Below are 184,950 nucleotides of genomic sequence, written 5' to 3' on the forward strand. Positions count from 1 at the left end.
GTCGACGCAATTCAAGCTCGACGACGTGTTGATCGTCGTGTGCGGAGTGCAGCATATCAATAAAGTTCGCGAACTGATGGAGGGCGGCGTTTCCGGGACCTTCCGCGAAAGTTGAGGGGCGGCGGGCTGATTCGTTTTTTTCAGAGAGTGACGTGCTTCTTCGAAAATCCTTTGAGCTCCGTGAAGGTTCCGTTTTCGAGGGGACGGAGTTGTTTCCCGTCATCATCGGGACTCCGGATAATCTGGAACTCATGAAAAGGAGGACATCATGAAAAAGACAACGAGATCGCTGCTGCTCTTGGCAATGCTCCTGCCGTGTGTGTCGGCGGGGTGCGGCGCCGCCGGCGGCACTGCGGCGGGAAAAGAGAAAACCGCTCTCACGTTTGCCGACGTGGGCTGGGACTCCATCAAGCTGAACAACGCGCTGGCCGGCTTTGTGGCGGAAAAAGTTTTTGGATACACATGGCAGGAAACGCCCGGCTCCACGCCGATTTCGCATGAGGCGCTGTTGAAGGGAGAAATCGACATTCACATGGAGGAATGGACCGCTAATATCCCATCTTACGCTCCGGACCTGAAGGCCGGCCGTTTCACCGAACTTGGCGTGAACTTCGACGATAACCGGCAGGGGTTCTACATTCCGAAATATCTGGCCGACCGCTGTCCCGAACTGAAGAGCGTAAAAGATCTGGCCCGCTATGCCGAACTGTTCCCCGACCCTGAGGACGCCTCGAGGGGCATCATTTACGGCGGCATCGTCGGCTGGGAGATCACGGAGATCATGAACCGCAAAATCGCCGCCTACGGGCTGGATAAGAGTTACAACTATTTCGCCAGCGGCAGCGACGCGGTGCTCAGCGCGGCCATGACCTCCGCGTGGGACCGGCAGGCGCCGATCGTGGCCTATTACTGGGAGCCCACGTGGCTGCTGGGAAAATACGATTTCGTTCTTCTCGAAGACGATCCGTACGACGCCGAACGCTTTCACGACGGCTACGGCGCCTGTCCTTCGGTGACGGTGACGGTCGCCGTCAGCAACGGATTTGCCGCGTCGAATCCGAAGTTCTGCGCGTTTCTGGCCCGCTTCGGAATGTCTTCCGCGATCATCAGCGAGGCGCTGGCCTATATGAACGGGACCGGCGCCGATTATAAGGAAGCCGCCAGGTGGCTGCTGGCGGAATCGCATCCCGAGCTGCTCGACGAATGGCTTTCCCCCGCGCAGGCGGCAAAGGCGCGGGCCGCGCTGTGACAGCGGCGGAACAGTTTTTCGTGTTTTGTGGCAAAGAGACAGACTGATGGATTGGCTGTTTCAATTCCCGGAGTTCTTCAGACTGAACACGACGGCCGTCGACCGGGCGGTGCGCTCGTTCGCCGTGGAGGCCGAAGGCTTTCTCAACGCGGTGAAAGGCGGCCTCAGCAGCCTGGTGAACGCCGTCCTGCTGTTTTTGAGATTCATCCCGTGGCCGCTTTTCCTGCTGCTGGTCGCGCTCCTGGGCTGGCGCGCCCGCCGGAGCCTCCGCAGCGGCGTTCTGTACGCCGCGCTGATCGCCGCCATCGGCTTCGTCGGACTGTGGCGGATGATGCTGGTGACGTTGTCCGTTGTGCTGGCCAGCGTAATGATCGCGCTTATCATCGGCATTCCGATCGGGATCCTGATCTCCGGTTCCGATCGGGCGAATAAAATGCTCCGCCCCGTTTTGGACGCCATGCAGACGATGCCGGTATTCGTCTATCTGATCCCCGCGCTGCTGCTGTTCGGCACGGGCAACGCCTCGGGCGTGATCGCCACGGTCATTTACGCCGTCGTTCCGGTCATCCGCCTCACCAGCCTGGGGATCCGCCAGGTGGACAAAGAGGTGGTGGAAGCCGCCAGGGCTTTCGGCTCCACACGGTGGCAGACGCTGTTCAAGGTACAGATCCCGCAGGCCAAAGCGACCATCATGGCGGGCGTCAACCAGACGCTGATGATGGCCATGTCGATGGTGGTCACGACTTCGATGATCGGCGTGCGGGGGCTTGGCATGGAGGTCTTGAACGCCGTCAACCGGATCGAGATCGGGCGCGGGCTCGTCGCCGGAAGCTGCGTGGTCGTCCTGGCGGTTGTGCTCGATCGGGTGACGCAGGGGATCAGCCCCGGAAAAGGCGCGAACAGACCCAATGGAGACGGAGGACAGGCTCATGACAGTCCTTCGAAATGACGTGATCCTGAGCATGGAGCATGTGACCAAGCTCTATGGTCCGAACGGCGCGGAAGCGTCTCGCATGATGTCGGCAGGAGCCGACAAGGAGGCCGTTTACAGGGAAACGGGCTGCGCTGTCGCTTTGTGGGATGTCAGCATGGAAGTCCCCGCGGGAAGCATTTTCGTGATCATCGGCCTTTCCGGCTCCGGAAAGTCGACGGCGGTGCGCTGTTTCAACGGATTGACGACGCCGACGAGCGGGAAAGTCCTCTTCGAGGGGCGCGATATTCAGTCGATGAGCCGCAGAGAACTGCTGGACCTGCGCCGCGACAAAATTGCGATGGTCTTTCAATCGTTCGGCTTGATGAGCCATAGAGACGTTTTGGGAAACGTCGCCTACGGGCTGGAGGTGAAAGGCGTCCGCCGCGAAGAGCGCGAACGGCGCGCGCGGGAGATCGTTTCCATGGTGGGACTCGACGGCTGGGAACGTCGGTCGTGCGGACAGCTCTCCGGCGGGATGCGCCAACGAGTCGGCATCGCCCGGGCCCTGGCCAGCGATCCGGAAGTGCTGCTGATGGACGAACCGTTTTCCGCGCTGGATCCTTTGGTGCGCCGGGACATGCAGTTCGAACTGCTGCAGATCCAGAGAAAGCTGAAAAAGACGATCGTCTTCATCACGCACGATATCGACGAAGCCTTCAAAATGGGCGACGTCGTCTGCATCATGAAGGATGGAAAAGTGGTCCAGACTGGCACGCCGGAGCACCTGAGCACGCGCCCTGCCGACGATTACGTGCGGAATTTCGTCAACGGCGCGGACAAGACGAAGGTGGTGACGGTGCGCAACGTCATGATCACGCCGTCCAGCATCGTCCGCTTGGACAACAGCGTGGATTACGCCATTCATGAAATGCGGATGAACGGTTTGTCTTCCGTTTTCGTGATCGACCATGATTTGCGTCTGTCAGGGATCCTTTCGATCAGGGAGGCGATCGAGGCGCGCCGGCAGGGACAGCCGATCGCTCAGGCGCTCTGCCGGGACGTGCAGGCCGTAACGCCCGATACGCTGATCGCGGACGCCATCTCCCTCGCGGCGGAGGCGCCGTTTCCCATCGCCGTCGTCGACGAGGAAGGGGTTTTGCTCGGCATCGTCACCAAGGCCAGCATCCTTTCCTCTCTGATGTGAGCCGCTTTCCGGCGAAAAGCCGGAGGCGCGGGCTGCGGACGTCGCGCTGCGGTCTTTCGGTATTCGCGAGTTCGTTGAACGAGAAAAGGCTGCTTCTCTCCATGCTTTTGCGCGGAGAGAAGCAGCCTTTCTTGTTCGAAGCGGCGTTGGCAGAGGCCGCGGGAGTGCGGCGGTCAATCGAGCGGCGCCAGGTCGGGGAGCTGCCGGCTGGGATTGTCGTCCAGCGTGTAAACGGAGAAGGAGATCGCTTTCTGCCGCCCCAGCGAGTCGGTCACGGAAAGGCGGTGACGCCCCGGCGTCATCGGCCACAGGCAGGGGCGGTCCGCCGTGCCGCGGCCGGCATATTTGCCGTCGACGAACCAGAAGAACTCGCCGGTGCCTTCGGCGCGGAAGACCAGTTTGGCGTCCTCCTCGTGCATCAGATAGGCTGCGTCGGCCAGCGGCGAAGCGATGGTCAGCTCGGTGCGCTTTTCGCGCGAGCTTTCCATGTAGACGGACAGTTCCTGCGGCCAGACGACCACCACTTTGCCTTTTTCCAGCCGGTGCATGGGGCAGACGCCGGACGGCGAAACGCCGGGAATGAAATATTCCTTGACGGTCCGAGGGCAGAGCTCCGTGGGCGGCAGTCCGGACAGGGCGCAGACGTTGCGGGACGACACGCCGGCCGGCGGCGCGCCGAAACCTCCCGGCGGCAGGGCGCGGAGCGCTTTCAATACGGCGGGCGCGGCCGCGCCGAGGCCGACGAGTTCGGGATGCGGTTCGCCGCGCGGATCGCCCAGCCACACGACCAGCGACCAGCGGTCGTTCCAGCCGGCCGTCCAGGCGTCGCGCAGACCGTAGGAGGTGCCGGTCTTGAAGGCGATCTGCCCGCGCGACGGATCGACGGATCGCAGCAGCGTCGGCATCCGTGCCGGATCGGCGAGGATGTTGGTGGTGATCCAGGCGCTTTCGGCGGAATAGACATCGCGTTCCGAAAGAGGCTCGCTTTCGATGAAGCGGCTCTCGATCAGCCGCCCACGGCGCGCCAGCGCGGTAACGGCGCGGGCGAGCTGGAGCGGCGACACTTCGCAGCCGCCCAGCACGAGCGAGTCGCCGTAATGTGCGGCGCTCTGCGTCAGCGCCGCGAAGCCGAGATTCCGCAGTTTCTGCAGCAGGCGTTCGCCGCCTTCCGCGCGCAGGACGCGCACGGCGGGGACGTTGAGCGAATCGACCAGCGCGTTGGCGGCGCTGACGGGGCCGCGATAGATGCGGTCGAAGTTGCGCGGCGCTCGTCCCGAAAGCGTCAGCGGCGTGTCGGCCATCAGCGAGGCGGGCGTAAGCGCGCCGTCCTCGAAGGCCATGGCGTAAGCGAACGGTTTCAGCGCCGAGCCGGGGGAGCGCAGAGACGAGGCGCAGTCCACCCAGCCGGCGGGAGCGCCTTTCATGCCCCAGCGGGCGTTGGGCACGTAGGCGCGTACGGCGCCGGTGTTGTTTTCGATCAGCACTCCGGCCGCCGTGACGGCGTCGTCCTGCGAGGCCAGCGCGTCGAGCAGCGCGGCGCGGAGGACTTTCTGCGCGTTGCGGTCGAGCGTGGACGTAATGTCATTCTCTTCTGTCAGGCTGATGACTTTCTGGCAGAAGACCCACTCGTCGGCCGGCAGCGGCGAAATTTTTTCCGGCAGAGGTTCGGCCATGGCGGAGCGCGCCTGCCAGTCGGTGATCTTGCCGCGTTCGCGCAGCAGCGAAATGGCCCAGTTGCGACGCTGCCGCGCCGCTTTGGGGTGCAGGTCGGGACGGTAAGCGGTCGGCCCCTTGACCATCACGGCCAGCAGCGCCGCCTGTGCGATGGTCAGATCGCGGGCCGAGCGCCGGAACCAGGCCAGCGAGGCCGCTTCGACGCCGCGCAGGTTGCTGCCGAGAGGGATCATGTTCAGGTAGGTTTGCAGGATTTCTTCTTTCGATATGACTTTTTCCAGCTGAGCCGCCTGGGCGAACTCGCGCAGCTTGTTTTTCAGATTGCGTTCGGCCGGCCAGCAGAGGCGGATCACCTGGCTGGTGATTGTCGAGGCGCCGGAGCGCACCTTCCCGGCCAGCAGATTGTCTTTGGCGGCGCGCAAAACGCCCAGCCAGTCCACGCCGCCGTGCGACCAGAAACGCCGGTCCTCCACTTCGACGACGACGAGCGGCATCCAGCGCCCCATCTCAGAAAGAAGGACGGGGAGACAAAACTCCCCGTCCTCCGACATGGTCACGCTGAGCATCGTCCCTTTGCAGTCGCGCACGACCGTGGAACGGGGCCAGGACGAAAGGCGCGCCTCGATCGGCTCGAGCCGGCCGAGCCGGTTCCAATAACGCCAACCGGCTGCGGCGGCCGCGAGCGACGCGCAGAGGAACAATCCTCCCATCCAAAGCGTGAGCTTATGAAATTTCATCTGAATGAACGGTTACTGAATGGTCACCGTGTCGGCCTTGCCGAGGTAACCGATGCCCTTGTTGCCCAGCGCCTCGACGGAAATGGGCGGTACGGAGAACGTGCCGCGGTAGACGGCGCGGAGCGGCAGTTTCCATTCGAAGCTCTTGCCCTGCCCGTCGATGTGGAGCAGCAAACGGTCGAAGCGCAGGTCGGAACGGACGGAGTAGCCTTCGCCGGAAGCCATTTCGCCGGCGCCGACCGTTTCGAAGCCGGCGGGAAGCAGAGCGCTCAGCCGCAGCGCTGCGGGGCGCGACGTGGCGGTGACCTTGATCTTCATGTTCACTTCCTGGCCGAAAGCGATCGAGGACAGATTGAGAACTTTGTCCGTCTTGGCGTCGACGAAGCTGCGCTCCACGCGCAGGCCGCGGCTGTAGCTGCGCGGCTCCTTGTCGGGCACGCCGCTGGCGGTCCAGGAGTACCAGATCGAACCGGCGCCGCTGGCTTCGAGCTTCATGGTCCCGCCCTTGCCGCCGCGCCAGATCGCGGGTTTGCCGTCGAAGACCGCCGCTTCGTTGCCGTCGGAGTCGAACAACTTGGCCGTGACGGGGCCGGGGACGACATGGGTGGAGAACACGCCGAGCGCCATGATCATGCCGCCGGCGTCGCGGGCGTTGCGGCGTCCGCCGCCCTTGGCCAGTTCCGCGGCGATGCGGGCCGCGAGATCGCGGCTGGGCGCTCCGCCGGGTTCGATGGCGTCGAGCGCCAGCATCCTGAATCCGGCTTCGGGCAGCGACAGCTTGGCGTCAGCTGAGGAGGATTCCGAACCGGCCAGCGCCTGGGCTTTTTCTTGATCGCCGGCAAGGGCGTAGCTGGCGGCCAGCAGCGCGCGGCCGGAGCCGTCCAGATCGCCGATGCGCTCTTCGAGCCAGTTCATCCAGCCCAGCGGCGCTTCGCCGCCCAGCGCCAGCACGTAGGCGCCATAGGCGCGGGCGTTCATGGCTTCGCGCACGTTCTTTTCCGGCAGCGGCTCGGCCATGTAACGGCGCAGCCACTGAGTTCCGGCGTTCAGACCCGAGGGGTCGATGACGCCGGCGGCTTTGACGGTCGTCAGCAGGTGCAGGGCGGCCACCGAGCCCCATTCGTCGGTGCCGTCGCCGCGCCAGGCGCTCCACGAGCCGTCGTAGAGCTGATAGCTCGCCAGACCGGCGAGGACGGTGTTCATGGCGATGCGGTTTTCGATTGGGTTGACCAGATCCTGATCTTCGTCGCTGAGCAGGCTGGGCATGTTCAGCGTGATCCAGCCGCGCGAGACGAGACGATCAAGGCCGAACCCCCACGTATCGACCGTCTCGAGCAGCGAGACCGCGTCGACCACGGGCGCGCCGGAAACGGTCAGCGTCAGGTTGCCCGTACCGGGGTACCAGTCGTCGGGCAGGACGATGTCGGTCGTTCCTTCGCCGGCGCTGCCGCCGCCGACCACGGAAGTCAACGGCCAGCCGGGACGGATGGCAAGGCCGGTTTCGGACTCATAGTCGCGGCCGTCCAGAGAGACGGAAGCCTTCAAAGCGCCATGTTCGCTGCCGCTGCGGGCCGTCAGCGTGGGGATCAGCGGCGTCAGTTCGAGACGTTTGTTGGCCGTCAGCGCGATCGTATCCTTCCACTCGCTTTGACCGCCGAAGTTCAGGTCGAGCCCTTCTGCGGGAGTCACGACGGCAGAGGCGCTGCCGCCCTGCTCGGCGGTGACGTTAAGCGCCGCCTGGAGCTGGTCGCCGGGCGCGGCGAAGCGGGGCAGCGTCAGGTCGATGACCACGGGACGGGCGATCTTCGACTCGGTCTCGGCGCGTCCCAGAGCCACGCCGTCGACAGCGATCGCTTCGACGCGAAGCGCGCCGGCAAACTCGGGCACTTGCGTGGTGATCTCCGCCGCGCCGTCCTTCAGCTCGACGGCGGGCAGCCAGATCGACAGGGGTTTGTAATCGGAAGCGCGGACCGGCGACATCATGTCGGCGTTGGCCATCAGCTTGGCGCGGTACATCTCGGCGTCGTCGCCGCCGGCGGGATGGAGCAGCGTCGTGCCGCGGGCCTCGATGGGCAGCAGCGAGTCGTAAATGTCGCACATCTTGCCGTCCATACCGCGGCGGCGCGTGAAGTATTCCCACGGATCGGCGTTGTCGCTGCCGCTCAAAAGCAGGATGCCGCGATCGACGAGAGCGACGGCCACGGTGCCTTTGGCGGGCTGTCCCTTGGCGTCGGCGACGCGGATCTTGGCGCTGAACACACCGGGCTCCGCCTTGTCGGGCGCCTCGACGGAGACATTCAGGCGGCGGTCGCTGAGGTCGAGCTTCAGCGGCAGAGCGCCCAGCGCGCGATACGGCGGCTTGGTATCCGCCCCTTCGGGACGGACGACCTGGATCGTGAGCCAGCCGTTGGGAAGCAGCTCTTCGGTGACGGGAACGTCAACGGTCGTTTCCTTGTCGGCCATGTCGAAAGACTTGACCGTCACAGGACGGTCGCTGCCGAGGGCGAGGATGGCGCGTCCCGCGAAGGGGGACTTGACGGTGATCCGCGCCGTGGCGCCGGGCAGATAGCTTTCTTTGTCGGACTTCAGCTCGACGCGGTCGGGCATGACGGCCCCCATGGAGGCGGAACCGGTCCAGTTTTCCCATACCCAGAGGCGCAGCGAAGCGCGCCCGTCTTTGTGGGTGAAGGTCAGGCGGTATTCGCCTTCGTCCTTGGGCGTAAAAACGTATTTGCCCTTGCCGTTCAGCGTGACCTTGTCCATGACGGGCTCGGAGAACTCTTCCTGCCAAGTCATGCGGCTGCCGCTGTCGTCGCTGACCATCACGTAGCGGCTGGTGACTTTGCTGATTTCGACGACCACTTCGCCGAGGTTCGCGGGCTTGTCGTCGGGATCGACGGCGACGAGGCCGATCTCGGCGGACGTGTTGGGACGGATTTCCGCCTTGGGGGCCATCACGCCGATCAGCGCCTTGGTGGGATAGATCGGCACCGAAACCGTGCTGCCGGTCCAGCGGCCGCTGGCTTCCATGACGTTGAGACGCAGATGGGCGCGGACGATCGAAGGGGCGTTCAGATCCTCCTCGGGCGTCCAGACGGCTCGGGCGGCGCCGTTTTCGTCAAGTGTGCCGCTGTCGATCTGGCCGGAAGAGCGCCCGGCGTCCTTGCCCATTTCGGAGCCGAAGACATAGCCGGGATTCGCCTTGGAAACGTAGGCTTCGGGAACGGTGGTGTAGTCGAGTTCCCAGTTCAGGCCGGCGCCGCTGCCGCCGAAGAGGTAGCGGGCGCTGAGCTCGAGCGTGGCTTCTTTCCCGGGATAGAGCGCCTTGGGAGCCTGGAGCTTTGTTTCGATCTGAGGCGGACGGAACTCCTCGATCTGCACGGCGCGCTCGGCGACGACGGTCTGCGTGCCGGGGACGGTCAGCCGCAGCGAATAGGAGCCGCTGTCGACCGTCGCGGGAATCGGTACGGAGATGACGCCCGTGCCGCTGGCGTCGAGCTTCATAACGCCGGAAGCCAGGTCGATGCCGCGGGCGGTCAGCGCCCAGTTCAGCGGGAATTCGCCGGGCAGTTCGAGCACGGTGCTGCGCACGATCGCCTCGGCCTCGAGCGTTTCGCCCGGCTGCCAGAGGGCGCGCGGCAGGATCCACATGCCGTCGTAAGCGTCGTTCCACGGAGCGCCGGAGATGTCGACATCGCGGCCGGAAAGCTGGTTGACGCCGAGCTTGACGAAGGAGAGACGTCCTTCTTTTTCGACGGTGACCAGCGACGGATGAAGATCGTCCTGCCAGCCCTCGGCGACGGCGAAGGATGCCAGGCCGTCGGCGTCGGTTTTGCCGTTCAGAAGCAGCTGGTTTTTGGCGGAGTAGACCTTGACTTCCGCGTCGGCCAGCGGCTTGCTGTCCGAAATTGAATTGGCCCAGACCTGCAGGCCGCGCTTGTACATGCGCGCCGATAGCGCCGTGTCGGTGACGCTGAGGAGCATTCTGGCGCTGTCCCACGTGGAGGGATCGCCGTTTTTGGCCTCGATCAGGTAGACGCCTTCGCCTTCGCAGCCGAGGCTGGCCAGGTCGAGAGCGCGGCGCGCGGTCTCGTTGACCATGCCGCCGACGGCGTATTTCTTGGAACCGAGGGGCTTGGCCCAGTTGGTAAAGCTGCCCTCGTCGTCAAGATCGAGCGCGGCGATCGGCACGTTGTTGTTGTAGAGCCGCCACGCCGAAACTTCGAGCGTTCCGATGTTGGCGCTCTCCACGGCGACGCGCGGCGCTTCCGCGGGAGTGAGGAACATGCCGGCGGCGGGGAAGCGTACGAACGAGGGCATATCGGGGAAGATGAACGCCTTGACGAAATCCTCTTTCATCGGCTCGGCATCCTGACCGGTCAATCCTTTGCGGATCGTCACCGAAACGCGGCTGCGGGGGGCGAAGTCGCCCTCGATGTTGAAGCCGTCGTAAGCGCCGCTCAGCGTGAAGGGAACGGCGGGAGAGAGCTCGATGAATCCTTTGGCCTTGGTCAGGTCGACGCTGTTGTTCAGGCCGACGTGGATGCGTCCGCGGCCGGATTCGTTCATGAAGGCGTTGGAATCGGTCACCAGCGTTTCGGTGGACACGTTCAGCGTCGCTTCGAGCCCGCCTGCCTGCGGCAGGTCGCCCTTGTCGGGCAGCAGGCCGCCCTCGACGAGGACTTTGACGCTCTTGCCGTAGACGGAGCTGGTGCGCACGATGATCTCTTTGGCCGGCGTTGCGCCCTGAATGTTGTAGCTCACGGAGTTGCCGGCAGCGTTGAAAATTTTCAGGAAACCGCGCAGGCGCACGGGCGAGACTTCGGCGTTGAAGTCGAGGCGCAGCGTCAACTCGCGGTCGGGCGACGTGCCGATGATGGTCACGCGGTCGAAACTGAGCGCCGGGCGATGGAACGTGAAGCTCTGACGTCCCGCGACCAGCGTACCGCCGGCGGTACGGAGCCCGCCGGGGCCGAAGTCGGCGTCATAGCGCGTGGCCGGCTGCAGATTGGCGGACGGCGTGAAGACCAGCTGATTCGTCTTCACCCACTTGGCCGTGCCGGGCAGAGCCGGACGGAACTTGAGCGGCACCGCGCCGCCCGTGAGAGGCTTGTTCAGCTGGTTGCTTTTCACCACGTCGCCGCTGAAGACGACGGTGAACTGGGGGCGGTTGGCCGTCACTTCGCCCTCGGGGGAGAAGCTTTTGACGGTCACATCGTTGGCCGCCCAGGCCGCGCCGGCGAGAAGCAGGCCGCACAGCAGGGCGCCGAAAAATTTGCGCATGGAAAGACCTCCTTGCGAGAAAGATTTTATGATGCGGAGAACGAGCTTACGGAAGCTGCGTTAACACCAGAAACGTTCCCCGTGGAACATCTTCGGCCGGCGCGCGAATTCCGCCGGCAGAGCGGCGGTTGACCGCGCCGGAGCGCGGAAAGACGACCGCACGGCCGGCGGCGTGGCCGGCGCCGATCTTTTGTTGATGAAGTACCAGGCGCTGCCGATAAGCGCTGCCGTCAGGAGCACGGCGATGGCGACGCGGAGCGCCGAGATCGGCGACTTGCCGCCGACCCGTCCGGTCTGTCCGTTGACCATGAAGTTGTAGACCTTGCCGTTGTAGCGGAACGACGACAGCCACACCGGCAGCAGCAGATACTTGAACTTGAGGTCGTCGTAACTGGTCTGTACGTTGACGTTGGCGACCGTGTCGGCGCGGCATTCGTAGCGGATCTTCTGCTCGACTTGGCGTTCGAGATGGTCGTGGATCTCCTCGCGGCCCTGTTCCCAGCCGTCGTTGAGGCCGACGGAGTAGCGTTCGGCGGCGTAGCCGGCCAGGTATCGGGGGTTATAAGCGACGTTGGCCTCAGTGTCGAAGGGCAGAATCTCGTTCAGGATCGAGGCGTCGTGGCGCGCCGTGGCGAGCACGGGATGGTCGTTGACGAATTCGCTGTAATCGCCGGAAGTGTAGTACCAGTCGGTGACCGTGCGGGTTTTGCCGTCCGCTTCCCTGACCGTGCGGTAGATGCCGTAGCGCCCATCGTACTCGGACTCGGTCTGCGTGTCGAAGGTCCAGTAAGGCAGATAGACGCCGTGGAAGGCTTCGGGACGCGCCTTCTGCTTGGCCAGCGACGGGCAGAACAGTTTGCCGGCGATCCAGCGCTTGAAGTTCGTGCCGGCGGTCTTCTTGTCGATCTTGAACGGGCAGACGCCGCCGGGGGCCATCGTGTCGTCGTCCTGCACCTCCATGACCTGGTTGGAACCGCAGTAAGGGCATTCGTTGGCGACTTCGAGCGCGTCGTAGATCGTTTCCGCACCGCAGGACTCGCAGAGGACCCGTTTTTTGGCGGCTCCCCAGTCGTGACTGGCGCGGTCTTCGGCGTCTTCAAAGTCGATCTCGCGGGCGGCCTCGCCGGCCGCGATCTCTTCGGCGTATTCGCAGTAGGGGCATTTCATGCCGCCCGTGGCGGGATCGAACTCCATGACGCCGCCGCACTGCGGGCATTTCTTGTCGGTCTCGTCCTTGGTTCGGACCCGTACAGGTTCCTGCTCATCCTGAAAGGCCGGTTTTTCTTCCATGAAATTTTCTCCTTTCGAGCGCGATGCGGAAACGCTGCGGAAAATCCTTTATTTGGCGACGTTGTCGTTTTCGTCGAAGGGATCGCCGCACTCTGGGCAGAACTTGGGCGGATGATGGGGATCCTTGGGCTCCCAGCCGCACTTGTCGCACTTGTAGAGCGGTTCGCCGGCGGGCTTTCTGGCGCCGCATTCGGGGCAGAACTTGCCCTTGTTGACGTGGCCGCAGGTCGGGCAGGTCCAGCCTTCGGCCGGAGCCGGCGCGGGCTGAGGGGCGCCGCACTCCGAGCAGAACTTGCCGCGATTGCCGTCGTGTCCGCACGTGCCGCACTTCCAGCCGGCGGGAACGGCAGCCGGCGCCGGCTTCGCGGCCTGCGGGGCGGGGGCTGCGCTCTGCTGCTGCGCGCCCATGGCGAACAGATTGGCCGCGTTCATGCCGCCGGCCTGAGAGGCCATGTTCATGCCCGCGAAGGCGAACATCGGCCCCGTCGCCGTGTTGGAGGCGGCGGCGCGCATGGCGTCGGCCTGCGCCTGGCCGAGATGGGCGGCCATCATGTTGGGATTGCGGAGCACGGCGCTGCGCTGCATCTCCTTGATCATCTTCTCGTCCTCTTCGGACGCCTTGACGGAATTCACGCCGAAAGCCACGATCTCGATGCCGCGCAGGGCCCCCCACTGTTCGGAGAGAATGTCGTTCAGCGCCTTGGCCATCTCCATGGTGTGAGCGGGCAGGGAGCTGTAACGGATGCCCTGTTCGGAAAGACGGGCGAAGGCGGGCTGCAGCGCCGTCAGCAGCTCGGTCTTGAGCTGGCTGTCGATCTGGTCGCGCGTGTAGACTTCGTTCACGTTGCCGCAGACGTTGGTGTAAAACAGCATCGGGTTGGTGATGCGGTAGGAATATTCGCCGTTGCAGCGGATGGCGATGTCGATATCGAGGCCGATGTTGCTGTCGACGACACGGAACGGGACGGGGTTGGCCGTGCCGTAGCGATTGCCCATGATCTCCTTGGTGTTGAAGTAGTAGACGCGCTGCTCTTTGGGGGCTTCGCCGCCGAAGGAAATGCGCTTGCCGATGGTCTTGAAGCTTTCCTTAAGGCCGTGCCCGAGCCCGCCGTAGAAGATGCTCGGCTCGCTGGAGGTGTCGTAGACGAACTCGCCCGGTTCGGCGCAGAGCTCGACGACTTTGCCCTGGTCGACGACGATCATGCACTGGCCGTCGGCCACGGAGATGATCGAACCGTTGCTGATGATGTTGTCGCCGCCCTTGTTGTTGCCGCGCTTGCCCTTGCGTTTGTAGCCGCGTTCGACGAGCACGTCGCGGTCCATGGCGTCGCAGTAGAAGTATTCGCGCCACTGGTCGGAAAGCACGTCTCCCATGGCGCCGCCGATCGCTTTGAAAAGTCCCATTTTCAGCACCCCTCTCAGATTTCTTTCTCAAGTTTTCCCGAGAAATTATTCTTTATTAACATCATCGTAAGATTAACATAAAAAGCCGTTTCATGCACGGGGTTTTTGTCGGTTTTCGAGGCTTTCCCGTTTTTGAAAAATGAAAAACGCGCGCGGAAAAAAGACAGCCTGATCGACGTTCTTGCCGCTATCATAAGCGCGCCGCCGCGAGAAGACATCACCCGAAGGGGTGAAAGTCGCACCGCGGACGAACGCAGCGGCGCGGAAAGATTTTTTTCGTCCCGCGCGGAACGAAAAAAAACGCCCCGCGAAACCCAAACGTTTCGCGGGGCGGAAAGAACATCCCTCACTCGAGCGCGAACGGCAGTTTTTTGTAGATCACGACGACGCCGCCGGAGAAGCCGCGCGTCAGCTTCCCGTTTTCGAACTTGATCTCCGCTTTGCCGAGCAGGTTTTTGAGGTCGAACGCGTAAACGCCGCCCTCGTTCCGCCACATGCCGCAGTCGCGGTTGTCCGCGGAGACCGTGCCGTCGGAACGGATCCAGATGGGGCGCGCGTTGGCGCGGTAGTTGTCGCTGGTGATGCCTTTCGGCATTTCTTCGCCGTTTTTCGTCACGCTTGCGGGCTCCCAGCGGCCGACGAGCGGTTCGCTCTCGGCCGCCGCCGCTTCGGCCGCCAGCAGCTCGCTCATGAAGACGGACTTGAAGCGGCGCTCTTCGCCCTGGCGCGCGTAGATCACGCGCGCGCCGTCGGCAACGAGGTTTTCGATGTGCGCGCCGCGCAGGACGAACTGATAGTTTTCGAACGTCATGACGAAGCTGTTGTTTTCGAGCTTCCAGGAGCCGAACTTTTTGCCGTCGAACAGCGTGCCGTCGGCGCGCACGGAAAGCGGCGTCAGCGGCGCGCGGGCCAGCCGGGCGGCGCGTTCCAACTCGTCGCCCATGGCGTCTTTACCGCCGGCGATCAGTTCCACCGGCGTCCATTCGCCGACGGCGGCGGCCAGCAGCTCGGGATCGCTGGGGAACTCGTTGGGCAGTTTGCGGAAGACGAAATGATAGCCGTCGGCGTCGCGAAAGTTGACGAGGCCGTTGTTCTCGACCCAGAGGCGGCCGCTCATGTCGCCGAGGGTGTAACCGCCTTTGCCGTCGGGTTTCCACGTCTCGTCGCGCGGCTCGAAGCGGTAGGTGCCGTCGGTGCTGAAGGTGACGGTGCGCAGGCGGCCGGCGGCGGCTTCTTCCATTTCGGCTCCGGTCAGCGTGCGGCCGTTCACGCGCAGCTCGGCGGGGACCCACGTGCCGGCCAGTCTGCCGACGGCGATCAGGCGCGTCACCGCGGCGGCGGCGTCTTTCTGCTCCTGCGCCTGGCGGCGGATAGCGGCGAAGCGCGCGTGGTAACGTTTGGCGGGGCCGTCGGCAAAGGCAATGCTTTGCAGGATGGCCATGGTCTCCACGTCGGGGAGGATGCCCTTGCGCAGCAGTTCGCCGATCTGTTCGGGCTTCAGCGCCGTCTGCGCGTCGGGGCCGAGCAGCGGGCGCTCCAGGATGGAGATGTTCATGGCGTCGCGGAACTCGTTGTGGGCCGGTTCTTCCTTGCGGGGCCAGTCGGCCCACAGGATCATGTCGTACTGCGTGCCGGGGACACGCTTGTCCTGATATTTCGACGGCGTCACGTAGAACGTGAAGGGAATGTCGTCGATCAGCGCGGACTGCAGCGGCGCGCCCGCTTTTTCCGCGGCGGCGGCGATCTTCTGCTGAAACTCTTCGGGCGAGTGGGAGTAGAGGATCTCCTGCGAGAAGCGCAGCGTCTTGGTGGTGATCTTGCCGGTCGGGGCCTTGAAGTCGAGCCAGCGGTCGGTGTCGAACGTGCCTTTCTTCCAGCCATGCGGCAGCAGGAGCGTGGCGATCTTGCCCCGATATTCGCCGCCCGACTGGATCACTTCGGCCACGGTGACGGCGCCGGCGGCCATGGCCGAAATTGCGGCGAGAAACAGCGCCAGAACGAGGGCGCGCGAGATTTTCATTTTTTGTGCCTCCCCTTTAATATTTCATCGTGTGCCAGCCCGGCGAGCCGCCGTAGGCGACATCGAGATGCGCGACGGAGTCGTTCCAGACGCGGCGCAGCTCGGCCAGGCTTTTGCGCAGGCGGCGCATGTAGGCGGGACCGCCGCCGCTGGAAATGGAATCGCCGGTGTTGAAGGCGGTGGCGGCAACGTTCTTCCAGGTGCGCAGGCTGCCGCCGATGGTGTCGCCGTTGTTCAGGTATTCGATGGTCGTCAGCGCCGTGTCGAGCAAACTGAAGGAATTGAGCAGGATCTTTTCGTCGGCGTCGACGAGGCGCTGGATATTGTCGTAGCCGGGCAGTTTCAGCACGGCTTCTTTCGCCTGGTTGAACGCGTTGTGGGTTATCCTCCATTCCTTCATGAGCGCTTCGAACATGCTTTTCTGCTCGTTCAGTTTCGAGTCGCTGCAGGCGACGATCTGCGAGTCGAGGACGCGCATCTCGTTCTCGAAGTAGGGTTTGGCGCGCAGCTCTTTCTGCACGTATTCGTTCAGGCCGGCGTAGACGACGACGTCGGCGAAACCGACGTTCCAGGGATAGGGGCCGCTCGCTTTCACGCCCTTCAGATCGACGTTGTTCTTCAGCTTTTGGGCGGCGTCGGCGAACTTGCGGTAGGCGGCGTCGTAGCCGTTCATGTGCTCTTTGTAGGCCGGCCCCATCTCTTCGAACCATTGGAAGGAGTCGTTCAGTTTCTTGGCGCGGATGACGGCCGAATTGGCGAGGAGGATGACGATCATGTCGCGGAACGTGGTCCGGCGGAGGAAGGTGTCGTTGTAGCGCTGAAAAGCTTCGGCGATCTCCCGGCAGCGCTGGATCTCCGCCGGCGTGCCGGTGAAATTCAACGAGGGCGAGAACATCGACGGAGAATACATGTAGCTCACGTACTGTCTTAGATTGGCGACGCGGTCGGGATCATGGAAAACTTTGCCGGCGGCGAGAGGGGAGCGGATATTGAGTTCCTGCACGATGTAGCCTTTGCAGAACGCGAGGTCGTATACGGCCGGTTTTTCTTCGGGCGTTCCCGCCGCCGGTTCCTGCGCGGCAGCGGGCAGCGCGGCGCTCAGGCAGAAGATCAGGACGGCGGTCAGACTTTTTCTTTTTACGGGAGGAAACATTTTTCTTCAGCTCCTCTCGGAGGTTAAAAGCGCGGCTGGTAATCGTAGACGTACCAGCGCCCGCCGCCTTCGCGGCGCAGGCGGTGCGGATGCGGCGAACCGACGACTTTGCCGTTTGCGTCCCAGGCGCGGGTCTCGACGACGGCTTCTTCGATCTTCGTGCCGCCGACTTTGTTCAGGGTTTCTTTCTGAGCGGCGTCGAGGAAGAAGTTCTCCAGGTCGTTTTTGTCGTCGAAGCCTTTCAGCACGCTGATCTTCGCCTGGCCGAAGGTGACGTGCACGTACTCGCCGTGGAAGCGCCCCTGATGCAGGTCCCAGTGGTAGGAAAGCAGTTCCTTGCCGGTGTCTTCCTTGTAGGTGTCAGGGTAGATGCACTCGCGGTACAGGTCGTAGTTCTTTTCCTTGATGGCGGCAACGTAGATCTCCATCAGCCGTTCGGGCGAGACGTCCGCTGGAACGGACGTGACGCTGTACCAGCTTTTTTTCCTCTCCGCGACGATGTCTTCGCCGGCGAACGCGCCGCCTGCCTCGCCGTCCGGCGTATGATAGGCCATGACGTGGCCGGGGACGTACAGCGCCACGGGCGTGACCACCCAGCCGTACTGGAAGCCGCCGACTTTTTTCTCGCCGGCTTCGGGGATCTCGGCGGTGATGTCGGTGATTTTGCCGAGCACGGTCCAGCTCTTCACCTCTTCGAGTTCGGTGTCCACCTGGCGGCGGAAGCGCTTGGCGGCCTCGTAAGGGCCAAGCCAGGCGCGGCTGCCGATGTCGACGAAGTAATAGCCGGCGGACGGCTTGCCGGCGAAAACGTACTCGCCGGTCGCGCCGTAGAACTGATGCTGAGGGTACTGGACGTCGTCGAGAAGGACGTATTTGCCTTCCAGGTCGCTGACGGCGGTCTGTTTGGCGTCGGGCGCGGGGAAGGGCGTGTCGATCAGCGTGTCCCGATGCTCGGCGAGTTTCTCGTCCCACGCTTTTTTGCCCAGCGCGGCGATCTCGCGGCGCAGTTTTTCTTCCGTCTGCAGGTAGGCTGTCATCTCCGGCGTGATTTGGATGTAGTCCCCCTTGCTTTTCATCAGCGCGCTTTTGACGCGCTGGAACAGCTCTTCGACCTGGGGATCGTCGGGGTACTGGAGCTTGAGCGCCTGCACGCGGCTGAGCGCGTCCTGCTTGCCGCGCCAGACCATCTTTTCGCCGCCGCGCTGGCGTTCCACCTCTTTCTCGAACTCGCGCACGTAGTATTCGGCGTGTCCGATCAGATGCTCCTTGCTGACCGCCCCCGCGGGCGCGGCGTTCAGCGCTCCGGCGCAGACGGCCGCGGCGGTGAAGAGCAGCAGCGATTTCCTTTTCACGTTCATTCGCTGTGAGACCTCCTCGTGATGAATTGGATGGGCGTCAAAATTTATAGCCTTAACAAATTTTAGTGAGAAATATGTTATCATGAACGAGTTAAAAAATCACGGTGCATAAATATTTGAACTCTGATAGAATAATGCGTATGGAAGAAATTTGCTTTCTTCATCCGCGATGTGTTCCGAAGACGAGGAGCGCGCGACGCGGCGAAAAAACTCGAACGCCGGGCGGAGGCGAAGGATATGGTTCGAATCATGATCGTCGAGGATCAGACGATGGTGCGCGACGCGCTGAAAAACAGTCTGGACGGCGTCGGGGATTTCCGCGTCATCGCCGCCATCGCCGACGCGGCGCTGGCGGAACTGTACTGCGAGAGGACGTCTCCCGATCTTGTGCTGATGGACGTGTGCACCGAGAACGATTCCAGCGGTCTGGACGCGGCGGCGGCGATCAAGAAGCGTTTCCCGCGGGTGCGCGTAGTGATGATGACGGGGCTACCGGAGGTGACGTTCGTCGAACGGGCTCGCGAGGCGGGAGCCGACAGCTTCGTTTACAAGGATCTGGGCGTGGACGGCCTGGCCAGAGTGATCCGCGACACCTGCGCGGGCAAAAGCGTGTATCCGGGACGGCGCGAGGAAGCGCTCAACTTCGGCGAGCTGACGCGGCGCGAGCGCGAGGTGCTGGTGCTGATCTGCGACGGGCTGTCGCGGCGGGAGATCGCCGAGCGGCTGAACATCACGATCAACTCGGTGAAGACGCATTTCTCGAACATCCTTTCGAAAACGGGCTACGAGAGCGTCGCCAAGCTGGCGATCTTCGCCGTTTCCAACGGCTTCATCAACACGAAAATATGAAACGGGAGCTTCGAGCGAATCGGAGATCCCGTTTTTTTACGCTTCGTTCTCTTCCGGCGGCAGCTTCACGGTCACGGTGAAGCGCGGGGAAGTCGCGATCTCCAGCGTGCCGCCCGCTTCGGCGGCGAGGCGGCGCATGCCGGCGAGCCCCTGGTTTTCCCGCAACGGAGCGGCGGCGTCGTAGGCCGTTCCGTCGTTGACGACGCGCATGACCAGCCCCCGCGCGTTCCGTTCGAGGCGCGCGGCGACGCGCGCGGCCCCCGCGTGCTTGACGGCGTTGGTCGACGCTTCGCGCAGGATCTTGATCAGCGCCGCAGCCTGCCGTTCGTCGCGGGGAAGCCGGCCTTCCACGGTCAGCTCGACGCCGACGAAGCCGAACGACCGCTGCAGGTCGGCCAGCAGCCGCGCGGCGGGCGCCGTGACGTCGGCGCGCAGGTCGTCGATCAGGCCGGATATGAGCGGCAGAAAACGTCCGAGATCGCGGAGATTCTCGCCGCCGCGCTGCAGGTACTGCTGCATCAGATAGATGCGGTGTCCCGCCATGTCGTGGATGCGGCCCTGCAGGCGCGCCAGCTCCTGCTCCCTCTTGACGGCGGCGAGCGCCGCTCCGGCTTCGCGCAGCGCTTCGGCGCGCGCGGCCAGTTCTTCGTGAAGCTTTTGCAGCTCGCGCGTGAGCCGGTCGGTCTCGGTCACGCAGGCGGCGAAAATCGCGCTGAACGCGCGCCCTTTCACGTCGAGCAGGCGGCGCGAAAATTCCCACGACTGGCCGCCGGCGCGGAACAGCAGTGCGTCCGCGAGCGCGATCCGCTCGACGCCCTCGCGAAGAGCGCCGCCGTTCAGCGCCTGCCAGAACGCCTCGCCGTCGCGCAGCGGCCGGGCCGTGAGCGTTTCGGCCAGAAGCAGCATCTGCCGATTGGCGAGCACGGGGCGTCCGGCGGGATCGCTGAACAAAATCCCGTCCGGCAGCCGGTCGAGGGCTTCCTTGATCGACGCGCGCGTGACGGAACGGCGGCGTTCGCGCCGCTCGCGCGCGTCGCGCCATGCGGCTCGCAGCGCGAAGAACAGCAGCCCGAGGACGAACAGCGGCGCGAAAAAGCGCGCGCGGTCGAAGCAGGGCAGCGAAGCCGCCGCGAAAAACGCTCCGGACAGATCGGCCGGCCGCCGCGAAACGGCGCCGAGGAAGATGAGCGGGACTGCGGCCAGCCACCGCCACGGCGCCAGCGGAGCGACGGCCTCCGTCCCCGCGTAGCCGCGGCAGTGGACGGTCAGCAGCAGCGCGAACGCGCCCAGCAGATAGAAACCGATAAAGAACTCTGCGAAGCGGGCGGCGCGCAGGCCGGGACGTTCGCGCTGCAAGCCCAGCTCCAGCGACAGAAAAACTTCGAACAGCAGCGCCAGAGCGGCCAGCCCCATCAGGGCGATGCGGAAAAAAGCGCCGGACGCCAGCAGTTCGCTCATGGGCGCGCCTCCTTCCCGGGAGGAGCCAGCGGCAGGCGGCAGGTTGCGTACAGGCTCTCCTCGTCGCGTTCGAGACGGTACGTGCCGCCCAGGCGGCGCAGCGTGTCCCGCAGCGGCGGCGGCAAAAGCGCCGCTTCGTCGGGCGGCTGTGAGCTTTCGATCACGAGGCGCAGTTCCAGCTCGCCGCCGGCGCGCCGCAGGCGCATCAGCAGCGACGCGGGTGCGGCCGTCAGGCAGCTTTCCAGCGCCTCTTCGAACAGATCGTAGACGAGCATTCCCGTCCGCGCCGGCACGCTGCCGCTTTCGGCGCAGAACGGGGCGCATTCCACGCCGGTCTGGGCGGCGCAGCGGGCCGATTCCATGGCGGCCTGCATGATCTCGGCCAGCGGCAGCCGGTTCGACTGTTTGCTTTTCAGGAACAGATGGCTCTTGCGCTTCACGGCGCAGATCAGCACGCCCAGACGGGCGAGAGCGCGGCGGACCGTTTCGCGCTCGGCTTCGGCGGGGCGCTCGGGAACGGCCGCGAGAAGCCGGCGTGCCGCTTCGATCTTGTCCTGCATGCGGCGTTCGACTTCGGCGCAGAGGCGGTTCTGCCAGCGCAGTTCCAGCAGGCGGCCGCGGATGCGGTTGCGCTGCGCCAGCAGGCGGTTGCCGCGCTCGCGCTCGCGCGTCAGTTCGCGCAGCTCATCCTGCAGCGCCAGCAGCGCGCTTACGTCCTCCTCCCACAGCACCGAGCCGCCGCGCAGCGGCCACGAGCGGCGCTGCGTCCCCGGCGGCGCGTCCGCGCCCGGACGGGGCGGAGCGAGGCGGGTTCGGTAGACGGTCGTTCCCCGTTCGTCCTCAATCCACATCCGCGCCGGGGCGAGCGCGAACAGTTCCTCGTAGCGGCTGTTGCAGGGAAGCACGCCGCTGCGCAGACAGCTTTCCCAGAAGATAAAGACCGCGACGGCCGCGGCGAAAATAAAGCCGCCGCCCGGCAGCCACGCCGGCCGTTTGACGAAATACAGCCAGACGTAGAGCGCGAAAGCGACGAGGATCGCGATCGGCGCGGCGGCGCGGCGGGCGCGGGCCGGCGAGGCGGCGTTTTTGATCAATCCGGCGGCGAAGCACAGCGTCGAGAGCGCGATCCAGCCGACGAGGATTTTTTTCGCCCCCGCGGCCAGCGGCAGGACCGCCGCCAGCCACAGCGCCAGCGAAACCGTCAGGTGGAGCGTCAGCGCCCGGTCCAGCGGCGGCGCGTCGAGCGGCTGCGAGGAAACGCGCAGGATCATCAGATCGAGCCACGGCAGCAGCGCGAAGATCAGCCAACTGACAACGTCCATGCCGCGCAGCGCCGCCGTCTGCATGAGGCGGTATGCCTGCCACCGGTCGCGGGCCATGGGCAGATTGAACGCCGCCAAAAACTGCGTCGCCCGCAGCGCGATCCAGAAAAACAGCAGCAGCGCCGTTCCCTGCATGCCGCGGCGCAGCGCCGGATGAACGACGCGGCGCTGCAGCGACCAGCTCCATCCGCACAGGACCGCGAGAAAAAGCAGATGCCCCAGCCCCTGCCCGACGCCGCCTTCCAGTGCCGTCATGGTCGTCTCACCTCCGTGCGGCGAAATTTCTTTTTCTGGAGCTTATCCTATCACGGCGCGGCGGAAAAGCATCACCCGAAGAGGTGATTTCGGCATCGGGCTGAAGCTCCCTTAAATCAATACATCGGCTTATCATAAACGATAAAATGCTTTACGTGGAACATTCGCGGTCTCGACCTTGCGGTTTCTTCCCCGTACGGCGCTCAATGCGCAAAGGCGAACGACCGATCGACAGCTGCCCGATACCGATTTTCGACGAAAAAAGGTTGAGCCCGAAGAGGCGGTATTTTCCTATTTGTAGTCTTTGAATTATCGAAACTGCGTCAATTCGTGCGCGGATAACTCGAGTCCCATTCGTGATCGTTCCTGATCTGCGAGTCGGTAAGCATGAAGTAGTCGCGGATGATTTCCTCCGGCGAGTCGGGCAGCGGGTCGTCGAATGTCACGTCAATGTGACGCCAGCGTCCGCCGAGGCGGACCATGTTCCATGCGTGCGGTTCGGCAGGCTTGCCGCCCTTTCCGTGCACAAGAATGCATTCTACGCCTGACAGCCGGCACATCAGCTGAAAAGCGGAGGCGTAGCTTTCACAGATACCTTCTTTGTCGACCAGAACGGAATGGGCTTCGCGGTCGGGCGTTTGATGATAATCGTCGAGGTTTGCGCCTTTAGTGCGGTAGCGTGGACGATCGCTGTAGCGTGCCGAGGCGACGAGAAAATCATGAAAGCCTTTGATCAGCGTAAGCCGGTCACGGTCGCCGCCGGAGCTTGCGAGCGTATCGATCAGAGCCCAGGCGGCCATGACGGTTTCCCGGTCGCGCTCGCTCAGCTCGGACCACACCTCCGGATTTTGCGCGCCGCGCCAGCAACGATACCAGTCATAATAGACAAGCCGCAGGTGGAGCTTTTCGTCATCGTAATCAAAATGATAACTTTTGATGATCCAGTCGAACATGAGCTCTCCGAGATATTTCTCGATGGCGCTTTCGTGAAGATTGGCGCTGATGGGAATGGTGATTTCCCTCTCCAGCATGCGAACGTGCGGTTCCAGCGCGGTTTTCAGCTGAACGTAGTTGCCTGGGGGCGCGTTTTTGACGCGACGATCCTGTTTTTGTGACAGGTCTTCGGTGGTGGGGGTGAGGGGATTATCGAGCAACTGGGTCAGCCAGGAAATATGGGGCGCTGGCGGCGTTTCCCGATTGGTCGTTTTCGTTGTCCCTCGGGCGCGGAACCATGAAGGCAGCAGCAGGCTTTCCGTGTCGTGCCGCGGTTGGGCCGATGTGTACCAGTCCGGCAGCCCACCGCTCAGTTTGGCGCGTTTTTCGGGCGGCGGCGCAGGGATGACAAGTTTTTTGTCCTGCTGCCAGATATTGCCGATGGATCTCGCAAATTCGGCAATGTCAAGTTCCGGCGGCTTGGCACGCTGTTTGGCAAACCATGGGGGCAGCACTGCCTTGAGGGGCAGCGCCGCCGTTTCTTCGCCAAAATAGTCGCGCATCAGGGAAGCCGTGTGCTCCTCTAGAAACCAGCGCGGCGCGATGGCGATGGTTTCAAGGTCACTATGCTTCTGGACGAACCACGCCGGCAGTACGGGCCTGATTTCCAGCGCCGGCGAAGAAGTGACCAGACTGAAAAAAAGAGTCGAAAGGCAGAGAGATTTTTTCATGGCGTTCGCCTATCGTCTCAGCGTCAGCGTGTACTCTTCGCCATCGCCGACATCGAGCGGGCGGAAGACGACGACGCGTCGGTTGTTGCCCGGGCAGGCCTGGTCTTCGCTGTAGGCGAAGCCCTCGGCGCGGACGAAGCGCACCTGGGCGCCTGCCATATCGTCTCCGTCCCAGGTGTGCTTCATGCCGACTTCTTCGGCATAATAGAAAATCACGTCGATGCTGCTTTTCAGGTTGTAAACGGCGCTTTTGTCCGGTTCGATGGCTGCCCAGCCCATGGTTTTCCAGCGGGCGCTCGGATCGTCGTACCATGAGATGGCGACAAAAATCGGGGCCGGATTTTTATTGACGACGATAAACTTTTCCAGCGCCGCAGCCTGCCGCGGCAGGACGAGCGGGCAGAGAAGCGTCAGGGCGAGGAAAAAACGAAGATTTTTTTTCATGGCGCGGATCCCGCACGGCTATTTCATCTGAATCGAATCAAAAACCGCCGCCGCGGAATCGCTCTGTTCCCCCCAGATAGTGATCACGGCGCACTCTCCTTCTTCACCGGAGCCGTAAATCTGGACGTACAGCGGAGTGCCGTCGACTTCGGCGGCGTAGTCGTAACTTTCGTCGCCAAGCTCTTCAAAATCCTCGCCTTCCATTTCCTTACAGGCGGCTTCGGCTATTTCCCTGACGCTGTGCCCTTCGGTCGGGGCTTTCGCGACGGTGACGATCGTATCGCGCTTGGGCGAGGCGAGAATGACCGCAGGGGCCTGCTTTTTCATGGTCCAGCCCGAAGGGATGTCGGCGACGAAAAAGCCTCCGTCAACTTCCTTGGCGTAGACGGCCGGAGCTAGAAGCGTAAAAAAAAGAATGACGATGAATAATTTTTTCATAAAAAGAGCCTCCTTAAAGAAGTATATGCAGCGATGGCGGAAAAAGGTTTTTCCCAAATGAAAACCGTGAATATCTTAGCACCTTTGCGCGCGGTCGCCAAAAATCGCTCATTTAAAAAGGGCCTCCCCGCCGGGAGGTCCTGACTGTTTCTCTATTTGAACGCAATGGAATTGAACACGTCGGTGGCTGTGTCGCTCCCGTGATCGCCGATGATGGTGATGCAGCCGTACACGCCGCCGCCGAGGTCGAAAACTTGGGCGTACAGGGGCTGCCCGTTGGCCGCGCCGGTGTATTCCCAGGCTTCGCCCTCGCCCTCCATCCTGACGAGGTCCTGAGAGCCGTGCGCTTCAGCCATGCGGGATGCGGCGTCATGCAAGGGCGTGCCCGCCGCGGGCATTTTCGTCACCGTGAAGACGATCGCTTTGTCGGGAGACGCAAGCGCGGCGGAGTTTTCGCCGTCCGCCTGGAGCGTCCAGCCTGCGGACGGCGTCTCGACGGTGAAAAATCCGGCGTCGACTGCGGCGGCGGACGCCATCGCGGCCATCGCCAGCGTCGCCGCGAGCGCGAGAATTTTTTTCATGGAAGGTCCCTCCTCAAAAGGTCACGACACTCCGGCCGCGCGGCCGGAGTTTTCGGATTCCCGATCTACGGCTGTAATCATATCACGCCGGCGCGCTTCGCGAAAAGACGCAGGAGGCGAAAAAATCACCTTTTCAGGTGAGGCCGAGCGCCGTTTTTCTGGTAAGATAAGGGGACGGAAAACAATCTTTTCGTCAGCGTCCGGCCGTCGGAAAACGCCGGGCGCAATCGGGAAAGGCGTGAGATCGATGAAGGCAAGGAAACTGATCGTGGGAGCGCTTGCGGCGCTGGTATCCGTTTCGCCGGCTTTCGCCGCGCCGGCGAAAACGCGGGAACTCTACGCGGCGGATCCCGGCGAAGGCAGGGTGTACAGGCTGGAACCGGGGCGGAAGACCGAACTCGGCTTCGAACTTCACGAGGTCAAATCGGGCGGCGAAACGCGGTATTACTGGGCGGCGCTCGATCCGAACGCGACGGACGAGGCGCTTCCCGAGTCCGGCGTGGCGTTTTTTGCGCCGGACGGGCGCCAGAGCGCGCTGCTTCCTCTGCAGGGCGGGTTCGACGGCGCCTGCGTGGCCGCTTCGCCCGACGCGGCCAGATTCGTGCTTTCGGTGCCCGACGGCGAGGCCGGGCGCGTCAACCGCGTCTACGATTTTGCGCAGATGAAGCCGCTGACCTCGGTGCGCGGTTCCATCGTCGACTGGGGCGGCCCCGTCTGGGTGGACGAACGCCGCTTCGTTTACACGTCGTTTGACGACGCGAAGATGAAAAAGCCCGGCCTTGAAGGCGCGGAAGCCGGTTATCTCTCCGTGCTCCTTTTCGACGCGGACAGCGGGGAGACGCAGGCGCTCAAAGCGGCTACGCCGACGGACGAGTACGCGATGATGGGTTATTGCGACGGCTTCGTCACCATGGCGCATTATTACGTGGACGACGCGTCGCAGTGGGCGGCCGGCGGCCCCGAGGAGAACGAGGCGCTGCGCTCGGAGCGCACCTATTGCTGGCTGCCGGGCTGGAAGCCGGGCGAGTGGTGGCGGACACCGAAAAACGTTTTCAGCGTCGACGTGAAAAACGGCCGCGTGTTTGCCGGCGAGGGGCGCGAGCGCAGGGAATACGCCGTCGAGCTTCGCCAGGGACAGTTCCAGGACGCTTTCTCGCCGTTCGACGACGAAGCGGTGAGGGTGGACTATTACTGGTTCGTGGCCGGCGGCGAAGGGGATCCGGCCGGCGAGATCCCCGTGCTCTACGTCTTCACGCTCTCGCAGGACAGCGCCGAGGCCGACGATCCGGCGCTGACGGCGGCTTTTTTCGTGGGCGAGCCGGAGAGGATCCGCGATGTCGGCATTTCGCCCAAGGGCGAGCGCCTGATCGTGGCCGTCGGCGAAGAAGGGTCGCAGGTCCACGACCTCGAACTGTACCGGCTGAGCTATTACGAGCACGAGGCGTTTTGCCACCTGGCGACGCTGCGCCCGGCCTACGGGGCGTTTTACTGGTTCGATCCCTGGCGCGTGGTCTATTCGGCGCTGAACCTCGAGGCCGACCTGCAGAGCGGGCGCGAGCCGGGCTACGCGCTGGACGTGCGCGTGTACGACAGCGCCGTGGGCGAGGATTATCGGATCACGGAGAGTTCGACGCTCGACAGCTATCGGGCCGTGGGGCTGAGCGAAGACGGGGACATCGAGATGGAACAGATCTCCGTTCCCGATCTGGCGGACTGGAAAGACCCGGGCAGGGAACGGCGCACGCGTCTGAAGGGGCGGATGCCCGCCGCCGGCTAATGCTAATTCTTGATAGAAAGTATCAGCATAGTTTTCTTTTCGTGGAAGCTGCGGGGGAGTTCAGTCGCTCAGAACTCTCTCGATCGCTGCGCGGTCTGCCCAGCTCGCTTTGTGAATCCCCCCGCAGCCCCCTTGCGTTCGGCCTTTTAATTAAAAAATAGTATAAGACGTGTCGGACGATAAAATTTCCGCCGCGCTTCGAGGCTGCTGGAAGCGCGGCGGAATTTTTTTACGCGGGGACGGACTTATTCGTAGCGCGGCGGCGCGTGACGCTTGGCGTCGGCGTCGCGCTCTTCCAGGCCGTGGATCTCCTTGCCCAGCGAGACGCTGAGCACGACGCGGATGATGACGATGGCGGCGAGGACGCTGACCGTCTGCAGATCGGGGTTGCAGATCGTCAGGATGATGTCGGCGGCGACGAGGAACTGCAGCCCGAGCAGCATGATCTCGCCGAAGGTGCGGCGCAGGCGCAGCCAGCCGCCGCGCATGTCGACGTCGACGCGGTAGTTTTCCAGCGCCAGCGCCACGATGCGGTACAGGGCCAGCAGCACGCCCCAGGCGATGATGAAGATGCTGATGAATTCGATCACGGTCGCGACCCAGCGGGCAATTTCCACGATGCTCACGGTGTTTCCTCCTTAATGAATGGATAACGAATGGCGAACCGAAAACAGTAAAACTATATTTAACAATGCGTTGGTATAATAACCGATTTGAGCGCTGTTGAAAAGAAGCAATTTCCCGTCCGGAAAAATCTGAAGTCTGGGCGGCGGCGCTCCTTTCATCTATAATGCGCAGGAGAAACGGCGCCTTTTTAGCGAAAAAAACGGAGCGGAGGAAAAACGATGATCAAGATGATCGCGACCGATCTCGACGGCACGCTGCTGGCCCCCGGCGGCCTGTCCATGCCGGAGCGCAACCGCTTGGCGCTGGAAAAAGCGGCGTCGCTGGGCGTGCGCGTGGTGATCTGCACGGGACGGCTGTTCGCCGGCGGGCGCAGGTACGCTTTGACGGCGCCGGGCGACCAGCCGGTGATCTGCGTCAACGGCGCGGTCGTGCGCATGAGCCGGTCGGAGACGTACCTGCGCCGCGTCGGTCTCGAACCGGAACTGGCGCGCGAGGCGCTGGATCGTTTTCGCGCGGCGGGGGCGAAGCCGTGGTTTTACGTCGGCGACGTCTGCTTCGCCGAAGAAAGCTCCGACGCGCTCGACGCCCTGAAACGGCGCACGGGTGCGCGGGTGGAGCTCGTCCCCGACCTGGCGGCGAAATGCGGCGAACGGCCGGAAAAACTTCTCGCGCTCCTGACGCCGCAGCAGGTCGAGGCGCTGGACGGCGATCTGACGGCACGCTTCGGTCCCCGACTCTACGTGACGCGCTCCAGCGAACGCCAGATCGAAGCGCTGGCGCCGCAGGCGAACAAGGGACTGGCGCTGGCGATGGTGGCGCGCCGTTTCGGCGTCGCCCGCGAGGAGATCGCCGCGTTCGGCGACAGCTACAACGACCTCGAGCTGTTCCGGGCCGCGGGCATCCGCGTGGCGATGGAAAGCGGCGCAAGAGCGCTGAAAGAACAGGCCGATATTATCGCCCCGCCGAACGGCGAGGGCGGCGTCGGGCAGATCATCGAGCGCCTGCTGGCGCAGCGGCGGTGAGGCGGAGACAGGAAGGCGGAAACAGGAAAAGAGGCGCGTAAACAAAAAAAGCTCGAAGCGGTCCTGCCGCTTCGAGCTTTTTTTGTTTAGGGCGCGGCGTCAGCGGGCCAGCTTTTCGCGGAGCAGGCGCAGCAGACGCTTTTTGTCTTGGGGGCTCATGCGCTCGTTGAAGCGGAGCAGGCGGCGCAGGCCGTTGCCGTTGATCGTGGCGCGCGGGTCGGCGCCGGCGTTCAGCAGGGCTTCCGCCGCCAGCGGGCTGGGATTGTAGCGCACGGCGCAGATCAGCGGCGTGCGCCCTTCGCCGTCCCTGGCTTCGAGCGCTTCGCCTTTTTCGAGCAGATAGGCGATGATCTCCGGCGCGGCGGCGTTGGGATTGGCGGCGGCGAGCATCAGCGGCGTGATGCGGGCCGGGTCGCGCTTCAGCGCGGTATTCAGCTTTTTGAGACGGCGGCGTTTGGCGGACGCGGACAGCGCCGCCGAAGCGCGGATCCGAGCGGCGCGCAGCGCCGGGCGCGAAAGCAGGCGCGTGCTCCGCGACACGGAGGCCAGCGCCGGAGCTTCTATGAAGTGCGATCTCTGCCCTCCAGACGGCTGCGGCGAACGGCCGGACGCCTTGCTGACGAGAGCGGGGGAAGCGGCGCGTCGCGTCGGTTGGGAGGCGGAAAGCGGCGCGCGTTCGCCGCGGACGCTCACGAGCCGGGCGCATTCTTTCACCGCCCGGCAGACGGGCAGGACCGTAAGGAGCGCCGTCTGCCGGGCGACGCTGCGGGGCGTCAGTTCCCGGTCGAGAAAGCGGACCATCGCCGCGGAATGGCCGCTGCGCACGGCCACCAGCGCGGCGGTGCGGCCGGAACGGTCGGCCGCTTCCGGATCGGCGCCGGCGTCCAGGAGTTTTTTTGCGATCGCCACGGCCGCGGGCGCTTCGTTGGCGGCGGCGAGCATCAGCGCGGTCAGGCCGTCGCGATTGCGGGCGTTGACGTCGGCTCCCGCGGACACCAGCGCGTCGATGACGTCGGTCCTCGTGCTGAAGCGGGCGGCCATCATCAGCGGCGTCCAGCCGGCGTCGTTCGCCTGGTCCACATCCGCGCGGTTGCCGAGCAGGAACGTGACGATGCCGGGCGCGCCGTCCGTGGCGTTGCGGGCGGCGAAATGGATCGGGCAGTCTCCGCCGCGGCGCGGCTGCACGGCGTCGGCGTCGGCGGCGTAAAGCGCTTCGACGACGGCGGGATCGCTTGCGTACTGACAGGCGATCATCATCGCCGTCGTGCCGTCTTCGCTTTCGGCCGACGCCAGCGCATGGTATTGCGTGAGCAGCCTGGCGACGAACGCGGCGGGTCTGTCGGAGCGCAGCGCGAGCATCAGCGGCGTCCAGCGCTCTTTGCTGCGGACGTTGACGTCGGCCCCGGCGGCCAGGAGCGCTTCGGCGGCGGCCGTGTCCCCGCCGGCGCAGAGCGCGAACATCAACGGCGTCCAGCCCTCCGTATCGGCGATATTGACGTCGGCGCCGCCGGCACGGAGGCGGGCGATCTGTTCGGCATCGCCGCTTTGCGCCGCCAGCATGAGCGGAGGAAGCCCTTTGCCGTGCCCGGGGCGTCCCTCAAGCCGCCTCAGCGGCTCTTCTCCGACGCCGCCGACGGACGACGACTCTGCGGCGTCCAGCGCATCCGTCGTCGGCGCGGCAGCCTCGGCGGCGCCGCAGGCCGCCAGCCAGATCACGATCAGCAGTTTTTTCAGATTCATGGCAGAACCTCCGGTGAAATTCTTTGTTGGGGAAAAAGAGCGAATTTTCGCAGTTCATCATATCACAACCGAAGCGCGAATGAGAGCGGCAATCTTTTGTTTCGCCGCGGGGTAGTGTAGAATCAATGAAACGATTCGAACTTGCGAAGGGAGGACTGAGCCGATGGATATGATGCAGGGGCGTCCGTTCAAGGGCAGAACGCTGGAGCGGATCGAAAAATTTCTGAGGTCGCTGGGGCTGGACTACGACGACGGCGTGGAGATGACGGCCTGCGCCTGCGACGAGGACGGCGAGGTGGTCGCCACGGCGTCGCGTCAGGGCGCGGTGATCAAGTGCGTCGGCGTCAGCGCGGCGTGTCAGGGCGAGGGGCTGGCGGCGTCGGTCGTGAGCGAGGTCGTGACCGACGCGATCCAGGCCGGGCTGACCCATCTGTTCGTGTTCACGAAGCCGTCGAACCGACAGATCTTCGACGATCTGGGGTTTTTCCCGATGGCGGAGACCGCCGACGTGCTGCTGATGGAAAACCGCCGCGACGGCGTGAAGCGCTTCGTCGCTTCGCTGGAACGCCCCGTCCGGGACGGCGTGATCGGCGCCGTGGTGGCGAACTGCAATCCGTTCACGAAAGGGCATCGCTGCCTGATGGAGACGGCGGCGTCGCAGTGTGATTTTCTGCACGTCTTCGTGCTTTCGGCGGAAAAGAGCCTTTTCCCCGCGGCGCTGCGGCTGGAGATGGTGCGCCGCGGCACTGCGCACCTGAGAAACGTCACCGTGCATCCGACCGGCGATTATCTGATCTCGGCGGCGACGTTCCCCGATTATTTTCTCAAGGACAAGGCGCGCGTCGGCGACGTCAAGTGCGAACTCGACCTGACCATCTTCGCGCGCTGTTTCGCCGAACCGATGAACATCACGCGGCGCTTTGTCGGCACCGAGCCGCTCAGTCCCGTGACGGAACGTTACAACGAAGCCATGAAGGCGTTTCTGCCGCCGCTGGGCGTCGAAGTGACGGAGATCCCCCGCTGCGAGGCCGGCGGCGTTCCGATCAGCGCCACGCGCGCGCGTGCGCTGCTGGAACGCGGCGGCCTTGACGAGCCGGAGCTGGCGGAACTGCTGCCGGAAACGACGCTGGCGCTGCTGCGGGAGTACCGCAAATAACGGAAACGGCCGCATGGACGGCGAACGAAAGGAGAAGCGCCATGCCCTTTGAACTGTACGCTTACCGGCGCATCGGCGATCTGGAACGGCTGCTGCGCGCCCTGCCGCCGGCGCGGGGCCGCACGTTCCTCGTGGCCGGCTCGGGCGACCGCGAACTGCTGGCCGAAACACTGTCGGGAGCGGAGACGTCGCCGGAGTATCGGATCCGCCGCTGGGACGAGATCTACCGTTTCTTTGCGGAAGAACTGAGCGTCGAAAAGCCGCGCGTGCAGATCGACCCGCCCGACCACTGGCTGCTGCTCTGGAACATCGTCAGGCGTTACCGCGAATCCGGAGGCGTCCTGCCGGCGGGCGCGCAGCGCCGCGGCTTTCTGACGCTGCTGGGCTCGCAGATCCGCGAGCTGATCAGCGAAGAGGTGCCGCCGGAAAGCCTCGCCGCCGTCTGCGAAGAAGGCGACCAGCTCGGCCGGGCCTTCGTCGGCCTGTACCGCGCGTATCTCGGAGCGCTTGACCGCCAGGGGCTTTCCGACAGCGCCGGCGTCACCACGGAAACGCGCAAACTCCTCGACCTGCCCGGCGCGGCGGACGTGTGCCGTTCTCTCGATCTCGTGCTCGTCGGATTTTCCAGCCTGACCCATTCGCAGCTGGCGCTCGTGCGCGCCCTCGTCGGGCACGGCGCGGCCGTGCGCCTGTGCGCGCCCGTCGCCGATCTGCCCGGGGCTTACGGCGCGGCGCAGCAGTTCGGCGTCGACGGCGAAACGCTGTCGGAACGTCGGCCGCTGCGCGCGGTGAAGATCCAGGGCGGCGATCCGCGCCAGGAGCTGGAAACGGCGGCGCGCTCGCTGGCGCTCTGGGAGCGGGGCGAAGGGTCGCTGGCGGATCTGGGGCCGTGGCCGGGGCTGGAAGCCGTGGCCTTTTCGGTGCCGCGCGCCCGCCTCGCCGAAGCGCGTGAGGTCTTTGCACGCTACGGCCTGCCTGTTTTCTGGGATTTCCGCCGCGCGATCAGCGAGACGCCGCTCTGGCAGCTCTCGTCGGCTTGTCTCGAAGCGGCCGAGAGCGGCTGGCAGACGGAGCCGACGCTGCGGCTGCTGTCGCTGCCGTGGCTGTGCGGAGCCGAGCTCGACATAGAGCGGTTGAGAGCGTTCCATCCCCGCGGCGCCAAAGGCTGGGAAAAAGCGCTCGACGGCGCCGGCGCTTCGGCCCGCGCCGCGTTCGTCGACTGCCGCCGTTACGCCGCGAAAGTGCGGCGCGGCGGGACGGTGCTGGAACTGCTGACGGCGCTGCGCGCATTTGCCTCGGGGCGGGCGCTGGCCGTGGCGCGGCTGACGGTCGATGCGCCGGAGCTGGACGGCCGCATCGCCCTGTTCTCGGAAGCGCTGCGCGAGCTGGACCGCAAAATCCTTTTCATCAAAGAAGTCGTGCGCGACCTCGGCGAGTTCGGGGCGCAGAAACTTTCCGGCGCCGACGCGCGCGCCTACCTGTCGGCGTGGGCCGACGGCACGACCGTGTCGCCGGGGCAGCGCGAGGCCGGCTGCCTGACGGTCTTCGCCGGCGCGCCGTCGCCGCTGTTCCACGTGCCGTACTGGTTCATGATCGGCACGGAAGCGTCGCAGTGGCCGGGCGGCCTTCGTGAGTCGCCGCTGCTCGACGAGGCGCGCAAGGAGCGCCTCCACGGCTTGAGTTCTTTGGGGCTGGACCGCAGCCATCTGCCCCTGCTGTCGGAGCAGTGGCGGCAGCGCGAGTTCCTTTTCCGCCGTTTGATCGCCTGCGGCGACCTCTGTACGTTCCTCTGCCGCAGCGCCACTGACGCGCAGGAACGGCCGCAGGAAGAATCGGCGTTGATCGCCGCCGCCGCAGCCGACCGTTGGATCGCGGTCGATGGTTCGGTCGCGCGCGGTCTTGACGGGATCCTCGTCGCGCCGCAGGAAGCGGCGCTGACGCCCGTCGAAGCGCGGCGGCCGGATTTCCGCGTCGAGAACGCGCTGCCGGCCAGCCGCGTGCCGCCGGGGCGGCTCGAAGCCGCGGCCGCCGAAGTGCGCCTGAGTTCCGTGGACGACTTCGCCGAGTGCCCGTATCTTTTCGCGCTGCGTGCCGTCCTCGGTTACGAGGAGCCGCCGCGCGAGGGCGAGTACGACCCGCTCCGCGGCGGCACGGCCATGCACGCCCTCTGGGAGCGCGTCTGGCGCGAGTACGCCGCGTCGGGCTGCCGCGGCTCGGTCGAAGAGAGGACGCGCCGCCTGTTCGACGAAGTCGTCGGCGAAAACTATCCGGCGCTGCTGCAATCTCCGTCGTTGAGCCGTGCGCTGCTGGAGGTGCGCGGCTCAGCGGTACGCTGCGCGGCGAAACAGGACGAGTGGGAAACGGCGCTGCGCCCGTTGCGCGAAGAGATCCTCTGCGAGTTCGACCTGCCGCCGCTGCGGCGCGGCGCGGTCACGTTCAGCGGCCGCTGCGACCGCCTCGACCGCCTCAAAGACGGCCGTTTCCTGCTCTGGGACTACAAAGCGGGAAAAGCCTCCGCTTACGGCAAGGCGTTCCAGCTGGGCTGCTACGCGCTGGCCCTCGAAGGCGGCGGCCTGGGCGGAGGCGGATGCGCCGGCTGGGGCTACGTCGGCCAGAAAGACGCCGCCGTTTCCGGCTGTTGGGACGACGACGTCGCCTCGCTGCTGAACAAACGGAGCGGATCGAAAACGCTGCGCGAGCGGAAAGACGGGGCCGGCCAGCTGCTGTCGGATATCGCCCTGGCCATGGACGCCGGGCAGTTCCCGCCGCGCTACGAGAGCAAACGCTGCCGCGCCTGCGCCTTCGCGGCGATCTGCCGCCGCGGCGAGATGAGCGGCGAACTCGAAGAATCGGAAGAGGAGGGCGCCGATGACGAATAAAGAACGCGGACTGCCACCTCTGCCGGAAGAAGACCTGGCGCTGCTGAAAAATTACGTCGCCTCGCAGGGCCTGCCCGAGCAGGTCGAGGCGATCACGTCCGACGCGCCGCTGACGGTGGTCGGCGCCGGGGCCGGCACGGGCAAGACCTGGACGCTGGCCTGGCGCTTCGTCTGGACCGTGCTGACGCGCGAAGACGTGCGCCATACGCTGACGCTGACGTTTACCGAAAAGGCGGCGTCGGAGATGCGCCGCCGCATCGCCGCGCTGCTGTCGGACCTCGAACCGGCGCTCGCCCCGTCAACCGAGCTTTCGCGCCGCCGCGCCGCGGCGCTGGCCTCGCTCGATCAGGCCTATATCTCCACGATCCACGGCTTCGGCGCGCGCGTCATCGGCGAAGCCGGGTTGCCGCTGCCCGTCGAGCCGTCGCTGCGCCTCGTCGGTGATCCCGAAGCCAACGAGTTCTGGCGCGAACTGACCGGCGCGCTGGACCGGCTCGACGCCGAATGGTTCTGCTGGGGCATGGACCGCGGGTACGGGGCCGCCGCGCGCGGGCTGCTGAACGACCCCGGAGCCGCCGACGTGGTGAACTGCTGGCGCCCCGAGGGCGTCGCCGATTTCGCCCGCAGTTTCGAGAGCATGATGTCCGACTTCGGCGAGACGGCCGAAAGTATCCTCGCCAAACTGGATTCTCCCGACGAGCGGGCGCTGGAACTGCTGCGGCAAAATCTCGGCGCCGAGTTCGCGCGGCTGGCCGACTGCTGGACCGAAGGCTTCGACGTCGATCCCGCCCGGTGCGGCGGCACGGGCGATTTCGTCGCGCGCTTTGCCGCCTTCCGCAACCGCTGGAACGCGCGCGGCTTCGTGGACGAAGCCGACTGCCGCGAGTTCGTCTTCGACGCCGCCGACACCGTCAAAAACGCGCGCGGCAAGCTGGCCGACGCGCTGGCGGAAGCGATGGGCGTGAAGCTGGCCGACTGGCGCAGGGACGCCGAAGCGCTGCGGGTCTTCGAGCGCCTGCTCGCCGACGGGTGGAGCGCGGACGAGCTGAAACTGCGCGCGCTGCTGATCCGTTTCGGCTGGCTGTGCTGGCGCAAGTGGCAGGCGTACAAGGCCTCGCGCGGCGGCGTCACTTTTTCCGACCTGATCGCTTTGGCCGGGCAGGCGCTGGAGCGCGACGAATCTTACGCCGCGCGTTTTTCCGAAGTGCTTGTGGACGAGTTCCAGGACACCAACGACCAGCAGGACGCCCTGCTGCGCGCCGTTCGGCGCGCGGGGGGCGCGCGGCTGTTCGCAGTCGGCGACCTGAAACAGTCCATTTATCGCTTCCGCCACGCCGAGCCGGCCATCTTCGAGCGCTACATCAGCGCAGCGAAGAACGGCGGCGGCCGCTACGTGAGCCTGTCGGTGTCGTTTCGCAGCGGCGAGAAAGTTCTGGACGCTGTCAACGGCCGCTTCGAAAAAATCTGGAAAGACCGCCTCGGCGCGGAGCTGAACCAGCCTTACGAGGCGCTTCGCTCGCCGCGCGGTCTGGCGCGAGCCGCCGCGTGGATCGGCGAGCGTCAACGCACGGAACTGCCCGTCTGCGAACGGCTGCTGGAAGAATTCCAACGCGACGAAGAAGGAGAGACGCTCGAAAGCGCGGCCGCCGTGCGCGACCGTCTGGCGCTGCGTCTGGCGCTGCGGCTCTGCGAGCTGCGCGGGGGGGAGGCGAAAGTCTGGGACCGCGACCGCCTGCGCCCCGTTCGCTGGGGCGATATGGCCGTGCTGACGCCGACTCGCAGTTCCTACGAGAACCTGCAGAGGGCCTTCTCGCTCTGCGGCGTTCCCGCCGCCTTTACCGGGGGGCGCAGCTTCTACGCGCGGCCGGAGATCCGCGATGCCTGCGCGCTCTGCGCGTTTCTCGCCGATCCTCGCGACCGCACGGCGCTGGCGGGATTCCTGTGTTCGCCTTTTTCCGGCCTGCCGCTTGCGGAAGCTCAGGCGCTGCTGCCGCTCCTCGGCCGCGGCGAGCCGCTGGAAACTTTGGCGGAACATTGGCCCGCCCCGGCGGCAAAATTGGCGGCTCTGGCCCGGCAGGCCATGCTCGAAGGCCCGTCGGCGGCTCTGGCTTCGCTGCTGGCCCGCGGCGACTGCCTGAAAAACGTTCATCCGAAAAGGCGCGCTTCAGCTCTGGCCAATCTGCGCCGCGCCGTGACTCTGCTGGAAGAGTACGAAGCGGGCGTTGCCCCGTCGCCGGCGGGCGTCGCCGCCTATCTTCGCAGCGCTCTGCGCCGCGGCGCGGCCGATCCCGAAGCCGGCGCCGAAGCCGGCGGCGACACGGTCAACGTGATGACGATCCACGCTTCCAAGGGGCTGGAGTTCCCGCTCGTGGCCGTTTTCGGTCTGGAACACGGCGGGCGCGCCGGCGCGCGGGAAAAGGGCGTCGTCCCTTCGCGCCATCTGCTGGCGGCCGCGCCGCGTTTCCCCGATGGCTGGCCCGAGGGCGACTGCCTGCTCGGCAAGGTCCACGCCCGTCTCGACGAGCGCGCCGAGTACGAGGAACGGCAGCGCCTTTATTACGTGGCGCTGACCCGCGCGCGCGACGGCCTGATCCTGTGCGGCCTTATGCCCGGCAGGGAAAAAAGCGCGGAAAAAGACCGTTCGCTGCTGTCGATCGAGCGCGTCGGCGGCGAGCTCGTCCCCGCGTCCGGCGAAGTTTCCCCCCGCGAGGCCGAAGCGTGGCTGCGCCGCAACACGGCTGCCGCGCATGAAAAGGCGGCCCTCGGCGTCGACGTGCCGCTGACCGCCTTCCGTCCGCGCGCGCTGCGCCGCGTCAGCGCCACCTCGCACGCGCTCTGGAGCCTGTGCCCGGCGGCGTGGCGCCTGTCCTTCCGTCAGAACCTCGACCTGAGCTGGAACGCCGGCGAAGGCGAATCGCTTCGCGAAGCCTCCGGCGGCGCCGAACTGGGCGACGTCGCGCACTGGATCCTTTCCAAATGGGACTTCAGCGACGACGATTACCGACGCATCCTCGGACTCCGCGACGGCCATCTGCGCCCCGAATTCCGCCGCGTCTGGCGCGATCCGGCCTCGCGCCGCGACCTGGAAAACTTTTTGCACAACTTCCACAGCCCCGGCGGCGAAAAGCTGCTGGCGCGGCTGCGCCGGGCACTGGCGGAAGGAACGCTGGCGCGCGAATATCCGTTCAAGGTCCGTCTCGGTTCCGTCGATCTGATCGGCGCCGTCGACGCCTTCTGGATCGAAAACGACGCCGCCGGCCGTCCGGCGCGGCTGTGCGTGCGCGACTACAAGACCGCGCGCCTGCCCAGGGATCCGCTGCGCCGCCGCTGGATGGACGACTTTTACGCGCGGCAGCTGCAGTTTTACGCGCTGGCCCTGCGCCGCCAGCGTCCTGAGTTCGCGCCGCTGGCGCTCGACCTGGCGCTGTGGAACCTGCGCGGCGGCGCGGAGCAGAAGCTCGAAGCGCTGGACGCGGGGGCCGAAAAAACGCTGGAAGCCGCGCTCCTGGCGCAGGCGTCGCAGGCGGCCTCCGGCCCGTGGCCGCCCGACCGCTCGCGCTGCGCCGGCTGCGCTTACGCGCGCGCCTGCGTGTTCCGCGGGCATGGAGATCCTTTGGAAACGTGAAATGAACGGTCATAATTTTATTCACTGACTGTCTGTTTTTGGACAGAAATGTTCCACGTGGAACATTTCGAAATGAAAACGCGAGGGCGAACGGCCGGATTTTATCCAGCCGTTCGCCCTCGCGTTTTTGCCGCGGTGCGGCGACCCGTTTTCGTCGGCGAAAGAAAGATTATCCGCGCGCGGGCAGCACTTCGATCCAGTATTGGTCGGGATCCTGGATGAAGTAAATGCCCATGGCATGGTTCTCGTAGCAGATGCAGCCCATTTCTTCGTGGAGCCGGTGCGCCGCTTCGAAATCGTCGACGCGCAGCGCCAGATGGAACTCCTGCTCGCCGAGGTCGTACGGCTCGGCACGGTCGTGCAGCCAGGTCAGCTCGAGCTGAAAATCGGTGACGCCGTCGTCCAGATAGACGATCGTGAAACCGTTTCCCTCGATGCGGCGCGCTTCTTTCAGCCCCAGCGCCTTTTCGTAAAAATCCATGCTCCGTTTCAGGTCGAGGACGTTGAAGTTCGTGTGGACAAAATGGAATTTCATCGGGGAACCTCCTTGGGATCGTTTGGGCTTTTTCATTCTATCACGGCTTTCGCGAAAAAAATGGACGTAACGTCAGCCGAAAAAGAGTCTTGATTTTTTTGTTTGTGCAATCGGTTGCATAAAATCGTTTCGAGGAGTATAATCCGTGTCGGTAAAAACGCGCCGCAGAATTTGGATGGAAGGAACGCAGTGCCGGAAGGAGGAGTTTTATGTCCTGGAACCGCAAGAACCTGCTCGACCTGAACGACTGGGTGCCGCAGGATTTCGAGGATTTCGTGAAGCGCGCGCTGGCGCTGAAACCGCGCCTCGTGAGCGCGCCGAAGCGGCCGCTCGATTCGCTGAGAGGCTTTACCGTGGCGAATCTTTTCTTCGAAAATTCCACGCGCACCCGCAACTCATTCGACGTCGCCGAACGTATGACCGGCGCTGAGGTCATCGACTGGAGCGCTTCCGGATCGAGCATGTCCAAGGGCGAGAGCCTGCGCGACACGGTCTGGACGCTGTGCGAGATGGGCGTCAACGCGCTGGTGGTACGCCATTCCGCGACGGGGATGCCCCATTACATCCAGAAGCTGGTGCCGCACGTCCCGGTGTTCAACGCCGGCGACGGCGCGCGCAGCCACCCGACGCAGGGCCTGCTGGACGTCACGGCGGCCGTGGAGCGTCTTGGCAGCCTGAAGGACAAAACGCTGGCGATCATCGGCGACGTGCGTTATAGCCGCGTAGCGCGCAGCGACGTCAAGGCTTTTCGCGGCATGGGGGCGCGCGTGATCCTCAGCGGCCCGCGCACGCTGATGCCGACGCGTCCCGATGCGCTGGGCGCGGAGTACGAGCCCGATCCGCGCGCCGCGGCCGCGCAGGCGGACATCCTCGGCCTGCTGCGCGTGCAGCTGGAGCGTCAGGAAGCGGGACTGTTCCCTTCGGTGAAAGAATATCACGCGCTGTACGGAGCCACGGAAGAACTGCTGTCCTGCGCCCGTCCCGGCGCGGTGGTGATGCATCCGGCGCCGATCAACCGCGGCGTCGAAGTCGCTTCGTCGGTGGCCGACGGCCCGTCGAGTCTGATCCGCGAGCAGGTGCTCTGCGGCGTGCTGGTGCGCATGGCTCTGCTCGACATCTGCCTGGGAGGTGGCGCGCGATGAGTTTTCAAGAAGCAGTGGACCCGCGGACGCTGGAACTTTCCGAAAAAGTTATGGAAGCGTGGCGCATTCCCGCCGCGATCGACCTGTTCTGCCGCGCCGGCGCCAAAAGCGGCGCGGCGCTGGCCGCGGAAGCCCGCCGCGGCGGCTGGGGGCTGACGGCTCTGACGGCCGAAGCCGGAAGCGACGGCCCGCGCGCGCTGAAGGCCGCCCGCCTGCTGGCGGCGGAAGACGGCGCGGGACTGTGGCCGCTGCCCGCGGCGCTGCGCGCCGACGGCACGATGGCCGAGATCGGTCTGATGGCGCGGGACGGCGAAAAATTGTTCTGCGTGCCCGAAGGCTTCGAAGACTGGCGGCGGCTCCGCGCGCTGTTCTGCTACGCTTCCGGGCTGGGCTGCCGCCTCGCCGTGAGGCCGTGCCTGAGCGAACTGTGCGCTTCGGGCCAGATCAACGACGGCGACGCGGCCGACCGGCTGGGCATGAAAGGCGTCCCCGCCGTGGCCGAGGCGGCCGCCGTGGCGGTGGTCCTGACGCTGGCGGGCGAATGGGGCGTGCCCTTGCACGTGCGTGGCGTCAGCTGCTGCGCTTCGCTGGAAGCGATCCGCGCGGCGCGGAACGGAGGGCAGGACGTGACCTGCGACGTGCCCTTCATGAACCTGATCCATACCGAAGACGAGTACGACGCGGCATCCCTCGACGGCGCGCTCAAAGTCTGGCCCGTGCTGCGCGGCGCCGACGACCGCGCCGCCCTGTGGCGGGGGCTCGACGAAGGCCTGGTCACGGCGGTCGTGAGCAATCACTGCGCGCGCAGCGCCGATCGGCTGAGCCTGCCCTTCGAAGAGATCCCCTTCGGCGGCGAAAAGCTCGGCGGAGTTCTGCCGGAACTGCTGGACGGCTGGGAAGCGCAGGGACGTCCCTGCGGCGTCGAGGCGCTGCTGGCGGCCCTCGGCGAGGGGCCGGCGAAAGTCCTCGGGCGCTGCGCCGCCGGGCGCACGCTGCTGGTTCGCGCCGCATCGGGCTGGCGGGCGTTTTACGAAGACGAATGACCGTGGACGAAAAACGGCGCCGCGCGGCGGCGCGGACGGAGAAAAGAGGAAGAGGCCTGTGAGAGAAAAAGCCTATCTGGTGCTGCAAAACGGGCGCGTTTTTGCCGGAGAACGCTTCGGCGCTGCCGGCGACGTGACGGCGGAGATCGTTTTCGCCACGGGCATGACCGGCTATCTGGAAACGCTCACCGACCCCAGCTATCACGGGGAGATCGTCGTACAAACTTTTCCGCTGATCGGTAACTACGGCGTCATCCGTGAGGATTTCGAAAGCCCGCGCCCGCGGCTGAGCGCGTATGTCGTGCGCGAACTGTGCGACGCTCCTTCGAACTTCCGCAGCGGCGGCACGCTCGACGATTATCTGCGGGAAAGCGGCGTAGCCGGACTTGCCGGCGTGGATACGCGCACGCTGACGCGGGTTATCCGCGAACACGGCGCGATGAACGCCGCCGTCTGCTCACGTCTGCCCGAGGACCTGCCGGCTTTCGCGGCGGACTTGGCGAAACGGCGGCTGTCGGGCGACGTCTATGCGGTGACCTGCGGCAAGCCCTTTATCCTCAACCCCGACGGCACGCGCCACATCGTGCTCTGGGACTTCGGCTGCAAAGGCGGCATTGCCCGCGCGCTGACGGAGCGCGGCTGCCGCGTCACCGTGGTGCCGGCGGACACGGCGGCGATGAAGATCCTTGCCCTGCATCCCGACGGCGTGCTGCTGTCCAACGGTCCCGGCGATCCCGCTTCCTACCGCGGCATCATCGAGAACGTCAACGCCGTGGCCGAGACGGGGCTGCCCATGTTCGGCATCTGCCTTGGTCATCAGCTTCTGGCTCTGGCCCGCGGGGCACGCACGGCGAAGCTGAAGTACGGTCACCGCGGCGAAAATCAGCCCGTGCGCGAAACGGCGACGGGGCGCCTGCTGATCACCAGTCAGAACCACGGTTACGCGGTGGAGAGCGACAGCGTTCCGGCGGGGAACCGTCTGAGCTACGTCAATGTGAACGACGGCACCTGCGAGGGCATCGACTACGGCGGCGTCAACGCCTTTTCCGTGCAGTTCCATCCCGAAGCCTGCGCCGGTCCGCAGGACACGGCGTTCCTGTTTGACCGTTTTTTGAAGAATTGCGAGGAGGCCGTCCGCCATGCCGCTCGATAAAAAACTGAAACGGGTGATGATCATCGGTTCCGGCCCGATCGTGATCGGCCAGGCCGCCGAATTCGACTATGCCGGCACCCAAGCCTGCCGAGCCCTGCGCGCGCTCGGCATCGAAGTGATCCTGGTCAACTCCAATCCCGCCACGATCATGACCGACAGCGACATCGCCGACAAAGTCTACATCGAACCGCTGACGGTAGAGATCCTGAAGCGTCTGATCGAGAAGGAACGCCCCGACGGCCTGCTTTCCACCATCGGCGGCCAGAACGGGCTGACGCTGTCCATGCAGCTGGCCCGGGACGGCTGGCTTGAGTCGAGGGGCGTCAGACTGCTGGGCGCATCGCTGGACACGATCGAACGCGCCGAGGACCGCCAGCTTTTCAAGGACATGCTGGAGAAAATCGGCGAGCCCGTCATCCCCTCGGCGATTGCGACCCGCGTGGACGAAGCCATGAACTTCGGCGCCAAAATCGGTTATCCCGTCATCATCCGTCCCTCCTTCACGCTGGGCGGCACCGGCGGAGGCATCGCCCACAGCGCCGCGGAGATGGAGCAGCTCGCACGCCGCGGCCTGGAAGTCTCGCCCGTTGGACAGATCCTCGTGGAGCGCAGCGTCGCCGGTTGGAAAGAGATCGAGTTCGAGATGATGCGCGACGGCGACGATAACTGTATCGCCGTCTGCTCCATGGAGAACCTCGATCCCGTAGGCGTGCATACCGGCGATTCCATCGTCGTGGCGCCGGCGCTGACGCTGGCCGATAAGGAGTACCAGCTGCTGCGCAGCGCGGCGCTTCGCATCGTGCGCGAGCTCGAAGTGCAGGGCGGATGCAACGTGCAGTTCGCGCTCAATCCCGACAGCTTTGAATATGCCGTGATCGAAGTCAACCCGCGCGTGTCGCGCTCTTCGGCGCTGGCCTCCAAGGCGACCGGTTACCCGATCGCCAAGGTTTCGGCGCAGATCGCCATGGGCCTGCGCCTTGACGAGATTTCCAACGCCGTCACCGGCAAGACGTCGGCTTTCTTCGAGCCGGCGCTGGACTATGTGGTAGTGAAGATGCCGCGCTGGCCCTTCGACAAGTTCAGCAGCGCCGCGCGCACGCTGGGACCGCAGATGAAAGCCACCGGCGAGGTGATGGCGATTGCGCCGACCTTTGAGGAGGCGCTGCTCAAATCGCTGCGCGGTGCCGAGATCGGCATGGATTCGCCGCGTCTCGCTGCCTTGAAGGAGCTCGGCGACGATCAGATCGAGGCCTGCCTGCGGGAACCTACCGACCAGCGGCTGTCCGTCGTATACGAGGCGTTGGGCCGCGGCGTTTCGGTCGATCATGTCCACGACGTGACGAAGATCGACCGTTGGTTCCTGTGGAAACTGAAAAAAATCCTTGCCGTCGAGAGCGCTTTGCGGAAGTGCGGCGGCGCGTTGCCCGCCGAACTGTACGCCCGTGCCAAGGCGACAGGCTTCCTTGACCGCACGATTGAGAAGCTTTCAGGCGCGAAAGTGGAAAAACATCGGGCGCCGGTCTACCGCATGGTCGATACCTGCGCCGCCGAATTTGCTGCCGAAACGCCTTACTTCTACGCCGCCGCCCCGGTTTCGGGCAGCGAAGACGAAGCGGCCGGATTCATCGCCCATCATGACGGCCTCGCCGCCTCCAAAGGGACTATCGTCGTCCTCGGCAGCGGGCCGATCCGCATCGGCCAGGGCATCGAGTTCGACTACGCCGCCGTGCACTGCGTGTGGGCGCTGAAGCGCCTGGGATACACGGTCGTGATGATCAACAACAATCCCGAGACGGTCAGCACCGATTTCGACACGGCCGACCGTCTTTACTTCGAACCGCTCACGCCGGAGGACGTGATGGACGTCATCCGGTTGGAACGGCCTCTCGGCGTGGTCGTGGCCTTTGGCGGGCAGACCGCCATCAAGCTGACGAAATGCCTCAGCGAAAACGGTATCGCAATCCTCGGCACCAGCTCCGACGCCATCGACGCCGCCGAGGATCGCGAGCGCTTCGACACGATTCTGAACCGCTGCGGCATCGCCCGCCCCAGGGGACATGGCGTGGAAACGCTGGCGCAGGCGCTTGCCGCCGCCCGCGACGTCGGCTACCCCGTGCTCGTGCGCCCGTCCTACGTGCTGGGCGGCCAGAACATGATCATCGCTTACGACGACGAGAGCGTCAGCAATTACATGCGGCGCCTTCTCGCCATCGGGACCGACGGCCCCGTGCTGATCGACAAATATCTCGAAGGCACCGAGGTGGAAGTCGACGCCGTTTGCGACGGAACCGACGTGCTGATTCCCGGCATCATGGAACACATCGAGCGCGCCGGAGTTCATTCCGGCGACAGCATCGCCGCCTATCCGGCCTGGAACCTTTCCGGTCCCGTCACCGAGAAACTGGTGGAAAGCACGGCCCGCATCGCCCTCGAGTTGGGCGTGAAGGGACTGGTCAACATACAGTACGTGATCTACAACAACCAGGTCTACGTGATCGAGAGCAACCCCCGCGCCAGCCGTACGATTCCTTATATTAGCAAAGTCACCGGGCTGCCGCTGGTGGATATCGCCACGCAGGTCATGCTCGCCACGCTGACGCCCGACGCGCCGAAGCTGCGCGATCTGCCCTGCGGCACGGGCCTGTATCGTCCCAGCCCTTACTGCGCCGTCAAAGTGCCCGTGTTCTCCTTCGAAAAGCTGAGCGGCGCCGACGTGCAGCTGGGGCCGGAGATGAAGTCCACCGGCGAAGTGCTCGGCGTGGGCAAAAATCTCGAGGAGGCCCTGTACAAAGGACTGATCGCGGCCGGTTACGCCGTGCGCCATCACGAACCGGGCGGCGTGCTGATCAGCGTGCAGGACCGCGACAAGCCCGAGATCGTGGAGCTGGCCCGCCGCCTCGCTTCGCTGGGGTGCCGCCTTTACACCACCGGCGGCACCGCCGAATACCTGAGAAGCCGCGGCATTCGCAGCGCCTCGGTGGGCAAGATCAGTCAAGGCAATCGCGATATTCCTTATCTGCTCGATCAGGGACGGGTGCAGTACGTGCTCTCGACCAGCTCGCCCGACAGCAGCGAGCGCGCCGACGCTCAGGTGCTGCGCAGCAAGGCGATTGAGCGCCGCGCCGCCTGCATGACCAGCCTCGACACGGCCCGCGCTCTCGTAGACTGCATGGTCAGCGGTTATGACGAGGACAACGTGGAGCTCGTCGACATGGCCCATTTGCCGGAACGCAAGCGTCCTGTCCATTTTGTCAAGATGCGTTGCGGCGGCAACGAATACATTTATGTCGATGCGATCCGCCAGAGCATCGCCGAGCCGGCCAGCCTCAGCGTGGCCCTGTGCGGGCGGCGGCGCAGCGTCGGCGGCGATGGTCTCGTGATCGTCGCCCCGGCTCGGGGAAAAGCGGACGCGCGCATGATCCTTTACGATGCCGACGGCACGCGCGCCCGCATCGGCGGCAACGCGCTGCGCGGCGTGGGCAAATATCTTTACGAGAAACTGGACGTGAAGAAAAAAGATCTGTCGATTGAAACCGACGACGGCGTCAAGGCGCTTCGCCTTTACGACCGCGACGGCGAGATCTACAGCGTCGAGGCGCTGATCGGCCGACCCGATTTTGACCCCGCGCGCGTGCCCGTTATGCTCAACGCCGATGGCCGCCCCGTGGTGAGCCAGTACTATTCCTGCGGCGGGTTCGACGATCAGATTACCTGCCTGTCGCTGGGCGACCCGCAGTGCGTGATCCTGACCGACGACTGCGACGGCGCGGAACTGAGCGTGGAGGGCCCGTTGATGGAGCGCGCGGGGATATTTCCGGAAGGGACCAACGTCAGCTGCGTCAGCGTTGCCGACCGCCACACGCTGCGGGTGCGCACATGGGAGCGCCGCATCGGCGAAACCGCGGGCTGCGGCACCTCGGCCTGCGCCGCGGCGGTCGTCGCGGCCAGACTGGGGCTGGTAGACGAAGGCGAGATCTCCGTGAGAACGGCGGGGGGGCTGCTGGTCGTCCGTCTCGCGCCCGAAGGGGTATTCCTGATCGGCGGCGTGGACTGCGGCTTTGAGGGAGTCATCAAGATATAGGCCGCGCATACAACATAGGGGTTTCGGCGTCAAGCCGAAACCCCTATGTTGTATGCGCGGTGAAATTTAACCGATGAAGTGCGTCCAGACGTGTTCCTCGTAGGTCGGCGCGGGAATGCCGGCTTTCTGTCCGGCCTCGATGGAACGGAGCATCCAGGCCATGTTGACCCCCAGCGTGCGCATGGTCTGAAGTCCTTCGGCATCCTGGCGCACGTCGTCGGGCGTGAAGCCGTGCACTTGGTTCCAGTACTGCGAGCCGACAACGAACATGTTGCTGATCAAAAAGTACTGATTGAGCCGTTCGAACGAAGCCGTGGATCCGCCACGCCGGCAGGACACCACGGCCGCCCCCAGCTTGCCGGCCATGCGGTCGCCGCCGGCATAGAAAAGACGGTCGAGAAACGAACATATGCGTCCCGTCGCCCCGGAATAGTAGACCGGCGAACCGGCCACGATGGCGCCGTAATCGTCGAGCTGGTCCAGCACTTCGTTGACTTGATCGACGAAAACGCAGCGTCCTGTCGCTTCGCAGCGGCCGCAGGAGGTGCAGTCCTGCATGGGTTTTGTACCCAGCCAGAGCAGGTTGCTGGCAACTCCCGCGCCGCTCAACGCCTTTTGCAGTTCGGCCAGAGCGGTGAAAGTGCAGCCTTCCCGATGCGGGCTGCCGTTGATCAAAAGCGCTTTTTTCATATGAAATCCCCCCAGGAAATAAATTCTCTGCGGAAATTGTACCACGCTCCGCGCCGTTTTCCCGCGACTGCCAGGCGGAAGGAGAAAATAAGCAAAATTGTGTGCTGGATATTTTACGAAAATTAGATATAATGTAAGAGAACATCACTGTGAAGGAGGCCCGTTCATGGCCAGAAAAGGAGTAATTCTCGCGGCTGGACTCGGCACCAGACTTCATCCCATGACTTTAGCCGTGAATAAACAGCTTATCCCCGTTTATGACAAACCGATGATCTATTACGCGATCTGGGTTCTGATCAAGGCGGGGGTGCGCGACATCATGCTTGTCACGTCCGCAGTGGACAAGAGCAGTTTCGAGCGTCTGCTCGGCGACGGTTCCCGTTTCGGCATTCGGATGCATTACACGATTCAACACGAGCCCAAGGGTCTGGTCGACGCGTTTGTCCAGACGGAAGATTTCATCGCCGGCGATCCCTGCGTGCTGATCCTCGGCGACAACATCTTCTACGGTTCCGGGTTCCCCGCCATGCTCAGCAAGGCGTCCGCGCAGACGAAGGGCGCCACCGTTTTCGGTGCCATCGTGCCCGATCCGGAACGTTTCGGCGTCGCTTCTTTCAGCGAAGAGGGCAAGGTCCTGACGCTCGAGGAAAAGCCCGCGCATCCCCAATCGAACTGCGCCGTCGTCGGCCTGTACTTCTTCGACGGGAAGGTCATGCAGTACGCCCGCGAGCTGCGCCGGCAGATCCCCGCCGATCGGGAAGTGTCGATCACCGACGTGAATCGCGTTTACATGGAGCGGGGGCAGCTCGATCTGCAGGTGTTTCCGCAGGGATTCGCGTGGCTCGACTCCGGCACGTATGACAGTCTGCTGGAGGCGTCCAATTACGTGGCGCGCGTCGAGCGCGAGCAGGATCACATGATCTGCTGTCCAGAGGAGGCGGCTTACAGCGCCGGATTTCTCGCCCTCGAAAAATTACGCGAATACGGCGAGGCGGACAAGAACAACAATTACGGCCGCTATTTGACGAAGCTTTACCATCAGTTCAAGAAATAATTTCCACCGGCGCATAGACGAAGGCGGGGAGAAATGTTCCACGTGGAACATTTCTCCCCGCCTTCGTCTATGCGCCGCAGCGGTTGGACGCGGAAATCCCGCGGGTCAGTCGGTCATCAGGCGCAGGACGAGCCTGGCCGTGTCTTCGAGATTTTTGACGGTGATCGTTTCGTTGACGGTGTGCACGTCTGTCATGCCGGTGCCGAGCACGACGGGCGTGATTCCGGAAAGCGCCATCACGTTGGCGTCGCTGCCGCCGCCTCCGTCGACGCGGCGGACCGGGCAGCCGATCGCCTCGCAGGCCGCGCGCAGGCGCTTCATCAGCGGATGATCGTCGGGGCAGGCGAAGCTGACGTAGGTCGTCTTCAGCTCGCAGTCGAGCGTGGCGCCCAGCTCGTCGCAGGCTTTCCGCAGGCAGTCGCGCATGTGCGCGGCCTGGGCGTTGAGCTTGTCGAGGTTGCGGCTGCGGACTTCGGCGATAATTTCGGCTCTGGCGGGAACGATGTTGGTCGCGCCTTCGGATTTGAACGTGCCGATGTTGCAGGTCGTCTCCTCGTCGACGCGCAGCAGGTTCATGGCCGCGACGCCGCGGGCGGCCGCTTGGATGGCGCTGATGCCTTTTTCCGGCGCCAGGCCGGCGTGAGCGCTGCGCCCCGTGACGACGGCGTGCAGCTTGATCTGTCCCGGCGCGTTGGGGACGATCGTGCCGACGTCGCCGGCGCCGTCGAGAACGACGGCTTCCTTGCCTTTGACCCGGCTGAAATCGAAGTGCTTGGCGCCCAGCAGCCCTTGTTCTTCGCCGATGGTGACGACGATCTCGAAGTCGTGGCAGGGGAGTTCTTTTTCGCGGACGACGGTCAGGGCCTCGACGATGCCGGCGATGCCCGACTTGTCGTCGGCGGCGAGGATCGTGTCGCCGCCGCTGGAAATGACGCCGTCTTCGACGACGGGCGCGACGCCTTTTCCGGGTCTGACGGTGTCCATGTGGCACGAGTAGATCAGCGGCTCGCCAGGGAGCGTGCCCTTGTAAAAGGCGTAAATGTTGTTGCCGGAGGAACCTATTTTGGCGCCGGCGCCGTCGACGCGGACCTCGCAGCCGAGCGCCGCAAGGTCTTTGACGAGGCGTTCCTGCATGGGGCCTTCGCCGAAGCTCTCGCTGTCGATCCGCGCGTAGGCGCAGAAGTTCTTTACCAGTCGTTCGCTGTTGATCATGATTTTCTCTCCTTTTTCCATTCTGTAAGCGCAAGCGCCCGAATGATTTCGTCCCGGGCGGAGCGGTCCAGGGCGGGCAGCTCCGGCTGGGAATGATACCATTTTTTCAGATCCTCGCAGGCGATGGCGCTGGCGCCGCCCTCGAGGCTGAGGCGGGGGGAGTCGAAGGGATCGGCGAAGACGGCCAGAGGACGGATCTCCGCGTCGAACCTCTTTTCCGCCAGGCGGGCGTTCAGCGCCGCGGCGGCCGCGCCCGCTTGCGCGAGCGGATTGGGGATGGTGCGTCTTTCGTTGTTGTCCTCGACGCGCCACTGCGGACTTTCGACGCTGCCGAAAACACGGATCCCCCAGCCGATACAGCGCAGCGCGAAAATCCCGCGCCGCGAAACCAGCAGGGCGTCGGCCGTTCCCGGCGGCACGACGGGCGGAGCCGCGCCGCAAACGATCCCTTCGTTTTTGCAGAGCCGCCGCAGTTTCCGGACGACGCGCTCCGTCGCGGCGTCGTCGTTGCGGCGTTTGCCGATGCGTCTCGCCAGGATGGCGAAAACGAGAACGCCGGCCGCCATGAAGAAGAAAAACCGCGCATAATCCGAAACGGAATGGAGTTTCCAGAGATTCAGATTCATGCCGAAAAATTTGAACTCCACGAGGCGTCTCTCTCCTGTTCGTTAGGATTTTGGAAACGTCTTATTCTAACATAGGTCGTGTGATAAAGTATGCAAAAATGTTATTGTAGTTTTGTATCCTCGTATGATATAATTTCCGAAAGTGAGCCCAGGATCGGGTTTACCGGCGCAGGACGCTCGAGAGAGGGCTGCGCGGCGTTATCCCAAATCACTTTATCTTTTTGAGGGGGTCAAAGAAACATGACTGACACTGCAGTAGCGAAGAAATCATGGGTAGACCGCTTTTTGGACGGCATCGAGCGCGTGTGCAACAAACTGCCGCCGCCCGCCATCCTGTTCTGCTGGCTCTTCCTGATCGTCGCCGTGATCGGTGCCATTTTCACCGTGACGGATTTCTCGATGATCAATCCGGCTATTTCCGATCCCGCCAAGGCGGTCGTGAAATCCCAGAACCTGTTCTCCGCCACTGGACTTCAGTGGCTCCTCGACAACATGATCAAGAACTTCACCGGTTTCGCGCCGCTGGGGCTCGTCATCACGATGACGCTCGCCATCGGCATGTGCGAAGAATCCGGGCTGCTTCTGGCCATGCTCAGCAAGTGCATGAGAAACGTTCCTCCCGCGCTGGTGCCCTTCGTGATCGCGTTCCTCGGCACCGTCGGCAACATCGCTTCCGACACCGCCATGGTCGTGATCCCGCCGATGGCCGCCATCGTCTACATGGGCGTGGGCAAGCATCCCGTCGTCGGCATGATCAACGGCTACGCCGGCGCTCAGGCCGGTTTCACCGCCAATCTGATGATCGCCGGCACCGACTCTCTGCTTCAGGGGCTGACCAACCAAGCCATCAAGGGCTTCATCCCCGACAGCACGTTCACGGTCGACGTGACCTGCAACTGGTTCTTCATGATCGCCTCCACGTTTCTGTGCACCCTCGTGATCGGCGGTGTCTGCACCTGGCTCGTCGAGCCCCGTTTCGGCAAGTACGAGGGCGGCGCCGGTGACGCCACGATCGAAGAGCTCAACGACCATCAGAAAAAGGGTCTTCGTCGCGCCGGTTGGGTAGCGCTGGTTTATATAGCTCTGCTGGTCATCGGCTTCTTCTTCGGCCCGCTGGCCAAAATCATGCCTGACGGCAGCCGCGCCTTTGTCGGTTCGCCTATGCTCAAGGGGCTGATCCCGCTTCTGTTCTTCTTCTTCGCTCTGCCGGGCATCGTTTACGGTTATTCCGCCGGCACGATCAAGAACAGCGGCGACCTCAACAAAGGCATGGTCAAGCAGGCCGCGGCCATGGGCGGCTACGTGGTGTTCTGCTTCTTCGCCGGGCAGTTCAACATGCTGTTCAACTGGACCAAGCTGGGCACCATGCTCGCCATCGGCGGCGCCGATTTCCTCAAGGGCATTGGCTTCACGGGCACGTCCATGTGCGTCGCCTTCATTTTGCTGGCGATGTTCGTGAACCTTTTCGTCTCCTCCGGCTCGGCCAAGTGGGCCATCTTCGCCCCGATCTTCGTGCCCATGTTCATGCTGCTCGGCTATCACCCCGGCTTTACCCAGCTGCTGTACCGGCTCGGCGACTCTCCCACCAACTGCTTCACGCCCATGAGTCCCTATATCTGGATGGTCCTGAGCGTCGCGCAGGCCAAATACATGAAGGACATCAAGATCGGCACGCTCGTGGCCAATCTCGTGCCGATTGCGTTCTTCATGCAGATCGCCTGGATCATTTTCTTCATCGTCTGGGATTATTTCGGGCTGCCGATCGGACCTGGCGTCTACGCCACGCTGCCCGCCGGCGTTCTGCCGCCGATGTAGAGATCCCCGTCATCTCATCAGCGACAATTCATGATTCCGGCTTGGAAACGTGGCGCTGCCTCTTGCGACGGCGCCACGTTTTTGCGCCCCCTCGCGAACTTGCGACGCCACGAGGCGAATCTTCGAAGGCGCTTCGAGTCACTGCATTGTCAATGAAGTCTCTTTAATTGAAAATGCGCATTATTCAGGTTTTATCATTTTAGTTATTGCGTTTCTTCAGGAGGGTATGATATTATACATACTAAGTAAATGAGGAACTCGGAACAAAAGCATGTCCTGCGGTGAAAATTCTGCGCCGACATGAGGTGTCGCGCGGTTTTTACGCGGATGCGGAACGTTGGCGGATTGAGAGTTATTGTTCTTTTGGGGTGAACTAAAATCTCCAAAAAGTGCCAAAGTATGATAAAATGATTTTCATGCGGACAGGCGCTTCCGGCTGGCCGCCGGCGGACTTCTTACGAAAAGTTTGGGAGACGGACATGAAAACAGGCAAGAATGCCCGCGTCATGCTTCTATCGCAGAAGCTCATGCTGGGCAGCGTTATTCTTGTGTTTCTGACAATCGGTTTTACGATCGTGATGGTCCTGCGCCTCAATCTGAAGCTTCAAAGCCACCGGATCGAGACGACGCTGCACGACCTGGGCGAAATGGTTGCCGCCAATCCGCTGGTCATTCAGGCTTTCAAGGAAGATCAGAGCAGCGAGGAATTGATCCTTTATCTGGACAATCTCATCAGGGGGCTGCGCGACGTCGACGTGATCACGCTGGCGGACATGCGTTTGCGGCGCCTGTACCACGTGAACCGTTCCCGGATCGGCGAGAATTTCGTCGGCGGCGACGAGGAACGGGTGCTGAGGGGAGAACGCTACTTTTCCCGAGCCGTCGGTTCGCTGGGCGACCAAAAACGCTATTTCGTGCCGGTTCTCGACGCGGAGACGCGGAAAGAGCTCGGCTTCATCGTGGTCGCTTCGCTGATGACCAACATCGCCTCGCAGCGCTGGGAAATCTACGAAGCGCATTTCAGCACGTTCCTGTTGATCCTGGCGATCGGCCTGCCGGCGGCGTGGCTGACGGCGCGAGGCATCAAAAAATCGCTGCTGGGGTACGAACCGGAGCAGCTGTCGAAGTTTTTCCTCGAGCGCGACGAAGTTCTGAATTCGCTGGAGGAGGGGATCGTGGCCGTCGATGCGGCCGGCTATATTACGCTGGTCAACAAGGCGGCGGGGACGATGCTTCATATTGTCCCGGAAGATCTGCGCGTCCGGCTCCTTGACGACATTTACCCGCAGATCCGCATCGGCGAAACGTTGGCGTCGGGAGAGCCGCTGTATAACAACGGCATTATCCTGGGCGACGTCAATATTCTCTGTAACCGCATCCCCATCAGGGAGAACGGAACGCTTCTCGGGGCGGTTGCCATTCTGCGCAACCGTACCGAACTGACTCGTATGGCGGAAGAGCTGACCGGCGTCAACCACATGATCGATGCGTTGCGCAGCAACAGCCACGAGTTCATGAACAAGATGCAGGTGATCCTCGGTCTGTTGCGTATCGGCGAGCCGGAGGAAGCCGAGCGCTACATTACCGGGATCGCCCGGGAACAGTCGGATGTCATCGCGGCGGTCCTGCAGAAGATTCGCAACAAAAATTTGGGAGCCCTGCTCCTTGGCAAAATGTCTCACTGCCGGGAGCTGGATATAGAGTTCAATCTGGTCGGTTCCAGCTCAGTTCCGGCAGTCAGCCAGTTTCTGTCCGGCGACGCTTTTGTAACGCTGGTCGGCAACCTTGTCGAGAACGCCATCGAAGCGGTCAACTCTAAGGCCAAGGGCGAAGGCGACCGTGAGGTGTCTCTGTTAATTCACGAAGATGAGCGAAGCCTGATGGTTACGGTTGACGATACGGGCGAGGGCATGACACCGGAAGAGATTGAGCACGTAAGGCAAGGCGGTTATAGTTCCAAGGGCCGGCATCGCGGCACGGGAATGAGGCTGATTCGTTCCGTGCTTGAGTCGAACGGCGGAGAAATGCAGATAGATTCAGAGAAAGGTGCAGGCACATCCATCACGGTGTGTTTCACCAGGGAGGGAAAACTGTGATTAAGACGATTATTGTTGAAGACGACCCGATGGTTGCGCAGATCAACCGGCGCTATCTTGACACGGCCAACGACATCCAGGTGGCCGCGGTTTTTGATAACGGCAAGGATGCTCTGGCGTATATCGAAGACGAAGAACCCGATTTGATCATCCTCGACGTATACATGCCGGTGATGAACGGCTTGGAACTTCTTCGCGAAATCCGCAAGGCCGATATCCAGTCCGACGTGATCATGGTCACGGCGGCCAACGACGTGAAGAACGTCGAGGAAGCCCTGCGCCTCGGCATTGTGGATTATCTGGTCAAACCCTTCGAGTATGAGCGCTTTATGGAGGCTATCGAAAAGTACCGCAAAAAGGCGCACGTGCTGAAAGACGCTTCGACGCTGAATCAGGACGCCATCGACGCGCTCGTCAGCGTAGGTGCGCCTCAGCCGCAAGCCCCTGCGCGCGATCTGAAGAAAGGCCTTCAGCAGCGCACGCTGGACATGATCCGCTCGCATCTCGACAAGATGAAAGGCGAGACCTGCACCTGCGACACGCTGGCCGGCGTGGTCGGCTTGTCCAAAGTGACGGTGCGCCGCTATCTGAACTACCTTGCCGAGATCGGTGAGATCGACAGCTCCGTCGACTATGAGACCGGCGGGCGTCCCTGCATCAAATACTTTATCCGCCCCGACAGCGTCGAGAAGAAGGATGAGGCGGCGGAAGAAAACGGTTCGGACGGAGAAGAGAAGAAATAGCGTTTTCGATTTTTCCTCCTGCGTGATGGAACCTTCTGCGGTTTTTGCCATGCAAGACCGCAGAAGGGGATTTGGTGTGGACTCAAAAAAAGAAGCGACTGGCTGACTCCGGGGGAACGTTTGTTGAATGAGCCCCGCGAGAGTCTCTGTTGTGCTGGAAAAAAAACGGCATCTGGAGACGGCTGGAAAGAGGCCGCCATCTTGTATTCGTCGTCGCCGGCCGGCGTACGAACGGATGAGAATGGCCATGTACATGGGCCCCGGCAGCGCAAACATGCGCTGCCGGGGCCCATGTGCATGGTGCGTGCGAAATTGCCGCGCTGGACAGCCGAAACTCCCGCAGCAGTTTGGCAACGATACAGGGATGAGGACGGTACCGTCTGCCGAGGGAAATTGGCAGGCAGTGGAGACGGCTACAGCTCCGTCTCGCGGTGGGAGGCGTCGAGAAAATCGATCTTCACGTCGCGGCAGCCGAAGATGCGAGCGCAACAATCGGCCAGTTCGCGTCGGGCGGCGAGGATCGCCTCTTTGTTTGCGGAGGCAAAGCCGTCGATGGGGAAGAAGATGTCCTTGGACTGCGGACCGATCTTGCCCAGTTCGCTTTGCCGCCAGATCCAGCGGCGCGTGCGGATTTTCCGGCCGACCGCGTAGACAGGTTCGCCGGCGGGGACCGACTCTGCCTCGGCTTCGCCGAAGGGGATGAAGCTGTCGCCCTCGCGCGTGAAGCGCACTTCGATGTCATCGTCCATCTGACCGACGTCGTGGGCTCCCATGGGCAGCGCGTGTTTGAGCGAGAGCGCGTTGCCGAGATCGACGATGGGATTGATGCGCGGCAGTCCTTTGCCCTTGCCGACGCGGGTGAACATGGCTTCGATGGAACTCATGAATTTATTGGGATTGAGCTCCAGCGTCTGAAAGGCCCGCCGATAAGGCAGAATGGCCGGTTCATCCTTGATTTTTCGTCCTTCATAGCGAGCCGCGGCAACGGCGACAGCTTCCTCGAGCATCGCGTCGATCTGCGGGTAAACCGCCGCATTGTCGATATTTCTGGCGACCACGACACCAAAGCAGACGTCGGGAAGTTTCTCGAAAAATTGAGAGGCAACGATGAATTTCATGTGAACATTCCTCCTCAGTGTTGCTTTTCAGCCGATTATACGGACTTTGCCGAAAGAACTCAAGTTTCTGCCTTGTGAGGTGCGTTGCGGAAACGTCTTCTGCGCTTGAATTTGTTTTCCCCGTTCATCAAAAGATGAGCGGCGGACTCGGCTTGAGAGAGATGGAATGTGGAAATCTTCAGATGTCGGACCGTTGTTTTCTTAAAGTTTTTCTGCTAAACTGAAAAACATAAAAACAGTATGATCATAAGATTGGAAACATGCGGACGTTCCAGCAGGGCAGTGCTCCGAAAATATTGAGAATAAAAGGAGGCGGAAGAAATGAAGTTTTATGGCAAATGTGCAGCCGCAGCCGTGGCGACGTTGATTTTCAGCGCGGCGGCATGGGCCTTTCCCAACGAGCCGTCAGGGTTCAACGGCATTGCTTGGGGGGCGCGTTGGGAAGGCATGAGCAGTCAGTTCCGCGAGGCGCCCCAAGCGCCTTCGGGCGGGAAGTATTATTACGAGAAGATTTTCGGCGGCAGCGAGTGGCTGGGCTATCCACTGAATACGCTTTATTACGCTTTCCGCGACGACGGCTGCTTTTGGGAGGTGGAGGGGCAGGTCGACGACCGCAGTTCTTCCTATGCGGATGTTCTTTACTACGCCGTTCGCCGTTACGGACACCCTCAGTACGGGACGACGAACAACGGGTATCAGAAAGCGAGCTGGTATGGGCGCGATGTCAATATCGTGCTGGCAAAGACCTATCGCGGGTGGCGCGTTACGATCGCTTGGCGCGGTCCCCGCGTCGCGCCGCTGTCTCCGCCGCCGCATCATAACCGGCGTCCCGAATACAGTCCGCCACCGCCGCCTGGGGCGCGCCCCGGATACGGTCCGCCGCCTCCACCGCCGCCTCCACCGCTGCGGCGCCCTGGACACCGACCTCCTCCCCCTGGGCCGCGCCCTGAACACCGGGCGCCTCCGCCGCCGTATCACATCTGAGCCGCTGTCAGCTCGGAGAACTTTGCCGCCGTTGCTTCGCTTCGGCGGTATTGTTATTTTGAGGGACGACTGCGCATAAAACGCCTTTGTGCGTTGAAGGCATCGGGAACGCCGCGATGATATGATGAGACGAATCTTGAACTTTATCGCCGATGAAGGTATGTCTTATAAGTCCGGAGGACCTATTATCGGCGTCATCCGCGGCGTGCCGATCCCCGCGCGAGCGAGGCGCGAGGATTCGGTGTCCGCCTGGCGGGCTCGGGCGGGAGCAGCGGGGAATACAGGGGAGGAAAACGATGGAGATAAAACGCGGGCGGCTTTTCGCGCTTTCGCGGCGCTGCGCGCCCGACGGCGGCGAACTTTTCGACGAACTGGCAGCGGGGCGGGGCTGTCGCATCGAGCGCATCGTTTCCGCCGGGCAGACCACGCCCGAAGGGCAATGGTACGATCAGGACGGCGACGAATGGGTGGCGTTGCTGCAGGGAGAGGCGCGCCTGCTCTGGGCCGACGGCGGCGAAAGCGCGCTCTCGTTCGGCGACTGGCTGCTGATCCCCGCCCATGTTCGCCACCGCGTCGTGTACGCCAGCGCCGAACCGCCCTGCGTGTGGATTGCGGTCCATTTTCAGCGCTGAAAATCTTCTTGGGATACATGTTCCACATGCGAATAGTCAACCCAAGCGCAACGAGTCAGAGCAGAAGACTTCGTAAGGAGATTTCCAGTGAAGACATTTACGGGGTCGAGAGTTTAAGCGTTTGACATACATTTTGATAACGTCATCAGGTATATCCGTAACGTCCTTCTCCTTGGGGAAATATTCCCGTAACAATCCGTTGGTGTTTTCGTTCGTACCCCGCTGCCATGGCTGGTGCGGTTTCGGATAATAGAGTTTCGTTCCCCCCAAACCGGCGTTGATCTGTTCGAAATTGCAGAACTCGCAGCCGCGATCCGGAGTGATGCTCTCATGGGGCAGATCTTTCAGCATATCGATGATGGTTCCGGCGACGCAGTCGGCCGTCTTGGCTGCCGCCTTGCGGCACAGGAGCATGCGGCTCTTGCGGTCGACCAGAGTGACACGACAGGCTTTCCCTATTGTGCCGCAGACGGTATCGGCTTCCCAGTCGCCCAACCGCCGTCTTTCATTGGCGATTTTAGGCCGTTGTGCGAGCTTGAACATGAACGGATGCCAGCCGCGGTGATCCCCGGCCGTTTTCCGGCGCCGCCTTTTGCCGCGCCGGCGCAGTCTCTTGACGGAGCTGGCGACGCTCTTGAGATACGTACAGACAAAAGCGCCGCTGCAGATGCCGCGGTAGATCGTCGCATAGCTGATGGAGATCGGGCTTTTCTCTTCTTTCAAGCGGGCGGCGATCTGCTCGTCGTCGAGCTTTCGCCGGGGATGGCAGACCTTTCTGCGGGAACGATATGTTCCCTGTGCCACAAACGAAGAGCAACATCCGGAAAAAGAGTTCCGTTTGAGCTCTCTGGAGAGATCGTCGACTTATGACGTCCAAGGCAGCGTGCGGTCTCGGAGATTCCTTTGCCGTTATTGTGAAGCGACATGAGCTTTTCGCGCTCGAATGGTGTAAGATGCGCATAGGGTCTCATAGTTCTCCTCGTAATATGGTTGTTGGCGTAAACATCATTTTGCTGGAGTCTATGAGACTTTGCTCGTTGCTCTCGATTGGTGCACTTAGATTGTAGATCTAAGGGTGAAACATTTTTCATGAAAAGATCTCTGGAAGATTCTCCGAACGCCCTGTCGGAGTTTTTCTCGCTCGTTTCGCCTGGCGCGGATTTTGTGAAAAGAACCTCTTTTCAGATCCGCGATCTGCGGTATAATATTTGCTTTATAGAAGCAGTGCTTTCTCATGCGGCGCTTGCGAAAGCCGCGTCGTTAAAATTTTTCGATGCGCAGGAGGTACGGATCGATGTCTGAATCTATCAAGGGGCCGCGCGGAGTCCGCGACATTCTTCCCGACGAGTCTTGGAAATGGGCCTACGTGCTCGGCCGCGCCGCGGAAACGGCGGGCAGATTCAATTACAGCGAGGTTCGGCTTCCGATCTTTGAGCATACCGAGCTTTTCAGCCGCGGCGTCGGCGACACGACCGACATCGTGGAGAAGGAAATGTACACCTTTACCGATAAGGGCGACCGCAGCATCACGCTGCGTCCGGAGATGACGGCCGGCATGATGCGCAGCTACGTGGAGCACTCGCTCGGCGTGCCCGGCGGCAACCCCGCCAAGCTGTGGGGAGCGGGGCCTATGTTCCGTTACGAGCGCCCTCAGAAGGGGCGTTACCGCCAGTTCTGGCAGCTCGACTACGAGGAGATCGGCTCCGAGAGCCCGCTCGTCGACGCGGAGGTGATCATGACTGCCATCGAGCTGTTCCGCACGCTGGGGATGCGGAACCTCGAGGTGGTGATCAATTCCGTGGGCTGTCCCAAGTGCCGCCCCGTCTACCGCGAAAAACTGATCGGCTATCTGCAGGGACGCTGCGACGAACTCTGCGACACCTGCAAAAGCCGTCTGCAGCGCAACCCGCTGCGCGTGCTCGACTGCAAGGAAGACCGCGAGATCGTCGCCGGCGCGCCTGACATTTTCGACAGTCTCTGCGACGAATGCGCCGAACACTTCAATACCGTCACCGCGGCGCTGACTCGGCTGGGCGTCAAATACACGCTCGACAAAACGCTGGTGCGCGGCCTCGATTACTACACCAAGACCGCTTTCGAGGTCAAATCCGGCGACCTCGGCGCGCAGAGCGCCGTGTGCGGCGGCGGCCGTTACGACAACCTGGCGGAGGCGATCGGCGGGCCGCACGTGCCGGGCGTGGGCTTCGCGGCCGGACTCGACCGCGTCATCCTCGTCATGGGCGAGCAGGGCTGCTCGTTCGGCGCACAGCCGGCGCTCGACGCCTACGTGGTCTGCCCCGACGATTCGGCGCGGCTGAACGCCGTGGAGCTGCTTTACGCGCTGCGCCGCGCCGGGCTGAAGGCCGACATGGACTACGCCGGCCGCGGCATGAAGGGGCAAATGAAAACGGCGGTCGCCAGCGGCGCCAAGGCGGCCTGCATTCTCGGCGGCGACGAAATTGCGCGAGGCGTGGTGGCGGTGCGCGACTTGAGCGCGGCGGCGCAGGAAGAAGTGCCTCTCGCCGACGTGCCCGTCCGCGTGGCGTCTCTGGCCGGCAAACGTTGAAAAGAGCGAAGCGCCGTTTCAGCGCGGCGCTTCGTTGAATTTTTTTGAACAGACAAGGGAGTTTGAAGAATAATGCGCAAAGGAATTTTTGATTCAAGCTGGAAGCGAACCGTCAAATGCGGGCTGGTCGGTGAAGAATTGGTCGGCAAAGAGATCGTGCTCAACGGTTGGGTCCGCAATCGCCGCGACCATGGCGGCGTGATTTTCATCGAGCTGTGGGACAAGTCGGGCGGCGTACAGGTAGTCTTTACGCCGGAGGTGGACGCGAAGATGCACGCCGACGCCGGCGATCTGCGCAGCGAATATGTGATCGCCGTGAAGGGAAAAGTACGCGTGCGCCCCGACGGCATGATCAATCCCCACATGAGGACCGGGCGCTGGGAGATGGTGGCAGGCGACTTTCTGCTGCTGTCGGCCGCCGCGCCGATCCCTTTCGAGATCGGCGACGAGACGGAAAACGTGGACGAAAACCTCCGCCTCACCTACCGTTATCTCGACCTGCGCCGCGAGCGCATGCAGAACAACCTGCGCACGCGCCACGAGGTGGCCCAGTACACGCGCGCCTACCTGAACGGCCGCGACTTCACCGAGGTGGAAACGCCGATCCTGATGAAGTCCACGCCCGAAGGTGCGCGCGACTACCTCGTGCCCAGCCGCGTCGCGCCCGGCTCGTTTTACGCGCTGCCGCAGTCGCCGCAGCTGTTCAAGCAGATTTTGATGATCTCCGGCATGGACCGCTACTATCAGATCGCCAAATGTTTCCGCGACGAGGATCTGCGCGCCGACCGCCAGCCTGAGTTCACTCAGGTCGATCTGGAGATGAGTTTCGTCACCGAAGAAGACGTGTACGAACTGCTTGAGGGCTACGTCGTCGGCCTCTGGAAAAAGATCCTCGGCGTCGAGATCACGGCGCCTTTCCGTCGCCTCAGCTATCAGGAGGCAATGCGCCGCTTCGGCAGCGACAAGCCCGACCTGCGCATTCCCTTCGAGATCCGGGACGTCGCTGCGGCGTTCGAGGGGAGCAGTTTCGCGCCGTTTCAGAGCCTGCTTGCCGGCGGCGGCGTGATTCGCACGATTGCCGTCCCCGGCGGCGCTGCGTGGTCGCGCAAACAGTGCGAGGACGTGGCCGCCGCGGGGAAGAAGCTGGGCGCGCCCGACGTGGCGTTCTTCCAGATCAAGGAAGGGGTTCTCAAGGGGCCGCTGGCCAAATACCTCGACGACGAACACAAGGCGCAGTTTCTCGAGCTGGCGCGGGCGCAGGACGGCGACGCCGTTTTCCTGATCGCCAACGTCGATGCCATGTTGGTCGCCACGGTATTGGGGCAGCTGCGTCTCGACGTTGCCAAGACGCACGGCCTGGTGCGCGAGGGCTGGGAGTTCCTCTGGGTCACCAACTTCCCGCTGCTGGAGTGGAGCCCCGACGAGAACCGCTGGGTGGCCACGCATCATCCGTTCACTCAGCCCAATCCCGAAGATCTGCCGTATCTCGAAAGCGACCCTGCGCGCTGCGGCTCGCGCACCTACGACCTCGTGCTCAACGGCACCGAGGTGGGCGGCGGCTCGATCCGCATCCACGACGAGGAAGTGCAGGAAAAGGTCTTCAAGTGTTTGGCCTTCACGCCCGAGGAGGCGCGAAGCCGTTTCGGCTTCTTCCTCGACGCGCTCAAGTACGGCACGCCGCCGCACGGCGGTCTGGCCATCGGCTTCGACCGTCTCTGCATGCTGCTGTGCGGTTGCAAGGGCATCCGCGAGGTGATGGCCTTCCCCAAGACGGCCAAGGCTCAGGACCTGATGGCCGGCGCGCCTTCGCCGGTCGAATCGCTCCAGCTCGACGAGCTGGGCATCTCCGTGCGCGCTTTTGCCGCCGCAGCGAAAAAGTAATTTTCGCGAACATCGTGAAACGCCGCGTCCCCCGGGAAAAGGACGTGGCGTTTTTTTGTGCGTTGGCGCGCGGTGTGTTAGAATCGTCTCATTGCGAAGCGTCGGCGGATCCGGCGCATAAAGATCGTCGAAAGGAGGTGAATGGATGAACGAAAAAAACATGCCCAAGGAGTTTTGGCAGCGCGCCGACAGCCTGCAGAAGCGCACCGGCTATCAGTTCAGCGACCCCAAACTGCTGCGCCTGGCCTTCACGCAGCGGTCCGGCGCCGGCGGGCCGAATCCGAGCATGAACAACGAACGCCTCGAGTTCCTCGGCGACGCCGCCTTGGGGCTGTTGGTCGGAGAGGCCCTCTACCAGGAATATCCCGAGGCCGACGAAGGTTTTATGACCGTCGAGCGCTCCAAGCTGGTGTGCGGCCGCAATCTCAGCGCCTGGGGCTACGAAGCCGGCTTCGACCGGATGCTGCGCGTGTGCGAGGGCGTGGAAGTTTCCGATGCCATGGTGGAAGACTCGGTCGAGGCCGTGGCCGGAGCCTTTTTTCTCGACGGCGGATTGGACGCCGTGCGGGCGCTGCTGCAGAGCTTTTCCGACTACCCTGACCAAGGCGCAGGCTTCGATTCGCGGCGGCACCTCGAGCGCGACTGCTCGTACGAGAAACTCGGCGCGCCGCGCTACGACACGATGTGCCGCCGCGCCAACGGCAAAATCATCTTCGAGAGCACCGTCTCCCTCGACAAAGAGCCCTCGGGCACGGGCCTCGGCGCCGACCGCACCGAGGCGGAACGCAACGCCGCGCGCGACGCCATGTGCCGCCTCGGCCGCGCGTCCGCCGAGGAACAGAAAAAACGCGCCCTCGTGCTACGCGCCCGTTACCGCCGCATCCTGGCCCGTCACGGGCAGTCATCTCACAGCCGCGGTGCGCCCAGCATGAGCGAGGCCGAAAACGCCGCCGCGGAAAAGCCCGTTCTCGTCCGCGACGGCGTGGAATACCGCATCGTCGCCAAAGAAGGCCCCGAACACAAGCCGGTGTTCACCGCCGCGGCGTTCCGAAACGGGGCCCGCCTTGCCGAAGCCGGCGGCCCGTCGAAGAAGGACGCGCTGAAAGCCCTGGTCCGCGAGGTGGGCAAAGCCGCCGCCCGGCAGACAAAGCGCGGAGCCGACGCTTTCAGGGATCTGGAGCTTGCCGGCCTGAAAAACAGCCCCGAGCTGAAGGGCCGCCTGCAAACCTGCTGCGAGCGCCTCGGCATCGGCCAGCCCCATTATGTCGACCTGCCCTCGCCGGGCGGCAAAAGCCCGCTGTTCTTCGTGGAACTGCAGCTGAGCGGCGAACCGATCGTCAGCGGCAGCGGCCAGAGCAAGCGCGCCGCCGGACAGGCCGCCGCCTGGAAAATGCTTCAGCTGCTGGCCGCCGACGCGCTTGGAGAAACTGCGCGTCTTGGCGCCGACCTGCCTCAACTGCATGTTCGTCTGGAAAGCGCGTTTCGCGCCGTCTGCGAGCGCGTCGGCGAGAAAAAACTGCGCGTCGAGGTCGCGTCCGTTGCCGGGCAGGAAGAGATGTGCCGCGCCCGCGTCTTTTTCGGCGACCGCTTCTGCACCGAAGTGCCCGGCCTCGGCGAAAATCAGGCCCGCCTGCTGGCCCTGTTCAGGGCCGTCACGCAGACCCGGCACTGGAAGGACGTGCTGAACGAGCTGAAAGTGGACACGCCCGCCGGCATGTCGCCGCAGAACGTCCGTCCCGATCTGCTGCTGGAAGAGCGTTTGAAAAACTCGCGCCGCGGCCCCGCCGAGATCCTGTCGCTGCGCGCCGGCGGCAGCGAAGACCTGCGCCTGTACCGCACCGGCCTGTTCGTCAAGGGCGATCTGGCCGCCTGCATGACCGCCCCCGGCAAGAAAATCGCCGAACAGGCGCTGACGCTGCTGCTGCTCGACCGCGCCGCGCGTGGAAGCGCGCTCGTGCCGCCGCTCAAAAAAGAAGCCCCCGCCGCCCAAACGGCGCCGAGCGCCCCGCACGAGCGCCGCAAGCCGCGCCGCCGCGCACCGGTCGCTTCCCTGCCTTTGCCCGAAGCGCCCCAGCCGAAAGTCACGCTCAAACAGCGTCTCGGCAGCTGGCTGCGCCGCATGGGCGAACTGTACACGCAGTCGTGACCGACGCCGCTCAAGGCGTTCGTGGCGGCCCCGAGGCAGTCTCTGTCCAAAGAAAGGCCGGGCCGCGATGAAGTGAAATTTCATCGCGGCCCGGCCTTTCTTTGGTTTCTCGATATGCGGCGAAGCGGCTCAGCCGCGGCAGAACGTGACGACGCCCGCGGCGAGGAGCAGCGCGGCGATGACCGCGCCGGTCGCGAGCCCCATGGCGCCGGATTCTTCGCTGTCCTTCAACACTTCCTCGCGGCTGAGGATGCCTTCCAGAACGCACGGCGCCTGATCGGGCGCGGGATGGAGCACACCGTCCTTCTGGATGGCCTTCACCGTGACCTGGCGGCCGCCGAGGTTGGAGATGCGGTAGGAGAAGCGCAGCGCGCCGCGCACGTTGCCTTTGGAGCGCGACAGGTAGCGCTCGTTGCCGAGGAGCTTGCTGTACATTTCCAGTCCGGCACGCGCGAGTTCTTCGCCGTCGAATTCCTGGCAGAACGCCGGCGTCGGCAGCGTCTCGAGCAGTTCCGGCGCCAGGACGAAGGTGCCGAGCCTGGCTTCGCCGACGAGCTTGCGGCTGCCCAGCGCTCCGGAATAGACTTTTCTCCATTCGTATTTAGGCTTCCCGGCTGTGCCGGCGTTTTCGTAACGTTCGGTCAGGCGTTCGGCTTTAGGCGAAGGAAGCGTGACGTTCAACTCTCCGTCCACCGCCGGCGCGGTCATCTCCAGCGTGCCGCTGCACACGACCAGGCGGCCTTCGTTTTCCAGCAGGACGGCCGGCTCGCTGAGGAACGCGGCGGCGGCCAGCTGCTCCTGCGCTTTCGGCATGTCGGTATGCATTTTCCAGACGAGCGCGCCCGTTCCGATTCCCAGCAGGACCAAAACAGTACCAATGATTTTCTTCATGAAGTTTCCTCCTTCGTCGAGTTCGCGATGGGGCCGGCGTTTTGAAAACCTGATTGCATTGTAGCAGAAACGGATCGGCCAGTCATCGCCCAAAGGGGGGAAGCGGCGCCGGCGGCGGGCGGGCCGGCCCGGTTTTCGCGCGGCGCTGCGAAGGCGCTGCCGTTTTTATGGTATTATGAACGAAGATCGGCTATAATTTTCGAACGATCGTGTGATCGCGGGCTGAGTGTTTCGGTCCGAACAGAGGAGGAATTTTATTATGCACGTGTTCGCTTTTTTGCTGGCGGCCGCCGGAGTGGCGCTGTCCCTGTGTTACAGCGGCTGTCTCGCCATGATCGTGGAAAACGGTTTTGAGCTGGGCTGGCTGAAGGATTTCGGCTCGCTCGATCCCAAGTCGATGTGCGTCGTCGCTTCCTCCGCTCTGGCGGTGCTGGGGGCGCTGCTGGTCCTGTTCAGGAAAAAGTTTGCGGCGCTGCTGCTGTTCGCGGCGGCGGGGATCTGTCTGTACTGCGAGTTCAGCCTGAAGATCGTCTATCCCTACGTTCGCGCTTCGGCTATGCTGTTCGCCGCGGCCGCACTGATGGGCATGAAGGTCCGCGGCGCGGAGGACGAATACGGGGACGAGGAATATGTCGGCAAGGAGCCCGAAATGGCCGATCCCGCTCCGGCGACGGCGCTTGACCGCGAAGTGAAAGAGGAACTCGCCGCGGCGGAGGAAGGAATGCCGGCCTCGAAGGCAGGCTGTTCGCGCCTCTGGGGGTTCCTGCTGGCGCTGGCGGCGGCGGGCTATACGCTCTGGCAGAGCGGCATGTGGCCGGTCGTGCAGGCGCACTTCGTCGATCTTGAATGGTATAGGAGTCTTCCTTCGCTCGACGCCAGATCGTTAAGCGCGCTTGCCGCGGCGGCTTTGGCCTTGTTGGGCGGCCTGCTGGCGCTGACGAAGCGCGCCGGCGGCACGCTGTTTTTGACCGTTGCGGCCGTGGTCTGCACGGTGGCCCAGCTTCACTGGGACGTCTGGTTCCCCGCGTCGTGGGGCGCTTTTATCCTCTGCCTTGTCGCCGGCGCGGTTTCCTGGCCCGGTGCGGCGGTGGACGCGGCCCGAGCGGGACGCCGCTACACGTCGGCTTATGTTTTCGCCTTTATCTTCGCGCTGGCGGCCGTGGCGATTTCGCTTTATCAGAGCGGCGCGTGCCGCGTTCTTGGAGAGAAGTTCGGCGGCGAATTCTGCCTGGCCGCGCTGGGCGATCTGGACGCGAAGACGCTGTGCGCCGCGGTGACGGCGGCGCTTGGGCTTGGGGGCGGTCTGCTGGCGCTCTGCGGCCTGCGCTTTTCCGCCTGGCTGTTGCTGGCGGCGATGTTCGTCTCGCTGGGCGGCGAACTGATCTGGCCCGAGTATTACGCGTTCTCGTGGATCGCGCTGCTGCTGTACGCGCTTTCCGCGCTGCTGAGCAGCGCGTTGGTGAGGGCCGACGAGGAAACGCCCGTGAAGAAGCTGCCGCTTTCCGTCGCCGTGATCGCCATGATGGCGGCGGCCGGAGCTGGAGGCGCAGCCGTGTGGTATTACGACAAGGGCGTGATGGCGGAGAAGTTCCGCGACGCCCGCGCGAACGATCCCGCCTATCAGCAGATCGCCGAAGAAATGAAAGCGAAGGATGCGAGGATCGCCGAAACGGACGGCAAAGTGCGGGAGCAAATGGGGCTCGTGGCGGAGCGCGAGCAGAAGATCGGCGAGCTGACGGCGGTCAGTGCCGCCAAGGACGAAGAGATCAAGAACCTGACCGCCCGGAGCGCCGAGCGCGACGAACAGATCGCGGCGCTGAACGCCCGGCTCGAGCAGGCCAAGACGGATCTGGGAGCGGCGCAAGCCGAGTTGAACCGGAAGTTCATTTATCTGCGCGGCAGCAACAACGTGCGCGATGTGCCGAACGCCGACAAGGGATCCAAAGTCATCGGCCGCCTCACCAACGAAACGGCCGAAGTCGTCGGCTCGCAGGGCGGCTGGTATCAGGTGAAAGGCTCCTTCGGCGCCGGCTGGGTCTTCGGCAAAAACGCTGTGATGCTGGAGCTGGACAGATAAAACTTCAAAGCGAAGAACGACAGCGAATAAGCCGCCTCGATCGATTTTGAGGCGGCTTCTTTCTTGGCGGGCGGCCGGAGGGCGCTTTCCCATCGGCGGGCGTCGGTGCTACAATATGAAGCGGCAAACGGAAACAGAGTGAAGGCGGTTGATGGAAGTGAAGAAACTGATAACGGCGATCTGGCTGATCTGGTTTTGCGTCCCAGCGTGGGCGCGCCCGGAGGAGATCTTCCGGCTCGAAATCCCCGCGGAAGCGGGCGGCATGGCGCGCGCCGTCCGTCCCGACGGTCAGGTGAAGGTGCTGGGCAAAGTGCTGCGCGTCCCCACGGCGACGCGCTATCCCGGCTACACGGCCAGCGCCTGGGCCGAACCCGGCACGGTCGCGGCCACGGCGGTGAACGCGATCCACGTGACGGTTTCCGTGGAGGACGAGAAAGGGCGCATCGTCAGCCTTGTGCCGGCGGAGACGATCGCGCCCGCGGCGGGCACGGCGGCGGCGTTTGTGATTGACTGTCCGGCCGGCACGGGGCTGTTCGGCGGCTGGGCGCCGGTTGTGGGCGACAGGGCGCGCGTCCGCCGCGCCGACGGCACGCTGCGCGAGCTGACGGCGGCCCAGCTGCCCGAACCCGGGGAGACGCTAGTGGTGTCGGTGACGGAAGATCCCGACGGGCCCTACATGATCGACTTCGAAAACCGCGTCGGCGGCGAGGTACGGGCGTACTGGCGCGGCGGCAGCAAGGCAATCGCCACGGTGGAGCGTCCTTTCCGCGGCGTGGGGCGTTTCAGCGGCAGCAAGTTCCAGCGCCGCAGCGCCCTGCGCGCCAACCACTGCGGCGTGATCTGCGTGAGCACGAGCGACGTCGGCGACATCGGCGGCTTCCAGATCATTCCCTGGGAGCATTCGTTCTCGCCGGAGATGAAATCGGCGTGGGAAAAGACGCAGTGGATGATTGTCCGTTCGATCGACGGCGAAAAGATGACGGCGCGCGCGCCGCTTTTCAAGGGCGTTTTCACGCCGGGAGCGCAGGCGCTGGAGAAACTGTGGGACTTCTGGTCCACCTACGGCCGCCGCTCGCTGGTGATGTGCCGCGTCGACGGCGGCGAATGGCGGCGTTTCGACGCCACCGCCGGCAAAGACGACCACGCCTTCGACCATATCACGCATCTGCGCGTTTACGCGCCCTTCACCAGGGAACCGGGCAAGAAAACGCGCCTGGGCGACTTCCGCTGAACGCTTCGGAAAAAACGCAAAACAAAAAGGAGTTCACGAAAAACTTTCGGTGAACTCCTTTTTTAATCGGGCAGGAAATTTTTGAGCCGCGCCGCAAGCCTGCGCCACAGCGGCGCACAGAGGCACGCAAGGCGGCGGCGTTCGTGGAACAGCCCCCAGCCGGCCAGCAGAGCCGAAACGGCGAACAGCGGGTGCCCCGCGCAGAACTGCAGCAGCCCCGCGGCCGGATCGACGTAAACGAAGCGGAAGAACCTCTCGCCCGTCAGGCGCGCCACCAGCGGCGCGAGGAACAGTCGCATCACGGCGTAATAGCAGCACAGCGACAGCGGCGCCAGCACGGCGATCAGGCGGATGAAGCGGCGGTTCTCGTCCAGCGCTTGCTGCGAGATGGCCCGCGCGTAACATTCCGTGCCGCTACCCATGAAGCGGTACGCCCAGCGCTGCCACCTCCCGAGCCCCTGAACGCTCCGGTCGATCCGGGCGCAGGCTTCCCGATAGACGCGCGCGAAGATCTGCACCTCGATGAAGCGCACCACGTTGAAACCGAATTCGGCGTAGATCTCTTTGACCTTTTTGAGCGGGAAATCCCAGCGGGTGAAATAGTAATAAAGATTCTGCATGGCGATGCCGAGCGAGAGGGCGCGCACCACGAAGCCCAGCGAAGCGACGCTGATCACGTGCAGGCGCGCCAGCGCGTAGCCCGTCAGGAAGACGACGAGCGTCGTGAAGGACTTGAAGAGGCTGACGATCACCAGTTCGAGAAAGCGCCGCCGCACCTGCTCGGCCACGCGCTGCTCCCGCGCCTTCCGCATCACCGCGTCGTCGATGTAATCGGGGATCGCGCGCGTGAGACGGTCGAACCAGCCGTCGTAGCGGCGGACGGGCAGCGGCGCGGCAGGCGCAGCGGGAAAATATTTTTCCACCAGAAAAACGCTGAGCCGGTGCGACAGACGCTGCCGCAGCAGAATAAAGCCCAGCGCGCTCAAAAGCAGCGAATGGGCGACGACGAAAGAGAGCAGGGAGGAGAGAAAATTCAGCACAGCGCACCTCGGAAGACAAAAAGTCGGCTTGCCGCCGCGGCGGTTTGTTTCATTTTACACTGAGCTTTCGAAAATTGCGATTTTTTTCGGGAAACGGAGGATCCCGGCGCAGGCGTTTCGCGTACAAAAAAGAGCGCCCGCGAACCTGTTCGCGGACGCTCTTTTTGTATGAAGCGGAAACGCTCCGCGCGGGACATGCGACGGCGGCCGTCAATGATAACGAATCGAGCTGAGGATGCGTTCCGTTTCGGGCGTGTCGCCGTCCTTGACGATCTGCGTGACGAACCACGCGCCGTTTTCGATCGCGAAACGGAAGCGGCTTTTCGTCTCGGTTTGACTATGCGCGTCTTTGCCCGCGACGGTAAACGAACAGGAACCGTCGGCCGCGACGGTGACGCCGCTGGTTTGAGCGCCGCTTTCGCGAAGCTGCTCGGCAAGGTATCCGGCGACCGTCCGCGGGTCGAGATCGGCCTTTTCCTGAGGGCTGGCCGCTGCCTGAACCGTCAGCGTGATCACGGTTTTTTTGTTGGCGGCGGTCAGCGTTACGCTGTCGTCGGCGCGGACTTCGGCGTTCCACGTCTCGGGAAAGGCGACAGTCAGCGCTTTGGTGCGGATCTCCGTGGCGGAGACCGAACGAGCGCACAGCATGACGATAAACAGCGCTATCAGTTTTTTCATGAAAAACCCTCCCGGGCACATCAATTTTGTCTTCGCGCCTGCGGTACGCCGCGCGATCATTCCTCGTCGAGCACCTTGACGTAATAGCCGTCCTTGCGCCGGTAGGCGCCGTGGATCTCGGTGTCGAAGCCGGGGAACAGTTCGCCCGTCTCGCAGAGCATGTTCAGGTAATCCAGCACGGCGGCGCTCTTCTCGGTGACTTTCTCGCCGGGCATCACCAGCGGCACGCCGGGCGGGTAGGGCAGGATCATATCGGCGCTGACCTGGCCGAGCAGCTCCGCCAGCGGCACTTCGTGCGTTTCGCCGCGCAGGTTCTTCTGAAAGGCCTGGTAAGGCGTGTACTCCATCTCCGGCAGATCGTCGTAGGCGTGGTACATCAGCTTGGGCAGGTCGCGTTTGCGCATCACTCGGTGCAGGCCGCGCGTGAGCTGCTGCAGCGACATGTTCATGTAAAACACGGGATCGAGCTTGAACAGGTCGGGCATGGCCTCGCGGATGGGAACGTCGTTGTCGTAGTCGCGCTTGAAATCCTGAAGCGCGCGCAGCAGCGCCTTGGTGCGCGTCTCGTCGACGCCGAGCGCGAACAGGAAGAGCATGTGGTACGGCCCCGTCTTCTCGGTGACGACGCCGTGATTGTTGAGGTAGCGCGACACCACGGCGGCGGGGATGCCCTCTTCCATGAGCTGTCCCGTGGGATCCATGCCGGGCGTGAGCACGGAGACGCGGATCGGGTCGAGGTAGTTGAAGTCCTCGTCGGCGCCGAGGAAACCGTGCCAACGTTCCCCGCGCGAGATCGGCCAGCATTTGGTCTCGGAAATGTCGTCGGGCTGCCAGCATTTGAAGAACCACGAGCCGCTCTCGTCGTGCAGGCGTGCCAGCTCGCGGCGGAAAGTCATGGCGCGGTCGATGGAGTTCTGCAGCAGGCGGCGTCCCTGGTTGCCCGTCATCATCGCCGCGCCCGTCTCGGCGCTGGCGACGATGGGGTAGTTGGCCGACGTGGTGGTATGCATCATGTAGACCTCGTCGAGCACGGATTCGTCGTACTCGCCCTTGACGTGGACGTAGCTTGCCTGAGCGAAGGAGGCCAGCATCTTGTGCGCCGACTGCGTCTCGAAGATCGTTTTGCCTGCCGTGGATTCGCCGCACATGCCGAACTTGTTCTCGTAGATGAGATTGAACGGCGCGTAGGGCGACCAGGCGCTGTCGAAGTGGATCTTCTTCACCGGCAGGTTGGCCTTGATCCAGCTGCAGTCGTAGAGCAGCCCGTCGTAGGTGCTGTCGCTGATGACCGCGTAGGTGGGCCAGGTAGCGTCGTCGCGCTGGGAAAGTTTGTAATGGATCGCCTCGGAGGTGAACTCGTCGGCGGGAATGCCGCCGATCATGCCGTAGGCGTTGCGCGTCGGCAGCAGGTAGATGGGGACCACGTCGCACATCATCAGCAGGTGGGTCATCGACTTGTGACAGTTGCGGTCGATCAGCACCGTGTCGCCCTGAGACACGCAGTACATGCCGACGATCTTGTTGGCCGTGGACGTTCCGTTGGTGACGATATAGCTGCGGTCGGCATTGAAGGCCCGGGCGATCAGCTCTTCGGCGTCTTTGTGCACGCCGGTGTGCTCCAGCAGCGAACCCATGTCCGGCACCGACACCGACGTGTCGGCGCGGAAGATGTTGGCGCCGTAGAATTTGTAGTAAGCCCAGCCCATGGCATGATGACGGAACGCCGAGCCGAGCAGGTGGCCCGTGGTGCAGAAGGTGTTCTTCTTCGCGTCGGCGAACTTGAACAGCGCGCGCGTGAACGGCGGCAGCAACAGCTCGAAATAGCGACGCACGGCGCGGTCGATTTTCGCCGCGGCGCGTTCGGCGTTGCGGCAGGGCAGCGGCACGAAGGCCAGCGTCAGCTTGTCCTTGTCCGGCGGCTGAAGTTCTTCGGCAGCGGCCGGGCTGGTCAGGGCGAAAAAGGGCAGGCGCTCGTTCAGTTCCTCCATTGAGGCATACAGTTCGCCGCCCATCGTGTCCCAGTCGATGATCGCGCCGGCGGCTTCGGGGCGCTGTTCCAGCATGTCGACAAGACTTCCGTGCAGTTCCGGGCGCTGCAGGCGGTAGCCTTTGTTTTCCAGTTCTTCGAAAAGCTCGACGGCTTCGCGGCTGTCGAAAATCGAATCCGAAGCGCGGTCGAGCAGCAAGAGGACGTTCATCTCGCCCCACCTTTCTGGGAATATCGTCGATCGTTACGTGGTACTTTATAAGCGCTTTTGCCTCAAAGCGCAAGGGCGGAAATGGAAAAAATCCGGAGGCGGCGAAATTTCATGCGCCACGAAGAATCGCCCCTCTTCCGTTTTCTCTGGGAAAAGGGGCGAAAATTCAGCAATAGGTTTATTTGTTTCATCTCTCCAACGGCGGACGAAAAAAAGCGATTGCCCCAAATTGTTGCAACGCTTCCGCCGCGGAATCGGCGGCTTAGAGCCGCACCCCGTTCAAGAACCGTTCTTCGAACGCCAGCAGCACGGCTTTCATCCTTTCGTCCATGGCCGCCAGCGCCGCCGCGCGCATTGCCTCCGGCACGCCGGAGCGGACCTGCGCCAAGGAACCGGCCATGTCAGCCTGCGTGTCGGTGTCGCCGTTCAGCATCAGCGCTTTGACGATGGCGTCCTCGTAGGACGAGCTTTCGAGAAAGCAGCGCACGGCCTGGGGCACGCTGCCCTGGCAGGTGGCGCTGAACGCATAGCCCTGCGCCATGATCTGCGCCAGCGGCGTGCTCAGGTCGCAGCCGAACGTCGTTTCGAGATAATTTTTCAGCTCGTCGCCCGACGCCCCCCGACGCAGCATGAAAACGGCGGCGGCGATGATCTGCGCGCCCTTGACGCCTTCGGGATGCCCGTGCGTGTAGAGAGCGCTGGCGCACGCCAGTTCAAGGGCCTCGTCGAGCGTGCGCGCCGCCCAGCCGACGGGGGCGACGCGCATGGCCGAGCCGTTGCCGAAGCTGTTGTTTTCGACCAGCTCGCCGTTTTGCAGCCAGAGCCGGAAGCCGCGTCCGTAGCCGCGTCCCGGATAAGCGCGGCCCCATTCCATGTAGCCGCGGGCGAAGCTTTCCGCGCTGCGGTCGCCGCCGAGCAGCGTTTCCGCCGTGGCGAACGTGAGGATCGAGTCGTCGGTGAAGCGGCAGCCGTCGTTGAGCAGCGGCCGCGAACCGTCGTAGCGGGAGCGGCGGCTTTCGTACTGAGCGCCGCAGAAATCGCCGAGAATCGCGCCGAGCATTTTTCATTCCTCCTGCCTTGAGAGTGAAACTTCTGCGTCCTCCGCTGTGTTATGATTATTGTACCGCAGGAACGCCGTTTCGCGAAAGGCGGCGGTTCATGAGGAGGCTGAGCGATGAGAATTCTTCACACGTCGGACTGGCATCTTGGACGCAAGCTCTGCGGGCAGGAGCGGGCCGGCGAATTCCGTCAGTTTCTCGACTGGTTGACGGATACGCTGATTGACGAACGTGTCGACGCGCTCGTGGTGGCGGGGGACGTTTTCGATTCCTCCACGCCGCCCTTGTGGGCGCAGAGTCTTTATTACCGTTTTCTCACCGGATTGTCGCGCACGCCCTGCCGCAGTGCGGTAATCGTGGCCGGCAATCACGACTCGGCGGCGCTGCTCGACTCGCCCCGGGAACTGCTGGGGCGTCTGGGCGTCCACGTCGTGGGCGCGCCGGCGGAGCCCGGCGCAGAGATTTTCGAGCTGCCGGACGCGCAGGGAAAGGCGGGCGCGCTGTGCTGCGCCGTGCCGTTTCTGCGCTCGCGCGACCTCTGCGGCGCCATGTCGGGCGAAGACGCCGACGCGCTCGCGCGCGCCGAACTGGACGGCTTCGCGAAACATTACGCCGATGTGTGCGCGCTGGCCGAAACGCGACGCGCGGGGCGCGACATCCCCATCGTCGCCCTCGGCCATTGCTTTGCCGCCGGCGGAACCGTGCGCGGCGATGACGGCGTGCGCGACCTCGCGGTCGGTTCGCTGGGCGCGGTGCCGCTGTCGGCCTTTCCCGAGAACGTCGATTATCTGGCGCTCGGGCACCTGCACGCGCCGCAGACCTGCGGCGGGCGTGAGAGCCGCCGTTATTGCGGCGCGCCGCTGTGCATGGGCTTCGGCGAGGCGGGGCAGAAAAAGCAAGTCTGCGTCGTCGATTTCGACGGACGCGCCGCTTCGGTTCGCGCGCTCGGCGTGCCCGCATGGCAGGAGATTTGCCGCCTGAAAGGGTCTTTCGACGAGATCGCCGCCGCTTTGAGCGAACTCGAACGGTCCGGCCGCTCCGTCTGGGTCGAGGCGGACTGCGACGACGAGGGCGCGCAGGGATTGAACGACCGCATCCGCGAGCTGAGCGGCGGCGCGGTGAAGATCCTGCGCGTCAAAGTGGCGGGCGCGGGGCTGGCGGACGCTTTTTCCGGCGCGGGCGATCTGAACGAAGACTGGTCGCCGCGTGAAGTTTTCAGGTTGTACCTGAGCGAGCACCAAATCGAGGGCGAAGAGGCGGAGTCCTTGACGGGCGCGTACCTCGAGGCCCTCGAAGCCGTGCGGACGGAGGCGGCGCGATGAGATTGTGCCGCCTTCACTTCAAGAACCTCAACTCCCTCGCCGGGGAGTGGAACGTCGATTTCGAATCGCCCGAGTTCCGCGGCGGCCTGTTCGCCATCACCGGCCCCACCGGCGCGGGCAAGAGCACGCTGCTCGACGCCGTGTGCCTGGCGCTTTACGGCCGCACGCCGCGCCTGGAGCGCGTCAACACCTCCGGCAACGAGATCATGACCCGCGGCGAGCGCGAGTGCTTCGCCGAAGCGGTCTTCGAGATCGGCGGCGAGCGCTACAGCGCCTTCTGGTCGCAGAAAAAATCCGCGCGCAAGGGCGCGGCCCGGGAGTGGCAGGCGCCGAAGTGCCGCTTCTCGCGGCTTGGGCACGGCGAGGAGGTGCTGGCCGACAGCGTCAGCTCTATGGCCAAAAAGGTGGAAGAAATCTGCCACCTCGATTTCGAGCGCTTCACGCGCACCGTCATGCTGCCGCAGGGCGGCTTCGCGGCCTTTCTGCAGGCCGACGGCGCCGACCGCGCCAAACTGCTCGAAGAGCTGACGGGCGCGGAAATCTACCGGCAGATCTCGCGCGAAGTCTACGATCGGACCAAGCGCGAGAGATTCGAGCTGGAACAGATCCGTTCCTCGCAGGCCGAACACGCGCCGCTGTCAGACGAAGCCCGCGCCGCGGCGCAGCGGCGCGCCGCCGTCAGCGAGACGCGCGAGAAGGAACTGCGCGTGCGGGAAAAGGAACTCCGGCAGGCGCTGGACTGCTCCGCCCGCCGCGATAGCCTGGCCGCGCGCCGGGCGGAGCACGAGCGGGCGCGCAGCGAATTGGACGAAGAACGGGCGGCGTTTGCGCCGCAGGCCGAAAAACTGGCGCGGGCCGAACGGGCGGCGCAGGGCGGCGACCTTTACGCCGCTTTGACGCGCAGCCGTTCGCGCCGCGGCGCCGCGGAAGCGGAGCTGGAACGCCTTGAAGCCGAAGCGTCGGCCGGCGCGCAGCGGCGCGAAGCGGAGGAGCGGCAGCGCGCCGCCGCCGCGGAGGAACTGGCGCTCTTGAAGAAAGAACACGGTGAGCAGGCCGAACTTTTGGCCAAAGTCCACGACCTCGACCGCGAGATCGAAAGCCACGCGCTGCGCTGCCACGAGCAGGAGGCCCGCATTGCCGAGCTGGAAAACTCGTTCGCCGCCGGCGACGCGCAGGACATCGCCGTGCTGGCCGAGCTGAACCAGCTCAAGTTCGAAGCCGAAGCGATGGGCAGAAGTCTCGACGGCGCGCGCGAGGAAAAAGAGCAGGCCATGGCGGCCATGTACCGCGCCGACCTCAGCATGCTCAGCGCCCGGCTCGAAGAGGGCACGCCCTGTCCGCTCTGCGGCGCGCTCCACCATCCCGCGCCCTATCAGCGCAGCGCGCTCCAGGAAGAGGAGCTGAAGCTTCATCAGAACGCCGAAAAAGCGGCGCGGAAAACGGCCGATCTGGAACGCAAACTCGCCTCCATGCAGGAAAAGGTCTCCGCCCTGCAGATGGAGCACAAGCGCCTTTCCACTCTGGGGCAGACGGCGCAGCGTTCGCTTCAGGACGCGCGCGAAACGCTGGCCCGCGAACAGGAAAATCTGGAATCGCGCCAGCGGGTGCGGCGCGAGCTGTTCGGCGAACGCCGTCCCGAAACGGAAGCCGCAAAGCTGAAAGAAGCTCTCGCCGCCGCCGAGAACGCCTTGACCGAGGCGGAAGCGCGCCGCCATCAAAGCGCCCTCGCCGCCGCCCGCGCCGAGACCGAACTGGCCGGCGTGCGCCAGGATCTGGCGGAGCTGAGCGACGAGATCGCCGCTCAGCAGGCGCAGTTCGATGAGCGCCTCAAGCGCCTTGGCTTCGCGGAAGAGTCCGCATGGCGGACGGCCGCGCTTTCCGAAGAGGAGATCGCCGGGCTGCGCGCGCGCAGTGAGGAACTGCAGCGGCGCGAAGATTCGCTGCGCTCGCAGGCGCTGCTGCTCAGCGAGGAAGAGCGCGCTCTCGGCGACGTGCCCGAACGCGCCGCCGCCGACCTCAAAGCCGCGCTCGAAGCGTGCGGGAGCGAACTGACCGAGCTGCTCAAGAACCGCGGCGCCGACGAACAGACACTGCGCCACGACGACGAGTGCCGCCGCCGGCTGGCCGAGCTGCGGCAGGCTGAAGCCCGCCAGCGTAAAATCTACGACCTCTGGACGCGCCTCAACGACCGGATCGGCTCCGCCTCCGGCGACCAGTTCAGCCGCTACGTGCAGGGCCTCACCTTCCGCCGCCTCGTGCGCGCCGCCAACGCGCAGCTGGCGCAGCTTTCCGATCGCTACCGCCTCAAAGCGGCAGCCGACGACGCCCTGCGCCTCGACGTCGTCGACCTCTGGCAGGGCGGCGAAGCGCGCACCTCGCGCAACCTCTCCGGCGGCGAAAGCTTCATCGTCAGCCTGGCCCTGGCCCTGGCCCTGTCGCACGGCATGAAAGAAGTGAAAGTGGACTCGCTGTTCCTCGACGAAGGCTTCGGCACGCTCGACGAGGAAACGCTCGAAACCGTGCTCGACTGCCTGAACCGCCTGCGCGAGAGCGGCAAGCTCGTCGGCGTCATCTCCCACGTGAAGACGCTGCGCGAACGCATCGACGCGCGTCTCACGCTCACGCCCGGTCCCGGCGGCCACAGCGCGCTGAGCGGCCCCGGCTGTTCGAGGCTGGGCTGACTCTTGACCGGCGGCGGCTAAAAGCGTATGATTCTTTTTGCGCCACCACAATCGAACTTCAGGGCAGGGTGAAAGTCCCTACCGGCGGTAAAGCCCGCGAGCCGCAAGGCATGATTCGGTGAGATTCCGAAGCCGACAGTACAGTCTGGATGAAAGAAGCGAGTTCCGCCGTCAATCCCGGAATCCCGGCTCTGAAATGCCACGTGCGTTTCAGAGCCTTTTTTGTCGCCAAACGACAGCCCTGAAATTTTCAGAGGGAGGATTCTGCCATGATCCAGTACGATACCGTTGAAGAAGCCGCCGCCGAGCTGCGCGCCGGCAAAATCGTCCTCGTCGCGGATGACGAGAACCGCGAGAACGAAGGCGACATGATCTGCGCCGCCCAGTTCGCCAGCACCGAAAACGTCAACTTCATGGCCCGCTTCGCGCGCGGCCTGATCTGCATGCCCATGAGCGCGGAATGCGCCAGGCGGCTCGACCTGCCGCAGATGGTCGAGAGCAACACCGACAACCACTGCACGGCCTTTACCGTCTCCATCGACCATATTTCCACCGCCACCGGCATCTCCGCCGTCGAACGCGGCGTCACCGCCCGCGCCTGCGTGGCCGACGACGCCAAGCCGGAAGATTTTCGCCGCCCCGGCCACATGTTCCCGCTGCTGGCCCGGCCGAACGGCGTGCTCGAGCGCAACGGTCACACCGAAGCCACGGTGGACCTGCTGCGCCTCGCCGGGCTGAAAGAGTGCGGCCTCTGCTGCGAAGTGATGCGCGACGACGGCGGGATGATGCGCGCTCCCGAGCTGGCGGAAAAAGCGAAAGAGTGGGGCCTGAAATTCATCACCATCCGCGCCATCCAGGAATACCGCAAGCGTCACGAAGTGTTCGTCGAGCGTGTGGCGACGACGAAGATGCCCACCAAGTACGGATTCTTCACGGCCTACGGCTATCGCAACCGCCTCAACGGCGAGCATCACGTCGCGCTCGTCATGGGCGACGTGGGCGACGGGCGCGACGTGCTCTGCCGCGTTCACTCCGAATGCCTGACCGGCGACACGTTCGGCTCGCTGCGCTGCGACTGCGGCCAGCAGTTCGCCGCCGCCATGACGCAGATCGCCGCCGAAGGACGCGGCGTCATGCTCTATTTGCGCCAGGAAGGACGCGGCATCGGCCTGCTCAACAAGCTGCGCGCTTACGCGCTGCAGGACCGCGGCCTGGACACCGTCGAAGCGAACCTGGCTCTCGGCTTCGAAGAAGACCAGCGCGAATATTACATCGGCGCGCAGATCCTGCGCGACCTCGGCGTGCGCACGCTGCGCCTGCTGACGAACAATCCGAAAAAAATCGAAGGACTGTCGGATTTCGGCCTGGAGATCGCCGCGCGCGTCCCCATCCAGATGCCCGCCACCGCCAACGACCTGTTCTACCTTCAGACAAAAGAGCACAAGATGGGGCATCTCGTCAACTATTAGTCCGCCGTCTCTGCGCGGAAAAACGGCGAATGGCCGCAAGCCGCGCGGAATGCCGCGGACGCACAACGAAAAATGCGTGACGATCAGCCTAATCGTCACGCATTTTTCGTTGTGCGCCTTCGGGGAGCGCTTCAGCGCTCCCCGTTGTTTTGTTCCGGTTTCTCGCAGCTGATGTAAATGACTTTCATCGGCAGTTCCGCTTTCGTCCCCGCGGCGGGGTTGATCTCGTGACGCCAGACTTGGCGCGAATCGTTGTCGTCGCGGCGCATGACGCCGAGCGGCAGGTCGCCCTGTGCGCGGACGGCCGCGAAGACTTCGCCGATGGTCTTGCCCTGCCATTGGGGATCGAGATCCATCGCGTTCAGGCTGGAACGGTTGTCGGAATGGCTGAAGAGGTCGTTGGCGAAATTCGAGATTCCCCGCTGCGAGGCGCAGAGCGCGATGTAATTGGCGATCAGGCGGTTGCAGTAGACCACGTTGTCCACGTTGGCGTTCTGGGCGTGGCGTTCGTTTTCGGGATTGATGATTTCCAGCACGGAGTAGATCTCCGGATGCAGCGACTCGACTGCCAGCGCCGCGAGGATCGAGCGGGCGTCGACGGTGTCGGCCGGCAGAGAGCCGGCGTTCTCGGCGAGGATGACGGCGGACGTGGCGGTTTCGACGCCGGCTCTCTTCAGCGTTTCGTCGTCGGAGATGTCGCCTTCGACGACCGTCGCGGCGCTGTTTTTCAACTCTTCGGGACGCCTGCGGGCGACAACGACGACGGGATGCCCCGAGGCTTCGAGTTCTCTGAGCACCTTGAGCGCGTGGGAATTCCAGCCGCAGATGAGAGTGTGTCCTTGAGGGATGTTGACGAAGATTTCGGTCATGGTCGAGCGCCTCCCTTTACTTCCCGCTGTTTTTCGAGATGAACACGACGCGCATGGGGAGCCTGACGAGCCTGGATGCCGGCGGATTGATCTCGTGGCGCCAGCGTTCTGTCCCCGAAGAGGTGTTGGGCGTCATGATGCCCAGCGGCAGTTCGCCGTCGGCCTGCATGGCCGCGAACAGCTCGCCGGCGGTTTTGTTCTCCCACTGCGGTTCGATGTCGGCGGCGCGAAGGGCCGAGCCGCGGTCGGAATAAGTGAGGATGTCGCCGATGAACGAGCTGATGCCCTGCTGCGAAGCGCAGGCGGCGACGATGTCGGCCAGCGTGCTTTCGCAGTAGACGATGTCGTCCACGTGGGCGCGGCGGGCGTGGCGTTCGTTGGCGGAATCGAGCAGCTCGACGACCGTGTAGATCTCGGGGCGCAGCGACTCGACTGCGAGGGCAGCGAGCACGGTATGCGCGTCAATGTCGTCGTTCGTCATTCCGGGCTGCGGCTCGGCGAAGACGATCGCCGACTCGGCCTTTTCGATGCCGGCCTGGATCAGACGCACGTCGTTGGTCGGTTCGCCGGCGACGAAAAACACGTCGTAATGCGACAGTTCCGCCGGTTTGGCGCGAGTCAGCACGGCGACCTGCTGACCCGAGGCGAGAAGTTCCTTCAGCACCAGCTCGGCGCGGCCGTTCCAGCCGCAGAAGATCGTGTGCCTCTCGTATCTGCACGCGTTCAGTCCGAGCATGTTCTTGAGATTGTACTTCATCACGCGCGTGAGCACTTCCGACAGCACGACGCCGAGCACGGAAATGCCGACGATGGAGAGCACGAAGACGATCACGCGCCCGACCATCGTGTGAGGGTTGTTGGCGAACTCGCCCTGACCGATCAGCGTGAACAGGATCGTCCACAGGGCTTCGAAGATGCTGCCCTCGCCGCCGCGTTCCAGCTTCCAGTACAGATAGGCCGAACCGGAGACCAGCGCCAGGGATCCGAGCAGGATCCAGAAAAAATATTTGTGCAGCTTGCCGGCCATGTTGGCGCCGTGCTTCAGCCCTTTGACTTTCTTGGAATAATTCGAAGCCACAATGCCACCTCCGCAGGGATATGCAATTTAGCGTTCCCCATCGGAATGCGCTCGGGGAATAAAAATAAGTATAACAAAGAAACGGGAAAATGCTTGCGAATTTTTCTGCCAGCGCGGAAAAGCGCTTCCGCGGCGATGCCGCGGCATAAGAAAACAGGCCCCGGCAGCGGGGCCTGTGAGCGGCGGTTCTCAGTTGTGTTCTTCGTCGTCTTTCTGACGAAACATGTCGGGAGCGATGGTTTCTTCGGCGGCATAGTCGTTGATGTCGTCCGCCGGAGAGACGGGCTGCCGAGGCTGCGGGGGAACGGCGGGAGTGTGCGGCGCGGGCGGATTCCCGGACGTTTCCTCTTCGGGAGCGCGCAGGGCGTCGAAGCGGCTTTTTGCCTTCGCGGCCAAATCCTTGGCGCCGAGCGTTATTGTGTCCTTCCAGCCGCGGAGTTTCTCGCCCAGCGGCGCGCTCTCGCCGGGCTGCTTTCCCTCGCCGGCGCAGACTGGCTTTTCCGTTTTGGCGCGGGCGTGCCGTGCCACGCCTTTGGCTGAGACGCTGTCGGCGAACTGGCGGAACGCGGCGGCGTTTCCTTCGTCGCGGCCGGTGCGTTCGGCGTGGTCGCGGCGCAGCGCGCTCTTGGCGTCCGCGGCGATTTTTCTGGTCTTTTCGGAGAGCTCGCTGCGTATGCTTTTCAGACGGCTGCCCGCTTTTTCGGAGAGAGCTTTCAGTTTCTCTCCGGCGCCGAGCGTTCCTGCGGCTTCGCGGACGGCGCGGCGCTCTTCGCGTTTGGCGTCGGCCTTTTCCTTGAGGGCACTCAGGCGATCGCCGGCATTCCGGGCGGCTTTCTTCAATCCCGTTGCGGCGCCCGAGGCGGCTTTGCCGAGGCGCTCGCCGGCGCTTTTGCCTTTCCGCGAAAGTCCCTGCATGGCGCTGGACGCGCTTTGCCCGAGTTTATCTTTCGCGTTCTCGAAGGCTTCCGAGTCTTTGAGGTCTTTCAGCTTTCCTGCGGCGCCGCGTCCGGCCGAGACGAGCCCCTTGCCGGCCGCCCGGGCGGCTTTGACGGCGGCGCCGAGGGAGGTGCTGGCGGCGACGCCGACGGCCTCGAAAAGCCTGCCGGTTTTTGGAAATTTGTTTTCGACGCTGCGGCGAAGGGCACGGACCCCTTCGGCAACGCCGCGGAACGCCGTGCCGAACCCTTCGGCGGCCGCTCCGGCGGCGATGCGTCCCATCTCGCGGTTTTTCTCGCTGGCAAGACGCAGCGCGCCGCTCTTCAGGATTTCTTTCGTTTTGCTCGCCGCCGCGGGAATCTTATGCGGAGCGCCGCCTTGTTCATCGCGGCCCATTTTTTCGCACGACGCCTCTTCCTCTTCGAATTCGACGACGATCTTCCCTTTTCCGCCGGCTTGGGGGCGGGCGCTGCGCTCGGCTGCGTCGGGCAAGGCGCTTTTGATCAGGTGCCCGATCGTGGCGAACGTCTGGGCGGCCGAACGTTTGCCCAGCTGATCGACGGGAACGGGCTGCCCCTCGGCGACGGGGGCGTTCTTGTGGAACTTCTCGGCGACGTGGTGAAGGCCCTTTTTGATGGCGTTCATTTCCTCGTCGAAATCGTTGGGCGCGAGTTTTTTCAGCCCATGGGGCTGCGGTTTCTCTTTTTTGAGATCCTCACGATCGGCTGACATCTGCATGTACCTCCTGCTTTTTCGCTGGAAAACGGCCGGCGCGAGCCGGACTGTCTGTCTTCATGCGGTGATTTTGTCGCTGTATGCGCAACTGTCTCAACAATATATTTAAACTTGAAAACGGAGAAAAATCAACTGGCAAAGCTCATGAAATCATATTTTTTTGCAGGATCTTTATGGTAAGATGACTTTATCTTTCGGTCAGAACGGGGTGTTTTTCATGAAAAAAGCTCTTCTGCGGTGCAAAACCTGCGGCGCCGAGTACGGCGCGGATCGGGCACCGTTCCGCTGCGCCTGCGGCGAACCGCTCGATCTGGCGTGGAACGGTTTCGGTATCGAAGCAAACGAAAGATGCCAGTCGCGCCGCTACGCGGCGTTCTATCCGTTTGCGGCGGGCGAGTGGCGCTCGCTGGGCGAGGGGGGCACGCCGCTCGTAAAGCTCGAGACGCTGGCCAAAGAACTTGGCCTGGCCGAGGTGGCGGTCAAAAACGAGAGCGCCAACCCCACCTGGTCGTTCAAGGACCGCGGCACGGCGTCCTGTATCGCCCACGCGCGGGCGCTCGGCTACACGAAAGTCGGCACGGTCTCTTCGGGCAACATGGCGGCCTCGGTGGCGGCGTACGCCGCGGCGGCGGACATGGAAGCTTTCGTCCTCGTCAAGGGCAACGTTGCCGACGAGAAGCTGGCGCCGATCGCCATTTACGGGCCGCATTTGCTGCGCGTCGCCGGGCCGTACTACGAACTTTACGGCGAAAGCCTGCGGCTTGGCGCCGAGCGCGGCATCTACTTCATGAACTCCGACGTGCCGTTCCGCGTCGCCGGCTCGCGCACGATCGCCTACGAGATCGCCGAAGAGCGCGGCTTCCGCGTGCCCGACTGGGTGATCGTGCCGACGAGCGCAGGAGGCAACCTGCGCGGCATCGTTAACGGCTTCGAGGATCTGCGGCGGGCGGGGCTGACCGAAAAACTGCCGCGGTTCATCTGCGCGCAGGCGGCCAACATTTCGCCCATCGCCGCGGCCTTCGCCGCCGGCGCGGCGCGGATCAGACGATTCCCCGACAACGAGACGATCGCCCACGCCATCGACAACCCGTTTCCGCCCAGCGGCAACCGCGTGCTGGCCGAGCTGCGCCGTCTCGGCGGCGCAGTTCTGACGGCCAGCGAAGGTGAAATCGTCCGCGCCCAGGCCGATTTGGCCCGTTGCGGCCTGTTTGGCCAGCCGGCGTCCTGTGTGCCGCTGGCGGTTCTGCGCCGGGCGCGCGCGGACGGCATCGTGGCGGAGGGCGAGAGCGCCGCGCTGGTGATGACGGGCAGCGGGCTGAAGTATACGGCGGCTTTTGCGGCGCACCGCCTCGAGTGGCGCGACTGCGATCTTGCCTCTTTGCCGGCGTATCTGAAATAATCCGCCCGAAGCGGGACTTGCTTCGGAAAGGTGCTTTTGATTTTTGCGGACAGGCCGAGTTTTGTCTCCCGACGCGCCAGGGAGTATAATATCCTAATCCGTTCGAAAAGGATATTTCAAAAAAGCGAGGACTTTTGTCATGGAACAGTCGAAGAATCCCTGCCGCCTGATTCTCCTCAGCACGCTGCTCTGGGGGCTTTTCGCGCACGGCATGATGCTGCTCAACAAATTTTCGTTCCACGACGACGCCAAGCTGGGCTTCGGCCTCGGCGCCACGGTGACGTCGGGACGGTGGATGCTCGAAGTGCTGAAGCGCGTCACCGAGTTCGTTTTCGGCGGCAGCCTCTACAGCCTGCCGCTTTTCAACGGCCTGCTGACGCTGATTCTGGTCGGGCTGGCGGCCTGCATGACGGCGAAGATCTTTCGGCTGCGGCGCGTTTACAGCTGCGTGCTGCTGGCGGGCGTGATGGTGGCCTTTCCGGTCGTGACGGCGATGATGGGGTACATGTACACGGTGCCCTATTACATGATCGGTCTCGACCTGGCCGTGGCCGGAGCCTGGCTGATCTGCGACGGCGACAGGCGGCACTGGTACCGGCTGCCGGCGGGCTGCGTGCTGGCGGCCTGCGCGGTGGGCGTGTATCAGTCCTGCATCCCCATCGTGCTCAGCGTGATGCTGCTGCACATGATGATGAGCCTGCATTACGACGCTTCGGCGAGGCGCTTCGATTTCTTTTACAGGGGACTTTCCCTGGCGCTGGCCTGCGCGCTGTTCATGACGCTGTACCTGGCGGCGAACTGGTTGAGCTTGAAGGCCGCGGGCGCGCAGCTTTCCGATTACGAGAGCATCAACACGTTCGGCTTCGGCGGCTGGAGCGAGTATCTCGACCGCGCGGCGCGGGCCTACCGCGAGTTCTTTCTGCCGCCGCCGATGAAGATGCGCGACATGTATCCCACGGCGTCGCTGCGCTGGCTCTATCAGGTCGTACTGTGGTTCGGCGTTCTGCTCGGGCTGGATCGTGCCGCTCAGCTGTTCCGGCGCAGGCCGCGCCGCGGCCTTGAGTTCCTGCTGACGCTGGCGCTGCTGCCGCTGGCGGTCAACTTCATCCACGTTATGGTGGACGTGAAGATGATCCACTCGCTCATGGTCTACTCCAAAGTTTTTGTCTTCGTGGGCTTCATCTGCCTGCTCGAGAACGCCGCGCTGGACCGCCTCCATTACCCGCGCTGGATCTACCGCGGCGGCATGCTGCTGATGTTCTGCGTGACGGTGCTGTACTGCCACTTCTCCAACATCTGTTATTTCAAGGCCAACTTTCTGCAGAACCAGGCGATCAGCTACTTCACGCGGCTGGCGGCGCGCATCGAAAGCGTGCCCGGCTATTCGCCGTACCTGCCCGTGGCTTTTCTGAACGAAGACGCCAAACAGGATTTCAACGCGCCCGTGATCCCGGAATTCGAACGCATCCGCCTGATCCCCTACCTGTTCAACGAGAAGTCGCCGCTGATCAACAACTACGCGTGGAAGAACTTCATGCGCATGTGGTGCGATTATTCGCCGATCGTCATCGAGAGCGTGGAATCCTTCGAAAAACTGCCCGAGGTAATGTCCATGCCGCGCTATCCTCTCGAAGGCTCGATCAGGATCGTGAACGAGGCGGTCGTGGTCAAATTTTAACGACGGCGGCACGGTGCGAAAGGAGTGATAGGCATGACCGAGGAGAGACGGGGAAAACGGCCGCTGTTTTCCGTGGCGGTGCCGTTTTACAACGAGCAGGAGAACCTGCGGGCGTTGTACGAGCGCCTCTGTCGCGTCGTCGGCGGCGTGGAAAACTGCGACTTCGAGCTGCTTTTTGTGGACGACGGCAGCACCGACGCCTCGCTTGAAATCGTGCGCGCCCTGGCGGCGCAGGACGCCCGCGTGCGCTATCTGAGCTTTTCGCGCAATTTCGGCAAGGAGATCGCGCTGTCGGCCGCCATCGACCACGCGCGCGGCGACGGCGCCATCTTCATGGACGCCGACCTGCAGCATCCGCCGGAGCTGATCCCGAAGCTGATCGAAGGCTGGTTCGAGGGCTACGACGACGTCTACGCGCAGCGGCGCACGCGTGGCGGCGAGTCGGCCTTCAAAAAACTGACGGCCAAGCTGTACTACCATGTGCTGGCACGCTCGACGCGCATCCCCATCCAGATGGACGCCGGCGATTTCCGCCTGCTCAGCGCCCGGGCGCTGGCGGTGCTGCGGCGCATGCCCGAGCACCAGCGCAATATGAAGAGCCTGTACAGCTGGATCGGCTTCAGAAAAAAAGCCGTGCCCGTCGATCAGGAACCGCGCCTGCACGGCGCAAGCAAGTTCGGTTTCTTTCGCCTGCTCAACCTGGCGCTGGACGGCATCACCTCGTTCACGACGGCGCCGCTGCGCCTGGCCACGATTCTCGGCGCGCTCAGCGCCGCCGTGGCGCTGCTTTCGTTCTGCTGGTTCCTGATCCGCACGGCGGTGTGGGGCAATCCCGTGCCCGGCTACCCCTCGCTGTTCTGCGGCATTCTCTTCTTCGGCGGCGTGCAGTTGCTGGGACTGGGCGTCATCGGCGAGTATCTCGGCCGCGTCTTCATGGAGACCAAGGGCCGCCCGCTCTATGTCATCGCCGAAAGCAACGTGACTGACGAGACGCCGGACGAAACGCTTCCGGAACGCAAGGAGGCGCGGCATGATTGAGACGGAACGGGAACGGTTCCGGGAAGTCGCCGGCTACCTCTTCTTCGGCGTGCTGACGACGATAGTCAACTACGTCGGCTATTACGCGCTGACGCGCGGGCTGGATATGGGCGTGACGGCGGCGACGGCCTGGGCCTGGGCGCTGGCGGTGCTGTTTGCGTTCGTGACCAACAAGCTCTGGGTCTTTCGCAGCCGCACGCGCGGCCTGGCGGCGCTGGGGCGCGAGCTGTCGGCCTTCGTGGCGGCGCGCCTCTTTTCCGGCCTGCTCGACGTGGCCATGATGTGGCTGTTCGCCGAGCAGCTGGGCTGGCCGGACATGTGGGTGAAAATCGGCGACAACGTGTTCGTCACGGCGCTCAACTACGTTTTCAGCAAGCGCTGGATTTTCCGCGAGCGGCCGTGACGAGAGGCTTAATACAAAGTCCGCCGCGAAGGCGCTGAGACGTGAAGAAAAACGAAAAATGGAACGACGTAAAGCGATCCCCGGCGGCCAAACGGCGGCCGGGGATCGCTTTTGCAGGGAGCGGCGGCCGATAAAAATCGGTGATTTCGTTACAGACACGGCGATTTTTAAGAGTATAATAGGGAACACGAAACCGAATTCCGCAGAGGAGGAAGCTGCCGTGGACGAAATCAAAAATCCCAGAAAACCGCTGATTTATTATTACGCGATCGCCATGCTCGTGCTGATGCTCTTCAACCTGCTGGCCAAGCCGTGGTTGATGCGCGCGCAGATCGACGAGGTGGACTATGGCACGTTCATCAGGATGACCGAAGAGAAAAAGATCGGCAAGGTCAACATCGAGGAGAATCAGATCCTCTTCACCGACGCCGAGGGCAAAAAGGTGTACCGCACCGGGCCGATGGACGACCCGGGGCGCACGGAGCGCCTCTACCAGTCGGGCGCCAAGTTTTCCAGCGAGATCGTCGAGCAGGCGTCGCCGATCGTCAGCATGCTGCTGTCGTGGGTGGTGCCGCTGCTGCTCTTCTGGGGGCTGGGCCAGTACATGCAGAAAAAGCTCATGAACCGCATGGGCGGCGATTCGATGATGTTCGGCATGGGCAAGAGCAAGGCCCGCGTTTACGTCAAATCCACCGAGGGCATCAAGTTCTCAGACGTGGCCGGCGAGGACGAGGCCAAGGAGAACCTGGCGGAGATCGTCGAGTACCTGCACAATCCCGGCCGCTACCGCGACATCGGCGCGAAGATGCCCAAGGGCATCCTGCTCGTCGGCCCGCCCGGCACCGGCAAGACCATGCTGGCCAAGGCCGTGGCCGGCGAGTCGAACGTGCCGTTTTTTTCCATGTCCGGTTCCGAGTTCGTAGAGATGTTCGTGGGCATGGGCGCGTCGAAAGTGCGCGACCTGTTCAAGCAGGCCAAGGAAAAAGCGCCCTGCATCGTCTTCATCGACGAGATCGACGCCATCGGCACCAAGCGCAGCGGCAACGTGATGGGCAACGACGAGCGCGAGCAGACGCTCAACCAGCTGCTCACGGAAATGGACGGCTTCGAGGACAACACGGGCGTGATCATCCTCGCCGCCACAAACCGTCCCGAGTCGCTCGACCCGGCCCTGACGCGCCCCGGCCGCTTCGACCGGCGCGTGCCCGTGGAGCTGCCCGACCTGAAAGGCCGTGAGGACATCCTCAAGGTGCACGCCAAGAAGATCAAGCTCGAGCCCAACGTCGATTTCAACAAAGTGGCGCGCATGGCCTCCGGCGCTTCCGGCGCCGAGCTGGCCAACATCGTCAACGAGGCGGCGCTGCGCGCCGTGCGCGACGGCCGCGGGGAGGCCACGCAGGCGGACCTCGAAGAGAGCATCGAAGTGGTCGTCGCCGGTTATCAGAAGAAGAACGCCATCCTCACCGACAAGGAAAAAATGATCGTCGCCTACCACGAGATCGGCCACGCCTTGGTCGCCGCCATGCAGAGCCATTCCGCGCCGGTGCAGAAGATCACGATCATCCCGCGCACGTCGGGCGCCCTCGGCTACACCATGCAGGTGGAAGAGGGCAACCATTACCTGATGAGCAAGGAAGAGCTGGAAAACAAGATCGCTACGCTCACCGGCGGCCGCGCCGCCGAGGAAGTCGTCTTCGGCTCCGTGACCACGGGCGCGTCCAACGACATCGAGCAGGCCACCAGGCTGGCCCGCGCCATGATCACGCGCTACGGCATGAGCGACGATTTCGGCATGGTGGCGCTGGAAACGGTGACCAACCAGTATCTGGGCGGCGACGCCTCGCTGGCCTGCGCGCCGGAGACGCAGTCGCTGATCGACAAGAAGGTCGTGGCGCTCGTCAAAGAGCAGCACGAAAAGGCCCGCAAAATCCTCGCCGACAGCCGCCGCACGCTCGACGAGCTGGCCAAGGTCCTTTACGAACGCGAGACCATCACCGGCGAAGAGTTCATGGAGATCCTTCACGCTGCGCCCGCGCAGTCCTAACTGAAGAAAACGTGCGCGAAAAAATTCCCGGAAGGCTGTGCGCCTTTCGGGAATTTTTTTGCGCGCACCGTGCGGCGCGTTTCGTCCGGAAAAATCGCCGAATTTTTTTTGAATCAATCGTGACTTTGACTTTCAATGACCTGTTTTAAGGCTATCAAAAGAAGCTGTATCAATCGATCTGATTAATTTGAAATGAATTAGCACTCAATACTTGACAGTGCTAACAAGAGTGCTATAATACACTCAGAACGAGGGAGGAGCGATGAAGCGAAAGACCTCCGCTCCGGACGTTCCCGCATCGTTAATATAGAAGGCGGACCCCGCACGGGGCCGCCCGATCTCAAGGAGGAAATAAAAATGATGGTACCGAGCATTTGGAACGACAATCTGTTTGACGAACTGGACAATGTGTTCAACGATCACTTCTTCCGCAGGAGTCCGCTGTACGGGCGCCGGGAACAGAACATGATGAAGACCGACGTGCGCGAGACGGAAAACAGCTACGAAGTGGATGTCGATCTGCCCGGCTTCAAGAAGGAAAACGTCAACGTCCAGCTGCAGAACGGCTATCTGACGATCAGCGCCGCCAAACAGCACTCCAAGGAGGAGAAGGACGCCAAAGGCGCTTTTATCCGCCAGGAGCGTTACGAGGGGAGCTGCTCGCGCAGCTTCTACGTGGGCGAGAACATCAAAAAGGAAGACATCAGCGCCAAGCTGGAAGACGGCATCCTGCGCCTGACCTTCCCGAAGAAGACGGAAAAGGAACTCGAACAGAGCAAGCTGATCGAAATCGAATAGCTGCTTGCGCACGCAGGCCGCCGGGAGTGAATCCCGGCGGCCTGCTGTATTTTTTGGAAGAAGCTTTTGAAGCGGCATTTTCGGTGAATGTCGTGCGGGCGATTGTCCATGAATGCCATGCAACCGGTTTCACATTTTCTGTGCTATAATTCCGGCAGGATCAAAATTCACCCGGAGGTGTTGTGTGATGGCTCGGAAAGAACTGGTTTATGGAGTGGACGACGTACCGTCTCTGCCGATTTTGCTGCTGGCGGGCGCGCAGCACGTGCTCACGCTGTTCGGCGCGACGACGCTGGTGCCGCTGATCTTCGGCCCGGCGATGGGGATGACGCCGGCGCAGATCGGATTTTTCATTTCCTGCGTGTATTTCGCCATGGGGGTGTGCACGCTGATTCAGACCAGCCCGTTCGGTTCCGGGCTGCCGATCGTGCAGGGCTCGAGTTTCAGCTTCATCCCGCCGATCATGACGATCGTCGGCGTCTATTCGGCGCAGGGCACGAACGTGATTCTGCAGTACATCGGCGGGGCGCTGATCTCCGGGGGCGTGTGTCTGGTGCTGCTGGGACAGTTCGGGCTGATCGGCAGGATCCGCCGCTTCGTCGGCCCGATCACGGTGGGCACGACGATCATGGCGATCGGCTTCTCGCTGGCGGGCACGGCGATCAGCGGCAATGCCGCCGGGTACTGGCCGGCTTCGCTGACGGTGGTGGTGCTGATTTTCCTGTTCGGTCTGGGCGTGAAGGGGCGTTACGTCAACATCTTCTCGGTCCTTCTGAGCGTGGTCATCGTCTGGGGAGCGTGCTTCGCGCTGAGCCGCGCCGGCGTGTTCCAGCCGGGGCATCCCGTTTATATCGGTCTTGACAACGTGAACTCGGCCAAGTGGTTCCAGTTCACCGGCTTCATGCCCTGGGGCATGCCGAAGTTCAGCACGGTGGCGTTCGGCGCGATCCTGGCGGGGTTCTTCTCGGTCATTCTCGAAAGCATCGGCGACTACTTCAACGTCTGCAACGCGGCCGGGCTGCCCGATCCGACGGAGCAGCAGATCAGCCGGGGCATCCGCGCCGAGGGGCTGGGCTGCATCTTCGGCGGCCTGACGGGCGCGGTGGCCTGCACGAGCTATACCGAGAACATCGGCCTGATCGGCCTGACGGGCGTGGCTTCGCGCTGGGTGGTGCGCGTCGGCGCGATCCTGCTGATCGGCATGAGCATGATCGGCAAGTTCGGCGCGCTGGTAGCCACGCTGCCCGCGCCGATCATCGGCGGCTGCTACATCGCCCTGTTCGGCACCATCGGCGCGCTCGGCATCCAGGCGCTGACCCGCGCCGACATGCAGAAGCAGCGTAACGTGATGATCGTCGGCTTCTCTTTCCTGATGGCGCTGGGGCTGCCGGGCTGGGTGGAGGCGCAGAAGGATCTGTTCTTCGGCTGGGGCATTCCCGGACAGATCCTCTGGGCGATCGGCAAGACGTCGATGGCGGTGGCGGGCGTTTCGGCCTGCCTGCTGGACAATCTGATCCCCGGCACGCGCGAGGAGCGCGGCTTCAGGGACTGAGCCTGATTTTCAATGAGAACGCGCCGTTGAAAATGCCGCGCTCCTCGCGCGGTTTCATGCAGTTTTCGACGCGCTTTCGGCGCTCCGAAAAGGGCGAAGAATTTTTTGCCCTTTTTAACGAAAAGAGTACGAATTTTATAAAATGCGGAACGGGAAAAACTTTGCCGTTTTCCCCGCCCCGCATTTTTCGTGCTCGTCGTCCAAAGAAAACGGGAGGAAGAACGTCGCGGTCTGCAGCGTCTTTCCTCCCGTTTTCTCACCTTGCCAGCAATCGCGCCGACGAGGCGTATTCGCGCGCGAACGCGGCGAAATCCATATCGAGCCCGCGGATCTTGCGCAGGATGCGCGCGAAGAGCTGGACGCAATAGCGGCAGTCGGCCAACGCGCGGTGGTGCCCGCCGGCGTCGAAGTCGAAGAAGCGGCTCAGGCTTTCCAGGCTGTAGCTGTTCAGCCCGGGAAAGGCCTGCCGGCTCAGCCTGAGCGTGTCGAAGACGGCGGGGCTGTCCCATTGGAGGCGCTGACGCCGCACGACGGGGTTGAGAAAGCTCATGTCGAACGGCGCGTTGTGCAGCACCAGCGGCGACGGCCCCACGAAGTTTACGAGCGCGGCGACGGCGTCGGCGGCGCGGGGCTGGCCGCGGACCATGGCGTCGTCGATGCCGTGGATGGCGGAGACGTCGCGCGGGATGGGACGCCCGGGATCGACCAGCATTTGGAAAGGCCGCTGCGAACCGTCGGGGAAGATTTTCAGCGCGGCGATCTCGACGATGCCGCAAAAGGCGGGACTCAATCCGGTGGTTTCGATGTCGAGGGCGGTGAAGCCCGTTTCGGCGATGGAGAGAGGCATGACGCGCCTCCTTTCTGTTCGTTGCCTGGGCGGCCCGAGGAGAGCCGTCCGGCGTGAAAAAGTCTAGTGCAAAAGCGCGCGCTCTGTCAAGAGCCCGCGACAGAGTTCGAAAAAGCGAAGGTCCGGGGAATGGATTTTCCATCCGGAACCTTCGCTTTTTTGAAAATCTATGCCGCCGGCTTTCAGGGACGTTCCGGCGACGGCTTGCGCCGCGCGGCGGCGCTTTGTTTGAGCGCCGGCGTCAGGGCGGCGGTGGGGCAGGCGCGAATGCAGCGGCCGCAACGGATGCATTCGTCCCCGTTGGTGCCCTGCGGCAGTTTCAGCGTCATTGGGCAGGACACGGCGCAGCGCCCGCAGGCGACGCATTTCTGCTCGTCGAAGCCGTAGCGGAGCAGGGCAATGCGGTTGAAGAAACCATAAAAGGCGCCCAGGGGGCACAGATACTTGCAGAAAGGGCGGAACGACTTCACCGACAGGACGATCAGCGCGATCAGCAGCGCGCTTTTCCACGTGAACAGCCATCCGGCCGCGCCGCGCAGATTTTCGTTCAGGCTCAGCAGCGTCCAGCCGCCCATCAGCGTACCCGAAGGACAGATGTACTTGCAGAACCACGGATAGCTGACGCCGATCAGATCGTCGCGCACGAACAGCGGCAGGATGACGACGAACAGCGCCAGCACGGCGTATTTCAGCCGCCGCAGGGCGCGGTCGCCGGGCAGGTTCAGACGCTTGCGCCCGAGCGGGATCTTGTAAAGCAGGTCCTGAACCAGCCCGAACGGGCAGAGCCAGCCGCACACGAAGCGCCCCAGCAGCGCCCCGAACGCGAACAGAAAGCCCACGACGTACAGCGGCAGCCGCGGTTCGAATCCTGTCAGCATGGCCTGGAAGGAGCCGACCGGGCAGGCTCCCAGCGCGCCGGGACAGGAATAGCAGTTCAGCCCCGGGACGCAGACATTTTTCAACGGCCCCGCGTAGATCTTCCCTTTCAGGAAACCGGCCAGGTAGCCGTTGGTGAGGGCCGTCCACAGCAGCTGGACGGTCTGGCGCAGCCGGCCGCGCTCTTTTCGCGTCTTAGCCAATGCCCACGCACTCCAGACAGATCTTGACGGCCTTCTGGAACACGGCGAAGTTCTCGCCGCGCCACAGCCCCGCGGCGATCAGGGCGGCGCCGGCGAGCAGGCACGTCCAGCCTGCGCCGTATCTTTTCATTATTTGGCCTTCGCCAGCATTTCGCGGATGATCTCCCGCCACTGCTCGGCGCTCCGTGCGCCCGTCACCTCGCCGACGATCTCGCCGCGCCCGTTCACGAAGAAGGTCTGTGGAATGGCGCTGAAGTCGCCGAGATACTGCGCCAGACCGTCGTCGAGCAGCAGGTGAAGGTAGTCGGCTCCGGTGCGCTTGATCAGCGTCTGCGCCTTTTTGGTCTGCGCGTCGCTCTTGTTGCCGGTCATATCGAACCAGTCGTAGAGCAGGCCGACGATCTGCACGCCTTGGGGCGCCATTTCCTTCGCCAGCCGGCCGAGGTCGGGCATCTCCTGCAGACAGGGCGGGCAGAACGTGCCCCAGACGTTGAACATCGTCAGCGGCGCCTGACGGAAGATCGCCTCGTCGTGCGCCGCGCCTTCCAGATCCGCGGCTTTGAACGCGCCGATCTTTTTCGCCGCGGAAGCGGACGAAGCCATCATCGCCAGAACCGTTACGACAAGCAAAAACTTTTTCATCATTTCGTTTCAACCCTTTCCTTCGTAGAGCGCGCCCGGCATTCCGCCAGCAACGCTTCCTGTTCCATGTCGGCGCGGATGCCGAACCGCGTCAGCGCGAAATCGTAGCGCGTCGGGTCGCGCGGCGACAGGCGCGCAAAAGCCTGCGTGACTTCCTGCGCCGTTTTCAGGTCGGCCGCCCTGCGCCGCGTGAAGCGCAGCGACCGACACACCGCGTACATGTGCGTGTCAAGCGGCACGGTCAGCTCGGCGGGATCGAGCCCGTCCCAGCCGCCGGGATCCACTTCGTCGCGTCGGACGAGCCAGCGCAGCATCAGAAAATGCCGCTTGCAGGCGCTGCCGCGCTGCGGACGGCACAGCAGGCTGCTGGGGCGGCCGTTTTCCAGTGCGGCGATGAGGAAATCGAGCGCGCCCGTGAGCGAGCCGCATTCCCGCCGGGCCGAGATAAGGCAGCCGCCGAGGCTCCCCCAGCGGGAAACGACGCGCCTGGCGCCGTCCAGCAGCGCCGCAACGTCGGCTCCGTCGGTGAAGCGGTGCCGGAACGACGCGAACGTCTCGCGCCACCGCGTTTCGCCGCCTTGTTCCACGGCCGCTCGCGGCGACGGGGCGAGCGCGCCGAGCACGGTTTCGACGCTTTTGAGGATCGTCGCCACGCGCCCGTAGGCCAGCGACGAGGCGACGAGCGCCGCGATCTCGCGGTCTTCGGGCGCTTCGTAGCGGTAGAGGAACTGCAGCGGGTCGGGCGAGACGAGTTCGCGCCGGTTGCAGCGTTCGTACAGTTCCTCAAGGTACAGCGCCAGTCTCTTGTGCCGCGGCGTCATGACGTCATCTCCTCACGATTCCCGAGTCATTATATCATAATTCCGTCGGCCGAAAAAAAACGCGCGTCCTCGCGCTGCCGTTTCGAGTATAAGGGAGCCGCGGTTTTCGTTCCGTGACAAAGTTACAGAAGAAAAAACGTCAGTTGAACAGATAGCGGCCGCACGTGAGGCAGTGTTTCTTGCGGTCGCCGAAGGCGCAGTTCTGGCACAGTACGGCGGGGGTACCGCGGCCGAACGTGTAGGCGCCGCATTTGACGCAGTATTTCCAGCGCTCGCCGAAGCCGCAGTTCTCGCACAGCCGCGCCGGGATGCCCTTGTCGAACGTGTAGGCCCCGCACTTGATGCAGTACTTGCGCCGGTCGCCGAAAGCGCAGTTGGAGCAGAGCTGGGCGATGGAGCTGCGGGCCTGGGCGGCGGACGCCGCGAGCGCGAGCAGAAGGAGACACGTCACGATCTTTTTGCGCATGGTCCGATCCTTCCTTTCCCTTACAGTCCAAGGACGCCGCCGACTTCGGCGCGGCGGGCGTCGAGCTTGGCGCCCGCGCTCGTCTCGTCCGTGTCTTTGATGGAATAGTAGATTTTGATCTTCGGCTCGGTGCCGGAAGGGCGCACGGCGAACCACGAACCGTCGGCGCAGAGGAACTTCATCACGTTTTCGCGCGGCAGGCCGTCCAGCCCCTGCGCGTAGTCAAGCGTCTGCGAAACCCCCTCGAAGCGCGCGCCGCCGCGCAGGCGTGCCATCATCGCGGCGATGCGTTCGGCGCCGTCTTTGCCCTTGAGCGTGTGCGAGTCTTGGGCGTCGAGGTAATAGCCGAAGCGCGCGTAGAGACCGTTCAGCTCGTCGATCAGCGTGCGCCCTTTGCTCTTGGCCGCGGCCGCCATCTCGCAGATCAGCATGGCCGCGACGACGGCGTCCTTGTCCTGCGCATGCGTGCCGGCCAGATAACCGTAGCTTTCCTCGTAGCCGAACAGGAACTCGCGCTCGCCGCTGCGCGCGAACTCGGTGATCTTCTCGCCGATGTACTTGAAGCCCGTCAGCGTGCGCAGCACGGTCACGCCGCGGCTCTGCGCCACGCGGGCTCCCAGCTCGCCGGTGACGATCGTGGTGATCATCGTCGATTTGGGCGTGAGGGCACGGTGCGAGAGGACGAAGTCGGTCAGCAGCGCGCCGATCTGGTTGCCCGAAAGCAGCCGGAATTCGTCGCCCGCGGCGACGGCGCAGCCGATGCGGTCGCAGTCCGGATCGGTGCCGATGACGACGTCGGCGCTGATGCGGCGGGCCAGCTCGATGCCGAGCGAAAGCGTGCTGCGCTCCTCAGGATTGGGCGTCGTGACGGTGGGAAAATCGCCGTCGGGCAGCTCCTGTTCGGCGACGACGTGCACGTCGTCGAAGCCGCAGCGCTTCAGGACGGCGCGTACCGGCAGGTTGCCCGAGCCATGCAGCGGCGTGTAGACCACTTTCAGCGCGCCTGCGTTGCGCTGCGGCACCGACTGGCACTGGACGGCGTCGAGAAAGGCCTCGACGGTCTCCTGACCGATCCAGGCGATCGGTTTCTCGTCGCCGGAAGAGATCTGCGACAGGTCGGCGGCCTCCACGTATTCCGTCAGTTTTGCGGCGGGCGCGGGACAGAGCTGGCAGCCGTGCTCGTCGTAAACTTTGTAGCCGTTGTATTCCTTCGGATTGTGGCTGGCGGTGATGACCACGCCGGCCGCGGCCTTGTGGTGCTTGACGGCGAACGACAGCGCGGGCACCGGTTCGAGCTGCCGGAAAATCTTCGCCGGCACGCCGCAGGCGGAAAGCACGCGCGCCGTTTCCAGCGCGAATTCGGGCGAGCTGTTGCGCGAATCGTAGGCGATCACGACGCCGCGCTGCCAGTCCGCGATTTCCGCCTTGAGATAGCGCGCCAGCCCCAGCGTGGCCTTGCCGACGGTGTAGCGGTTGAGGCGGTTCGTGCCAGCGCCCATGAGGCCGCGCATGCCGGCGGTGCCGAATTCGAGGTCGCGGTAGAAGCGGTCTTCGATCTCCTTCTCGTCGCTCAGCGCCGCCAGTTCGCGCCGCGACGCCTCGTCGAGCCATGAAGCGCCAAGCCATTGTTCGTACCGTTCGCGATAAGTCATGGTCAGTCCTCCGTCGGTTTAAGATTTTGCAACGGCGGCATATGGTTCACATGGAACATGTGCCTTCGCCGCGCCCAAAAGAGATTCATGTTTTCCACTTGATTTTAATTGAACGGCGTCGGCCCTGCAAGATGAGGAAAACCGCAAATTTGAAACGGCGCGATACAAAACAGCCCGCGCGAATAAATTCGAGCGGGCTGGAAATTTACGCTGATTCAACGGCACACGTCCAGAGCCAGTCCGGCCAGCGCGGCGACGCCGTAGATAAAGGCGCTTTCGTCGACTTTGAAACAGGACGAATGGAGCGGCGCGTTGTCCTTGTCCTTGAAGCCGACGCCGAGGCGAAACATGACGCCGGGAACTCGTTCGGTGAAGAAGGCGAAATCCTCGCCGCCCATGGAGCAGTTCTCGAAGGCGACGATGCGGTCTTTGCCGACGACGCGTTCTGCCACGGAGACGAGCCGGTCGAACATGCCGTCGTCGTTGACCAGCACCGGCGTGCCTTCGCGGATCTCCACCCCGGCGCAGGCGCGCAGCGCTTCGGCCGTCAATCTGGCGACGCGCGGGATGGCTTCGAACAGGTGCTCCCGCACCCGAGAGCGGACCGTGCGGATCGTTCCCGTCATCTTCACGTCGGGGGCGATGATGTTGCTCCTGACGCCGCCGTGGATCGTGCCGATTGTGACCACCGCCGAGTCCTGCGGCGCCACCTCGCGGCTGACCAGCTGCTGCAGGGCCGTGATCACCTGGGCGCCGACGGCGATTGGGTCGATGCACAGTTCCGGATAGGCGCCGTGTCCCTGCCGGCCGATGACTTCCAGCGAGAAACTGTCGGACGAGGCGTTGAACGCGCCGCGGCGCACGCCCAGCGTTCCGGCGGGAATGCCTGGAAAAACGTGCAGCGCCGCTATGCAGGCGGGCGGATCCTTCTCGTCCAGCTCCCCTGCGGCGATCATTTCCCTGGCGCCCCGGCCGGTTTCTTCAGCGGGCTGGAAGAAAAATTTCACCGTGCCGTGGATCTGCCTGCGCACGCCGCACAGCGCCTTGGCCGCGCCCAGCAGCACCGCCGTGTGAACGTCGTGGCCGCAGGCGTGCATCACGTTTTCGCTTTGCGATTTGAACTCCACGTCGGCCAGCTCCGGCACGGGCAAAGCGTCCATGTCGGCGCGCAGGGCGAAGACCGGACCGGACTGAACGCCCCTGACCAGCGCCACGACCCCCGTTTTGCCGACGCGGCGCACCTCGTCAGCGCCCATTTCGCGCAGCGTCCTTTGTACGAACGCCGACGTTTCCACCTCCTGACCGCTCAGCTCCGGATGGGCGTGAAGATGATGACGCCACGCCGTCACGTCGCCGACGACCGACGAAGCCAGTTTTAAAAGCTCCATTGTCTATGCCTCCCTGTCGTGCAGCATGCCATGGAAAAGCGGAAAAACATCTTTGCCGGGACGTTTTTCCGCTTTCATTCGATCGTGTTTTACCAGCCGAAGATCTGCATCAGTGTGACCGTAATGCTGCCCATGAGGAGCTGGACAAGCAGCATGGGCAGGAACCAGCGCACGTACTTGCCGTAGGCGATCCCCGCCAGGCCGAGGACGCCCATGAGCACGCCCGAAGTGGGGATGAAACAGTTCGTGAAACCGTCGCCGAACTGGAACGCCTGTACGGCCACCTGGCGGCTGATGTTGCTCAGATCGGCCACGGGCACCATGATCGGCATGACGGTGACCGCCTGGCCGGAGCCGGAGGGAATGAAGAAGTTGATGATCACGTTGGCCAGGAACATCAGGTTGGCTCCCACGACGGCGCTGACTTTGCCGATGGGCATGGACAGGTGGTAGACGATGGTGTGGATAATCTTGCCGTCCGTCATCACCACGGAAATGGCGCGGGCGAAAACGATCACGAAGGCCGCGTACGTCAGACCGGACATGCCCTTGGTAAAGGCTTTGAACGTCTGGTTCAGCCCCAGCCCGCCGACGAAGCCGGAAGTCAGCCCCATGATCAGGAAAACGGTGGAGTAATGGGAGATGCCCCACTTCCAGTTCAGCGAGCCGTAGATGATGAAGCCGAAACTGAGCACCACGATCAGCGCGCAGACCGACTGCTGCCAGGTCATCTTCGCGTTCGCCGCGAGAGCGCCGACGTCTTCCGCTTCCGCCGGCGCGTTCGGATCGTAGACAAGGCTCTTCGTGGGATCTTTTTTGATGCGCCTGATGTAGATCAGCACAAAGGCGATCGTCAGCGCGATGTTGAGGATGTGCAGCACCACGCGGATGTTGAACCCCGAGGTGATGGGCAGGCCGGCGATCTCGTTGGCGATGCCGACGGTGAACATGTTGGCCCAGCCCACGTTGAACCCGGCGTAGGAGCCCAGGTACATCATGGCGAAGCCGACCACGGCGTCGTAGCCGAGGCTTTTGGCCAGCAGCACGCCGACGGGGATCAGGGCGATGACGGGATTGGCGAAAACCCCCACGGCGCCGCCGATCGACATGACGATCATGATGACGATCACGGCCCAGATCTCCTTGCCCTTCAGCATGCCGACGATGCGTCCCATGCCGGCGCGGATCGTGCCGGTCTGTTCGATCACTTCGACGGCGCCGCCGATGAAGAATACCATCGACATCATCACGGCCGACTGGATCATGCCCTTGGTGACGGCGTTGAAAATATCCCACGGCCCTTGGGGATTGCTCGCCACCTGATGATAGGAATTGGCGATGACGCGCTTGGTCTGCGGATCGACGTCGTACACGCCGGCGGGGATGATCCACGTCAGCGCCGCCATCACGGCCGTGAGGATAAACATCAGCGCGAACGTGTGAGGAAGCTTGAGCGCTTTGTTCTGGACTGCCATTGTGATCCCTCCTGAAAATGATATAAGTCCAAAGGGTTATTTCGGTAAATTACCATAACCGCCTGAGTTGGGCAAGTGCAAGAAGAATAAATAAGTTTAATTTTCTGAAAAAAACGGAGGGGACGGCCTTCCGCTGATGCCATCGTCGGGAACGCGCCATTTTCGATGTGCGCTCGGAAAGAAACAGTCTGAGAGAAAACGCGGATCGCTGGCATCGGCCCGGTCGGCCTGATGGCCGTGGCCGGCACCAAGATGCGCGGCGCTTCGCGGATCATCGCCGTCGGCACACGCCCCGTCTGCGTCGAAGCCGCCAAAAAATACGGAGCCACCGATTTCATCAGCTACAAGAAAGGCCCGATCAAGGAGCAGGTCTTGGAACTGACCGGCGGCAAGGGCGTCGACCGCGTCGTCATCGCCGGCGGCAGCGTGGCATCCTTCGAGCCGGCCGTCAAATCCCTCAAGCCCGGCGGCAAGATCGGCAACGTCAACTACTTGGGCAGCGGCACCTACATCAACATTCCCCGCGCCGAGTGGGGCGTGGGCATGGGGCACAAGCAGATCAACGGCGGGCTGACGCCCGGCGGCCGTCTGCGCATGGAAAAGCTTGCCCGCCTCATCACCTCCGGCAAGCTGGACGTCGCGCCGCTGTCGACTCACGTCTTCGAGGGCTGGGAACATCTGCCCGAAGCGCTGCAGCTCATGAAGGACAAGCCCGCGGAGCTGATCAAGCCGGTCGTCAAGATCTCCGATTGACGGAACATCGCAAAAAAACAGGCCTGAGCGCGGAATCCAGGCCTGTTTTTTTGTCGTGCCGAGGTGAAACATGAAAATATTGGTCATCTCCGGCTTTCTGGGAGCCGGAAAGACAACGTTCATTAAGGAACTGATCCGGCGCACGGGCAAGAACGTCGTCGTCATGGAGAACGAATACGGCGAGGTGAACCTGGACAGCCAGGAGATCTCGCAGACGTCCGACGTCAACATCCTCGAATTTGCCGAAGGCTGCATCTGCTGTTCCATGAAGGACAGCTTCGCCTCGTCGCTGCTGACGATCTCGTCCTCGCTGGATCCCGAGTACCTTGTCGTCGAGCCGACGGGGATCGGCAAGCTGAGCAGCATCCTGGCGACGGCCCAAAAATATGAGTACGAGCGGATCAGCCTGCTCCGCCCGGTGACGATCGTGACGCCGCAGAGCTTTTACCGGTATCGGCGCGAGCATCCCGACATTTATCTCGACCAGATCGAAAATTCTTGGCGGATCGTCTTTTCCAAAGGCGAGAACGAATCGGCCGACGTTCTCGAAAAGATCGCCGCCGAGATCCGCAGGCTCAATCCGCGGGCCGAGATCGTCTGCCGCCACTACACTCAGCAGGATGACGCATGGTGGAACGGGCTGCTGGAGGAAGAGTACGCCGCGGAATGTTCCACGCGGAACACGCCCGCCGAAAGCGCCGGCCGCGCCTCGAAAATCCACGAGTGCACGTTCGCCAAAGCACGCCTGCGCAATCCGGCGGAACTGATCGTCCTTTTGGAAGACGTGATCCGCGGCGGACTGGGCGACATCAGCCGGGCCAAAGGCGTCCTGCAGTGCGGCGGCGAATGGCTGCGTTTCGACGCCGCCGATTCGCGCTACTGCGTGACCGGCGCCGAAGGCTACGCGCAGGAAACGCAGTGCGTCTTCATCGGCCGCACCGTCAAAAGACGGACCCTTTTCGACCGACTGAACGCCGAACCCCACGACACGGTGAAAGTGTGACAAGAGGCAAACAAGGATTGCCACCAAGACACGAAGCAGATCGAAGAGCCGCTTCGCGGCAAAAACATGAGGACGGATACTGAGATAAAGATCAGTCATCCGTCCTCATGTTTTCATATTGCAGCGATGTTCTTTCTTTGTGTCTTGGCGGTGGATTTTGTTTTCAAGACGGCTCATTTAGCGGTGGTACGTTTAAAATTCTTCGTCATCCTCACGCCGCGAGGTGCAGCCGGCGGCGCAGTGGGCGCAGCCGCCGTTGCAGGCGGGCGTCAGGATCGCCGTCAGGGCGACGGGAAGCACCATGTTGGCGACGCCGCAGAGGTCGACGATCACTTCGTCGTTGATGAAGCTCTCCGCAAGCGGCGCCCAGACGGTCAGTTCCCCCTGGGTCAGGCGCGCGTAATTCCCGCGTGTTTCCGCACCCGGCGCGCCGAAACGGCAGACGGCCGCCGGCATGGGGCCGCTGCGCGTGTTGAGCTGAGTTACGGCGATCGTGAATTCCCTGCCCATGGCGAACATGCGCTCCATGGCGCGGTCGGTGACGGTCAGTTTCAGTTCGGACATGTTTTCCTCCCAAAAAGTCAGGGCCGCACGCCGGCGTCGATGAAGCCGAGTTTTTCCATGACGCGGCGCAGGTCGTCGGGAGCCGGGGCGCGGAACGTTCTGCCTTCGAGATGCGACAGGAACGCGGGCAGGCCGCTGAGCGTCAGGCTGCGGGCGTGCAGCATGGGCCGCTTGACGCCGAGCGATTTCAGCTGCCCTTTGGAGCCGAAGTCGCCGTACTTGACGTCGCCGAGCAGCGGGTGCCCGACGTGGTTCATGTGCACGCGGATCTGGTGCGTGCGCCCCGTGAGCAAATGCACCTCGGCCAGACTGAAGGCGCCGCTGCTCGTCAGGCGTTTGTATTCGGTGACGGCGCGCTCGCCTTTGGGATCGACGCGCACCAGCTTTTTGTCGGCGTCCTTGAGCAGCGGCACGTCGATGCGGCCGCGCTCGGGCAGTTCGCCGATGACGATGGCCCAGTAGCGCTTGTCGGCGCGGCGGGCTTTGAAGCACTCCGTCAGCGCGCGCGTAGTCGGCCCGTCCATGGCCAGCGCCATGACGCCGCTGGTGTTGCGGTCGAGGCGGTGTACCAGCTGCGGCGGGAATTCGGGATCGACGGCGTGGCCCAGCGCGCGCGTGACGACGCTGTCTTCGCCTTTCACGTCGGGCTGGCTCAGCAGCCCTGCGGGCTTGTTCACGACCATCACGAAGCGGTCGCTGTAAACGACGTCGAGCGGCAGTTTGCGCAGCGCGCCGCCTGGCGTTTCGGCGCGGCCGACGGCGCCCGGTTCTTCCCACGGCACCCAGACGTGCTGTCCCTCGAGGATGCGGTCGTTCGGCTCGCAGCGTTTGCCGTCGAGGCGCACGGCTCCCTTGCGGAAGTATTTCATCATCGCGCCCAGCGGCACGCCCGGCCACATGCAGCGCAGCACGGCGTCGAGGCGGCGGCCTTCGTCGTGGCGGCTGATTCGGAATTGATAGCTCATGGCTAGCGGGGCTGCTCGGGGCGCCATTTCCACAGGCGCCGCTGCGTGGAGAAATCGAAATCGGAAATGGCGCGGGGCGCTTCCATGCCGCCGTCGAGCTGTTCGACGGCGCCGTGCCAGCTGTTGAGGCAAAAGTCCAGATTGTCCGCTGCCGCCACGATCATGGCTTCGGGCGTGGCGGGCAGCACCGGCGAGCCGAACTCCTTCTGTCCGTGGTGGCTGAGGATGATGTGCGCCAGCAGCGTGCGCGTCAGCGGCGTGAGCTTGAACTCGTCCGCCAGCCTGACGAAGCGCGCGTAGCCGGTGGCGATGTGGTCGAGCACCGTGCCTTCCAGCGTCGACTCGGGGCCGGGATCGAGCGCGTAGGCGTCGAGCTTGCCGAGGTCGTGCAGCAGCGCTCCGGCGACAACGATGTCGAGGTCGGGCTCGTACGCGGTGCCCTGATAGCTTCGGGCGATGGCCTGCGCGGAACGCGCCACGCCGAGCGTGTGTTCGAGCAGGCCGTGCAGGTAGGCGTGATGATGCGCCACGGCGGCGGGGAAGGTTCTGAAGGCCTGCCACGTCGCGCTGTCGGGCTGAAAGACGAAGCGCAGAAACTCTCCCGCCTCGCCGCCGCAGCCGTTGACGAGCTGCCAGAACTCGGCCTCCAGCCGGTCGACGGGCACCCCGGAAGCGCGGATGAAAGCGGCCGGACGGTATTCCTCGCGCTCCTGATCGACGAGCCAGACTTGGTTGAACTGGTACTGCGGCTTGCCTTTGAACTCGGTGATCGAACCGATCAGCCCCACCGTTTCGCCCTTGAGATTCTGCACCAGCGGCGAGGACGAGGGCTCGGAAATTTCCTTTTTGACGCCGTCCTTGAGGTCGAACCACTGGGCGTTGCCCCAGATCTTGGCGTCGAGGGCGCCCGACTTGTCCATCACGGACATGATCCAGTAGGGCTTGTCGTTTTTGTCGCGTTTTTCCTTGAGCTCCGTGACCAGGCCGACGGACTGGAATTTGGAATCGACGGGAAGCGCGCGCACTTCCGCGAGCGTTTTGTTTGACATGAAAAAACTCCTTTGCGTGATGAAAGTGGCTCAGCTGAAAAAGATCCTGCCGCAGACAACTTATAATATCACCGCCAAAAGTCAAGAGGCAAGGCGCTAAAAGATCGGGAACTTTCTTTGCCGATTCTGCTGAAAAAAACGAATTGTGTTAAACTTTCACTGTGTCACGGAGGTGGTGGCTTTGCTGAAAATCATCAGTGGAAACGAATCGGACCGAGGGCTCATGCACGCGCGGGTGTCTCCGGCCGATATGGCCCGATATGCGCTGACTGACGGCGGTTTCGTGGAGCTCGAAGGCGAACGTCGCTCGGCGTTCCGCGTGGTCTACGACGCTTCCGTCGCCGAAGGCTGCGTGGGGCTCGACCCCGTCGGCATGGAGAATCTCGGCCGCGGCGAAGGGGGCGAGGTGCGCCTTTATCGCTGCGAACTGGGCTATGCCGAGCGCGTCGTGCTGATCCCCATGGCGGCCGTCGCCGCCGACGAACTGGACCGAGGCTATCTCCGCGCGCGACTGCGCGACTTGCCGGCGAGCGTCGGCGACGAGGTGCGGATCCTGTCGCCGTACGGAAACGAACTGCGCCTGCGCGTGGCCGAGACGATGCCCGGCGGCGCCGTGATGGTGACCGCCTCCACCGACGTCATTCTCGAGCGGGCCCAGATCGGTGCCCTGAAACCGAAAAAGATCACCTATGCCGACATCGGCGGGCTGGACGCGCAGCTGCGCCGTATCCGCGAGATGATCGAACTGCCGCTGAAGTTCCCGGAAGCCTTTGTGCGCCTCGGCGTGGAGCCGCCGAAGGGCGTGCTCCTCTACGGCCCGCCCGGCACCGGCAAGACGGTGATTGCCCGTGCCGTGGCCAACGAAAGCGACGCCTGGTTCACGAGCATCTCCGGCCCGGAGATCATCGGCAAATATTACGGCGAGAGCGAGGAGCGCCTGCGCGCCGTTTTCGAAGAAGCTCAGCAGAACGCGCCGGCCATCATCTTCATTGACGAGGTGGACGCCATCGCCCCCAAACGGGAGGAGATGGGCGGCGAGAAACAGGTGGAGCGGCGCGTCGTGGCCCAGCTGCTGACGCTGATGGACGGGCTTTCGTCGCGCGGCCAGGTCGTGGTCATCGCCGCCACGAACATCCCCAACACGCTTGACCCGGCGCTGCGCCGTCCCGGGCGTTTCGACCGCGAGATTGCCGTGCCTATCCCCGACCGCAACGGCCGCTTGGAGATCCTGAAGATCCACACGCGCGGCATGCCTCTGGCGGAAAACGTGGATCTGGAACGTCTGGCCGACATCACGCACGGTTTCGTCGGCGCCGATCTGCAGGCCCTCGCCAAGGAATCGGCCATGATGGCGCTGCGCCGCCTGCTGCCGTCGCTCGACGACGCGGCGAAACTGAAGGACGAAAACTTTCTCTCCATGGAGATCACCATGGGCGACTTTCTCACGGCACTGCGCGAGATCGAGGCGTCGGCCATCCGCGAAGTTTTTGTGGAAATCCCGAACACGACCTGGGACGACGTGGGCGGTCTGAAAGACGCGAAGGAAAAGCTCGTCGAGGCCGTGCAGTGGCCGCTCAAACGGGGCGAGATGTTCCGCCGCTGGGGCGTGACGCCGCCGCGGGGCATCATGATCCACGGCCCCTCCGGCACGGGCAAGACGCTGCTGGTCAAGGCTCTGGCTCACGAGAGCGGCGTGAACTTCATCACCGTCAAGGGCCCGTCGCTGATGTCGCGCTACGTGGGCGAAAGCGAGCGGGCCCTGCGCGACGTGTTTCGCACGGCCCGGCAGGCGGCGCCGTCGATCCTCTATTTCGACGAGATCGACTCGTTGACGCCGCGCCGCGGCAACGACGGCAGCTCGCAGGCGCAGACGGCCGACCGCGTCATCAGCCAATTCCTGGCCGAGATGAGCGGCATCGAGGACATGGGAGGCGTGGTGGTGGTCGCGACGACGAACCGTATCGACCGCATCGATCCGGCCCTGTTCAGCGCCGGCCGTTTCGAACTGGCGCTGGAACTGCCCATGCCCGACGAAGCGGCGCGCGAGGAGATCCTGCGCATCCATCTGCGCAAGATCCCCCTTGCGGGGCTGTCGTTCCATGACCTGGCAGTGCGGACTGAAGGCATGAACGGCGCCGAGATCGCGGCGCTGTGTCACGCTGCCTCCATGGAAGCGCTGCGCGAACAGATCCGCAGCGGAACTGACGCTTCGCCCTGCCTGGAACGGCGTCATTTCGAGGCGGCTTTTCGGGCGGAAAAGCTGCGCCGTCAGGCGCTGGAGCGGGAAAGCGGCGATAAAGCGAATGTTTTGTGAGCTTTCGGCCGCGCCGGCGCTGACGATCCCGCTTTTTCGCTGAAAGGGCGGCGAAGCGCCGCTGAGTTTCAAGAAAATCGAAAGGGTCTGTTTGCGAAAACAGGCCCTTTTTTCAAAGACGATGCGAGTCGCATCGGATCTCCCACGAGGTGATTGAAATGAAAAAAGTTGCGGCGCTGACGGCGCTGCTTCTGTGCTGCGCCTGGCCGTCGTCGGGCGTGCCGGCTTTCGATCCGGAAAAGGTGACCGGGCCGCGAATCGAAAGGCTGTGCTTGGTCATCGTCGCCAACGCCGATGCGCAGGTGCTGGCGGCGGAGAACGGCGAGCTCGACATCCTCGGCGACATTGCCCGCCCCGCGGACATCGATCGCCTGAGCGCCGATCCAGATCTGGAAATGTCGCTGGCGCGCGGTTTTCATGCGTTCTTTTTGCTCATGAACAACACCCGCGCTCCCTGGAACGATCGGATCGTCCGCCAGGCGGCGGCTCAGTCCATCGACCGCAACAGCATGGTGCGCAGCATTTATTCCGGCTACTGCGAGCCCATCAACAGCTGGCTGCCGCCCGTTTCGCCCTGGGCGAGCCCGGACGGCACGCGCAATATCTTCGACCGCGCCGCCGCCCGCGAGAAACTGCTTTCCCGCGGCTACCGCTTCAACTTTGCGGGAAAACTGACGGCTCCCGACGGCCGGCCGCTGCCTAAGATCACGCTGCTGGCGCCGCTGGCCCGCGTGACGCCGACCACGGCGGAAATGGCGGAGCGCCTCGCCGACTCGCTGAACGCCGCCGGCTTCGACGTGGAAGTGGAGCCGCTGGACTTTTCCGCCATGATCGCGCGCCTGGATCGCAAGGACTATTCGCTGGCGGTGCTGGCCTGGTCCATGGGGCGCAATCCCGACTCGCTTTACAGCTTTTACCACAGCTCCATGGACGTTGCCGGCGGCTACAACATGACCGGCACTCGCGACGCGGCGCTCGACGCGGCGCTGACGAAACTGCGCTTCGCGCCCGACAAGGCGTCGGCGGAACGGGCGTCGGCGGAAGCGCAGCGCCTGCTCGGCGAACTGGTGCCGTCGGTGCCCGTTTACAGCCGCTTCTCCGTGGCGGCGGTCTCGAAAAAATGGCGAAACGTGCTGTCGACGGACAGGATCACCGCCGACAACATGTGGACGCTGGTGATGGCCGAGCCGCGCGACGGGACGGCGCGCACCATGACCATGGCGCTGGCCGAGGAACCGCGCAGCCTGAATCCATTTACCGCCAGCAGCGCTTATTCGTGGCAGGTGCTTGGCATGATCTACGAGGGGCTGATCGCGTCCAATCCTTTCACGCTCGAGGACATGCCCGGTCTGGCGGAAGAGTGGCGCGTCGAGACGGAGGGCGAAGGCGCCGCCGCCCATACCGTGCTGCGCTTCAGGCTGAAGGAGAATCTGCGCTGGAATGACGGCACGCCGCTGACGGCCGGCGACTTGAAGGCGACGATCGATTTCATCCATAAAAACGAAATTCCCCGCTTCTTCGACGCCGTCAAGGATGTGGCGGAAACGGAAGCGTTGAACGCCCGCGAGCTGACGGTAACCATGAAAGGCGTGAGCTACTGGTATCTCGACAACGTCGCCGGGCTGCCCTGGATGCCGGCGCGGATCGTGGAAAACGTCAAGGACTGGCAGAACTGGGATCCCCTCGACCGCGAAGAAAAATTCGGCCCGCGCGGCCTCGTCGGCGCTGGCCCCTTCATGCTCGAGGAATACCATCCCGGCGAGTACGTGATGATGAAGCGCAATCCCTGTTATCTGCGCCTGCCGAAGGAGACGGAAAGGAGATGAGAAAAAACTGGCTGTTGCGCCGCGTGCTGGCCTCGCTGGCCGTGCTGGCGGCGGTGCTGGTACTGAACTTCGTCCTTTTTCGCGTGATGCCCGGCGACGCCGTGAGCGCCATCATCGATCCGAACTTTTCGCCGCAGGCCAAGGAACGCCTGCGCGAACTCTACGGGTTGGAGCGGCCGTTGCTGGAACAGTTCTTTATGTATCTGAAGCAGACGCTGACGTTCCGTTTCGGTCTGTCGTTTCTGAGCCGAAAGCCCGTCTGGGACGAACTGCTTTCGCGTTTGCCCGGCACGCTGATCTTGATGTCGCTGGCCATGTTCTGCTCGGCGGCGCTGGGCGTTTGGCTCGGCGTGAAGGCGGCGGTGAAGCGCGGCTCATGGCTGGAACGAACGGTCTTGCGCGTCGGCGCGGTGATGTCGTCGTTTCCGGGCTTTTTTGTGCAGCTGGTGCTGCTCATGCTGCTGGCGCACGACTTTCCGATCTTTCCGCTGCGCGGCAGCCTGTCGGTCCCCGCTCCGTCGGGCGGCTGGGCGCTGTTGGCCGACCGCGCCTGGCATCTGGCGCTGCCGGTGCTGTCGCTGACGTTGATGGGCTTCGGCGGCTGGGCGCTGTACGTGCGCAATCTGATGGTTCGAGCGCTCGGCGAGGATTACGTGCTGATGGCTCGCGCCCGCGGCCTGACGAAACGCCGCGTGATTTACGGACATGCCTTCCGCACGATTCTGCCGCCGCTCGTGACGATCCTGCTGATGTCGGTGCCGGGACTCGTTTCCGGCGCGGTGATCACGGAGACGGTCTTCTCGCTGCGCGGCGTGGGATCGTTTTTGCTCGAGGCGCTTTCGGGCCATGATTATCCGGCGGCGGGCGCTTCCTTTTATTTGCTGGCGCTGATCACGGTCGTCTGCAACCTGCTGGCCGACGTTGTCTATGGACTGGTCGACCCGCGCGTGCGCCTCGAGGGGGTGAACCGATGAGCGGCTTTTTCAGGCGCGCTTCCCTTTGGTTCCTTGTCTTCATCGCCGCGGCGGGAATCGTCGGTCCGCGGCTGCTGGACAGCCCCGCCGACGTCGTGGGGGCGCCGTTTGCCCGGCCGGTCTGGTGGCGCGGGGATCTTTCGACGTCGAAAACGGCGGAGTTCTCGGTTGCCGGCGGACGCACGGCGCTGGTAAGCGACGGCTTTGCGAAAGACGACGGCCTGCGGGCCGGCGCGTCGGGCCTGGCCTTCGACTGGAAAACGCAGTCGGCGGCGGTTTTCGCGCTGGAAGGCGAGATCACGGCGAATCCCGCTCGGACGGTGACCGTGACGTGGCGCACCCCGGAAAAGGATTTTGAGTTGGTGCGCCGTGACGGACAGGAAAAGTATTGGCTCAATCTGGACGCGCGGGATATGATCTTCAAGCAGCGCCTTGGCTTGCCGTTGATCGGGCGCGGCACGGAGCGGCTTTTCCCGCAGCGGGGACGTTGCGAATTGGCGGTCGGCGGCGCGGAGAGCTTTCGCCTCAAACTGATCCTGTTCGGCCGGAAACAGGGATTGCTGGGCACCGACCAACGCGGGCGCGACGTTTTTGCTCTGCTGCTGAACGGCATCGGCACGTCGCTGACCGTCGGCGTCAGCGCGACGCTGGCGGCGACGCTGCTGGGCCTCGGTTTCGGGCTGACGGCCGGTTACGTGGGCGGCTGGGTCGACGCTCTGATCATGCGTGCCGTGGACATCCTGCTGGCGATCCCCACGCTGCCGATTTTGATGACGCTGGCGGGCCTGTGGGGCAAAGGATTATGGCAGCTTGTGCTGATCCTGTCGATTTTCTCGTGGATGGGAACGGCCCGTTCGGTGCGCGCGCTGACGCTGACCGTCCGCGAAAGCCCGTGGGTGGAGGGATTGAAGGCGCTCGGCGCGAAAAAAAGCTATATCCTCCGGCGGCATCTGGTTCCCGAGACGGCGCCGATCGTGCTGGCCAACCTGGCTCTGGGGGTGCCGGGCGCAATCCTGGCGGAAGCGGGGCTGGCCTTTTTGGGATTGTCGGACCCGCGCCTGGTGTCGTGGGGGCGAATGCTGCACGAAGCGCACTCTTTCGGCGCCTTTGCCGAAGGCGCGTGGTGGCTGATCGTGCCGCCCGGCCTCGGTATCGTGTCGCTGTGTCTGATCTTCGTGGACATGGGGCGTTTCCTTGAAGAGCGCATCGATCCGCGGCTGGGAGGGGAAGATCATGCTCAACGTTGAAGGGCTCCGCGTTCGTTACGCCGGTCAGTTGCATGAGGCGGTTTCAGGGGTGTCGTTCGACGTGCCGCGGGGAGCTTTCGTCGGCCTTGTCGGAGAGTCGGGCAGCGGCAAGACCAGCATCGTCATGGCGGCGCTGGGGCTTCTGCCTGCGGGCAGCGCCGCGACCGGCGCCATCGACTTCGAAGGGCAAAACCTTCTGACGCTCGACGAAGAATCGCTGCGGCGCCTGCGCTGGAAAAAAATCGCGCTGGTGCCGCAGGGCGCGCAGAATTCCTTTACGCCCGTCAAAACGGTCGGAGCTCACATCGAGGAAGTCCTGCGCGTTCATCTGCGCCTGCGCGGCGAAGCGGCCAAGGCTCGCGCCGCGGCGCTGCTGACGGAAGCCGAACTGGACGCCGCCGTCGCCCGTCGTTATCCTCACGAGCTGTCCGGCGGTCAGAAACAGCGCGCCGCCATCGCCCTGGCGCTGGCCTGCGAACCGTCGCTGCTGCTGGCCGACGAGCCGACCACGGCGCTTGACGTGGTCACCCAGGCCGGCATTCTCGGATTGCTGCGCCGGCTGCGGCGGGAAAAGCGGCTGACCGTGCTTCTTGTGACCCACGATCTGCCCATGGCCGCGTCCGTCTGTTCGCAGCTTTTCGTGATGAAAGACGGCCGGCTGGTCGAGCGCGGCGCGCCGCAGGATCTGTTGACGGCGCCCCGTCATCCCTACACGCTCCGGCTCGTGCGCGCGATACTTTGAGGCGAGGGGGAGATGGCTGTGGAAGCGACGGTTCGGGTGCAAAATCTTTTCGTGAGTTTTCGTTCCAGGAGCGGCGGCGAGCATCGGGCGGTCGCGGGACTTTCCTTTGCCGTGGAAAAAGGCGGGACGCTGGCCGTCGTCGGCGAATCGGGCAGCGGCAAAACCACGCTGCTGCGCGCGCTGATCGGCCTCGTGCCGCCGGAGGCGGGGTCGGTGGCGCTTTTCGGGCACAATCTGCAGGAGCTCGCCGCGGCGGATCTTTCGAAAATACGCCAGCGCTGCGGTTACGTGCCGCAGGATCCGTACGGGGCGCTGCCGCCGTCGCTGACCGCGCTGGGCGCTGTGATGGAACCGGCGGTCATCGCCCGGCGCGGCCGTACGAAAGAAGACGTTCGTGCCAGAGCCAAAGCGCTTCTGGCCGAGCTGGGGCTGACGGGCGAGCGCGTCCTCGATTCCCGTGCCGTCGGGCTTTCGGGCGGCCAGCGCCAGCGCGTCGAACTGGCTCGGGCGCTGATACTCGAGCCGGAATTGCTGCTCTGCGACGAACCGACCTCCATGCAGGACGTGTCGATGCGCGGCGATATCATCGCGGTCCTGCGCCGACACGTGGCGCGCGGCATGAGCCTGATTTTCGTCACTCACGACCTGAAACTGGCGGCCCGCGCCGCCGAGCGCATCCTCGTCATGCAGCGCGGACGCCTTTGCGAGGAGGGGGCTGCCGCCGAAGTGCTGTCCCATCCTCAGGCTTCCTACACAAAGGATCTGATCGCGGCGATCCCCGTGCTGCCGGCGAAACCGCTTCCCGAGGCGCGGCTGAAGGGAAAGCGTCTCTATCGGGATGGCGGAAATGATGTTATCTTGACATAGGTTTGTTACGTTTTTATAATGGATTTACGGTTTCACCCGAATGGGTGATGCTTTTTTCCACGCGGCGAGTATGCTGATATCGGTTTCAAAAACGTGTGCGGACATCCGGCGGGGCCGGATAAAGAAAGACGTTTTTCGCCGCCGCGCGGCGGAAGCGCGTTTGTGAAAGGAGCATGGCGATGAAGAACATTTCTGCGCGAAAAGTTATGAGTGTTGTGACGGCGGCGGGATTGGCCGCCTGTGTGTGCGGCGCGGCCCGGGCCGAAGTCAAAAAGATCGAGGCGACCTATTTCACGCTGGATTACGAGACGGACGCGGGCTGGACCTTCGACGAGAAAAAAGACCTCAAGGACAGCCAGAAGGCTTCGACGCTGCGGATCCGCATCCTCAGCGCGGCCGATCCCAAGAGGAGCGACGCGCTGGTGGACATCAAGGCGAATATCGAAAATCAGTCGAACTTCCGCCGTTATCTCGAACAACTTGGCTTCGACCCGTACGAATACGCGGAAAAGCGTTCCTACACGCTCGTCCCGGTGGGCGGCGTGGACTGCCTCGTCAAAGAAGATTCGTCCAAGATCGACTATCTCGCCCGCGTCGAGGGCGCCGGCGAGACCATCCAGATTTCGGCCGATTCCAAGGAAAAGCTGGAAGACGTCAAAACGCTGCTGAAGGGACTTCAGTTCAAAGTCGCCGACGCCGGCAAAAAGGACGGCCCCTGGTACTGGAACGGCACGCCCTACGCCAGCGCCGAGCACTCCGCGGAAGTCGGCCCCGTGACGCTGAACAGCAAACACGTCCCCATCGACCCCATCATCGTCCAGTCCGTGATCGGCGGCAACCGCATCTGGTCCGACGGTGCCAGGGCGTATATCCTCAGCAACGCCTGCAAGCTCGCCGAGTATAACCTCGACGGCGGCAAACTGGTCAAGAAGGCCGACATCGAGCTTGACGCCCAATCCAACTACCAAACCATGACCGTCACCGACGACGGCGCGGTCTGGCTGGGCGGAGTCGGCTCCGGCTCCTGCCGCATCAAGGACGGCGCCGTCGAGAAAATCAAAGGCCCGCGCGAACTGGTCATGCACCCCTCGGGGACCTGGGGACTCGAGCGCTACGGCCGCAAGGGCGCGGACATGAAGAAGTACGAGATCGCCGCGGACGGTACCGTCGCGACCGTCGACTTCCCTCTGGCCGAGGTCGACTATATGGTCAACGCCTATCTGCGCATCGACGCCAACCACATCTATGTCAGCGGCCGCGAAGCCGGCTCCAAGGAGACGGTGCTTTTCGTCTACGACCACGGCGGCAAGCTGGAAAAGATCCTCAAGGAGCCGGCCAAAAACTCCATGGGCGGCGTCTACTTCGCGGGCGAAACCGCCAACGGCTTCGTCGCCCTGCCGCTGCAGAGCGTCGTCATTCTGTGGGACAAGGAAGGCAATCCGATCGGCCGTCTTAACGACGTCAAAAAACTCTACGACAGCCCCACCACCGGCGTGGCCGGCAACGAGGACGGCATCCTGCTGCCCGGCGGCGGCCTGCTGACGCTGACCCGCCGCGAGCGCGCCGACAAGTCCACCTACGAACTCGTCGTGTTCCGCGTCGACGGATTCTAGAGCGCGTTTATCGTTGAAGAAACGGCCTCCGGCTCCTTTTCGGGAGCGCCGGCAGGCCGTTTTTCGAAAAAAGGAGGGAAAATTATGGCCCTGTTCAGCAAGGAACCCTGCGCGTTCTGCGGCAAAGAAGTCGGCATGATGAGCCGCAGCAAGATGAGCAGCAAGGATTACGTCTGCGACGACTGCCGCAAGAAAGGCAACCCCTTCGCGCGCGTCGACCATCTGACCAAGGATCAGGTCGCCGAGATGTTCGCGCGCGCGGAGCGCGACGAGAAGCTTCTCGACGGCGTGGAACTGAGCGACGAATATCTGGACGCCGGCATGGGGAAAGTCATCCATTTCCGCAGCCAGAAGGACGGCGGCGACATCTTCACGGTTTCCACGCCGGAAACGCAGCGCTACGAGCATCGTCCCGTGTTCTACTTCAGCAGCATCCGCAAGTGGAACCCCGGCGAAGCCTTCGTCGAGCGCAGCGTCGGCGCCGCGCCGCGCGAAGCTGTGCGCGACTACAGCGTTCTGATCACGCTCAAGGAGAAACTGTCCGCCGACAAGAAAAACGACGGCTGGGAGCTCCGCATCCCTTACTTCGACGCCGCCGTTCCCGAGATTCTCATCAAAATTCCCAAAGAAGCCGAGGCCGACAAAGTGCAGCGGTTTTACAGGAACATCTGCGGCATGTGCGAATACCGCGTGTCGCGCGGTATCCGCGCCGCCCGCGACAAAGAGGAACTGCAGGTGAAAAACGCCTGCAAGACCGCCAACGAAGCGCTGAAAGCGGCGCTCAAGGGCGGCGACGTCAAGGAAGTTCTCGCCGAAGGCCTTCAGAAGTCGATCGACATCGACCAGGGCAAGATCAAGAAAAAGGGCTTCTTCGCCAGGCTCTTTGGCCGGTGAGAGCTCGATCGCCGAAATGAGCCCCACCCCGCGGGACGCAAAGGCGCAGGGAAACTTCGAAACGGAATATACAAAAAAAGAGACGCCTCGATCGATTTCGAGGCGTCCTCTTTATTATTGATGAAAGTGGGCGAACCTGTTCGCGGGAAGAGACATTTTCATACCTTTTCCCAAGGGGACGCCGCATGGTCTCCAATCTCCGTGGGAGCTCCGCCGCGCGGCAGCGGGGGCAGCCGCCGAACCTTTGAAAAAAGCCCCGTGCAATGATAAAATCACACCAGTTCCCAGTCGGAAATACCAAATTCTCTCCGGCCTTGCCGCGGAAGGCCGTACGGCTGATAATGCGAGGCGGCGGTTGGGGAGGACCTTGACAGGACGACCGTCCCGGCTTGTCAGAACAGGCCGGGACGTTTGATATGCGAGAAGACTGAAAAAATGAAAAGTGGGGAACGCAAGTGGAACAGGTAAAACGATTTTTGCGCCGCAAGGATATCGATATTTCGGTCAGGCGATATTGCATCGACGCGCTGGGCGCGATGGCGCAGGGACTGTTTTGTTCGCTGCTGATCGGCACCATCGTTAACACGCTGGGCATCCAGTTTCGGATTTCATGCCTGACGGAGCCCATCATCGCCATCAGAGGAACGGTCTATACCGTGGGGGGGCTTGCTTCGATCATGAGCGGTCCGGCTATGGCCACGGCCATCGGCTATGCCCTGCATTGCCCGCCGCTCGTACTTTTTTCGCTCGTTTCGGTCGGCTTTTCCGCCAACGCGCTTGGCGGCGCCGGCGGGCCGCTGGCCGTCCTGTTTGTGGCGATCGTCGCGGCCGAGCTTGGAAAAGCTGTTTCCAGGGAAACCAAAGTTGACATTCTGGTCACGCCTCTCGTGACGATCGGAGCCGGCGCCGCTTTGTCCGCGTGGTGGGCTCCGGCGCTGGGCGAAGCCGCGATGAAAATCGGCAATGTCGTCATGGTCGCGACGACGCTTCAGCCGTTTTGGATGGGAATTGTCGTTTCCGTCGTCGTCGGCCTGGCGCTGACGCTGCCGATCTCATCGGCGGCGATCTGTGCGGCGTTGGGGCTGACGGGGCTTGCCGGCGGCGCGGCTGTCGCCGGCTGCTGCGCGCAGATGGTGGGCTTCGCCGTCATGTCCTTTCCGGAAAACCGATGGAGCGGCCTGATCTCTCAGGGGCTTGGCACTTCAATGCTGCAAATGGGCAACATCGTGAAAAATCCCCGCATATGGATTGCGCCTGTGCTGACCTCGGCGATCACCGGGCCGCTGGCGACGTGTCTTTTCCAGCTGGAAATGAACGGCGCGCCGGTATCCTCCGGCATGGGTACCTGCGGACTGGTCGGGCCGATTGGCGTTTATTCAGGCTGGGTCAAAGAGATTTCCGGCGGTGCGCGCGTTTCGATCACGGCGGCAGACTGGATCGGGCTTCTGCTGATCGCGTTCGTCCTGCCTGCGGTCATCTGTCCGCTCCTGAATCTGGTTCTGCGGAGGATCGGCTGGGTGAAGCCGGGCGATCTGAAGCTGAACTGATCAAAGAACGTCGCGGCGGTTCCTGGTGCCGGCAGTGCCTGGTTTTTTATGAGGGCAGTTGATGAGGGCAGCCGGAAACGCCGACCCCTTGAAACAGACGCAGGCGGCGCTCCTCCTTGGAGGAACGCCGCCTGTTATTTCATGACGCGGCGAACAGCTGCGGCACGCGGCGGTAGATTTCTTCGAGCGGGCGGCGCGACGGCATCCCGCGCAAAAAGCGGAAGGAATGGTCGCTGCCGTCGATCTCGTAATATTTTTTGTCCGCCACGGCCAGTGCGTCGAAGATCCGGCGGCAGGAATCGCTCGGGAACGTGGCGTCCTCGCCGCCGCGGAAAACGCGCGCCCAGCGGACGTTCACGTTCCGCGCAGCCTGCAGGAGGCGGTCGTTTCGTTCGAGGCTGCTCAGGATCGGCAGCTTGAAAATTTCTTTGTTCTCGGGAAAGACCGCGTCGCCGCTGCCGCAGAGGATCAGCCCTTCGATGTTGGGGGCGATTTCGCCCGTCATGGTGCCGCCGGCGATGAGCAGCGCGCTCAAGCCTCCCAGCGAAAAGCCCCAGAGCGTCAAGGGCAGGCCGGGATACAAGGCGCGCGTGGCTTCGTAGGCGTTGTAGAAATCTTCGAGCTCTTCGGCGTAAGTTTTGCCGTCGAACGCGTCGTAGATCCAGCGCAGCGGAACGTTGGCGTAGTCGTGGCGGTTGCGCACTTTGCGGCTGCTTTCGGCGAGGACGGGCACGATGCGGTTTTCCGCCAAAGCGGCGCCGATGCGGGCGTATTTATTTCCCGGCTCCGAACTGGCGTTGCTGTGGACGCCGTGGAAGAGCAGCACGACTTTGCGCGGGCGGTCGATGACGCCCGTGGTCAGAATTACCGTCCTGTCGCCGAAGGTGCCGTCGATGTAATTCTTTCTCCAGCGCATGACATCGCCTCCTTGGACAGGATCAATAAAGAACGAAGACAAAAAGGCCGCTCAGCTGTTGTGTTCCTCCTGCTGCGGTTCGGGAAGGGACAGCCACGTTCCCCAGTCGAAACGGACAATGCCGCTGATCAGATAAATGGAGATCAGGATCAGCAGGCCGCGCTGACGCGCAACGATGAGCACGATCGCCGCGAAGGCCGCCAGGCCGTAAAGCTTGGTCTTGTTCATGAAGCCTTTTTTGATGGCCTTGAGATTTCCGTACGGCACCGACGAGATCATCAGGAAGCCGTCGACGGCGGCGAGAATGCCCATCATCCAGGCGGGAACTTTGCCGATCAGCCCGGCCAGCACGATGGAAACGAGGAACAGGCCGCCGGCGGGGATGGGCAGGCCCTGAAAAGGGCCGGGCCGGTGCACGACGTTGAAGCGGGCCAGCCGCAGGGCGCCGCACAGCGCGAAGAACGCCGCGATCAGCGCGCCAATCACGCCGGGCAGGGCTTGCAGGGAGGTGGAGTAGACGAGGAGAGCCGGCGCAACGCCGAACGAGACCACGTCGCCGAGGCTGTCGAACTCAACGCCGAAGTCGCTGCTGACGCCCATGGCGCGGGCGACTTTGCCGTCCATGAAGTCGAAGAACACAGCGCAGGGAATCAGCCACGCCGCGGGCAGATAATGGCCGCGGACGGTGAGGATCAGCGACAGCATGCCGCAGAGCAGGTTGCCGCTGGTGATCATGTTGGGGATATTGTTGCGGATGGGGATTCCTCTGAACCTCTTACGATAATGCAGACGCAGTTTGATCTTTTTCATTGTTGGCCTCCTTTTGAGGATTGGCGCAAAGGTTACCGCTCTCTGACGGCGACGACCGTCTGCCCGGCCGTGACTTTCTGGCCGACTTTCGCCGTGCATTTCAGCGAAAGGGGAAGATAAACGTCGACTTTGCTGCCGAACTTGATCATGCCGAAGCGCTGCGCCCGTTCGAGCCGGTCGCCTTTTTTCAGGCGGCAGACGATGCGGCGCGCGACCAGTCCGGCGATCTGGGTCAGCAGCACGGGGCCGTCTTCGGACGAGTACCCCACGTACATGCGTTCGTTCTCCAGCGACGCCTTGTCGGCGTTGGCGAACCATTTTTTGCCCGGGACGTATTCAAGGTATTCGATCGTTCCGGCCGAGGGCATGCGGTTCACGTGCACGCTGAAAACGTTCATAAAGATGCCGATCTTGAGCGCCTTGCCCGTGTAGGGGTGTTCGGTCTCGCAGATCTCGATCACTTCGCCGTCGGCGGGGCTGACCAGTCCCGCGCCTTCCGGGGTGCGCTCGGGGTCGCGGAAGAACCAGAACGCCAGCGCCGCCAGCGGCAGCATGACGATCAGCGTCCAGCGGCTCAGCCACGCCAGCAGCAAGGTGACTGCGGCGACGGCGCTCATGAAGAAATAGCCGTCGGGGGCGAATTTCATGCCTTAGTCCTCCTTTTCGGGCTCGCGGCCGGGACCGGCGGGAGCGCCGGCGTCCGGCGCGTCGAGGACGGCGCCGGGAACGTCTTCGAATTCCAGACCGCCGTTGTCGTCGTCATCGTCGCCGAAAGGCAGCGTCGGCTCGACGGGGCGCTGAGGGGCCGGCGCGGGGTCTGCGGCGCGGAACCCTCCGCTTTGGACGAGGTCTTCCTTGTGGATCAGCGAGACGTTGGCGACTTCGTCGCCGTTTTCGGGGCGGATCAGGATGGAACCTGCGGCGTCGCGTCCCAGCTGCGGGATCGAGTCGACGGCGAGGCGGATGATGTTGCCGCCGGCCGTCATCAGCGCCACTTCGTCGCCGGGAAAGACCGTGTTGGCCACGGCCAGCCGGCCGGTGCGGTCGCCGATGCGCATGGCGCGCTGGCCGCCGGTGGCGCGATGGTGCACCGAGAACTCGTCGTAGGACGTGATCTTGCCGATGCCGTGCTGGCTGACCAACAGGATGCGGCTGTTGCCGGCAATCACTTCGCAGGAGATGATCTCGTCGTCTTTGCCGAGTTTCATGGCTTTGACGCCGCGGGCGGAACGGCCCATGGTGCGGATCTCGTCCTCGCTGATGCGCAGGCCGCGCCCCATGCTGCTGACGAGGAACAGGTCGTCGAGGCCGTTGGTGCAGCGGATGCGCGCGATGTCGTCGCCGTCGTCGAGCGTCATGATCTGACGCCCGGCGCGCGTGAGGTTCTGCAGCTCGCTCTTGTCCATGCGCTTGGCGATGCCGCGGCGCGTGATCAGCACGACGGTGCTGCAATTCTCGGGGAACCGTCCGAGGATCTCCACGACCGTTTCGCCTTCGCTCAGCGAGATGAACTGTTCGACCTTGCGTCCTTTGCCGGATTTCGTCTCGGGGACCATGTGCCCCTTGATGGCGAAGACGCGGCCGCGGCTGGTGAACAGCAGCACGTCGTTGTGCGTGGTGGTGACCACCATGCCGGCGACCTGGTCCTCCTCGTGCAGGTTGGCGCCGCGGCGCCCCTTGCCGCCGCGGTTCTGCACGTTGTAGTCCTTGAGCAGCGAGCGGCGCAGATAGCCGTCTTTGCTCAGCGTGATGACGATGTTCTCCTCGGGCATCAGGTCCTCGTAGGAGTCGGACGTGCTCTCGACGTGGAGCTGGATCTCGGTGCGGCGCTTGTCGCCGAACTTGTGGCGCAGCTCCGTGAGCTCGTCGCGGATGACGCCGTCGAGCACTTTGGCGTCGGCGAGGATTTCCTTGTAACGGGCGATGTCTGCCAGCAGCTGCGCCATCTCCGCCATCAGCTTGTCGCGCTCCAGTCCGGTAAGGCGCTGCAGACGCATGTCGAGGATGGCCTGGGCCTGCTTTTCCGAGAACTGGAGCTGTTCAATCAGGCCGCGGCTGGCTTCTTCAGTGGTCTGGGCGCCGCGGATGATGCGGATCACTTCATCGATCATGTCCAGCGCGCGGCACAGGCCCTCGATAATGTGTTCGCGCTCCTGGGCTTTGGCGAGGCGGAAGGCGGTGCGGCGGCGCACGACGCCGCGGCGGTAGTCGAGGAACACTTCGAGCATGCTTTTCAGTCCGAGCTCGACGGGGCGCTGATCGACGAGCGTCAGATTGATGACGCCGAAGGTACTCTGCATCAGCGTGCGATTGTATAGCTGACGCTGCACGAGTTCGGGATCGCCGTCGCGGTTCAGATCGAGGACGATGCGCAGTCCCTGGCGGTCCGACTCGTCGCGCAGATCCGCGACGCCGTCGATGGAATGTTCCTGCACGCACTTGGCGATGCCCTCGATCAGCGTGGTCTTGTTGACCATGTAGGGGATTTCCGTGATGACGACGCTGGTCCGGCGTTTCCCTTCTTCGACGACGCAGCGTCCGCGGACGGTGATCTTGCCGCGGCCGGTGCGGTAGGCGTCCACGATACCTTCGCGCCCCATGATGATGCCGCCGGTGGGGAAGTCGGGGCCGGGCAGATAATTCATCAGCTCGCCCAGTTCCGCCTCCGGGCGATCGATCAGACAGCAGAGCGCGTCGACCACTTCACCAAGGTTGTGGGGCGGCATGTTGGTGGCCATGCCGACGGCGATGCCGGTGCTGCCGTTGACGAGCAGATTGGGTACCAGACTGGGCAGCGTCAAGGGTTCCTTCAGCGATTCGTCGAAGTTCGGTCCCCAGTCGACGGTGTCTTCGTCGATGTCCTGCAGCATCAGCTCGCCGAGTTCGGCGAAACGGGCCTCGGTGTAACGCATGGCAGCCGCGCCGTCGCCGTCGACGGAGCCGAAGTTTCCCTGCCCGTCCACAAGCGGATAGCGGAGGTTCCACGGCTGCGCCAGGCGTACCATCGTGTCGTAGATCGAGGCGTCGCCGTGCGGGTGGTACTTGCCCATGACTTCGCCGACGACGCGCGCCGACTTTTTGTACGCCTGATTGTGGCGGATGCCCAGCCCCAGCATGCCGTACAGCACGCGGCGCTGCACGGGCTTGAGCCCGTCGCGGGCGTCGGGCAGCGCGCGGCCGACGATGACGCTCATCGCGTAGTCGAGATAGCTCCTTTTTATTTCCGGGACGAGCGGATTCGGTATGACCCGTCCCATCTCCTGTTCTTCCATGCCTGAACCTCCATTGACAGAAGCCGGGTACGCTTCTTTATTTCAAATCGCTCTCATGCTTTTAACCCAACCATTTTATCATCTTTGGCGGGGTTCTGCCCAATGATTTTAGATGGTTATATTTTGACGGAACCATTTTCTTCGCCCGCGGTGATATAATGCACGTACGTGTTTTTGAGGGAGGTTTTCTTTTGAACCTGTGGCAGACAATTCCCCTGTACGGATCGGTCGTAAACGTGCTGGCGGTCGTGGCCGGCAGTTTGGCGGGCTACGCGCTGCGCCGTCATGTCAATGAGGAGATCATGAGACTGCCGATGCAGTGCCTTGGCGTGTTTACCGTTTCCATCGGCATGGGCATGGCGCTGAAGACGCAGAACCTGCTGATCGTGGTCTTCAGCCTCTGTGCCGGTTCGATCGTCGGCGGCCTGTTGGACATCGACGGCCGCATTGAACTCGCTGCCGGCAGAATACAAAAGCGTTTCAAGAGTTTGGATTCGAATTTTTCGCAGGGCGTCATGGCGGCCACGCTGATTTTTTGCGTCGGATCGATGGCCGTGCTCGGCTCTTTCGAAGAAGGACTGGGCGGCTATCCGGCGCTGCTGCTGACCAAGTCGATGATGGACGGCTTGATGTCGGTGGCGCTGGCGGCGTCGCTGGGGCTCAGCGTCGCTTTTTCGGCCGTGCCCGTGTTCGTCTATCAGGGCACGCTGACGTTGGCCGCGCGCTTCATCCAGCCGCTCATGACCGAAGCGGCGGCACGCGAGATGACGGCGGCCGGCGGCGTCATGCTCATCGGCGTCGGCCTGTCGATCCTCGGCCTGGTCAAGATGAAGCTGATGAACGCTCTGCCGGCCCTCGTCGTCGCCGTGGCGCTGGCGCGGATCTTTCTGAGGTAGCGGCAACCTTTTTCCGGGCAAGGAAAAAGTCCATTTCCGCAGTCTGTTTGACGGCTGTGTTACAATGAGCGTGTAATTTGACGGGTTATATATTGAATGAAAATTCGGAGGCGTTTTTCAGTGAACGAAGTTTATAGACCTTTGGACGTGTCTCAATACGGCAAGTACAGGGAATTTTGGTTGCGATGCGACGAATATTCGTCGGACATGAGTTTTGTGATCCTCTGGGCGTGGCAGGATTTCTTCGGCTACGAGGCGAGTTGGGAGCCCGAACTGATCTGGCTGCGCCAGACCAAGCCCGATCTGAAATGGCTGGCTCCCGTGGGCGACTGGCGCCGCGCCGACTGGGCCGAACAGCTGCGGGCGCACGTGGGCGACGAGGCCGATTTCATCGACGTGCCCAGATCGCTCGTCAGGATATGGCAGGAACAGCTGGGCGCGAAGATCGCGGCCGTGGACGACCGCGACAGCTACGAGTACCTCTACAACGTCGAAGAACTGGCGACGCTGGCCGGCAACAAGCACATGAAGCGCCGCAACCGCGTCAACAAGTTCCGCCGCGAGTTCAACGCCCAGTACAAGACGCTGACGCCGGAGATGACCGAGGAAATCAAAAATCTGCAAAGATCCTGGACTCACGACGAGAACGAGTTCATGACCAAGATGCTGACCGCCGAGGGCGAAGGCATCCTGCGCGTGCTCGATCATTGGCCGGAGATGGGGCTGATCGGCGGCGCCGTCGAGCTGGACGGCCGGCTGATCGCCTACACGCTGGCCGAACCGGTCACGCCCGAGCTGATCATGATCCATTACGAAAAAGGCCTGCCCGACTACCACGAAGTCTATCAGGTCATCAACAAGGATTTCCTGTTCCACGACGCCCGCAGCTACAAGATCGCCAACCGCGAGGAAGACATGGGCGATCCCGGCCTGCGCCACGCCAAGCTGGCCTATCTGCCCTGCGGCTACGTGGAGAAATGCAACGTCCACTGGAACGCCAACGCCTGAGCGATAAAAAACCGTCCCGAAGATCTCACGCAAGCTGAGACTTTCGGGACGGTTTTTTGGTGATTGGTGAGAAAACACAGGAGTTGGGGCGGAAGATTTATCGCACGTTTTTGAGCTCTGTCTCGACGGCGCGGAAGAAGGCGTCGAGGTCGGCGTCGACGCGCAGGGTGATGCGCGACGGCGGCAGATAGTCGGCGGACACTTCGCCGCGGTTGACGACCACGATTTTGCCGCGGCAGAGCCGGGGCAGGAACGCCGCCGGCACGACGTTGAGCGACGAGCCGAGCACGAAGAGCAGCTCGGCGCGCGAGCAGAGCCGCTCGCATTCCGTCAGGTATTTGACGCTCTCGCCGAAGAAGACGATGTCGGGCTTGATCACGCCGCCGCAATGGCAGATCGGCACGTCGGCCGTCTCGAGCATTGTGTTGACGGCGTCGTAGCCGTAATATCCGCCGCATGTGGTGCAGTGGGCGCGGCGGATCGTGCCGTGGATCTGGTAGATCGTTTTCGACCCGGCGGCCTCGTGCAGGCCGTCGAAATTCTGCGTGACGATGCCGCTCAATCGGCCCTCGGCTTCGAGACGGGCGAGGAATTTGTGCGTAAAAGTCGGCTCGATGCGGGCCAGCATGCGCTCGCATTCGCGGTGAAAACGATAGTAATACGACGGATCGCGTTCGAAGTAATTGATGTCGAAGAGTTTGTCGGCTTCCACGTCGGCCCGCCGGTAAATTCCCTGCGGCCCGCGGAAGTCGGGGATCCCCGCCGCGGTCGACAGCCCCGCGCCGCTGACAACGGCCGTGTCGCGGGAGTCGAGGATCATTTCGGCGCAGCGGCGCGCCTGTTCCTGCAACGTCATGACGATCACCCTTTCGAAATGTTTTCGGCCGCGGCGGAAGCGCGGTTTTTCCGCGCCCTTTCCGCCTTCGGCAGCCGCGCTGAGGGAAGCCTTTTTCCCTCCGGCAGCGAAATCTTTCCGGCGATCAGCGCCAGCTTTTCTTCCCGCGTCAGGCGCTTGACGCGACATTCGGCGCTCATGGCCGCGCTTTTGTCCGGCCATTGCCAGAGGGCGATCATGCGCACGGGGCGGCGCGGGCGCGTGTACGCGCCGCCCCGGCCGGCGTTGTGAGCGGCCAGGCGCTTATGGGGATCGACGGTGGAGCCGCTGTACAGCGTGCCGTCGGCGCAGCGGAGGATGTAATTGTAATAATCCGGCATTTTCTCACTGCGCGGCGACGCGGGCGCGTCCCTTGTCCACGTCCACGCCCGCGAGGATCGCCATGCCGGCGATGAAGTTCAGCGCGATCACGCCCACGGCCAGACGCAGCGAACCCGTCGCTTGGGCGACGAAGCCGCACAGCGCCGGGCCGACGATGCCGGCGAATTTGCTGGAGACGTTGTAGAGGCCGAAGAAATGACCGCTGCGTCCGGCGGGCAGCATCGAGGCGTAGATCGAGCGGCTGATGGCCTGCGATCCGCCCTGCACCATGCCGACGGCGACGGCCATCAGCCAGAAATGCCAGTTCTGCGTGATGAACATGGCACCGACGGCGACGATCGCGTACCAGGAGAGCGCGATCATGACGGCGCGCTTGCTGCCGGATTTTTCCGCCAGACGGGCGAAAACGAGCGCGAAGGGCACGCCGACGAACTGCGTCGCCAGCATGGCGCCGACGAGATGATTCTGCGAGATACCCAGGCCGGCGCCGAACACGGCGGCCATGCGGACGATGGTGCCGATGCCGTCGTTGTAGAGCCAGAACGACACCATGAAGCGCAGCGCCTCGGGGTACTGCTTCAGCTCCGTCCAGCTGTGCGCCAGCGCGCGCAGCGTTTGTCCCAACCCCGAGGGCGCGTTGCCGGCGGCCGGCGGCTCGGGCACCCAGGCCGCGAGCACGGCCGCGGCGGCGGACCACCAGAGCGCGACCGAGAGGAACGACATCTTCACGCCCGGCTCGCCGAAGCGGGCGATCAGGAGCATGTCGAGGGCCAGCAGCACGCCGCCGCCGAGATAGCCGACGCCGTAGCCGAGCGTGGAAACGCGGTCCATCGCGCCCGGCGGCGCGACGAACGTGAGCAGCGCGTCGTAACACACCGACGCCACCGAGAGGCCGACCGTGCCCAGCACCATGCAGGAGAGCGTGTACAGCCACGTCCCCCGCCCCGAGAGGCACAGCGCGGCCGAGGCGGCGATGCCGAGCGCGGCGAAAGCCAGCAGGAATTTTTTCTTCAGCGGCCGGCCGTCGACATACGTGCCCACGACGGGCGTGAGCAGGGCCGAAAGGAGCAGCGCGATCGAAGAAGCGTAGCCCCATGACGACAGCGCCCACTTGCCGCCCGCGGCGACGACGTTCTGATAATAGACGGGCAGCACCACGGCCATGACGACGGTGGCGAAGGCGCAGTGTCCGGTGTCGTAAAGGCACCAGGCGAAGACGGAACGGTTTGCGAACATACGATTTTCACCTCAAAAATTTGCGGCGAAGGGACGGCTCCGGAAATTTGCGTTCCGGCGCGGAAATTTCTTCGCGCTGTCAATTCCCGTGGAACTGCTTTATAATAAACCATAGCGCCGCGCAGTTCAAACGATAAAAAGCCGGCGCGGAAAAGTTTTTCGCGAAAATTTCCCGCGGTTTTCGTAAAGGAGCGATCATCGGAAATGTCTTATCAGCGTCCCGACTGGGAAAGTTACTTCATGACCCTCGCGCTGGTCGCCGCGACGAGAAGCACCTGCCTGCGCCGTCAGGTCGGCGCCGTGATCGTCAGGGACGGGCAGATCATCAGCACGGGCTACAACGGCGCGCCCAAAGGCACGCCGCACTGTTTCGAGACGGGGTGCCTGCGCACCAAACTGGGCATCCCCTCGGGAGAACGGCACGAGATCTGCCGCGGCTCGCACGCCGAGCTGAACGCCATCGCCCAGGCGGCGTCGGTCGGCGTTTCCACGGCCGGCGCTTCGCTGTACTGCACCCATTCGCCCTGTTCCTTCTGCACCAAGGCGGTCATCAACGCCGGCATCCGCCGCGTCGTCTATCTTTATTCCTATCCCGACGAACTGGCGGAGAATCTGCGCCGCGAAGCGGGACTCGCCGCCGAACACTTTCCGCCCGAACGCCTCGGCTGCATCGCGGACTGCCTCGACCGGGCGCGTCTCAGCCTCGGCGACCGAAACGCTGCAAAGGAGGGCTGCTCATGCTGCTGAAATTCTGCGGCGCCGCCAAAGAAGTGACCGGCTCCAACTATCTGCTCGAAGCCGGCGGACATCGTTTCCTCGTGGACTGCGGCATGCATCAGGGCGAACGGGAAGAGGCCAACGTCGATCCGTTCCCCTACGCCGCCGGCTCGATCGACGCGGTGCTGCTGACGCACGCGCACATCGACCACTCCGGCCGCATTCCCAAGCTGGTCAAGGAAGGCTTTCGCGGCAAAATTTACGCGACGCTGCCGACCATCGAACTGACCGAGATCCTCTGGGACGACTCGGTGCGCCTCATGCGCGAGGACGCCGAATGGCAGAGCGCCAAAAACGCCCGCCGCGGCCTGCCGCCGGCGGAGCCCATCTACGGCCAGGAAGAGGCCGACGCCGCCAAAAAACTGTTCACGCCCGTCAATTACGACTCGCGCCTCGAGATCCTCCCCGGCGTGTCGGCCCGCTTCCGCGACGCCGGGCACATCCTCGGCAGCGCCATTTTGGAAATCCTCATCGAGGAAGAAGGGCGCATCGTGCGCATCGTCTTCTCCGGCGACCTCGGCCCCATGCAGACCGTCATGGGACGCGCGCCCGCGGAGATCACCGACGCGGATTACGTCGTCATCGAGTCCACTTACGGCAATCGCGAGCACAAAGACAATCAGCAGACTCGCGACGAATTCCAGACGCTGATGAAGGACATCTTCGCCAAAAAGAAAGGCAAGGTGTTCATCCCCACCTTCGTCGTCGACCGAGCCCAGCGCATCATGTACGAGTTGGAACTGCTGCGCGGCCAGGGGGTGGGCGCCGGAATGCCGGTGTTCTTCGACTCGCCGATGGGCGTCAAAGTGAGCAAACTTTACGAGAGCCATCTCGACCTGCTGTCGCAGGAGATCCAGACCTACCGCCGCGACGGCGGCAATCCCTTCTCCAGCGAGGACATCCAGTACGTTTCCACGCGCGAGGAATCGCAGGCCGTCAATAACCGCGACTTCGGCGTGGTCATGGCCGGCAGCGGCATGTGCAACGGCGGGCGCATCGTCCACCACCTCAAAAACGGCATCTGGAACCCCGACAACCACGTCGTCTTCGTCGGGTATCAGGCGCACGGCACGCTGGGGCGCCGCATCGTCGACCGCGCCAAGACCGTGCGCATCGCCGGCGAAGCCGTCAACGTCAACGCGCAGATCCACACCATCGGCGGCTTCTCGGCCCACGCCGACCGCACCGACCTGCTCGGCTGGGCCGAGCGCTTCCGTCCCACCATGCCGAAGTTCTTCGTCACCCACGGCGAAGCCGAAGCTGCCGAGAGCCTGGCCGAGGCGCTGAAAACGCGCGGCTTCGAGGCCCTGGTGCCCGAACTCGAACAGGAAGTGGCGCTCGTGCCTCGCGAAGCCGGGCAGAAGCTCAGCGAAGCGATCGCCGACGCCAAAGCCGCGCCGCTTCCCGAGAAGATCGCCGAGACCGAGACGCCCGCCGACCCCGGCGGCGCGGCCGTTACCGGAGAAAAAGGCGTGCCTGCCGCAAAAAGCGAAGCGGCGGCTTCGAGCTCCGCCGTGGAAAAGCCGCTGACGAAAGAGCAGAAGAAAACAGCCGAGAAAAAGGCGCGCCGCGCCAACCGCCGCGCCGTGAAAGCCCTCGAAGACATCGGCGACCAGATGCGCGAGATCTACGAAAAGGCCGGCAGCGGCGAACTTGCGGCCGAATCGCAGCCCCTGCTCGACGCCGTCGCCGTGCTGCTCGACTCGGTCATCGCCCAGTCGGGCAGGAACGCGGCGAAGAATTAGAAAATTGCATTGTCGTCTGCTATAATCTGAACGAAATTTCAAACAGGGCGCGGCGAGTCTTCGCCTGAAAAATCTCTGGTGTGAGAAAGGAACGGATACGATGGAAAAGTCGCGGAAGTATTTGTTCGGCGGTTTGGCGGCGCTGACGGCCGCCTTCGTGCTGTTGCTCGTGGTCGGACGCACCCAGAACGTCAAGGTCAAGGCGGAGTCGCAGGACGCCGTCGTGCTCTACACGAACGACGTTCACTGCGGCATCGACGGCTACTCGAAGCTGGCGGCCTATCGCCGGCAGATGATCGAGGCCGGTTACGAGACGGCCGTCGTCGACGCCGGCGATTTCATCCAGGGCGAGATGACCGGCTCTCTGACCAAGGGGGCCGACATCGTTGCGCTGATGAACGCCGTCCCCTACGATCTGGCGGTGCCGGGCAATCATGAGTTCGACTACGGAACGGCGAACTTTCTCGCGCTCGTGCAGAAGTCGGCCACGTTCCCCGTGCTGAGCGCCAACTTCGAGGACCTGCGCACGCACAAGCCGGTGCTGCCGCCCTACAAGATCCTGACGCTGGGCGGTCGTCAGGTTGCTTTTGTCGGCGTCTGCACGCCCTCGACCTACACCTCGTCGACGCCCAAATACTTTGAAGACGAAAAAGGCCGGCAGATCTACGGCTTCGGCGAAAAGGACTTCGTCGCCAAAGTTCAGGCGGCCGTGGATCGCGCGCGCCAAGAGGGCGCCGAGATCGTCGTCCTGCTGGCGCACCTCGGCATCAACGGCATCAACGAAGGCTGGCGCTCCATCGACGTGATCGCCCGGACCCGCGGCATCGACGCCGTAATCGACGGCCATTCCCACGAGGCTTTCGCCGGCGAAATCTACAAGAATGCCGACGGCAAGGACGTGCATTACAGCCAGACCGGCAGCAAGTTCATGTTCTTCGGCGCCATGACGCTGGCCAAAGACGGCTCCATCCGCACCGAGCTGATCCACCCCGGCGACGTCGACGAGAAAAAGAGCGAGGCTTCGCAGAAAGCGTACGCCGACGTGCAGCCCCTGATCGACCGATGCCACGAAAAGGTCGCTTATCTGAACGAAAAGCTCGGCGTCGCCGAAGTGCCGCTGGCGATCGACGACCCTCGCACCGGCAGGCGCCGCGTGCGTATGGGCGAGTGCAACATGGGAGATTTCGTGGCCGACGCCTACCGCGCCGTGCTTGGCGCCCAAATCGCCGTCGTCAACGGCGGCGGTGTGCGCGCTTCCGTCGGCGGCCCCGACGTGACCCGTCTTGACCTGATGAACGTCAACCCCTGGAACAATCCCACCTGCGTCGTCGAGCTGCCGGGACAGACGCTGCTCGACCTGCTCGAGTTCAGCTGCCGCCACCTGCCCGATGAGGAAAACGGCGGATTCTTGCAGGTTTCCGGTATAAGTTTCGAGGTCGATCCGTCCTTGAAGAGCCCCGTCAAAATTGACGGCAAGGGCGTCTTCGCGGGCGTCGACGAGACGATGCCGCGCCGCGTGCGCAACGCGCGCGTGGACGGCGAACTGCTGCGCCCCGAGGCCGCTTACGCCGTAGCCAGCTCGAAATACGTGCTGCTCGAAGGCGGCGACGGCAACGGCGCGCTTGCGGGCGCCAAAGTTCTGAAGGCCGACGGCTTGCCTAGCGACGCCGAGTGCCTGATCAAATACTTCACGGAAAATCTGCGCGGCACAGTGAAGATGGAGAAGTACGGCAATCCGCTCGGCAGCGGCCGGATCACGATCGCCGAATAACCGACGCGGTGTGCCGGGGCACTGCTCGCTGAAACGGACCGGTAGGAACGAAATAAAAGAGCGCGAACGGTCGCAGCGTGCCGGCCGCCACGGGGCCGTTCGCCTGCCGCGCAAGATCGTGCTGAGCAAAGAACGGGCGCGCCTGGCTGCCTTTGGGAACGATCAGTGACAGGAGTTCGCCCGTCTCGAACGCGACCATCCCGTTGCCGTCTTTGAAGGTCTCGTCTTTATCCGAGAACAATAGATCCACGACACCGGCAATAAAGAAAGAACCGTTTCCCCTGCATATCACGGGGGAAACGGTTCTTTCGCGTGCGGTCATGAATTACCTTTTCAGGGCCTTGCTCCAGTCGGCTTCTTTGAATCCGGGCAGCACCGCTTCAGGCGTAACCAGCAGAGGACGCTTGACGAGCATTCCGTCTGTGGCCAGAAGCTCATACGCTTCCTGGTCGGACATGCCGGGCAGGCGCTCCTTGACGTTCAGCGAACGATAGAGCATTCCGCTTGTGTTGAAAAAGCGCCGCACGGGCAGACCGCTTTTTTCGTGCCACGCGCGCAGTTCGGCGGCCGTGGGGCGATCGTCCGCGATGAAGCGCTTTTCGTAGGGGACGCCGTTGTTTTTCAGCCACTGTTCGGCCTTTTTGCATGTGCTGCATCTGTCGTAACACAGAAAAAGATTCATGCTTTTCACGCTCCGTTCCATGATTGCGCCGGCAGCTCGGCAATGCGGCCGGCTTTGTCCTGAATCTATGCCGCACGGAAATATTATGACGGCTCATTGTAAAATGAAGTCGAACATCAAAGAGAGCAAGAAGCAAAACAAGCCCCCTGGATAAGCGCCGGCCGACATCACCGCGGAGGATGTCGCTGTGAGACAGGCACATTCTACCACAGAAGGACGCCGAAAGGGAAAACATCTGACTTACGCTGACCGGGTTCCAATCCGCGGCGTCTCAAAGACGGAAGGTCGTTCAGAGGGTGAGAGCTCAACTGCTTCCCCGACGCGGCGCGCAATGAGATCAAACGAGGCTCTGTCACGTTGTACAAGGGAGGTACAAAACTGAAGCTGCCCAGAAGAGCTGCGAGGAACGCCGTCAACGCTGCGGGCGTCGTTGTGACTTCATGGAGAAATCCGAATTCACTGCTTCTGTCGAACGGCGTCGCTTTCTTTACGCTCTCTGATGTTTAACTTCATTTTACATGAGTCTCCTCTTTTTATTTTCATTCGGCATGTGTTATTATTGACAAACAAGATCTTTGTCTTTTTGCGCGGATTCGCAAGATGACAATATCGATCATCCGAACGAGTGACGGTGCTGAGATGACGAGAATTTTCCGTGCGGTGTTGCGAACGACCCTGTCGCTCTTTTGTCTGATGCCGGTCCTGTGGAGCGGAAAACCCGCTGCCGGGGGTGAAGCGGTGCCCGACATGGTGATCGGCACGGGCGAAGGGCGGACAATACGCGTGCTCTGTATGGAGACGCAGCCTCCGTATCTTCAGATCGACTCTCGCGGCACAATGCGCGGCGTGTACGTTGATCTGCTCGAGCTGATCGCTCAGAAGGAGAAGATGCGCTTTCTCCTTTCGCCGCGCGGTGCGGGCGACGTGAGAAATTCCATGTACCAGATCCAGCCGGAGATCGTGCTCGGTTCGCTCTATCCGGTCGATCCCGAGCAGGAGCGATTCGGTTATCTTCCCGTGCGCAATCTCGATCCGATCGATCCCGGCATGGCCGAGAACGTGGCGCGGATCCTCGAGAATTTCCCCGAAAACGAGCGGGATTCGCTGTGTTTCGCCCTGCCGTTTCTGTGGGAGTCGTCGACCGTGTTTCTGCCGAGCGGACGGACCGACGGGCTGAACGAGCTGCGCGGAAAAAGGATCTGCGTCGTTGCCGGCGCGCCGGAAGAAAAATTTTTGACGAACCTGGGCTTCAAAAAAGAGATCATGCACTGCCCGTCCGCGGCCGACGGGCTGCGCATCCTGGCGTCGGGCATGTGCGACGCCTTTGTCTGCGAGACGTTTCAGGGGCGCTATCAGCTGGAGCAGACGCGGCGCTACCGCTATGCCGTCGACGCGCGCAAACTGCCGTTGCAATCCTACGAGCGCGGTCTGGTGGTGCTGCACGGCGACGCGGCGATGGCGCTGAAGATCGGTCACGCGCTGGCGGAGATGAAGCTCGACGGGCGCTACAACGCCGTGATGAACAAATGGCTGGGGCAATACGACGAATTCCTGCTCAGTCCGCAGATCCTCGTGCAGGCGGGCTGCGTCGTGCTGCTGTTCATCGGCGCGATCCTCTTCTGGAATCACGAACTGAAGCGGAAGATCCGCATCGCCGCCAGCGAGCGCGACCGGATCCTCGATTTCGTCTGCGACGGGATCCTCGCCGTCGATCCTTCGGGGCGGATCACCATGCTGAACCGCATCGCCAAACTGCTGCTGGACCTGAAAGACAGCGACGTCGGCAAGATCGCCGACGAAATGATCCCCGGGCTCGACATCCGCAGGGTGATCGACGACTGCCAGCCCGTGTACAATCTCGAGCAGAACCTGCGCGAGGCGCTGGTGTCGTGCAATAAGGTGCCGGTGTTCATCAACGGCCGCTGCTACGGCGCCATCGTCACGCTGCGCGATCTTTCCGAGCTGCAGGCGATGGCGGAGGAAATGACGGGCGTGAAGATGTACGTGGAGTCGCTGCGCATCCACAATCACGAGTTCATGAACACGCTCCAGGCCATTTCCGGGCTGATCCAGCTGGGGCAGTATGACAAAGCGGTGGCCTACATCGCCGCGGAGACCGATTCGAGCCAGTCGGCGCATTCGTTCATGACGGAGCGGATCAAGAACGCCGCCGTCTGCGGCGTGCTGATGGGCAAAGCCGGACTGTGCCGCGAGCAAGGCATCAATTTTGTTCTCGAAGCCGACAGCTCCTGCGCCGACCACAGCGCCGAGATCAGCGAGCGCTCGCTGGTGATCGTCGTCGGCAATCTGATGCAGAACGCGGTGGAGGCGCTTCAGGAAAAGGGCGTCGACGAGCGCGCCGAGATCCGTTTTTCCATGTACGACGAATCGGGCTACATCTTCCTGAGCGTGCGCGACAACGCCGGGCTGATGAACGCCCGCATCGCGGAACGGCTTTTCGACAAAGGGTTCAGCACCAAGAAAAAAGGCCGTCCCTCGGGCTTTGGACTTTACACGATCAGCAATATCGTAACGTCGCTTGGCGGCGACATTTCAGTGGATTTTGCGGAGGGGGAGTACACGGATTTCACCGTGACGATCCCGCTTCCGAAGAAACAGGAGGGGCTCGCTTATGCCGGAAGCTATTGATGTGCTCATTGTCGAAGACGATCCGATGGTGGCGGCGATCCATCGCCAGTTTATCGGCGCCGTCCCGGGGTTTATCGTCGCGGGCGTGGTGTCCAGCGGCAAGGACGCGCTGGAGTTTCTGCAGCAGCATCCCGTCCGCCTCGTGATCCTGGACGTTTTTCTGCCGGGCATGGACGGCGTGGCCACACTGCAGAAGATCCGCGAGATGAACCGCACCGTCGGCGTCATCGTCGTGTCGGCGTCGCGCGATACCAACACGATCAACGCCGTGCTCAAGGCGGGGGCTTTCGATTACGTGATCAAGCCTTTCGTCTTCGAGCGCATCCAAACGTCGCTGCGTTCGTTTCAGCAGCTGGAAAACCGTCTCAACCGCGGCGCCGATCAGATCGACCAGAAGGAGCTGGACCGCTTGCTGCAAGTTCAGCAGAAGGAGACGGCCGCCAACGATCTGCCCAAGGGTCTGAACCCGCAGACGCTGCAGCAGGTGAAGAACCTTCTCGGGCACGCCGCCTCGCCGCTGTCTTCGGTCGAAACGGCGCAGGCCCTCAAGATCTCGCGCATCACGGCGAGGCGCTATCTCGAGTATCTCGTCGCCGCCGGCGAGGCGACGCTGGAACTGGAATATCAGAAAGTCGGCCGCCCCACGAACCGTTACGCGCTGAGGAAATAAGGACCAAGGCGCTTCATCGGGGCGAAAAGGATCGTCGCCGCGCCGGTTTCGCATGTTCCACGTGGAACACTTTGCCCCGAAGCCCGACGAATGCCGGAACGGCGTGATATAGAAAAAAGAAATTGCGCGTTTTCGATCGAAAGAGCGGGGGGCGGGGCGCCGGATAAAATCCGGCGCCCCGCCCCCCGCTCTTTGAGTGTACGTTTGCGTTCTTATACTGTTTCTTGATAAAAAGCATTGACATAGTTTGCCGGCCGCTGCGAGGGAGTTCAGTCGCTCAGGACTATCTCGACCGCTGCGCAGTCTGCGCAGTTCGCTTTGCGAATCTCCCTCGCAGCGGCCTTGTGTTCGGCATTTTAATTGAGAAGCGGTATTACAGCGAAATGCCCGAGAACGGGCCGCTGAGCTTTTGGCCGCCCAGTTTTTTCAGGTCGCGTTCCGACATCGCGCCGAAATCGACCTTTTCCAGCCACTCGGTCGAATAGCCGGGCGTGGTCATCGCTCCCCGCGGCGTCATCACGCTGCCGTCGTGGTGCTTTCCGATCAGCTCGAAGGCGAAGCTCCACCAGCCCTCGCACAGCTCGTCCATGTTCGCACAAGTGTATTCGGTGACGCGCTGCACGGCCTCTTTGCCGCGGCCGCGGGCGCAGAGATCGACGATCTCGTTCTCGAAACCCGTCTGCGCGGCGAAGAAACGCTCTTCGCGCCGGGCGCGCCGGGAGCGGAACGCCTTTCGCCCGCCTTGCATGTCCCGACGCGGAATCGTATAATAGTATAGTTTTCATATATCCATCGTTTCGTGCCGACGGCGCGTCGAAGTACACTCTGAAATCGGGAGGTTTTCTCATGTTGAAGGCGATTTCTGTCTCGGACAAAATCTGGTGGGTCGGCGTCAACGACCGCAAGACGCCGCTCTTTGAAAATCTGTGGTCGCTGCCCTACGGCGTCTCCTACAATTCCTATCTGATCGACGATGAAAAAGTGGCGCTGATCGACGGTGTCAAGGGCGAGTTCTTCGGCGAATACCTCGAGCGCATCCAGAGCATCGTCGGCGCCCGTCCCGTGGACTATTTGATCGTCAATCACGTCGAGCCCGACCATTCCAGCGCCATCCGCATGCTGCGCCAGGTGTACCCCAACATCACCGTCGTCGCCGACAAACAGGCGCTGACCCTGATCGGCCAGTTTTACGGGACTTCGCTCGCCACGAAGGAAGTGAAGGACGGCGAGACGCTGGAACTGGGCGCGCACAGCCTGACCTTCGCGACGATCCCGATGGTGCACTGGCCCGAGACGATGATCTCCTTCGAGAACTCCAGCGGCATCGCCTTCACCTGCGACGCGTTCGGCAGCTACGGCGCGCTCAACGGCGGCATCTTCGGCGACGAGCTGGACATGCACGTTTACACCAGCGAGGCGCGCCGCTATTACGCCACCATCGTGGGACGCTTCAGCGTCAACGTGCAGGCCGCTCTCAAGAAAGCCGCCGCGCTGCCGATCAAGATGATCTGCCCCTCCCACGGCCCCGTCCACCGCGGCGAAGGCGTGGCGCGCGCCGTGAAGCTGTACGACGGCATGAGCCGCCAGGAGACGACGCAGAGCGCCGTGATCGTCTACGGCTCCATGTACGGCAACACCGCCCGTATGGCCGAGTGCGTCGCCGACGGCCTGTGCCGCGGCGGCGTGGCGGACGTCAAAGTCTACGACGCCGGCACGGCCGACCTGAGCTGGATCATCCGCGACGCGTGGCGCAGCCGCGGCCTGGCGCTGCTGAGCTGCTGCTACAACATGGGCATGTTCCCCGCCATGATGCCCGTGGTGGAGAAGATCGACAACTGCAAGATCAGCGGCCGCGTGCTCGCAATCGCCGGCTGCTACAGCTGGAGCAAGGGCGCCGAGCTCAAGCCGCTGCAGGCGCTGGCCGACAAGCCCGGCTGGGACCTGATCGAGAACGTCGTGGAAGTGAAAAGCTGCCCCACCGAAGCCGACGAAGCCGCCCTGCGCGGGGTGGGCGCGGAGATGGCGCGTCGGATTCGAGCAGAATAACGTCGGCAGAATTTTACGCGTTCCACCGTCCGGCAGGAGAACGTAGAACTCGGGACGAAGCCTCCGCAGGATGACGCTTCGTCCCGAGTTTTTCTTTGTCATTGCAAAGCGCTTTATCGAGGCTTGGGCGCCGTTCTTTGCGGCAAGAAAAAATTTCTTGCCGTGAGATTGTTTTCTCCGAGGAGATGATAAAATGTCGTACCAGTCTGCAATTCCCCAGTCCGTTACCGAGGAAGTGACGCGTTATTTGCACCGTCAGCTGCTGGTGAGAAACCGCTTCCAGCCCGGCTCGTTCATCCGCGAGAACGACGTGGCCGAAGAACTCAAGGTAAGCCGCTCGCCGGTGCGCGAAGCGCTGAAGATCCTCGAGTCCTACGGCATCGTCAAAACTCTGCCGCGGCGCGGCGCCTTGGTGTTGCAGTATACCAATGCCGACGTGGGGGAGATCTACGATGTGCGCGTGCTGCTCGAGTCGAAAGTCTATTCTCGGATCGTGAAAAACCATCTGCTGAACGACGAACATTACAAGCATTTGATGAAGTGTATCGACGATTATCGTGATATCCGCGCGGCCTTCGAGAAAAACCTTCAGGAAGGACAGCTGGATTTCTTCGATCTGGAGTGCCGCTTCCACTTCTATATCCACGAGATTTCGGGACTGACCTGGACTTCCGAGCTCCTGAAGAAGACTTATTCGCGCCTGTTCCAGTACATGATCCACAACGTCGGTCTCGAGGATCTGGACAGCATCCTCGCGTTTCACACCAACATCGTGGAAAATCTGAGAAGCGGCGATTTGGCGGCGTTGGGAGAGAACCGCATCGAAAGCTACATGCTGGACAAAGCTTACCGCCCCGACAAGTGAGCGGATTCTCAATGGAGCTCATGAACGGAGTATGGTCAGCGCTCCGAGGGAGCTCAAGCTTTTATAGTGAAACGATATGAAGCGACTTCCGGCACCGCCTGCCGATCCTTCCGAGCGAGCTCCTCGCGGAAGGATCTTTTGTTTGCGGTCGATTGACAAACCGCGCGAACGAATCTAAAGCGGAAAAATCTTGGCGACGGTCGGGAAATTGGGGATGAGGCGGGGCGGGGAGACTTCACTCAGGGCGGCATCGGCCGAGCGCGTCAAGCACGGCTTCAAAAGCTGTCGCCCCGTACTGCGTGGAGACGGAAATAGCGCTCCCGGCGTCAGCCCCGGGCTTTGGGAAGCGCCCCGAAGGGCAAATCGGGCGCGCCGAAGGAACGGGAAAGTTCGCGGCATTCCCTGACGATAACGGGAGCGACTTTTGCCTTGATCTCGTCGGTGAAGCGGAAGCTGGGGCCGGAGATGCACAGGCAGGCTGCGAGTCTGCCCGTGAAGTCGAAGAGCGGGCAGGCAATGGACGACGTGCCTTCCTCGCGTTCGGCCAGACTGACGGCGTAACCGCGTTGCCGCGCTTCGCCGACTTCGCCGAGAAACTGATCCCAGCGTTCCTTTCTGTCCTGCGGGGCCTCCGCGTAAACGCGTCGGATCTCGTCGGACGTCATGGAGCCAAGAAAAATCTTCGCGGTGGCGCCGGCCCAGAGCGGATAATAGGAGCCGGGGTGAGAAATGCGCTTCAGCTCGTGAAGGCTGACCGCCTGCTCGACGCAGACACGCCAGATGTCATGTTTGTAATAGAGGCTGACTGTTTCGCCGAATACGTCGCGCAGCCGCCGCATGACCGGCAGCACGGCGTTTTTGATGGAGTCGTGCGCCTGAAAGAGCTTGCCGAGGCGATAGGCTTTCCAGCTCACGCGGTAGAGACGATTGGCATCTCGCTCGAGAAAACCCTCCGCGCACAGCGCCGAAAGGATTCGCAGCGTGGTGGGCATGGAAAAACCGGTTTTTCCCGTGACGGCGGTCAGCGAAAGCTGCGGGGCGTCCTCGGAAAAGCAGTCGAGCACTGACAGACATTTTCTTATCGATGAAACTCCGTTGACTGATTGGGCAGACATTTTTCCCCTCGCTTTTTTGAGTGAAAGTATGGACTTTCAAGGACCCATCGGAATTACGAAAATTTTATCATTTTATTTCATGATATGGAAGTCCATTGCGTAACAAGGAAGCATTGATCATTGACAAAGGGGAAAAGGTACTTCATAATTATGTCCGCTTAGTAAAAGTTGCTTTCATCATATAAAAATGCAGTGTCGGTTTGTTTAAGAAAATGTCAATACATTGAGGAGGCAGCGGTTATGATTCGCAAGACAGTGAAAAACGTTTGTGCGGCGGCAGCGTTCCTGGGGCTGACGGCGTCGGCCGGTTTGGCGGTCGACTTCGCCCGCATCGGCACGAGCAGCGTGGGCGGCGGTTTCTATCTGATCGGCAACACGATCGCCCAGATCGGCAACGCGGCCAAAAACGACGTCAACTACACGGCGGTGACCGGCGGTTCCACAAAGAACGTCAACGGCCTGGCGAAAGGCGACATGGAGTTCGGCATGTGTCAGTCCGCCACGGTCGACGAGGCTTTGAACGGCTCCGGCCCCTTCAAGGCGCCCATGAAAAGCATCCGCTTCGTCGCCGCCATCTATCCGATGCCGTGTCATGTCCTGGTCAGCGGCGAAGATATGAAAAGCGTCGCCGATTTTCGCGGCAAGCGCATCGATTACGGCGCCATCGGGCAGGGAATCGAGACGTATACCCGCATCATTCTGAACGCCTACGGCATCAAGGACGAAGACGTGACGATCAACCGTTACGGCAAGACCGAGAGCGCCGAAGCCCTGAAGACCGGCGAAGTTCAGGGCAACTTCTGGACCACGACCGCGCCCAACGCCCAGGTCACCGACATGATTGCCGGCGGCGTGCGCCTGTTGTCCATCGATGATGACAAGCGTCAGCAGATCGTCAAGGAGCATCCTTATTTTGCTCTTGCCACCATCCCCGGCGGCACTTACGACAAGCACCCCGACGACGTCAACACGATCGCGGCCATTGGCGTGCTGCTGTCCGACGAAAAAGTGAGCGAGGACGTCGTGTACAAGACGGTCAAGGCCATGTTCGAGGGACAGGAGGAGCTGAAAAAGCGCCTTCCTGCGTATTTCTCCAACTTCGGCCGCGAGCACGCCCTCGACGGCTGCGCCATGGAGATTCATCCCGGCGCGCTCAAGTATTACAAGGAGATCGGTCTGATCAAGTAAAGACGGCCTTGCGGCGAAATCGAACAGGGAGAGTCCTGCCGGCTCTCCCTGTTTTCGCGCGGTCCTTGGCCTTTTGTAAAATATGTGTTTTTGAGACGAGGGGGATCTTTCTCGATGACGACTCGCATTTCAGCCCAGAGCGTTGCCGACGCCAACGTTCAGGCTCGGCAGCTTCGGAAGAAACCGGGCAAACGCCGTACCCTCACGGGAGCGGTGGGGGCGCTGATCACGGTCCTGGCTGTCGCATTGGCGGTCTTTCAGCTTTACACCGCTTTTTTCGGCGTGTTGCCGACGATGCGGCAGCGCAGTTTTCACGTCGCTTTCATTCTTCCCATGATTTTTCTGCTTTACCCGGCCGCGAAAAGATCGCCGCGCGACCGCGCCACGGCTCTTGACTGGATTTTTGCGATCGCGTCGGGCGCCTGCGCTCTTTACGTGTTCGTCGCGTATGAAAGCATCGCCACTCGCGCCGGTGAAGTTTACGGCTACGAGCTCTGGCTCGGCGGCGTTTTCACCGCACTGGTGTTTATCGCCGGGCGGCGCGTGCTCGGCTGGCCGCTGCCGATCTTCTGCTTTTTGTTTTTGCTGTTCGCCTACTTCGGGCGCTCGATGCCCGGTCCCATTCAACACTTCGGCCTGTCGGTCCCGCGCATCATCGAAGAACTTTATCTGACGACGGACGGCCTCTTCGGTTTGGTGACGGGCGTTTCGGCCACGTACATTTACCTGTTCGTGCTCTTCGGCGCCTTTTTGACGTCCACGAAGACGTCGGATTTCTTCAACGACATCTCCATGGCCCTGACAGGGCATCTGAAGGGCGGCCCCGCCAAGATCTCCGTGCTCTCCAGCGCTTTGATGGGCACGATCAGCGGCAGCACGTCGGCCAACGTGGCGACGACGGGCGCTTTCACGATCCCTCTGATGAAAAGCATCGGCTACGAGCCGCACTTTGCCGGCGCCGTCGAAGCGGCCGCCTCCACCGGCGGGCAGATCATGCCTCCCGTCATGGGGGCCGCGGCGTTCATCATCGCCGATACGCTGAACATTCCCTACACTCAGGTTCTGCTCTGCGCGATCGTTCCCGCTCTGCTGTACTTCTGGGGCATCTGGTGTTCGCTCAGCCTCGAGGCCTCGCGCCTCGGCCTGAAGGGGCTGCCGAAGGAGACGCTTCCCCGGGCCGGAGAAGTCCTGGTCACAAGCGGCTACAAAGCGATCCCTCTGTTCGTGATCGTCTACTTCCTGGTCAAGGGGTACAACCCGCTTTATTCCGGCTGCTGGGGCATCGGCTGCTGCGTGCTGCTGAGCTTTGTGAAGAAGTCCGACCGCATGGACCTGACGACGTTCGTCAACACGCTGAAAGACGGCTCGCTGGGCGCCCTTTCGGTCGCCATGGCTTGCATCATCGTCGGCAACGTCATCGGCATGATGGGCGCCACGGGCGTGGCCCTGCGCATCGGCGATGCCGTGCTGGCGCTGACGCGGGGACATTTGGTCCTGACCATGTGCGTGACGCTGCTGATCGCGACGCTGCTCGGCATGGGCATGCCGACGACGGCGAGCTACGTCATGGCCAGCGCTGTGGCGGCCCCCGCCTTGACTCTGCTCGGCGTAAAAGGTCTGGATGCGCACATGTTCGTGTTTTTTTACGCCGTTCTCTCGTCGGTGACGCCGCCGGTCTGCGTAGGAGCCTACACGGCTGCCGGCCTGGCCAACGCTGACCCCAACCGGACGGCCTTGACCGGCGTCAAGCTGGCTCTGCCGGGGTTTATCGTGCCGTTCATCTTCGTGCTGGCTCCCGAGATCCTGCTGACCAACGTCACGAACTGGTTCGTCACGTTCCAGGCGATGGTTTCCGCCGTGGTGGGCGTGTTCCTGCTGTCCTGCTTCACCGAGAACTTCTTCATGGCGCCGCTGCGCTGGTATGAACGCCTTCTGGCGCTGGCCGGCTCTCTGGCCCTGCTTTATCCCGGCACGCTGAGCGACGCGGTGGGCCTGGCGATTCTGGTTCTGCTCTGGCTGGCGAGCAAAAAGCGGGCCGCGCGCGCTGTGTCCGAATAAGACCGCAGAGGAAAAGTCGGAAGAACGGAAGAACAAACTTTGGGCTCGTTTTCTCTGAGTTTTCGGCGCGTTGTTGTCCTACGTGATACTACCTCTTGATAAAAGAACTAACATGTTATCATGAGTGTTATCCTGTGTATGAGGTGATGGCAAATGGCCTTGAGATATGAGATTTCCCAAGAGCAAAAAATAGTATTAATTAAGAATTGATATAACACACAAGGCTCGCCGAGTTGATTTCGGCGAGCCTTGTTGTATAAATCATTTCTTTTGTGTCTTGAGCGATGATCTTGTCGGAAAATCAGTTCAATTCCCCGATCGCGCTTTCGACGGCTTCAATCAGCGCGCCGCTGCGGACGAAATCGATGGACTGGGTCATGAACGGATGGATGAAGCGGTCTTTTTCGAGAAAGGGGATCTGGGCGCGAAAGGCTTCGTAAGCCGCTTTCGTGCCGCGGCCGAGACTGAGCGGCAGCGAGAAGCCGACGCCCTGGCAGGCGGCCATGGCTTCGATGCCGAGGATCTTTTCCACGTTGCGCAGCACGCGCGCCGCCTTGAGCGAGGCCCAATAGCCCATGGAGACGTGGTCTTCCTGATTGGCGGAGGTGGGGATGGAGTCGACGCAGGCGGGATGGGCCAGCGTCTTGTTCTCCGAGGCCACGGCAGCTTGAGTGTACTGGGTGATCATGAAGCCGCTGTTGACGCCGCTGTCGTTGATCAGGAAGGGCGGCAGGCCGTTGGAGAGGCTTTTGTCCACCATGCGGGCGCTGCGACGCTCGGAGATGCTGCCGAATTCGGAGACGGCGATGGCGAAGAAATCCATGGCGAGCGCGATGGGCTGGCCGTGGAAATTGCCGCCGCTGAGCGCCGTTTCGTCGTCGGGGAAGATCAGCGGGTTGTCGGTGACGGAGTTCATCTCGATCTCGATCTTCGATTTCACGTAGTCGAGCGCGTCGCGGCTGGCGCCGTGCACCTGGGGCATGCAGCGCAGCGAATAGGCGTCCTGCACGCGGGAGCCTTTGTACTTGTCGATGATCTCGCTGCCTTCGATGAGACGGCGGATGTTCTGCGCCACGGCGATCTGGCCGCTGTGGGGGCGCAGCGCGTGGGTGCGGGCGTCGAAGGCGTAGGGCACGCCGTGAAGCGCTTCCAGCGAGAGAGCGCCGACGATGTCGGCGTTCTTTTCGAGTTTCAGTGCGTCGTACAGCGCCAGCGCGCCGAGGCCGGTGAGCGCCGCGGTGCCGTTGTTGAGCGCCAGCCCTTCCTTGGGATGCAGGGACACGGGTTTGAGCCCCGTCAGCTTCATGGCCTCGAGCGCGGTCATGCGCCGTCCCTGATGGAACACGTCGCCTTCGCCGAGCATGGCGGCGGCGATGTGCGAGAGCGGACAGAGGTCGCCCGACGCGCCGACGGATCCCTGCTCGGGAACCATGGGCGTGATATCGAGGTTGAGGAAGTTGACGAGCTGCGACAGCGTTTCCAGCGTGATGCCGGAATGGCCGCAGAGCAGGCCGTTGAGGCGCAGCAGCATCACGGCGCGCACCACGTCGACGGGCAGAGGCTCGCCGACGCCGACGGCGTGGCTGCGGATCAGGTTTTCCTGAAGCAGGCGGGTGCGCGCGGCGTCCACCTTGACGGTGGCGAGATCGCCGAATCCCGTCGTCACGCCGTAAACGATGCGGTTGCCGGCGACCCAGTTCTCGATCAGGGCGGACGCCCGGTTGATCTGGCCGACGGCCTCTGCGGAAAGTTTCACCGGAGCGCCGCAGCGCGAGACGTTGATCAGCTGTTCGAGGGTCAGGTTACGACCGGTGAGGACGACGGGATTGGCGCGATTCATGGCGATCACTCCTGATTGTTTGGTTTGGGGGGCCGCCGCGAATTTCGCGGCGGCTCCTTCGTTAACGTTCCGTTTTTTTCGAAAAGCGCCTAGGCTTCGTGATGTTCTCTCATGGCGCAGGCCGCCGCAGCCGCGCGGCTCACCGAGTCGCCGTCGACGTGATACGGCAGCGTGATGTGGTACTTGCCGGGGTACTTGACGTTCACTTCGCGGCTGACCTCTTCGGCGTGTTCGCAGCGGGCCCAGGCGCGGCGCGCGACGCCGCCGAGCACGTCCCACATCATCGCCGACCTGATGATCGCGTCGGTCTCGGGACGCCCGTCGAGCAGCAGGCCGAAGCCGCCGTTGATGCACTTGCCGATGCCCACGCCGCCGCCGTTGTGCAGCGCGCAGAGCGTCATACCGCGGGCGGCGTTGCCGGCGAAGGTGTTGGTTGCCATGTCGGCGCAGATGTTGCTGCCGTCCTTGACGTTGGCCGTTTCGCGGAAGGGGCCGTCGGTGCCGGAAACGTCGTGGTGGTCGCGCCCCAGCATGACGGGGCCGATCTTGCCCTCGCGCACGAGCTTGTTGAACGCCAGGGCGATGTTGGTGCGGCCTTCGGCGTCCTGATAGAGGATGCGGCACTGCGTGCCGACGACGAGATTGTTCTTCTCGGCGTCGCGGATCCAGACCCAGTTGTCGTAGTCCTGGCTGCGGCGGTCGGGATCGATGCAGGCCATGGCGGCCTCGTCGGTGGCGCGCAGGTCTTCGTGTCTGCCGCTCAGGCAGCACCAGCGGAAGGGACCGTAGCCGTAGTCGAACAGATGGGGGCCCATGATGTCTTCGACGTAGCTGGGCCAGATGAAGCCGTCGTAGGTATCTTTGCCGTTTTTGGCGATCTCGGCGACGCCGGCGTCGAAGATGGCGCGCATGAAGCTGTTGCCGTAGTCGAAGAAATAGGAACCGCGGTCCACCAGTTTCTTGATCACGTTGAAATGACGGCGCAGGCTGGCGTCGACGTGCCTGCGGAACTCTTCGGGATCCTCGTGCAGCATTTTCGTGCGCTCTTCGAAGGTCAGATCCGCGGGGCAGTACCCGCCCTCGTAAACGGCGTGGCACGAAGTCTGGTCCGAAAGCAGCTGGATTGCGACGCGATGGCTTTCGGCGTACTCGAGCAGCGTGACGACGTTGCCGTAATAGGCGATCGAAAGCGGCTTTTTGGCGTCCAGCGCTTCCTGAGCCATCCGGAAGGCTTTTTCGGCGCTGTCGGTGATCTCGCTGACCCAGCCCTGGCGATGGCGGGTCTCGATGCGGGAATAATCGACTTCGGCGACGATGCCGACGCCGCCGGCGATCTCGATGGCCTTGGGCTGAGCGCCGCTCATGCCGCCCAGTCCCGACGTCACGTAAAGGATGCCGGCCAGATTATCGCGCGGCCCGACGCCGAACTTGAGGCGTGCGGCGTTGAGCACGGTGTTGAACGTGCCGTGCACGATGCCCTGCGGCCCGATGTACATCCAGCCGCCGGCGGTCATCTGGCCGTAGTTGCTGACTCCCAGCTGCATGGCGCGGTGCCAGTCCTTCTGATTGTCGAACAGGCCGACGAGCAGGCCGTTGGTGAGGATCACGCGCGGCGCGCCGGGATGCGAGGCGAACAGTCCCACGGGATGGCCGCTTTCGAGCACCAGCGTGGTGTCGTCGGTCAGCTCGCGCAGATACTTCTGGATCAGGCGGTACTGCAGCCAGTTCTGGCACACCTGCCCCGTCTCGCCGTAGGTGACGAGTTCGTAGGGATAGAGCGCGGTCTCGAAGTCGAGATTGTTGTCCATCATCACCTGAAAGGCTTTGCCGGCCAGGCACTTGCCCTCGTAGGTTTCGATGGGGCGGCCCCAGATGCGGCCGGCGGGGCGGAAGCGGTAGGCGTAGATGCGGCCGCGCGTGCGCAGCTCTTCCATGAACTCGGGGATCAGCTGCTCGTGATACTTCTCGGGCACGTAGCGCAGCGCGTTGCGCAGCGCCAGCTCCGTCTCGGACTGCGAAAGCGTCCAGCCGCGGTCGGGCGCGCGGCGGATTCCCGCCGCGAATTCGGGATATTCGGGCAGAACCTCGTCCAGTTTGATAACCATGGCTTCACCGTTGAGCAAATTCTCCTGCATGTGTTTTTCTCTCCTTTTTGTTAAACAAGATCTTCCGCGGAGAAGCGGAGCAGCGGAGAAAAAATCCTTTTCCGATGAGCCGCGTCCCGCCGGGGTATTTCTTCACGGGCTTCCATTAAGCGAACGAACGTTTTGCGACAAACAAAGACAATCCACCTGCCGCGCGGCGGCCGAGAAATTTTTATTTTTCCGCGTCTTTGCGAGAGCTTGTGATGCGTCTTTACGCGACGTAGACGCCTTTTTTGTACACTTCCATGACGGGGCTGACGCCGGCGTGATAGGCAAGGATTGTCGGCGAATCGCCGTCGAGCAGCAGGAAATCGGCCTGTTTGCCGGTCTCCAGGCTGCCGACTTTGTCCTGCAGGCCGACGGCCCAGGCGGCGTTGAGCGTGCAGCCGGTCAGCGCCTCTTCCACGGTCATGTTCATGTTCATCACCGCCAGGCCGAAGACGAAGGGCATCGACTCGCAGAAGCAGGATCCCGGGTTGCAGTCGCTGGCCAGCGCCACGGGCACGCCCAGTTCGATCATGCGGCGCGCGTCGGCGTAGGGCTTGCGCAGGCTGTACGCCGTGGCGGGCAGTACGTCGGCGATGACGCCGGCCGCCGCCATGGCTTTGAGATTCTTTTCGTTGGCCGCCAGCAGGTGCTCGGCCGAGGCGACGCGAAGTTCCGCCGCCAGCCCCGCGCCCTGCGTGTCGTCGACTTCGTCGGCGTGGATGCGCAGCTTCATGCCCAGCTTGCGCGCCGCTTCGAGGATGCGGCGGCTCTGCGGCACGGTATATACGCCCGTCTCGCAGAACACGTCGCAGTAGCGCGCGATGCCCTGTTTTTTGACGGCGGGCAGCATTTCGTCGACGAGAATATCGACGAAATCGTCGGCGCGTCCCTTGTATTCCGCGGGCACGGCGTGAGCGCCCATGAACGTGGGCACGATGTCCAGCGGCGTCTCCTCGCCGAGGCGGGCGATCACGCGCAGCATTTTCAGTTCTTCGGCGGTGTCCAGACCGTAGCCGCTCTTCACTTCCATGGTCGTGGTGCCGAAGTTCAGGGCCGAGAGCACGTTCTCGCGCGTGGTCTCGAACAGTTCCTCCTCGCTGGCCGCCTTGACGGCGTTGACGCTGGAAAGGATGCCGCCGCCCGCGCCGAGGATCTCCAGATACGTTTTGCCCTGCAGGCGCATCGTGAATTCCTTTTCACGCCGCGCCGCAAAGCAGATGTGCGTGTGCGGATCGACGAAGCCGGGGATCATCGCCGCGCCTTCGCAGTCGCGCTCCTCTTCGATCTCCGCGTCCTTCGCGGCGAGCGCCGCGCGCACTTCCGCCTCGCCGCCGACGGCGGCGACCAAACCGCCCTCGACGAACAGCGCGCCCTTCTCCCACGACGCGACGCGCCCCTGCGCGGCCCCCGCCGCAGGCGCGCCGCCCATCAGCGGCGTGGTGATCGCCGCGTTGTAAAACAGTTTTCCGCCCATCCCTTCGCCTCCTTTTGAATCGTTACATCAACGAAGCGATCTGCGCCGCCGCGTCTTTCAGCGCCGGCAGCAGATCGGCTTCCCAGTTCCCGAACGTTCCCGCCACGCCGGCGATGCCCAGCTGCGCCACAAAATGGCCGCGGCGGTCGTACAGCGGCACGCTCAGATCCTCGGCGCTGGCCATCCACTCTTCGCGCGAGTGGGCGTAACCTAGGCGCCGGATCTCGGCGACGCGCTCGCGCAGCCGCGGCGCGTCGGCCGCCGAGCCGTCGGGCATTTTCAGCGGCGAGGCCAGGATCCGCTCGCGCAGGCTCGCCTCGCAGAACGCCAGCAGCACCAAACCCGTGGCGCCGGCGCAGAGCGGCACGCTCATGCCCTCGCGCGCCACGAACTTGACGGCGATCTCCGGCTCTTCGGTGTGGACGCACAGGCCGCCCGCGCCCTCGATCACGCTCAGGATCGCAGTTTTGCCCGTGCGTTCCACGAGCCGCCGCATCGGCTCTCTGGCGCAGCTCACCAGCGCCTCGAAGAGCACGGGGCGATGATTGAGCAGGAAGAAACGGAGTCCGGCGCGGTAGGCGCCGCTTTCGGCGTCCTGAACCGCCCAGCCGTAGGATTCCAGCGCCGTCAGAAAACGATGCGCCGTGCTGCGTGGAACGCCCGTCACCGCGGCCAGGTCGCGCACGCTCATTACCCGTTCGGAGCGCACCAGCGCTTCCATCAGGCGAATGACTTTGCCCACGGCGCCGTTCTTGCTCTGCTGTCCTGTCGAATCCATCATGAACCTCCAAAAGTGGGACGACTCGTCTTAAAAATTGCTTAATATAACTATACTAAAAAAATATCCCTTGTCAATCGAGAAAAAAGAGAAACTTAGATTTTCTTCATTCGGCGCCGATAATTTGGCGCGCAACGGCTCAATGGCACAGGTCCGTAGCATTCGAACGAGACCGGCCGGCCCGATGCCGGCGGGATTTTTTGCATTAAAATGAGGGAAGTTCCTCCGCGCTGCGGCGCGAAAGAGCTTCCCTCGTTTAGTTTTTCCGAAAAAAATCACTTCCACTGCGTCTCCAGCGACAGGATCGTATAGCGGTTCCGCTGTTTGGTCTTGGGCGTGACCCAGGCCTCGAACGTGGCGGGGCGGTCGCTCTCGTCCTCGACGTTGTAGATGTCGCCGGTCATGCGCAGCATCCCGGCTTCTTCGAAGACTTCTTTCACCTGCGCGTAATAGACGGACTCGCCGTCGGCGCCCTCGAAGTGGTAGACTTTTCCGTCGTAATGGAAGTCGGAACCCTCCACGTTGCGATTTTTCAGATCGATGTCGAAATACTTTTTCACCGTCTCGGCCACGAATTTTCCGTCGATCGTCAGCGAGCCGTACGGGCAGTTTTTGTCGGCGCAGCGTTTGACGCGGCTTTTGAAGTTGTTCACGTAATTGTGCCAGACGCCGAAACGGATCAGCTCGGCCAGCCCCTCTTCGCTTTTCATGTGCAGCAGGCCGTCGCTGCCGTCTTCGCCCACATCGAAACCGTAGTAGCCCAGCTCGGTGAAATTGCTCAGGAAAGTGCTCATCTTTTTCAGTTCCGCCGCGCCGGGATCCAGCGTTTTCGCCCCGGCTGGGGCCGCGGCGCAGACAATCAGCGCCCAAGCCGCCATCGCGCGTGCAAACTTTTTCATCTTCATTCGCTCCTTTCGTCGCTCTCGTCTCGACGCCCGAAGCCCCCTTCCGGCTTCCGTCGGACCACGTTTTAAAATCACAAAGAATATAACACGGGCGAAAGATCTCGGCAAGCGGCCCAAATCCGTCTGCGGGCGCGCCGTTTCGCCTTCACGACTGCGTTTTCGTCATTGCAGCCACGCGCCCACGCCCTGCGCCTCGATTTGCTTTTGGGAGGGCAGGCCGTTCACCGCCAGCGGCGCGCCGGTCAGTTCGGGAAACTTTTCGAACCAGACCCGCAACACCTCCATCATGATGCCGACGCGCTCTTCGATTGGATGTCTGGCGTCGCGAAGCGGATCGGCGCCGACCGCATGCTCGTTCATCGCCGGATTGGGCGTTTCGCTGAGAAACGGGACGCAGGGAGTCCCTTCGCCGATTTCGTAGTGGGAGATGCCCCGAAAGCCGGGGACGGATTGTTCGGGCTTGAGAGAAACGCCTCGCTCTTCGAGCTCCAGGATCATCTCGATGCATGGCTCGAGGTATTTCGGATGAGTGATCAGAGAGTAGGAGAGCGAGCCGCCGGGATGTTTTTTGCCGTCGCGGGGATCGAACACTTCCTCCGGCGCGGTCGCTTCGTGCATGTCCAGACAGGAGGCGGGTTTTTCGCGGCGGATCAGCTCCATGACGCCGAACGTCACCATCTGCGCAGGCGTTCCGTCGGCGAGGCCGGGATAATTGCGGTTGACGTTGCGCCATTCGGAGCCGTCTTTGTGAACGTAACCGAGCGGGTGAAGGAAATGTTCGGGATCGCTCTCGCCTTTTTTCAGCGGTATGCGCCGGTCGCCGTAATACAGCCAGCGCCTGCCTTGGCGGCTTTCGAACGGCAGCTGATGGGGGACTTGCCCGAGCGCATCCGGCACCGACATGCCGGCGGCGTTCAGGCAGGGGATGACGAACAGTTTGCCCTGCTCAACTTCCGCGTTTTCGAGAAGAACTTCCGCCGTCAGCACGCCGCCGATCTCACGCGGATGCGCCCCCGCCAGGATCAGCGCCGTCGCGCCCGGCTTCTTGCCCTCCATCACGTAGACCGCCGTGTCGTAATCGGTGCCTCTGAGATTGGGATTGTAGTCGGAAAGCCATTTGATTCCGGTCACGCCGTATCCCGGCCGCACGTCCAGCCGAAAAGCCGCCCGCGCCGCGACGCTCCCCAGCGCAAGAACCGCCAGTATTCCCGCGCCCGCCGCGATTTTTCGAAAACGCCCGTACGTCATTTTATCCTCCTCCGCGCGGATTCCGCCGCGCCGTGATTCTTCCAAAGACATTATACCAATGTGGCGATTTTTTTACGCGAATGATGATAAAATAAGAGCATCTTCGAAAATGGAGGTGTCACATGAAAAAATTTCTCGGTGCAGTTTTATTCTTGGTGATTTCGTGCTGTGCGGTCGCTCAGGCGAAAGATTATCACGTGGCGGCGCGAGTGAAGGAAGCGCAGGCGGCCGTGGAGAAAATGATCCGCTCCAAGTCGGCGGCCGGACTGGCACAGTCGGTCAAGGAAGGCGTCGGCGTGGCCATTTTCCCCAACGTTGTCAAGGCGGGGCTCATCGTCGGCGGCCGTTACGGCGAGGGGTTGATGCTGCGCCATGATCCCAAGACGGGGCAATGGTACGGGCCGGCGTTTTTCAGCATCAGCGGCGGTTCGTTCGGGCTGCAGATCGGCGCCTCCTCGACGGCGCTGGTTTTGACCGTCAACAACGAAAAGGGCATGAAGGCGTTCCGCGGCGGCACCTTCACGCTGGGCGCCGATGTCGCCGCCGTGGCCGGCCCGAGCGGGCGCAACTCCTACGTCGGCACCAACATCAACGCCGACGCGCCGATCTTCAGCTACTCGATCACCAAAGGCGTATTCGCCGGCGTGGCCCTCGACGGCTCGGTCATCAGCGAACTGCCCCGCGTCAACGACGCCTGCTGGGGCAAACACCTGAACAACGTCCAGATCTTCCACCGCAAACCGGCGCGCAAGGACGTGCAGGCGCTGATCAGAAAACTCAACCAGCTCGTTTCGCTGGCGAAGTAACCCCCCGTTCTTTCGCTCCGTAAACGAAAAAGCGCAGACCCTTGATCCCAAAGGTCTGCGCTTTTTGTTTTCCGAGGCAAAAAATAGAGCCGGCTCCCGGATTCGGATATGCAGCTATTATAGTCATGCGTACGTTCTTAAGTGCCATTGAACGCACCATGTAGCACACAGAGTAGCTTTATTTAGAATCCATTGTTTTTGTTTTATGCTGCTTTTTGGTAGAAGGCATCAAAGCAAAGGTAACTGTTGGCAACAGAATAGGCCCTTTCAGCGCCAGAGCAGTTAAAGAGCGCAAGTACTCTCGTGCGGTTGTGTATAACAATGAACACCCATTAAGAAGAATATTATCTTGAAGTTGGGCTGCATCTAGGACGCCTTCAGGGATGTTACATTTTAATACACCGAGCAAAGAAAGATCCCAATGATAAGCATATTTTTTTTGCGCATTTCTTTTTATCCCAAGATGCATCTCAATCTGCCAGATTGATGGGTTTTCGTCGCTTCGTTGAGTACTAGTATCGCGTAAAAGGTCATTCCGATCAATCTGGATTGCTCTTTCATTAAGATGTTCCAAATCGACTTTGAAAGAAACGCCAGACACGGCGTATCCAATTAGATCTACAGCTGGAAATTTTGATACCGCTTTTTTTATGCGACGTTCTGCCATTGTATAGGTCCTTTTTCTTCAACAGAAATTTCTTGCCTCATAACTGGAGATTTCTTATTAGGCGTTGTGTATTTTTGCATACTACAAGAGTAAGGCGCCTGTTCATTAAAACATTTTACGAGCCACTCAACCGAAGTATATGCTTCTAACGCTTGTGAAATATAATGATTGAGGCTGGTGTTATTCTGTTTGGCCTGAGAAACCAGCTTTTTATGCAGATCGGGAGAGATGCGCAGCGCGATTTTGCCGCTGTAACGCTTTATGGAATCTGGCTCAGGAACCTCTTGCCCTCGTGCGAGCCACAGACCAATTATCTCTTTCTGCACTTCTTTAAGCATCGCCCAAGCGTCATCGAGTGTTTCTCCATCTCCTTGGACAACAAAGCTCCCTAACTCGGGCATGAACATTCTGAAACCACCGCCATCGGCAGGTCGCAATTTTTCAGTTTCGATCTTATAGGGCAAACTCATATAATATTCGATATCTTTAACCATAACCTTTTCCCCCTCACCCTTTATTGATTTTGCGACACGATCTCAATGGCATAAAGAATAATACGTAGATATTTCCCTTTGACTTTTTGGCCGCCTTTGATAGGGAACGTAAGTTGTCCATATGGTCCAAAGGCTTCTCTCAAGTCAACGTTTTTGTTTTTATCATACGCTTCTTGTAGCTTAGGATGATCGTATGTGCAATGAGATCCTGACCGAGTAGCGAGTACAAAACTGTATTGTTTTAAGACAGCCTCAACAGTAGCAATCCTTTCGTCTACTGCCTTTTCCCATTGCTGCAATATCTTTTCGCGCTTTGTCATAATCAGACTCCTGATGATATCACATATGATAGCAAATTTTTGCCGTTTAGGGAACTGTCTTCATAGTTTCTCATTGATTTATAATTCCCCTCTTCTTGCCCTTAACTCACAACCTTCGAGCGGGGAAGGCTCTCAACGACAGGACCGATGATGAAAAAACGTTTGTCTCTGATCATCTGGGGCGATACGGATTGCCGTCCCTTGTCGTGTTTCAGCTGATAGCCACTGCCTTCGACTGACGTGACGTGGCAGACAAGATCGTGTCCGTCGAGACAGACCAGGTATATTCTATCCGATACAAAACTAGCCGCCGGATCAAGCAGAATATCGCCGTCGGCGGCGTGCCGTCGGCCTTCTTTTTCTTCCCCGTTCGATCGAGCATTTTCAACGTTTCCGTTTTAAGTCACCGATTTTAGCGGTGACTCGAAACGGTAAGGCAGTTTTAAGTCACCACTTTGCGTCACCGATCGAGCATAACAACAACCAATGACACCTAACGACTTTAAACGAATTATAACAAACAGAGACGTTGCGGCGCAACGTCTCTGATCTTTAATCTTCGCTGAAAAACCTTGCTTGTCAACGGCAAAAAGATAAAAAAATGGAGCCGACTCCCGGATTCGGACCGGGGACCCCATCCTTACCATGGATGTGCTCTACCTGCTGAGCTAAGTCGGCTTGAAAAAAATGGTGGTAGCGGGTGGATTTGAACCACCGTAGGCTCTCGCCGTCAGATTTACAGTCTGATGCCATTGACCACTCGGCCACACTACCACGTCGATATGAAGTTGTCGAAAACTGGAGCCGGCGATCAGACTCGGACTGATGACCTGCTGATTACAAGTCAGCTGCTCTACCAACTGAGCTACGCCGGCCTGACAGGAAGACATTATAAAGGGTTTTCGTCAAAAGTCAACGGGCAAATGCAAATTTCTTCGTTCGCGGCGCGCGACTCGGGAGAACAATTTCCATCCTGTGTCGTCCCTTCGACGAGCTTTCGGCGGGCGAAGGAATCGCGAAAAAGCCGCGGCGAAGCGGCCGCTTTCTCGATGAAAACGACCGCTTCGCCGACGCACTTTTCAATTTTTCGCGCCGTGCCGTCCTTCCGCCGCAAGCGAAGCGCCGTCGGGCAGCTTGAAGCGTTCCGAGAGGCCGAGCGCGTAGTCGAGATCGGCGCGGCTGCTGTTCATGTCGTACACGGCGTCGACAAGCTGGGTGCGGGCGTTGGTCAGGGCGGTGCGGGCGTCGAGCACGTCGAGGTTGGTGCCGACGCTGGACTTGTAGCGCAGCAGGGCCATGCGGTAATCTTCCTGAGCGCTGGCGACCTGGCGCGAAGCCACGTCGAGGCGCTGGCGCGCCGATTCGAAGTTCAGCTGCGCGGACGAGACTTCCAGCGCGACCTGCCGTTTCACGTCTTCGATCTGGGCGAGCAGCTCCTGCGCCCGCGCCTTGTATTCCTTGACCTGGGCGCGGGCTTTGCCGCCGTCGAAAAAGTCCCATCTCAGGCTGAGCGACAGCTTCCACGTGTCCAGCTCGTCGGGCCAGAAATCGCGTCCTTGAGCGAATGCTTCACCGCCGGCGACGATCTTCGGTCCGTTGGACGCCCGGGCGGCGGCCGCGACGGCCAGTGCGGCGCGGCGGGAGAAATCGAGCGCCTTCAGTTCGGGACGCAGGGCGTAAAGGCTGGTTTCGTCCCAGCGGGGCGCGTCTTCCGGCGCCGCGTTCCGGTTCGGCTCCGGCAGATCGAATTGCGAGCGCAGCTCGACGCCGACGGCGCGCTCGAGCGCGCGCCAGCGCACGTCAACGGCGTTTTTGGCGGAGATCACGTTCAGCTCGCCGTTGGAGACGTCGACTTCCACGCGCAGCACTTCGTCCTGAGCGACGACGCCGTACTTGAAAAAGTTCCTGACCTGCACCAGGTGCTCTTTGGAGAGGTCGAGCACCTCTTCGGCCACGGCCAGCTTGGCGCGGGCGCGCTGCAGGTTGTAATAGGAAACGAGCACGGCGTTTTCCACGGCTTGGCCGGTGCGGACTTCGCGGGTCTGGATGCCGCGGAAGGCCATCGTGCGCGCGGCGATCGTGTTTTCGACGGCGCCGCTGCTGAAAATCAGCCACTGCACGCCGAGCGCGGCCTGATAGGCCTCTTCGAAGGAGTTGAGGGCGTAACCTATCGGGATGCCATGACCGGGTTCCCCTTGGTAGGCCGGTATCGCTCCCTCTTCGCCCTGCCACGCCCCGGCGAGCGCGGCGTACAGCTTGGGCAGTTTGTCGGCGCGCGCCTGGGCGATCTGCTGCCGGGCCTGTTCGATGCGGGCCTCGGCGGCCGCCAGCGAAGGATTGTTCGCGCAGGCCAGTTCAAGGGCCGTTTCCGTCGTCAGCACAGGGCGTCCGGAGCGTTTTTCGCCGCGGGCGTTTTTCGCCGCGGCCGGAACGGCGAGCGCGGCGGCCAGCAGAAGAACGGCGATCGTTTTTTTGTACACGGGCATCAGCCTCCTGTTCGGTCGGGCCTTTTTCGCGCCCGACAGAGAATGCGTCGCCGCCATTATACATAAATTTGCGAGAATCAAGAAGCCACAACGGCGACTTTGTCCAGTTCACGCGGAAAAAGACGCCCTGCCGCTGTGCGCGGGGGCGTCTGCGTGCGGTTTTTTTCCGCTATGCCAGAGCGGTCTTGAAAACCTTTTCCACGTCGGCCTTCTCCGCATGGCCTTCGTGAACTTTCTCGCCGTCCACGAAAAAGGTGGGCACGTAATAGTAATCGTATTTCGCGGCGACGTCGGGCTGTTTCTTCTCGTCGACCATCTCGAAGGGGACGGCGGCGTACTCGGGGTGTTCGGCCTTCAGCTCGTCGAGGCACTTGCGGGCCAGCTTGCAGTGAGGGCAGCTTTCGAACATGAACATGGTGATCTTTTTCATTGTGCGTTTCTCCTTAGAAAATGAGCATTTTACATGAAGCCTAAAACTCGTACAGAACTTCCACGCCCTTGGGCATTTTCGAAGCGTCCAGCAGCGGCAGAGGATCCAGCGCCGCGCCGCCGCTGAAAAGGCCGAGATGGAGGTGCGGCCCGGTGACGCGCCCCGTCGCGCCGGAAAGGGCGATCGAGTCGCCGGCTTTCACTTTTTGCCCGGGGCCGACGAGGATCTTCGACAGATGGAAATAAACGGACAACACGCCGCCGCCGTGATCCACGTAGACGGCGCCGCCGGAAAAATAATGAAAACCTTCGAGCACAACCGTGCCGTCGGCGATCGCCCTGACCGGCGTGCCGACGGCGGCGCGCAGGTCGAGGCCGCCATGGCCGCTGCGGGGCACGCCGTTGTAGACGCGGAAGCCGCCGAAATAAGCGGTGGGGATCCCCGGCACGGGGCGCACGTACCGGCGCGGCAGCACGCCGCCTTTGCTGCGCGTCGCCAGCGCTTTTCGCACGAGCTGGCGCTCTTTGGCGATGCGGTTCAATTCCGACTGAGGCGGAGTGACCATTTTCGGCGCGACCGTGAGCACCTGTCTGGGATAACTGTGGCCGACCGCTTTGATTTTTCGTTCGCCCCGGACCCGGCCTTTGGCTCCGCAGCTGAACTCGACCCGGATGGGCAGCGTCGAGCCGGCCAGTTTGGCGTCGTTGGGCACGCCGAGGATCGTGCGCACGGCGTTGCGGCGCGGCGTGAGGACAAACGTCTGCCCGCGCCACTTCACCGTGACGTCGCCGATCGTTTCGTTGACGCGCAGCTCCAGAAAAAAAGGCTGGCCGATCGGCGCCTCTTCCGGCACGGTCAGACGCATGCGCGCGGCAAACGCGGCCGGCATGAATGCGAACGTCAGCAGCAACGCCAGGACAAATTTCTTCACTTCTTTTCTCACCTCTGAAAAAAATCTGACCGGGCGGCAAAACGTTTTGGGCCGGACACGCGTTACTGAAGCTCTCTCAGCTTGCGGCGCAAAATCTTGCCCGAGGGCGACATGGGCAGGCTCTCGACGAAGTCGACTTTGCGCGGGATCTTGTAGTTGGCGAGTTTGCCCTTGCAGTATTCGATGATGTCGCGGTCGGTGGCCGAAGCGCCTTCCTTGAGCACGACGAAGGCGCGCGGGATCTCCCCGTTGACGAGGTGGTGCATGGCCACGACGGCCGCCTGGGCGATCGACGGATGGACGTTGAGGATGCGCTCCACTTCCTGGGGATAGACGTTGAAGCCGCCGACGATAATGATGTCGGTGAGGCGGTCGAGCACGGTGATGTAGCCGTCCGCGTCGTATTTGACGACGTCGCCGGTGTCGTACCAGCCGTCGGGAGACAAGCGTTCGGCGGTGACTTCGGGCGCTTCGTAATAGCCGCGGAACACGGACTTGCCGCGCAGTTTGAGCACGCCGGGCGTTTCCGGCGGCAGCGGGTTGCCCTGCTGGTCGCAGATTTTCCATTCGTAGCCGGGCAGAACCGTGCCGATGGTGCCCAGCTTGCGCGTCTTCTCGTCGTTGTTGAAGGTGACGACGGGCGAGCACTCGGTCGTGCCGTAGCCTTCGAGAATGGGATGGCCGAACAGTTCCATGCTGGCTTGGTCGAGCGACAGGTTGAGACGGTCGCCGCCGGTGATGACGGCGCGAACCGTGTTGATTTCGATGGGATTGTGCGCGCCCGAGCGCTTCAGAAACTCGAGCATGGCGGGCACGAGGAACAGCACCGTGCACCCGGCATCCCGGATCGCTTCGAGCGTCTTCAGCGGCGGCATGAACGCGGGCACGGCGGCGACTTTCGCGCCGGCATATTGGGGCAGCAGCATGGAGAGCGTCAGGCCGAAAGAGTGGAAGTTCGGCAGCGCCCAGATGATCGTGTCGTGCGGATAAATCGGAAAATGTTTGCAGATCGAACGTACGTTGTCGATAAAATTTTCGTGGCTCAGCGGCACGGCTTTGGGCAGGCCGGTCGTTCCCGATGTCGTGAAGAACACGGCCCAGTCGGGCGTCGTCGTTTTGCGCTCCACGCCGCGGAATTTTTCGAGCGTGCCGGTCGTCGGTTCGATCTCCACGACGGGATAGCGCAGCACGCCCGCCGCGGCCTTGGCGTCACCGCGGGAGACCACTATGGCAAAAGGCTGCACGAGGTCGATGGTGGGCAGCAGATTGTCGGTGCCGGCGCGCATGTTCAACGGGACCAGCGTGCCTTTCAGACTCCAGACGGCAAGAACCAACGTCAGCAGTGCCGGGCAGTTGGGCAGCAGCGTCATGAGGCGCTGCCCCTCTTTGAAGCCGGCCGCCGTCAGCGCTTCGCGTTCCGCGGCGACGGCGTCCAGCAGCGCCTGCCCCTTCAGCCAGTCTCCGTTCCACCAAAATGCATCCGCGGCGGCGCGTTTTCTCAAACTCTCCCGCAGGAGATCTTCAAGACGTTCCATTTGTTTCCTCCTCGATAAAGCGGCGGCAAAGTCTCCGCGCCGGCCGGCTTATTTCTCAGCTTGGCGCGCCCCGTCAAAGGCGCATTTTCAGAAATTCTACACGATTCTCCTTTTCAAGGCAAACCGATGATTTTTATGTCTTCAGTCCGACTCAGCACTGATACTTCATGGGCACGAACTGGGGCATCTCGCTGAAGCCGAGTTTCTCGTAAAAGGCTTTGGTGCCCGGGGCGCCGACCAGACCGATCCAATCGATCCCGACGGCGCGGAGTTCCTTCACAAGGCGGGAAACGATCTTCTTTCCCCAGCCCTGACCGCGGTAATCGGTCCGCACCACGATGTCCTGGATGTAAGCGTCGCTGACGCCGTCGGAAAGGGCGCGCCCCATGCCGACCAGCTCGCTGCCGTCGAACAGGGCCACGAACCGGAAGGAATTGGCCACCATCGCGGGGATGACGTCTTCGCTCCAGCCCTCTTCCCACCAGCCGGCATCCATGTAAAGATCGACAACCGCTTCGGGGCGGACCGATGTAATCACTTCAAGGCGCAGTGAATTTTCCAAAAGAAGCACCTCCATGAAAAATGTAACGCGACATTTTCTTCAATCACCAAGCATATGGTAATTTTTCGCCGCCAAATTGGCAAGCGCCGATTGCAGGAATTTGCCGCCGCGTTCGCCCCCAAAAATCCGACGGCACGTTTCTTCGGCGTAGAGCCGGGGCTTCGACATTTTTCCGCCGCGCAAGAAACGTTTTCATCTTCTTTATGTTTCATTGAAGCGCCCGCGACTCCGTGTTATAATGACGGCAATCGAACATGAAACTCCCTTGAAAGAGGAAGCCGGTGAAAATCCGGCGCGGCCCCGCCGCTGTAACTCGGACAAATCCGAAGCACGTCACTGATCGCGTTATTGGGAAGACTCGGATGAGGATGAAGAGAAGCCAGAATATTCTTTGAGGGAGCTTGCAAAGGGGGAATGTTTGCGTGGGCGAACTCCTGGGCGGCTGACCAGTGACAGCCGCGGCGGAATGACACGACGCAGGGTCGTGTCTTTTTTTGTCTCCCGAGGCCTGAGCTTCGGAAAAAATTTTTATGAAAGGTCGTCTGATGAACATGTCCTTCAAATCCATGATTCTCGCCGTCACTCTCGCAGCCGTCGCTTTCTCCGGGACCGCCTGCGCCAAGGAAGCCAAGAAGGAAGAGAAGCAGGCCATCCTGATCACCTCTTTCGGTACCTCCATGCCCAGCGCCCGCAAGGCCATCGACAATCTGGTGGCCGCCGCCAAAAAAGCGTTCCCAGGCGCCGAAGTGCGCTTGGCGTTCACCTCCAACATCATCCGCCGCAAGCTGACCCGCGAGGGCAAGAAAAACGTTCCGCCCACGCCCGTGATGGCTCTGGCGCAGCTGAACGACGAAGGATTCTCCACGGTCGGCGTGATGCCGACGCACATCATTCCCGGCGCCGAATACGACGAGATCAAGAACGTGGTTGAGGCCTGGGGCGAACTGAAGGGCAAGTACGGCATCAAGGATCTGCGTCTCGGCAAGACCTTCCTGTCCAGCGTCGAAGGCTGCGACGAAATGGCCGAGATCCTCGTGAAGAGATTCGAAAAGCTCGCCGGCAAGGATACCGCCGTGGTGCTGATGGGGCACGGCACGCCCCACCACATCGCCAACGCCATGTACAGCCAGCTTCAGGTCGCTCTGGATAAGATCGCCGACGGCCGCTTCTTCATCGGCACCGTCGAGAACACGCCGCTGATCGAAGATGTCGTCGCTGCGCTGAAGAAGGCCGGCTACAAGAAAACGCTCGTCTCGCCGCTGATGATCGTGGCCGGCGACCACGCCAACAACGACATGGCCGACAAGGACGATCCCGAATCCTGGTACAGCATCCTCAAGAAGGAAGGCTTCGCCGTCGAGACCTACATCAAAGGTCTCGGCGAGGACAAGGGCGTCACGGCGGCTTTCGTCGAACACCTGAAGGAAATGATGAAGTAAAAATGCCGCCGTCGCCTGTCGGAAATCTCGAACGCTGGCGTTCGCAGCTTCGCGCGCGATACTTCCGCCTCGGGGCGGCGCTCGGCGTTCTGCTCTTTCTGACGGCGCTGTGGCGGATCACGCAGGGAGAGTGGAACATTCCACTCTCCCGCGTCTTTGAACTGCTCTCGCCGTTTCTTCCGGCGGCCGAGAGCGAGACTGCCGAAGCGCTGGTGATCCGCGCCGTCCGTCTGCCGAGATTTTTCGCGGCGATGGGCGCCGGCGGGCTGCTCGCCGTCTCGGGCGCAGTCCTTCAGGGACTGCTGGCCAATCCGCTGGCGGAACCCTACACGCTGGGCATCGCTTCGGGCGCGGCGTTCGGCGGTGCGCTGGGATTTTTCTTCAATCATCTGGCGGTAACGCCGATGGCTTTTGCCGGCGCGCTCGGCTCGCTGGCGCTGGTCAATCTGATCGCGCGCAAGAGCGGCGGCAGCGGCGCCTATCTGGTGCTGGCGGGGATTGTCGCCAACGCCGTGCTCTCGGCGGGCGTGACGTTCCTCAAAGCCGTCGCCGACGACAAGCTGGGCGCGATCGTGCTCTGGCTGATGGGCAGCTTCTCCGGCGCTTCGCCCGCGGCGGCGCGGCTGGTTTGGCTGGGCGCGGCGATCACGCTGGTTCCGGCGTGGCTCTGCGGACGCCGGCTCGATGCCGTTTCGCTCGGAGAAGGGCAGGGGGAAATGCTCGGCATCGACGAAAGAAAATTGCGCCGCCGGCTGCTCTGCGCTTCGTCGCTGGGAACGGCCGTGACCGTCAGCAGCTTCGGCATCATCGGTTTCGTGGGGCTTGTGGCTCCGCACATCCTGCGCGTTTTGATCGGGCCTTCGCACCGGCCGTTGCTGATTTTCAGTTTTTTGACCGGCGGGCTGATGCTGGCGCTCGCCGACGGAGCGGCGCAGCGCATGGGAGAACTGCCCGTCGGCGTGCTGACGGCGTTGATCGGCGGTCCTTTTTTCTGCTGGATCCTGGTGAAGAGAAAATGACCGCGCCGCCTCTTTCGTATCGTTTCCGCGGGCTCAGCGTCGGCTACGGGGACCGCGACGTCCTCGGAGGCGTTTCCGGTTCGATCGAACCGGGGCTCGTGACGGCTCTGATCGGACCCAACGGCAGCGGCAAAAGTACGCTGCTCAAAACGCTGGGCGGTTTTTTGCCCTATCGGGGCAGCCTCGCGCTGGAGGGACGCGAGATCCGACGCTGTCCTCGCCGAGAGCTGGGACGCCTGCTCGGCGTCGTCGCTCAGCAGACGGTCTTGAAAGCGGCTTTCAGCGTCTACGACGTGATCGGCTTCGGCCGTCTGCCGTACCAGAGCCTGCTGGCGCGGCGCTTGCCCGCGGACGACCGCGCCATCCAGGCGGCGGCCGAGCGTCTGGACATCGCGCCGCTGCTCTTCCGCCCCGTCACCGAGCTTTCCGGCGGCGAGCGGCAGCGCGTGTTTCTCGCCATGGTGCTGGCCCAGGATCCTTCCGTCTTTTTGCTCGACGAACCGACTTCGGCCATGGATCCCCGCCAGGCACTGCACGCGTTCCGCCTGATGCGCGAGCTCGCAAAGCGGGGAAAGACCGTGGTCGTCGTCGCTCACGACATCAACGCCGCGCTGTCCTGCGCCGACCGCTACCTCGCCCTGCGCGGCGGCGAATTGATCGCCGCCGGGCGCGCGGATCGCATCGACGGCGGCGTGCTGGAAAAACTTTACGACACGCCGTTCGTCCCCTACATTTCGCCCGAAGGTGATAAAGCATGGCATCCATCTTCAAAAAAGCGCTGACCATTTTCCTGGTGGCGTTCGTTCTGGCCGCGCCGACGGCGGCTTACGAGCGAATCGTTTCGCTCTATCCGGGACATACCGACAACATCGTGGCGCTGGGCGGACAGTCCCGTCTCGTAGGGCTGTCGAAAAACGACGATCCTTCGCGGCTGCCCGAACTGCCGCGATTCGCCCCCAACGTCGGCGCCGAGGCGCTGCTGGCGCTCAAACCGGATCTCGTGCTGACGCGCACGCTGGTGGAAAAGCAGAATCCCGAGCTGCGCGGCGTGCTCGAACGCGCCGGCGTTCCCATGATGCTCATCGATCCGCCTTCGTGGAGCGGTTTTGTCGCGTATCTGCGCGAACTGGCGCCGCTGATCGGCGTCGCTCCGCAGACGGCGGAAGCGCAGTTGGCACAGACGTGCGATGAAATCCGACAAACAGCGGCGGCGCGCCGCGGCGGCCGCCCCGCGCCTTCGGTCTTCGTCGAAGCTACGGCCAAGGAACTGCACACCTGTTCCCCCGATTCATGGGCGGCGCACCTGATCGAACTGGCCGGAGGCGCGAACGCCGCCGCTGGCGCCGAACCGATCCGCCGCGGCAGCGCCGTCGCCCCCTGGGGGCTGGAACGCGTCATGAAGCTGCTCGCTGAAGGGCTGGACGTTTATCTCGTCCAGCACGGGCCGATGAACCGCGCTTCGCTTGACGAAGTGAAAGCTCGACCATGGGCGAAGGCGCTCGCCGCCGTCACCGTCGCGCAGATCCCAGAATACTGGCTGAGCCGCCCCTCGCTGCTCGGGCTCACGGCGGGCGGCGCGGAACTGATACGAATTTTCTACGGAGAGTGATCCCATGAAATTTATCGTTGCCGGCGTCGGCCCCGGCGATCCTGGGCTTGTCACCGTCGGCGCGCTGAAACTGATCGAGCGGGCCGATCTGGTCCTCAGCCCCCATTCCCACGCGGAGCGGTCCAGCGTGGCCGAACTGGCCGTGCGCCCGCATCTGCCCGATCTGAAAACGACGCCGGTGCTGTTTCCGATGACCGGCGACGCGGCGTCCCGCGACGCCTCGCTGAAAGCGCAGCTGGAAGAACTGCGCCCCAAATGGCAGAACGCCGAAACCGTCGTGCTGCCCGTGATCGGCGACTCCACGCTCTACGCCACGGGGTTCTACCTTTACGAGCTGTGGAAGCAGCTCGTCCCCGCGCTGGAACTCGAACTGTCGCCCGGCATCTCGGCGCACTGTCTGGCCGCGGCGAAGTCCGGCTCGTTCCTCGCCATGGGGAGCGAGATCCTCGCCGTCGTTCCCGCCACGGCGCCCCGCGAACGGATCGTCGCCGCGTTGAAAGCGGCCGACGCCGCCGCGGTCTACAAGCCCTGCGCGCTGCGCGGGCAGCTCCGCGCCGCAGTGGAAGAAGCCGGCCCGTGGAAGAAGATGTTGCGCATCGACCGCGCCGGCCTGCCCGATCAGAAGATTTTCGCGGGCGGCGCGGCGCTGGAGCCGGCCGCGGAATATTTTTCGGTCCTGCTGCTCTGGCGCTGACTATGGACTGGACGCAACTGCTCCGCGGCGAACTGCGGCTGACGGCGGACATTTTCGCCGGCTTTCTGATCGGCGCGCTGATCATCCGCACGGGACTGGCCGACAAAGCGCTGCGACGCGCCCTGCCCCGGCTGAAACGATGGGGTATCGGCGCTACGCTCGGCGCGGCGCTGACCGTCAGCGTCGGTTCGTCGAAAGCCGGCGCCGCCGTGGTGGCTTCGGCGCTGGACAGCGGGCGCATTTCGCCGCGCACGGCCAAATGGGGCACGTTGCTGCTGGCCTTTCCGGCCTACGCGCGCCGCTGGGTCGCGACGATGATCTTGTCGTGCAGCCTGGCCGGGCGGGCGGGCGCTTTTTTCGCCTTGACGCTGCTGTTCCGCTCGGCGGCGAAATTCGCGCTCGAGCTTTTCATTCTCAATCGCGGCGAGCACGACGACCGGCCGCAGGAAGGATCCGCGGCGGCGGGGCGCGGCGAATCGGCGCGGAACTTTGGTTTCAAGTTATTGAGGACCTTGCCGCTGGCCTGGTTCTTTTACGCGCTCGCCGTGTTCGCCGTGCCGTGGGCGGAAAAATATTTACAGCTTTGGCTGCGCGGCAGCGTCTTTTTCCCTTTGCCCGCCATGGCGGTGGCGGCGACATCTTTCGCCCACGTCTCCGCGGCGCTGGCGCTGGCCGGAGGCAGTCTGGCCGCGGGCGAACTTTCGACCGCGCAGGCCGTCTTTGCGCTGCTTTTCGGCAACAGCCTGAGCCTGATCACGCGGCTCGTGCGCACCAACGCCGGCTATTATTTCGGCTTTTTCCCGCGCGCCGTCGCTCAGTCCATGCTGTTGTGGAACATCGCCGCGTCAGCCGCGCTCGGCCTGCTGACGTTGGCTCTGGCAGCGCTGCCGCTGTGCTTTTAAGCCGAAAATTTGCCTTGAAGAGGTGAATGCTGTGAGACCGGAAGAGATAGAACAGGCGAGCATGAAAACGATTGCCGCGGAAATGGACCCGTGGCGGGGGCCCGGGGAGAACTTGCCCGTGGTCATGCGCGTCATCCATACGACCGCCGATTTCGAGTTCCAGAAGAACCTGCGCTTCACGCCGGGCGTGGTCGGGCGCGCCCGCGAAGCGCTCCGCGCCGGGACGACCATTGTCACCGACACGATGATGGCCGCCGCCGGCGTCAACAAAAAAGCCTGTCGAGCGCTGGGCGTGCAGGTCGCCTGCCGCATGTCGGACGCCGCCGTCCGCGAAGAAGCCGCGTCGCGCGGCGTCACCCGCGCCGTGGTGAGCATGGAGGCGGCCGTGCGCGAGACGCCGGAAGCCATTTTCGCTATCGGCAACGCGCCGACGGCGCTGATCCGACTCTGCGAGCTGATCGATGCGGGCGAGGCCCGTCCGGCGCTGGTCGTCGGCGTGCCCGTCGGTTTTGTCAATGTGATCGAGTCAAAGGAACGTCTGGCGCGCACCGCCGTGCCATCGATCGCCGCCATGGGACGCAAGGGAGGCTCCACCGTCGCCTCGGCGATCCTCAACGCGCTGCTCTATGGAATTACACGATAGCCGCGGCCTGCGCGAAGGCTTCACCACCGGCAGCTGCGCGGCCGCGGCCGCCCAGGCTTCGGCGTTGCGTCTCACGACGGGGCGGTGCCCCGCGCAGGTGCGCATCGTCACGCCCGTCGGCAAGGAACTGACGCTCGACATCGTCGAGTACGCTTTTCCGGCCTGCGGCGTCGTCAAGGACGCCGGAGACGACCCCGACGCCACCGACGGCATGACGGTGATCTCGTCGGTAGAGCTGGGTGACGGCGACGGCCCCATCAATTTCAAGGCCGGCCCGGGCGTGGGCGTCGCGACGCTGCCGGGGCTGAAAGTCCCCGTCGGCGAAGCGGCCGTCAATCCCGTGCCGCGCCAAATGATCGAAGAGGCGCTGCGCGCCGTCATCGGGCCGCGCAGCGCCTGCGTCACCGTCTCCATCCCCGGCGGCGAAGAAAAGGCCGCGCACACGTTCAACCCCCGTCTCGGCATCGCCGGCGGCCTTTCGGTGTTGGGCACCACGGGCATCGTCAAGCCGTACAACGTCGAGTCGGTCTACGCTTCGTTCTCGCTGGAACTGAGAACGTTCGCCTCGTCGGGGCTGAAGTGCGTCGGCCTGTGCTTCGGCAACAGCGGCGAAAAGGCCATGCGGCGCGTCTGGAACCTCGGCGGGCGCGTCATCATGCACACCGGCAACTACATCGGCTTCGTGCTCGACGAGGCGCTGCGGCTCAAGCTCGAACGCGCGCTGATCTGCGGCCACCCCGGCAAACTGCTCAAGGTCGCCGCGGGGACGTTCGACACCTACAACCGCACCGGCGACGGCCGCCGCGAAGCGCTCTGCACGCAGGCCGCTCTGGCAGGAGCCGGGCGCGGCGTGATCAGGAAACTTTACGAGAGCACCACGACCGAGGTGGCCATGCAGATCGTCCGCGAAGAAAAGCTCGATTTCCTCTGGACGACGCTGGCCGAAGTGACGGCAAAGCGCTGCCGCGAGCGGATGTTCGGCGAACTCGCCGTGGAGGCCGCCTTTATCGACAATCAGGGACGCCTGCTGGGCGCGAGTTCCGGCGCGGCGGCCTTCGCGGAGGAACTCGCCCATGCGCAATAAACTTTTCGTCGTCGGCGTCGGTCCCGGCAGCGCCGATCAACTGACGTCCGCCGCGCGGGAAACGATCCGGCGCGCGGGACTCGTGGTCGCCGCGCCGCGTCACCGCGCGCTGGCGGACGGGCACCCCAACGTCGCCGCCCTCGGCAAATTCGAGGAAACGTTCGCCGCCGTCGACGCCGCGCTCGAACAAGGCTCCGTGGCCGTGCTCGTCTCCGGCGACCCGGGCGTGTTCAGTTTACTGCCGCTGCTCAAAAAACGCTTTCCCGGAGACGACCTCGAGGTGATCCCCGGTGTCAGCTCGCTGCAAAGCCTGTGCGCCGCCGCGCGCGAGACGTGGATCGACGCTGTCGTCCTCTCCGGACACGGGCGCGATCTCAGCGAGGCGAAACTGCTCGACGCCGCCGACCAGAACGGAAAAACGATCTTCTTCTGCGGGCCGCAGTGGAACCCGCGCCGCCTCTGCCGCCTGCTCGCCGACTGGGACATGAACCACCTGCGCCTCACCGTCGGCGAGCGCCTCAGTTACGGCGATCAGCGCCTCAGCCGCGGTACTCCCGCGGAACTGGCGGCGCGGGAGTACGACGACCTGTCGCTCGTTTTGATCGAGAATCCTTCGCCGTGGAGCGTGCCGCCAGCGCGGCCGCGGGACGCCGATTTTCTCCGCGCTGACGCGCCGATGACGCGCGAGACGGTGCGCTCGGCGATCCTCGACGAGCTGCGCCTGCGCCGCGATTCGACGCTCTGGGATCTGGGCGCGGGCACCGGCTCGGTGACGGTCGCCGCCGCCCTGTTCTGTACGGACGGGCAGGTCTGCGCCGTGGAGAAAAATCCCGACGCCGCGGCGCTGGTCGCCCGCAACGTCAAAAAGTTCCACCGGCACAACGTCGCGCTGTACGAGGGCGACAACGCCGCCGTGCTGCCGTCGCTGCCGCGCCCCACGCACGTCTTCGTCGGCGGCAGCGGCTCCGAACTGCCGGAACTCCTGCGCGCCGTCGCCGCGCTCGGCGGAGGGATCCGCGTCGTCGTCTCGGCGGTGGCGTTCAAGACCTACGCGGCCGCGGCCGAGATCCTCGCCGGAGCCGGTTTTCGCGATTTCGACGCCGTGCAGGTAGCCGTCGGCCGCGCAAAGAAAATCGGCGGCACGTTTATCATGGCCGCTCAAAATCCCGTTACGGTCTTTTCGGCGTTCACCGCCTCTCAGAAAGAAGGACGATAACATGATCCACTTTGTCGGAGCCGGCCCCGGCGCGCCCGACCTGATCACGCTGCGCGGCGCGAAACTGCTGGCGCGGGCGGGCATGGTGATCTACGCCGGTTCGCTGGTCAATTCCGAACTGCTGAACGGCACGCCCGAGGGCTGCGAAATTTACAACAGCGCTTCGATGACGCTGGACGAGGTGATAGAGAAAATGGCCGACGCCGACCGGCGCGGCCTCGACGTAGTGCGCCTGCACACCGGCGACCCGTCGATCTACGGCGCGATCCGCGAGCAGATCGACCGGCTCAAGGCGCTGGACGTCGCCTACGACATCACGCCCGGCGTCAGCTCGTTTTGCGCCGCCGCGGCCGCCGCGGAAGCGGAATACACGCTGCCGTCCGTCAGCCAGACGCTCATCATCACGCGCATGGAAGGGCGCACGCCGGTGCCGCCCGGCGAGAAGCTGGCGTCGCTGGCCTCTCACAGGGCCTCGATGGCTCTGTTCCTTTCCTCCGGCCTAATGGAAGAGACCTGCGCGGCGCTGATGCAGGGCGGTTACGCGCCCGACACGCCCGCGGCCGTGGTCTACAAGGCGTCGTGGCCCGAACAGAAGGTGCTGCGCGGCGCCGTTTCGACCATCGCGGCCATGGCGGCGGAATCGGGCGTCCGCAACACGGCGCTGATCCTCGTGGGCAGATTTCTCGGCGACGACTACGAGCTGTCGAAGCTTTACGATGACTCGTTCTCGCACAGTTTCCGCAAGGCCAGCCAATGACGGTCCTTCACGCCGTCGCCTTCACGCGCGACGGGACGGAACTGGCACGGCTGATCGCCGCCCGTCTCGGCGGACGGGCCTGGGCCCCGTCCCGCTACGCCGGCGGAGACGTTTCGCCTTTGACGGGCTCGATTGCTGTCTGGACGCGCGAACGTTTTTCCGCCAGCGACGCGCTCGTGTTCGTCTCGGCCTGCGGCATCGCCGTGCGCGCCGTCGCCCCGTGCCTGAAGGACAAGACGCACGACCCCGCGGTCGTCTGTCTCGACGATCGGGGGAAGAATGTGATTTCGCTGCTTTCGGGGCACCTCGGCGGCGCCAACGAGCTGGCGCGCCGCGTCGCGGCGCTGACGGGGGGGCGCGCCGTCGTCACCACGGCGACCGACGTCCACGAGGTGGAAGCCGTGGACGTATGGGCCAAAGAGAACGACTGCGCCATCGAAAATATCGGCGCGGTCAAGAGCGTTTCCGCGGCCGCGCTCGACGGCGAAAAAATCGGCGTCGCCGTCACCGAAATGAAACAGCCCGCGCCCTGGCCGGTGACGCTGTGGCTGCGGCCGCGCAACCTTGTGCTCGGCGCCGGCTGTAAGCGCGGCACGGCGCTGGAGGATTTGCGCGCGGCGCTGGACGACTTTTTAAGCGGCGCGGGCGTCTCGAAATTGTCGCTTTGCGCGCTGGCTTCCATTGATCTGAAAAAGGACGAACCCGGCTTGGCGAATTTGGCGCGCGAGCTGAGCGTCCCCTTTGTCACGTTCCCGGCAGCGGAACTTGCCGCCGTGCCGGGGCGGTTCTCCCATTCGCAAAAAGTCCTCGACGTCACGGGCGTGGACAACGTTTGCGAGCGAGCGGCCGTTCTGGCTTCGGGCTTCGGCCCTCTGTTGCGCGGCAAAACGCGCTATCCCGGCGTCACCTTCGCGCTGGCGCGGCGAAAATTTTTCGATCACACGGAAAAGGCGGACCCATCCATGAAGAACGTTTCTGATACGGGGGCGCAAGCATGATCTACGTCGTCGGCCTCGGCCCCGGAGGCGAAGACCAGCTGACGCCGCGCGCGCTCGCGGCGCTGGGGCGGTGCGACGTCATCGTCGGCTACAAAACGTACATCGACCTGATCGCGCCCCGTTTCAAAGGGCGCAAGGAACTGGTCGTCTCGCCCATGAAGGGCGAAGTGCGGCGCTGCGAGGACGCGCTGCGCCGTTCGCGGGAGGGCTGTACGGTCGGCGTCGTTTCCAGCGGCGACCCCGGCGTGTACGGCATGGCGGGCATCATGCTCGAAGTGGCGGCGGGACATGAGGAAGTCATCGTCGTGCCAGGCGTCACGGCGGCCTGCGCCGCCGCGGCCGTGCTCGGCGCGCCGCTGACGCACGACTTTGCCGTCGTCAGCCTCAGCGATCTGCTCACGCCGTGGGAGCTGATCGCGCGCCGCCTCGAAGCGGCCGCGGCCGGCGATTTCGTGATCTGCCTCTACAACCCCATGAGCCATGGACGCCCTGACAACTTGCGCCTTGCCTGCGAAACGCTGCTGAAGACGAAAAGTCCCGATACGGCGGCCGGATGGGTGCGCAGCGCCGGGCGCGACGGCGAAGAGGCGCATCTGACCACGCTGGGCGAACTCGCCGGCGAGAAGCTCGACATGTTCTGTACGGCCATCGTCGGCAGCAGCGCCACGAAAGTCGTCGGCGGCCGCCTCGTCACGCCGCGCGGCTATCAGCGGCCATGAACGGGAGGCTGCTGGTCTTCGGCGGCACGACCGAGGCGAGGGAACTGCTGCGCCGCGGCGTGCCGGCCATCTGCTGCGTGGCCACTGGTTACGGCGCGAAACTGCTTGACGGGCTCGAAAACGTGCGCGTGCTCGCGGGTCGTCTCGACGAAACGGCCATGGAAGAATTGATCCGCGTCGAAAACGTCACTCACGTCATCGACGCCACGCACCCTTACGCGCTGGAAGTGACGAAGAACGTGCGCCGCGCCTGCGCACGCGCGGGCGTGAAGCTGCTGCGCGTGACGCGCGCGAAAACGCCGCTGTTCGGCGACGTGACCGCGGTCGCTACGCCGGAGGAAGCGGCGGCGCTGCTCGACGACGGCGACGAGAAAGTTCTGCTCGCGGTGGGCAGCAAAGAGCTGCCGGCCTTCGCGGGCGTAAGCCGCGCAAAGGAGCGTCTTTTCGCCCGCGTGCTGCCCACGTCGGACGTGATCGCCCAATGTGAGGCGCTCGGCTACGACGCCGGGCACCTGATCGCCATGCAGGGGCCGTTCAGCGCCGCCATGAACGAGCAGATGCTCGAAGCTACCGGCGCGGCGGTGCTCGTCACCAAGGACGGCGGCGCGTCCGGCGGTACGGAAGAGAAGCTGCGCGCGGCGCAGAACCGCGGCGCGCGCGTCATTCTCATCGGCCGCGGCGACGAAGAAGGGGCGACCGTCGACGAAGCGCTGCTGTGGCTGCGGCGCGAGATGAAACTTGAATGCCCGCCGCTGTTTCCGATGCTGCTGCCGCTTGAAGGCAAAAAAGCCCTGCTGATCGGCGGCGGCCCCGTCGCCCTGCGGCGCGCGCAGACGCTGAAAAGCTGCGGCGCCGACGTGCGCGCCGTCGCCGTATCGTTCTGCGAAGGCTGGGACGGCTTTGATGCCGTTGTGCGCGAGTGGCGCGAGAGCGATCTCGACGGCGCGGTTCTGGCTGTAGCCGCCACCGACAGCCGCGAACAGAACCGACTGATCGCCGCCGCGGCGAAAAAGCGCGGCGTTCCCGTCAGCGTTGCCGACAACGCCGCCGAAGGGTCGTTTTATTTTCCCGCGCTGATCCACTGCGGCGCGGCCGCCGTATCGGCGTCGACCGGCGGACTCGATCCGGCTCTGACGCGCCGCCTGGCCGACCGCCTCAGAGAGATCTGGCCCGGGATCGTCGCCGAAGAACTCCATAGGAAAGAAGAAAACCGCCGATGAAAATCCTTCGTTTGGGCAGCCGCAAGAGCGAGCTGGCGCTGGCGCAGACGCGCCTCGTCATGGACGCCGTCGGGCGCGCCCACCCCGAGTACCGCCTCGAACTCGTCCCTATCGCCACCCGCGGCGACGTGGACATGAAGCCGTTTTCCGAAACGTCTGACGCGTTCGGTCTCAAGGGGCTCTTCACACGGGAACTGGAAGAAGCCCTGCTCGACGGCCGCATCGACGTGGCCGTCCACAGCCTCAAAGACCTGCCCGCCGCGCAGGACGAACGTCTGCCGCTGCTCGCCTGCTTTCGCCGCGGCGACCCCCGCGACGCGCTCGCGCTTCCCGCCGGAGTCTCGGCCATGAACGGCGCTGTGATCGGCTGCTCGTCGGCGCGCCGCCGCCTGCAGGCGCTCGACTTGTTCGCCGGCGCCGAGGTGCGTCCGGTGCGCGGCAACGTCGGCACGCGCCTGCGCAAGCTCGACGAAGGCCAGTTCTCGGCGCTGATCCTCGCCGCCGCGGGGCTGGCACGCCTCGGTCTCAGCGCGCGCGTCAGCCGTTACTTTTCGGTCGACGAGATCGTCCCCGCGCCGGGACAGGGAATCCTCGCCTGTCAGGGACGCGCCGGCGACAAAAACGAAGACTGGCTCGACGCGATTTTCGACCCCGACGCGGCGGACTGCGCCCGCGCCGAACGCGCTTTTTCGGCGGCTCTCGGCGGCGGCTGCGCGTCGCCCGTCGGCGCGTGCGCGCAGCTTCGCGGCGGCGAGATGAAGCTGACGGGCTTTTTCGCCGACGAACACAAAGGCTTCAAAATCCGCGCGTCGCTGACGGGACGCCGCGAAGAAGCGCGGATGCTCGGCGAAACGCTGGCCGAAAAAATTCTCAAAGAGGCGAGGTGATTTCATGTCTGTCGGCAAAGTCTGGCTCGTCGGCGCCGGCCCGGGCGATCCCGGGCTGCTCACCTGCCGCGGCCGCGAAGTCCTGGAGCGCGCCGAAGTCGTGATCTTTGACCGCCTCGTCGGCGACGGCGTGCTGGCGCTGATGCCCAGAACCGCGCGCTGCATCGACGTGGGCAAGGAAGGCGGCCGCCACCCCGTGCCGCAGCGCGAGATCGAGGCCCTGATCGTGCGCGAAGCGCTGAATGGACATAACGTCGTGCGCCTCAAGGGCGGCGATCCGTTTTTGTTCGGCCGCGGCGGCGAGGAGATCGAAGCGCTGCTGGCGCACGACGTCCCCTACGAGGTCGTGCCCGGCGTCGCTTCGGCCATCGCCGCGCCGGAGTGCGCCGGCATCCCCGTCACGCACCGCGGCCTCGCCAACTCGCTGCACATCGTCGCTGCCCACACCAAGGAGGGCGGCATTGCCGCGCAGGATTACGACGCGCTGGCGCGGCTGGACGGCACTCTGGTCTTCCTGATGGGCGCGACCGCCGTTGCGGAGATCTGCTCGCAGCTGCTGGCGCGCGGTTTCGCCGCCGACACGCCGACGGCCGCCGTCGAATCGGGCACGACCGCCCGCCAGCGCACGCTCGTCGGGACTCTGGGCGATTTCGAACGCAAAGCCCGCGATTTTGGGCTGCGCGCGCCGGCTGTGGTTCTCGTCGGCCCCGTGGCCGGTCTGGCGTCGCGCTTAGCCTGGCGGGAGAAACTGCCGCTGTGGGGCAAGAAAGTGCTCGTCACGCGCCCGGCCAACCGCCAGGGGCGGTTGGCGCGGATGCTGCGCGACCTCGGTGCCGAGGTGGTGGAATTTCCCTGCATCGCCACAGTGCCGCTGGAGACGAAGCTGCCGCCGCTGGGCGGCCATGATTGGATCGGCTTTACCAGCGTCACCGGCGCGGAATGTTTTTTCGCGCGTCTGGCTGCGGAAGGGCGTGACGTGCGCGAACTGGGCGGCGCCAAAATCGCCGCCGTCGGCCCCGCCACAGCCGCGGCGCTGTGCGAGCGCGGGCTCCGCCCCGACTTGGTCCCCGCCGTTTACGACGGCGTCCATCTGGCCGAAGAACTGGCCGGCCGAGGCGGCTCCGTGCTGCTGTTCCGCGCGCTCGACGGCTCGCCCGAGCTGACCGAGACACTGCGCGCCCGCGGCGTCGATTTCAGCGAAGTGCCCCTCTACCGCACCGAAACGCTCGCGGCCCCGTTTCAGCCCGTAAATGTCGACGCCGTGTTGTTCACCAGCGCCTCCACCGTGCGCGGCTTCAAAAAAGCCTGCCCCGGACTGGAAGCTCCGCTGGCCTGCTGCATCGGCGCGCAGACCGCGCGCGAAGCCGAACGGCTGGGGTTGAAAAACATCCGCGTCGCCGCCCGCGCGACGCTGGAAGACCTTATCAATACTTTGAAAGAAGATGGCAGATCATGATCGTCAGACCGAGAAGACTGCGTCAGACCCCGGCGCTCCGCAACCTCGTCGCGGAAACGCGCCTCAGCGCCGATATGTTCATCTACCCCGTGTTCATCCGCGAAGGCCGCGGCATCGTCGAAGACATCCCCTCGCTGCCCGGGCAGAAACGTTACAGCCCCGACACCTTCCCGCTTGTCCTCGAAGAGATGGCGCGCTGCGGCGTCAGAGCCGTGCTGCTCTTCGGCCTGCCCGAACGCAAGGACGAAACCGGCACCGGCGCGTGGGACGAAAACGGCGTCATCCAGCAGGCGCTGCGCGTCGGCAAAAAAACTTTTCCCGAGATCACCTTCATCGGCGACGTGTGCATGTGCGAATACACCTCGCACGGCCACTGCGGCATCCTCCACGGCCATGAAGTGGACAACGACGAGACGCTCGAGTACCTGACGCGCATCGCCGTTTCCCAGGCCGCGGCGGGAGCCGACGTCGTCGCCCCCTCCGACATGATGGACGGACACGTCGCCGCCCTGCGCGCCGGACTGGACGCCGCCGGCATGAAGGACAAGATCGTCTTCTCCTACGCCGTCAAATACGCCTCGGCGTTCTACGGCCCCTTCCGCGACGCCGCCGGCTCCGCGCCGGCCTTCGGCGACCGCCGGGGTTACCAGATGGATCCGCGCAACGCGCGCGAGGGGCTCAAGGAAGCGCGGCTCGACATCGAAGAGGGCGCCGACATGATCATGGTCAAACCCGGCCTGCTTTACATGGACGTGTTGCGCGCCGTCAAGGAGATCAGTTCCGTGCCCGTCGGTTCCTACTGCGTCAGCGGCGAGTACGCCATGATCAAGGCCGCGGCCGCCAAAGGCTGGCTCGACGAGCCGCGCGCCGTCGCCGAAGCGGCGTACAGCCTGGCGCGCGCCGGCGCCGATGTGATCGTCACTTACTCGGCACTCGACCTGGCCCGCTGGCTCAAAGAAGGCCGCGTTGCCTTCTAGGAACGCCGGAAGTTTTTAAACAACGGCCGCCACGGAGCAGCGGCGAAGCGGAGAAAAACAGGATCAGAACAGAAACGACCACGGAGGCACAAAGGCACGGCGAAAAGCAGTAGGGGAGATGTGAGGGGAAAGTTCCCTTCCCATTTTAATCTCCGCTTCGCCGCTTCTCCGTGGCAGATCTTGTTTTACGGTGCGTTTGCTATAGCGACAGCACAGGCCGGAGCGAGAGCGCTGCGGCGAAAGGACGTGAACGACCATGAGCGCGCTGAAAAAAATTCCCCGCCTCGTCGTCGCCGCCACGCAGAGCGGCTGCGGCAAGACCACGCTCACCTGCGGCATCCTCGCCGCCCTGAAAAAGCGCGGCCTGGCCGCGCAGGCCTACAAGATCGGCCCCGATTACATCGACCCCGGCTATCTGACGCAGGCCAGCGGACGGCCGGCGCACAATCTCGACACCTGGCTGATGGACGAGGCGGCGATGGCGCGCCTGTTCGCGGAAAATTCTTCGCAAGCCGATCTCGCCGTCGTCGAAGGCGTGATGGGGCTGTACGACGGCGGGCGCGGCGGCGTCAGCAGCACCGCGGAGATCGCCAAAAAGCTGCGCGCTCCCGTGGCGCTGGTGATCGACTGCAAGTCGATGGGTGACAGCGCCGCCGCATTGGCGCTGGGATTTCGTGAATACGACCGCGGCGTCGACCTGTGCGGCGTGATCCTCAACCGACTCGGCTCGGACGCGCACCGCGACATGATCGCGAAAGCCATGGAGCGCCTCGGCATCCCTGTGCTGGGGGCGCTGAAACGCGACGAACGGCTCGCCGTCTCGGAACGCCACCTCGGCCTGCTGCCCGCGGAGGAAAACGAGACGCACGGTTTCGACGCGCTGGTCGAGTGCGTGGAACGCTCCGTCGACCTCGACGCGCTGCTGAAAATCGCCGCCGGAGCACCGAATCTGGAATTCTCTTCCCGCCCCGCCGCGCCCGCGGCGGAACGCCGGGCCGTGATTGGCGTGGCGCGCGACAAGGCCTTTTCGTTTTATTACCCGGAAAGCCTTGCCGAGCTGGAGCGCGCCGGAGCGCGGCTCGTTTTTTTCAGTCCCTTGAACGACGAGCGCCTCCCCGACGCGGACGGCCTGATCTTCGGCGGCGGTTTCCCGGAGATGTTCGCCGCACGTCTCGCCGCCAACGGCGCGATGAAAAGCGAACTCGCCGCGGCGGCCCGCCTCGGCATGCCGATCTACGCCGAATGCGGCGGCTACATGTACCTGACGCGTTCGCTGACCGACTTCGACGGGCGCGAGTTCGCCATGGCCGGTCTGATTCCCGCTGCCTGCCGCATGAATCCCAGGCTGCAGACCGTCGGCTACGTGGAGGCCACGGCCCTGCGCGATTCCGTTCTCTGTCCCGCCGGGACCGTCGCGCGCGGCCACGAGTTCCATTTTTCTTCGGCGCAGCCCGACGCGGGAACGGAAGCGGACGCCGCCTGGCGCTTCGTCAAAAAACGCGCCGGTGCGAGCTACGCCGCCGGTTACGCGAGCGCGAACGTGCTGGCCTCGTATCTCCACCTGCACTTCGCCGGCAACCCGCAGCTGGCCCGCAACTTTGTGGATGTCTGTGAGCGCTTCGCCCGCCGCAAATAAAAATCCAGCCTGAACGCCTCCCCGCCGGGAGATAACGTTCGGGCTGGATTTTTATGTGGAAAATCAATACCGCAGCGAGTAGACGGGGTGGTACAGGCGCTCGTCGCGAAGGATCCTGCTCTGCTCGGCCAGCGCTTCCATGGCCGCGTCGCCCATGTCGATGGAGAGGCGCGAGGTGAGGATGTGGATCAAAAACAGCGGCCCGATCAGGCTGCTGCCGAAGGTGGGGCTGTTGTCGCTGACGAAGAACGACAGGTCGGCGTCGCTGCAGATCGGCGCGGCGGGGCTGTCGGTGACGGTGACGATTTTGGCGCCGTTGCGCCGGCCGCGCTGCAGCGCCTCGGTGAGCAGCACCGAGTAGCTGGGCAGGTCGAAGGCGATGATCAAATCGCTTTTGCGGATGCTGCGGGCCTGCTCGATCAGCGTCAGACAGCCGGAACCGGGGTACATCTGGTGGGCGCGCAGCCCCAGCTCGCGCAGGCGGCTGTGCAGGCATTCGGCCATCATGCCGGAGATGCTCCAGCCGGCGCAGTAGATCGCCTCGGCCGATTTGACGAGCTCGCAGAACGAACGCACGTCTTCGACGCGCAGGCGGTTCCACGTGTCTTCGAGATTGGCGTGCTCCATCTGGCGGATGCGCTCCGAAAGATCGCCCTCCTCGCTCATGGCGCGGGCCAGCATCGCCGCGGGATTGACCTGTTCGAGCACCGATTCCTTGAGCGCGCTCTTGAGGTCGGCGTAGCCCTTGAAGCCGAGAATGCGCGCTACGCGCACGAGCTGTGCCTTGGAGACGTTCAGCTGTTCGGCGACGTCGCCGATGGAGACGAAGGCCGCCTCGCGCATGTGGGTGAGAAGGTATTCGACGACGCGGCGCGCCTTGGAGGGCATCGAGTCCAGATTGCTGCGCAAAAGTTCCTGCAATTTATTCGCTTCCAATGGATAACACCTCTTTCATCGCTAATAAACAAAAGTACATTAATATTTTACAAAAAGCGGTGCCGTCCGTCAACGGCAAAAATCCGCCGATCGGGAAAACGGAAATTTTTTTTGCCGGCCAAGCGCCGTAATCGCCCCGAACGCCACAAAAAACGGGGAGCGCCGAAAAAATTCCGGCGTTCCCCGTTTTCGCTCGATGAATCAGCCAAGGATGGCGGCCAGCAGTTCAAGCACACGAAGCGCGGCGTTCAAAGCGGAGCTTTTCCCGGGCGCGCCGCCGTCTTCGGGCGACTTCTCCGGAGCGCCGGCGGGCTGTTCCGCCTTGGCCTTTTCCTGTTCAAGCCAGCGCTCGTAGATGGCCTCGATTTCGGCGGCGTACTTTTTCGATCCGGCGACCGTGTAATATTCGCAGTCCGCCGCCGTGGTGTAGGTATACCCCTTTTTGCCGGGGGACATCGGCGCCAGCGCGACGATCGCGCCGCCGGCGTGGTCGCGCTCGCCGGGGACGGGACGGTAGACGATCATGACGAGATGCTCGTCCTCGCGGGTCGCCCTGACCTTTTCGGCAACTTTAGGATGCATCACTTCGTAAGAGGCGTTCAGCAGGTCGAAAATCGTCCAATCCTTACCCGCGAAGGCGATCAGAAAATCGCCCAGCTGCAGCCCCGCGCCGACCGCCTGCCCGCCGGGCGTCAGCTTGGTGACGCGGGTCAGGCACACGCCCTTGGCGGCGGGCGCTTTCTTTTGCTGTTTCAGATAATTCTCCAGCGGGATGGGACGGAACGGCAGCGTGTTGGTGTCGGCGCTGCCGATCGTGGCGTTGTTGCCGGCGCGGTATTCGGTGCGGCCCCCGAGCGGCACGGCGTAGCCGATGACGCTGCCGTTCGCGCTCTTGTAGGTATGGCGTCCGCCCAGCTCTTCCACGCGGGCGATAGGGGCGTTGCGGGCGTCGCGATATTCCCAGTAGTTGCCCACCTTGCGCACGGTGCCGAGCGTGGCGTTGTTCGGCGCGGTGTAGGTCAGCACTCCGCCCATCGTCTTCGCGTAGCCGGCGACTTTGCCGCCCACGCGGTATTCGACGCCGTTGCCGAACGTGCGTCCCGTGTACCTGACGCCGCCGACGGTGACGTCGATATTATAGGCGAAACCCGCGGCGGCGGACGACGCCAGCGCGAAAACGCAGAGGAACAGAAATATCTTTCTCATAAAATGGCCTCCTCGATTCGATCTTTTCCCGACGGAAAATCACTCGCCGAACTCTTCGCTCTCCCCGCCGCCGTCGGACCACTCGCGCATCAGCACGGCCCAGGCGAACTGGTCGGCCTGGTACTCGTAGCTGTTCATGTTGGCATTGGTCTGCGACCAGAAGTAGCAGCCGCGGCTGTCGTGAAGCAGATGGTGGATCTCGTGGAACAGGGCGAAACTCTGCCAGAAGCGGGGCAGGCGGCTGTTGAGGTGGATGCGGCAGCGGCGCAGCTCGCGATTGGTGTAGGTGAAGCCCCACATGTCGGGGCCCATCGGCACGCGCGCCGTCTCGACCTCGAGAGAAACGCGCTCTTCCAGCTTGGCCAGCGCGCCGAACTCGTCCAATCCCTGCCACTCCGCCGCCTCTTTCAGGATCGACGGCTCGATGTACCGGGGCGGCGGCGGAAGAACAAATTCCTCTTCGTCACTAATTTCTGACGCCCTTTGCTCTGCCACGCTTCGGCTCGCCTTCCCAGTCCGACAGAGCGGCATCGATCAGCCGGTGGACCATGTGTACGTCCTTTTCGGAGAGCTTGTGGCTGCGGTACCAGATTTCCATCGGCTTGGGACCGGCGAAGAGCTCTTCCAGCTGCAAACGACCGCCGTTGTCGCGGGGAAACTCCTCGAGCAGGTCCGAGGTCTCCACGCCGAGCCTGTCGGCAAGACGGTGGAGCAGTTTCATCGAAGGACTGCGGCGATTGCTCTCGAGCGCCTGAATGTAAATTCTGCTGACTTCCGTCGCGTCGGCGAGCTGCTGCTGCGTCATCTTGAGCGCCTTGCGAAGCGTACGGATCCGAAGACCTAGAGTCATCAAAAAGACCTCCCTGTTGATTAGTGTACAAGTACTATACTACAATAAATTTCTGTTGACAAGTACCCCAAACGGCGAATTTCATGTATAATGTCTCTGACACTTCATTCTTTTTATTTATAGACTTTGACGGCAAGGGAGCTGATTACATGGATTTCAAGGAATTGGAGACGTTCGTTTCCATCGTGGAAAAGGGAAGCATATCCGCTGCCGCCGCTGCTCTGGGGGTTTCGCAGCCGGCCGTGAGCAAACGCGTGGCCCGCATCGAAGCGGAAATGGGCGCTTCCATGTTCGCCAACGGGCACAAACACTCCACGCTCACGTCGGAAGGCGCGGTGCTCTACAAAGCGGCGCTGAAGATGCTGGATACCCGCAAGAAAGCGCGGATCCAGATCGCCGAGATCTCTCAGGAACTTTACGGCACGGTGCGCATCAGCGCCAGTTCCATCCCCGGCGATTTCATTCTGCCGGAGGTCCTCGTGGAATTCATGGAAAAGCATCCCGGCGTGAGCGTTCAGGTCACGCAAGGCGATTCGCAGTCGGCGCTCGAGGACCTTTCCGACAAAAAAGCCGACCTTGCCGTGATTGGCTCCGACCGGAACCTGCCGGGTTTCACCAGCCTGCCCTTTTATCACGACGAGCTGGTGCTGATCGTCAACCGCAATCATCCGCTCGCCGCGAGAAAATACATCCCCATGGAAGAGATCGGCGGGCTCAAACTTGTGGGACGCACCTCCGGCTCGGGCAGCCGCCAGACATGGGAGCGCGTTTACAAGAGCCGCACGGGCAATTTCAAAGAGCCGGAGCTGCAGTTCGGCCACACCATGGGCGTGGTCAACGCCGTCGCTAACGGTGCTGAAGCGGGCATCGTCTCGCGTTTCGCCGCTCAAACCTCGCCGGCCGTCGCCGTGCTGACCTTCAAACCGGCAGTGTATCGCGCTTTCCATCTCGTCTACGGCCTGTGCGAGACCAAGGCTGTGGAAGTGTTGATCTCTTTTCTGATCCAGAAAGCCGAACAACAGCAGTTGAGCCAGCCGCAGTAAAAAAAGAAGGTGTGCACGTTTTCGCTGCGTCATTTCAGTCGTTTTTCCTGCGAGAAAGGACGCCGCCGCGGAGAAAACGCGGAAACAAGGGCATCTCCATTCATGCCGACGAGCGATGAAAGCGCTGGATGAGCTTCGAGAGGGCGGGGGTTGAGAAAATCCACCGCGCGAGTTGCGCAGGCCGCGCAACAGTCGAGGCCGCCTTGCGCGAGGGAAGACCTTTGGAAACGCTCCGGGCATAGGGGCGATGCGTTCCGGTCGAGAAAACCGTATCAAGTGTCGGCGGAGGCGCGAACGTCGTGTACCGGTCGTTTTTGTTCCGCGTGGAACATTTTATATGCTAGAGGTCCGATGAGGAATAGTCAGCGGACCTCGTTGCTTTATGTCCCGGTGGAAAACTTCGGTGGTTTTGATGCCGCTTCTTGATGGGAATGACGATGGGAGATACGTCCGCCATCCGAGAGGCTACAGGTACGGGATTCTTTCGACCGCTGCGCGTTCTGTGTTGTAGTTCGCTTTGTGAGACGCCTTTGGAGGACATGGAGAACATTCGCGTTTGCGCCGAGGAACAACGTCACTCGTTTTCCTCGAATTCCGCGTAGGCGACCAGCGGATCGCCGCGTTTGACGCCGAGAGTGCTCGTATAGTACATGATCGTGGTGCCGAACTGGGCGCGGAACTCTTGGATCGAGCAGCCGTTCAGGTCGCTGAGCGTGCCGAGACGCGTGCTGGCAGCGACAGCATGGCCAGCTTGGACCGTTGGGACCCAGAAACCGTCGGCGGGCGATTCGTCGTAGACGGCGCGCCGGCTTTCGCGCTGTGCGGCGTTGATCGCCGCCGTACGCTCGTCATGCCGAGAAAATCCATGAGGTTGTGCAGGCTCTCCCGGCACCGCCGGATCAGCTCCGGCGCCCAGCGCCCCAGCACACCGAGTTCCAGCAATATCGTCGGCATGCCGCACTGCGCCGCCCAGCCGTAAAGGCTGTTCTTCGCCGAAGAACGTACCCGGTAGGGGGCCGGTAGGCGGCATGCTGCCTCGCGCGAGCGGGCGCTTACTTCCGGCTGCGCTGCGGCGGGAAAGAGCACCAGCGGCGTCAGATCTTCGTTGATGTCATCGCCGTGCAGATCGATCAGGAAATCGACGCCGGGATAGATCTGTTGCTCGACGACGTAGGCCAGCTGCTGGCTCAGCGTGCCGTCCGGCGAGCCGGGAAAAAACGGTTCAGGTTTTTGCCGTCCTGCGGCACTACCTGCTTGGCTTCGACGCAAAATCCCAAGGGATTGACCAATGGCAGCACGATCAGGCTGCCGTGCAGCACCGCCGGATCCAGCTCGTCGAAAAAGGAGCCGATCGTCTTCGGCCCTCACGAACTCGCAGTCGTGCATGCCGGTAGTGACAACCAGTGTCGGCCCCGCGGAAGCGCCGCGGAGGCACAATGGCGGGATTGTCGCCGTTTCGTGGACGGCAAGACTCGTCTTGAGCTTTTGCCCCTGCGGGCAGAGCGAAAGCAGTTTATTCATGATATCTCCTTAATGTAAGATTAAGATTGATTATATTACATAAAATGTATCAATCGTCGTCCTTTGTGTCGGCGCTTAGCCGTACAAAAAGAGTCTCCTGTCAGGAAAAAATTTCCCGCGAGAAGACTCTTTGTTGCAGGGATTGTGTGTAGTAGCAAAACACTGCAGAACGTTTTACTGAGCTCGCCGTGCGTTTTTCTTGGTTTGCGGTCTTGTTTATTGCGCTTGAACTAAAATTTTGTCTTCTGGCACTCTGCGAGGGAGAGAATCAGCAATGCGAGTTGCTTTTTGTAATGAGCCACGTTTACCGCTTCGTCGGCGGCGTGCGCTCCGCCGTGTCCCGGAGGAAACATACCAGCAGGTGTGACCGGCTCCGGTTCCAGGCGGAAGCCATAACCGAACCCGTTCGGAAGCATCCGAGCGTATGTGCCTCCTGCAATTGTAAAGGGGTGAGCGCTCTGCCCAGTGAACGTGTTGTAAGTATTCATCAGATTGACGAGCAATGGATGATCTTTCGGGGAATATCCGGGAGTTTTTCCCGAGAACCTGACAAGCTGCATATCGTGCTTCTGCAAGGTACGCGTGATTGCGCTGATCAAGGGATCATGCCGACCAAGAGCGATGGGATAGCGGATGTTGAATGTGACGCTGCAGAGTCGGTCTTCCATTGACAGCAAAGAAGCGACCGTCGTTAATTTCCCGCTGATTTCGTCCTGAGCCGCGATCTCCAGACCTTCACCGTAAATATTGCTGGAAAGTTGCGCGAAATCCCTAAATAGTTTTATCGTCCCGGGAGCGAGCGCATCGGCCAAACAGCGATGCAGCGATTCGCAGCCGGGAAGCGTGCCGCTAGCGGCCGCAAAAAGACGATATATGGCATTCTCGCTGTTTTCTGGATGCGCGGCGTGCTTAGACAACCCCTGCGTCTCGACGGCGATTTTCCCGGCGCCAGACGTGACTGCGAGCCAATCAGGGAGCGCTTCGGGAATCGGCGCGTGCGAAAGGGCACGAATTTCCATGCGCGCGCGTCCGGCAACCGAATTCTCGCTTTCGCCTCCGCTCAGACTCAACACGTTTTCACAAAGCGGCTTGCGGCCGCCGACGACAATGCTGAGAATACCCTTTTCTCCGTAACAGACGGGATAGCGAGAATCGAGCACAAGGTTCATCTTGGGAAAGGGGATATCGTGTTCTTTCAGCCAGAGGACGTCTGACATACCCTTTTCCTCTTCCAACCCCAAATATAAACTGATATGGTGTTTTTGCTCAATCCTTAAATCTTGCAGACATTTCAAGGCATAAAGAGCGGCGACGGCCGGACCTTTATCGTCTCTGACGCCGCGCCCGATGAGAAAACCTTTGTCGATGACGGGAGCAAATGGTTTGTATTTCCAATCGTGTCCCGCCGGAACGACATCCAAATGTCCCCAAATGCCGATGTCGGGCCGGCGGTTTGCATCCGACTGACGGGTGTCTACGCGAATAACGCGGTCATCGTAAGACGTGCAAGTATAACCAAAATCTTTTGCCAGTTGGCAGAATTCGCTCTGGACCTTACGACAGCCTTGTCCGTAAGGCTTGACGTCGCTTTCCGGTTCCGCGACGCTGTTGATGGAAACGAGACGTTTCACGCTGGCGATGATTCTCTCTTCGTATTGCTCAATCCACTTTTCTATGCTGTTGAAATAATATTGATTCATGGATATTCCTCTTCTGACAAACGCGGCAAGTACGCTGAGGCGCACTTGCCGCTGTTTTATGAAATGGCAGCATTAAGATAAATAAAAGCTCCGGGGCCAAGCGGGAGTTTCAAAAGCATCCAAACGACGAGCATTACAGTCCAAGATACCATGATGGCGATAGAGAACGGCAGCATGCAGGAAACAAGCGTTCCCAAGCCGCTGTCTTTATCATAGCGCTTCATGGCGTCAAGAATGATCGGTAGAGACGAAAGCACGGGGGCAATGATATTGGTGCTGCTGTCACCGATGCGGAAAGCGACTTGGGTTAGCTCGGGAGAGATGCCTAGCGTCATGAACATCGGAACGAAAACGGGGGCGAAAATGGCATATTTGGCCGATGCCGAAGCCATGAACAAGTTTGAGAACCCTGTGACCAGAATGAACACGATCATCAACGGAATAGCGCCTACGTTCAGCTGCTGTAGAAAATGCGCGCCGTTGATGGAGAGAATGCTGCCCAAGTTGCTGTATTTAAAGTAGTTCGTGAATTGAGAGGCGGCGAACGACACGCAGATAAATCCCGCAAGAACTCGGATAGAGGCGCTGAAGCCGTTGTAAACGTCCCTGCTTGTCTTGAATTTGCCGGAAATTTTCCCGTAAACAAAGCCCGGAACGAAGAACAGAATCGTCAGCAACGGCACGATAGAGTCAAGAAGGAGCGATCCTTTGATCAGGCTGCCTGTCTTGGGGTTCCTCAGCCAGGACGTCTGCGGAATGCAGGAGACAGCAAGAAACAGAATCATACCTAAGAACACGTAATTGGCGATCTTCAGCGCTTTTTCATCGTTATCGCCAATGTTGTCACTGGGGACGCTAAGGGAAGGATCTATATTGGGCTTATATTCTCCAAGTCTGGGAATGATCACCTTTTCGGTGATAAACGTACCGACAATGACAAGAAGAAATACTGAGGTTGCCATGAAGTAATAATTACTTGACGGGAGCACCGAATGGTTCGGATTGATGATTTTGGCCGCGATGTCGGAGTAGCCGCTGAGCACGGCGTCGTTCGAGCTAATCATGAGGTTGGCGGCGAATCCTCCCGAAACTCCGGCGAAACCGGCGGCAATTCCCGCTAAAGGATGCTTGTTGCAGGCTTTGAAAATCATACCGGCCAAAGGCACAAACAGCACGTATCCCGCGTTTTCGGCCAGATTGCTCATAACCCCGATAAAAACGACCATGGGCGTTACAAGCTTATGCGGGGTGATCTGAACGGCTTTGCGAATAAGCCCGTTGAGCCAGCCGGAGTATTCTGCGATGCCGATGCCGAACATCATGGTGAGCATCATTCCCAAGGAAGGATAGCTCATAAAATTTTTGGTCAGATTGCCGATCATATAGCGCAGTCCATTTATGCTACACAGATTGACAATGTTGATCGTTGTCGCTTCGATTTTCTGTGTAGCCTTATTGAAAATTTCGCCCGTCGCGCTCCAGCCCCAAACCGAACCAATTCCCGAAATGACAACGACAAGCAGCGTTAAAAACGCGAAAATAATCATCGGCGGGGGCATGCGGTTGCCGACAACCTCGATCTTGTCCAAGAACCGTAACGTCAAGGACTTCCTTGTTGTCTTGCCTTCCATATGAATCCTCCTCTGAATTTTTTCGGCTGGGAGCAAATTTCCAGACCGAAAGGAATGATTGGAACCGTTGCCGAAGAGCATGAATTGATAAAGCGTTAGAATACTTAATGCCAATGCTGTCGCAAAAGATCTGTTCCCTAATCTGATACTTTGCAATATTATATTGATGTGGTATACCAATGTCAATAGTGAGTATACCGATTTTATTGAAAAAATGATTGCGGGATGTTTCGATGATATGAGGCGCGTGTCAATAGCCAGTAAAAAAGTCAGCATAACTGCTCATGGCAATCCGTTTGCCCTTATAAACAGCCCACATCTCTCCCGTCAACGTTTCGCGCACCTCAACCGTCGTGTTGGCCATCCCGAGACAATCGTCCGCTGCCGGAACATACCGCCGGCTTCCATAGGAGATCATGCCGCCGTGATCCGTCCTGCGGAAACCCCGCCGCGCAAAGAGAAAATTCCAATCTGTACATTGGTCAATGATGTGAGACCGAATCAGCGCAAAAATAAAAGCTCAGAAGTTGTCCTTATTTGTAAGTCGTTCACGGCTGTGTGGACTTGCTGAAATGCTGCCGCATCTGGAGAGGAGACCGCCACCCCAGCACTGCCATCGGGATGCTGTTAGACCTGCGAAGGTAGTGCTCCATCTGGGTCTGCAGGTCAAGATAAGAGTAAAAGCTCATGAAGTTATAGAAACGCTCCTGGTCGTTACGGTGGCTCCTCTCGACCTTTCCGTTATGCCTGGGGATACGGGGGCGGATCCGCTTGTGTTCGACGCCCAGCGCATTGCAGAGGACGTCCAGCGGATGAATACGGTCCGTCTTCTTAAAGTGACAGAACTCGGCTCCATTATCTGTCTGGAGGACCTGAGGCCTGTATTTGAAGTAAGCAATAGCACGCTTGAGGAAATCGCAGCTAGAGTAGCTGCTCTGTTCCATGTAAGGATAAATGAAGCGCTCTCGGGAAGCCTCGTCGATGACGGTGTACTGGTAGAACTTCTGAGGCATTTGCCCGTGATAGCAGGGAGCAGGAACATATTTAACGTCCATCTGCCACTTGATGCCGATCTGCGTGGGCGTATTGTACGGCTTGGGTTTGTAGGGCTTTTTAGTCGAAGGAGCGCTGCTGGAATACCCCAGACGCTTAAATACGCGGTACAGAGAACCGGGATGGCGATCGTACCCGCGTTCCATTCGGAGCTTGCCATAGAGCTCGCAGAGCGAGATGTTCGGATTCCTGCGGTGAAGGTTACGGATCCAGGTCAGTTCCTCCTCCGTATGAGCTTTGGGATGCGGCGTGATCGGCCTGTGGGACTTGTTTTGAAGAGATTCTTGAGAGCCGTCGAAGACCTTGATCCACCGAAACAGAGAAGCCTTGGAAATGTGATAACGCCTGCAGACAAAGCTGACATCTTTTGTGGAGCGGTAGAGTTGACAGGCATGATATTTAGTGTGGAGTTCGTGTGGAAGATATCGCCGGGTTTGTGTTATAGTATTCATGGCGGTTGGGCCCTCCTTAGTATGCTTGGTTGTGGTGACTTACATTCTAAAGGAACCAACCGCTTTTGTATATCTGCTGAGTCTCACTTCATTTGTAACACTATAGCCGCGCAAAGAGAAAATTCCAATCGACCTTGCCTTCCGGCTTCACATAAACGTCCTCACCCTCAGCCGGATTGACGGCAAACTTCCGGTTGTGCCTGACGATGAGCTTCGGCAAAACCTCGTTGGC

Annotated in this window: 151 protein-coding genes, 3 tRNA genes, 1 pseudogene and 2 riboswitches (1 of these 157 cut by a window edge); of the genes and pseudogenes, 78 read left to right on the forward strand and 77 right to left on the reverse strand. The window is 62.7% G+C overall.

All coding sequences use genetic code 11. From position 1 onward, the window contains the following. The 4 genes from FYJ74_RS02435 to FYJ74_RS02450 form a co-directional block, all read left to right on the forward strand. Positions 1-115: the 3' portion of a TrkA C-terminal domain-containing protein gene (locus FYJ74_RS02435; protein ID WP_154528021.1), read on the forward strand. Its footprint begins 533 nt before the window's first position; only the last 115 of its 648 coding nucleotides appear in the window; the start codon falls outside the window, past its left edge; it ends in the stop codon at positions 113-115. 153 nt (positions 116-268) lie between these two features. Then, positions 269-1,249, forward strand: coding sequence for an ABC transporter substrate-binding protein (locus FYJ74_RS02440; protein ID WP_154528022.1), 981 nt, complete (start codon positions 269-271; stop codon positions 1,247-1,249). 46 nt (positions 1,250-1,295) lie between these two features. After that, positions 1,296-2,198 (forward strand): ABC transporter permease, encoded by a 903-nt coding sequence (locus tag FYJ74_RS02445; protein WP_154528023.1) that lies wholly within the window; start codon positions 1,296-1,298, stop codon positions 2,196-2,198. Next, a complete protein-coding gene (locus tag FYJ74_RS02450) occupies positions 2,179-3,366 on the forward strand; it encodes a quaternary amine ABC transporter ATP-binding protein (protein ID WP_154528024.1) in 1,188 nt (395 codons plus the stop codon). Before FYJ74_RS02445 ends, FYJ74_RS02450 begins: the two co-directional genes overlap by 20 nt. A gap of 173 nt (positions 3,367-3,539) precedes the next feature. Here FYJ74_RS02450 and pbpC read toward each other — a convergent pair whose 3' ends face one another. From pbpC to FYJ74_RS02485, 7 genes are all read right to left on the reverse strand, one after another. Continuing rightward, complete coding sequence (gene pbpC, locus FYJ74_RS02455) at positions 3,540-5,750, reverse strand: penicillin-binding protein 1C (RefSeq protein WP_229769302.1); 2,211 nt, start codon at positions 5,748-5,750, stop codon at positions 3,540-3,542. 39 nt (positions 5,751-5,789) lie between these two features. After that, on the reverse strand, positions 5,790-11,060 hold the full coding sequence (locus FYJ74_RS02460) for an Ig-like domain-containing alpha-2-macroglobulin family protein (RefSeq protein ID WP_154528026.1): 5,271 nt from the start codon (positions 11,058-11,060) through the stop codon (positions 5,790-5,792). Positions 11,061-11,120: 60 nt separating this feature from the next. Beyond that, the gene (locus tag FYJ74_RS02465) at positions 11,121-12,350 is read right to left on the reverse strand and encodes a hypothetical protein (protein ID WP_154528027.1); all 1,230 of its coding nucleotides are present in this window, start codon (positions 12,348-12,350) and stop codon (positions 11,121-11,123) included. Positions 12,351-12,398: 48 nt separating this feature from the next. Continuing rightward, positions 12,399-13,754: an SPFH domain-containing protein gene (locus FYJ74_RS02470; protein WP_154528028.1), complete on the reverse strand. Its 1,356-nt coding sequence runs from the start codon at positions 13,752-13,754 to the stop codon at positions 12,399-12,401. A 346-nt stretch (positions 13,755-14,100) separates the two neighbouring features. Further along, complete coding sequence (locus FYJ74_RS02475) at positions 14,101-15,774, reverse strand: hypothetical protein (protein WP_154528029.1); 1,674 nt, start codon at positions 15,772-15,774, stop codon at positions 14,101-14,103. A gap of 16 nt (positions 15,775-15,790) precedes the next feature. Further along, positions 15,791-16,927, reverse strand: a complete 1,137-nt coding sequence (locus tag FYJ74_RS02480; RefSeq protein WP_154528030.1) for a hypothetical protein — start codon at positions 16,925-16,927, stop codon at positions 15,791-15,793. Positions 16,928-16,950: 23 nt separating this feature from the next. Next, entirely contained in the window at positions 16,951-18,285 is a 1,335-nt protein-coding gene (locus FYJ74_RS02485) for a hypothetical protein (RefSeq protein ID WP_154528031.1), read from the reverse strand. Between the two features lie 237 nt (positions 18,286-18,522). Here FYJ74_RS02485 and FYJ74_RS02490 point away from each other — a divergent pair, with 237 nt between their 5' ends. Continuing rightward, entirely contained in the window at positions 18,523-19,134 is a 612-nt protein-coding gene (locus FYJ74_RS02490; RefSeq protein ID WP_154528032.1) for a response regulator transcription factor, read from the forward strand. A gap of 36 nt (positions 19,135-19,170) precedes the next feature. On the opposite strand, the gene FYJ74_RS02495 is transcribed toward FYJ74_RS02490, so the two are convergent. The 6 genes from FYJ74_RS02495 to FYJ74_RS02520 form a co-directional block, all read right to left on the reverse strand. Next, positions 19,171-20,592, reverse strand: a complete 1,422-nt coding sequence (locus FYJ74_RS02495; RefSeq protein WP_154528033.1) for a sensor histidine kinase — start codon at positions 20,590-20,592, stop codon at positions 19,171-19,173. After that, complete coding sequence (locus tag FYJ74_RS02500) at positions 20,589-22,169, reverse strand: hypothetical protein (RefSeq protein ID WP_154528034.1); 1,581 nt, start codon at positions 22,167-22,169, stop codon at positions 20,589-20,591. The genes FYJ74_RS02495 and FYJ74_RS02500 overlap by 4 nt, the downstream gene beginning before the upstream one ends. A gap of 323 nt (positions 22,170-22,492) precedes the next feature. Continuing rightward, entirely contained in the window at positions 22,493-23,833 is a 1,341-nt protein-coding gene (locus tag FYJ74_RS02505; protein ID WP_154528035.1) for a transglutaminase domain-containing protein, read from the reverse strand. Positions 23,834-23,842: 9 nt separating this feature from the next. Continuing rightward, the gene (locus FYJ74_RS02510; RefSeq protein WP_120371543.1) at positions 23,843-24,277 is read right to left on the reverse strand and encodes a DUF1036 domain-containing protein; all 435 of its coding nucleotides are present in this window, start codon (positions 24,275-24,277) and stop codon (positions 23,843-23,845) included. An 18-nt stretch (positions 24,278-24,295) separates the two neighbouring features. Beyond that, a complete protein-coding gene (locus FYJ74_RS02515; protein ID WP_120371542.1) occupies positions 24,296-24,715 on the reverse strand; it encodes a hypothetical protein in 420 nt (139 codons plus the stop codon). Positions 24,716-24,867: 152 nt separating this feature from the next. Next, entirely contained in the window at positions 24,868-25,296 is a 429-nt protein-coding gene (locus tag FYJ74_RS02520) for a hypothetical protein (RefSeq protein ID WP_154528036.1), read from the reverse strand. A gap of 247 nt (positions 25,297-25,543) precedes the next feature. On the opposite strand from FYJ74_RS02520, the gene FYJ74_RS02525 reads away from it, so the two are divergent. Next, the gene (locus tag FYJ74_RS02525; RefSeq protein WP_154528037.1) at positions 25,544-27,073 is read left to right on the forward strand and encodes a hypothetical protein; all 1,530 of its coding nucleotides are present in this window, start codon (positions 25,544-25,546) and stop codon (positions 27,071-27,073) included. 245 nt (positions 27,074-27,318) lie between these two features. On the opposite strand, the gene FYJ74_RS11910 is transcribed toward FYJ74_RS02525, so the two are convergent. After that, entirely contained in the window at positions 27,319-27,699 is a 381-nt protein-coding gene (locus FYJ74_RS11910; RefSeq protein WP_154528038.1) for a DUF1622 domain-containing protein, read from the reverse strand. Positions 27,700-27,918: 219 nt separating this feature from the next. On the opposite strand from FYJ74_RS11910, the gene FYJ74_RS02535 reads away from it, so the two are divergent. Beyond that, positions 27,919-28,722, forward strand: a complete 804-nt coding sequence (locus FYJ74_RS02535) for a Cof-type HAD-IIB family hydrolase (protein WP_154528039.1) — start codon at positions 27,919-27,921, stop codon at positions 28,720-28,722. 99 nt (positions 28,723-28,821) lie between these two features. Here the strand turns inward: FYJ74_RS02535 and FYJ74_RS02540 are convergent, their stop codons facing one another. Beyond that, positions 28,822-30,462: an ankyrin repeat domain-containing protein gene (locus FYJ74_RS02540; RefSeq protein WP_154528040.1), complete on the reverse strand. Its 1,641-nt coding sequence runs from the start codon at positions 30,460-30,462 to the stop codon at positions 28,822-28,824. A gap of 163 nt (positions 30,463-30,625) precedes the next feature. Here FYJ74_RS02540 and citC point away from each other — a divergent pair, with 163 nt between their 5' ends. The 3 genes from citC to FYJ74_RS02555 are packed head-to-tail and all read left to right on the forward strand — an operon-like array spanning position 30,626 to position 38,122. Next, positions 30,626-31,618 (forward strand): [citrate (pro-3S)-lyase] ligase, encoded by a 993-nt coding sequence (gene citC, locus FYJ74_RS02545; RefSeq protein WP_154528041.1) that lies wholly within the window; start codon positions 30,626-30,628, stop codon positions 31,616-31,618. Between the two features lie 41 nt (positions 31,619-31,659). Beyond that, positions 31,660-34,497: a PD-(D/E)XK nuclease family protein gene (locus FYJ74_RS02550; RefSeq protein ID WP_154528042.1), complete on the forward strand. Its 2,838-nt coding sequence runs from the start codon at positions 31,660-31,662 to the stop codon at positions 34,495-34,497. Continuing rightward, positions 34,487-38,122, forward strand: coding sequence for a UvrD-helicase domain-containing protein (locus FYJ74_RS02555; RefSeq protein ID WP_154528043.1), 3,636 nt, complete (start codon positions 34,487-34,489; stop codon positions 38,120-38,122). Before FYJ74_RS02550 ends, FYJ74_RS02555 begins: the two co-directional genes overlap by 11 nt. A 169-nt stretch (positions 38,123-38,291) precedes the next feature. Here FYJ74_RS02555 and FYJ74_RS02560 read toward each other — a convergent pair whose 3' ends face one another. Continuing rightward, positions 38,292-38,657, reverse strand: coding sequence for a VOC family protein (locus tag FYJ74_RS02560; protein WP_154528044.1), 366 nt, complete (start codon positions 38,655-38,657; stop codon positions 38,292-38,294). A gap of 209 nt (positions 38,658-38,866) precedes the next feature. On the opposite strand from FYJ74_RS02560, the gene FYJ74_RS02565 reads away from it, so the two are divergent. Genes FYJ74_RS02565 through carB form a run of 4 tightly spaced genes read left to right on the forward strand, consistent with a single transcriptional unit; the run spans position 38,867 to position 46,076 of the window. Further along, positions 38,867-39,799, forward strand: a complete 933-nt coding sequence (locus FYJ74_RS02565; protein WP_154528045.1) for an aspartate carbamoyltransferase catalytic subunit — start codon at positions 38,867-38,869, stop codon at positions 39,797-39,799. Continuing rightward, a complete protein-coding gene (locus FYJ74_RS02570) occupies positions 39,796-40,842 on the forward strand; it encodes a dihydroorotase (protein ID WP_154528046.1) in 1,047 nt (348 codons plus the stop codon). The genes FYJ74_RS02565 and FYJ74_RS02570 overlap by 4 nt, the downstream gene beginning before the upstream one ends. A 58-nt stretch (positions 40,843-40,900) precedes the next feature. After that, positions 40,901-41,995, forward strand: a complete 1,095-nt coding sequence (locus tag FYJ74_RS02575; protein ID WP_326830851.1) for a carbamoyl phosphate synthase small subunit — start codon at positions 40,901-40,903, stop codon at positions 41,993-41,995. After that, positions 41,982-46,076 carry a carbamoyl-phosphate synthase large subunit gene (carB, locus tag FYJ74_RS02580; RefSeq protein ID WP_154528047.1) on the forward strand — a complete coding sequence of 1,365 codons (4,095 nt, stop codon included), beginning with the start codon at positions 41,982-41,984 and terminating at the stop codon, positions 46,074-46,076. Before FYJ74_RS02575 ends, carB begins: the two co-directional genes overlap by 14 nt. Positions 46,077-46,142: 66 nt before the next feature. Here the strand turns inward: carB and FYJ74_RS02585 are convergent, their stop codons facing one another. Beyond that, entirely contained in the window at positions 46,143-46,766 is a 624-nt protein-coding gene (locus FYJ74_RS02585; RefSeq protein WP_195838772.1) for a flavodoxin family protein, read from the reverse strand. Between the two features lie 166 nt (positions 46,767-46,932). Here FYJ74_RS02585 and rfbA point away from each other — a divergent pair, with 166 nt between their 5' ends. Next, on the forward strand, positions 46,933-47,820 hold the full coding sequence (rfbA, locus tag FYJ74_RS02590; RefSeq protein WP_154528048.1) for a glucose-1-phosphate thymidylyltransferase RfbA: 888 nt from the start codon (positions 46,933-46,935) through the stop codon (positions 47,818-47,820). 105 nt (positions 47,821-47,925) lie between these two features. On the opposite strand, the gene FYJ74_RS02595 is transcribed toward rfbA, so the two are convergent. Next, positions 47,926-49,032: a M20/M25/M40 family metallo-hydrolase gene (locus FYJ74_RS02595; protein ID WP_154528049.1), complete on the reverse strand. Its 1,107-nt coding sequence runs from the start codon at positions 49,030-49,032 to the stop codon at positions 47,926-47,928. Further along, positions 49,029-49,679 carry an NERD domain-containing protein gene (locus FYJ74_RS02600; RefSeq protein WP_154528050.1) on the reverse strand — a complete coding sequence of 217 codons (651 nt, stop codon included), beginning with the start codon at positions 49,677-49,679 and terminating at the stop codon, positions 49,029-49,031. Before FYJ74_RS02600 ends, FYJ74_RS02595 begins: the two co-directional genes overlap by 4 nt. Before the next feature lie 219 nt (positions 49,680-49,898). On the opposite strand from FYJ74_RS02600, the gene FYJ74_RS02605 reads away from it, so the two are divergent. The 3 genes from FYJ74_RS02605 to FYJ74_RS02615 all read left to right on the forward strand — a co-directional run bounded on the left by FYJ74_RS02605 (position 49,899) and on the right by FYJ74_RS02615 (position 54,312). Beyond that, on the forward strand, positions 49,899-51,473 hold the full coding sequence (locus FYJ74_RS02605) for an AbgT family transporter (RefSeq protein WP_154528051.1): 1,575 nt from the start codon (positions 49,899-49,901) through the stop codon (positions 51,471-51,473). 479 nt (positions 51,474-51,952) lie between these two features. After that, positions 51,953-53,569, forward strand: coding sequence for an ATP-binding protein (locus tag FYJ74_RS02610; RefSeq protein ID WP_195838773.1), 1,617 nt, complete (start codon positions 51,953-51,955; stop codon positions 53,567-53,569). Continuing rightward, positions 53,566-54,312 carry a response regulator gene (locus FYJ74_RS02615; RefSeq protein WP_009163793.1) on the forward strand — a complete coding sequence of 249 codons (747 nt, stop codon included), beginning with the start codon at positions 53,566-53,568 and terminating at the stop codon, positions 54,310-54,312. The genes FYJ74_RS02610 and FYJ74_RS02615 overlap by 4 nt, the downstream gene beginning before the upstream one ends. A gap of 413 nt (positions 54,313-54,725) precedes the next feature. On the opposite strand, the gene FYJ74_RS02620 is transcribed toward FYJ74_RS02615, so the two are convergent. Continuing rightward, positions 54,726-55,430, reverse strand: a complete 705-nt coding sequence (locus FYJ74_RS02620; protein WP_154528053.1) for a B3/B4 domain-containing protein — start codon at positions 55,428-55,430, stop codon at positions 54,726-54,728. A 321-nt stretch (positions 55,431-55,751) separates the two neighbouring features. Between FYJ74_RS02620 and FYJ74_RS02625 the strand changes: the two genes are divergently transcribed. Together FYJ74_RS02625 and FYJ74_RS02630 are read left to right on the forward strand one after the other, a co-directional pair. Continuing rightward, complete coding sequence (locus FYJ74_RS02625; RefSeq protein ID WP_154528054.1) at positions 55,752-56,414, forward strand: hypothetical protein; 663 nt, start codon at positions 55,752-55,754, stop codon at positions 56,412-56,414. Positions 56,415-56,710: 296 nt separating this feature from the next. Then, positions 56,711-57,046, forward strand: a complete 336-nt coding sequence (locus tag FYJ74_RS02630; protein ID WP_154528055.1) for a cupin domain-containing protein — start codon at positions 56,711-56,713, stop codon at positions 57,044-57,046. A gap of 36 nt (positions 57,047-57,082) precedes the next feature. On the opposite strand, the pseudogene FYJ74_RS02635 reads toward FYJ74_RS02630, so the two are convergent. Next, positions 57,083-58,017, reverse strand: a pseudogene (locus FYJ74_RS02635) (IS30 family transposase). 118 nt (positions 58,018-58,135) lie between these two features. Between FYJ74_RS02635 and FYJ74_RS02640 the strand changes: the two are divergent. The 4 genes from FYJ74_RS02640 (at position 58,136) to FYJ74_RS02655 (ending at position 63,639) form a co-directional block, all read left to right on the forward strand. Then, positions 58,136-58,348, forward strand: a complete 213-nt coding sequence (locus FYJ74_RS02640) for a hypothetical protein (protein ID WP_154528056.1) — start codon at positions 58,136-58,138, stop codon at positions 58,346-58,348. Continuing rightward, the gene (gene hisS, locus FYJ74_RS02645) at positions 58,341-59,612 is read left to right on the forward strand and encodes a histidine--tRNA ligase (protein ID WP_154528057.1); all 1,272 of its coding nucleotides are present in this window, start codon (positions 58,341-58,343) and stop codon (positions 59,610-59,612) included. Before FYJ74_RS02640 ends, hisS begins: the two co-directional genes overlap by 8 nt. A 72-nt stretch (positions 59,613-59,684) precedes the next feature. Continuing rightward, positions 59,685-61,493: an aspartate--tRNA ligase gene (gene aspS / locus FYJ74_RS02650; protein WP_154528058.1), complete on the forward strand. Its 1,809-nt coding sequence runs from the start codon at positions 59,685-59,687 to the stop codon at positions 61,491-61,493. A gap of 145 nt (positions 61,494-61,638) precedes the next feature. Beyond that, complete coding sequence (locus FYJ74_RS02655; protein WP_154528059.1) at positions 61,639-63,639, forward strand: putative dsRNA-binding protein; 2,001 nt, start codon at positions 61,639-61,641, stop codon at positions 63,637-63,639. A gap of 129 nt (positions 63,640-63,768) precedes the next feature. On the opposite strand, the gene FYJ74_RS02660 is transcribed toward FYJ74_RS02655, so the two are convergent. Beyond that, the gene (locus tag FYJ74_RS02660) at positions 63,769-64,530 is read right to left on the reverse strand and encodes a hypothetical protein (RefSeq protein WP_154528060.1); all 762 of its coding nucleotides are present in this window, start codon (positions 64,528-64,530) and stop codon (positions 63,769-63,771) included. A gap of 259 nt (positions 64,531-64,789) precedes the next feature. Between FYJ74_RS02660 and FYJ74_RS02665 the strand changes: the two genes are divergently transcribed. Then, positions 64,790-66,607, forward strand: a complete 1,818-nt coding sequence (locus tag FYJ74_RS02665) for an SH3 domain-containing protein (protein ID WP_154528061.1) — start codon at positions 64,790-64,792, stop codon at positions 66,605-66,607. Positions 66,608-66,758: 151 nt separating this feature from the next. Continuing rightward, positions 66,759-67,838 carry a hypothetical protein gene (locus FYJ74_RS02670; RefSeq protein ID WP_154528062.1) on the forward strand — a complete coding sequence of 360 codons (1,080 nt, stop codon included), beginning with the start codon at positions 66,759-66,761 and terminating at the stop codon, positions 67,836-67,838. A 62-nt stretch (positions 67,839-67,900) separates the two neighbouring features. Here FYJ74_RS02670 and FYJ74_RS02675 read toward each other — a convergent pair whose 3' ends face one another. The 4 genes from FYJ74_RS02675 to FYJ74_RS02690 form a co-directional block, all read right to left on the reverse strand. Continuing rightward, positions 67,901-68,878: a hypothetical protein gene (locus FYJ74_RS02675; RefSeq protein ID WP_154528063.1), complete on the reverse strand. Its 978-nt coding sequence runs from the start codon at positions 68,876-68,878 to the stop codon at positions 67,901-67,903. Between the two features lie 210 nt (positions 68,879-69,088). Beyond that, positions 69,089-69,556, reverse strand: a complete 468-nt coding sequence (locus tag FYJ74_RS02680; RefSeq protein ID WP_154528064.1) for a hypothetical protein — start codon at positions 69,554-69,556, stop codon at positions 69,089-69,091. Positions 69,557-69,612: 56 nt separating this feature from the next. Next, positions 69,613-71,754, reverse strand: coding sequence for a lysine decarboxylase LdcC (gene ldcC, locus FYJ74_RS02685; RefSeq protein WP_154528065.1), 2,142 nt, complete (start codon positions 71,752-71,754; stop codon positions 69,613-69,615). Between the two features lie 262 nt (positions 71,755-72,016). Next, positions 72,017-72,814 (reverse strand): ADP-ribosylglycohydrolase family protein, encoded by a 798-nt coding sequence (locus FYJ74_RS02690; RefSeq protein ID WP_154528066.1) that lies wholly within the window; start codon positions 72,812-72,814, stop codon positions 72,017-72,019. A 114-nt stretch (positions 72,815-72,928) separates the two neighbouring features. Here FYJ74_RS02690 and sbcD point away from each other — a divergent pair, with 114 nt between their 5' ends. The 3 genes from sbcD (at position 72,929) to FYJ74_RS02705 (ending at position 78,284) form a co-directional block, all read left to right on the forward strand. Continuing rightward, positions 72,929-74,134, forward strand: a complete 1,206-nt coding sequence (sbcD, locus tag FYJ74_RS02695) for an exonuclease subunit SbcD (RefSeq protein WP_154528067.1) — start codon at positions 72,929-72,931, stop codon at positions 74,132-74,134. Then, the gene (locus tag FYJ74_RS02700; protein ID WP_154528068.1) at positions 74,131-76,815 is read left to right on the forward strand and encodes an AAA family ATPase; all 2,685 of its coding nucleotides are present in this window, start codon (positions 74,131-74,133) and stop codon (positions 76,813-76,815) included. Before sbcD ends, FYJ74_RS02700 begins: the two co-directional genes overlap by 4 nt. A gap of 50 nt (positions 76,816-76,865) precedes the next feature. Continuing rightward, positions 76,866-76,980: riboswitch (FMN riboswitch) on the forward strand. Between the two features lie 104 nt (positions 76,981-77,084). Continuing rightward, the gene (locus FYJ74_RS02705) at positions 77,085-78,284 is read left to right on the forward strand and encodes a bifunctional 3,4-dihydroxy-2-butanone-4-phosphate synthase/GTP cyclohydrolase II (protein ID WP_154528069.1); all 1,200 of its coding nucleotides are present in this window, start codon (positions 77,085-77,087) and stop codon (positions 78,282-78,284) included. Between the two features lie 131 nt (positions 78,285-78,415). On the opposite strand, the gene FYJ74_RS02710 is transcribed toward FYJ74_RS02705, so the two are convergent. The 3 genes from FYJ74_RS02710 to FYJ74_RS02720 form a co-directional block, all read right to left on the reverse strand. Then, complete coding sequence (locus FYJ74_RS02710; RefSeq protein WP_154528070.1) at positions 78,416-79,153, reverse strand: potassium channel family protein; 738 nt, start codon at positions 79,151-79,153, stop codon at positions 78,416-78,418. A 16-nt stretch (positions 79,154-79,169) separates the two neighbouring features. Beyond that, on the reverse strand, positions 79,170-80,231 hold the full coding sequence (locus FYJ74_RS02715) for an NAD-binding protein (RefSeq protein WP_154528071.1): 1,062 nt from the start codon (positions 80,229-80,231) through the stop codon (positions 79,170-79,172). Between the two features lie 189 nt (positions 80,232-80,420). Continuing rightward, on the reverse strand, positions 80,421-81,899 hold the full coding sequence (locus tag FYJ74_RS02720) for a hypothetical protein (RefSeq protein ID WP_154528072.1): 1,479 nt from the start codon (positions 81,897-81,899) through the stop codon (positions 80,421-80,423). A gap of 220 nt (positions 81,900-82,119) precedes the next feature. Between FYJ74_RS02720 and FYJ74_RS02725 the strand changes: the two genes are divergently transcribed. The 7 genes from FYJ74_RS02725 (at position 82,120) to FYJ74_RS02755 (ending at position 90,814) form a co-directional block, all read left to right on the forward strand. Beyond that, positions 82,120-83,301, forward strand: coding sequence for a threonine synthase (locus FYJ74_RS02725; protein WP_195838774.1), 1,182 nt, complete (start codon positions 82,120-82,122; stop codon positions 83,299-83,301). A 139-nt stretch (positions 83,302-83,440) separates the two neighbouring features. Then, complete coding sequence (locus tag FYJ74_RS02730) at positions 83,441-84,979, forward strand: glucosyltransferase domain-containing protein (protein ID WP_154528074.1); 1,539 nt, start codon at positions 83,441-83,443, stop codon at positions 84,977-84,979. Positions 84,980-85,012: 33 nt separating this feature from the next. Further along, entirely contained in the window at positions 85,013-86,017 is a 1,005-nt protein-coding gene (locus FYJ74_RS02735) for a glycosyltransferase family 2 protein (protein ID WP_154528075.1), read from the forward strand. Then, on the forward strand, positions 86,010-86,420 hold the full coding sequence (locus FYJ74_RS02740; RefSeq protein ID WP_154528076.1) for a GtrA family protein: 411 nt from the start codon (positions 86,010-86,012) through the stop codon (positions 86,418-86,420). The genes FYJ74_RS02735 and FYJ74_RS02740 overlap by 8 nt, the downstream gene beginning before the upstream one ends. A gap of 220 nt (positions 86,421-86,640) precedes the next feature. Next, positions 86,641-88,464 carry an ATP-dependent zinc metalloprotease FtsH gene (gene ftsH, locus FYJ74_RS02745; protein ID WP_320634018.1) on the forward strand — a complete coding sequence of 608 codons (1,824 nt, stop codon included), beginning with the start codon at positions 86,641-86,643 and terminating at the stop codon, positions 88,462-88,464. A 357-nt stretch (positions 88,465-88,821) separates the two neighbouring features. Beyond that, entirely contained in the window at positions 88,822-89,262 is a 441-nt protein-coding gene (locus tag FYJ74_RS02750) for an Hsp20/alpha crystallin family protein (protein ID WP_154528077.1), read from the forward strand. Between the two features lie 187 nt (positions 89,263-89,449). Continuing rightward, a complete protein-coding gene (locus tag FYJ74_RS02755; protein WP_154528078.1) occupies positions 89,450-90,814 on the forward strand; it encodes a uracil-xanthine permease family protein in 1,365 nt (454 codons plus the stop codon). A 256-nt stretch (positions 90,815-91,070) separates the two neighbouring features. Here the strand turns inward: FYJ74_RS02755 and FYJ74_RS02760 are convergent, their stop codons facing one another. The 9 genes from FYJ74_RS02760 to FYJ74_RS02795 form a co-directional block, all read right to left on the reverse strand. Then, entirely contained in the window at positions 91,071-91,661 is a 591-nt protein-coding gene (locus FYJ74_RS02760) for a 3'-5' exonuclease (protein WP_154528079.1), read from the reverse strand. A gap of 182 nt (positions 91,662-91,843) precedes the next feature. Then, positions 91,844-92,740, reverse strand: a complete 897-nt coding sequence (locus FYJ74_RS02765) for a 4Fe-4S binding protein (protein WP_154528080.1) — start codon at positions 92,738-92,740, stop codon at positions 91,844-91,846. After that, positions 92,733-92,870, reverse strand: a complete 138-nt coding sequence (locus FYJ74_RS11595; RefSeq protein ID WP_195838775.1) for a CD1871A family CXXC motif-containing protein — start codon at positions 92,868-92,870, stop codon at positions 92,733-92,735. Before FYJ74_RS11595 ends, FYJ74_RS02765 begins: the two co-directional genes overlap by 8 nt. Next, positions 92,870-93,385, reverse strand: coding sequence for a TlpA family protein disulfide reductase (locus FYJ74_RS02770; RefSeq protein ID WP_154528081.1), 516 nt, complete (start codon positions 93,383-93,385; stop codon positions 92,870-92,872). The genes FYJ74_RS11595 and FYJ74_RS02770 overlap by 1 nt, the downstream gene beginning before the upstream one ends. Continuing rightward, complete coding sequence (locus FYJ74_RS02775; RefSeq protein ID WP_154528082.1) at positions 93,382-94,203, reverse strand: TIGR02757 family protein; 822 nt, start codon at positions 94,201-94,203, stop codon at positions 93,382-93,384. Before FYJ74_RS02775 ends, FYJ74_RS02770 begins: the two co-directional genes overlap by 4 nt. A 139-nt stretch (positions 94,204-94,342) precedes the next feature. After that, complete coding sequence (locus FYJ74_RS02780) at positions 94,343-94,669, reverse strand: hypothetical protein (protein ID WP_154528083.1); 327 nt, start codon at positions 94,667-94,669, stop codon at positions 94,343-94,345. A gap of 20 nt (positions 94,670-94,689) precedes the next feature. Continuing rightward, a complete protein-coding gene (locus FYJ74_RS02785; RefSeq protein ID WP_154528084.1) occupies positions 94,690-96,321 on the reverse strand; it encodes a phospho-sugar mutase in 1,632 nt (543 codons plus the stop codon). Positions 96,322-96,536: 215 nt separating this feature from the next. After that, positions 96,537-97,709, reverse strand: a complete 1,173-nt coding sequence (locus FYJ74_RS02790) for a M20 metallopeptidase family protein (protein ID WP_154528085.1) — start codon at positions 97,707-97,709, stop codon at positions 96,537-96,539. Positions 97,710-97,798: 89 nt separating this feature from the next. Continuing rightward, positions 97,799-99,184, reverse strand: coding sequence for a YfcC family protein (locus FYJ74_RS02795; protein WP_154528086.1), 1,386 nt, complete (start codon positions 99,182-99,184; stop codon positions 97,799-97,801). Positions 99,185-99,415: 231 nt separating this feature from the next. On the opposite strand from FYJ74_RS02795, the gene FYJ74_RS02800 reads away from it, so the two are divergent. Together FYJ74_RS02800 and FYJ74_RS02805 are read left to right on the forward strand one after the other, a co-directional pair. Continuing rightward, the gene (locus FYJ74_RS02800) at positions 99,416-99,937 is read left to right on the forward strand and encodes a zinc-binding dehydrogenase (protein WP_320633416.1); all 522 of its coding nucleotides are present in this window, start codon (positions 99,416-99,418) and stop codon (positions 99,935-99,937) included. 70 nt (positions 99,938-100,007) lie between these two features. Continuing rightward, on the forward strand, positions 100,008-100,940 hold the full coding sequence (locus tag FYJ74_RS02805) for a CobW family GTP-binding protein (RefSeq protein WP_154528087.1): 933 nt from the start codon (positions 100,008-100,010) through the stop codon (positions 100,938-100,940). A 192-nt stretch (positions 100,941-101,132) separates the two neighbouring features. On the opposite strand, the gene FYJ74_RS02810 is transcribed toward FYJ74_RS02805, so the two are convergent. Genes FYJ74_RS02810 through FYJ74_RS02820 form a run of 3 tightly spaced genes read right to left on the reverse strand, consistent with a single transcriptional unit; the run spans position 101,133 to position 103,518 of the window. Next, positions 101,133-101,504: a hypothetical protein gene (locus FYJ74_RS02810; protein ID WP_154528088.1), complete on the reverse strand. Its 372-nt coding sequence runs from the start codon at positions 101,502-101,504 to the stop codon at positions 101,133-101,135. A 17-nt stretch (positions 101,505-101,521) separates the two neighbouring features. Continuing rightward, positions 101,522-102,469, reverse strand: coding sequence for an RluA family pseudouridine synthase (locus tag FYJ74_RS02815; RefSeq protein ID WP_154528089.1), 948 nt, complete (start codon positions 102,467-102,469; stop codon positions 101,522-101,524). Between the two features lie 2 nt (positions 102,470-102,471). Further along, positions 102,472-103,518, reverse strand: coding sequence for a 3'-5' exoribonuclease YhaM family protein (locus FYJ74_RS02820; RefSeq protein WP_154528090.1), 1,047 nt, complete (start codon positions 103,516-103,518; stop codon positions 102,472-102,474). A 181-nt stretch (positions 103,519-103,699) separates the two neighbouring features. Here FYJ74_RS02820 and FYJ74_RS02825 point away from each other — a divergent pair, with 181 nt between their 5' ends. The 9 genes from FYJ74_RS02825 (at position 103,700) to FYJ74_RS02865 (ending at position 115,542) form a co-directional block, all read left to right on the forward strand. Further along, positions 103,700-105,832 (forward strand): CDC48 family AAA ATPase, encoded by a 2,133-nt coding sequence (locus FYJ74_RS02825; protein WP_154528091.1) that lies wholly within the window; start codon positions 103,700-103,702, stop codon positions 105,830-105,832. Between the two features lie 158 nt (positions 105,833-105,990). Continuing rightward, positions 105,991-107,658 (forward strand): ABC transporter substrate-binding protein, encoded by a 1,668-nt coding sequence (locus FYJ74_RS02830; protein ID WP_154528092.1) that lies wholly within the window; start codon positions 105,991-105,993, stop codon positions 107,656-107,658. After that, positions 107,655-108,632: an ABC transporter permease gene (locus FYJ74_RS02835; RefSeq protein WP_154528093.1), complete on the forward strand. Its 978-nt coding sequence runs from the start codon at positions 107,655-107,657 to the stop codon at positions 108,630-108,632. The genes FYJ74_RS02830 and FYJ74_RS02835 overlap by 4 nt, the downstream gene beginning before the upstream one ends. After that, entirely contained in the window at positions 108,629-109,879 is a 1,251-nt protein-coding gene (locus tag FYJ74_RS02840) for an ABC transporter permease (protein WP_154528094.1), read from the forward strand. Before FYJ74_RS02835 ends, FYJ74_RS02840 begins: the two co-directional genes overlap by 4 nt. Beyond that, complete coding sequence (locus tag FYJ74_RS02845) at positions 109,866-110,621, forward strand: ABC transporter ATP-binding protein (RefSeq protein WP_154528095.1); 756 nt, start codon at positions 109,866-109,868, stop codon at positions 110,619-110,621. The genes FYJ74_RS02840 and FYJ74_RS02845 overlap by 14 nt, the downstream gene beginning before the upstream one ends. 12 nt (positions 110,622-110,633) lie before the next feature. Beyond that, complete coding sequence (locus FYJ74_RS02850) at positions 110,634-111,488, forward strand: ABC transporter ATP-binding protein (RefSeq protein WP_154528096.1); 855 nt, start codon at positions 110,634-110,636, stop codon at positions 111,486-111,488. A 179-nt stretch (positions 111,489-111,667) separates the two neighbouring features. Further along, positions 111,668-113,101, forward strand: coding sequence for a hypothetical protein (locus tag FYJ74_RS02855; RefSeq protein WP_154528097.1), 1,434 nt, complete (start codon positions 111,668-111,670; stop codon positions 113,099-113,101). Between the two features lie 84 nt (positions 113,102-113,185). Further along, positions 113,186-113,995: a DUF4428 domain-containing protein gene (locus tag FYJ74_RS02860; protein WP_154528098.1), complete on the forward strand. Its 810-nt coding sequence runs from the start codon at positions 113,186-113,188 to the stop codon at positions 113,993-113,995. A 455-nt stretch (positions 113,996-114,450) separates the two neighbouring features. Beyond that, on the forward strand, positions 114,451-115,542 hold the full coding sequence (locus FYJ74_RS02865; RefSeq protein ID WP_326830854.1) for a PTS transporter subunit IIC: 1,092 nt from the start codon (positions 114,451-114,453) through the stop codon (positions 115,540-115,542). Positions 115,543-115,681: 139 nt separating this feature from the next. Here FYJ74_RS02865 and FYJ74_RS02870 read toward each other — a convergent pair whose 3' ends face one another. The 4 genes from FYJ74_RS02870 to gyrA are packed head-to-tail and all read right to left on the reverse strand — an operon-like array spanning position 115,682 to position 120,540. Then, a complete protein-coding gene (locus FYJ74_RS02870) occupies positions 115,682-116,458 on the reverse strand; it encodes an alpha/beta hydrolase (protein ID WP_154528099.1) in 777 nt (258 codons plus the stop codon). A gap of 51 nt (positions 116,459-116,509) precedes the next feature. Next, positions 116,510-117,268 (reverse strand): CDP-diacylglycerol--serine O-phosphatidyltransferase, encoded by a 759-nt coding sequence (pssA, locus tag FYJ74_RS02875; RefSeq protein ID WP_154528100.1) that lies wholly within the window; start codon positions 117,266-117,268, stop codon positions 116,510-116,512. A 32-nt stretch (positions 117,269-117,300) separates the two neighbouring features. Continuing rightward, positions 117,301-117,915, reverse strand: coding sequence for a phosphatidylserine decarboxylase (locus tag FYJ74_RS02880; RefSeq protein ID WP_154528101.1), 615 nt, complete (start codon positions 117,913-117,915; stop codon positions 117,301-117,303). A gap of 3 nt (positions 117,916-117,918) precedes the next feature. Continuing rightward, positions 117,919-120,540, reverse strand: a complete 2,622-nt coding sequence (gyrA, locus tag FYJ74_RS02885; RefSeq protein WP_154528102.1) for a DNA gyrase subunit A — start codon at positions 120,538-120,540, stop codon at positions 117,919-117,921. 191 nt (positions 120,541-120,731) lie between these two features. Between gyrA and FYJ74_RS02890 the strand changes: the two genes are divergently transcribed. Further along, positions 120,732-121,436 (forward strand): DUF554 domain-containing protein, encoded by a 705-nt coding sequence (locus tag FYJ74_RS02890; RefSeq protein WP_154528103.1) that lies wholly within the window; start codon positions 120,732-120,734, stop codon positions 121,434-121,436. Between the two features lie 120 nt (positions 121,437-121,556). Next, the gene (locus FYJ74_RS02895) at positions 121,557-122,444 is read left to right on the forward strand and encodes a DUF2156 domain-containing protein (protein WP_195838776.1); all 888 of its coding nucleotides are present in this window, start codon (positions 121,557-121,559) and stop codon (positions 122,442-122,444) included. Positions 122,445-122,541: 97 nt separating this feature from the next. On the opposite strand, the gene FYJ74_RS02900 is transcribed toward FYJ74_RS02895, so the two are convergent. The 3 genes from FYJ74_RS02900 to FYJ74_RS02910 are packed head-to-tail and all read right to left on the reverse strand — an operon-like array spanning position 122,542 to position 124,896. Beyond that, the gene (locus FYJ74_RS02900) at positions 122,542-123,300 is read right to left on the reverse strand and encodes an SIR2 family NAD-dependent protein deacylase (RefSeq protein ID WP_154528105.1); all 759 of its coding nucleotides are present in this window, start codon (positions 123,298-123,300) and stop codon (positions 122,542-122,544) included. A gap of 5 nt (positions 123,301-123,305) precedes the next feature. Next, on the reverse strand, positions 123,306-123,659 hold the full coding sequence (locus tag FYJ74_RS02905; RefSeq protein WP_154528106.1) for a GIY-YIG nuclease family protein: 354 nt from the start codon (positions 123,657-123,659) through the stop codon (positions 123,306-123,308). Positions 123,660-123,663: 4 nt separating this feature from the next. Then, entirely contained in the window at positions 123,664-124,896 is a 1,233-nt protein-coding gene (locus tag FYJ74_RS02910) for an MFS transporter (RefSeq protein ID WP_154528107.1), read from the reverse strand. Positions 124,897-125,100: 204 nt separating this feature from the next. Here FYJ74_RS02910 and FYJ74_RS02915 point away from each other — a divergent pair, with 204 nt between their 5' ends. The 3 genes from FYJ74_RS02915 to FYJ74_RS02925 all read left to right on the forward strand — a co-directional run bounded on the left by FYJ74_RS02915 (position 125,101) and on the right by FYJ74_RS02925 (position 129,189). Beyond that, the gene (locus FYJ74_RS02915) at positions 125,101-125,643 is read left to right on the forward strand and encodes a deoxycytidylate deaminase (RefSeq protein ID WP_154528108.1); all 543 of its coding nucleotides are present in this window, start codon (positions 125,101-125,103) and stop codon (positions 125,641-125,643) included. Continuing rightward, the gene (locus tag FYJ74_RS02920; RefSeq protein WP_154528109.1) at positions 125,634-127,418 is read left to right on the forward strand and encodes an MBL fold metallo-hydrolase RNA specificity domain-containing protein; all 1,785 of its coding nucleotides are present in this window, start codon (positions 125,634-125,636) and stop codon (positions 127,416-127,418) included. Before FYJ74_RS02915 ends, FYJ74_RS02920 begins: the two co-directional genes overlap by 10 nt. A 100-nt stretch (positions 127,419-127,518) precedes the next feature. Next, entirely contained in the window at positions 127,519-129,189 is a 1,671-nt protein-coding gene (locus FYJ74_RS02925; RefSeq protein ID WP_154528110.1) for a bifunctional metallophosphatase/5'-nucleotidase, read from the forward strand. Here FYJ74_RS02925 and FYJ74_RS02930 read toward each other — a convergent pair. Together FYJ74_RS02930 and FYJ74_RS02935 are read right to left on the reverse strand one after the other, a co-directional pair. After that, complete coding sequence (locus FYJ74_RS02930) at positions 129,173-129,511, reverse strand: hypothetical protein (RefSeq protein WP_154528111.1); 339 nt, start codon at positions 129,509-129,511, stop codon at positions 129,173-129,175. The two genes, FYJ74_RS02925 and FYJ74_RS02930, sit on opposite strands and share 17 nt — an antisense overlap. Positions 129,512-129,514: 3 nt before the next feature. After that, positions 129,515-129,871 carry an arsenate reductase family protein gene (locus FYJ74_RS02935; protein WP_154528112.1) on the reverse strand — a complete coding sequence of 119 codons (357 nt, stop codon included), beginning with the start codon at positions 129,869-129,871 and terminating at the stop codon, positions 129,515-129,517. A 660-nt stretch (positions 129,872-130,531) separates the two neighbouring features. Between FYJ74_RS02935 and FYJ74_RS02940 the strand changes: the two genes are divergently transcribed. Together FYJ74_RS02940 and FYJ74_RS02945 are read left to right on the forward strand one after the other, a co-directional pair. Further along, the gene (locus FYJ74_RS02940; RefSeq protein ID WP_195838777.1) at positions 130,532-132,520 is read left to right on the forward strand and encodes an ATP-binding protein; all 1,989 of its coding nucleotides are present in this window, start codon (positions 130,532-130,534) and stop codon (positions 132,518-132,520) included. Beyond that, positions 132,504-133,190 carry a response regulator gene (locus tag FYJ74_RS02945; protein ID WP_154528114.1) on the forward strand — a complete coding sequence of 229 codons (687 nt, stop codon included), beginning with the start codon at positions 132,504-132,506 and terminating at the stop codon, positions 133,188-133,190. The genes FYJ74_RS02940 and FYJ74_RS02945 overlap by 17 nt, the downstream gene beginning before the upstream one ends. Before the next feature lie 373 nt (positions 133,191-133,563). Here the strand turns inward: FYJ74_RS02945 and FYJ74_RS02950 are convergent, their stop codons facing one another. Then, complete coding sequence (locus FYJ74_RS02950; protein ID WP_195838778.1) at positions 133,564-133,938, reverse strand: hypothetical protein; 375 nt, start codon at positions 133,936-133,938, stop codon at positions 133,564-133,566. A 98-nt stretch (positions 133,939-134,036) separates the two neighbouring features. Here FYJ74_RS02950 and FYJ74_RS02955 point away from each other — a divergent pair, with 98 nt between their 5' ends. Both FYJ74_RS02955 and FYJ74_RS02960 read left to right on the forward strand, forming a co-directional pair. Beyond that, positions 134,037-135,236, forward strand: coding sequence for an FprA family A-type flavoprotein (locus FYJ74_RS02955; RefSeq protein WP_154528115.1), 1,200 nt, complete (start codon positions 134,037-134,039; stop codon positions 135,234-135,236). 193 nt (positions 135,237-135,429) lie between these two features. Continuing rightward, positions 135,430-136,101, forward strand: coding sequence for a GntR family transcriptional regulator (locus FYJ74_RS02960; protein ID WP_154528116.1), 672 nt, complete (start codon positions 135,430-135,432; stop codon positions 136,099-136,101). A 326-nt stretch (positions 136,102-136,427) separates the two neighbouring features. Here FYJ74_RS02960 and FYJ74_RS02965 read toward each other — a convergent pair whose 3' ends face one another. Beyond that, positions 136,428-137,216, reverse strand: a complete 789-nt coding sequence (locus tag FYJ74_RS02965; protein WP_154528117.1) for an IclR family transcriptional regulator — start codon at positions 137,214-137,216, stop codon at positions 136,428-136,430. Positions 137,217-137,456: 240 nt separating this feature from the next. On the opposite strand from FYJ74_RS02965, the gene FYJ74_RS02970 reads away from it, so the two are divergent. Then, positions 137,457-138,404: a TAXI family TRAP transporter solute-binding subunit gene (locus tag FYJ74_RS02970; RefSeq protein ID WP_154528118.1), complete on the forward strand. Its 948-nt coding sequence runs from the start codon at positions 137,457-137,459 to the stop codon at positions 138,402-138,404. A 114-nt stretch (positions 138,405-138,518) separates the two neighbouring features. Beyond that, a complete protein-coding gene (locus FYJ74_RS02975) occupies positions 138,519-140,462 on the forward strand; it encodes a TRAP transporter permease (protein WP_154528119.1) in 1,944 nt (647 codons plus the stop codon). A gap of 301 nt (positions 140,463-140,763) precedes the next feature. On the opposite strand, the gene hutH is transcribed toward FYJ74_RS02975, so the two are convergent. The 6 genes from hutH to FYJ74_RS03005 form a co-directional block, all read right to left on the reverse strand. Beyond that, positions 140,764-142,302 carry a histidine ammonia-lyase gene (gene hutH / locus FYJ74_RS02980; RefSeq protein ID WP_154528120.1) on the reverse strand — a complete coding sequence of 513 codons (1,539 nt, stop codon included), beginning with the start codon at positions 142,300-142,302 and terminating at the stop codon, positions 140,764-140,766. An 89-nt stretch (positions 142,303-142,391) separates the two neighbouring features. After that, positions 142,392-144,437: a urocanate hydratase gene (locus FYJ74_RS02985; RefSeq protein ID WP_154528121.1), complete on the reverse strand. Its 2,046-nt coding sequence runs from the start codon at positions 144,435-144,437 to the stop codon at positions 142,392-142,394. A gap of 220 nt (positions 144,438-144,657) precedes the next feature. Next, positions 144,658-145,908, reverse strand: a complete 1,251-nt coding sequence (hutI, locus tag FYJ74_RS02990) for an imidazolonepropionase (protein ID WP_154528122.1) — start codon at positions 145,906-145,908, stop codon at positions 144,658-144,660. Between the two features lie 22 nt (positions 145,909-145,930). Continuing rightward, positions 145,931-146,686, reverse strand: coding sequence for an IclR family transcriptional regulator (locus FYJ74_RS02995; protein ID WP_195838779.1), 756 nt, complete (start codon positions 146,684-146,686; stop codon positions 145,931-145,933). Between the two features lie 275 nt (positions 146,687-146,961). Beyond that, a complete protein-coding gene (locus FYJ74_RS03000) occupies positions 146,962-147,585 on the reverse strand; it encodes a hypothetical protein (protein WP_154528124.1) in 624 nt (207 codons plus the stop codon). A gap of 168 nt (positions 147,586-147,753) precedes the next feature. Next, complete coding sequence (locus tag FYJ74_RS03005) at positions 147,754-148,839, reverse strand: M14 family metallopeptidase (RefSeq protein ID WP_154528125.1); 1,086 nt, start codon at positions 148,837-148,839, stop codon at positions 147,754-147,756. Positions 148,840-148,961: 122 nt separating this feature from the next. Between FYJ74_RS03005 and FYJ74_RS03010 the strand changes: the two genes are divergently transcribed. After that, the gene (locus FYJ74_RS03010; protein ID WP_154528126.1) at positions 148,962-149,645 is read left to right on the forward strand and encodes a lipid-binding SYLF domain-containing protein; all 684 of its coding nucleotides are present in this window, start codon (positions 148,962-148,964) and stop codon (positions 149,643-149,645) included. 178 nt (positions 149,646-149,823) lie between these two features. Here FYJ74_RS03010 and FYJ74_RS03015 read toward each other — a convergent pair whose 3' ends face one another. The 11 genes from FYJ74_RS03015 to FYJ74_RS03065 all read right to left on the reverse strand — a co-directional run bounded on the left by FYJ74_RS03015 (position 149,824) and on the right by FYJ74_RS03065 (position 157,070). Further along, positions 149,824-150,312, reverse strand: coding sequence for a protein-export chaperone SecB (locus tag FYJ74_RS03015; protein WP_154528127.1), 489 nt, complete (start codon positions 150,310-150,312; stop codon positions 149,824-149,826). Then, positions 150,294-150,806 (reverse strand): toxin-antitoxin system HicB family antitoxin, encoded by a 513-nt coding sequence (locus tag FYJ74_RS03020; protein WP_154528128.1) that lies wholly within the window; start codon positions 150,804-150,806, stop codon positions 150,294-150,296. The genes FYJ74_RS03015 and FYJ74_RS03020 overlap by 19 nt, the downstream gene beginning before the upstream one ends. Positions 150,807-150,826: 20 nt before the next feature. After that, positions 150,827-151,126 (reverse strand): hypothetical protein, encoded by a 300-nt coding sequence (locus FYJ74_RS03025; protein ID WP_154528129.1) that lies wholly within the window; start codon positions 151,124-151,126, stop codon positions 150,827-150,829. A 602-nt stretch (positions 151,127-151,728) separates the two neighbouring features. After that, positions 151,729-151,804 (reverse strand) — tRNA-Thr (locus FYJ74_RS03030). 10 nt (positions 151,805-151,814) lie between these two features. After that, positions 151,815-151,900, reverse strand: a tRNA-Tyr gene (locus FYJ74_RS03035). Positions 151,901-151,925: 25 nt separating this feature from the next. Continuing rightward, a tRNA-Thr gene (locus FYJ74_RS03040) sits at positions 151,926-152,001 on the reverse strand. Positions 152,002-152,205: 204 nt separating this feature from the next. Continuing rightward, positions 152,206-153,612, reverse strand: a complete 1,407-nt coding sequence (locus FYJ74_RS03045; RefSeq protein ID WP_154528130.1) for a TolC family protein — start codon at positions 153,610-153,612, stop codon at positions 152,206-152,208. Positions 153,613-153,781: 169 nt separating this feature from the next. Next, complete coding sequence (locus tag FYJ74_RS03050) at positions 153,782-154,042, reverse strand: glutaredoxin family protein (RefSeq protein ID WP_154528131.1); 261 nt, start codon at positions 154,040-154,042, stop codon at positions 153,782-153,784. Positions 154,043-154,082: 40 nt separating this feature from the next. Beyond that, on the reverse strand, positions 154,083-154,973 hold the full coding sequence (locus FYJ74_RS11920; protein WP_154528132.1) for a M23 family metallopeptidase: 891 nt from the start codon (positions 154,971-154,973) through the stop codon (positions 154,083-154,085). 62 nt (positions 154,974-155,035) lie between these two features. Next, the gene (locus FYJ74_RS03060; RefSeq protein ID WP_154528133.1) at positions 155,036-156,508 is read right to left on the reverse strand and encodes an AMP-binding protein; all 1,473 of its coding nucleotides are present in this window, start codon (positions 156,506-156,508) and stop codon (positions 155,036-155,038) included. Positions 156,509-156,659: 151 nt separating this feature from the next. After that, a complete protein-coding gene (locus tag FYJ74_RS03065; RefSeq protein ID WP_229769303.1) occupies positions 156,660-157,070 on the reverse strand; it encodes a GNAT family N-acetyltransferase in 411 nt (136 codons plus the stop codon). Between the two features lie 206 nt (positions 157,071-157,276). Next, a riboswitch (cobalamin riboswitch) is annotated at positions 157,277-157,480 on the forward strand. A gap of 120 nt (positions 157,481-157,600) precedes the next feature. Between FYJ74_RS03065 and FYJ74_RS03070 the strand changes: the two genes are divergently transcribed. From FYJ74_RS03070 to FYJ74_RS03150, 17 genes are all read left to right on the forward strand, one after another. Further along, entirely contained in the window at positions 157,601-158,509 is a 909-nt protein-coding gene (locus FYJ74_RS03070; RefSeq protein WP_229769304.1) for a sirohydrochlorin cobaltochelatase, read from the forward strand. A 2-nt stretch (positions 158,510-158,511) separates the two neighbouring features. Further along, the gene (locus FYJ74_RS03075) at positions 158,512-159,528 is read left to right on the forward strand and encodes a FecCD family ABC transporter permease (RefSeq protein ID WP_154528135.1); all 1,017 of its coding nucleotides are present in this window, start codon (positions 158,512-158,514) and stop codon (positions 159,526-159,528) included. Then, positions 159,525-160,310, forward strand: coding sequence for an ABC transporter ATP-binding protein (locus FYJ74_RS03080; RefSeq protein ID WP_229769305.1), 786 nt, complete (start codon positions 159,525-159,527; stop codon positions 160,308-160,310). The genes FYJ74_RS03075 and FYJ74_RS03080 overlap by 4 nt, the downstream gene beginning before the upstream one ends. Next, positions 160,283-161,137, forward strand: a complete 855-nt coding sequence (locus FYJ74_RS03085) for an ABC transporter substrate-binding protein (RefSeq protein ID WP_154528136.1) — start codon at positions 160,283-160,285, stop codon at positions 161,135-161,137. The genes FYJ74_RS03080 and FYJ74_RS03085 overlap by 28 nt, the downstream gene beginning before the upstream one ends. Positions 161,138-161,141: 4 nt before the next feature. Beyond that, positions 161,142-161,831: a precorrin-2 C(20)-methyltransferase gene (locus tag FYJ74_RS03090; protein WP_154528137.1), complete on the forward strand. Its 690-nt coding sequence runs from the start codon at positions 161,142-161,144 to the stop codon at positions 161,829-161,831. A 2-nt stretch (positions 161,832-161,833) separates the two neighbouring features. After that, a complete protein-coding gene (locus FYJ74_RS03095) occupies positions 161,834-162,733 on the forward strand; it encodes a hypothetical protein (protein ID WP_154528138.1) in 900 nt (299 codons plus the stop codon). Positions 162,734-162,764: 31 nt separating this feature from the next. Next, on the forward strand, positions 162,765-163,376 hold the full coding sequence (locus tag FYJ74_RS03100; RefSeq protein WP_326830855.1) for a precorrin-8X methylmutase: 612 nt from the start codon (positions 162,765-162,767) through the stop codon (positions 163,374-163,376). Next, a complete protein-coding gene (cbiD, locus tag FYJ74_RS03105; protein ID WP_154528139.1) occupies positions 163,360-164,460 on the forward strand; it encodes a cobalt-precorrin-5B (C(1))-methyltransferase CbiD in 1,101 nt (366 codons plus the stop codon). Before FYJ74_RS03100 ends, cbiD begins: the two co-directional genes overlap by 17 nt. Continuing rightward, complete coding sequence (cbiE, locus tag FYJ74_RS03110; RefSeq protein ID WP_154528140.1) at positions 164,450-165,676, forward strand: precorrin-6y C5,15-methyltransferase (decarboxylating) subunit CbiE; 1,227 nt, start codon at positions 164,450-164,452, stop codon at positions 165,674-165,676. The genes cbiD and cbiE overlap by 11 nt, the downstream gene beginning before the upstream one ends. Position 165,677: 1 nt before the next feature. Then, entirely contained in the window at positions 165,678-166,433 is a 756-nt protein-coding gene (cobM, locus tag FYJ74_RS03115) for a precorrin-4 C(11)-methyltransferase (protein WP_154528141.1), read from the forward strand. After that, positions 166,430-167,431 (forward strand): cobalt-precorrin 5A hydrolase, encoded by a 1,002-nt coding sequence (locus tag FYJ74_RS03120; RefSeq protein ID WP_154528142.1) that lies wholly within the window; start codon positions 166,430-166,432, stop codon positions 167,429-167,431. The genes cobM and FYJ74_RS03120 overlap by 4 nt, the downstream gene beginning before the upstream one ends. Then, positions 167,428-168,150 (forward strand): precorrin-3B C(17)-methyltransferase, encoded by a 723-nt coding sequence (cobJ, locus tag FYJ74_RS03125; protein WP_154528143.1) that lies wholly within the window; start codon positions 167,428-167,430, stop codon positions 168,148-168,150. The genes FYJ74_RS03120 and cobJ overlap by 4 nt, the downstream gene beginning before the upstream one ends. After that, a complete protein-coding gene (gene cobK, locus FYJ74_RS03130) occupies positions 168,147-169,370 on the forward strand; it encodes a precorrin-6A reductase (RefSeq protein WP_154528144.1) in 1,224 nt (407 codons plus the stop codon). Before cobJ ends, cobK begins: the two co-directional genes overlap by 4 nt. Further along, positions 169,367-170,257 (forward strand): hydroxymethylbilane synthase, encoded by an 891-nt coding sequence (gene hemC / locus FYJ74_RS03135; protein ID WP_154528145.1) that lies wholly within the window; start codon positions 169,367-169,369, stop codon positions 170,255-170,257. The genes cobK and hemC overlap by 4 nt, the downstream gene beginning before the upstream one ends. 4 nt (positions 170,258-170,261) lie before the next feature. Then, the gene (gene cobA / locus FYJ74_RS03140) at positions 170,262-171,713 is read left to right on the forward strand and encodes a uroporphyrinogen-III C-methyltransferase (RefSeq protein WP_154528146.1); all 1,452 of its coding nucleotides are present in this window, start codon (positions 170,262-170,264) and stop codon (positions 171,711-171,713) included. Then, a complete protein-coding gene (gene hemB, locus FYJ74_RS03145; protein ID WP_154528147.1) occupies positions 171,710-172,690 on the forward strand; it encodes a porphobilinogen synthase in 981 nt (326 codons plus the stop codon). Before cobA ends, hemB begins: the two co-directional genes overlap by 4 nt. Before the next feature lie 256 nt (positions 172,691-172,946). Continuing rightward, entirely contained in the window at positions 172,947-174,326 is a 1,380-nt protein-coding gene (locus FYJ74_RS03150) for a cobyrinate a,c-diamide synthase (protein WP_154528148.1), read from the forward strand. Positions 174,327-174,389: 63 nt separating this feature from the next. Here FYJ74_RS03150 and FYJ74_RS03155 read toward each other — a convergent pair whose 3' ends face one another. The 4 genes from FYJ74_RS03155 to FYJ74_RS03170 all read right to left on the reverse strand — a co-directional run bounded on the left by FYJ74_RS03155 (position 174,390) and on the right by FYJ74_RS03170 (position 177,318). Then, positions 174,390-175,262 (reverse strand): MurR/RpiR family transcriptional regulator, encoded by an 873-nt coding sequence (locus FYJ74_RS03155; protein WP_154528149.1) that lies wholly within the window; start codon positions 175,260-175,262, stop codon positions 174,390-174,392. 201 nt (positions 175,263-175,463) lie between these two features. Continuing rightward, the gene (locus FYJ74_RS03160) at positions 175,464-176,468 is read right to left on the reverse strand and encodes a hypothetical protein (RefSeq protein ID WP_154528150.1); all 1,005 of its coding nucleotides are present in this window, start codon (positions 176,466-176,468) and stop codon (positions 175,464-175,466) included. Positions 176,469-176,507: 39 nt separating this feature from the next. Next, positions 176,508-176,963 carry an ImmA/IrrE family metallo-endopeptidase gene (locus FYJ74_RS11925; RefSeq protein WP_195838780.1) on the reverse strand — a complete coding sequence of 152 codons (456 nt, stop codon included), beginning with the start codon at positions 176,961-176,963 and terminating at the stop codon, positions 176,508-176,510. Continuing rightward, complete coding sequence (locus FYJ74_RS03170; protein ID WP_154528152.1) at positions 176,935-177,318, reverse strand: helix-turn-helix domain-containing protein; 384 nt, start codon at positions 177,316-177,318, stop codon at positions 176,935-176,937. The genes FYJ74_RS11925 and FYJ74_RS03170 overlap by 29 nt, the downstream gene beginning before the upstream one ends. Before the next feature lie 149 nt (positions 177,319-177,467). On the opposite strand from FYJ74_RS03170, the gene FYJ74_RS03175 reads away from it, so the two are divergent. Next, positions 177,468-178,361, forward strand: a complete 894-nt coding sequence (locus tag FYJ74_RS03175; RefSeq protein WP_154528153.1) for a LysR family transcriptional regulator — start codon at positions 177,468-177,470, stop codon at positions 178,359-178,361. A gap of 699 nt (positions 178,362-179,060) precedes the next feature. On the opposite strand, the gene FYJ74_RS11725 is transcribed toward FYJ74_RS03175, so the two are convergent. Continuing rightward, a complete protein-coding gene (locus FYJ74_RS11725) occupies positions 179,061-179,552 on the reverse strand; it encodes a M14 family metallopeptidase (protein ID WP_407692116.1) in 492 nt (163 codons plus the stop codon). On the opposite strand from FYJ74_RS11725, the gene FYJ74_RS11730 reads away from it, so the two are divergent. Continuing rightward, positions 179,481-179,900 (forward strand): hypothetical protein, encoded by a 420-nt coding sequence (locus tag FYJ74_RS11730; RefSeq protein ID WP_229769307.1) that lies wholly within the window; start codon positions 179,481-179,483, stop codon positions 179,898-179,900. The two genes, FYJ74_RS11725 and FYJ74_RS11730, sit on opposite strands and share 72 nt — an antisense overlap. A gap of 212 nt (positions 179,901-180,112) precedes the next feature. Here FYJ74_RS11730 and FYJ74_RS03185 read toward each other — a convergent pair whose 3' ends face one another. The 3 genes from FYJ74_RS03185 to FYJ74_RS03195 form a co-directional block, all read right to left on the reverse strand. After that, positions 180,113-181,582 carry a Sapep family Mn(2+)-dependent dipeptidase gene (locus FYJ74_RS03185; RefSeq protein WP_154528155.1) on the reverse strand — a complete coding sequence of 490 codons (1,470 nt, stop codon included), beginning with the start codon at positions 181,580-181,582 and terminating at the stop codon, positions 180,113-180,115. Positions 181,583-181,638: 56 nt separating this feature from the next. Beyond that, entirely contained in the window at positions 181,639-183,213 is a 1,575-nt protein-coding gene (locus tag FYJ74_RS03190; RefSeq protein WP_154528156.1) for an AbgT family transporter, read from the reverse strand. A 548-nt stretch (positions 183,214-183,761) separates the two neighbouring features. After that, on the reverse strand, positions 183,762-184,718 hold the full coding sequence (locus FYJ74_RS03195; protein WP_154528157.1) for a DDE-type integrase/transposase/recombinase: 957 nt from the start codon (positions 184,716-184,718) through the stop codon (positions 183,762-183,764). Positions 184,719-184,950 lie beyond the last annotated feature (232 nt).

Origin of the sequence: Pyramidobacter porci (assembly GCF_009695745.1) — a bacterium.
GTDB classification, from domain to species: Bacteria; Synergistota; Synergistia; order Synergistales; family Dethiosulfovibrionaceae; genus Pyramidobacter; species Pyramidobacter porci.

Excerpts from the sequence above, each read along its gene's own strand:
- FYJ74_RS02440 (WP_154528022.1), top strand. The coding sequence starts at position 269 with ATGAAAAAGACAACGAGATCGCTGCTGCTCTTGGCAATGCTCCTGCCG.
- FYJ74_RS02445 (WP_154528023.1), top strand. The coding sequence starts at position 1,296 with ATGGATTGGCTGTTTCAATTCCCGGAGTTCTTCAGACTGAACACGACG.
- FYJ74_RS02450 (WP_154528024.1), top strand. The coding sequence starts at position 2,179 with ATGACAGTCCTTCGAAATGACGTGATCCTGAGCATGGAGCATGTGACC.
- pbpC (WP_229769302.1), bottom strand. The coding sequence starts at position 5,750 with ATGGGAGGATTGTTCCTCTGCGCGTCGCTCGCGGCCGCCGCAGCCGGT.
- FYJ74_RS02460 (WP_154528026.1), bottom strand. The coding sequence starts at position 11,060 with ATGCGCAAATTTTTCGGCGCCCTGCTGTGCGGCCTGCTTCTCGCCGGC.
- FYJ74_RS02465 (WP_154528027.1), bottom strand. The coding sequence starts at position 12,350 with ATGGAAGAAAAACCGGCCTTTCAGGATGAGCAGGAACCTGTACGGGTC.
- FYJ74_RS02470 (WP_154528028.1), bottom strand. The coding sequence starts at position 13,754 with ATGGGACTTTTCAAAGCGATCGGCGGCGCCATGGGAGACGTGCTTTCC.
- FYJ74_RS02475 (WP_154528029.1), bottom strand. The coding sequence starts at position 15,774 with ATGAAAATCTCGCGCGCCCTCGTTCTGGCGCTGTTTCTCGCCGCAATT.
- FYJ74_RS02480 (WP_154528030.1), bottom strand. The coding sequence starts at position 16,927 with ATGTTTCCTCCCGTAAAAAGAAAAAGTCTGACCGCCGTCCTGATCTTC.
- FYJ74_RS02485 (WP_154528031.1), bottom strand. The coding sequence starts at position 18,285 with ATGAACGTGAAAAGGAAATCGCTGCTGCTCTTCACCGCCGCGGCCGTC.
- FYJ74_RS02490 (WP_154528032.1), top strand. The coding sequence starts at position 18,523 with ATGGTTCGAATCATGATCGTCGAGGATCAGACGATGGTGCGCGACGCG.
- FYJ74_RS02495 (WP_154528033.1), bottom strand. The coding sequence starts at position 20,592 with ATGAGCGAACTGCTGGCGTCCGGCGCTTTTTTCCGCATCGCCCTGATG.
- FYJ74_RS02500 (WP_154528034.1), bottom strand. The coding sequence starts at position 22,169 with ATGACGGCACTGGAAGGCGGCGTCGGGCAGGGGCTGGGGCATCTGCTT.
- FYJ74_RS02505 (WP_154528035.1), bottom strand. The coding sequence starts at position 23,833 with ATGAAAAAATCTCTCTGCCTTTCGACTCTTTTTTTCAGTCTGGTCACT.
- FYJ74_RS02510 (WP_120371543.1), bottom strand. The coding sequence starts at position 24,277 with ATGAAAAAAAATCTTCGTTTTTTCCTCGCCCTGACGCTTCTCTGCCCG.
- FYJ74_RS02515 (WP_120371542.1), bottom strand. The coding sequence starts at position 24,715 with ATGAAAAAATTATTCATCGTCATTCTTTTTTTTACGCTTCTAGCTCCG.
- FYJ74_RS02520 (WP_154528036.1), bottom strand. The coding sequence starts at position 25,296 with ATGAAAAAAATTCTCGCGCTCGCGGCGACGCTGGCGATGGCCGCGATG.
- FYJ74_RS02525 (WP_154528037.1), top strand. The coding sequence starts at position 25,544 with ATGAAGGCAAGGAAACTGATCGTGGGAGCGCTTGCGGCGCTGGTATCC.
- FYJ74_RS02535 (WP_154528039.1), top strand. The coding sequence starts at position 27,919 with ATGATCAAGATGATCGCGACCGATCTCGACGGCACGCTGCTGGCCCCC.
- FYJ74_RS02540 (WP_154528040.1), bottom strand. The coding sequence starts at position 30,462 with ATGAATCTGAAAAAACTGCTGATCGTGATCTGGCTGGCGGCCTGCGGC.
- citC (WP_154528041.1), top strand. The coding sequence starts at position 30,626 with ATGGATATGATGCAGGGGCGTCCGTTCAAGGGCAGAACGCTGGAGCGG.
- FYJ74_RS02550 (WP_154528042.1), top strand. The coding sequence starts at position 31,660 with ATGCCCTTTGAACTGTACGCTTACCGGCGCATCGGCGATCTGGAACGG.
- FYJ74_RS02555 (WP_154528043.1), top strand. The coding sequence starts at position 34,487 with ATGACGAATAAAGAACGCGGACTGCCACCTCTGCCGGAAGAAGACCTG.
- FYJ74_RS02560 (WP_154528044.1), bottom strand. The coding sequence starts at position 38,657 with ATGAAATTCCATTTTGTCCACACGAACTTCAACGTCCTCGACCTGAAA.
- FYJ74_RS02565 (WP_154528045.1), top strand. The coding sequence starts at position 38,867 with ATGTCCTGGAACCGCAAGAACCTGCTCGACCTGAACGACTGGGTGCCG.
- FYJ74_RS02570 (WP_154528046.1), top strand. The coding sequence starts at position 39,796 with ATGAGTTTTCAAGAAGCAGTGGACCCGCGGACGCTGGAACTTTCCGAA.
- carB (WP_154528047.1), top strand. The coding sequence starts at position 41,982 with ATGCCGCTCGATAAAAAACTGAAACGGGTGATGATCATCGGTTCCGGC.
- FYJ74_RS02585 (WP_195838772.1), bottom strand. The coding sequence starts at position 46,766 with ATGAAAAAAGCGCTTTTGATCAACGGCAGCCCGCATCGGGAAGGCTGC.
- rfbA (WP_154528048.1), top strand. The coding sequence starts at position 46,933 with ATGGCCAGAAAAGGAGTAATTCTCGCGGCTGGACTCGGCACCAGACTT.
- FYJ74_RS02595 (WP_154528049.1), bottom strand. The coding sequence starts at position 49,032 with ATGATCAACAGCGAACGACTGGTAAAGAACTTCTGCGCCTACGCGCGG.
- FYJ74_RS02605 (WP_154528051.1), top strand. The coding sequence starts at position 49,899 with ATGACTGACACTGCAGTAGCGAAGAAATCATGGGTAGACCGCTTTTTG.
- FYJ74_RS02610 (WP_195838773.1), top strand. The coding sequence starts at position 51,953 with ATGAAAACAGGCAAGAATGCCCGCGTCATGCTTCTATCGCAGAAGCTC.
- FYJ74_RS02620 (WP_154528053.1), bottom strand. The coding sequence starts at position 55,430 with ATGAAATTCATCGTTGCCTCTCAATTTTTCGAGAAACTTCCCGACGTC.
- FYJ74_RS02625 (WP_154528054.1), top strand. The coding sequence starts at position 55,752 with ATGAAGTTTTATGGCAAATGTGCAGCCGCAGCCGTGGCGACGTTGATT.
- FYJ74_RS02630 (WP_154528055.1), top strand. The coding sequence starts at position 56,711 with ATGGAGATAAAACGCGGGCGGCTTTTCGCGCTTTCGCGGCGCTGCGCG.
- FYJ74_RS02640 (WP_154528056.1), top strand. The coding sequence starts at position 58,136 with ATGAAAAGATCTCTGGAAGATTCTCCGAACGCCCTGTCGGAGTTTTTC.
- hisS (WP_154528057.1), top strand. The coding sequence starts at position 58,341 with ATGTCTGAATCTATCAAGGGGCCGCGCGGAGTCCGCGACATTCTTCCC.
- aspS (WP_154528058.1), top strand. The coding sequence starts at position 59,685 with ATGCGCAAAGGAATTTTTGATTCAAGCTGGAAGCGAACCGTCAAATGC.
- FYJ74_RS02655 (WP_154528059.1), top strand. The coding sequence starts at position 61,639 with ATGAACGAAAAAAACATGCCCAAGGAGTTTTGGCAGCGCGCCGACAGC.
- FYJ74_RS02660 (WP_154528060.1), bottom strand. The coding sequence starts at position 64,530 with ATGAAGAAAATCATTGGTACTGTTTTGGTCCTGCTGGGAATCGGAACG.
- FYJ74_RS02665 (WP_154528061.1), top strand. The coding sequence starts at position 64,790 with ATGCACGTGTTCGCTTTTTTGCTGGCGGCCGCCGGAGTGGCGCTGTCC.
- FYJ74_RS02670 (WP_154528062.1), top strand. The coding sequence starts at position 66,759 with ATGGAAGTGAAGAAACTGATAACGGCGATCTGGCTGATCTGGTTTTGC.
- FYJ74_RS02680 (WP_154528064.1), bottom strand. The coding sequence starts at position 69,556 with ATGAAAAAACTGATAGCGCTGTTTATCGTCATGCTGTGCGCTCGTTCG.
- ldcC (WP_154528065.1), bottom strand. The coding sequence starts at position 71,754 with ATGAACGTCCTCTTGCTGCTCGACCGCGCTTCGGATTCGATTTTCGAC.
- FYJ74_RS02690 (WP_154528066.1), bottom strand. The coding sequence starts at position 72,814 with ATGCTCGGCGCGATTCTCGGCGATTTCTGCGGCGCTCAGTACGAAAGC.
- sbcD (WP_154528067.1), top strand. The coding sequence starts at position 72,929 with ATGAGAATTCTTCACACGTCGGACTGGCATCTTGGACGCAAGCTCTGC.
- FYJ74_RS02700 (WP_154528068.1), top strand. The coding sequence starts at position 74,131 with ATGAGATTGTGCCGCCTTCACTTCAAGAACCTCAACTCCCTCGCCGGG.
- FYJ74_RS02705 (WP_154528069.1), top strand. The coding sequence starts at position 77,085 with ATGATCCAGTACGATACCGTTGAAGAAGCCGCCGCCGAGCTGCGCGCC.
- FYJ74_RS02710 (WP_154528070.1), bottom strand. The coding sequence starts at position 79,153 with ATGACCGAAATCTTCGTCAACATCCCTCAAGGACACACTCTCATCTGC.
- FYJ74_RS02720 (WP_154528072.1), bottom strand. The coding sequence starts at position 81,899 with ATGTCAGCCGATCGTGAGGATCTCAAAAAAGAGAAACCGCAGCCCCAT.
- FYJ74_RS02725 (WP_195838774.1), top strand. The coding sequence starts at position 82,120 with ATGAAAAAAGCTCTTCTGCGGTGCAAAACCTGCGGCGCCGAGTACGGC.
- FYJ74_RS02730 (WP_154528074.1), top strand. The coding sequence starts at position 83,441 with ATGGAACAGTCGAAGAATCCCTGCCGCCTGATTCTCCTCAGCACGCTG.
- FYJ74_RS02735 (WP_154528075.1), top strand. The coding sequence starts at position 85,013 with ATGACCGAGGAGAGACGGGGAAAACGGCCGCTGTTTTCCGTGGCGGTG.
- FYJ74_RS02740 (WP_154528076.1), top strand. The coding sequence starts at position 86,010 with ATGATTGAGACGGAACGGGAACGGTTCCGGGAAGTCGCCGGCTACCTC.
- FYJ74_RS02750 (WP_154528077.1), top strand. The coding sequence starts at position 88,822 with ATGATGGTACCGAGCATTTGGAACGACAATCTGTTTGACGAACTGGAC.
- FYJ74_RS02755 (WP_154528078.1), top strand. The coding sequence starts at position 89,450 with ATGGCTCGGAAAGAACTGGTTTATGGAGTGGACGACGTACCGTCTCTG.
- FYJ74_RS02760 (WP_154528079.1), bottom strand. The coding sequence starts at position 91,661 with ATGCCTCTCTCCATCGCCGAAACGGGCTTCACCGCCCTCGACATCGAA.
- FYJ74_RS11595 (WP_195838775.1), bottom strand. The coding sequence starts at position 92,870 with ATGAAAAGATACGGCGCAGGCTGGACGTGCCTGCTCGCCGGCGCCGCC.
- FYJ74_RS02770 (WP_154528081.1), bottom strand. The coding sequence starts at position 93,385 with ATGATGAAAAAGTTTTTGCTTGTCGTAACGGTTCTGGCGATGATGGCT.
- FYJ74_RS02775 (WP_154528082.1), bottom strand. The coding sequence starts at position 94,203 with ATGACGCCGCGGCACAAGAGACTGGCGCTGTACCTTGAGGAACTGTAC.
- FYJ74_RS02780 (WP_154528083.1), bottom strand. The coding sequence starts at position 94,669 with ATGCGCAAAAAGATCGTGACGTGTCTCCTTCTGCTCGCGCTCGCGGCG.
- FYJ74_RS02785 (WP_154528084.1), bottom strand. The coding sequence starts at position 96,321 with ATGACTTATCGCGAACGGTACGAACAATGGCTTGGCGCTTCATGGCTC.
- FYJ74_RS02790 (WP_154528085.1), bottom strand. The coding sequence starts at position 97,709 with ATGGAGCTTTTAAAACTGGCTTCGTCGGTCGTCGGCGACGTGACGGCG.
- FYJ74_RS02795 (WP_154528086.1), bottom strand. The coding sequence starts at position 99,184 with ATGGCAGTCCAGAACAAAGCGCTCAAGCTTCCTCACACGTTCGCGCTG.
- FYJ74_RS02800 (WP_320633416.1), top strand. The coding sequence starts at position 99,416 with ATGGCCGTGGCCGGCACCAAGATGCGCGGCGCTTCGCGGATCATCGCC.
- FYJ74_RS02805 (WP_154528087.1), top strand. The coding sequence starts at position 100,008 with ATGAAAATATTGGTCATCTCCGGCTTTCTGGGAGCCGGAAAGACAACG.
- FYJ74_RS02810 (WP_154528088.1), bottom strand. The coding sequence starts at position 101,504 with ATGTCCGAACTGAAACTGACCGTCACCGACCGCGCCATGGAGCGCATG.
- FYJ74_RS02815 (WP_154528089.1), bottom strand. The coding sequence starts at position 102,469 with ATGAGCTATCAATTCCGAATCAGCCGCCACGACGAAGGCCGCCGCCTC.
- FYJ74_RS02820 (WP_154528090.1), bottom strand. The coding sequence starts at position 103,518 with ATGTCAAACAAAACGCTCGCGGAAGTGCGCGCGCTTCCCGTCGATTCC.
- FYJ74_RS02830 (WP_154528092.1), top strand. The coding sequence starts at position 105,991 with ATGAAAAAAGTTGCGGCGCTGACGGCGCTGCTTCTGTGCTGCGCCTGG.
- FYJ74_RS02835 (WP_154528093.1), top strand. The coding sequence starts at position 107,655 with ATGAGAAAAAACTGGCTGTTGCGCCGCGTGCTGGCCTCGCTGGCCGTG.
- FYJ74_RS02840 (WP_154528094.1), top strand. The coding sequence starts at position 108,629 with ATGAGCGGCTTTTTCAGGCGCGCTTCCCTTTGGTTCCTTGTCTTCATC.
- FYJ74_RS02845 (WP_154528095.1), top strand. The coding sequence starts at position 109,866 with ATGCTCAACGTTGAAGGGCTCCGCGTTCGTTACGCCGGTCAGTTGCAT.
- FYJ74_RS02850 (WP_154528096.1), top strand. The coding sequence starts at position 110,634 with ATGGCTGTGGAAGCGACGGTTCGGGTGCAAAATCTTTTCGTGAGTTTT.
- FYJ74_RS02855 (WP_154528097.1), top strand. The coding sequence starts at position 111,668 with ATGAAGAACATTTCTGCGCGAAAAGTTATGAGTGTTGTGACGGCGGCG.
- FYJ74_RS02860 (WP_154528098.1), top strand. The coding sequence starts at position 113,186 with ATGGCCCTGTTCAGCAAGGAACCCTGCGCGTTCTGCGGCAAAGAAGTC.
- FYJ74_RS02870 (WP_154528099.1), bottom strand. The coding sequence starts at position 116,458 with ATGCGCTGGAGAAAGAATTACATCGACGGCACCTTCGGCGACAGGACG.
- pssA (WP_154528100.1), bottom strand. The coding sequence starts at position 117,268 with ATGAAAAAGATCAAACTGCGTCTGCATTATCGTAAGAGGTTCAGAGGA.
- FYJ74_RS02880 (WP_154528101.1), bottom strand. The coding sequence starts at position 117,915 with ATGAAATTCGCCCCCGACGGCTATTTCTTCATGAGCGCCGTCGCCGCA.
- gyrA (WP_154528102.1), bottom strand. The coding sequence starts at position 120,540 with ATGGAAGAACAGGAGATGGGACGGGTCATACCGAATCCGCTCGTCCCG.
- FYJ74_RS02900 (WP_154528105.1), bottom strand. The coding sequence starts at position 123,300 with ATGACGTTGCAGGAACAGGCGCGCCGCTGCGCCGAAATGATCCTCGAC.
- FYJ74_RS02905 (WP_154528106.1), bottom strand. The coding sequence starts at position 123,659 with ATGCCGGATTATTACAATTACATCCTCCGCTGCGCCGACGGCACGCTG.
- FYJ74_RS02910 (WP_154528107.1), bottom strand. The coding sequence starts at position 124,896 with ATGTTCGCAAACCGTTCCGTCTTCGCCTGGTGCCTTTACGACACCGGA.
- FYJ74_RS02915 (WP_154528108.1), top strand. The coding sequence starts at position 125,101 with ATGTCTTATCAGCGTCCCGACTGGGAAAGTTACTTCATGACCCTCGCG.
- FYJ74_RS02920 (WP_154528109.1), top strand. The coding sequence starts at position 125,634 with ATGCTGCTGAAATTCTGCGGCGCCGCCAAAGAAGTGACCGGCTCCAAC.
- FYJ74_RS02925 (WP_154528110.1), top strand. The coding sequence starts at position 127,519 with ATGGAAAAGTCGCGGAAGTATTTGTTCGGCGGTTTGGCGGCGCTGACG.
- FYJ74_RS02930 (WP_154528111.1), bottom strand. The coding sequence starts at position 129,511 with ATGACCGCACGCGAAAGAACCGTTTCCCCCGTGATATGCAGGGGAAAC.
- FYJ74_RS02935 (WP_154528112.1), bottom strand. The coding sequence starts at position 129,871 with ATGAATCTTTTTCTGTGTTACGACAGATGCAGCACATGCAAAAAGGCC.
- FYJ74_RS02945 (WP_154528114.1), top strand. The coding sequence starts at position 132,504 with ATGCCGGAAGCTATTGATGTGCTCATTGTCGAAGACGATCCGATGGTG.
- FYJ74_RS02950 (WP_195838778.1), bottom strand. The coding sequence starts at position 133,938 with ATGCAAGGCGGGCGAAAGGCGTTCCGCTCCCGGCGCGCCCGGCGCGAA.
- FYJ74_RS02955 (WP_154528115.1), top strand. The coding sequence starts at position 134,037 with ATGTTGAAGGCGATTTCTGTCTCGGACAAAATCTGGTGGGTCGGCGTC.
- FYJ74_RS02960 (WP_154528116.1), top strand. The coding sequence starts at position 135,430 with ATGTCGTACCAGTCTGCAATTCCCCAGTCCGTTACCGAGGAAGTGACG.
- FYJ74_RS02965 (WP_154528117.1), bottom strand. The coding sequence starts at position 137,216 with ATGTCTGCCCAATCAGTCAACGGAGTTTCATCGATAAGAAAATGTCTG.
- FYJ74_RS02970 (WP_154528118.1), top strand. The coding sequence starts at position 137,457 with ATGATTCGCAAGACAGTGAAAAACGTTTGTGCGGCGGCAGCGTTCCTG.
- FYJ74_RS02975 (WP_154528119.1), top strand. The coding sequence starts at position 138,519 with ATGACGACTCGCATTTCAGCCCAGAGCGTTGCCGACGCCAACGTTCAG.
- hutH (WP_154528120.1), bottom strand. The coding sequence starts at position 142,302 with ATGAATCGCGCCAATCCCGTCGTCCTCACCGGTCGTAACCTGACCCTC.
- FYJ74_RS02985 (WP_154528121.1), bottom strand. The coding sequence starts at position 144,437 with ATGCAGGAGAATTTGCTCAACGGTGAAGCCATGGTTATCAAACTGGAC.
- hutI (WP_154528122.1), bottom strand. The coding sequence starts at position 145,908 with ATGGGCGGAAAACTGTTTTACAACGCGGCGATCACCACGCCGCTGATG.
- FYJ74_RS02995 (WP_195838779.1), bottom strand. The coding sequence starts at position 146,686 with ATGGATTCGACAGGACAGCAGAGCAAGAACGGCGCCGTGGGCAAAGTC.
- FYJ74_RS03000 (WP_154528124.1), bottom strand. The coding sequence starts at position 147,585 with ATGAAAAAGTTTGCACGCGCGATGGCGGCTTGGGCGCTGATTGTCTGC.
- FYJ74_RS03005 (WP_154528125.1), bottom strand. The coding sequence starts at position 148,839 with ATGACGTACGGGCGTTTTCGAAAAATCGCGGCGGGCGCGGGAATACTG.
- FYJ74_RS03010 (WP_154528126.1), top strand. The coding sequence starts at position 148,962 with ATGAAAAAATTTCTCGGTGCAGTTTTATTCTTGGTGATTTCGTGCTGT.
- FYJ74_RS03015 (WP_154528127.1), bottom strand. The coding sequence starts at position 150,312 with ATGGCAGAACGTCGCATAAAAAAAGCGGTATCAAAATTTCCAGCTGTA.
- FYJ74_RS03020 (WP_154528128.1), bottom strand. The coding sequence starts at position 150,806 with ATGGTTAAAGATATCGAATATTATATGAGTTTGCCCTATAAGATCGAA.
- FYJ74_RS03025 (WP_154528129.1), bottom strand. The coding sequence starts at position 151,126 with ATGACAAAGCGCGAAAAGATATTGCAGCAATGGGAAAAGGCAGTAGAC.
- FYJ74_RS03045 (WP_154528130.1), bottom strand. The coding sequence starts at position 153,612 with ATGCCCGTGTACAAAAAAACGATCGCCGTTCTTCTGCTGGCCGCCGCG.
- FYJ74_RS03050 (WP_154528131.1), bottom strand. The coding sequence starts at position 154,042 with ATGAAAAAGATCACCATGTTCATGTTCGAAAGCTGCCCTCACTGCAAG.
- FYJ74_RS03060 (WP_154528133.1), bottom strand. The coding sequence starts at position 156,508 with ATGGAACGTCTTGAAGATCTCCTGCGGGAGAGTTTGAGAAAACGCGCC.
- FYJ74_RS03070 (WP_229769304.1), top strand. The coding sequence starts at position 157,601 with ATGAAAGGTCGTCTGATGAACATGTCCTTCAAATCCATGATTCTCGCC.
- FYJ74_RS03075 (WP_154528135.1), top strand. The coding sequence starts at position 158,512 with ATGCCGCCGTCGCCTGTCGGAAATCTCGAACGCTGGCGTTCGCAGCTT.
- FYJ74_RS03080 (WP_229769305.1), top strand. The coding sequence starts at position 159,525 with ATGACCGCGCCGCCTCTTTCGTATCGTTTCCGCGGGCTCAGCGTCGGC.
- FYJ74_RS03085 (WP_154528136.1), top strand. The coding sequence starts at position 160,283 with ATGGCATCCATCTTCAAAAAAGCGCTGACCATTTTCCTGGTGGCGTTC.
- FYJ74_RS03090 (WP_154528137.1), top strand. The coding sequence starts at position 161,142 with ATGAAATTTATCGTTGCCGGCGTCGGCCCCGGCGATCCTGGGCTTGTC.
- FYJ74_RS03095 (WP_154528138.1), top strand. The coding sequence starts at position 161,834 with ATGGACTGGACGCAACTGCTCCGCGGCGAACTGCGGCTGACGGCGGAC.
- cbiD (WP_154528139.1), top strand. The coding sequence starts at position 163,360 with ATGGAATTACACGATAGCCGCGGCCTGCGCGAAGGCTTCACCACCGGC.
- cbiE (WP_154528140.1), top strand. The coding sequence starts at position 164,450 with ATGCGCAATAAACTTTTCGTCGTCGGCGTCGGTCCCGGCAGCGCCGAT.
- cobM (WP_154528141.1), top strand. The coding sequence starts at position 165,678 with ATGATCCACTTTGTCGGAGCCGGCCCCGGCGCGCCCGACCTGATCACG.
- FYJ74_RS03120 (WP_154528142.1), top strand. The coding sequence starts at position 166,430 with ATGACGGTCCTTCACGCCGTCGCCTTCACGCGCGACGGGACGGAACTG.
- cobJ (WP_154528143.1), top strand. The coding sequence starts at position 167,428 with ATGATCTACGTCGTCGGCCTCGGCCCCGGAGGCGAAGACCAGCTGACG.
- cobK (WP_154528144.1), top strand. The coding sequence starts at position 168,147 with ATGAACGGGAGGCTGCTGGTCTTCGGCGGCACGACCGAGGCGAGGGAA.
- hemC (WP_154528145.1), top strand. The coding sequence starts at position 169,367 with ATGAAAATCCTTCGTTTGGGCAGCCGCAAGAGCGAGCTGGCGCTGGCG.
- cobA (WP_154528146.1), top strand. The coding sequence starts at position 170,262 with ATGTCTGTCGGCAAAGTCTGGCTCGTCGGCGCCGGCCCGGGCGATCCC.
- hemB (WP_154528147.1), top strand. The coding sequence starts at position 171,710 with ATGATCGTCAGACCGAGAAGACTGCGTCAGACCCCGGCGCTCCGCAAC.
- FYJ74_RS03150 (WP_154528148.1), top strand. The coding sequence starts at position 172,947 with ATGAGCGCGCTGAAAAAAATTCCCCGCCTCGTCGTCGCCGCCACGCAG.
- FYJ74_RS03160 (WP_154528150.1), bottom strand. The coding sequence starts at position 176,468 with ATGAGAAAGATATTTCTGTTCCTCTGCGTTTTCGCGCTGGCGTCGTCC.
- FYJ74_RS03170 (WP_154528152.1), bottom strand. The coding sequence starts at position 177,318 with ATGACTCTAGGTCTTCGGATCCGTACGCTTCGCAAGGCGCTCAAGATG.
- FYJ74_RS03175 (WP_154528153.1), top strand. The coding sequence starts at position 177,468 with ATGGATTTCAAGGAATTGGAGACGTTCGTTTCCATCGTGGAAAAGGGA.
- FYJ74_RS03185 (WP_154528155.1), bottom strand. The coding sequence starts at position 181,582 with ATGAATCAATATTATTTCAACAGCATAGAAAAGTGGATTGAGCAATAC.
- FYJ74_RS03190 (WP_154528156.1), bottom strand. The coding sequence starts at position 183,213 with ATGGAAGGCAAGACAACAAGGAAGTCCTTGACGTTACGGTTCTTGGAC.
- FYJ74_RS03195 (WP_154528157.1), bottom strand. The coding sequence starts at position 184,718 with ATGAATACTATAACACAAACCCGGCGATATCTTCCACACGAACTCCAC.